The organism is Microbacterium profundi (assembly GCF_000763375.1).
In the GTDB taxonomy this organism is placed as follows: Bacteria; Actinomycetota; Actinomycetes; order Actinomycetales; family Microbacteriaceae; genus Microbacterium; species Microbacterium profundi.
On sequence record NZ_JPSY01000003.1, the window covers coordinates 168,521 to 397,303 of the forward strand.

General features: G+C 66.8%; 222 protein-coding genes, 5 tRNA genes and 1 other RNA gene (2 of these 228 only partly in view). 98 read left to right on the plus strand and 130 right to left on the minus strand.

Annotated elements, in window-relative coordinates; genetic code table 11:
* Together JF52_RS0113505 and JF52_RS0113510 are read left to right on the plus strand one after the other, a co-directional pair.
* Nucleotides 1–1,143 carry the 3' portion of an ISL3-like element ISPfr2 family transposase gene (locus tag JF52_RS0113505; RefSeq protein ID WP_033107116.1) on the plus strand. Its footprint begins 183 nt before the window's first position, so the window shows 1,143 of its 1,326 coding nt (coding positions 184–1,326); its start codon lies beyond the left edge, outside the window; its stop codon occupies nt 1,141–1,143.
* A complete protein-coding gene (locus JF52_RS0113510; RefSeq protein WP_052167051.1) occupies nt 1,140–1,514 on the plus strand; it encodes a class I SAM-dependent methyltransferase in 375 nt (124 codons plus the stop codon). Before JF52_RS0113505 ends, JF52_RS0113510 begins: the two co-directional genes overlap by 4 nt.
* 41 nt (nt 1,515–1,555) lie before the next feature.
* Here the strand turns inward: JF52_RS0113510 and JF52_RS0113515 are convergent, their stop codons facing one another.
* Both JF52_RS0113515 and JF52_RS0113520 read right to left on the minus strand, forming a co-directional pair.
* Nucleotides 1,556–1,936: an SPW repeat domain-containing protein gene (locus JF52_RS0113515; protein WP_033107117.1), complete on the minus strand. Its 381-nt coding sequence runs from the start codon at nt 1,934–1,936 to the stop codon at nt 1,556–1,558.
* Between the two features lie 91 nt (nt 1,937–2,027).
* On the minus strand, nt 2,028–2,234 hold the full coding sequence (locus JF52_RS0113520; RefSeq protein ID WP_234000250.1) for a multidrug transporter: 207 nt from the start codon (nt 2,232–2,234) through the stop codon (nt 2,028–2,030).
* 257 nt (nt 2,235–2,491) lie between these two features.
* Between JF52_RS0113520 and JF52_RS0113525 the strand changes: the two genes are divergently transcribed.
* Both JF52_RS0113525 and JF52_RS0113530 read left to right on the plus strand, forming a co-directional pair.
* The gene (locus JF52_RS0113525) at nt 2,492–3,646 is read left to right on the plus strand and encodes a DUF1611 domain-containing protein (protein ID WP_235272441.1); all 1,155 of its coding nucleotides are present in this window, start codon (nt 2,492–2,494) and stop codon (nt 3,644–3,646) included.
* Between the two features lie 55 nt (nt 3,647–3,701).
* Nucleotides 3,702–4,127 carry a hypothetical protein gene (locus JF52_RS0113530; RefSeq protein ID WP_033107118.1) on the plus strand — a complete coding sequence of 142 codons (426 nt, stop codon included), beginning with the start codon at nt 3,702–3,704 and terminating at the stop codon, nt 4,125–4,127.
* Between the two features lie 9 nt (nt 4,128–4,136).
* Here JF52_RS0113530 and JF52_RS0113535 read toward each other — a convergent pair whose 3' ends face one another.
* The 3 genes from JF52_RS0113535 to zapE all read right to left on the minus strand — a co-directional run bounded on the left by JF52_RS0113535 (nt 4,137) and on the right by zapE (nt 7,124).
* Nucleotides 4,137–4,694 carry a type II toxin-antitoxin system PemK/MazF family toxin gene (locus JF52_RS0113535; protein WP_033107119.1) on the minus strand — a complete coding sequence of 186 codons (558 nt, stop codon included), beginning with the start codon at nt 4,692–4,694 and terminating at the stop codon, nt 4,137–4,139.
* A gap of 28 nt (nt 4,695–4,722) precedes the next feature.
* Complete coding sequence (locus tag JF52_RS0113540; RefSeq protein ID WP_033107120.1) at nt 4,723–5,961, minus strand: ammonium transporter; 1,239 nt, start codon at nt 5,959–5,961, stop codon at nt 4,723–4,725.
* Nucleotides 5,962–6,077: 116 nt separating this feature from the next.
* The gene (zapE, locus tag JF52_RS0113545; protein WP_033107121.1) at nt 6,078–7,124 is read right to left on the minus strand and encodes a cell division protein ZapE; all 1,047 of its coding nucleotides are present in this window, start codon (nt 7,122–7,124) and stop codon (nt 6,078–6,080) included.
* Nucleotides 7,125–7,253: 129 nt separating this feature from the next.
* Between zapE and JF52_RS0113550 the strand changes: the two genes are divergently transcribed.
* Together JF52_RS0113550 and JF52_RS0113555 are read left to right on the plus strand one after the other, a co-directional pair.
* The gene (locus tag JF52_RS0113550) at nt 7,254–8,150 is read left to right on the plus strand and encodes a sulfurtransferase (protein WP_033107122.1); all 897 of its coding nucleotides are present in this window, start codon (nt 7,254–7,256) and stop codon (nt 8,148–8,150) included.
* A gap of 19 nt (nt 8,151–8,169) precedes the next feature.
* Nucleotides 8,170–8,601 carry a SufE family protein gene (locus tag JF52_RS0113555; RefSeq protein ID WP_033107123.1) on the plus strand — a complete coding sequence of 144 codons (432 nt, stop codon included), beginning with the start codon at nt 8,170–8,172 and terminating at the stop codon, nt 8,599–8,601.
* Here the strand turns inward: JF52_RS0113555 and JF52_RS0113560 are convergent, their stop codons facing one another.
* Nucleotides 8,602–9,759 carry an alpha/beta hydrolase family protein gene (locus JF52_RS0113560; protein WP_033107124.1) on the minus strand — a complete coding sequence of 386 codons (1,158 nt, stop codon included), beginning with the start codon at nt 9,757–9,759 and terminating at the stop codon, nt 8,602–8,604. It lies immediately after the preceding gene.
* A 25-nt stretch (nt 9,760–9,784) separates the two neighbouring features.
* On the opposite strand from JF52_RS0113560, the gene JF52_RS0113565 reads away from it, so the two are divergent.
* The 8 genes from JF52_RS0113565 to JF52_RS0113600 all read left to right on the plus strand — a co-directional run bounded on the left by JF52_RS0113565 (nt 9,785) and on the right by JF52_RS0113600 (nt 17,684).
* Complete coding sequence (locus JF52_RS0113565) at nt 9,785–10,366, plus strand: DUF3000 domain-containing protein (RefSeq protein WP_033107125.1); 582 nt, start codon at nt 9,785–9,787, stop codon at nt 10,364–10,366.
* Entirely contained in the window at nt 10,359–11,552 is a 1,194-nt protein-coding gene (locus JF52_RS0113570) for a ribonuclease D (RefSeq protein WP_033107126.1), read from the plus strand. The genes JF52_RS0113565 and JF52_RS0113570 overlap by 8 nt, the downstream gene beginning before the upstream one ends.
* A gap of 72 nt (nt 11,553–11,624) precedes the next feature.
* Nucleotides 11,625–12,830 carry a thiolase family protein gene (locus JF52_RS0113575; protein ID WP_033107127.1) on the plus strand — a complete coding sequence of 402 codons (1,206 nt, stop codon included), beginning with the start codon at nt 11,625–11,627 and terminating at the stop codon, nt 12,828–12,830.
* A gap of 8 nt (nt 12,831–12,838) precedes the next feature.
* Nucleotides 12,839–14,983: a 3-hydroxyacyl-CoA dehydrogenase NAD-binding domain-containing protein gene (locus JF52_RS0113580; protein WP_033107336.1), complete on the plus strand. Its 2,145-nt coding sequence runs from the start codon at nt 12,839–12,841 to the stop codon at nt 14,981–14,983.
* Nucleotides 14,984–15,168: 185 nt separating this feature from the next.
* Nucleotides 15,169–15,828 (plus strand): hypothetical protein, encoded by a 660-nt coding sequence (locus JF52_RS0113585; RefSeq protein ID WP_235272443.1) that lies wholly within the window; start codon nt 15,169–15,171, stop codon nt 15,826–15,828.
* A gap of 52 nt (nt 15,829–15,880) precedes the next feature.
* On the plus strand, nt 15,881–16,558 hold the full coding sequence (locus tag JF52_RS0113590; RefSeq protein ID WP_033107128.1) for a TetR/AcrR family transcriptional regulator: 678 nt from the start codon (nt 15,881–15,883) through the stop codon (nt 16,556–16,558).
* Nucleotides 16,555–17,181: a hypothetical protein gene (locus JF52_RS0113595; protein ID WP_152594905.1), complete on the plus strand. Its 627-nt coding sequence runs from the start codon at nt 16,555–16,557 to the stop codon at nt 17,179–17,181. The genes JF52_RS0113590 and JF52_RS0113595 overlap by 4 nt, the downstream gene beginning before the upstream one ends.
* Entirely contained in the window at nt 17,175–17,684 is a 510-nt protein-coding gene (locus JF52_RS0113600) for a hypothetical protein (protein WP_152594906.1), read from the plus strand. The genes JF52_RS0113595 and JF52_RS0113600 overlap by 7 nt, the downstream gene beginning before the upstream one ends.
* Nucleotides 17,685–17,711: 27 nt before the next feature.
* On the opposite strand, the gene dxs is transcribed toward JF52_RS0113600, so the two are convergent.
* From dxs to dut, 5 genes are all read right to left on the minus strand, one after another.
* The gene (dxs, locus tag JF52_RS0113605; protein ID WP_033107131.1) at nt 17,712–19,652 is read right to left on the minus strand and encodes a 1-deoxy-D-xylulose-5-phosphate synthase; all 1,941 of its coding nucleotides are present in this window, start codon (nt 19,650–19,652) and stop codon (nt 17,712–17,714) included.
* Nucleotides 19,653–19,821: 169 nt separating this feature from the next.
* Nucleotides 19,822–22,653 (minus strand): aconitate hydratase, encoded by a 2,832-nt coding sequence (locus JF52_RS0113610; RefSeq protein WP_033107132.1) that lies wholly within the window; start codon nt 22,651–22,653, stop codon nt 19,822–19,824.
* A gap of 152 nt (nt 22,654–22,805) precedes the next feature.
* Nucleotides 22,806–23,546, minus strand: a complete 741-nt coding sequence (locus JF52_RS0113615) for a DUF3159 domain-containing protein (protein WP_033107133.1) — start codon at nt 23,544–23,546, stop codon at nt 22,806–22,808.
* Nucleotides 23,543–24,133, minus strand: a complete 591-nt coding sequence (locus JF52_RS0113620) for a DUF3710 domain-containing protein (RefSeq protein WP_033107134.1) — start codon at nt 24,131–24,133, stop codon at nt 23,543–23,545. Before JF52_RS0113620 ends, JF52_RS0113615 begins: the two co-directional genes overlap by 4 nt.
* Entirely contained in the window at nt 24,130–24,603 is a 474-nt protein-coding gene (dut, locus tag JF52_RS0113625; protein ID WP_033107338.1) for a dUTP diphosphatase, read from the minus strand. The genes JF52_RS0113620 and dut overlap by 4 nt, the downstream gene beginning before the upstream one ends.
* Nucleotides 24,604–24,615: 12 nt before the next feature.
* Here dut and JF52_RS0113630 point away from each other — a divergent pair, with 12 nt between their 5' ends.
* Nucleotides 24,616–25,098, plus strand: coding sequence for a DUF3093 family protein (locus tag JF52_RS0113630; RefSeq protein ID WP_033107135.1), 483 nt, complete (start codon nt 24,616–24,618; stop codon nt 25,096–25,098).
* A 97-nt stretch (nt 25,099–25,195) separates the two neighbouring features.
* Here JF52_RS0113630 and JF52_RS0113635 read toward each other — a convergent pair whose 3' ends face one another.
* Nucleotides 25,196–25,489 carry a DUF4193 domain-containing protein gene (locus JF52_RS0113635; protein WP_033107339.1) on the minus strand — a complete coding sequence of 98 codons (294 nt, stop codon included), beginning with the start codon at nt 25,487–25,489 and terminating at the stop codon, nt 25,196–25,198.
* A 198-nt stretch (nt 25,490–25,687) separates the two neighbouring features.
* Here JF52_RS0113635 and sepH point away from each other — a divergent pair, with 198 nt between their 5' ends.
* Nucleotides 25,688–26,746, plus strand: coding sequence for a septation protein SepH (gene sepH / locus JF52_RS0113640; RefSeq protein ID WP_033107136.1), 1,059 nt, complete (start codon nt 25,688–25,690; stop codon nt 26,744–26,746).
* A 43-nt stretch (nt 26,747–26,789) separates the two neighbouring features.
* Here the strand turns inward: sepH and JF52_RS0113645 are convergent, their stop codons facing one another.
* Nucleotides 26,790–27,917, minus strand: a complete 1,128-nt coding sequence (locus JF52_RS0113645; RefSeq protein ID WP_033107137.1) for an alkaline phosphatase family protein — start codon at nt 27,915–27,917, stop codon at nt 26,790–26,792.
* A gap of 44 nt (nt 27,918–27,961) precedes the next feature.
* Between JF52_RS0113645 and JF52_RS0113650 the strand changes: the two genes are divergently transcribed.
* On the plus strand, nt 27,962–30,406 hold the full coding sequence (locus JF52_RS0113650; RefSeq protein ID WP_033107138.1) for a DNA gyrase/topoisomerase IV subunit A: 2,445 nt from the start codon (nt 27,962–27,964) through the stop codon (nt 30,404–30,406).
* A gap of 31 nt (nt 30,407–30,437) precedes the next feature.
* Here JF52_RS0113650 and JF52_RS0113655 read toward each other — a convergent pair whose 3' ends face one another.
* Nucleotides 30,438–31,403, minus strand: a complete 966-nt coding sequence (locus tag JF52_RS0113655; RefSeq protein WP_235272445.1) for an arginase family protein — start codon at nt 31,401–31,403, stop codon at nt 30,438–30,440.
* Entirely contained in the window at nt 31,400–33,514 is a 2,115-nt protein-coding gene (locus tag JF52_RS0113660) for a DNA gyrase/topoisomerase IV subunit B (protein WP_235272446.1), read from the minus strand. Before JF52_RS0113660 ends, JF52_RS0113655 begins: the two co-directional genes overlap by 4 nt.
* Nucleotides 33,515–33,697: 183 nt before the next feature.
* Here JF52_RS0113660 and JF52_RS0113665 point away from each other — a divergent pair, with 183 nt between their 5' ends.
* Entirely contained in the window at nt 33,698–33,916 is a 219-nt protein-coding gene (locus JF52_RS0113665) for a DUF7455 domain-containing protein (protein WP_033107139.1), read from the plus strand.
* A gap of 25 nt (nt 33,917–33,941) precedes the next feature.
* Here the strand turns inward: JF52_RS0113665 and JF52_RS0113670 are convergent, their stop codons facing one another.
* Genes JF52_RS0113670 through JF52_RS0113680 form a run of 3 tightly spaced genes read right to left on the minus strand, consistent with a single transcriptional unit; the run spans nt 33,942 to nt 36,702 of the window.
* Nucleotides 33,942–34,982: an alanine racemase gene (locus JF52_RS0113670; RefSeq protein WP_033107140.1), complete on the minus strand. Its 1,041-nt coding sequence runs from the start codon at nt 34,980–34,982 to the stop codon at nt 33,942–33,944.
* Complete coding sequence (locus JF52_RS0113675) at nt 34,982–35,674, minus strand: alanine racemase C-terminal domain-containing protein (protein WP_234000267.1); 693 nt, start codon at nt 35,672–35,674, stop codon at nt 34,982–34,984. Before JF52_RS0113675 ends, JF52_RS0113670 begins: the two co-directional genes overlap by 1 nt.
* A complete protein-coding gene (locus JF52_RS0113680) occupies nt 35,671–36,702 on the minus strand; it encodes a sugar-transfer associated ATP-grasp domain-containing protein (RefSeq protein WP_033107141.1) in 1,032 nt (343 codons plus the stop codon). Before JF52_RS0113680 ends, JF52_RS0113675 begins: the two co-directional genes overlap by 4 nt.
* A gap of 95 nt (nt 36,703–36,797) precedes the next feature.
* Between JF52_RS0113680 and JF52_RS0113685 the strand changes: the two genes are divergently transcribed.
* A complete protein-coding gene (locus JF52_RS0113685; RefSeq protein ID WP_033107142.1) occupies nt 36,798–37,832 on the plus strand; it encodes a sugar-transfer associated ATP-grasp domain-containing protein in 1,035 nt (344 codons plus the stop codon).
* 116 nt (nt 37,833–37,948) lie between these two features.
* On the opposite strand, the gene murJ is transcribed toward JF52_RS0113685, so the two are convergent.
* From murJ to JF52_RS0113705, 4 genes are all read right to left on the minus strand, one after another.
* Nucleotides 37,949–39,541, minus strand: a complete 1,593-nt coding sequence (gene murJ, locus JF52_RS0113690; protein ID WP_033107143.1) for a murein biosynthesis integral membrane protein MurJ — start codon at nt 39,539–39,541, stop codon at nt 37,949–37,951.
* A gap of 59 nt (nt 39,542–39,600) precedes the next feature.
* Nucleotides 39,601–40,326, minus strand: coding sequence for a coenzyme F420-0:L-glutamate ligase (locus JF52_RS0113695; protein WP_033107144.1), 726 nt, complete (start codon nt 40,324–40,326; stop codon nt 39,601–39,603).
* Nucleotides 40,323–41,618 (minus strand): RNA polymerase sigma factor, encoded by a 1,296-nt coding sequence (locus JF52_RS0113700; RefSeq protein ID WP_033107145.1) that lies wholly within the window; start codon nt 41,616–41,618, stop codon nt 40,323–40,325. Before JF52_RS0113700 ends, JF52_RS0113695 begins: the two co-directional genes overlap by 4 nt.
* Before the next feature lie 182 nt (nt 41,619–41,800).
* A complete protein-coding gene (locus JF52_RS0113705) occupies nt 41,801–42,745 on the minus strand; it encodes a proteasome assembly chaperone family protein (protein ID WP_033107146.1) in 945 nt (314 codons plus the stop codon).
* A gap of 102 nt (nt 42,746–42,847) precedes the next feature.
* Here JF52_RS0113705 and JF52_RS0113710 point away from each other — a divergent pair, with 102 nt between their 5' ends.
* From JF52_RS0113710 to sucB, 3 genes are all read left to right on the plus strand, one after another.
* On the plus strand, nt 42,848–44,323 hold the full coding sequence (locus tag JF52_RS0113710) for a leucyl aminopeptidase (protein ID WP_033107147.1): 1,476 nt from the start codon (nt 42,848–42,850) through the stop codon (nt 44,321–44,323).
* Nucleotides 44,323–45,696, plus strand: a complete 1,374-nt coding sequence (gene lpdA / locus JF52_RS0113715; RefSeq protein ID WP_033107148.1) for a dihydrolipoyl dehydrogenase — start codon at nt 44,323–44,325, stop codon at nt 45,694–45,696. Before JF52_RS0113710 ends, lpdA begins: the two co-directional genes overlap by 1 nt.
* Nucleotides 45,697–45,761: 65 nt before the next feature.
* Nucleotides 45,762–47,534 (plus strand): 2-oxoglutarate dehydrogenase, E2 component, dihydrolipoamide succinyltransferase, encoded by a 1,773-nt coding sequence (gene sucB / locus JF52_RS0113720; protein WP_033107149.1) that lies wholly within the window; start codon nt 45,762–45,764, stop codon nt 47,532–47,534.
* 13 nt (nt 47,535–47,547) lie between these two features.
* Here sucB and JF52_RS0113725 read toward each other — a convergent pair whose 3' ends face one another.
* Nucleotides 47,548–49,008 carry a hypothetical protein gene (locus JF52_RS0113725; protein ID WP_033107150.1) on the minus strand — a complete coding sequence of 487 codons (1,461 nt, stop codon included), beginning with the start codon at nt 49,006–49,008 and terminating at the stop codon, nt 47,548–47,550.
* A 146-nt stretch (nt 49,009–49,154) separates the two neighbouring features.
* On the opposite strand from JF52_RS0113725, the gene JF52_RS0113730 reads away from it, so the two are divergent.
* Nucleotides 49,155–49,865: a DUF4191 domain-containing protein gene (locus tag JF52_RS0113730; RefSeq protein ID WP_033107151.1), complete on the plus strand. Its 711-nt coding sequence runs from the start codon at nt 49,155–49,157 to the stop codon at nt 49,863–49,865.
* 143 nt (nt 49,866–50,008) lie between these two features.
* Here JF52_RS0113730 and JF52_RS0113735 read toward each other — a convergent pair whose 3' ends face one another.
* A complete protein-coding gene (locus JF52_RS0113735; RefSeq protein ID WP_033107152.1) occupies nt 50,009–51,193 on the minus strand; it encodes a RimK family alpha-L-glutamate ligase in 1,185 nt (394 codons plus the stop codon).
* A 17-nt stretch (nt 51,194–51,210) separates the two neighbouring features.
* Here JF52_RS0113735 and JF52_RS0113740 point away from each other — a divergent pair, with 17 nt between their 5' ends.
* On the plus strand, nt 51,211–51,699 hold the full coding sequence (locus JF52_RS0113740; RefSeq protein ID WP_033107343.1) for an ATP-dependent zinc protease family protein: 489 nt from the start codon (nt 51,211–51,213) through the stop codon (nt 51,697–51,699).
* Nucleotides 51,700–51,728: 29 nt separating this feature from the next.
* Here JF52_RS0113740 and JF52_RS0113745 read toward each other — a convergent pair whose 3' ends face one another.
* Nucleotides 51,729–52,124, minus strand: a complete 396-nt coding sequence (locus JF52_RS0113745; protein WP_033107153.1) for an RDD family protein — start codon at nt 52,122–52,124, stop codon at nt 51,729–51,731.
* A 121-nt stretch (nt 52,125–52,245) separates the two neighbouring features.
* Between JF52_RS0113745 and glnA the strand changes: the two genes are divergently transcribed.
* Entirely contained in the window at nt 52,246–53,670 is a 1,425-nt protein-coding gene (gene glnA, locus JF52_RS0113750; protein WP_033107154.1) for a type I glutamate--ammonia ligase, read from the plus strand.
* A gap of 87 nt (nt 53,671–53,757) precedes the next feature.
* The gene (locus tag JF52_RS0113755; protein ID WP_033107155.1) at nt 53,758–54,069 is read left to right on the plus strand and encodes a DUF7882 family protein; all 312 of its coding nucleotides are present in this window, start codon (nt 53,758–53,760) and stop codon (nt 54,067–54,069) included.
* 6 nt (nt 54,070–54,075) lie between these two features.
* Here the strand turns inward: JF52_RS0113755 and JF52_RS0113760 are convergent, their stop codons facing one another.
* From JF52_RS0113760 to JF52_RS0113775, 4 genes are read right to left on the minus strand one after another with little or no spacing between them, the layout of a single operon-like run.
* Complete coding sequence (locus tag JF52_RS0113760) at nt 54,076–54,990, minus strand: diacylglycerol/lipid kinase family protein (RefSeq protein ID WP_033107156.1); 915 nt, start codon at nt 54,988–54,990, stop codon at nt 54,076–54,078.
* A 36-nt stretch (nt 54,991–55,026) separates the two neighbouring features.
* The gene (locus JF52_RS0113765; RefSeq protein WP_033107157.1) at nt 55,027–58,002 is read right to left on the minus strand and encodes a bifunctional [glutamine synthetase] adenylyltransferase/[glutamine synthetase]-adenylyl-L-tyrosine phosphorylase; all 2,976 of its coding nucleotides are present in this window, start codon (nt 58,000–58,002) and stop codon (nt 55,027–55,029) included.
* Between the two features lie 4 nt (nt 58,003–58,006).
* Nucleotides 58,007–59,344: a glutamine synthetase family protein gene (locus JF52_RS0113770; protein ID WP_033107158.1), complete on the minus strand. Its 1,338-nt coding sequence runs from the start codon at nt 59,342–59,344 to the stop codon at nt 58,007–58,009.
* Between the two features lie 10 nt (nt 59,345–59,354).
* Nucleotides 59,355–59,591, minus strand: coding sequence for a hypothetical protein (locus tag JF52_RS0113775; protein ID WP_052167079.1), 237 nt, complete (start codon nt 59,589–59,591; stop codon nt 59,355–59,357).
* A 92-nt stretch (nt 59,592–59,683) separates the two neighbouring features.
* On the opposite strand from JF52_RS0113775, the gene ppgK reads away from it, so the two are divergent.
* Nucleotides 59,684–60,442 carry a polyphosphate--glucose phosphotransferase gene (ppgK, locus tag JF52_RS0113780; protein WP_033107159.1) on the plus strand — a complete coding sequence of 253 codons (759 nt, stop codon included), beginning with the start codon at nt 59,684–59,686 and terminating at the stop codon, nt 60,440–60,442.
* 48 nt (nt 60,443–60,490) lie between these two features.
* Here ppgK and rnpB read toward each other — a convergent pair.
* The 4 genes from rnpB to JF52_RS0113795 form a co-directional block, all read right to left on the minus strand.
* Nucleotides 60,491–60,881, minus strand: an RNA gene (gene rnpB / locus JF52_RS16645) — RNase P RNA component class A.
* Nucleotides 60,882–60,895: 14 nt separating this feature from the next.
* On the minus strand, nt 60,896–62,590 hold the full coding sequence (locus JF52_RS0113785) for a bifunctional 3'-5' exonuclease/DNA polymerase (protein ID WP_033107160.1): 1,695 nt from the start codon (nt 62,588–62,590) through the stop codon (nt 60,896–60,898).
* Nucleotides 62,587–63,318: a zinc ribbon domain-containing protein gene (locus JF52_RS0113790; RefSeq protein ID WP_033107161.1), complete on the minus strand. Its 732-nt coding sequence runs from the start codon at nt 63,316–63,318 to the stop codon at nt 62,587–62,589. Before JF52_RS0113790 ends, JF52_RS0113785 begins: the two co-directional genes overlap by 4 nt.
* A 41-nt stretch (nt 63,319–63,359) precedes the next feature.
* Nucleotides 63,360–63,737 (minus strand): YchJ family protein, encoded by a 378-nt coding sequence (locus JF52_RS0113795; RefSeq protein WP_033107345.1) that lies wholly within the window; start codon nt 63,735–63,737, stop codon nt 63,360–63,362.
* A 49-nt stretch (nt 63,738–63,786) separates the two neighbouring features.
* Between JF52_RS0113795 and JF52_RS0113800 the strand changes: the two genes are divergently transcribed.
* Nucleotides 63,787–64,626: an aldo/keto reductase gene (locus JF52_RS0113800; protein WP_033107162.1), complete on the plus strand. Its 840-nt coding sequence runs from the start codon at nt 63,787–63,789 to the stop codon at nt 64,624–64,626.
* Nucleotides 64,627–64,644: 18 nt separating this feature from the next.
* Here JF52_RS0113800 and JF52_RS0113805 read toward each other — a convergent pair whose 3' ends face one another.
* On the minus strand, nt 64,645–65,436 hold the full coding sequence (locus tag JF52_RS0113805) for an SDR family NAD(P)-dependent oxidoreductase (protein ID WP_033107163.1): 792 nt from the start codon (nt 65,434–65,436) through the stop codon (nt 64,645–64,647).
* An 80-nt stretch (nt 65,437–65,516) separates the two neighbouring features.
* On the opposite strand from JF52_RS0113805, the gene JF52_RS0113810 reads away from it, so the two are divergent.
* Together JF52_RS0113810 and JF52_RS16610 are read left to right on the plus strand one after the other, a co-directional pair.
* On the plus strand, nt 65,517–66,011 hold the full coding sequence (locus JF52_RS0113810; protein ID WP_033107164.1) for a MarR family winged helix-turn-helix transcriptional regulator: 495 nt from the start codon (nt 65,517–65,519) through the stop codon (nt 66,009–66,011).
* Nucleotides 66,012–66,052: 41 nt separating this feature from the next.
* Nucleotides 66,053–67,123 (plus strand): NADPH:quinone reductase, encoded by a 1,071-nt coding sequence (locus JF52_RS16610; protein ID WP_052167081.1) that lies wholly within the window; start codon nt 66,053–66,055, stop codon nt 67,121–67,123.
* On the opposite strand, the gene JF52_RS0113815 is transcribed toward JF52_RS16610, so the two are convergent.
* Nucleotides 67,083–67,155, minus strand: a tRNA-Val gene (locus JF52_RS0113815). The genes JF52_RS16610 and JF52_RS0113815 overlap by 41 nt on opposite strands.
* A gap of 153 nt (nt 67,156–67,308) precedes the next feature.
* Here JF52_RS0113815 and aceE point away from each other — a divergent pair.
* The 6 genes from aceE (at nt 67,309) to JF52_RS0113845 (ending at nt 74,926) form a co-directional block, all read left to right on the plus strand.
* Nucleotides 67,309–70,035 (plus strand): pyruvate dehydrogenase (acetyl-transferring), homodimeric type, encoded by a 2,727-nt coding sequence (gene aceE, locus JF52_RS0113820; protein WP_033107165.1) that lies wholly within the window; start codon nt 67,309–67,311, stop codon nt 70,033–70,035.
* Nucleotides 70,036–70,066: 31 nt separating this feature from the next.
* Nucleotides 70,067–71,260 carry a PucR family transcriptional regulator gene (locus tag JF52_RS0113825; protein WP_152594915.1) on the plus strand — a complete coding sequence of 398 codons (1,194 nt, stop codon included), beginning with the start codon at nt 70,067–70,069 and terminating at the stop codon, nt 71,258–71,260.
* A 96-nt stretch (nt 71,261–71,356) separates the two neighbouring features.
* Nucleotides 71,357–72,277: an ACP S-malonyltransferase gene (locus JF52_RS0113830; RefSeq protein WP_033107167.1), complete on the plus strand. Its 921-nt coding sequence runs from the start codon at nt 71,357–71,359 to the stop codon at nt 72,275–72,277.
* The gene (locus tag JF52_RS0113835; RefSeq protein ID WP_033107168.1) at nt 72,274–73,275 is read left to right on the plus strand and encodes a beta-ketoacyl-ACP synthase III; all 1,002 of its coding nucleotides are present in this window, start codon (nt 72,274–72,276) and stop codon (nt 73,273–73,275) included. The genes JF52_RS0113830 and JF52_RS0113835 overlap by 4 nt, the downstream gene beginning before the upstream one ends.
* Before the next feature lie 68 nt (nt 73,276–73,343).
* Complete coding sequence (locus tag JF52_RS0113840; protein WP_033107169.1) at nt 73,344–73,592, plus strand: acyl carrier protein; 249 nt, start codon at nt 73,344–73,346, stop codon at nt 73,590–73,592.
* Nucleotides 73,593–73,690: 98 nt separating this feature from the next.
* Nucleotides 73,691–74,926 (plus strand): beta-ketoacyl-[acyl-carrier-protein] synthase family protein, encoded by a 1,236-nt coding sequence (locus JF52_RS0113845; RefSeq protein WP_033107170.1) that lies wholly within the window; start codon nt 73,691–73,693, stop codon nt 74,924–74,926.
* 158 nt (nt 74,927–75,084) lie between these two features.
* Here JF52_RS0113845 and JF52_RS0113850 read toward each other — a convergent pair whose 3' ends face one another.
* Complete coding sequence (locus JF52_RS0113850) at nt 75,085–75,588, minus strand: DUF3145 domain-containing protein (protein ID WP_033107171.1); 504 nt, start codon at nt 75,586–75,588, stop codon at nt 75,085–75,087.
* Between the two features lie 175 nt (nt 75,589–75,763).
* Nucleotides 75,764–76,537, minus strand: coding sequence for a hypothetical protein (locus JF52_RS0113855; protein WP_033107172.1), 774 nt, complete (start codon nt 76,535–76,537; stop codon nt 75,764–75,766).
* A gap of 177 nt (nt 76,538–76,714) precedes the next feature.
* Between JF52_RS0113855 and JF52_RS0113860 the strand changes: the two genes are divergently transcribed.
* Together JF52_RS0113860 and JF52_RS0113865 are read left to right on the plus strand one after the other, a co-directional pair.
* Nucleotides 76,715–78,712: a DUF262 domain-containing protein gene (locus tag JF52_RS0113860; protein ID WP_033107173.1), complete on the plus strand. Its 1,998-nt coding sequence runs from the start codon at nt 76,715–76,717 to the stop codon at nt 78,710–78,712.
* The gene (locus JF52_RS0113865; RefSeq protein ID WP_033107174.1) at nt 78,712–79,008 is read left to right on the plus strand and encodes a hypothetical protein; all 297 of its coding nucleotides are present in this window, start codon (nt 78,712–78,714) and stop codon (nt 79,006–79,008) included. Before JF52_RS0113860 ends, JF52_RS0113865 begins: the two co-directional genes overlap by 1 nt.
* Before the next feature lie 13 nt (nt 79,009–79,021).
* On the opposite strand, the gene JF52_RS0113870 is transcribed toward JF52_RS0113865, so the two are convergent.
* Together JF52_RS0113870 and JF52_RS0113875 are read right to left on the minus strand one after the other, a co-directional pair.
* Nucleotides 79,022–79,096: transfer RNA gene (locus JF52_RS0113870), tRNA-Ile, on the minus strand.
* Nucleotides 79,097–79,129: 33 nt separating this feature from the next.
* Complete coding sequence (locus JF52_RS0113875; RefSeq protein WP_033107175.1) at nt 79,130–79,666, minus strand: gamma carbonic anhydrase family protein; 537 nt, start codon at nt 79,664–79,666, stop codon at nt 79,130–79,132.
* Between the two features lie 130 nt (nt 79,667–79,796).
* Here JF52_RS0113875 and JF52_RS0113880 point away from each other — a divergent pair, with 130 nt between their 5' ends.
* Nucleotides 79,797–80,282, plus strand: coding sequence for a Dps family protein (locus JF52_RS0113880; protein WP_033107176.1), 486 nt, complete (start codon nt 79,797–79,799; stop codon nt 80,280–80,282).
* A gap of 72 nt (nt 80,283–80,354) precedes the next feature.
* On the opposite strand, the gene JF52_RS0113885 is transcribed toward JF52_RS0113880, so the two are convergent.
* From JF52_RS0113885 to JF52_RS0113915, 7 genes are all read right to left on the minus strand, one after another.
* Entirely contained in the window at nt 80,355–82,469 is a 2,115-nt protein-coding gene (locus JF52_RS0113885; RefSeq protein WP_033107177.1) for an acyltransferase family protein, read from the minus strand.
* Nucleotides 82,470–82,536: 67 nt separating this feature from the next.
* Nucleotides 82,537–84,015, minus strand: coding sequence for an amidohydrolase (locus JF52_RS0113890; protein WP_033107178.1), 1,479 nt, complete (start codon nt 84,013–84,015; stop codon nt 82,537–82,539).
* A complete protein-coding gene (locus tag JF52_RS0113895) occupies nt 84,012–84,656 on the minus strand; it encodes an FMN-binding negative transcriptional regulator (protein ID WP_033107179.1) in 645 nt (214 codons plus the stop codon). Before JF52_RS0113895 ends, JF52_RS0113890 begins: the two co-directional genes overlap by 4 nt.
* A 23-nt stretch (nt 84,657–84,679) precedes the next feature.
* On the minus strand, nt 84,680–86,158 hold the full coding sequence (locus JF52_RS0113900) for an alanine/glycine:cation symporter family protein (RefSeq protein ID WP_033107180.1): 1,479 nt from the start codon (nt 86,156–86,158) through the stop codon (nt 84,680–84,682).
* A gap of 43 nt (nt 86,159–86,201) precedes the next feature.
* Nucleotides 86,202–87,218, minus strand: coding sequence for an Fpg/Nei family DNA glycosylase (locus tag JF52_RS0113905; protein ID WP_033107181.1), 1,017 nt, complete (start codon nt 87,216–87,218; stop codon nt 86,202–86,204).
* A 1-nt stretch (nt 87,219) separates the two neighbouring features.
* Complete coding sequence (locus JF52_RS0113910; protein WP_033107182.1) at nt 87,220–87,723, minus strand: ribose-5-phosphate isomerase; 504 nt, start codon at nt 87,721–87,723, stop codon at nt 87,220–87,222.
* Nucleotides 87,724–87,760: 37 nt separating this feature from the next.
* Nucleotides 87,761–88,942, minus strand: coding sequence for a ferrochelatase (locus tag JF52_RS0113915; protein ID WP_033107183.1), 1,182 nt, complete (start codon nt 88,940–88,942; stop codon nt 87,761–87,763).
* 124 nt (nt 88,943–89,066) lie between these two features.
* Here JF52_RS0113915 and pepN point away from each other — a divergent pair, with 124 nt between their 5' ends.
* The 4 genes from pepN (at nt 89,067) to JF52_RS0113935 (ending at nt 94,897) form a co-directional block, all read left to right on the plus strand.
* Nucleotides 89,067–91,634 (plus strand): aminopeptidase N, encoded by a 2,568-nt coding sequence (gene pepN, locus JF52_RS0113920; RefSeq protein ID WP_033107184.1) that lies wholly within the window; start codon nt 89,067–89,069, stop codon nt 91,632–91,634.
* Nucleotides 91,635–91,713: 79 nt separating this feature from the next.
* A complete protein-coding gene (locus JF52_RS0113925; protein ID WP_084595887.1) occupies nt 91,714–92,787 on the plus strand; it encodes a mechanosensitive ion channel family protein in 1,074 nt (357 codons plus the stop codon).
* Nucleotides 92,784–93,236 (plus strand): globin, encoded by a 453-nt coding sequence (locus JF52_RS0113930; RefSeq protein WP_033107185.1) that lies wholly within the window; start codon nt 92,784–92,786, stop codon nt 93,234–93,236. Before JF52_RS0113925 ends, JF52_RS0113930 begins: the two co-directional genes overlap by 4 nt.
* Nucleotides 93,233–94,897, plus strand: coding sequence for an FAD-binding dehydrogenase (locus JF52_RS0113935; RefSeq protein WP_033107186.1), 1,665 nt, complete (start codon nt 93,233–93,235; stop codon nt 94,895–94,897). Before JF52_RS0113930 ends, JF52_RS0113935 begins: the two co-directional genes overlap by 4 nt.
* On the opposite strand, the gene JF52_RS0113940 is transcribed toward JF52_RS0113935, so the two are convergent.
* Entirely contained in the window at nt 94,894–95,559 is a 666-nt protein-coding gene (locus JF52_RS0113940) for a hypothetical protein (protein ID WP_033107187.1), read from the minus strand. The two genes, JF52_RS0113935 and JF52_RS0113940, sit on opposite strands and share 4 nt — an antisense overlap.
* 50 nt (nt 95,560–95,609) lie before the next feature.
* Between JF52_RS0113940 and JF52_RS0113945 the strand changes: the two genes are divergently transcribed.
* Nucleotides 95,610–96,494, plus strand: coding sequence for an acyl-CoA thioesterase (locus JF52_RS0113945; protein ID WP_033107188.1), 885 nt, complete (start codon nt 95,610–95,612; stop codon nt 96,492–96,494).
* A gap of 37 nt (nt 96,495–96,531) precedes the next feature.
* On the opposite strand, the gene JF52_RS0113950 is transcribed toward JF52_RS0113945, so the two are convergent.
* The 4 genes from JF52_RS0113950 to JF52_RS0113965 form a co-directional block, all read right to left on the minus strand.
* Nucleotides 96,532–97,026, minus strand: coding sequence for an acyl-CoA thioesterase (locus JF52_RS0113950; protein WP_033107189.1), 495 nt, complete (start codon nt 97,024–97,026; stop codon nt 96,532–96,534).
* On the minus strand, nt 97,019–98,698 hold the full coding sequence (ettA, locus tag JF52_RS0113955; protein WP_033107190.1) for an energy-dependent translational throttle protein EttA: 1,680 nt from the start codon (nt 98,696–98,698) through the stop codon (nt 97,019–97,021). The genes JF52_RS0113950 and ettA overlap by 8 nt, the downstream gene beginning before the upstream one ends.
* Nucleotides 98,699–98,756: 58 nt before the next feature.
* On the minus strand, nt 98,757–99,260 hold the full coding sequence (locus JF52_RS17865) for a DUF6993 domain-containing protein (protein WP_033107191.1): 504 nt from the start codon (nt 99,258–99,260) through the stop codon (nt 98,757–98,759).
* A gap of 83 nt (nt 99,261–99,343) precedes the next feature.
* Nucleotides 99,344–99,868, minus strand: a complete 525-nt coding sequence (locus JF52_RS0113965) for a single-stranded DNA-binding protein (protein WP_033107192.1) — start codon at nt 99,866–99,868, stop codon at nt 99,344–99,346.
* A 201-nt stretch (nt 99,869–100,069) separates the two neighbouring features.
* Between JF52_RS0113965 and JF52_RS0113970 the strand changes: the two genes are divergently transcribed.
* Nucleotides 100,070–100,336, plus strand: coding sequence for a hypothetical protein (locus JF52_RS0113970; protein WP_052167053.1), 267 nt, complete (start codon nt 100,070–100,072; stop codon nt 100,334–100,336).
* A 10-nt stretch (nt 100,337–100,346) separates the two neighbouring features.
* On the opposite strand, the gene JF52_RS0113975 is transcribed toward JF52_RS0113970, so the two are convergent.
* Nucleotides 100,347–100,421: transfer RNA gene (locus tag JF52_RS0113975), tRNA-Arg, on the minus strand.
* A gap of 59 nt (nt 100,422–100,480) precedes the next feature.
* Here JF52_RS0113975 and orn point away from each other — a divergent pair.
* Complete coding sequence (gene orn / locus JF52_RS0113980; RefSeq protein WP_033107193.1) at nt 100,481–101,107, plus strand: oligoribonuclease; 627 nt, start codon at nt 100,481–100,483, stop codon at nt 101,105–101,107.
* A gap of 36 nt (nt 101,108–101,143) precedes the next feature.
* Nucleotides 101,144–101,216: transfer RNA gene (locus JF52_RS0113985), tRNA-His, on the plus strand.
* A 162-nt stretch (nt 101,217–101,378) separates the two neighbouring features.
* Here JF52_RS0113985 and JF52_RS0113990 read toward each other — a convergent pair.
* On the minus strand, nt 101,379–101,663 hold the full coding sequence (locus JF52_RS0113990) for a metal-sensitive transcriptional regulator (RefSeq protein WP_016465089.1): 285 nt from the start codon (nt 101,661–101,663) through the stop codon (nt 101,379–101,381).
* A 98-nt stretch (nt 101,664–101,761) separates the two neighbouring features.
* Here JF52_RS0113990 and JF52_RS0113995 point away from each other — a divergent pair, with 98 nt between their 5' ends.
* The 6 genes from JF52_RS0113995 (at nt 101,762) to JF52_RS0114020 (ending at nt 105,423) form a co-directional block, all read left to right on the plus strand.
* Nucleotides 101,762–101,947, plus strand: a complete 186-nt coding sequence (locus JF52_RS0113995; protein WP_016465088.1) for a hypothetical protein — start codon at nt 101,762–101,764, stop codon at nt 101,945–101,947.
* Between the two features lie 175 nt (nt 101,948–102,122).
* Nucleotides 102,123–103,535, plus strand: coding sequence for an MBL fold metallo-hydrolase (locus tag JF52_RS0114000; RefSeq protein ID WP_033107194.1), 1,413 nt, complete (start codon nt 102,123–102,125; stop codon nt 103,533–103,535).
* Between the two features lie 22 nt (nt 103,536–103,557).
* On the plus strand, nt 103,558–104,331 hold the full coding sequence (locus JF52_RS0114005) for a sulfite exporter TauE/SafE family protein (RefSeq protein WP_033107195.1): 774 nt from the start codon (nt 103,558–103,560) through the stop codon (nt 104,329–104,331).
* A 25-nt stretch (nt 104,332–104,356) separates the two neighbouring features.
* Nucleotides 104,357–104,722 (plus strand): rhodanese-like domain-containing protein, encoded by a 366-nt coding sequence (locus JF52_RS0114010; RefSeq protein ID WP_016465084.1) that lies wholly within the window; start codon nt 104,357–104,359, stop codon nt 104,720–104,722.
* A 45-nt stretch (nt 104,723–104,767) separates the two neighbouring features.
* Nucleotides 104,768–105,145: a thioredoxin family protein gene (locus JF52_RS0114015; RefSeq protein WP_016465083.1), complete on the plus strand. Its 378-nt coding sequence runs from the start codon at nt 104,768–104,770 to the stop codon at nt 105,143–105,145.
* Entirely contained in the window at nt 105,142–105,423 is a 282-nt protein-coding gene (locus tag JF52_RS0114020; protein WP_016465082.1) for a YgaP-like transmembrane domain, read from the plus strand. Before JF52_RS0114015 ends, JF52_RS0114020 begins: the two co-directional genes overlap by 4 nt.
* Nucleotides 105,424–105,603: 180 nt before the next feature.
* Here the strand turns inward: JF52_RS0114020 and JF52_RS0114025 are convergent, their stop codons facing one another.
* Nucleotides 105,604–105,831, minus strand: coding sequence for a hypothetical protein (locus tag JF52_RS0114025; RefSeq protein WP_143187273.1), 228 nt, complete (start codon nt 105,829–105,831; stop codon nt 105,604–105,606).
* A gap of 76 nt (nt 105,832–105,907) precedes the next feature.
* Nucleotides 105,908–106,531 (minus strand): cytochrome c oxidase assembly protein, encoded by a 624-nt coding sequence (locus JF52_RS18040; RefSeq protein WP_083428857.1) that lies wholly within the window; start codon nt 106,529–106,531, stop codon nt 105,908–105,910.
* A 150-nt stretch (nt 106,532–106,681) separates the two neighbouring features.
* On the opposite strand from JF52_RS18040, the gene JF52_RS0114030 reads away from it, so the two are divergent.
* Genes JF52_RS0114030 through JF52_RS0114040 form a run of 3 tightly spaced genes read left to right on the plus strand, consistent with a single transcriptional unit; the run spans nt 106,682 to nt 108,877 of the window.
* Nucleotides 106,682–107,083 carry a DUF302 domain-containing protein gene (locus JF52_RS0114030; RefSeq protein ID WP_016465080.1) on the plus strand — a complete coding sequence of 134 codons (402 nt, stop codon included), beginning with the start codon at nt 106,682–106,684 and terminating at the stop codon, nt 107,081–107,083.
* Between the two features lie 49 nt (nt 107,084–107,132).
* Nucleotides 107,133–107,417: an SHOCT domain-containing protein gene (locus JF52_RS0114035; protein WP_232212130.1), complete on the plus strand. Its 285-nt coding sequence runs from the start codon at nt 107,133–107,135 to the stop codon at nt 107,415–107,417.
* The gene (locus JF52_RS0114040; protein ID WP_033107198.1) at nt 107,417–108,877 is read left to right on the plus strand and encodes a multicopper oxidase family protein; all 1,461 of its coding nucleotides are present in this window, start codon (nt 107,417–107,419) and stop codon (nt 108,875–108,877) included. The genes JF52_RS0114035 and JF52_RS0114040 overlap by 1 nt, the downstream gene beginning before the upstream one ends.
* 394 nt (nt 108,878–109,271) lie before the next feature.
* Here the strand turns inward: JF52_RS0114040 and JF52_RS0114045 are convergent, their stop codons facing one another.
* The gene (locus tag JF52_RS0114045; RefSeq protein WP_033107199.1) at nt 109,272–110,102 is read right to left on the minus strand and encodes a phosphatase PAP2 family protein; all 831 of its coding nucleotides are present in this window, start codon (nt 110,100–110,102) and stop codon (nt 109,272–109,274) included.
* Nucleotides 110,103–110,299: 197 nt separating this feature from the next.
* On the opposite strand from JF52_RS0114045, the gene JF52_RS0114050 reads away from it, so the two are divergent.
* The 3 genes from JF52_RS0114050 (at nt 110,300) to JF52_RS0114060 (ending at nt 112,251) form a co-directional block, all read left to right on the plus strand.
* A complete protein-coding gene (locus tag JF52_RS0114050) occupies nt 110,300–110,818 on the plus strand; it encodes a PepSY domain-containing protein (RefSeq protein WP_016465076.1) in 519 nt (172 codons plus the stop codon).
* Nucleotides 110,819–110,903: 85 nt separating this feature from the next.
* Nucleotides 110,904–111,536, plus strand: coding sequence for a VTT domain-containing protein (locus JF52_RS0114055; protein WP_016465075.1), 633 nt, complete (start codon nt 110,904–110,906; stop codon nt 111,534–111,536).
* 40 nt (nt 111,537–111,576) lie between these two features.
* Nucleotides 111,577–112,251: a response regulator transcription factor gene (locus JF52_RS0114060; RefSeq protein ID WP_033107200.1), complete on the plus strand. Its 675-nt coding sequence runs from the start codon at nt 111,577–111,579 to the stop codon at nt 112,249–112,251.
* A gap of 40 nt (nt 112,252–112,291) precedes the next feature.
* Here JF52_RS0114060 and JF52_RS0114065 read toward each other — a convergent pair whose 3' ends face one another.
* The 4 genes from JF52_RS0114065 to merA all read right to left on the minus strand — a co-directional run bounded on the left by JF52_RS0114065 (nt 112,292) and on the right by merA (nt 116,300).
* Nucleotides 112,292–113,665, minus strand: a complete 1,374-nt coding sequence (locus JF52_RS0114065) for a sensor histidine kinase (RefSeq protein WP_052167054.1) — start codon at nt 113,663–113,665, stop codon at nt 112,292–112,294.
* Nucleotides 113,666–113,819: 154 nt separating this feature from the next.
* Nucleotides 113,820–114,065: a hypothetical protein gene (locus tag JF52_RS17665; RefSeq protein ID WP_200881029.1), complete on the minus strand. Its 246-nt coding sequence runs from the start codon at nt 114,063–114,065 to the stop codon at nt 113,820–113,822.
* Between the two features lie 131 nt (nt 114,066–114,196).
* On the minus strand, nt 114,197–114,481 hold the full coding sequence (locus JF52_RS0114075) for a helix-turn-helix domain-containing protein (RefSeq protein ID WP_177243847.1): 285 nt from the start codon (nt 114,479–114,481) through the stop codon (nt 114,197–114,199).
* A gap of 394 nt (nt 114,482–114,875) precedes the next feature.
* Entirely contained in the window at nt 114,876–116,300 is a 1,425-nt protein-coding gene (merA, locus tag JF52_RS0114080; RefSeq protein ID WP_033107201.1) for a mercury(II) reductase, read from the minus strand.
* 109 nt (nt 116,301–116,409) lie between these two features.
* On the opposite strand from merA, the gene JF52_RS0114085 reads away from it, so the two are divergent.
* The 5 genes from JF52_RS0114085 (at nt 116,410) to JF52_RS0114105 (ending at nt 118,808) form a co-directional block, all read left to right on the plus strand.
* On the plus strand, nt 116,410–116,799 hold the full coding sequence (locus tag JF52_RS0114085; RefSeq protein ID WP_033107202.1) for a heavy metal-responsive transcriptional regulator: 390 nt from the start codon (nt 116,410–116,412) through the stop codon (nt 116,797–116,799).
* A 201-nt stretch (nt 116,800–117,000) separates the two neighbouring features.
* Nucleotides 117,001–117,630, plus strand: a complete 630-nt coding sequence (locus JF52_RS0114090) for a LysE family transporter (RefSeq protein WP_033107203.1) — start codon at nt 117,001–117,003, stop codon at nt 117,628–117,630.
* Between the two features lie 28 nt (nt 117,631–117,658).
* Complete coding sequence (locus JF52_RS0114095) at nt 117,659–118,006, plus strand: metallopeptidase family protein (protein WP_084595867.1); 348 nt, start codon at nt 117,659–117,661, stop codon at nt 118,004–118,006.
* Nucleotides 118,003–118,299 carry an ATP-dependent Clp protease adapter ClpS gene (gene clpS / locus JF52_RS0114100; RefSeq protein ID WP_033107352.1) on the plus strand — a complete coding sequence of 99 codons (297 nt, stop codon included), beginning with the start codon at nt 118,003–118,005 and terminating at the stop codon, nt 118,297–118,299. Before JF52_RS0114095 ends, clpS begins: the two co-directional genes overlap by 4 nt.
* A complete protein-coding gene (locus JF52_RS0114105; RefSeq protein ID WP_033107205.1) occupies nt 118,296–118,808 on the plus strand; it encodes a DUF2017 family protein in 513 nt (170 codons plus the stop codon). The genes clpS and JF52_RS0114105 overlap by 4 nt, the downstream gene beginning before the upstream one ends.
* A 35-nt stretch (nt 118,809–118,843) precedes the next feature.
* Here the strand turns inward: JF52_RS0114105 and JF52_RS0114110 are convergent, their stop codons facing one another.
* Genes JF52_RS0114110 through gatC form a run of 6 tightly spaced genes read right to left on the minus strand, consistent with a single transcriptional unit; the run spans nt 118,844 to nt 124,469 of the window.
* Complete coding sequence (locus JF52_RS0114110; protein WP_033107206.1) at nt 118,844–119,425, minus strand: nucleoside/nucleotide kinase family protein; 582 nt, start codon at nt 119,423–119,425, stop codon at nt 118,844–118,846.
* Complete coding sequence (locus JF52_RS0114115; protein WP_033107207.1) at nt 119,409–119,729, minus strand: hypothetical protein; 321 nt, start codon at nt 119,727–119,729, stop codon at nt 119,409–119,411. The genes JF52_RS0114110 and JF52_RS0114115 overlap by 17 nt, the downstream gene beginning before the upstream one ends.
* A 37-nt stretch (nt 119,730–119,766) precedes the next feature.
* Nucleotides 119,767–121,023 carry a DNA polymerase IV gene (gene dinB, locus JF52_RS0114120; RefSeq protein ID WP_033107208.1) on the minus strand — a complete coding sequence of 419 codons (1,257 nt, stop codon included), beginning with the start codon at nt 121,021–121,023 and terminating at the stop codon, nt 119,767–119,769.
* A 46-nt stretch (nt 121,024–121,069) separates the two neighbouring features.
* On the minus strand, nt 121,070–122,602 hold the full coding sequence (gene gatB / locus JF52_RS0114125) for an Asp-tRNA(Asn)/Glu-tRNA(Gln) amidotransferase subunit GatB (RefSeq protein ID WP_033107209.1): 1,533 nt from the start codon (nt 122,600–122,602) through the stop codon (nt 121,070–121,072).
* A complete protein-coding gene (gene gatA / locus JF52_RS0114130) occupies nt 122,602–124,155 on the minus strand; it encodes an Asp-tRNA(Asn)/Glu-tRNA(Gln) amidotransferase subunit GatA (RefSeq protein WP_052167084.1) in 1,554 nt (517 codons plus the stop codon). The genes gatB and gatA overlap by 1 nt, the downstream gene beginning before the upstream one ends.
* A gap of 14 nt (nt 124,156–124,169) precedes the next feature.
* Entirely contained in the window at nt 124,170–124,469 is a 300-nt protein-coding gene (gene gatC / locus JF52_RS0114135; RefSeq protein ID WP_033107210.1) for an Asp-tRNA(Asn)/Glu-tRNA(Gln) amidotransferase subunit GatC, read from the minus strand.
* A gap of 72 nt (nt 124,470–124,541) precedes the next feature.
* On the opposite strand from gatC, the gene JF52_RS0114140 reads away from it, so the two are divergent.
* Together JF52_RS0114140 and JF52_RS0114145 are read left to right on the plus strand one after the other, a co-directional pair.
* The gene (locus tag JF52_RS0114140) at nt 124,542–126,242 is read left to right on the plus strand and encodes a long-chain-fatty-acid--CoA ligase (protein ID WP_033107211.1); all 1,701 of its coding nucleotides are present in this window, start codon (nt 124,542–124,544) and stop codon (nt 126,240–126,242) included.
* A gap of 70 nt (nt 126,243–126,312) precedes the next feature.
* Nucleotides 126,313–128,124, plus strand: a complete 1,812-nt coding sequence (locus JF52_RS0114145; protein WP_152594909.1) for a DEAD/DEAH box helicase — start codon at nt 126,313–126,315, stop codon at nt 128,122–128,124.
* A gap of 162 nt (nt 128,125–128,286) precedes the next feature.
* On the opposite strand, the gene JF52_RS0114150 is transcribed toward JF52_RS0114145, so the two are convergent.
* Genes JF52_RS0114150 through JF52_RS0114160 form a run of 3 tightly spaced genes read right to left on the minus strand, consistent with a single transcriptional unit; the run spans nt 128,287 to nt 129,478 of the window.
* The gene (locus tag JF52_RS0114150; RefSeq protein WP_200881030.1) at nt 128,287–128,691 is read right to left on the minus strand and encodes a PIN domain-containing protein; all 405 of its coding nucleotides are present in this window, start codon (nt 128,689–128,691) and stop codon (nt 128,287–128,289) included.
* Complete coding sequence (locus tag JF52_RS0114155; RefSeq protein WP_033107213.1) at nt 128,679–128,942, minus strand: type II toxin-antitoxin system Phd/YefM family antitoxin; 264 nt, start codon at nt 128,940–128,942, stop codon at nt 128,679–128,681. The genes JF52_RS0114150 and JF52_RS0114155 overlap by 13 nt, the downstream gene beginning before the upstream one ends.
* A gap of 38 nt (nt 128,943–128,980) precedes the next feature.
* Nucleotides 128,981–129,478, minus strand: a complete 498-nt coding sequence (locus JF52_RS0114160) for a DUF4262 domain-containing protein (protein ID WP_033107214.1) — start codon at nt 129,476–129,478, stop codon at nt 128,981–128,983.
* Nucleotides 129,479–129,566: 88 nt separating this feature from the next.
* On the opposite strand from JF52_RS0114160, the gene JF52_RS0114165 reads away from it, so the two are divergent.
* Nucleotides 129,567–129,842, plus strand: a complete 276-nt coding sequence (locus JF52_RS0114165; protein WP_033107215.1) for an acylphosphatase — start codon at nt 129,567–129,569, stop codon at nt 129,840–129,842.
* 66 nt (nt 129,843–129,908) lie between these two features.
* On the opposite strand, the gene ligA is transcribed toward JF52_RS0114165, so the two are convergent.
* The 3 genes from ligA to JF52_RS0114180 all read right to left on the minus strand — a co-directional run bounded on the left by ligA (nt 129,909) and on the right by JF52_RS0114180 (nt 135,294).
* Nucleotides 129,909–132,278: an NAD-dependent DNA ligase LigA gene (gene ligA, locus JF52_RS0114170; RefSeq protein ID WP_033107216.1), complete on the minus strand. Its 2,370-nt coding sequence runs from the start codon at nt 132,276–132,278 to the stop codon at nt 129,909–129,911.
* A gap of 699 nt (nt 132,279–132,977) precedes the next feature.
* Complete coding sequence (gene mnmA / locus JF52_RS0114175; RefSeq protein WP_084595868.1) at nt 132,978–134,075, minus strand: tRNA 2-thiouridine(34) synthase MnmA; 1,098 nt, start codon at nt 134,073–134,075, stop codon at nt 132,978–132,980.
* A 34-nt stretch (nt 134,076–134,109) separates the two neighbouring features.
* Nucleotides 134,110–135,294 (minus strand): cysteine desulfurase family protein, encoded by a 1,185-nt coding sequence (locus tag JF52_RS0114180; RefSeq protein WP_033107218.1) that lies wholly within the window; start codon nt 135,292–135,294, stop codon nt 134,110–134,112.
* 92 nt (nt 135,295–135,386) lie between these two features.
* Between JF52_RS0114180 and glgX the strand changes: the two genes are divergently transcribed.
* The 3 genes from glgX to glgB all read left to right on the plus strand — a co-directional run bounded on the left by glgX (nt 135,387) and on the right by glgB (nt 141,829).
* The gene (glgX, locus tag JF52_RS0114185) at nt 135,387–137,456 is read left to right on the plus strand and encodes a glycogen debranching protein GlgX (protein WP_033107219.1); all 2,070 of its coding nucleotides are present in this window, start codon (nt 135,387–135,389) and stop codon (nt 137,454–137,456) included.
* A gap of 213 nt (nt 137,457–137,669) precedes the next feature.
* A complete protein-coding gene (locus JF52_RS0114190; RefSeq protein WP_052167085.1) occupies nt 137,670–139,634 on the plus strand; it encodes a maltotransferase domain-containing protein in 1,965 nt (654 codons plus the stop codon).
* Nucleotides 139,631–141,829 (plus strand): 1,4-alpha-glucan branching protein GlgB, encoded by a 2,199-nt coding sequence (gene glgB / locus JF52_RS0114195; RefSeq protein ID WP_033107220.1) that lies wholly within the window; start codon nt 139,631–139,633, stop codon nt 141,827–141,829. The genes JF52_RS0114190 and glgB overlap by 4 nt, the downstream gene beginning before the upstream one ends.
* Here the strand turns inward: glgB and JF52_RS0114200 are convergent.
* Together JF52_RS0114200 and JF52_RS0114205 are read right to left on the minus strand one after the other, a co-directional pair.
* Complete coding sequence (locus JF52_RS0114200; protein ID WP_033107221.1) at nt 141,812–142,771, minus strand: tetratricopeptide repeat protein; 960 nt, start codon at nt 142,769–142,771, stop codon at nt 141,812–141,814. The two genes, glgB and JF52_RS0114200, sit on opposite strands and share 18 nt — an antisense overlap.
* Nucleotides 142,768–144,648 (minus strand): hypothetical protein, encoded by a 1,881-nt coding sequence (locus JF52_RS0114205; RefSeq protein WP_052167055.1) that lies wholly within the window; start codon nt 144,646–144,648, stop codon nt 142,768–142,770. The genes JF52_RS0114200 and JF52_RS0114205 overlap by 4 nt, the downstream gene beginning before the upstream one ends.
* A 177-nt stretch (nt 144,649–144,825) precedes the next feature.
* Here JF52_RS0114205 and JF52_RS0114210 point away from each other — a divergent pair, with 177 nt between their 5' ends.
* A complete protein-coding gene (locus JF52_RS0114210; RefSeq protein ID WP_033107222.1) occupies nt 144,826–145,878 on the plus strand; it encodes an AI-2E family transporter in 1,053 nt (350 codons plus the stop codon).
* Here the strand turns inward: JF52_RS0114210 and JF52_RS0114215 are convergent.
* The 9 genes from JF52_RS0114215 to rpsB form a co-directional block, all read right to left on the minus strand.
* Complete coding sequence (locus JF52_RS0114215; protein ID WP_052167086.1) at nt 145,853–146,584, minus strand: alpha/beta hydrolase; 732 nt, start codon at nt 146,582–146,584, stop codon at nt 145,853–145,855. The two genes, JF52_RS0114210 and JF52_RS0114215, sit on opposite strands and share 26 nt — an antisense overlap.
* A gap of 2 nt (nt 146,585–146,586) precedes the next feature.
* Nucleotides 146,587–146,874 (minus strand): hypothetical protein, encoded by a 288-nt coding sequence (locus tag JF52_RS0114220; protein ID WP_033107224.1) that lies wholly within the window; start codon nt 146,872–146,874, stop codon nt 146,587–146,589.
* Nucleotides 146,875–146,883: 9 nt separating this feature from the next.
* Nucleotides 146,884–147,582 carry an aggregation-promoting factor C-terminal-like domain-containing protein gene (locus tag JF52_RS0114225; RefSeq protein WP_235272448.1) on the minus strand — a complete coding sequence of 233 codons (699 nt, stop codon included), beginning with the start codon at nt 147,580–147,582 and terminating at the stop codon, nt 146,884–146,886.
* A gap of 59 nt (nt 147,583–147,641) precedes the next feature.
* Entirely contained in the window at nt 147,642–148,208 is a 567-nt protein-coding gene (locus JF52_RS0114230; protein WP_372460287.1) for a DivIVA domain-containing protein, read from the minus strand.
* Nucleotides 148,209–148,228: 20 nt separating this feature from the next.
* Entirely contained in the window at nt 148,229–149,332 is a 1,104-nt protein-coding gene (locus JF52_RS0114235) for a phosphatidate cytidylyltransferase (protein WP_052167056.1), read from the minus strand.
* A 6-nt stretch (nt 149,333–149,338) separates the two neighbouring features.
* The gene (gene frr, locus JF52_RS0114240; protein WP_033107226.1) at nt 149,339–149,893 is read right to left on the minus strand and encodes a ribosome recycling factor; all 555 of its coding nucleotides are present in this window, start codon (nt 149,891–149,893) and stop codon (nt 149,339–149,341) included.
* 86 nt (nt 149,894–149,979) lie between these two features.
* Complete coding sequence (pyrH, locus tag JF52_RS0114245) at nt 149,980–150,696, minus strand: UMP kinase (protein ID WP_033107227.1); 717 nt, start codon at nt 150,694–150,696, stop codon at nt 149,980–149,982.
* Nucleotides 150,697–150,789: 93 nt separating this feature from the next.
* Complete coding sequence (gene tsf / locus JF52_RS0114250; protein WP_033107228.1) at nt 150,790–151,617, minus strand: translation elongation factor Ts; 828 nt, start codon at nt 151,615–151,617, stop codon at nt 150,790–150,792.
* Between the two features lie 41 nt (nt 151,618–151,658).
* The gene (rpsB, locus tag JF52_RS0114255; protein ID WP_033107229.1) at nt 151,659–152,603 is read right to left on the minus strand and encodes a 30S ribosomal protein S2; all 945 of its coding nucleotides are present in this window, start codon (nt 152,601–152,603) and stop codon (nt 151,659–151,661) included.
* Between the two features lie 314 nt (nt 152,604–152,917).
* On the opposite strand from rpsB, the gene JF52_RS0114260 reads away from it, so the two are divergent.
* Nucleotides 152,918–153,520 carry a murein hydrolase activator EnvC family protein gene (locus tag JF52_RS0114260; protein WP_084595869.1) on the plus strand — a complete coding sequence of 201 codons (603 nt, stop codon included), beginning with the start codon at nt 152,918–152,920 and terminating at the stop codon, nt 153,518–153,520.
* Here JF52_RS0114260 and JF52_RS0114265 read toward each other — a convergent pair.
* From JF52_RS0114265 to JF52_RS0114305, 9 genes are all read right to left on the minus strand, one after another.
* A complete protein-coding gene (locus JF52_RS0114265; protein ID WP_033107230.1) occupies nt 153,483–154,385 on the minus strand; it encodes a tyrosine recombinase in 903 nt (300 codons plus the stop codon). The two genes, JF52_RS0114260 and JF52_RS0114265, sit on opposite strands and share 38 nt — an antisense overlap.
* 84 nt (nt 154,386–154,469) lie before the next feature.
* Nucleotides 154,470–155,642 (minus strand): DNA-processing protein DprA, encoded by a 1,173-nt coding sequence (gene dprA / locus JF52_RS0114270; protein ID WP_033107231.1) that lies wholly within the window; start codon nt 155,640–155,642, stop codon nt 154,470–154,472.
* Nucleotides 155,639–157,168, minus strand: coding sequence for a YifB family Mg chelatase-like AAA ATPase (locus JF52_RS0114275; protein ID WP_033107232.1), 1,530 nt, complete (start codon nt 157,166–157,168; stop codon nt 155,639–155,641). The genes dprA and JF52_RS0114275 overlap by 4 nt, the downstream gene beginning before the upstream one ends.
* Complete coding sequence (locus tag JF52_RS0114280; protein WP_033107233.1) at nt 157,165–157,527, minus strand: YraN family protein; 363 nt, start codon at nt 157,525–157,527, stop codon at nt 157,165–157,167. The genes JF52_RS0114275 and JF52_RS0114280 overlap by 4 nt, the downstream gene beginning before the upstream one ends.
* Nucleotides 157,528–157,620: 93 nt before the next feature.
* On the minus strand, nt 157,621–157,947 hold the full coding sequence (locus tag JF52_RS0114285) for a DUF2469 family protein (protein WP_033107234.1): 327 nt from the start codon (nt 157,945–157,947) through the stop codon (nt 157,621–157,623).
* Nucleotides 157,948–157,967: 20 nt separating this feature from the next.
* Complete coding sequence (locus JF52_RS0114290; RefSeq protein ID WP_033107235.1) at nt 157,968–158,627, minus strand: ribonuclease HII; 660 nt, start codon at nt 158,625–158,627, stop codon at nt 157,968–157,970.
* The gene (gene lepB / locus JF52_RS0114295) at nt 158,627–159,355 is read right to left on the minus strand and encodes a signal peptidase I (RefSeq protein WP_033107236.1); all 729 of its coding nucleotides are present in this window, start codon (nt 159,353–159,355) and stop codon (nt 158,627–158,629) included. The genes JF52_RS0114290 and lepB overlap by 1 nt, the downstream gene beginning before the upstream one ends.
* Nucleotides 159,356–159,478: 123 nt before the next feature.
* On the minus strand, nt 159,479–159,823 hold the full coding sequence (gene rplS, locus JF52_RS0114300; RefSeq protein WP_033107360.1) for a 50S ribosomal protein L19: 345 nt from the start codon (nt 159,821–159,823) through the stop codon (nt 159,479–159,481).
* Nucleotides 159,824–159,989: 166 nt separating this feature from the next.
* Nucleotides 159,990–160,496 carry a hypothetical protein gene (locus tag JF52_RS0114305; protein ID WP_033107361.1) on the minus strand — a complete coding sequence of 169 codons (507 nt, stop codon included), beginning with the start codon at nt 160,494–160,496 and terminating at the stop codon, nt 159,990–159,992.
* Nucleotides 160,497–160,612: 116 nt separating this feature from the next.
* Between JF52_RS0114305 and map the strand changes: the two genes are divergently transcribed.
* A complete protein-coding gene (gene map / locus JF52_RS0114310; RefSeq protein ID WP_033107237.1) occupies nt 160,613–161,395 on the plus strand; it encodes a type I methionyl aminopeptidase in 783 nt (260 codons plus the stop codon).
* A gap of 104 nt (nt 161,396–161,499) precedes the next feature.
* Here the strand turns inward: map and JF52_RS0114315 are convergent, their stop codons facing one another.
* Nucleotides 161,500–161,715 (minus strand): class I SAM-dependent methyltransferase, encoded by a 216-nt coding sequence (locus JF52_RS0114315; protein WP_033107238.1) that lies wholly within the window; start codon nt 161,713–161,715, stop codon nt 161,500–161,502.
* Nucleotides 161,716–161,752: 37 nt separating this feature from the next.
* Nucleotides 161,753–163,351: an ABC-F family ATP-binding cassette domain-containing protein gene (locus JF52_RS0114320; protein ID WP_033107239.1), complete on the minus strand. Its 1,599-nt coding sequence runs from the start codon at nt 163,349–163,351 to the stop codon at nt 161,753–161,755.
* Between the two features lie 174 nt (nt 163,352–163,525).
* On the opposite strand from JF52_RS0114320, the gene JF52_RS0114325 reads away from it, so the two are divergent.
* The 4 genes from JF52_RS0114325 (at nt 163,526) to JF52_RS0114340 (ending at nt 167,550) form a co-directional block, all read left to right on the plus strand.
* Complete coding sequence (locus tag JF52_RS0114325) at nt 163,526–164,191, plus strand: DedA family protein (protein ID WP_052167057.1); 666 nt, start codon at nt 163,526–163,528, stop codon at nt 164,189–164,191.
* Nucleotides 164,192–164,196: 5 nt separating this feature from the next.
* Nucleotides 164,197–165,474, plus strand: coding sequence for a sensor histidine kinase (locus JF52_RS0114330; RefSeq protein WP_052167058.1), 1,278 nt, complete (start codon nt 164,197–164,199; stop codon nt 165,472–165,474).
* Entirely contained in the window at nt 165,471–166,139 is a 669-nt protein-coding gene (locus JF52_RS0114335) for a response regulator (RefSeq protein WP_033107240.1), read from the plus strand. The genes JF52_RS0114330 and JF52_RS0114335 overlap by 4 nt, the downstream gene beginning before the upstream one ends.
* A gap of 100 nt (nt 166,140–166,239) precedes the next feature.
* Nucleotides 166,240–167,550 carry an acyltransferase family protein gene (locus tag JF52_RS0114340; RefSeq protein ID WP_052167059.1) on the plus strand — a complete coding sequence of 437 codons (1,311 nt, stop codon included), beginning with the start codon at nt 166,240–166,242 and terminating at the stop codon, nt 167,548–167,550.
* Nucleotides 167,551–167,574: 24 nt separating this feature from the next.
* Here the strand turns inward: JF52_RS0114340 and JF52_RS0114345 are convergent, their stop codons facing one another.
* Genes JF52_RS0114345 through sufB form a run of 6 tightly spaced genes read right to left on the minus strand, consistent with a single transcriptional unit; the run spans nt 167,575 to nt 172,812 of the window.
* Nucleotides 167,575–168,732, minus strand: coding sequence for a MalY/PatB family protein (locus JF52_RS0114345; protein ID WP_033107241.1), 1,158 nt, complete (start codon nt 168,730–168,732; stop codon nt 167,575–167,577).
* 7 nt (nt 168,733–168,739) lie between these two features.
* Nucleotides 168,740–169,069, minus strand: a complete 330-nt coding sequence (locus JF52_RS0114350; RefSeq protein WP_033107242.1) for a metal-sulfur cluster assembly factor — start codon at nt 169,067–169,069, stop codon at nt 168,740–168,742.
* 9 nt (nt 169,070–169,078) lie between these two features.
* Nucleotides 169,079–169,849, minus strand: a complete 771-nt coding sequence (sufC, locus tag JF52_RS0114355; protein WP_033107243.1) for a Fe-S cluster assembly ATPase SufC — start codon at nt 169,847–169,849, stop codon at nt 169,079–169,081.
* The gene (locus JF52_RS0114360; RefSeq protein WP_033107244.1) at nt 169,850–170,176 is read right to left on the minus strand and encodes a non-heme iron oxygenase ferredoxin subunit; all 327 of its coding nucleotides are present in this window, start codon (nt 170,174–170,176) and stop codon (nt 169,850–169,852) included.
* Nucleotides 170,173–171,393: a Fe-S cluster assembly protein SufD gene (sufD, locus tag JF52_RS0114365; protein WP_033107245.1), complete on the minus strand. Its 1,221-nt coding sequence runs from the start codon at nt 171,391–171,393 to the stop codon at nt 170,173–170,175. The genes JF52_RS0114360 and sufD overlap by 4 nt, the downstream gene beginning before the upstream one ends.
* Nucleotides 171,394–172,812 (minus strand): Fe-S cluster assembly protein SufB, encoded by a 1,419-nt coding sequence (sufB, locus tag JF52_RS0114370; protein ID WP_033107246.1) that lies wholly within the window; start codon nt 172,810–172,812, stop codon nt 171,394–171,396. It lies immediately after the preceding gene.
* A gap of 231 nt (nt 172,813–173,043) precedes the next feature.
* Here sufB and JF52_RS0114375 point away from each other — a divergent pair, with 231 nt between their 5' ends.
* Both JF52_RS0114375 and JF52_RS16620 read left to right on the plus strand, forming a co-directional pair.
* Nucleotides 173,044–174,162 carry a COX15/CtaA family protein gene (locus JF52_RS0114375; RefSeq protein ID WP_033107247.1) on the plus strand — a complete coding sequence of 373 codons (1,119 nt, stop codon included), beginning with the start codon at nt 173,044–173,046 and terminating at the stop codon, nt 174,160–174,162.
* Between the two features lie 188 nt (nt 174,163–174,350).
* The gene (locus JF52_RS16620) at nt 174,351–174,806 is read left to right on the plus strand and encodes a tetraspanin family protein (RefSeq protein ID WP_200881031.1); all 456 of its coding nucleotides are present in this window, start codon (nt 174,351–174,353) and stop codon (nt 174,804–174,806) included.
* Here the strand turns inward: JF52_RS16620 and JF52_RS0114385 are convergent.
* Complete coding sequence (locus JF52_RS0114385; RefSeq protein WP_033107248.1) at nt 174,752–175,657, minus strand: heme o synthase; 906 nt, start codon at nt 175,655–175,657, stop codon at nt 174,752–174,754. The genes JF52_RS16620 and JF52_RS0114385 overlap by 55 nt on opposite strands.
* 241 nt (nt 175,658–175,898) lie before the next feature.
* Between JF52_RS0114385 and tkt the strand changes: the two genes are divergently transcribed.
* Genes tkt through pgl form a run of 6 tightly spaced genes read left to right on the plus strand, consistent with a single transcriptional unit; the run spans nt 175,899 to nt 184,001 of the window.
* On the plus strand, nt 175,899–178,001 hold the full coding sequence (tkt, locus tag JF52_RS0114390) for a transketolase (protein WP_372959110.1): 2,103 nt from the start codon (nt 175,899–175,901) through the stop codon (nt 177,999–178,001).
* Entirely contained in the window at nt 177,998–179,110 is a 1,113-nt protein-coding gene (tal, locus tag JF52_RS0114395) for a transaldolase (protein ID WP_033107249.1), read from the plus strand. The genes tkt and tal overlap by 4 nt, the downstream gene beginning before the upstream one ends.
* Entirely contained in the window at nt 179,107–180,714 is a 1,608-nt protein-coding gene (locus tag JF52_RS0114400; RefSeq protein ID WP_033107250.1) for a glucose-6-phosphate isomerase, read from the plus strand. Before tal ends, JF52_RS0114400 begins: the two co-directional genes overlap by 4 nt.
* Before the next feature lie 22 nt (nt 180,715–180,736).
* On the plus strand, nt 180,737–182,284 hold the full coding sequence (zwf, locus tag JF52_RS0114405) for a glucose-6-phosphate dehydrogenase (protein WP_033107251.1): 1,548 nt from the start codon (nt 180,737–180,739) through the stop codon (nt 182,282–182,284).
* Complete coding sequence (locus JF52_RS0114410; protein ID WP_033107252.1) at nt 182,281–183,216, plus strand: glucose-6-phosphate dehydrogenase assembly protein OpcA; 936 nt, start codon at nt 182,281–182,283, stop codon at nt 183,214–183,216. Before zwf ends, JF52_RS0114410 begins: the two co-directional genes overlap by 4 nt.
* Nucleotides 183,217–183,221: 5 nt before the next feature.
* Complete coding sequence (gene pgl, locus JF52_RS0114415; protein ID WP_033107367.1) at nt 183,222–184,001, plus strand: 6-phosphogluconolactonase; 780 nt, start codon at nt 183,222–183,224, stop codon at nt 183,999–184,001.
* Here the strand turns inward: pgl and JF52_RS0114420 are convergent.
* Entirely contained in the window at nt 183,995–185,032 is a 1,038-nt protein-coding gene (locus JF52_RS0114420) for a DMT family transporter (RefSeq protein ID WP_052167060.1), read from the minus strand. The genes pgl and JF52_RS0114420 overlap by 7 nt on opposite strands.
* A 61-nt stretch (nt 185,033–185,093) precedes the next feature.
* Between JF52_RS0114420 and def the strand changes: the two genes are divergently transcribed.
* Both def and JF52_RS0114430 read left to right on the plus strand, forming a co-directional pair.
* Complete coding sequence (def, locus tag JF52_RS0114425) at nt 185,094–185,660, plus strand: peptide deformylase (RefSeq protein WP_084595871.1); 567 nt, start codon at nt 185,094–185,096, stop codon at nt 185,658–185,660.
* A gap of 119 nt (nt 185,661–185,779) precedes the next feature.
* On the plus strand, nt 185,780–186,073 hold the full coding sequence (locus JF52_RS0114430) for a hypothetical protein (protein WP_052167061.1): 294 nt from the start codon (nt 185,780–185,782) through the stop codon (nt 186,071–186,073).
* Nucleotides 186,074–186,269: 196 nt separating this feature from the next.
* On the opposite strand, the gene JF52_RS0114435 is transcribed toward JF52_RS0114430, so the two are convergent.
* The 5 genes from JF52_RS0114435 to dusB all read right to left on the minus strand — a co-directional run bounded on the left by JF52_RS0114435 (nt 186,270) and on the right by dusB (nt 191,667).
* Nucleotides 186,270–186,345 (minus strand) — tRNA-Asn (locus JF52_RS0114435).
* Between the two features lie 93 nt (nt 186,346–186,438).
* A complete protein-coding gene (locus tag JF52_RS0114440; protein ID WP_033107254.1) occupies nt 186,439–187,215 on the minus strand; it encodes an ATP-binding cassette domain-containing protein in 777 nt (258 codons plus the stop codon).
* A 36-nt stretch (nt 187,216–187,251) separates the two neighbouring features.
* The gene (gene dnaG, locus JF52_RS0114445; protein ID WP_033107255.1) at nt 187,252–189,114 is read right to left on the minus strand and encodes a DNA primase; all 1,863 of its coding nucleotides are present in this window, start codon (nt 189,112–189,114) and stop codon (nt 187,252–187,254) included.
* Nucleotides 189,114–190,523 carry a deoxyguanosinetriphosphate triphosphohydrolase gene (locus JF52_RS0114450; protein ID WP_372959111.1) on the minus strand — a complete coding sequence of 470 codons (1,410 nt, stop codon included), beginning with the start codon at nt 190,521–190,523 and terminating at the stop codon, nt 189,114–189,116. Before JF52_RS0114450 ends, dnaG begins: the two co-directional genes overlap by 1 nt.
* Complete coding sequence (gene dusB, locus JF52_RS0114455) at nt 190,513–191,667, minus strand: tRNA dihydrouridine synthase DusB (protein WP_033107256.1); 1,155 nt, start codon at nt 191,665–191,667, stop codon at nt 190,513–190,515. The genes JF52_RS0114450 and dusB overlap by 11 nt, the downstream gene beginning before the upstream one ends.
* Before the next feature lie 61 nt (nt 191,668–191,728).
* Here dusB and JF52_RS0114460 point away from each other — a divergent pair, with 61 nt between their 5' ends.
* Nucleotides 191,729–192,223 carry a glutathione peroxidase gene (locus JF52_RS0114460; protein ID WP_033107257.1) on the plus strand — a complete coding sequence of 165 codons (495 nt, stop codon included), beginning with the start codon at nt 191,729–191,731 and terminating at the stop codon, nt 192,221–192,223.
* Here the strand turns inward: JF52_RS0114460 and JF52_RS0114465 are convergent.
* The gene (locus JF52_RS0114465) at nt 192,220–192,921 is read right to left on the minus strand and encodes a DsbA family oxidoreductase (RefSeq protein WP_033107258.1); all 702 of its coding nucleotides are present in this window, start codon (nt 192,919–192,921) and stop codon (nt 192,220–192,222) included. The genes JF52_RS0114460 and JF52_RS0114465 overlap by 4 nt on opposite strands.
* A gap of 52 nt (nt 192,922–192,973) precedes the next feature.
* Between JF52_RS0114465 and JF52_RS0114470 the strand changes: the two genes are divergently transcribed.
* Entirely contained in the window at nt 192,974–193,567 is a 594-nt protein-coding gene (locus tag JF52_RS0114470) for a P-loop NTPase family protein (protein ID WP_033107259.1), read from the plus strand.
* Nucleotides 193,568–193,641: 74 nt separating this feature from the next.
* Nucleotides 193,642–194,250: a P-loop NTPase family protein gene (locus JF52_RS0114475; protein WP_033107260.1), complete on the plus strand. Its 609-nt coding sequence runs from the start codon at nt 193,642–193,644 to the stop codon at nt 194,248–194,250.
* Here the strand turns inward: JF52_RS0114475 and JF52_RS0114480 are convergent.
* Complete coding sequence (locus JF52_RS0114480) at nt 194,196–194,993, minus strand: isoprenyl transferase (protein WP_033107261.1); 798 nt, start codon at nt 194,991–194,993, stop codon at nt 194,196–194,198. The two genes, JF52_RS0114475 and JF52_RS0114480, sit on opposite strands and share 55 nt — an antisense overlap.
* Complete coding sequence (recO, locus tag JF52_RS0114485) at nt 194,990–195,733, minus strand: DNA repair protein RecO (protein WP_033107262.1); 744 nt, start codon at nt 195,731–195,733, stop codon at nt 194,990–194,992. Before recO ends, JF52_RS0114480 begins: the two co-directional genes overlap by 4 nt.
* A 36-nt stretch (nt 195,734–195,769) precedes the next feature.
* Between recO and JF52_RS0114490 the strand changes: the two genes are divergently transcribed.
* The gene (locus JF52_RS0114490) at nt 195,770–196,456 is read left to right on the plus strand and encodes a trimeric intracellular cation channel family protein (RefSeq protein WP_033107263.1); all 687 of its coding nucleotides are present in this window, start codon (nt 195,770–195,772) and stop codon (nt 196,454–196,456) included.
* 7 nt (nt 196,457–196,463) lie between these two features.
* Here the strand turns inward: JF52_RS0114490 and leuA are convergent, their stop codons facing one another.
* The 8 genes from leuA to JF52_RS0114530 form a co-directional block, all read right to left on the minus strand.
* On the minus strand, nt 196,464–198,218 hold the full coding sequence (gene leuA / locus JF52_RS0114495) for a 2-isopropylmalate synthase (protein ID WP_033107264.1): 1,755 nt from the start codon (nt 198,216–198,218) through the stop codon (nt 196,464–196,466).
* Nucleotides 198,219–198,636: 418 nt separating this feature from the next.
* The gene (locus tag JF52_RS0114500) at nt 198,637–199,350 is read right to left on the minus strand and encodes a zinc-binding dehydrogenase (RefSeq protein ID WP_327036969.1); all 714 of its coding nucleotides are present in this window, start codon (nt 199,348–199,350) and stop codon (nt 198,637–198,639) included.
* A 27-nt stretch (nt 199,351–199,377) separates the two neighbouring features.
* A complete protein-coding gene (locus JF52_RS0114505; protein ID WP_235272450.1) occupies nt 199,378–200,385 on the minus strand; it encodes a Fic family protein in 1,008 nt (335 codons plus the stop codon).
* A gap of 366 nt (nt 200,386–200,751) precedes the next feature.
* Nucleotides 200,752–201,648, minus strand: coding sequence for a GTPase Era (gene era, locus JF52_RS0114510; protein ID WP_033107266.1), 897 nt, complete (start codon nt 201,646–201,648; stop codon nt 200,752–200,754).
* Entirely contained in the window at nt 201,645–202,934 is a 1,290-nt protein-coding gene (locus JF52_RS0114515; protein WP_033107267.1) for a hemolysin family protein, read from the minus strand. Before JF52_RS0114515 ends, era begins: the two co-directional genes overlap by 4 nt.
* Entirely contained in the window at nt 202,931–203,392 is a 462-nt protein-coding gene (gene ybeY / locus JF52_RS0114520; protein ID WP_033107268.1) for an rRNA maturation RNase YbeY, read from the minus strand. Before ybeY ends, JF52_RS0114515 begins: the two co-directional genes overlap by 4 nt.
* Nucleotides 203,386–204,432: a PhoH family protein gene (locus JF52_RS0114525; protein WP_084595888.1), complete on the minus strand. Its 1,047-nt coding sequence runs from the start codon at nt 204,430–204,432 to the stop codon at nt 203,386–203,388. The genes ybeY and JF52_RS0114525 overlap by 7 nt, the downstream gene beginning before the upstream one ends.
* Nucleotides 204,433–204,481: 49 nt before the next feature.
* Nucleotides 204,482–204,829 (minus strand): HIT domain-containing protein, encoded by a 348-nt coding sequence (locus JF52_RS0114530; RefSeq protein ID WP_033107270.1) that lies wholly within the window; start codon nt 204,827–204,829, stop codon nt 204,482–204,484.
* Nucleotides 204,830–205,170: 341 nt separating this feature from the next.
* On the opposite strand from JF52_RS0114530, the gene JF52_RS0114535 reads away from it, so the two are divergent.
* Nucleotides 205,171–205,479: a GIY-YIG nuclease family protein gene (locus JF52_RS0114535; RefSeq protein WP_033107271.1), complete on the plus strand. Its 309-nt coding sequence runs from the start codon at nt 205,171–205,173 to the stop codon at nt 205,477–205,479.
* A gap of 161 nt (nt 205,480–205,640) precedes the next feature.
* Here JF52_RS0114535 and JF52_RS0114540 read toward each other — a convergent pair whose 3' ends face one another.
* The 6 genes from JF52_RS0114540 to lepA all read right to left on the minus strand — a co-directional run bounded on the left by JF52_RS0114540 (nt 205,641) and on the right by lepA (nt 212,542).
* Nucleotides 205,641–206,369 (minus strand): 16S rRNA (uracil(1498)-N(3))-methyltransferase, encoded by a 729-nt coding sequence (locus JF52_RS0114540; RefSeq protein WP_033107272.1) that lies wholly within the window; start codon nt 206,367–206,369, stop codon nt 205,641–205,643.
* Between the two features lie 26 nt (nt 206,370–206,395).
* The gene (gene dnaJ / locus JF52_RS0114545; protein ID WP_033107273.1) at nt 206,396–207,511 is read right to left on the minus strand and encodes a molecular chaperone DnaJ; all 1,116 of its coding nucleotides are present in this window, start codon (nt 207,509–207,511) and stop codon (nt 206,396–206,398) included.
* Between the two features lie 41 nt (nt 207,512–207,552).
* Nucleotides 207,553–208,587: a heat-inducible transcriptional repressor HrcA gene (gene hrcA / locus JF52_RS0114550; RefSeq protein WP_033107274.1), complete on the minus strand. Its 1,035-nt coding sequence runs from the start codon at nt 208,585–208,587 to the stop codon at nt 207,553–207,555.
* A gap of 99 nt (nt 208,588–208,686) precedes the next feature.
* Nucleotides 208,687–209,904, minus strand: coding sequence for a radical SAM family heme chaperone HemW (gene hemW / locus JF52_RS0114555; protein ID WP_033107275.1), 1,218 nt, complete (start codon nt 209,902–209,904; stop codon nt 208,687–208,689).
* Between the two features lie 40 nt (nt 209,905–209,944).
* A complete protein-coding gene (locus JF52_RS0114560; protein ID WP_033107276.1) occupies nt 209,945–210,595 on the minus strand; it encodes a DUF1990 family protein in 651 nt (216 codons plus the stop codon).
* Nucleotides 210,596–210,655: 60 nt separating this feature from the next.
* Nucleotides 210,656–212,542: a translation elongation factor 4 gene (lepA, locus tag JF52_RS0114565; protein WP_033107277.1), complete on the minus strand. Its 1,887-nt coding sequence runs from the start codon at nt 212,540–212,542 to the stop codon at nt 210,656–210,658.
* Nucleotides 212,543–212,715: 173 nt separating this feature from the next.
* Here lepA and JF52_RS0114570 point away from each other — a divergent pair, with 173 nt between their 5' ends.
* The 5 genes from JF52_RS0114570 to JF52_RS0114590 all read left to right on the plus strand — a co-directional run bounded on the left by JF52_RS0114570 (nt 212,716) and on the right by JF52_RS0114590 (nt 219,209).
* Nucleotides 212,716–213,699: an ABC transporter permease gene (locus JF52_RS0114570; RefSeq protein ID WP_033107278.1), complete on the plus strand. Its 984-nt coding sequence runs from the start codon at nt 212,716–212,718 to the stop codon at nt 213,697–213,699.
* Nucleotides 213,700–213,701: 2 nt separating this feature from the next.
* The gene (locus JF52_RS0114575; RefSeq protein ID WP_234001208.1) at nt 213,702–214,631 is read left to right on the plus strand and encodes an ABC transporter permease; all 930 of its coding nucleotides are present in this window, start codon (nt 213,702–213,704) and stop codon (nt 214,629–214,631) included.
* Nucleotides 214,628–216,556 carry an ABC transporter ATP-binding protein gene (locus tag JF52_RS0114580; protein WP_033107279.1) on the plus strand — a complete coding sequence of 643 codons (1,929 nt, stop codon included), beginning with the start codon at nt 214,628–214,630 and terminating at the stop codon, nt 216,554–216,556. The genes JF52_RS0114575 and JF52_RS0114580 overlap by 4 nt, the downstream gene beginning before the upstream one ends.
* Before the next feature lie 131 nt (nt 216,557–216,687).
* Nucleotides 216,688–218,394 carry an ABC transporter family substrate-binding protein gene (locus tag JF52_RS0114585; protein ID WP_033107280.1) on the plus strand — a complete coding sequence of 569 codons (1,707 nt, stop codon included), beginning with the start codon at nt 216,688–216,690 and terminating at the stop codon, nt 218,392–218,394.
* A gap of 80 nt (nt 218,395–218,474) precedes the next feature.
* Nucleotides 218,475–219,209, plus strand: a complete 735-nt coding sequence (locus JF52_RS0114590) for an alpha/beta fold hydrolase (RefSeq protein ID WP_033107281.1) — start codon at nt 218,475–218,477, stop codon at nt 219,207–219,209.
* Here JF52_RS0114590 and JF52_RS0114595 read toward each other — a convergent pair.
* Nucleotides 219,148–220,413: an MFS transporter gene (locus JF52_RS0114595; protein WP_084595889.1), complete on the minus strand. Its 1,266-nt coding sequence runs from the start codon at nt 220,411–220,413 to the stop codon at nt 219,148–219,150. The genes JF52_RS0114590 and JF52_RS0114595 overlap by 62 nt on opposite strands.
* A gap of 8 nt (nt 220,414–220,421) precedes the next feature.
* Nucleotides 220,422–221,519, minus strand: a complete 1,098-nt coding sequence (locus tag JF52_RS0114600; RefSeq protein ID WP_033107282.1) for a glycoside hydrolase family 1 protein — start codon at nt 221,517–221,519, stop codon at nt 220,422–220,424.
* 199 nt (nt 221,520–221,718) lie between these two features.
* Here JF52_RS0114600 and rpsT point away from each other — a divergent pair, with 199 nt between their 5' ends.
* Nucleotides 221,719–221,979, plus strand: coding sequence for a 30S ribosomal protein S20 (rpsT, locus tag JF52_RS0114605; RefSeq protein ID WP_033107283.1), 261 nt, complete (start codon nt 221,719–221,721; stop codon nt 221,977–221,979).
* A 75-nt stretch (nt 221,980–222,054) separates the two neighbouring features.
* Here rpsT and holA read toward each other — a convergent pair whose 3' ends face one another.
* The 4 genes from holA to leuS all read right to left on the minus strand — a co-directional run.
* Entirely contained in the window at nt 222,055–223,107 is a 1,053-nt protein-coding gene (holA, locus tag JF52_RS0114610; RefSeq protein ID WP_033107284.1) for a DNA polymerase III subunit delta, read from the minus strand.
* A gap of 10 nt (nt 223,108–223,117) precedes the next feature.
* Complete coding sequence (locus tag JF52_RS0114615; RefSeq protein WP_234001795.1) at nt 223,118–225,499, minus strand: ComEC/Rec2 family competence protein; 2,382 nt, start codon at nt 225,497–225,499, stop codon at nt 223,118–223,120.
* 32 nt (nt 225,500–225,531) lie between these two features.
* Nucleotides 225,532–226,152: a ComEA family DNA-binding protein gene (locus tag JF52_RS0114620; protein ID WP_052167062.1), complete on the minus strand. Its 621-nt coding sequence runs from the start codon at nt 226,150–226,152 to the stop codon at nt 225,532–225,534.
* Between the two features lie 241 nt (nt 226,153–226,393).
* Nucleotides 226,394–228,783: the 3' portion of a leucine--tRNA ligase gene (gene leuS / locus JF52_RS0114625; RefSeq protein ID WP_084595876.1), read on the minus strand. Its footprint extends 247 nt past the window's final position; only the last 2,390 of its 2,637 coding nucleotides appear in the window; its start codon lies off the right edge, out of view; the stop codon is at nt 226,394–226,396.

Sequence of the window (228,783 nt, forward strand, 5' to 3'; positions counted from 1 at the left end):
GACACCGTGATCCGGCGGTTGGCCCACGAGCCGCTGGGCTGGCGACCGACCGTGCTGGAAGTTGTAGTGCGCCGCTACCGCTGTGCAGACTGCGGACACGTGTGGCGCCAAGACACCAGCGCCGCGGCGGAGCCACGCGCGAAGCTCTCGCGCACCGGGCTGCGGTGGGCGCTGGAAGGGATCGTGGTCGCACACCTCACCGTCGCCCGTGTCGCCGAGGGACTCGGGGTCGCGTGGGACACCGCCAACAACGCGGTCCTGGCCGAAGGCAAGCGGCTGCTGATCAACGACCCCAAGCGGTTCGAGGGCGTGAAGGTCATTGGCGTCGATGAGCACGTCTGGCGCCACACCAGGCGTGGCGACAAGTACGTCACCGTGATCATCGACCTCACCCCGGTCCGCGATGGCGCCGGCCCAGCAAGGCTGCTGGACATGGTCGAGGGCCGGTCGAAGGCGGCGTTCAAGACCTGGCTCGCCGACCGCGACGACGCCTTCCGTGACGCGGTCGAGGTGGTCGCGATGGACGGCTTCACCGGGTTCAAGACCGCCGCTGCGGAGGAGATCCCGGACGCGGTCACGGTGATGGATCCCTTCCACGTCGTGCGCCTGGCCGGTGACGCCCTCGACAGGTGCCGGCGCCGGGTCCAACTCGCGATCCACGGGCACCGTGGGTTCAGGGACGATCCGCTCTACAAGTCGCGGCGCACGCTGCACACCGGCTCGGACCTGCTCACCGACACGCAGAGCGACAGGCTACGCGCGCTGTTCGTTGATGACGCTCACGTCGAGGTCGAGGCGACCTGGGGTGTCTACCAGCGCATGATCGCCGCCTATCGCCACCAGGACCGGCAACGTGGCCGCGAGCTCATGGAGAAGCTGATCACCGACCTCAGCGCCGGCGTCCCCAAGGTGCTCACCGAGCTCACCACCCTGGCCCGGACCCTGAAGAAGCGAGCCGCCGACGTGCTCGCCTACTTCGAACGACCCGGCACCAGCAACGGGCCGACCGAGGCACTCAACGGACGGCTCGAACACCTGCGCGGCTCCGCACTCGGGTTCCGCAACCTGACCAACTACATCGCCCGAAGCCTGCTCGAGACCGGCGGCTTCAGACCCCAACTCCTACACCCCCGATTGGGATGAGCCTTGAATGGTTACAGACCGACCTGACGACCTGGCGTCCGTCGGCGCAGTACGACCTCGTGACATCGGCGTTCATGCACTCCCCCGTCGATTTCCCACGGGAGGCCATCCTGCGGCGTGCCGTGTCTGCAGTCGCACCGGGCGGACGGCTGCTCGTCGTCGGACACGGCGGCTTTCCGCCCATGTCTGAGCATGTGCACGACACCGAGATCCCGCCTTTCCCGACTCCCGACGAGGTGCTGGCATCGCTTGATCTGCCCACCGGATGGATCGTAGAGGCGAACGCGCTGATCGAGCGGACGGTGAAGTGGCGTGATGAAAAGGACGTAGTCCTCGTGGACACAGTTCTGCGCGTGCGCCGGGTCGATTAGACACGGCGCACGCGCAGGCTCGCTCTCAGGTCGAAAGCGGCTCAGCTGTTCCGGTTCGCGCTGGGCCCGGGCTGGGTCTTGGAGAACAGCACGACGATGATCACTGTGACGCCGACCACGACGTGCGGCAGCCACACGTTGAGCGCTTCGCCAGCGAAGCCGAAGATCCAGGGCGAGAGTGCGAGGAACAGGCTCGCCACGATGTCGAACACGAGGTGAACGGGCATCGGAATGAGTCCGAAGGGGCCCCATTCGTACTTCGTGAAGAGGCTGTAGACGATCAGTCCGACGCCGAGCACGATCGGGATGACGACGGCAGGTCCTCCGACCCCGGCGAACCCGAACAGCCACGGCGCCGCGATGAGCGCGATGCCGACGAGGTAGTCGAGGACGCCGTGAACCTTGGTGGGGATGAAGCGCATGATTCCTCCTTGAGTATGGCCGCGGTATCGCGGCTGTCATCAGAGGTTCGGCGCAGTGGGGAAATCGGATGGGATGCCGACGAGAGGATTATCACGCTGAGTCGGAATCTCCGTCCGCTTCCGGCATCCCCGGGCCCGGTCCTGGCCGCACCGCCGCGTCTTCGGCGACGTCCACCCGTGTGACGCCCTCACGTTCGGTCACTTCCACCCGCGGCGCTGCATCGGCCTCGGTGGCGTCTGGCGCCGTCGTGAGTTGATCCTCGCGCTTCCGCTCCTTGCTCATCTCTTCGTGTGACACACCGCATCCTTTCGTCCGGGGTTCCCCAGCGTATGCGTGGGCGGGTCCGGAGAGCAGGGGCTTGTCGTCAGCGGTCGACATGGCTATGCGATGGGCCCGGTCGCGGTTCACGCCTTACCCGCATTTTTCACTGCTACGGTGAGCGAAGTCGGCATCTTGCCGGCGTCAGGGAAGACTTCTTGTCGACCAACGGGCCCGTTCTGGCCATTTCGTTCTCCGTCGCCTCCTCTGGATCACCTTGAGGAGACCCGATTCCCGTGCACCCGTACACCCGTTCAACAGACTCCCGCACAGACGCCGACGCAAGATCGCTTCCGACACTGCCCATCGGTTCGACCGCCATCGTCTACTGCGAGGCGCAGTTCGCCGAACAGGACGGCAAGACCGCCAACGGCCTGGTCCGTCATTCCGAGAAGTACGAGATCCTCAGCGTCATCGACAGCCACCACGCGGGGGCGGATGCCGGGACTGTGCTCGACGGCGTCGCCAACGGCATCCCGATCCTCGCGAGTCTCACGGAAGCCATAGCGCACGCCGGCAGCACGCCGGATTACCTCATCTGCGGCGTAGCGCCAGCGGACGGGCTGTTGTTGGACGCGCAGCGGGTCGTACTGCTCGACGGCGTCGCGCGCGGCATGCACATCATCAACGGCCTGCATGAGTTCCTCAACGACGACGCGGAGTTCGCCGCGGCCGCGCTCCTCGCCGGCGTCACGATAACTGATGTGCGTCGACCCAAGGACAAGAAGGACCTCCATCTCTTCTCCGGGCGGATCTTCGACGTCACCTGCCCGAGGATCGCGGTTCTCGGCACGGATGGCGCGGTCGGCAAGCGGACCACCGCGACGTTGCTCGTCCAGGCGCTCAACGACCGCGGCATCCGCGCCGTCATGGTCGGCACAGGCCAGACCACCATCATCCAGGGTGGCCGCTACGGCGTGGCACTTGACGCGCTGGTGCCGCAGTTCTGCTCCGGCGAGGTCGAGAACCAGGTCGTCGCGGCCTTCGAAGGCGAGAATCCCGACATCATCATCGTCGAAGGTCAGGGCGCGCTCAGCCACCCCGCGTACCTGACCTCAGCGCACATCCTGCGCGGCAGCCGACCGGCGGGCGTGATCGTGCAGCATGCACCGGGCAGGCGCGTGCTCGGCGACTTCCCGATGATGCCCATGCCCGACGTCGCCAGCGAGGTCGCACTCATCGAGTCGTTCGCCGACACCAGGGTGATCGGCGTCACCGTCAATCACGAGAACCTCACGGATGCGCAGATCACGGATGCCATCGACGAGATCGAACTAGATCTGGGGGTTCCCGCGACGGATCCCCTGACGCGCCCGCTGAGCAACCTGGTCGACATGGTGCTGCAGGCGTTCCCTGAACTGTCGACGGCGCTCACGCAGCGATCGGCCTGACGAAGTCGCCTTACTCGGCACCGATGTCCGCGGCCGCGGGTAGCGTCTCTATCTGATGGTCAAGAACGCTGCCCTGCCCGGCCCCTGCACTCTGTGCGGAGACAGCCGCGGACGCCGAGTTGCAGGATCATGGACATGCTCCGCGTGCGGCTGGCGTTACGGCGATGTGCCGGATGCTGACCTGCCGCTCCCCCGCATCGATGTCGTCTATTACCTGCGATTCGACCGTCGGGTGAAGATCGGCACGAGCATGCGTCCGCGGCAGAGGCTCGCCAGCATCCGCCATGATGAACTCCTGGCCTTCGAACGCGGCGACAGGTCCGTCGAACAACAGCGCCATCGTGAGTTCGCGCATCTGCGCGAGGGCGGCGAGTGGTTCACATTCAGTCGTGAACTCCAGGCTCACATCTCGCGGGTTCGAGCGAGCGGAGATCCCTGGCGACTCCACGCGCGTTGGCTGAGCGAAGCGCTGCGCGCATGACGCTTAGCGTCAACGAGCCCATCCGTAGCGGGAGATCAGCGCCGCGGCCACGCGATCGTAGAGCGCCCGCTTCAGCACTGCTGCCTCGCGTCGCATCCCGCCCTCGTGCACGCTGTAGAGCTGCTCGATGTCGACCCACGACTCCCGTCCCTGTGCATCCCAGGCGCCACTGCCGATGGAGAGGTAGTCCGTGTCCCCATCGTGTGCCTTGCTCGTCATCCGCACCGCGTACACGCGGTCTGCGGACTGCCGACCGATCACCAGAACCGGGCGGTCCTTGCCCCTACCGTCGTTCTCCTCGTAGGGAACCCACGTCCAGATGATCTCGCCGGAATCCGGAGCGTCGTCCTTCGCAGGGCTGTAGCCGAGCTGCAGGTCTGTGATGAGCTCGGGATCGACCCGCACGGTCTCGCGCCCCCGCAACTGCCCCGCGTCGCCGCCGTTCGGAACAGTGACAGACGCACGCGAACGCCCCGCCTCCTTCTCAGGAGAGCGGGGCGTTCGGGATGTCAGTGCCTTCAGGACGATGTCGGCGAGTTGAGACAGGATGCTCTTGGAGGAGGTCACCCCGTCACCCTATCGGCGACCCTGCGGATCAGGCGTCGACCAGCGCGTACCCTTCTTCACCGTGGACGACCGAGTCGACACCGGCGATCTCGTCCTCGTTCGTGATGCGGAAGCCGATCGTCTTCTGAATCGCGAAGCCGATGATGAAGGCGACGACGAACGAGTAGATCAGCACACCCAGTGCGGCGATCAGCTGAACCGCGAGCTGACGAGCGTCGCCGCCGACGAGCAATCCGGTCTCCGAAGCGAAGAAGCCCAGGTAGATCGTGCCCAGCAGACCGCCGACGAGGTGGATGCCGACGACGTCGAGCGAGTCGTCGAAGCCGAGTCGGAACTTCAATTCGACCGCGAGAGCACACACGATACCGGCGAGGGCGCCGAGCAGCAGCGACCAGCCCGGAGTCAGGTTGGCGCAGGCCGGAGTGATGGCGACCAGACCTGCGACCGCACCGGAGGCGGCACCGACCGAGGTGGGCTTGCCGTCCTTGATCTTCTCGATGAGAATCCAGCCGAGGATGGCGGCAGCCGTCGCACCCAGCGTGTTCAGTCCGATCAGGCCGACACCGCCCATGTCGTCGGACAGCCACTCCGCACCCGCGTTGAAGCCGAACCAGCCGAACCACAGCAGGGCCGCACCCAGCAGCGTCAGCGGCACGTTGTGCGGCTTGAGGATGCCCTTCTGGAATCCGATGCGCTTGCCGAGCACGAGAGCGAGGGCGAGAGCGGCAGCACCGGCGTTGATGTGCACTGCCGTGCCACCGGCGTAGTCGATCACGGCGATGCCGCTGTCCTCACCGAACAGGGTGGTGCCGAGGTTCATGATCCAGCCACCGCCCCAGACCCAGGCGGCGATCGGGAAGTAGCCCACCGTGGCGAAGATGCCGGCGAAGATCAGCCAACTGCCGAACTTGGCGCGATCCGCGATGGCGCCCGAGATCAGCGCGACCGTGATGATCGCGAAGGTCGCTCCGTACGCGACGCCGAGGAGTGCGACGTTCGACCCTTCACCGGCTGCGAGACTGCTCAGACCGAAGTCGGCGAACGGGTTGCCCGCGAACTGCGTCGGGCTCTCCACTGCACTCATCGAGAAGCCGAACAGTATCCAGAGCACCGCGACCAGTCCGATGGAGCCGAAGCTCATCATCATCATGCTGACCACGCTCTTCGCCTTGACGAGACCGCCGTAGAAGAACGCGACGCCTGGTGTCATCAGAAGGACCAGCGCTGTCGCGGTGATCGCCCACGAGATGTTGCCGGGAGCATCCATAGGAAAACCTCACATCCGAAGTAATTGAGAGCTTCAGTGTGGCGATGCCCGATTTCCGGGATGCGCAGTGAGTGTTTCCGACCGGTTACAGCCGTGAGCCGGGTGTAACCATCGCGTTACGCGATGCTGGGCTGCTGCGCAGAATGTGTGAGTGCGTTGAGCCTGGAAATGGCGCGAAGATACTTCTTGCGGTATCCACCGCCCAGCATCTCTTCCGCGAAGACCTGATCGAGGCTCACACCGGTCGCGACGATCGGAAGCTGCGCGTCGTAGACGCGGTCGACGAACGCGACGAAGCGCAGCGCCTCCGACTGATCGGTGAGCACCTGCACGTCGCGGAGGCCGACGAGCGACAGTCCGTCGATCAACCGGATGTACCGAGACGGGTGCACCTTGGCCAGGTGACGGATGACATCTCCGAAGACATCATCGGATGCCGTCCCCGATGCAGCCGCGATGCGCTGGGAGTACGCGGCATCGTCCAGCGCGACGGCATGACCGTCCAGCGCACGCTGGCGGAAGTCGACTCCGTCGATGCGGATGGTCTCGAAGCTGTCCGACATCGCGTGGATCTCGCGGAGGAAGTCCTGTGCGGCGAAGCGGCCCTCGCCGAGGGCATTCGGCGGGGTGTTCGAGGTGGCGGCGAGGCGGGTGCCCGTGCTCACCAGCTCTCCGAGGAGCCTCGTCATCACCATCGTGTCACCCGGATCGTCGAGTTCGAACTCGTCGATGCAGATCAGATCAGCACCGCGGAGAAGGTCAACGGTGTTGCGGTAGCCGAGCGCTCCGACGAGAGCGGTGTACTCGATGAACGAGCCGAAGTACTTCCGCCGTGCCGGCATCGCGTGGTAGATCGATGCGAGCAGATGGGTCTTGCCGACGCCGAAGCCACCATCCAGGTAGACGCCAGGCTTCAGCTCGGGCTCCTTCTTCGCACGGCTGAAGAGGCCTCCGCGCTTGACGGGCGCTCCGCGCCCTGCGAACTTCGCCAGCAATGCCTTCGACGCAGCCTGGGAGGGGAACTCGGCATCCGAGCGATAGCTCTCGAACGTCGCGTCGTCGAACTGCGGGGGCGGCACCAGACTCGCGAGCATCTCGGGTCCGGTGACCACCGGCTGGCGCTCGGTGAGGTGCGCGACGTCAGGGCTGGTCGTGTCGGTCATTCGTTTCCTGTGTCGAAGTCTTACAGAACGGGTGCCAGGCGCTCGGAACGGCTCTATCGTCTAAGGGACGGCTCAACACTACGCCGTCCCAGCCAGAGCCTTCGCTCGCACCTCACCCCGGAGCGCCACGTGACCATCGAGTTCGATTCCTCATCCGAGAAGTTCGCCGAGTACGCCGAGCCAGGACGGCTCGTCACCACCGAATGGCTTGCAGCACACCTCGGCGAGCCTGGTCTGGTCGTCGTCGAATCCGACGAGGACGTGCTCCTCTACGAGACGGGTCACATTCCGGGCGCCGTGAAGGTCGACTGGCACACCGAGCTCAACGACCCCGTCGTGCGCGACTACGTCGACGGAGAGGGCTTCGCCGCTCTGCTCAGCCGCAAGGGCATCTCCCGCGACGACACCGTCGTGATCTACGGCGACAAGAACAACTGGTGGGCGGCATATGCGCTCTGGGTCTTCTCGCTCTTCGGCCACGAGGACGTGCGCCTCCTCGACGGTGGGCGCGACCGCTGGATCGATGAAGGTCGCGAGATCACCACCGACCGCACCGAGGCGACGCCGACCGAGTACCCGATCGTCGAGCGCGACGACTCGGCTCTGCGCGCCTACAAAGACGACGTCGTCGCCTTCATCGGCAGCGGACCCCTCATCGACGTCCGCTCCCCAGAGGAGTACAGCGGTGAGCGCACCACTGCTCCGGCGTACCCGGACGAAGGGGCACTGCGGGCTGGGCACATCCCCACCGCACAGAGCGTGCCGTGGGCGAAGGCCGTCGCAGAAGACGGCGGCTTCCGCACCCGCGCGGAACTCGACGCGATCTACCGCGACGGAGCGGGTCTCAATGACAGCGACGACGTCGTGGCCTACTGCCGCATCGGTGAGCGCTCCAGCCACACCTGGTTCGTGCTCAAGCACCTGCTCGGGTTCGAGAACGTGCGCAACTACGACGGATCCTGGACGGAGTGGGGCAGCGCGGTGCGTGTGCCGATCGTCACCGGCAACGAGCCAGGTACCCTCTGAGCGTGTGAAAATGGCAGGGATGAGCACCACACACGTTCCTGACCCGCTCGCGGAGATCCGCGACGATTTCCTCGAGCTCCCGGAGGACGAGCGCCTTCAGCTGCTGCTGGAGTTCTCCAACGAGCTCCCAGAGGTGTCGGAGGAAGTCGCGAACCATCCGGAGATGTACGAGCGCGTCGCAGAGTGCCAGTCGCCCGTGTACATCTACGTCGAAGTCCACGACGACGTCGTCACGATGCATGCGACAGCGCCGCCTGAGGCTCCGACGACACGCGGTTTCGCCAGCATCCTCGTGCAGGGCATCACCGGTCTGACGGCCGACGAAGTACTCGCCATCCCCGACGACTTTCCTCAGTCGATCGGTCTGACCCGCGCGGTCTCACCGCTGCGCATCGGCGGGATGACGGGGATGCTGATGCGCGTCAAGCGGCAGGTCGTTCAGAAGCGCTGATCATGCAGGACGACTGAAGCCGTTCGCCGCCATCCAGTCGGTGATCGTCGCCGTCCAGCCGATCTGATCGTAGTTCCAGATCTTCGTGTGCCGTGCCCCGGTGAAACGCGGCATCGTGACGAGGTCAGGACGCGCCTCGGCGAGGGCGTGGGAGGCATCGGCCGGCACGAAGCCGTCATCCTCGCTGTGCAGGATGAGGATCGGAACCGTGAGCTCGTCGGCGCGCGCGACCATGTCGAGCTTGTCGAAGGGGATCACGAACTCCGAGCCGGACAGTCGCGCGGTCAGCGGCGATGACAGTGCGTTCATCGCCAATGCGGGGAACGGATCGCGGATGCCCTCCTCGCGCGCCTGGAAACGCAGCACGTTTCGCCAGTCGACCACAGGGGAATCGAGCACGAGCCCGATGATCGCTTCGCGGTGGGCCGACGAGACCGCGGTCTGCAGCGCGATCGCGCCGCCCATCGACCATCCCATCAGCAGCACCTGCGTCGCCCCGTGGCGCAGTGCATAGGAGATCGCCGCATCCACGTCACGCCATTCCGAGGCTCCGAGCGCGTACGAGCCGCCCTTGCTTCGCGGCGCTTCCCCGTCGTTCCGGGACGAGACCACGAGGTTCGGCATTCCGAGGGAATGGAACACCGGCACGGCCCGAAGGCATTCTGCGCGGGTGACACCTCGTCCGTGCACCTGGATCACCCACGTCGATGATTCGGCGGGGAACAGCCACGCAGGACACGGGCCGGCGGGAGAGCCGATCAGCACGTCGTCCCATGGGAGGTGCAATTCACTCGGCGTCGAGTAGTACCAGCCGCTGAAACCGGCGGCGCGATCGATCTTGGCGCCGGTCTCGATGTGCGTGAGCAGTTTCCGGCGCACCTTGGTGGAGTCCGCGCTCAACACCGAGCCGAGCTTCACATAGCCGTAAGTGCCGGTCGTGAACAGACCGTAGCGCCCAGGCAGTTCCGTGTCGGGTGTGCGGGACAGCTCGATGGTCTGCGCCCCGGTGTCGACGGCGAGGATGTCGGTGTCGGCGGCACGGACGGATGGCGTGACGACCCTGCGGGCGATGGCGAACACGAGGAATGCTGCCGCGGCGGTGAGCATCGCGATCAGCGCAGGGACCAGCAGTGCAACGGCGTGCCTGAGACTCTTCATCGCTTCCTGACTCTAGCCTGTCAGCGTGAGCGCACATCCCGATGCCGGAGCGCATTTCGAACGTGCCGCAGCCGAGCTGCGCGACACGGTCTTCCGAGACGACATCGTGATCCGCGAGATCCCCTCCCCGCAGGGCCTCGCACCGTTCTCGATCGCTCTCGCAGCCGACGTCCGCCCCGACGACCACGGTGACTCGATCTACGGCACCGGACGGTTCGTCCTGCTGCATGATCCCGATGCCCCGCCCGCATGGGGCGGAGCATGGCGGATCGTGACGTTCGCCCAGGCGCCCCTCGAGCCGGAGATCGGCACCGATCCCCTCCTCGCGGATGTGACGTGGTCATGGCTCGTGGACGCTCTAGATTCTCGGGATGCCTCGTACCACTCCGCGTCCGGCACGGCGACGAAGACTCTCTCGAAGGGCTTCGGTGCGCTGGCTGAGGAAGGCGACGGAGCCCAGATCGAACTACGATCTTCTTGGACGCCGGAAGAACCGTTCCGACCGCACGTGGAAGCATGGGCCGAGCTCGTCGGCATGCTCGCCGGTCTCCCGCCCGGCTCAGAGAACATCGCCGTGTTCGGCGCACGAAAGGCAGGGCGTGACTGAGTACAGAGTCATCGACGACCCGATCGAGTTCCAGGCGGCCTGCAGATCGCTGGCCGCGGGCTCAGGATCTGTCGCGGTCGACGTCGAACGGGCATCAGGGTTCCGCTACTCGCAGCGCGCATATCTCGTGCAGGTGTTCCGCCGCGGCGCTGGCGTCTTCCTCTTCGATCCGCCGGCGATCGGCGACTTCGCCGCGCTGCAGAATGCGATCGGCGACGTCGAGTGGGTACTCCATGCCGCCAGCCAGGACCTGCCGTCGCTGCGCGAGCTCGAACTCGAGCCGGCGACGATCTTCGACACCGAGCTCGCCGCACGCCTGCTCGGCCACGAACGCGTCGGCCTCGCAGCAGTGGTGGAGGACACCCTCGGCATCACGTTGAAGAAGGAGCACTCCGCCGCCGACTGGTCGACGCGCCCGCTGCCCGACGCGTGGCTCGACTACGCAGCGCTCGACGTTCTGCATCTCGTCGACGTGCGCGACGTCATCGCGACCGAACTCGAGGAGCAGGGTAAGACCGACTTCGCAGCGCAGGAGTTCGCCGCCACGCTCGCACAGCCGCCCCGGCCGCCGAGAGAAGACCCCTGGCGCCGCCTGAGCGGTCTGCATCAGGTGAAGGGCGCCCGCGGACTCGCTGTCGCCAGGTCGCTGTGGGAGGCGCGCGAAGAATTCGCGCAGCAACAGGACACATCTCCAGGGCGCCTCGTTCCCGACCGGTCGCTGGTCGCCGCGGTCCTCGCGAACCCGCAGAGCAAGCAGGCACTCGCCGGCGTCCAGGCGTTCAACGGGCGCGCCAGCAGGTCTCAGCTCGACCGGTGGTGGGACGCGATCGTCAGGGGGCGCGAGGCTCCAGCGGTGCCCCGCGAGCGGGGACACAGCGACGCTCTGCCTCCCGCGAGGGCCTGGAGCGAGCGGAATCCTGAGGCCGACGCGCGCCTCAAACTCGCGCGTCCGGTCGTGGAGGCCCGCGCCGAAGAACTCGGAATGCCGACGGAGAACCTGCTGAAGCCCGAGACGCTTCGGCGGGTCGCATGGGCTCCCCCCGAGTTGACGGCGGATGCCGTCGGCGCGGCCCTGGCAGATCTCGGCGCGCGGCCGTGGCAGATTGAGCAGACTGCACAGAAGATCGTGGATGCCTTTGTAGAAGCCGGTCAATCGGCAGATCAGCCCGCCGCGTCCGAGTCGTAGGTTCGATCCAACCGATTCCCCACGGTATCCGACGACTCGTAGTCTGAGGTCAAACCTAACCTTGGAGGCAGAGTGGCCGAGATCTCGGACGTCTACTTCGTTGATGGCGTACGCACCCCGTTCGGGCGCGCCGGCGAAAAAGGCATGTACTGGAACACACGCGCGGACGATCTCGCTGTGAAGGCGACGATCGGTCTGATGGAGCGCAACGCCGGCATTCCGGCCGAGCGCATCGATGATGTCGCGATCGCCGCCACATCGCAGACGGGCGATCAGGGTCTGACGCTCGGCCGCTCGGTCGCGATCCTCGCCGGCCTGCCCAACACCGTCCCCGGTCTCGCGGTCGAGCGCATGTGCGCCGGCGCGATGACCAGTGTCACCACCATGGGTGCGTCGATCGGCATCGGCATGTACGACTTCGCCCTCGCGGGCGGCGTCGAGCACATGGGCCACCACCCGATCGGCGGCAACGCCGACCCGAACCCCCGCTTCGTCGCGGAGAAGATGGTCGACCCCGGTGCCCTGAACATGGGCGTCACGGCCGAGCGCATCTTCGACCGTTTCCCTCACCTCACCAAGGAGCGCTCCGACCGCTTCGGCATGCTGAGCCAGCACAAGGTGCAGGCCGCGTACGACGCAGGCAAGATCCAGCCCGACCTCGTGCCCGTGGCGATCAAGGGCGCCGACGGTGCCTGGGGCCTCGCCACTGAGGACGAGGGTCGCCGTCCCCAGACGACGATGGAAGACCTCGCCGCGCTGAAGACGCCGTTCCGCCCGCACGGTCGCGTGACCGCCGGCACCTCGTCTCCGTTGACCGACGGCGCCACCATGTCGCTGCTCGCCGGTGGCGGGGCGGTCAAGGAACTCGGCCTGAAGCCGAAGATGAAGATGGTGTCGTTCGCCTTCGCCGGCGTGCAGCCGGAGATCATGGGCATCGGTCCGATCCCCTCGACCGAGAAGGCGCTGAAGAAGGCCGGTCTGACGATCTCCGACATCGGACTGTTCGAGCTGAACGAGGCGTTCGCGATCCAGGTCATCTCGCTGCTCGATCACTTCGGCATCGCCGATGACGACCCTCGTGTCAACCAGTGGGGCGGCGCGATCGCGATCGGCCACCCGCTCGCGGCATCCGGTGTCCGACTGATGATCCAGCTCGCGGCGCAGTTCGCCGAGCGTCCCGACGTGCGCTACGGCCTCACGGCCATGTGCGTGGGCCTCGGTCAGGGTGGCTCCGTCATCTGGGAGAACCCCTTCTACGACGGCAAGAAGCGGAAGTGAGCGGCGACGTGACCGACTACGAAAAGATCGATTTCTCCTCCATCCTGGCGCTCGCCGGCGACGAGGTCGTCACGCACTCCCCCGTGCGCGACATCCGCCTCCCATCCGGCAAGGTCCTGGCGCTCATCACCCTGGACAACGGTCGCGATCACACGCGGCCGAACACGCTGGGCCCCGCCACGCTGACCGAGCTCGGTGAGACGCTGTCCGGGCTGAAGGCCCGCGCCGGGGCCGGCGAGATCCAGGCCGTCGCCATCACCGGCAAGCAGTACATCCTCGCCGCGGGTGCTGACCTCTCGGACATCTCCAAGGTGCAGTCGAAGGAGCAGGCCAAGCTCATCGCTCAGCTGGGCCACAAGGTGATCGGCTCGCTCAGCGAACTCGGTGTGCCGTCGTTCGCCTTCGTGAACGGACTCGCGCTCGGTGGCGGCCTCGAGATCGCACTGAATTCGACCTATCGCACGGTCGACGCCTCCGCGGCCGCCGTCGCATTGCCCGAGGTCTTCCTCGGCATCATCCCCGGGTGGGGAGGCGCGTATCTGCTGCCGAACCTCATCGGCATCGAGAACGCACTCGAGGTGGTGATCTCGAACCCGCTCAAGCAGAACCGCATGCTCAAGCCGCAGCAGGCGTTCGACCTCGGCATCTTCGACGCGATCTTCCCCGCCGCCAACTATCTCGAGAACTCACTCGCGTGGGCGGATGCCGTACTCGGTGGCAAGAAGGTCGAGCGAAAGAACGAGCCGGGCAAGCTGGAGCGTCTGACGAAGTGGCCGATCGCCATCAAGATGGCGCGCGGCATGCTCGAGTCGAAGATCGGCACCGTGCCGAAGTCGCCGTACGCGGCGCTCGAGCTGCTCGACAAAGCCAGGAGCGGAACAAGGGCAGAAGGGTTCGCCCGCGAGGATGAGGCGCTCAGCGAGCTCGTCACCGGAGATCAGTTCGCGGCGTCCATGTACGCCTTCGACCTGGTGCAGAAACGCGCGAAGCGCCCGGTCGGCGCACCGGACAAGGCGCTCGCGAAGAAGGTCACCAAGGTCGGCATCATCGGCGCGGGCCTCATGGCCAGCCAGTTCGCGCTGCTGTTCGTGCGCAAGCTGCGCGTGCCCGTGCTGATCACTGACATCGACCAGGCCCGCGTCGACAAGGGCGTGGCCTACATCAACGACGAGATCGGCAAACTCGAGGCGAAGGGCCGTCTGGACGCCGATGGCGCCAACCAGCTGCGCGGGCTCATCCACGGCACGGTCGACAAGAGCGAGTACGCCGACTGCGAGTTCGTGATCGAGGCCGTCTTCGAAGAGGTCGGCGTCAAGCAGCAGGTGTTCGGCGAGATAGAGAAGTACATCGCCGAAGACGCGATCCTCGCGACCAACACGTCGTCGCTCTCGGTCGAGGAGATCGGTGCGAAGCTCGCTCACCCCGAGCGTCTGGTGGGTTTCCATTTCTTCAACCCGGTCGCCGTCATGCCGCTCATCGAGATCGTCAAGACACCCGGCACGAACGAGCAGACGCTCTCTACCGCGTTCGTCGTCGCGAAGGGACTGGGGAAGAATGCCGTGCTCACGGCCGACGCCCCGGGCTTCGTGGTGAACCGCCTGCTGGCGAAGGTCATGGGCGAAGCGGCACGTGCGGTCTACGAGGGAACCCCCGTCGCCGATGTCGAGAAGGCGTTCAGCCCGCTCGGTCTGCCGATGGGGCCGTTCCAGCTCATCGATCTGGTGGGCTGGAAGGTCGCGGCGCACGTGCAGGACACGATGGTGCGCCACTTCCCCGACCGCTTCTACGCGAACGAGAACTTCCACGCTCTCGCCGAGCTGGAGCAGGTCGTGGAGAAGGACAAGGGAGGCCGAGTCACCGGCTGGACCAGGGCCGCCGAGAAGGCGCTCAAGGGCCACCTGGGCAGCACGCCCGCATCGGCTGAGACGATTCTGCGACGCGTCCAGGACGGACTCACGCAGGAGATCAAGCTCATGCTCGACGAGGATGTGGTGCCCGAGGTCGAGGACATCGACCTCTGCCTCATCCTCGGTGCCGGCTGGCCGTTCATCGACGGCGGCGCTTCTGTGTACCTCGATCGCGAGGGCGCATCGGAACGCGTGTTCGACGGCACCTTCCACTCTCCGCCGATCCGCGGCATCGCGCACGTCTGACGCTGCGTCGCACCCGAAGGGGTCGTGTCCTCGGATGCGGCCCCTTCACTGCGTCCAAGCGGCCAACCACTCACGAAATCCGGGTGAACAACTCGTGCGGGACCGTGAACTGGCGCCGTGTCGCGCAGGTGAACAGGCAGAGTGTGAGTGTGGATGCGATATTCAGCGCACTGGGAACCGGGACCATGAGCACTCTCGTCAAATCCGGCACTGCCGTCCTGACCACGCTGCTCGTGGTTCCTGCGCTCCTGAAGCTCTTCATCGTGACCGTCGACGAGGGGTGGGCGGCGATCCGAACCCGCAACGGCAAACCCATCGTCCGCAAGCCCACATCGCGCAGCGTGCGCACCGGCAAGGGCACGGCGGGCGAGGTGGTCGTGCTCCACTCCGGCTCGCACGGAGCGTTCCCGCTCTTCTATTGGTACAAGCTCATCGACGTTCGTGTCCGATCGACGGATCTGCCCGCGCGTCATCTCACCGGCGCAACAGGGCATCAGCATCTCATCCACGCGTCATTCGAATGGCGCCCCGTCCCCTCGGGGCGAGATCTTCGCGTCTTCGAGCTCGACGTCGTGAACGTGAAAGAACGGGCGGCCAACATCGTCGGCGCCGCTCTGCGAGACGTCATCCACGCGACCGACGGCGCGGTGCTGCCACGCAACGAGGACGTCAACGTCATGGTCCTCTCCCAGTGCGCGGAGCGCGCGCAGTCCGCCGGTGGCATCGAGATCCTCTCCGTCATGATCACCGGCGACGCCCTCACCGACGGGTACCTCCTCTCGCAGGCGCTGCGGGAGACGGACCGCGGGTCCGCTGCCGTCGCCGCACTGCACGCACTCAACTGAGCCACGGTCGCCTAGTGCTCTGTGTGAGACACGCCTGTGGTATTTTTTGAACATGTTCGAAACAGGCGACCGGCCGCAGACCAAGAGCGAGCGCACACGAGCGAGGATCCGCGATGCTGCCATCGCTTCATTCATCGAGCACGGATACACCGACACGACGATGCGGGCCATCGCCGACATTGCCGAGGTCTCGGTGAGCAACGCCTATTACTACTACCCATCCAAGATGCACCTGGTGCAGGAGCTCTACGTCCGCGTGCAGCACGAGCATGCCGCATCAGCTCGCCCGCTCCTCAGCACGAAGACGGGCCTTGTGGACAGATTGCGAGTGGTCTTCGACACCGGGCTCGCCGCGGTAACGCCCTATCGGCACGTCGCGCCGGGATTCCTCGCCGCAATGATCCCACCGGACTCTCCACTGAACCCGCTGGCAGACGAATCAGGGCCCGCCCGTGAGCTGACCGTCGGCTTGTTCCGTGAGGCTGTCGACGGCGCCCAGCACCGTCTTCCCGATGACGTCGCCGAGCTCCTGCCGCACGCCTTGTTCGTCGGGTATCTCGCACTCGTCCTTCGTTGGACATACGATTCCTCCGTCGACACGAAATCGACCAAGCGGATGCTGGATGCTGGTCTGCGAATACTCGGCCTTGCGCTCCCCTTCGTCAAGGTGCCCGGCATCCACACGGCATCGCGCGAACTGCTCACACTCGTCGCGGAGGTGCGGTCTTGAGTGAGGATCGTCCACTTCCTTCGCCGCGCACGACCGATGAGCCGATGGCGTTCACCCGGGATGAACTCACTCGCGGCGCCTGGTACACCTGGTTCATCTTCATCGCGCTCGTGTTCGTCGGCCTGACGATCATCTTGGAAGCATCCATAGCCGACGCGTCCTTCTCGACTTCGTCCGACCAGACGATGATGTTCATTGGACTCATACTGCTGAGCCTGGTGGTCACCGTTTTCGTCGCCGGTCCCATCTCACTGTTCGTCATGGTGGCAGGTGTTCTGGTCGCCTGGCCGATCGGTCACCTGCTGCGTCGCACTCGCGCCATTGCGCTTCATATCTCTGCGTACGTCGCTCTCGGCCTCCCAGTCGGCGCGATCGGCATGTGGCTCATCAGCGTAATTCTCGGTGGGACGTCGTTCTTCGCAGTCCCGACATCGATCGTCGTCTCGGCGGCGTCCGTCATCGCTGTTCCCGCCGGCTGGTGGTTCACATTCCGCAGAGCACTAGCCGACGACAGCTACGTGTTGCGGCGTACTCGACACACGTGCTCATTCAACGATGCGGATGCGGCGGTCGAAGATGCCGCGTTCGATCACCCGTCCTCCACCACGGCGACTACGTGGTGAACGTCACACCGCGCACGAAGACCGCGCCGATGGCGTTCACGCGGCGGGAGTTCTGGCGTGGGGTACGAGCATCCTGGTGCATCTTCATGATCGAGCTGACGGCTGTCCTCATCGGCATGGGGATCGTGCAGTCCGGTCTCCCTTGGGGGCCACCGCTCAGCATGGTGACGCTCTACCTCGTCGTGGGCCTGCCTGTGGGCGGAGCGGTGTCCGCCGTCGTCGCCGCTCTCAGCTCTCCGCTGGCGTGGTACCTCGGGCGTCGTCTCGCGACCACCAGGACGATCGCCGTGCACCTCGCTGCTTTCGCCCTCCTGGGCGCCCTCATCGGTACCGTACTGATCGGTACGATAGCGTTGCTCAGCGGCGCCGCCGCAACCCGATACGTCTTCGGATGGCCATTCAGCGGGGTCGTCGTGGGAGTCTGCGTTGCTGCCGTCGTCGGAGGATGGGCATGGACCGCCTGGCGATCCCATCGCGAATCCACGCGGATCACCGGCGTGTGACGAGATCTGCTCCGAGCATGAGCCCCCTCAGCGCCGGTCGTGCAGAGGCAGGTCGATGGCGCCGGTCTCCCCCGCATTACGGGCGACGGGAATACGGGTGCCGAGCACCTGGGACACGATGTCCTGCGCGATCTTCGGCGCCGCGAGCCCGGCATCCGCGAGGATCTGATCACGGGATGCATGATCGATGAACTCATCCGGCAGCCCCAGCTCATCCACTGCCGTGTCGATGCCGGCCTCGCGAAGCACCTGGCGCACGCGCGTGCCGATGCCGCCGACGCGGATGCCGTCCTCCAGAGTGATCACGAGACGGTGAGACCGCGCCAGGTCGATGACCGACCGCTGCACGGGGATCGCCCAGCGCGGATCGATGACCGTCGCACCGATGCCCTGCGCACGAAGACGCGCGGCGACATCCATGGCCATGGCGGCGAACGGTCCGATCGCGACGATCAGCACGTCCTCGCTCTCACCGCGCGACAGCACGTCGACACCGTCATCGAGGCGCTCGAGCGCGGGGATGTCGGCGGCGACCTCACCCTTCGGGAACCGGATGACGGTCGGCGCGTCGTCCACGGCCACCGCCTCGTCGAGGGCTTCCTTGAGCCGCGCGCCGTCGCGAGGTGCCGCGATGCGGATGTGCGGCACGATCTGCAGCATCGCGAGATCCCACATGCCGTGGTGGCTGGGTCCGTCGGGGCCGGTGACTCCTGCTCTGTCCAGGACGAACGTGACACCGGCCCTGTGCAGAGCGACGTCCATCAGCACCTGGTCGAAGGCGCGCCCCATGAAGGTGGCGTAGAGGGCGACGACCGGATGAAGTCCGCCGAAGGCGAGCCCGGCGGCGGATGCCACGGCGTGCTGCTCAGCGATCCCCACGTCGTACACGCGGTCGGGGAAGCGCTCCGCGAACGGAGCGAGGCCGGTCGGTCGGAGCATCGCCGCGGTCATCGCGATGACCTTCGGGTCGCGCTCCCCCACGCGCACCAGCGAATCAGAGAACACATCGGTCCAGCTCTGCCCGCTGCTCGACAGCGATTCGCCGGTCACCGGATCTATGCGATTGACGGCATGGAACTGGTCGGCCTCGTCGTCGCGTGCGGGCTGGTAACCACGCCCCTTCTGGGTTATGGCGTGCACGAGCACTGGAGCACCGTAGGACTTGGCGAGTTCGAGTGTCTCGAGCAGTGCCGGTATGTCATGGCCGTCGACGGGTCCGAGGTACTTTATGTCGAGATTGGAATACAGCGCCTCGTTGTTCGTGAAGCGGGACAGGAACCCGTGGGTGCCGCCACGGATGCCGCGGAACATCGCGCGACCCACCGGACCGAACACGCGGAAGAGCCGGTCGGACTTGCGGTGCAGGTCCTTGTAGGCCGCCGCCGTGCGCACGCGGTTGAGATAGCGGGACATGCCGCCGATCGTCGGAGCGTAGGAGCGCCCGTTGTCGTTGACGACGATCACGAGGTTGCGGTCGTTGTCGTCGGTGATGTTGTTCAGTGCCTCCCACGTCATGCCGCCTGTGAGGGCGCCATCGCCCACGACGGCCACGACGTGGCGGTCAGAGCGGCCGGTGGCTGTCAGCGCCCTGGAGACGCCGTCGGCCCAGCTCAGCGAGCTGGACGCGTGGGAGGACTCCACTACGTCGTGCGGGCTCTCGCTGCGCTGCGGGTAGCCGGCGAGTCCGCCACGCACACGCAGTGCGGAGAAGTCCTGCCTGCCGGTGAGCAGCTTGTGCACGTACGACTGATGCCCGGTGTCGAAGATGATCGGGTCGTCCGGTGACTCGAAGACGCGGTGCAGTGCGATCGTGAGTTCCACCACACCGAGGTTGGGGCCGAGATGTCCGCCGGTGAGAGAGACCTTCTGGACGAGGAACTCCCTGATCTCCGCGGCGAGTCCGACGAGTTCGTCCGGGGTGAGGTCATCGAGATCTCGTGGTCCGCTGATGCGCTGCAGAATCGGCATCCGCCCTCCTCCTCGTTCCGGGAACCGGGTCGGTCACCCGCTCAGTCCCGCCCGTCGATTCTATCGTCGCAGTCCGAGAACTTACGGTTAACCCGGTTGCGCCGCGCCATGGCTGCGGGTATGCGAGAGGGCCCGGGCGACCAGCACCCGAGCCCTCTCACAGCGACGATCAGACCAGCGAACGCAGCACGTACTGCAGGATTCCGCCGTTGCGGTAGTAGTCGGCTTCACCAGGGGTGTCGATGCGGACGACCGCGTCGAACTCGACGACCTGCTTGCCCTCTGGTGAGTGCTCGCTCGGTGCGGCGGTGACGTGGACCGTCTTCGGCGTGGTGCCCTCGTTGAGTTCTTCCAGACCGGAGATCGAGACGACCTCGGTGCCGTCGAGACCCAGAGACTCCCAGCTCTCGCCGGCGGGGAACTGCAGCGGGACGACGCCCATGCCGATCAGGTTCGAGCGGTGGATGCGCTCGAAGCTCTCGGTGATCACGGCCTTCACACCCAGCAGGCTCGTGCCCTTGGCCGCCCAGTCGCGAGACGATCCGGAGCCGTACTCCTTGCCGCCGAAGATCACCAGCGGCGTTCCGGCCTCCTGGTAGTTCTGGCTGGCGTCGTAGATGAACGACTGCGGGGCGTCGGGCTTCGTGAAGTCGCGGGTGTAACCGCCCTCGACCTCTGCGCCGTCGTTGACAGCGCGCACGAGCTGGTTCTTCAGACGGATGTTCGCGAACGTGCCACGGATCATGACCTCGTGGTTTCCGCGACGCGATCCGAAGGAGTTGAAGTCCTTCTGGCGCACGCCGTGCTCCTCGAGGTACTTCGCAGCCGGTGTCGCGGCCTTGATGTTGCCCGCGGGGCTGATGTGGTCGGTCGTGACCGAGTCGCCGAGGGACGCCAGCACGCGGGCGCCGCTGATGTCGCTGACCGGGGTCAGCTCCATCGTCATGCCCTCGAAGTAGGGAGGACGACGCACGTAGGTGGACTGCTCGTCCCACTCGAAGATCGGACCGGTCGGCGTGGGCAGGCTCGTCCACCGCTCGTCACCGTCGAAGACCGTGGCGTACTGCTTGATGAACTGCTCGCGCGAGATCGACGAATCGATGACTTCCTGGATCTCGGCGGGTGTGGGCCAGATGTCCTTCAGGAAGACGTCGTTGCCGCCGCTGTCCTTGCCGAGCGCATCGGTCTCGAAGTCGAAGTGCATGGAACCTGCCAGCGCGTACGCCACCACCAGCGGCGGAGATGCGAGGTAGTTCATCTTGACGTCGGGGCTGATGCGACCCTCGAAGTTGCGGTTGCCCGAGAGCACAGCCGTCACGGCGAGGTCGTGGTCGTTGACCGCGGCGGAGACCTCTTCGATCAGCGGACCCGAGTTGCCGATGCAGATCGTGCAGCCGTAGCCGACCGTGTAGAAGCCGAGACCCTCGAGGTCCTTGTCGAGACCGGACTTCTCGTAGTAGTCGGTGACGACCTTGGAACCGGGGCCGAGCGTCGTCTTGACCCACGGCTTCTGCTTCAGGCCGCGTTCGCGCGCCTTGCGAGCGAGAAGACCCGCCGCCATCATCACCGAGGGGTTGGACGTGTTGGTGCACGAGGTGATCGCCGCGAGAGTGACCGCACCGTGGTCGAGGATGTAGCTCTCGCCATCGGGAGTGGTCACCGGAACCGGCTTGGACGAGCCGTTGACCCCACTGGAGATGTGCACAGGGCGAGTGTCGTGGTCCTCATCGCCAGGGCCCGCACCCGGGTCGGATGCCGGGAACGAGTGCTTGGACTCGAGGTCGACGAGCGAGTCCGACGTGGATGGGTCGGCGTAGTTGACGATGTCCTGCTCGAACTGCGACTTGGCTTCGGAGAGGAGGATGCGGTCCTGCGGGCGCTTCGGGCCTGCGATCGACGGCACGACCGTGCTGAGGTCGAGCTCCATGTACTCGCTGAAGACGGGCTCCTTGTCCGCGTCGTGCCACAGACCCTGCAGCTTCGCATATACCTCGACGAGGGTGACGGCCTGCTCGTCACGGCCGGTCAGACGCAGGTAGTCGGTGGTGACCTCGTCGATCGGGAAGATCGCCGCGGTCGAACCGAACTCGGGCGACATGTTGCCGATCGTGGCGCGGTTGGCCAGCGGTACGGATGCGACGCCGGCACCGTAGAACTCGACGAACTTGCCGACGACGCCGTGCTTACGCAGCATGTCGGTGATCGTGAGCACGACGTCGGTCGCGGTGACGCCGGCGGGGATCTCGCCGGTGAGCCTGAAGCCGACGACGCGCGGGATGAGCATCGAGACGGGCTGGCCGAGCATGGCCGCCTCGGCCTCGATACCGCCGACGCCCCAGCCCAGCACCCCGAGGCCGTTGACCATCGTGGTGTGCGAGTCTGTACCGACGCAGGTGTCTGGGTACGCCTGGAGGACTCCGCCGTTGGTGCGGTCGTAGATGACCTTTGCGAGGTGCTCGATGTTCACCTGGTGCACGATGCCGGTGCCTGGAGGAACGACTTTGAAGTCGTTGAACGCGGTCTGGCCCCAACGCAGGAACTGGTAACGCTCACCGTTGCGCTCGTACTCGATCTCGACGTTGCGCTCGAGAGCGTTCTCTGAGCCGAAGAGATCCGCGATGACCGAGTGATCGATGACCATCTCTGCCGGTGAGAGCGGGTTGATCTTGTTCGGGTCGCCGCCGAGAGCGGTGACAGCCTCGCGCATGGTGGCGAGGTCGACGATGCAGGGCACACCGGTGAAGTCCTGCATCACCACGCGTGCCGGCGAGAACTGGATCTCCGTGCTGGGATCCGCCGCGGCATCCCACGACCCGAGCGCTTCGATCTGCGCCTTCGTCACGTTCGCACCGTCTTCGGTGCGAAGCAGGTTCTCGAGGAGCACCTTCAGGCTGAACGGCAGCTTCTCAAAGCCGGGAACCGCGTCAACACGGAAGATCTCATAGTCGGTACTGCCGACCGTCAGGGTGCTCTTGGCACCGAAGCTGTTCACCGTGGACACGATTCCGTCTCCTTCTTGTCTGATGGAAGCGACAGGCGACTCCATCTTGCTCGCGTGCGACGCTGTCGGCTAGCAAGGCACACCTAACAGTGTGCGCCGTGAAAGCCCATCAGCGAAAGGTCACAATTTATCTTGATGTCAAGATAAATCTATCACGAACGGGATGCTGTGGACTGCGGCGACTCGCGAGGATAGAGCGCTCGCACCACAAGCCAGGTGACCGCGATCAACGGCGCGAACAGCGGCAGCCCCATGATGAGCTTCAGTGTGCCCAGCGCCGTCACCTGATCGGTCAGGTACAACGGCAGCTGTACCGCCAGACGCGCGAAGAACAGTGCGGCCCATGCGATGCCGAGCCAGCGGAACGCGCGGCGCTTGCGCTTGTCCGCCCGCCACGCCGTCGCCTCACCCATGAGGAAGCCGGCGGCGATGCCGATCAGCGACCAGCCGATGAGGGCCGAGACGAGCAGGACCGTGCCGTACACGGCGTTCGTGATGAGGCCAGGCACGAAGTTGTCGGCGCCGCGACCGGTCCACAGCGCGAGGGCGGCGGCTGCGCCTGCGGCGATCAAACCGCCCAGTGCCGCCGAGGGCGGTGACTTCTGCACCAGACGCACGATGGTGAACACGGCGGCGAGCCCGACGGAGACGCCGAGCGCGAGGATGAGCGGTTCGGGCCGGAGTGTGAACAGGACGACGAACGCGAGGCTCGGCAGCACAGATTCGAGCACGCCACGCCATCCGCCGATCGCCGACCAGACGACCTTGTGCGTGCTGGCGTCCTCGGCAGGATCCAGGCCGGCCCTGCGTGCGGCGCCGCCGAGTGCGGCGCCGAGGAGCTCTGAGGTGCTCTGCTCGCGCGCCTCGTCGCTTTCGTGGTTGTCGCCGCTCACGCGGATCCGGGCGTGGCCGGCATCTTGAGCGGGATCAGATCGCGCGGCGGCATCGGTGCGCCTCCGCGAACCACGACGATCGAGCGGAACAGGTCCTCGATCTTCGCGGCGGCATCGGGGTCAGAAGCCGCAGATCCGCCGATCACTCCTCGCAGGAACCAGCGCGGTCCGTCGACGCCGACGAATCGCGCGAGCCGCAACTCCGAACCCTCGGATGCGGGGCTGGGCACCTCGGCGAGGAGTTCCTTGCCCAGCGGACCCTCGCGCTCTTCGACACGCCCGCCCTGCTGGCGGACCTGGTCGACCAGCTGCGCACGCGTCTCGTGCCAGAGACCGAGCGTGCGCGGCGCGGCGAACGGCTGCACCTGAAGCGACGAGTCGGCGTAGTCGAGTCCGACGGCGACGATGCGCTTGGTCTGCTCCTCGACCTCGAGACGCAGATTCAGTCCTTCGCGCGGGAGGATCTTGATGCCCCCGAGGTCGATGTACGGGCGGATCGGGTTCGCCTCGGACTCATCGAACGGTCCGTCTGTCGAGCGGTTCGCCGGTGCCGACTTCGACGGCGGCTGTGTGATCTCTTCAGTCATCTGCTGTTTCCTGCCTGTTCGGCGCTCTGCGAGGGTGCCTGATATCCGGTGGATCCGAATCCGTCCGCACCACGGGCGCTCTCCGGTAACTCGTCGACCGGGATGAAGTTCGCACGCGTCACCGGCATCAGGATCAACTGCGCGATCCGGTCTCCGACGGCCACATCGTACGCGTTCGATCTGTCCGTGTTGAGCAGACTCACCTTGATCTCACCGCGGTATCCGGCATCCACCGTGCCCGGCGCGTTGACGATCGTGATCCCGTGCTTTGCTGCGAGACCGCTGCGCGGCACGACGAACGCGGCGTAGCCGTCGGGCAGCGCGATCCTTACGCCCGTGGGCACGAGGGCACGTTCGCCCGGCTCGAGTCGCACGGCCTCGGCCGCGACCAGATCGGCGCCGGCATCACCCGGATGCGCGTAATGCGGCGCAAGAGACGCGATAATGGGTAGATCAACGGAATCGCTCACCACACGAGGCTAATGCAGAACCACACCCCTGACACGCTCGTTCGCTATCGCGAACGTCTTTCCCCGAGCCTCTGGCTGCTCGTGACAGCAGCCGTGATCGGGCCGATGGTGGCGCTGACCTTCACACCGCTGGGTTCGCTGCTGGCTCTGCTGATCGGCGCGGCGGCGGCGGTGCTGCTGATCGTGGGTCTCATCGCCGCATCACCCGCCGTCAGTGTGACGGGCACCGTGCTGCGCACCGGCAGAGCGCATATCGACGCGCGGTGGCTCGGCTCCGGCGTCGCGCTGGTCGGTGACGAAGCACGTGAGGCGCGTGGTACCGCGCTGCCAGCGCGCGGCTGGCACCTCATCCGCGGCGGCATCGACGGCATCGTGGTCATCCAGAACACCGACCCGGACGACCCAGTGACCAGTTGGACCATCTCCACGCGCACCCCTGACCGGCTGCTCGCGGCGATCCAGGATGCCCAGGCGGCCGCATCCGCTCACGCCTGAGCGGCAATCCGTCCTGGCACGACGACGCAATCCGTCCTGGCACGACAACGCGCCCCAAGCCATACGGCCGGGGCGCGTGAACGCGGTGCGTCTGCCGTCAGGCAGCGCACTCCTTGCAGATCGGACCTTCTGCGCCTTCGTGATCGAGCTGCGAGCGGTGCTTCACGAGGAAGCAGCTCATGCAGGTGAACTCGTCCTGCTGCGCTGGCAGCACGACGACATCGAGTTCGAGGTCGGAGAGGTCGGCACCCGGGAGGTCGAAACTCGACGGGTTGTCGGAGTCCTCGTCGCCGGTCGTGCCAGACAGTTTGTCCGGCACACGCTCCTTGAGTGCTTCGATCGACTCGGAGTCGTCTTCGCTCTTTCGGGGGGCGTCGTAGTCGGTTGCCATGCGGTAGATCTCCACTTTCATGGTGCTAGTGGGCGGTGCGCCGTCGGGTACGCGGCGGGCATAGTTTGCACGACGCAGAGACATTTAGCAAATGCCGCCACGCGCAGCAGATCAAACTCACGGCACGCCCAGCGTATTCCCGGCTCGGAGCGACTGTGCGTGACACCATGATCGAACACCCATCAGAGGGGCATTCGCATGGAAAACGTCACTATCGTCGGCACCGAAGACGACCTGCTGATCCTCGCCACCGGTTCCGGCGAGCGATTCGCGCTGGCCATCGACGATGTGCTGCAGCGCGAGATCCGTCGCGCACGTCGCCGGGACTCGGACGACGCCCCGCGCGTCATCGCCAGCCCTCGCGAGATCCAGGCGCACATCCGCTCCGGGCTCTCGGCAGTCGAGGTCGCCGAGCTTCTCGGGATCGGCGTCGACGATGTCGCCCGCTTCGAAGGACCTGTGCTGGCCGAGCGCGAGCACATCATCGGACAGGCACTCGCCGTGCCTGTGCTCATCGGCAGCGAGGTCGAACCAGACGCTCAGCCGACGTTCGGCGTCGCGATCCACGCGAAGATCGCCGATCTTCAGGCATCGGCAGAACGCTGGGCCAGCTGGAAGGACGATTCCGGCTGGATCGTCAAACTCGAGTTCGACGCCAACGAGGTGTCGCACGATGCCCGCTGGAGCTTCGACCCGCGCCGCAGCGCGCTCTCGCCCCTGAACGCGGATGCCACGCAACTCTCACGGCAGGGCTCGCTGCCCGAGGGCCTCATTCCTCGCCTGCGCGCCGTCGACAGCGACCGTGCCGAGTCCCCGTACAAGGACGACAGCCGCTTCGACTCCGGTGCGTTCGGCCCACGGCTGCTGCCCGCCCCGGAGGCGGACGTCGAAGAGCCCCTGCCGCCGGAGCGCTCCAACGCCGCAGCGCAGGCAGCTGCGATCAAGCGCGCGCCCGACGAGTCGGTGACGAGTGCTGAGACGGCCGATCTGCTCGAGGCCCTTCGCCGACGCCGTGGACAGCGTGAGAGTGCGCCTCTGCTGGATGAGGAATCCTCTGAACAGCATGACCGCACGGAAGACTCGGGACCGATCGCGCTGTTCGAGTCTCTCGAGCCGGAGTACGTGGAGCAGAAACCGAAGCGCACACCGGATGCCGCGCCTCAGGACTCTTCGAGCGACGCCTCCGGACGACGTCGCCGCCGCAATGCGATGCCGTCGTGGGACGAGATCGTCTTCGGCGCACGCACCGACGACTGACGCGCACGCATCGGCTGCTGAGCCGACGCAGTTCCACGCTCGATCAGACCGCGAACGCCCCACGCAGGATGTACGGAACCTGTCGTTCCTCGGGTGTCAGTGCACCGTGCTGGCCGACCATTCCGCGCGCGCGCTGGTCTTCGGCGGTGCCGTCGTAGAACGCCCTGTTGCCGCGTGCGATCACCAGCAGATCGCCGATGCGGGAGGCCGCAGCCGGCGTCACGCGCGCACCGAACAGGCCGGTCGCGATCGCCTCGGTGCCGCTGAGCACTTCGGCGTCGCCCTCGCTCGCGATACGCCATCGTTGAAGGGCCGCCTCGGCATCGGCATCCGGTTCCAGGTACACGTGCAGCATGCGGGGCTCTCCCCCGATGTGACGCACCCCGTCCAGGCGGGCGTCGCCTTCGTCGAGGACGACATGCCGATGCGCAGGAACGTCGATCATGCCGTGATCCGCCGTGACGAGCACTCCGACCTGGCGCGGAGGGACCGCCGAGAGCGCTCCGTCGATCTCTTCCAGCGCCGCGATCCATTCCGCAGACTCGACACCGTGCTTGTGCCCCGCCTTGTCGACTTCAGGGAGGTAGCAGTACACGAGCGAGCCGGGGTTGTCAGCGGCGAGCTGGTAGGCGACGGCCACGCGCTCGGCCGGTGTCTTCGCCGCGACGAACGCGGCACCTCGCATGGTCGCCCTCGTGAAGCCGCTGTGCGCGTAAGCGGCAATACCGACCGCGAAGGCGCCGTGCCCCGCCGCGATCGCTCGCTCGAACACCGGGGGCGCCGGTTGCCAGACGAGCGGATCTATGCCGTCGCTCTCCCATCCGGAGAGCTGGTTCACCAGCCTGTCGTGCTCCCGATCGAGCACGCGGTAGCCCACCAATCCGTGCTCGCCCGGCTCCAGGCCGGTCAGAGTGCTCGTGAGCGCTGCCGCCGTGGTCGTGGGGAACACCGAGTAGGCGACATCCTTCTTGCCCAGGCCGGCCGTCATGCGACGGGCATGGCCGGCGTGGCCGCGCAGCTGGATCGCACCGAGTCCATCGACGATGACGAGGACGACCGATCGGGCAGGTCTCAGCGCCCCGTCGGCACCCTCGAGCGCCACCAGCAAGTCGCCCGCCACCCCGGTCAGGCTCCGGGCGGGCGTCGGCGCGGACGGTAGAATCAGAGACATCCGAGCCAGTCTTTCACAGGCCCAGCATCGTCCCCAGGAAGTCCATGCCCCGCACCGAATCCACCGAGCCCGTCGAGGAGCGCATCCAGGACATCGATCTGTCCTCCGAGATGCAGGGATCATTCCTCGAGTACGCCTACTCGGTGATCTATTCCCGCGCGCTCCCGGATGCCCGCGACGGACTCAAGCCCGTGCAGCGCCGCATCCTGTATCAGATGGCGGAGATGGGACTGCGCCCAGACCGCGGCCATGTCAAGAGCGCCCGAGTCGTCGGCGAGGTGATGGGAAAGCTGCACCCCCACGGCGACTCCGCCATCTATGACGCACTCGTACGCCTGTCGCAGGACTTCGCACTCCGGGTGCCGCTCGTCGACGGGCATGGAAACTTCGGCTCCCTCGACGACGGCCCCGCCGCATCCCGCTACACCGAGGCCCGCCTCGCACCGGCCTCGCTCGCGCTCACCGAGAACCTCGACGAAGACGTCGTCGACTTCGTGCCGAACTACGACGGCCAGTTCCAGCAGCCGGCCGTGCTGCCGGCAGCGTTCCCCAACCTCCTCGTCAACGGTGCCAGCGGCATCGCCGTGGGCATGGCGACGAACATGGCGCCGCACAACCTCATCGAGGTCGTCGCCGCAGCCATCCATCTGCTCGAGAATCCGGATGCCACCCTCGACGAGCTGATGGAGTTCGTCCCAGGACCCGATTTCCCCTCGGGCGGCATCATCATGGGGCTGGACGGCATCAAAGACGCCTACTCGAACGGCCGCGGCGCCTTCAAGGTGCGCGGCAAGGTCTCGGTCGAATCCATCGGCCCCCGGCGCACCGGCATCATCGTCACCGAACTGCCCTACATGGTCGGCCCTGAACGACTGATCGAGAAGATCCGCGATGCCGTGCAGGCGAAGAAGCTGCAGGGCATCAGCGATGTCAACGACCTCACAGACCGTCAGCACGGCCTGCGTGTCGCGATCGGCATCAAGACCGGCTTCGACCCGAACGCCGTGCTCGAGCAGCTTTATCGGCTGACGCCCTTGGAAGACTCGTTCAACATCAACAATGTCGCGCTCGTCGAAGGGCAGCCGCGCACGCTGGGCCTGAAAGAGATGCTCAGCGTGTACGTGGGCCACCGGCTCGAGGTCATCACCAGGCGCAGTCGGTACCGTCTCGCACGGCGGGAAGAGCGCCTGCACCTGGTTGAAGGGCTTCTCGTCGCGATCCTCGACATCGACGAGGTCATCCAGGTCATCCGCTCCTCCGACGACTCAGAGCAGGCCCGCACACGTCTACGGACCGTGTTCGACCTCTCCGAGGCGCAGGCCGAGTACATCCTCGAACTCCGGCTGCGCCGCCTGACGAAGTTCTCCCGCGTCGAACTCGAGACCGAACGCGATGCGCTGCAGGCGGAGATCGCTCAACTTCGCGAGCTGCTCGGAAGCGAGGTGCTGCTGCGTGCGCAGGTCGCCAAGGAGCTGGATGCCGCGGCCGAGGCATACGGCACCCCACGGCGCACGCTGCTGACGAACGGCAAGCCCGCCCCGCCACGCCGTGCGAAGGCCGGCGAGCCGGATCTGCAGATCGCCGACGTGCCGACCGTCATCGCGCTGTCGACGACGGGTCGCGCGGTGCGTGTCGACCTCGCAGAGGGCCAGGACCTCAGCCGTCCTGCACGCCGCAGCAAGCACGATGCGATCATCTCGACGACGACGACGACCGTGCGCGGCGAGGCCGGTGCCATCACCACGACCGGACGCCTGCTGCGCTTCTCCCCCGTCGATCTGCCTTCCGTCCCCGGCACGTCGGTGCAGCTGGCCGCCGGCACGCCGCTGCGCGACTACCTCGGCATCACGTCGCGCTCGGAGAAGGTGCTCGCGCTGGTGGATCTGTCATCGGATGTCCCGGTGGCGATGGGGACTGCGCAGGGGACGATCAAGCGCATCGTGCCCTCCGGCCTTCCTGTGCGCCCCGAGATCGAGGTCATCTCCCTCAAGCCGCAAGATGCAGTGGTCGGTGCGGCATCGGCGTCAGACGACTCCGAGGTCGTGTTCGTCACCACCGATGCTCAGCTGCTCCACTTCCCCGCATCCGCAGTGCGCACCCAGGGTGCGGCGGCCGGCGGAATGGCCGGCGTCAAGCTCGGCTCGAGCGCGGCCGTGCTGTTCTTCGGCGTCGTGGATTCGAGCGACGATGCGACCGTGGCGACCGTCTCCGGTGCTGAGGGCGTGATCCCCGGAACGGATGCCGGACGCGCCAAGGTCTCCGCCTTCGCGGAGTTCCCCGCCAAGGGCCGTGGCACCGGCGGCGTGCGCGCGCATTCATTCCTGCGCGGCGAGGATCGGCTCACCGTGGCGTGGGCTGGCGCGGCTCCCGCGTACGCGGTCGGCACGGACGGTGCCGTGCGCACGCTTCCGGAGACCCCGGCCAAGCGCGACGCCTCGGGTCAGCTGATCGACGGCGTGATCGGCTCGATCGGCCGCCCGGTCATCTGACCCGCACGGCGGCGCCGTCGGACGGCCGCGTTCAATCGCGTTCGACGGCATCGGTGCCGAGATCGCCGAGCCCCTGCTCGATGACCCGTGCGACGGTCTCCGCATACGCGCCGTCGGGATCCAGGTCCGGATCGAACACCGTGACAGATGCGCCCCAGGCGCGAGGGGCGATCCATCGGAGCAGCGCGATGAGCTCATCCGGCGCCAATCCGCCCGGGTCCGGGCTGTCGACGGCGGGCATGTGCTCGGGGTCGAGCACGTCGACGTCGACCTGGAGCCAGTATCCGCGCTCCAGCCCGGGTGTGGCGATGATCTGCGCCGCTGCGCGCGCACCGCCGTGCAGGATGACGCGATCGGCGGGGATGGTCAGCGCGATCAGCGGCGACAGTTCAGAGACGTGCTCGTCCTCGCGTCGGCAGCCGACATGCACGGTCGTGTCGGCGTCGAAGTAGGGGCCGAGACCGTCGATGTCGGCGATCTCCGGAACATGGTGCCCGATCGCGGCTGCGAGGTCTTCGCCGGCGAGGCTCCCGTAGGCGTCGCTGTTCCCCGGATGACGGAAATCGGTGTGGCCGTCCACGTGCACGAGTCCCCCACCGCCCGACACCTTGCTTGCCATGCCTGCGGCCATGAGCAGGCTGCAGTCACCACCGAGAACAAGTGGCGCCAGCCCGGCAGCGCGAGCCTCGACGATGCGACGCGCGAGGAGCCGCGCGTGATAGATGATCGCTCCTTGATTGCGCATGGTGCCGACGGCGCGACGGCCCTCGTCGTCGACATAGCGACCGGGCAGCACAGCGCCCCAGTCGACTGCTCCCCTGCCGATCAGCACCTCATGCAGGCCGGTCTCCCGCAGGGCCTCCGGCGCCTTCGATGTCCCCGGCACCGAACCCGGTTGCGGGGGCCTCAGCCCGAGATTCGACGGCGCGGAGATCAGGGCGATCACAGGGTCGCCCTCCCCCGTGCCGTCGTGTCCCGTGCGGTAGTTCGACGTCACGCGTCGATCGACTCCCGGGAGAGCTGGTCGGACGAGTCGATGATGAACTCGCGACGGGGCGCGACCTCGTTGCCCATCAGCAGTTCGAACACCCGGCCTGCGGCCTCGGCATCCTCCATACGCACGCGCCGCAGCAGTCGCCCGCCTCGGTCCATCGTCGTGTTGGCCAGTTGATCGGCATCCATCTCGCCGAGTCCCTTGTACCGCTGGATCGGCTCATGCCAGCGCTTGTTCGCCTTGCGGAGCTTCGCGAGCAGGGCGTGCAGCTCCTGCTCGGTGTAGGTGTAGATGGTCTCGTTCGGCTTGGACCCGGGGTTCATCACGATGACCCGGTGCAGCGGAGGAACCGCGGCGAAAACTCGTCCCTCCTCGATCAGTGGACGCATATAGCGGAAGAACAGCGTGAGCAGCAGCGTGCGGATGTGCGCGCCGTCGACGTCGGCGTCGCTCATCAGGATGATCTTGCCGTAGCGTGCAGCGGAGATGTCGAATGTGCGTCCGGAGCCTGCGCCGATGGTCTGGATGATCGCGGCGCATTCGGCATTGGAGAGCATGTCGCCGATGGATGCGCGCTGGACGTTGAGGATCTTGCCACGGATGGGCAGCAGTGCCTGGATCTCACTGTCCCTGGCACGACGAGCCGTCCCCAGCGCGGAGTCGCCCTCGACGATGAACAGCTCGCTGCGCGAGACGTCGCTGGATCGGCAATCCACGAGCTTGATAGGGAGCGAAGACGACTCGAGGGCGTTCTTGCGTCGCTGGGTCTCCTTGTGCGCACGTGCCGAGATACGCGCCTTCATCTCGGAGACGACCTTGTCCAGCAGCTGGCTGGCCTGGTTCTTGTCATCGCGTTTCGTCGAGGTGAACCGGGCGCCGAGCTCTTTGCGAAGCACCTGCGCCACGACCTGGCGTACGGCGGGTGTGCCGAGCACCTCCTTCGTCTGGCCCTCGAACTGCGGTTCCGGCACCTCGACGGTGAGCACGGCCGTGAGACCGGCGAGCACATCGTCCTTCTCGACCTTGTCGTTTCCGACCTTGAGCCTGCGCGCGTTCTGCTCGACCTGGGCGCGCAGCACCTTCAGCAGTTCCTGCTCGAATCCCTGCTGATGCGTGCCGCCCTTGGGCGTCGCGATGATGTTCACGAACGAGCGTGTCACCGTCTCGTAGCCGGTGCCCCACCGCATGGCGAGATCGACACGGCACTCGCGTTCGACCTCCTGCGAGGTCATGTGGCCGTTCGCCTGCAGAACGGGAACCGTCTCCTTGAACGTTCCGGTGCCCTGAATGCGCCAGGTGTCGGTGATCGGTGCATCCACGGCGAGGTAGTCGACGAACTCCGCGATGCCGCCGTCGTAGCGGTACGAGACCTCCACCGATTCCGTCGCCGAGGTCGGCGACTCGGTTGCTGAGCCTGTCGAAGCACGATCGTCGCGGACGACGATCTCGAGCCCCGGCACGAGGAACGCTGTCTGACGTGCGCGGTTCTCGAGCTCCGCGAGCTGGAACGCAGCATCCTTCGTGAATATCTGACGATCGGCCCAGTACCGCACACGCGTTCCGGTGACACCCCGCGGGGCCTTGCCTGCGACTCTGAGCTCGCTGCTCTTCTCGAACGGGGAGAACGGTGCATCCGGTCGCTTCTCGCCCGAATCCTTGAAGTTGCCCGGCTCCCCGCGGTGGAACGACATCGCATAGGTCTTGCCCCCGCGGTCGACTTCGACGTCGAGCCGTTCGGAGAGCGCGTTCACGACGGACGCGCCCACTCCGTGCAGACCACCGGATGCCGCGTACGAGCCGCCGCCGAACTTTCCGCCGGCGTGGAGCTTGGTGTAGACGACCTCGACCCCGGTCAGACCCGTGCGCGGTTCGATGTCGACGGGGATGCCGCGGCCGCGGTCGTGCACCTCGACACTGCCGTCCGCATGCAGGATCACGTCGATGCGTGTGCCATTGCCGCCGACGGCCTCATCGACAGAGTTGTCGATGATCTCCCACAGGCAGTGCATGAGCCCTGGAGACCCGTTCGATCCGATGTACATGCCGGGGCGCTTGCGAACCGCCTCAAGGCCTTCGAGAACCTGAAGATGATGGGCGGAATACTCAGCGGTCACAATCCTCGATTCTATTCGCGACCACGTTCGATGCTCTGCAGACACTCCCCTGGCGACGCACCCTCGCGACTCCGGCGTACGCGCTGAGCGAAACACGCCGTCCATCGGGCATGACTATCAGCCAGCCGTGGTTGTATTGAGGACATTCCCACTGGAGATGCCGATACCCGAGGAGGCACCGAGATGAACGCTACAACCGAACGTGAGACCTCCACCGTCGAGTACCGTCTGACCGCGATGGACCGCTGCGACTCATGTGGCGCGCAGGCCTACATCGCAGCCGAGGTCAACGGCTCCGAACTGCTCTTCTGCGCCCACCACGGCCGCAAGTACGAAGAGAAGCTCCGCGACGTCGCGACGTCATGGCACGATGAGACCGCTCGTCTCGTCGACGCTGTGTGACACAGTCCGTCGCCTGACTGATTCGTCAGTCCACGATCACCCGCCGCACCGCTGAGGTGAGGCGGGTGATGATCTCTTCGCCCACGGTGTCGATGCGCTCGGCCAGTGTCGTCGCATCCGATTCGCCCTGTTCTCCCGGTCCGAACACGGTCACCGTGTCACCGACGCGGGCGCCGCTCCAGTTTCGGACCAGCGTGCTCGTCGCGTCGATCCGCACGATCTCTCGCAGGCCTCCCGGGGTTCCGACGCTCGCGCCCACGAGGTTCGAGGGAAGTCCGTGGAACGCGCCGAGCCCGATGACGACTTCACTCGCGCGCTCCTCGATGACCCGAGCGCGCAGCGCTGCGATCGGCGTGACACCGGGGATCTCAGGTCCGTCCGCCGAGCGGATGCCGTAGCAGAACGCACCGATCCGGCACACCGTGCCGCGCAGCTCCGGGCGCCACCAGGATGCCGCCGAGGCGGTCAGGTGCAACGACTGCGGCGCGGCGCCCATGGCTCGCACCACCTCGACGGCGTCACGGAACGCGCGGGCGGACTCGTCGTCTTCCGCGTCACTCGCTTCGGCGAGATGACTCCACACGCCGACCACTTCGATCAGGCCCGCCCGCTGCGCGGCCATCGCATCCGCGATAACCCGGGGCCAGTCCTCCGGCCGGATGCCGTTGCGGTGCAGCCCGGTGTCGATCTTCAGATGCACCCGCGCGGTGAGCCCGACGCGGCCGGCGACGTCGGTCACCCGTCTCAGATATTCGGCGGCTCCGACGCCCACCTGGATCCGGGCTCGCAATGCACGTTCGATCTCGTCGTCGCTCGAATCGGCCCAGGCGAACACCGTGGCGTGCTCTGCCTGCGCGCGGATGCGCAAAGAAGTGTGCACGTCGTAGCCGCCGAACAATTCGACGGGTCGCGTCGCATCTGTCGCAGCGGAGGCGGCCCACTCCACGCCGTGACCATATGCGTCGTCCTTCATCGCCAGCATGAGCTGTGCGGGGCCGATCCGCTCCTGCACCGCGGCGAGGTTCTGCTGGAAGCGCGTGCGTGAGATCTCGAGCGAGGGCGTCATCAAGGCGTCCATTCGCGCACCGCCTTGGAGCCTGCGACGGTGATGAGCTCGGTGATGCCGAGCCCCGTGATGTCCGCCCATTCCGTCAGGGCATCGCGGACGACACCCGTGCCACCGAAGTAGACGACGTCCGCACCCACGACGTCGCCTGCCGCCGCGTCCTCGAGGTCGACGACGCATACGTCCATCGCCACTCGTCCGACGATCGGTCGCAGTACGCCGTCGACTTCGACGTGAGCCGAGCTGCCGAGCGCGCGGACGATTCCCTGCGCGTACCCGCCGGTCACCAGTGCCACGGTCGTATCGACAGCGGCGCGATGGCGGTAGCCGTACGAGACCGCTTCACCGGCCCGCAGCGGCTTGGTCGAGACGATCCGGCCCACGAGCCGCATCGCCGGTACGGTCCGGGCGCCGGGAAGGCCGTAGAGGAGGCCGCTGTCGATGTTCGCCTCTCCGGTCGTCACAGCGCGCACGCCCAGTGCGTGCACGAGGTCGGCGACGTGCGCATCGTCGACCAGGACCGCTTGCACTCCGGCGTCGCGAACCACCGCGGCGACTTCGAGCACGCCGTGTCCGAGCGCGTCGCCTCGAAGGTCGGCCAGCTCGCCGCCGAGCGCGACGGCCTCGCGGGCGCCCTCACGCAACGCTCCCGCCGAGACGAGTGCGCGCGGCAGGCTCCCGGTCTGGGTCACCGCCTGCTGGCCTCGATCACCGGAAGATGCCTCGCTCGGCTGCCGGTGCGGATGCCGGTGGCGCTCACGCGGGTCTCGTAGAGTCCCGGCGTCCAGTTTCCCTCGATCAGCATCGGACCGTCAGGTCCGACAGCGACGTCCCACCCGATGTACGGCACGGTGGGCACCTCCTGCGCGGCGCGTGTGACGAGGGCGACGACGCGATCCCACATCGGCACCTCGAAGTCGACGATCGACTTGCCCGAATCCGGGTGCGTCTCGTACCGTGACTTGTGCTTGCCGGTGTGGCCCGGTCCGAAGGACTTGCCGTTCTCGTCGATCATCGTGAAGAAGCCGCCCCAGGTGAACTGATCGCTCACTGCGCCTCGGCCGAATTTCTGCGCTGCCATCAGCACGTGCACCTTCGAGCCGTCGAAGAACGTCGCCACGCGGGTGGTGTTGACGGTTCCTTCGCAGTACTCATTGAGATACGGATGCTGCTCGATGCGCTGCTCGATGAGCCGCTGACCCTTGTCACGCAGCTCGTCGCGGAACGCGTTCCAGTCAGTGATCTCCGCTGCGTCGTACCGGAAGACGCCCTTGCCCTCGCGGCCTACAGGCGTCTTGGCGATGAAGATCGGGTTCTTCTCAGCGAACGCGCGCAGACCCTCAGCATCCACCTCATCGAGGTCGAGCCAGTCGCGGCCGAGGTACTCGGCGAAGCGGCGGTTGAAGGTGATCTTGTTCTCGAACTGCAGCACGTCGGTGCGGTCGTTGACCGCCTGGGCCAGATGATGCTGGATCAACGAGGTCATGAAGGTCTTGCGCTCGCTCTTGGTCAGCAGCGCGAAGTCGGCCTCGTAGTAGTCGATGTATGCCGTGTCGTGCAATGCCGCCCAGACGAGCATGTCGACGAACACCTTCGGCGCCCACTTGCCCTGCTCCTTGGCGATCTGGGACGCGAACCCCCACACCCGACGCGGATCGAACGAGGTGAGGCGCCTCAGAAGGTACTTCAGGCGCGCAGCGGGTGCGACGTCTCGAGACAAGGGCAAAGACCTTTCGGCGGGGGCATGTCAGAACGTCTCATGCTACTCGCTCCGCCTGCCCGGATCCGCTGAGATCTGCGTGTTAGCCTGGGTCGGTGGATCAGAAGCGGTTGCGCATCCGGTACCTTTTCGACCGGGCTCGGCGGCTCAATCCGACCCAGCTGTTCGAATTGGCGCACCAGGTGAAGAAGGTGTCGAAGGCACCTCTCCCCGTCATCGTCGGCGACATGCTGTGGTGCTCCGTGCGCTACGAGATGGGCTTCCGCGACTACGTCGTGTGGGACATCCGCATCCTCAACGCACGCGAGCGGGCGACGTGGATGACGCACCCCAAGGCGTTCCGCCTCAATCGCACCCTCAACGGGCCGGATTCCAAGATCATCCTCGGCGACAAGATGCGCTTCCTCACCGACTTCGCCGATCTCACCGGCCGCGAGTGGATCGATGCGGCTGCGGCCGGCGACGACGAACTGCGTGCCTTCATCGACCGGCACCCTCGTGTGATCGCCAAGCCGGCCGCTGGTGAGGGCGGCGCGGGCATCGGCATCTACGAGACCGCGGAGGTGTCAGACGTCGCAGCGTGGCGGGCGCTGCTGGTCGAGCGCGACCAGACCCTGCTCGAAGAGGTGCTGACCCAGCACGACGATCTGAATGCCCTCTACCCCGACAGCGTGAACACCGTGCGGATGATCACCTACCGCGACCCGGCGGGCGAGCTGCACGTGATCGCATCCGTGCTGCGCATCGGCAATGGCGCCGTGATCGACAACTTCGCCTCCGGCGGCATGTTCACCATGCTCGACGACGACGGCGTCGCCCTCTATCCTGGCGTCGACAAGCAGTCGAACATCTACCAGCGGCATCCGGCCACCGGAACGACCATCACGGGTCTGCAGGTGCCGTTCTACCCAGAGGTCGTGGCGATGATCGCCGAGGCCGCGAAGCGGCTGCCGACGGTGCCGTACGTCGGCTGGGACATCGCGATCACGCCCGACGGGCCCGCGCTCATCGAGGCGAACCACAACTCGAGCGTCTTCCAGATGAAGCCTTCGGCCTCTGGCATCCGCACCGGCCTGCTGTACCGCTACCGCGACGCGATCGGCGCGGACGTGGTCGACAACAAGCGCTGAGCGATCGCATCCCCACGGGTCGCTGAGCGAGCGGTGTACTGAGCGAGCGAAGCGAGTCGAGGTGACGAAACGCGTTGAGCGAGCCGCAGGCGAGTCGCCACGTACCCCGACTCGGATCAGCTGCGACGGTTCCGCACCGTGTCGATCGCAACCCTCAGCTCCGGAACGCGGAACAGGAACAACAGCAGCAGGTACACCGCGCCAGCTACGGCAGCGATCACGACAGCGCCGAGCGCTCCCCAGAGCTTGTCCTGGAGCATCCAGCCGTCCGCTCCCCCACTCAGCAGGTACGCCCCGTAGCCGGCGGCACCCGCGGGAATCGCCATAAGAGCGAAGCGGACAAGCGCCCTCCACGTACTGCCGAGTCCGAGCGGACCGATCTTACGACGAAGCAGGATCGTCGCAAGCACTGTCTGCACGATCCCAGAACACGCTTGAACCAGCGCAACTGCCGCGGCCCGCCATTCAACTGGGACCGTGAACGCGACCACGATCGTGAAGATGAGTACCAAAGAGGCCTGCACAACCGTGAAGATGAACGGCGTACGCGCATCGCCGTAGGCGTAGAACGTTCGCTGCACGATGAACAGCACTGCCATCGGCAACAGGCTCACCAGGAAGGCCAGCAGCACGGGAGCAACGGCCAGTGCCGCGTCCGCACTGTTGCTGAACACCCGAGACGCAGGCGCTGCCGCCGCCGCGACCGCCGCAGTCGCGACGAGAATGAACAGCCCGAGGATGCGGATCGACTGCGCGATGTCACCGCGCAGTTCCACGTCGCGCTTGGCAGCGGCGTGCTCGCTGATGCGCGTGAAATAGGGCGTACCGATCGCGAGGATGATCATCGAGTAGGGCACCATGTATACCAGCCAGGCGTTCTGCGAGGCGAACACGGATGCGTGATCTCCGGAAGCCTTTGAGAGCGTCTGCGTCTGCACGATGCCGACGAGCTGACCGATGAGGGTGGTCAGCAAGGTCCACGTCGCCAGCGTGCGCATGTGTCCGAGACCCATGCCCCGCCAGCGGAAATCGAGTCGCAGCGGGATGCCGGCCTTGCGCCAGAAGAAGATCAGCACCACGGTCTGCGCGACGATGCCGAGGGTGGCGGTGCCTGCGAGGACCATCACCATCGTCGAATTCCATGCCGAGATCTCATTGAGGTCAGATCCGAACAGCGTCATGAAGACCAGGAATCCGGCGATCGAGACGACGTTGTTCATGATCGGCGCCCAGGCGTACGGGGCGAACATCTTGCGGGCATTGAGGATCTCGCCGAGCAGCGCGAACATTCCGTAGAAGAACAGTTGCGGGATGCACCAATACGCAAATTGTGTCGCGAGATCAAGCTGTTCCGGCGTGAACCCGGCCGATGCGAACAGCCTCACGAGCAGCGGAGCACAGAAGAACGCGACAACCGTGACGCCCGCGACGAGCACGAACCCGAGGGTGAGCAGCTTCGCCAGGAACGCGTGCCCGCTGTCCTTCTGCGCAGTGGCCCGCACCACCTGAGGCACGATGACGCCGGTGAGGACTCCTGCCGAGATCACCTGGTAGATGCCGTTGGGCAGCGCGTTCGCCGTCGCGAAAGCATCGCCGACCCGACCGAGAGAACCGACCGCTGCAACGAGCACGACTGTGCGCAGCAGCCCGGTGATGCGCGACGTGAGCGTACCCGCCGCGATCATGGCGCTGGCGCGACCGAGTCCCATGCGTGTGGTGATTCCCCTCCGCGACCGTCGTCGGTGATCCGACGTCAGACGGTGCGATCTCAGACGGTGCGGATGATGCCCATCGGGGTGGACTCGCGTCCCTGTCCGAGCGGGTTGTCCTTCAGGATACGCACGAGACGCATTTCGCCGGCCTTGTCGAGCGTGGATCCCAGGATGTTCCCACCCAGGTCGTTGATGTCCACGACCGCGACATCGGCCTTGCCTCCGATGAGTGCCTTGAGATGCGACGCCACCTGGCGCGGGTTCTTCGGGCCCAGCACGACGGCCTCGTTGTACGGCGGAATCGTGTGCGAAGTCGGTCCGTCGATCGCTCGAGCCTTGTCACCGGCGATGCGGTAGAAGTCGCCCTTGCGCCCGAACGCCTTCGTCACCGCTGCGACGGCGGCCGCGAGCAGGATGCGCGGGGTGCCGCACTCCCGCAGCGCCATCTCCATCGTCTCGGGCATGCCGAGACCGATGCCGTACGGCGTGCGGGTGACGTACTTCGACAGGAACAGCGCGAGCTTGCGCGGCTGGATCTCGTCGAGACGGTAGGAGCGTCCCTGCGTGATCGCGACGATCTTCTCTGTGACGAAAAGCAGGTCGCCTGGCTGCACGGCATCCGTCGCGTACTCGGTGACGATCTGATCGATGTCGTCCTCGGGCATGACCACGCGCGTGCGCAGCGGGATGCGGGCGTACTTCTTGCCGTCGACGCTCGTCTCGAGAGTCTTGCCGTCGTTCGCCCTACCGTCGTTCTCCGTGCCCGCGTTCTCCTGGGTCATTCGAGGTAGTCCCGCAGCGACTGCGAGCGGCTCGGGTGACGCAGCTTGGCCATCGTCTTCGACTCGATCTGGCGGATGCGCTCGCGCGTGACGCCGAACGTGTCACCGATCTGGTCGAGTGTCTTGGGCTGACCGTCGCCGAGACCGAAGCGCATGCGGATCACGCCTGCCTCGCGCTCGGAGAGCGAGTCGAGCAGCTGCTCGAGCTGACGCTGCAGCATCGTGAAGCCCACGGCGTCGGCCGGGACGACAGCCTCGGTATCCTCGATGAGGTCACCGAACTCGCTGTCGCCGTCCTCGCCGAGGGGTGTGTGCAGCGAGATCGGCTCGCGACCGTACTTCTGCACCTCGACGACCTTCTCAGGCGTCATGTCGAGTTCGCGGCTGAGCTCTTCCGGCGTGGGCTCGCGACCGAGATCCTGCAGCATCTGCCGCTGCACGCGGGCGAGCTTGTTGATGACCTCGACCATGTGCACCGGGATGCGGATCGTGCGGGCCTGATCGGCCATAGCGCGAGTGATCGCCTGACGGATCCACCAGGTGGCGTAGGTCGAGAACTTGAAGCCCTTGGTGTAGTCGAACTTCTCGACCGCACGGATCAGACCCAGGTTTCCCTCCTGGATGAGATCCAGGAACTGCATACCGCGGCCGGTGTAGCGCTTGGCGAGCGAGACGACGAGGCGGAGGTTGGCGCCGAGCAGGTGGCTCTTCGCGCGGTGTCCGTCACGGGCGACCCACTGCAGGTCGAGACCGAGCTGGCCGGTCTTCTCGGCAGCCGTCATGTTCGACAGCTTCTCCTCGGCGAACAGGCCAGCCTCGATGCGCATCGCGAGCTCGACCTCTTCGGCCGCGTTCAGGAGTGCGACCTTGCCGATCTGCTTCAGGTAGTCCTTGACCGGGTCGGCGGTGGCGCCGGTGATCTGCGTCGAGTAGACCGGTACATCGTCTTCGTCCTTGGACGTCAGGACGATGGCACCCGTCGGGAGCGGCTCGGTGAATGCCGGCTTCTTGTCGTCGTCGTCCGCATCGTCGGCGACGAGTCCGTCGGGAGTGTCTTCTTCTACGACGTCGTCGGCCTTCTTGCGCCGTACCGGCGCCTTCTTGGCAGCAGGGGCCTTCTTGGCTGCGGGAGCCTTCTGTGCTGCGGGAGCCTTCTGTGCTGCGGGAGCCTTCTTGGCTGCCGGCTTCTTTGCGGCAGGAGTGGTCTCCGGCTCGACGGCGTCGGTCGAAGCAGTCTCGGCTGCGGTCTTCGTCTTCGTCGTCCGGGAGTTCTTGGTCGCGGCAGGAGTCACGTTTCGCCTTTCACGGGGCAGCGCGCCCGCCCCGGGACATTTCGGACACTAGTAAGACCCTTGTCAAGTCATCAGCCTTGCGGCGAATGATTGACAACGGGTCGGATTACCAGTATCGCACACCAATGGGGGTGCGGATGCAACTCGCGCCCCTCGCTCTGCCCTGCCGGTGATCACGCCGCTCAGGTTCGAGGACGCTTGTCCTCGTCACCCGGACGACGAGTCGCCAGATAGCGTTCGAGTTCTGCGGCGAGCTCGTCCGCGCTGGGCAGATCGCGTTCGTCGAAACCGCCCTCGTCGTAGCGATCCATGTCCTCGGGATCACGGCCGGCCATGTATGCGTCGTAGCGATTCTCAAGCGTGTGCACCATCTGTCGCAGCTCGTCGTTTCCTGCGACCTGCTCGTTGACCTTGGTGAGGTACTCCTTGCGGCTCTCTCTCAGATCATCGAGCGCCAGCACGATTCCGGTCGAGCCCATCACGCGGTCAGCCGCAGCGATCACGGCATCCGGATACTCCGTCTCAGCGAGGTAATGGGGCACGAGCAGCACGAAGCCGACGATGCGGTCGCCGCGCTCGGCGAAGCGGTACTCCAGCAGATGGCCGGCTGTCGCGGGCACCTGGGTGCGAGGGCGCCAGACCGAGAGGCTCGCGGTGAGCTCCTTGCGATTCCCGCTGACCGTCGTGCTGATCGGCCTGGTGTGCGGCACCGGCATCGCGATCGAGTGCACCCAGCTGACGCCCGAGACGCCGAACTCCTCGGCCAGGCCGAGAACCCTGTCGCTGAACGCGTTCCACGCGAAGTCGGGCTCGTACCCGGCAAGGAGGAGGAACTGCTGTCCGAGGGTGTCGTGCGCGAGCGACAGCTCGAGCCTCGACGGACGGAACTCCGTGAGGTGGTCCTGCTCGAACACGACGATCGGACGACGCGCCCGGTAATCGAGCAGCAGATCGTTGTCGAAGACGATCACTGGCTGCGGATCGGACACGTCCCGCAGATGATCGATGAGCCCGGAAACGGCGTTACCGGCATCCGTGAATCCGGTGAGCAGGATCACGAGGGGCAGCCCCTGAGGGACGGCAGGTGCGTTGGCGACGCGTTCGTACAGCTCTCCGGAGACGGGCATGCTTCCATGCTACGAGGAGCGGATGGTCCCAGGGGCGGCGGAGTCATGCTCACAGCGAACAGAATCGAGGAGCGGCTGTCGCGTCGAGCCTAGGATGGGACCATGACGCTTCCTGCGCTCTCGCACACCGTTGACCGATTCCCCGGGAGCGCTGCCGACGCTGCAGTGCTCGTCGTTCCGGACACCGCGGCGTTCCCGGAAGCGCTGGAGGACTATCCGGGCCTGGCTGAGGTGCTCGCCGCGATCGGCTTCACCGGATCGGCTGCGGCGTTCGCCCGCATTCATCTTCCTGCGCTGACGTCGCTTCCGTTGGCCGTCGTCGGCGCCGGAAGCACCCCTGACGGGGCTGCGGTGCGCGATGCCGCCGGGGCTGCGCTTCGCACGCTGACCGGATTCGATCACGTCGCCCTCGGCCTCGCGGGCGATCTCGATCAGTTCTCCGCCGAAGCGGCCGAGGGCGCCGTCTTCGGCGGCTACCGCTTCGAGGGGTATCGCGCCAAGCCCGGCAAGTCGCGTGCGGGCGAAGTCATTGTGCACAGTGCGTCGCTCTCGGATGAGGACGTCTCCCGAGCCCGGATCCTCGGGGACGCGCTCGCGCTCGTGAAGGACCTCGTCTCGGTGCCCGCCGAGTGGCAGAGCCCTGCAGAGCTCGCGCAGAGCGCGGTCGACGCCGTCGCAGATCTCGATGTCACGGTCGACGTGCTCGACGAGAAGGCTCTCGCCGAGCAGGGCTTCGGTGGAGTGCTCGGCGTCGCTCAGGGCTCTGATCGGCCGCCACGTGTCGTCCGCCTCGACTATGCACCAGCCGACGCCACAGGTCACATCGCCCTCGTCGGGAAGGGGATCACGTTCGACACCGGCGGGCTCTCGCTGAAGCCCGCGGCATCCATGGTCGGCATGAAGTTCGACATGGCGGGGTCGGCCACCGTGCTCGCCGCACTGCGCGCGATCGCGACGCTGAAGCTGCCCATGCGCGTCACCGCATGGATGTGCATCACCGACAACATGCCCTCCGGAAAGGCGACGCGCCCTGGAGACGTGCTCAGGATGCTGGACGGCACGACCGTCGAGGTACTGAACACGGATGCCGAGGGGCGCCTCGTGCTGGCCGACGGCCTCGTCGCCGCGAGCCGCGAGCATCCTGATGTGATCTTCGACGTCGCGACGCTCACCGGCGCCGTGCTCGTGGCGCTCGGCCACCGGCACACCGGTGTCATGGGCGATGACGAGGCGGTGGCCGAGTACCTGACGGTGTCGGAGCAGGCGGGCGAGCTCGCCTGGCCGCTGCCGCTGCCCGAGTACATGCAGGACTCGCTCGACTCCCCCATCGCCGACATGATCAACGCCAATATGAGCGACCGCGCCGGTGGCACCATGTTCGCAGGACTCTTCCTGCAGCGGTTCATCGGCCGCACCAGCGACGAGGACGATGCGCCGCGCATCCCCTGGGTGCATCTGGACGTCGCCGGCTCCGCCGAGCACGCCAGCTCACCGTACGGATTCACAGACAAGGGCCCGACGGGTGCGACGGTGCGTTCGCTCGTCGCGTTCGCCGAGGCACGCGCACAGGAGGCATGATGACCACGCACACGTTCGACATCGTCGTACTCGGTGGCGGCAGCGGCGGCTATGCCGCGGCGCTGCGCGCTGCTGAACTGGGCAAGACCGTCGCGCTGATCGAGAAGGACAAGGTCGGCGGGACCTGCCTGCATCGCGGATGCATCCCGACCAAGGCGCTGCTGCACGCCGCCGAGGTCGCAGAGCATGTGCGCGATGCGGCATCCGTCGGAGTCTCCGCGACGTTCGAAGGTGTCGATGCGGCCGGGGTGCGCACCTACCGCGAGAACATCGTCGCCAAGAAGTTCAAGGGGCTCGAGGGCCTCATCAAGGCCAGGGGCATCACCACGGTCGCGGGCTTCGGACGGCTGAACGCCGACCGCAGTGTGAGCGTCGGCGATGACGTCTACGTCGGTGCGGACGTGGTGCTCGCCACAGGGTCGTACAGCCGCTCGCTACCGGGGCTCGACATCGGCGGCCGCGTCATCACCAGTGAGCAGGCGCTTGCGCTCGACGTCATCCCTGAGCGCGTTCTCGTGCTCGGCGGCGGAGTCATCGGCGTCGAGTTCGCGAGCGTATGGCGCTCGTTCGGTGCCGAGGTGACGATCATCGAGGCGTTGGAGCACCTGGTGCCCAACGAGGACATCGCCATGAGCAAGGGTCTCGAGCGCGCGTTCCGACGCCGCGGTATCGCGTATTCGCTCGGCACCCGATTCCAGACGGCGACGCAGGATGACCAGGGCGTCACCGTCACACTGGAGGACGGCAAGACGTTCACCGGCGACTATCTGCTGGTCGCCGTCGGACGCGGTCCCCTCACGGCCGATCTCGGCTTCGAGGAAGCCGGTGTCACACTCGATCGCGGCTTCGTGACGGTCGACGAGGAACTGCGCACGGGCGTCGCCGGTCTCTGGGCGGTGGGCGACATCGTCCCCGGCCTGCAACTCGCGCACCGCGGCTTCATGCAGGGCATCGACGTCGCGGAGCGGATCGCCGGCCTCTCGCCCGCTTCGATCCCCGAATCCCAGATTCCCAAGATCACGTACTGCAACCCGGAGGTCGCGTCCGTCGGCGTGACCGAGCAGGCCGCGATCACCGCGCACGGTGCGGATGCCGTCGTCTCGTACGAGTACAACCTGGCGGGCAACGGCAAGAGCGAGATCATCGGCACCGCCGGGCTCGTGAAGGTCGTGCGGCTGAAGGACGGACCGGTGATCGGTGTGCATCTGCTCGGCGATCGAGTCGGCGAGCTCATCACAGAGGGTCAGCTCGCCGTCGCCTGGGAGGCCCACCCCGAAGACATCGCCCCGCTCATCCATGCGCATCCGACGCAGAGCGAGGCCCTGGGCGAGGCATTCCTCGCCCTCGCCGGAAAACCACTGCACGCCCTCTGAACACCAACCGGTGTCAGGGTCACTAAGCTGAACATGTCACAAACATTCTTGAAGGAGACTCCGTCATGAGCACATCCGTGGTCCTCCCCGCTCTCGGTGAGAGCGTCACAGAGGGTACGGTCACCCGCTGGCTGAAGCAGGTGGGAGACACCGTACAGGCGGACGAAGGCCTGCTCGAGATCTCGACCGACAAGGTCGACACCGAGATCCCTTCGCCCGTCGCAGGCGTGATCGAGGAGATCCTGGTCGCCGAGGACGAGACCGTCGAGGTCGGCGCTCTGCTCGCCAGGATCGGCGACGGCAGCGCTTCGGCACCGGCTGCGGATGCCCCCGAGGCCGCCGCACCTGAGGAGGCAGAAGCCTCTCCCGCAGAGGCCGCACCTGCGGCAGAGGCCGCGCCCGCCGCAGAAGCAGCGCCTGCCGCGGAAGCAGCGCCCGCCGCAGAAGCAGCGCCTGCAGCCGAGGCAGCACCTGCCGCTTCCTCCGACGCCACGGACATCGTGCTCCCTGAGCTCGGCGAGAGCGTCACCGAAGGCACCGTCACCCGCTGGCTGAAGCAGGTCGGCGACGAGATCGCCGTCGACGAGGCTCTGCTGGAGATCTCGACCGACAAGGTCGACACCGAGATCCCCTCCCCGGTCGCCGGCGTGCTGCAGGAGATCCTCGCGGCCGAAGACGAGACCATCGCCGTAGGCAGCGTGCTCGCACGCGTCGGTTCCGGCGCGCCTTCGGCAGCGCCCGCTGCTGAGGCTCCGGCCGCTCCTGCACCGCAGGCCGCACCGGCTGCCGAGGCTCCCGCCGCTCCGGCACCGGCAGAAGCTGCGCCCGCACCTGCCCCTGAGGCAGCACCCGCCGCCGCATCGGCTCCGTCTGCCCCACCGGCTCAGGCCCCGGCATCCGCCGAGTCGGCGCCAGCCTCGACCGACGGTGACAACGTCTACGTCACCCCGCTCGTGCGCCGTCTCGCGTCACAGCAGGGTGTGGACCTTTCGAGCGTCAAGGGCTCCGGCGTGGGAGGACGAATCCGCAAGGAGGATGTCCTCAAGGCCGCAGAATCCAAGCCGGCCGCCCCCGCGGCTGCCGCCGCTGCAGCGCCCGCAGCCGCACCGCTCGAAGTGTCGCCCCTGCGCGGCACCACGCAGCCGATGTCGCGCCTGCGCAAGGTCGTCGCCAAGCGTGCGGTCGAGTCGATGCAGCAGACGGCTCAGCTCACCACGGTCGTCGAGGTCGATGTGACGAACGTCGCGAACTACCGCGACAGTGTCAAGGCGGAGTTCAACCAGAAGACGGGCGACAAGCTCTCCTTCCTGCCGTTCTTCGCGTTGGCCGCAGCCGAAGCGCTGCAGGCGTTCCCGATCATCAACGCGACGGTGGACGGTGAGAGCATCGTCTACCCCGACACCGAGAACGTCTCGATCGCCGTCGACACGGAGCGTGGACTGCTCACCCCCGTGCTGCGCGACGCCGCGACGAAGAACCTCGCGCAGATCGCGCACGAGATCGCTGATCTGGCTGCACGTTCTCGCGACAACAAGCTGAAGCCCGACGAGCTCGCCGGCGGCACCTTCACGCTGACCAACACCGGTTCTCGTGGAGCGCTGTTCGACACGCCTGTCGTGTTCCTGCCGCAGTCCGCCATCCTCGGCACCGGAACGGTCGTCAAGCGCCCAGGGCTGGTCAAGGTCGACGGCATCGACGCGATCGCCGTCCGTTCGTACGTCTATCTCGCACTGTCGTACGATCACCGCATCATCGACGGAGCGGATGCTGCTCGCTTCCTCGGAGCGATCAAGACCCGCCTCGAGGGCGCGCACTTCGCAGCGAACCTCGGCGCCTGAGCACCGCTCGCACCTAGTCTGGCTGGTGCGCGACGTCATACACGTCGCGCACCAGCCAGATGTCGTCTCGGCGCTCGAGAACCATCATCTGCTCGATCATCGCGGAGTCCACCGGAGTCAGCCGGATCACGGCCACATCGCCGTAGTCGTCCACCAGTGCGGCCGTACTCTCGGACGCACCAAGGCTCGCAACGCCCTCGGTGGGGATCCTGCCACCTTCCGCGACCGCACCGGCGCAGTCCTCCGCGATGTCCTTTACGCACCCGCTGATCGCATCGAGCAGTCGCGGCACCGCATCCAGCGCCGTACCTGCATCCGGCGCAGTGCCCTCGTCCGATACCGGCCCTGTCGGCGTCGGGCCGGGCGTCGACGTCTTCGATTCGTCGGCATCGCTGAGGTCCTCTGCCGCGCGATCAGCCCCTTCGTCCTGTTCCGATACCGCCGGCGCCTTCCGCGATGCCGCTTCGGCGGGCGCATCGCCATCGTCACCAGGCCAGAGCAGTCCGACGATCAGCACGATCGCGCCGAGTGCGCCGGCGAGCAGTAAGGCGCGGCGGCGCGAGGATTTCGGCTTGCCGGTCTCTTCCGCCTTCGCATGCAGCAGCGTTCGCCTGGGCGGCCGCTCACGCATACGCTCCATGCGCATGCGTACGATCTCCGACAGAGAGCGCAGCACGCGTACGGCACCTGCCTCGGGCCGCTCGGGCCGCTCCTTCCTCTTCGATCGCCTGCTCCGGGTCTCACCGGCCACATCGCGGCGATGCGATCGGCCCGTGTCGTCTGACGCCGCATCTGCAGCGACGAGCCTCGGAGAGATGGCGCTCACGCGCTCCGGTGCGAACACGTCGATCTGCAGAGCTCGCGGCGCGGCGCGCGCGAAGAGCTCCTGCTCCCAGCGGCGATCGTCGTCGGCGGGGTGGCGCGGCTGGCGCAGCGCGGACGCAGCCTCCTGCAGGATGCGCACCGTGCCGCGATCGGACTGCTGTCGCAGCATGCGCTCCACGAGTGCAGCCGTGCGCGCACGCGCGCTCCCGCCGTCGCCATGGACGAACAGCGGGCGACCGTCGACGGTCAACCACCACTCGCCCACCGCTTCAGCATCCGTTCCGAGCTCCCGCACTCCACGCAGCAGGCTGACGACGAGCGTGCCCAATTCCCCGGGGGTGAGGGGCGAATCAGAGGCGTCTCTGCGCCCGAGGAAGGCCTCCACGCGTTGCGTGCACCACGGCAGCAGAACGTCATGCCCATCGGCACGTCGTCTGATGTCGAGCGCGCCGCATACGTGCTCGGCATCTGAGAAGGCCCAGCCGTCCCAGTCGCCGAGCCGCTCGATATCGACGCATACGGCGACCGCGTCGTCGTATGCGACGAGGGCGCCGGGGAACGGGCCTTCCTTGCCGTCGATCGCTCTGATCAGGCGATGCACCCCCGGCACAAGGGAGGCACGGTCGGCAGAAGCATCCGTCTCGGTCATCGAACCATCACAGCGCAACGCGGCCGCGCGCAGCGTCGACGTAGGGCGAGTGTGGACAGATTCGAGGATTTCGCCGATGTGCAGAACGAGTGCGCCGCCCGCGAACGCGCACGTGAGGAGCGCACGGACTCGGTAGTCTTGTCTCCATGGCTAAGCGTGCTCCAGAACCCGAGAAGCGACCGGGGTTCTTCTCCCAGATCAAGTCCCTCTTCAGGTTCACACGTGAGGTGTACAGCTGGCTTCCGTGGGCGCAGATCGCCATCCTCGTCGCCGGCATCCTGCTCGGTCTCGTGGTCGGCTACCTCATCCCACCGTTCCAGGTGTGGACTCTCGTACTCTGGGCCATCACCGGCCTCATGCTCGGTGTGCTGGGCTCGCTGTTCCTGATGACCCGCCTGTCGACCAGCGCGATGTACGCCAAGATCGACGGCATGCCCGGCGCTTCAGGGCACGTGCTCAGCACGAGCCTCGGCCGCAACTGGCAGTCCTCCGACACCCCCGTCGGCATCAACCCCAAGACGCAGGAAGCGGTCTACCGGGCGATCGGGCGAGGTGGCATCGTCGTCGTCGGCGAGGGCGCCAGAGGCCGCCTCACCCGCCTCGTGAACGAGGAGCGCAGCAAGGCGCAGCGCGTCGCGAACGGCGTTCCCGTGCATGTGTTCTACGTGGGCCACGGCGAGGACGAAGTCACGATCGCCGATCTTTCGAAGACGATCAAGAAGCTGCCGAAGAAGATCGACAAGACGACGATGGCCGCCGTGATCCGACGCATCGACTCCGTCTCGCAGTCGGTCTCGTCACTGCCGATCCCCAAGGGCATCGACCCGACGAAGGTCCGCGCTCAGCGTCCGCGCTGAGCCTCCTGTACGAAGCGCCTTCCCTTCGACAGGCTCAGGGAGCGGCCCCGGCTCAGGGACCGGCTCAGGCTCAGGGAGCGGCCCCGGCTCAGGGAGCGGCCCCGGCTCAGGGACCGGCCCAAGCTCAGGATCGACTGCGGCCGTCAGCTCAGCGGTTCCTTGGGCAGACGACGCACCTTGGCCCTGCGACGGCGGCGCTCGGGGATCATTCCGCGCATCTCCTCGAGCTTGCCGAAGCAGAGCAGCCGGTCATCGGCCTCGAGCACGACGTGCTTGCGCGGATTCGGGATGACGCTGACCCCGCGGTGCAGCGTCAGCACCGTGATGTCGCGCTCCCACAGGCCTGACTCCCCCAGAGTCCTGCCGACGAGCTCGGCGGCGTTGTGAACGAGCAGCTCGGCCACTCCGTACCCCGTCGAGACCGTCAATCGCTGGCGCACGTCGATCTCAGGGAATGCGACCTGCCCTGCGATGTGATCGATGATCGCGCCGGCGACATCCAGATTCGTCGCCTGCTCGATGCCCTGAAGGCCGGGCGAGGAGTTGACCTCCATCACCAGCGGTCCGTCGTCGCCCTCGAGCATGTCGACGCCGGCGACCCGCAGTCCCATGATCTGCGCAGATCGCACCGCCACCTGCTCGTAGGCCGGGTCGAGTTGCACACGCTCGACGCTGCCGCCTCGGTGCACGTTGGATCGGAACTCGTCGCCGGCGGCGACGCGGCGCATCGCTGCGACGACACGGTCGCCGACGACGAGCGCACGGATGTCGCGGCCCCTGCTCTCGGCGATGAACTTCTGGATGAGGACGTTCTGCTTCGTGGAATGCAGCGTCTCGATGATCGCCTCGGCGACCTTCACCTGCGGGGCGAGGATCACGCCGATGCCCTGCGTTCCCTCCAGAAGCTTGATGACCACTGGTGCGCCGCCGACGCGTTCGATGGCCGGACGCACGTCAGCGCGGTTGCGCACGAAAGCGGTGGCCGGCATCGCGATGTTGTGGCGGGAGAGGATCTGATTCGCGCGAAGCTTGTCCCTGGCGCTGGAGATGCCGTTCGCCGTGTTGGGCGTGTAGACGTCCATCTGCTCGAACTGGCGCACCACGGCGGTGCCGAAGTAGGTGATCGAACTGCCGATACGGGGCAGGATCGCGTCGTAGTCGCTCAGCGGACGGCCGCGGTAATGCAGGTCGGGTTCGTCCGCGGTCAGATCGATCGCGAACTTCAGCGTGTTCAGCACCTTGACGTTGTGGCCGCGCTGAAGAGCGGCCGCGCGGAGGCGCTGCGTCGAATACGCCTGCGGAGCGCGGGAGAGAACTGCGAGCTTCACGTATGTTTCCTGCCAAGATGTATCGAGTGACCAAGACATCTCATTCAAACACTCTTACGGGGTGGCGTGAATGGGTGAGCCTGCCCGACGCCGGCGTCGATTGGATCAAAGCCAAGGTCGACACCGGCGCGCGTACGTCGTCATTGCACGCGTTCGACGTGGAAGAGTTCGAGCGAGAGGGCGAGGCATGGGTGCGATTCAGGGTGAACCCCTGGCAGCACACCAACGCGGACGCCACGATCGTCGAATGTCCCGTCCATGACAGACGGGCGGTGCGCAGTTCCTCAGGACACGCGCAGCACCGGCTGGTCGTGCTGCTGGCGATCCGCATCGTCGACCAGCTGGTCATCTCGGAGGTCACGCTCAGCAATCGTGACGAGATGGGATTTCGGATGCTGATCGGTCGCGAGGCGCTGCGACGCGGCTTCATCGTGGACCCGGCACGCTCGTTCCTCGGCGGTCGTGCGCCGAAAGAGACCCGCCGGCGCAATCGCGGGCGCAGCTGACAGCGCCCGAGCGTCAGGCGCGGATCAGTTCAGGCGCGGATCAGTACCGTGCCGACGGCCTTGTCGTGCAGGCCGCGCTGATCCGGATCCCAGATGACGGCCGGGATCACGAGCACGAGCAGCAGTGTCCGCACGATCGGACGCCACAGCCCCACCCATCCGCCACCGAGCATGACCAGGCGCATACCCAGGATGCGGTGCCCGGGGCTGCCGCCTATCGTCGGGATGAACACGATCTGCACGACGGCGAAGACGACCAGCGTGGCGATCGCGTCGTACTGGAAGAAAGCGATCGAGATGATCACCGCTGCGGCCCAGTCGATGACGAGAGCGCCGATGCGCCTGCCGGCGCGAGCGATGGTGCGCGTACCGCTCACAGGGAGCCCTAGACGTTCGCCGGGGTACGTGTTCTCAGCATCCGTCACACATCCAGTGTATCGGCGGTCTGTAACATGGCGGAAACATAGAGGACATGGCCGGGTAACCCCTCGGACATAGCCTGCTTGCAGCCTTCAAGGCCCCGATCCGCATCATCTGGAGTGATAAATGTTCACCGATTCGTCCGAGGTTCTGAGCTATATCAAGGAGAACGACGTCAAGTTCCTTGACATCCGTTTCACTGATCTGCCCGGTGTCCAGCAGCACTTCAACATCCCTGCGTCGACGGTCGACGAGGCGTTCTTCACAGACGGCCAACTGTTCGACGGCTCGTCGATCCGCGGATTCGCCAGCATCCACGAGTCCGACATGCAGCTCATCCCCGACGTCTCGACCGCATACATGGATCCGTTCCGCGAGGCGAGCACGCTGGTGATGATCTTCGACATCTACAACCCGCGCACCGGCGAGATCTACTCGAAGGACCCGCGTCAGGTCGCAAAGAAGGCCGAGAAGTACCTCGTCTCGACCGGCATCGCCGACACCGCCTTCTTCGCTCCCGAAGCGGAGTTCTACATCTTCGATGACGTCCGCTACTCCGTGACCTCGAACTCGAGCTTCTACAGCGTCGACTCCGAAGAGGGCGCGTGGAACACGGGCCGCGAAGAAGAAGGCGGCAACCTCGGCAACAAGACCCCGTACAAGGGCGGCTACTTCCCCGTCAGCCCGGTCGACAAGACCGCTGACCTGCGCGATGACATGACCCTCAAGCTCATCGAGGCAGGCTTCATCCTCGAGCGATCGCACCACGAGGTCGGCACTGGCGGCCAGCAGGAGATCAACTACCGCTTCGACACCATGGTGCACTCGGCGGATGACATCTTGAAGTTCAAGTACATCATCAAGAACACCGCAGAGCAGTGGGGCAAGTCGGCTACCTTCATGCCGAAGCCGCTCTACGGCGACAACGGCTCAGGCATGCACACGCACCAGTCGCTGTGGAGCGACGGCAAGCCGCTGTTCTACGACGAGGCAGGCTACGGTCAGCTCAGCGACATCGCCCGCTGGTACATCGGCGGCATCCTCGCGCACGCACCGGCGCTGCTGGCCTTCACGAACCCGACGCTGAACAGCTACCACCGCCTGGTCAAGGGCTTCGAAGCACCGGTCAACCTTGTCTACTCGGCCGGAAACCGCTCGGCTGCGATCCGCATCCCGATCACGGGTTCGAACCCCAAGGCCAAGCGCATCGAGTTCCGCGCTCCGGATGCCTCCGGCAACCCGTACCTCGCGTTCGCGGCGCAGCTGATGGCCGGCCTCGACGGCATCAAGAACCGCATCGAGCCGCACGAGCCGGTCGACAAGGACCTCTACGAGCTTCCCCCCGAGGAGGCCAAGAACATCCCGCAGGTGCCGAACTCGCTGCTGGACTCGCTCGACGCGCTCCGCGACGACCACCAGTTCCTGCTCGAAGGCGGGGTCTTCACGCCCGAGCTCATCGAGACCTGGATCTCGTACAAGATCGAGAACGAGATCCTGCCGATGGCGCAGCGCCCGCACCCGTTCGAGTACGAGCTGTACTACGGGGTCTGACACCGCTCAGCACGTCCAGAAGAGCCCATTCCGCACCATCGCGGAATGGGCTCTTCTGATGTTCACGGGCGCGCGTTAAGGTGCAGTATGGGCAGACTCAAGTACGACCACACCGCCGAGGCGATCGGCATCGAAGACGAGACACTGGCACACCTGAAGGTCGTCGTGGCGACGAAGCTGCGTCGCCAGGAGAGCTTCATGATGACGTGGCTGCCCCTCGACGGCAAGCCCAGTGGACGGATGAGCGCGTGGATCCACCCCGCAGTCCCTCTGCTGTTCATCTTCGACAGCGCTGAACTGCCCCCGATCGACCCGAAGCGACTGGAAGAGACGATGCACGCGACCAACGCCACCGGCGAGCTGGTCCTCGACCATCTCGTCCGCGTGGAGGTCGAATGACGGCGTTCAGTGCACCCTGAGTGCGCCCGCCTGTACGCGCACCTCGAATGATGACACGTCACCCAGTTCCTCGCCGTCGACCTCGAAGGCCAGCGGCTGCTCGAGCTCGACGCTGATGCGCTCAGCGGTCAGGTGACGAGTGGATTCGGTGCTGACCGCGGTCTCGTCACGAGTGAGCAGGCGACGGATGCCGTTGTCCCAGACGACTGAGCGCACGGTGTCGAGCCACTGCAGTGCGCCGTCGGCGCTCACCAGCAGCAGGTCGAGCAGACCGTCATCGAGCTTGGCGTCCGGCAGCAGGCGTACCCCGCCCTGCACCATGCCGCAGTTGCCGATCAGCAGGGTGTGACCGCGCACCTCCTGCGCGTCTCCCCCGTCCAGCGCGAGCGTGATCCCGGTCATCTCGGTGCCGGCCATGGCGCGGCCCATCGCCTCGACGTACGCGAGCCAGCCGGCGCGGTCCTTCAGATCGTCGTCCGTCTCCACGAGCATCTGCGCGTCGATGCCGAATCCGACCATCACGGTGAAGGCGCGTTCCTCGCCGTTCATGCTCACCCAGCCGAGGTCGATCGTGCGGGGCTCGCCACGGCTGATCCGGGCCAACGCCGCGGGGATGTCGTCCAACGGCACCTCGAGGTTGCGGGCGAGCAGGTTGCCTGTGCCCTGAGGCACGATGCCGAGTACGACCTCTGTGCCGGCCAGCGCCTCGGCGACCGCACGCACGGTGCCGTCTCCGCCGACCGCGATCACGGTGCCGCATCCGGCGGCGACGGCTTCCTTCGCCATCCCGAGTCCAGGGTCGTCCTCGCTGGTCTCCCACCACTGCACGTCGCTGTCCAGCGCCTCAGCGACTGCCGATCGCAGTACGTCCTCATCGATCTTCGACGGGTTCCAGATGATGCCGATCTTCGTCGCTGTCATGTGCTCAGCCTGAGCCAGCGGAGGTGATTGCGCAACTCAGCCGTAGAAGAGGTTCTCGAACGCTCGTCGAGCGCGTCTGGTGACGCCGAGATAGTCCTCTTCCACGGCCGTGGCCGAGCCGTCCGGATAGCCGAGCAGATGGCCGAGTGCATCCAGTTCCCGACGGTCGGCCGGGAGCATGTCGGCGGTGTGCCCGGTGCGCAGCGTGATCGCGGAACGCAGCCGGCTGGCCAGCAGCCACGCCTCACGCAGCTTCTCCGCGTCGTCGGCCGGCACCAGCTCCGCATCCACCGCCGCGTGAAGGGCGTCCAGAGTGGATGTCGTTCGCAGCGCAGGCACGGCGTGAGCGTGCTGCAGCTGCACGAGCTGAACCAGCCACTCGACGTCGCTGAGCGAACCCGGGCCCAGTTTGAGATGTCGATGGGGGTCGGCACCCTGGGGAAGCCGCTCCCCTTCGACGCGGGCCTTGATCCGCTTGATCTCGCGCAGCCCCTGCTGGTCGACCTGTTCCGGATAGCGGATGCTGTCTGCCAGACTCATGAACTTCGTGATCAGCTGCCCGCTGCCGGCGACGCCGCGTGCGCGCAGCAGCGCCTGAGCCTCCCACGACACGGACCAACGCCGGTAGTACTCCGTATACGCGGCGATCGATCGCACCACAGGGCCCTGGCGTCCCTCAGGACGCAGGTCGGCGTCGAGATCGAGTGGCACACGGTGGTCGGTCAGATGCTCGCGGAGGCCGGAGACCAGCTGCGTCGACAATGTCTGCGCGCGCTGCGGATCGATGCCGTTCGCGTCGTACACGTAGAGGATGTCGGCATCCGACCCGAAGCCCAGTTCGGCTCCGCCGAAACGCCCCATGCCGATGACGGCGAAGTCGAGGTCGTCGTCCTCCGCGGGCACCACCTCGCGCCGTACCGCACGCAGTCCTGCCTGAATGGTCGCGTCGGTGATCGCGGTGAGAGAGGTCGCGATCTCTTCGATCGTCAGCACATCGAGCACGGCGCCCATCGCCGTGCGGAGCAGCTCGCGGCGCCGCAGCGCACGGACCGCCTTCAGGGCGGGCGCCACCGACTTGTGCCTCGTCTGGATCGCCCGAGCCTCTTCGTAGAGCTGAGACGCGGCGCGCGGGCGCAGCCGCTCGGGGCTGTCCAACCACGCGACAGACTCCGGGATCCACTCCATGAGCTCGCCGATGTACCGCGATGCCGAAAGCAGCCGCGTGAGGCTCTCGGCTGCGCCTGAGGAATCGCGCAGCATCCGGAGGAACCAGGAGGTGTCTCCCAGCCTCTCGCTGATCCTGCGGAAGGCGAGCAGCGCGTAGTCGGGGTCGCTGCCGTCGGCGAACCAGCGCACCATGATCGGCATGAGATGACGTTGGATCGTGACCTTGCGGCTGATCCCGGAGGTGAGCGCGCCGATATGACGCAGAGCGCCCGCGGCGTCGCGGAAGCCGATGGCGGCGAGACGATCATGAGCCTGCGCTGTCGAGAGCGTGCGCTCCTCTTCCGGCAGCGCGGCGACCGCGCTCAGCAGCGGTCGGTAGAACAGGCGGGTGTGGATGTCGCGCACCTCACGGCGCACACTCTCCCAGAGCGCCCAGATGCCGTCGCCGGTGTCGGCCAGTCCGGTGGCCCTGGAGAGGATGCGCAATCCGTCTGGCGTCCTCGGCATCAGATGCGTGCGGGAAAGCTCGCGCAGCTGCTGCCTGTGCTCCAGCAGCCGGAGCGTCCGGTAGTCGGATGCGAAGGTCGCGGCGTCCTCCCGGCCGATGTAGCCGCCCGCCACGAGAGCGTCCAGGCTCTCCAGGGTTCCTCGCGTACGCAGACTCGGATCGGTGAGACCGTGCACGAGCTGCAGAAGCTGCACGGTGAACTCGATGTCCCGCAACCCGCCGACGCCGAGCTTGATCTGATGCGTGGCGTCTTCAGGACCGATGTGCTCAGTCACGCGCTCACGCATCCGCTGCACACTGTCGACGAAGTTCTCGCGAGCGGCGCTCGACCAGATCTTCGGCTGCACGGCCTCGATGTATGCGTCTCCGAGGCCGGCATCTCCTGCGAGTGGCCGAGCCTTGAGGAGGGCCTGGAACTCCCAGCTCTTCGCCCACCGGTCGTAGTACGCGAGGTGCGAGCCGAGAGAGCGGACCAGCGCGCCCTGCTTGCCCTCCGGCCGGAGGTTCGCGTCGACCTCCCACAGCGGAGGTTCGACCTCGACGCCCTCCAGCCCGCGCATCGTCTCGATCGCGAGCTTCGTGGCGATGTCGATCGAGCGTCCCTCTTCGAGGCGTTCTTCGTCTGCCGTGCCACCGACGAAGATCACATCGACGTCGCTCACATAGTTGAGTTCGCGTGCGCCGGCTTTACCCATCCCGATGATCGACAGGCGGGTGAGAGCGACCTCCTCGCGCGGACGGGTGACGGCGACCCTGGTGCGTGCGACAGCGAGCGACGCCTCCAGTGCCGCGCCGGCGGCATCCGCGAGCGCAGCGGACACCGCAGCGATCCGCAACGCGGGTTCGGGCGCTGACAGATCGACGGCGGCGATCTCCGCCAGCGAGCGGCGGTATGCGATCCGCAGCGCGACAACTGCGGAATCGTCCGCGATATCGGCGAAACCGTCCTTCGCGCCCACTGAGTCGAGCAGGCGTTCCTGCAGCGTTGCCGCGCTCGGCACGAGTGGTCCGACCTCGGTGAGCACGGACAGTTGGTCCGGATGCCGGAGGAAGAAGTCGGCCAGACCACTCGATGCGCCGAAGACGCGCCAGCAGACGCCACGGGCTTCCTCATCGCGCAGCACCCGCTTCAGTGCGTCAGGATCGCGGCGCGCGACCTTGAGCATCCCACCGGCAGCGCCGTCGGGATCGGCAGCGACGACGCCGTCGACAAGTGTCGAGCGTTCGATGCCGGTCAGCGTCGACAACTCGTCGAGCACCTCGGCGGCAGCACTCAGGCCGGTGAAGCCGACCCGTGCCAGTGACGACAGTGAAGAGGTGGAGCCCGATCGAGCCATCGGCTCAGAGAAGCTCGAGGTTGCTCTTCAGCTCGAACGGGGTGACCTGGCCGCGGTAGGCCTCCCACTCCTTGCGCTTGTTGAGCAGCACGTAGTTGAACACCTGCTCGCCGAGCGTTTCGGCGACGAGCTCGGATGACTCCATGTACTCGAGGGCGTGGTCGAGGCTGGCGGGCAGTGAGGAGTAACCGAGCGCGCGGCGCTCAGCGTCGCTCAGCGACCACACGTTGTTCTCGGCCTCGGGCGGCAGCTCGTACTCCTCCTCGATGCCTTTGAGGCCGGCGGCGAGCAGCAGCGCGTACGCGAGATACGGGTTGGCTGCCGAGTCGAGGCCCCGGTACTCGACACGCGAGGACTGGCTCTTGTGCGGCTTGTACATCGGCACGCGGATGAGGGCGGAGCGGTTGGTGTGGCCCCAGGTCACGAAGCTGGGCGCCTCGTCGCCGCCCCACAGCCGCTTGTAGGAGTTCACGAACTGGTTCGTGACGGCGGCGATCTCGTTGGCGTGCTTGAGCAGGCCTGCGATGAAATGCCGCCCCGTCTTGGAGAGCTGGTACTGGGCGCCTTCCTCCCAGAAGGCGTTCTGGTCGCCTTCGAACAGCGACATGTGCGTGTGCATGCCGCTGCCGGGCTGGTCGCTCATCGGCTTCGGCATGAACGTCGCGTACACGCCCTGCTCGATCGCGACCTCCTTGACGACCGTGCGGAACGTCATGATGTTGTCGGCCATCGTGAGTGCGTCCGCGTAGCGCAGGTCGATCTCGTTCTGACCCGGCCCGCCCTCGTGGTGGCTGTACTCGACGGAGATGCCCAGGTCTTCCAGCATCCGCACCGAGCGTCGGCGGAAATCGTGCGCCGTCCCGCCGGGCACGTTGTCGAAGTATCCTGCGGAGTCGACGGGAACAGGGCCCTCGGGCCCGATCACCGATGACTTGAGCAGGTAGAACTCGATCTCGGGGTGAGTGTAGAACGTGAAGCCGGCGTCGGCGGCCTTGGCGAGCGTGCGCTTGAGCACGTGCCGCGGGTCGGCGACGGCGGGCTGGCCGTCAGGGGTGGTGAGATCGCAGAACATGCGGGCGGTCGGGTCGACCTCGCCGCGCCACGGCAGCGTCTGGAAGGTCGTCGGGTCGGGCTGCGCGAGCAGGTCGGACTCGTACGTGCGAGTGAGGCCCTCGATCGCGGAGCCGTCGAATCCGATCCCCTCGGCGAACGCGCCCTCGACCTCGGCGGGAGCGATGGCCACGGACTTCAGCGTGCCGATCACGTCGGTGAACCACAGGCGCACGAACTTCACGCCGCGTTCTTCGATCGTGCGCAGCACGAAGTCTCGCTGCTTGTCCATTCCCATATGCCTAGTGCTTCCCGTCCGCGTCAGTCGCCTTGCGCACGTCGGTCGCCTTGCGCCAGTCCTCGTCGATGGCTTCTTCCACTGCCCATGCTTCGGAGCGCGCACGAATCATCTCAAGCGCGTTGGCTGCGGCCTCTGCGGTGTCGAAGGGACCGATTCGGTCGACCGCGGGGGACTCGTAGCCGTGCTCAACCTGGCCAGTATTGGTGTTGTACCAGTACTTGCGCTCCCCGCTGGACATGTATGAATCTTCACCGTGAGACATGGCAGCTCCCTTCGTAAGCTTCTGTCACGATCCTACTGTCGTCCCGGGCGCTCGCTAGGCTATTGAGCATGGCAAAAGCGATCGGCGTCGACATCGGCGGCACAGGCATCAAAGCAGGCATTGTCAACCTCAAGAAGGGTGCGCTCGATTCGGATCGCGTCCGGGTGGACACACCCAAGGGCGCAGCGCCTGAAGACGTGCTCAAGGCCGTCAACGAGGTGCTCGACACGCTCGAAGTACGGGATTCGGATCTTCCTCTCGGCGTGGCCTTCCCCGCGATCGTGAAGAACGGCAAGACCCTGTCTGCAGCGAACGTCTCCGAGAAGTGGATCGGCTTCGAGGCCGAGAAGTTCTTCGAGGACGGTCTCGGCCGTCACATCACCTTCGTGAACGACGCGGATGCCGCCGGCGTCGCCGAGGTGCGACACGGTGCTGCGCGAGACGTCGACGGCCTCACGATCCTCGCCACGCTCGGCACCGGCATCGGCTCGGCGTTCCTTTACGACGGCGTGCTGCTGCCGAACACGGAGCTCGGGCACCTGCTCTACAACGGCACGACCATCAAGGACGCCTCCATCGAGACGTGGACGGCGTACTCGGCGATGGAGCGCGAGAAGCTGTCCTGGGAGGACTGGTCGGCGCGCCTGCAGGTGTTCTTCTCGCACGTCGAGTTCCTGTTCAGCCCTGATCTGTTCGTCGTCGGCGGAGGCGTGTCCAAGCACCCGGAGAAGTTCATCCCGCTGCTCGAACTGAACACGCCGATCATCCCGGCCATCCACCGCAACTCGTCGGGAATCATCGGCGCCGCCTCGCTCGCAGCCGACTGACACTTCGACAGGCTCAGTGACCGTTCGGTTGCTGAGCCTGTCGAAGCACGAATGGGCCGGCCTGTACGCCGGGTTCTGTTCCGGGGCCTCTCTCGAGGGATCCCTTCGACGGCCATCTCTCTCGGCGACACGTTGCCGTGCCGCTCCAGCGGTCTACCCGAGGACTCGGCGAGCCGCGTCAACATCCTCTGTCTGACCTTGCTCCGGACGAGGTTTACCTGGCGGGTCATGTCACCATGACCCCCGGTGGTCTCTTACACCACCCTTTCACCCTTACCGCTTCGACCCCTTCGACAAGCTCAGGGATCGACGCGGCGGTCTACTCTCTGTGGCACTTTCTCGCGGATTGCTCCGGGTGGGTGTTACCCACCATCCTGCCCTGTGGAGCCCGGACGTTCCTCGGTGCGGTCTCCCGCAACGCGGCCGTCCAGCCGACCCATTCGCACGTTCAGTCTACTTCTCCGCGGTCTGCACGATTCGCAGATCAAGCGGCACATCGATCGGGAATTCGCCGAACAGACGCCGGGTGGCCACGGCCGCCGCCTTGCGCACGGCCTCGGCCGCGGCATCCGCCGACTCGGCCGGCACATGCAGGATCACCTCGTCGTGCAGGAAGAACGCCAGATGCGCATTGCGAGCGAAGGGACCGGATGCCGCGGCCGCCGTCGTCGCTTCGGGAAGGCTGCGCAGCCGATGACGGATCTCCGCCAGCCAGATCAGCGCCCACTCGGCTGCGGTGCCCTGCACCACGAAGTTGCGGGTGAAACGGCCGCGCTCGCGCGCACTCTGCCGCGCGCGCTTCACCTCGACCGGATCGGCGTCGGCGCCGCTGGCCTCGCTCTGCGCCGCCTGCCATGCGGCATCGGGGTGAGGCGAGGAACGGCCGAGGTTCGTCGACACGACACCGCCGTCCTCTCCTGTGCGCGCCGCGTCGTCCACGAGGCGCATCGCCCGCGGATAGACCTTGCGCAGTCGCGGAACCAACCGACCGCTGTCGCCCGTCGTCGCTCCGTACATCGCTCCGAGCACCGCGTACTTCGCCTCTTCGCGCGTCGCCACCGCCCCTGATGCGACGACACCCGCATACAGATCGCGACCGCGCGCCGCCTCTGCCATGGCCTTGTCGCCGGCCATCGCCGCCAGCATGCGCGGCTCGAGCTGGGCGACATCCGCGACGACCAGCATCCAGCCCTCGTCCGCCTGCACCGCAGGGCGGAGGATCCGCGGGATCTGCAGCGCTCCCCCACCCGACGACGCCCAGCGGCCGGTGACGACCCCTCCGGGGATGTACACGGGACGGAATCGGCCGGCGTGCACCCATTCCGACAACCACGCCCAGCCGTTCGCGCTCAGAAGGCGCGAGAGCTTCTTGTACGCCAGCAGAGGCTCGATCACCGGGTGCGTGACCTCGCTCAGCTCCCATTGGCTCGTCGATTCGACGTTCACGCCCACACGGTGCAGGGCTCGGAGGAGTTTCACGTGACTGTCCAGATGGAGCTGAGGGTCACCGAGGTGGAAGCGCACCTTCTCTGCGAGCTCGGCCATGCGGGCGGGCTGTCCGCCGCCCGGCTGCCGCGGACCGAGCACGTCGACGAGGATGCGGTCGTGCGCCTCGCCATCCCACGGCAGTCCGCCCGCTCGCATCTCCTCGGCGATCAGCCCGCCGGCGGATTCTGCCGCGCACAGCAGCGGCAGTCGCCCCGTCTTGTCAGCGGCGATCACGCGGCACTGCTCGCGGTACTGCTCGAGGAGGTCGTCCACGGAATCGCCGGAGGGCCGCGCGAGCAGGTCGAACAGCGCCGGTTCTCCGGCATCGGGTTCGCGAGGAAGCCAGTCCTCCGACGGTGCGAGCGGGCGTGCGACACGATCGGTGTCTCGAAGGATCGCATGGCACAGCAGCAGGTCATGCGACCTCGTCAGGAAGACGCCGGCCGCCAGCATCCGGGGATACAGCTCTCTCGCGCTGCGGATCACCCAACGCGGCGATCTGCTCTGCTCGACCCCGCGCACCCAATCGACGAGGTCAGAACCCGCGAGCTCTGCACGTTCTCGTTCTTCGCCGCCGGGGTCGAGCTCGATGGCGACGTAGTCACCGCCGCCGGCGGACGCCAGCAGAAATCTCGCGTCCGATGCGGACGCCGCCTTCACAGGCCTGATTCGTCGGTGCGCACCAGGATGGCGCCGCACTCAGGGCACGACACGACCGCGTCGGGCGCGGCCTGGCGGACCTCTTTGAGGTGTGTTCCCGACAACATCATGCGGCAGCCCTCGCACGTGCCCCGGAGCAGCAGACCGACACCGATGCCGCGCGAGGCGCGACGATCGTAGTCCGCGACCAGCTCTGCAGGCATGTCTGCGGTGATCGCAGCGCGATCGCGGGTCAGGTGTTCGACCTCGGTCGCGGCAGCCGCCACCGCGGCCTTCGCCTGCGTGGTGAGCTCGGTTCCCTCTGCCGTGGTCACGTCGATGAGCGCCTGTTGCGTGGCGACGGCAGCCTCGGCTTCTTCCACGCGCGACATGACCTCGAGCTCCATGTCCTCGAGGTCGCTGACGCGCTTGGCGAGGCTCGCGAGCTCGTGCTCGAGGGCCTGGGCGTCTTTCGCGTTCGAGGACGCAGCCAACCGCTCCGTGTCGCGAGTGCGGCGCTGCTCGACGAGCTTCACGTCGGATTCCAACCGGGCGAGCTCCGTGCGAGCGTCGTCACGTGCACCCGTCAGGATCGTCAGCTCTCGAAGCTGCTCCTGGCGCTCCTTCGCGAGCTCGTTGATGCGGGGGCCCTGCGCCGGCGTCGTGCGCGCGCGCTCGGCCTGCTGGATGCGGCGATCCAGGTCGGCGACGTCGAGAAGGAGGCGCTGATGCTCGGGGGTGGCGTTCACATCTCCAACTTACCCGCGCCCGTGGACATCCGACGATCGCGTCATTCGACGGGCGCGCCGTCGACGTACGACCACATCCTGTCCTCACGCACGAAGCGGCTGCGCTCTTTCATCGACGCCTGTACTCCGCCCTCGCGGTAGAACGCCTCGAACGACACGATCCCGCTCGTGTCGAACGGACCGCCGGCCTCGGTCTCCAGGATGTCGAGCCGCGTCCAGCGGATGTCGGTGTCGAGTTCGAGATCTCTCGGCCTGGTCGACGGATGCCATGAGCGCAGCAGGTACGGCGCATCGCCGACCGCGAACGCCGTGAATCGCGACCGCATGAGGCGCTCTGCAGTCGGCGCGGTCGCTTCTGCGGCAAGCAGCGGAGCGCAGCACGTCTCGAATGTGTCGCCGGACAGGCAGGGACATCGCATGAGTCCATTGTGCCGCGTACGCTGATTCCAGACCTCGAAGGAGACCTCGATGACCGCTCTGCCCACGCGCACAGCCCAAAACGGCTTCACCCTTCCCGCCATCGGGCTGGGAACGTACCGCCTCAACGGCGCCGAGGGTGCGGCCGCGATCGCCGCAGGAATCGACGCCGGCTATCGCCTGGTCGATTCCGCGTTCAACTACGAGAACGAAGGCACGGTGGGCCGTGGCGTGGCGGATGCTGCGACGGACCGCGCAGAGGTCATCGTCACCACGAAGCTGCCCGGCCGGCACCACCGGGCGGAGAAGGCACGAACGAGCATCGAGGAGAGCCGATTCCGACTCGGGCTCGATGCCACCGATCTGCACCTCATCCACTGGCCGAACCCCAGTCAGGACGAGTATGTGCAGGCGTGGGCCGAGCTCGTGGATGCGCAGCGGCGCGGCGTGGTGCGACAGATCGGCGTGTCGAACTTCCTGCCGGAGCACCTCGAGCGGCTCGAGCACGAGACGGGCGTGCGCCCGGTCGTGAACCAGATCGAATTGCATCCGTACTTCCCGCAGGAGGAGCAGCTCGCCTATCACCTGGAGCACGGCATCATCACCGAGGCCTGGAGTCCCCTCGGCCGCGCGAAGGCACTGCTGGAGGAGCCGGTGATCGTCGAGGTCGCAGCGGCCCACGACATCTCGCCCGCGCAGGCCGTGCTCGCCTGGCATGTCGCGCGTGAGAGCGTGGCGATCCCGAAGGCGTCGTCGCTGGAGCACCAGCGCGCGAACTTCGCCGCAGCATCCGTCGTCCTGGAAGACGCCGAGGTCGCCGCGATCACTGCTCTGGGTCGGCCGGACGGCCGCCTCTTCGACGCCGACCCGAGGACGCACGAGGAGTCCTGAGCGCCGGCCACCCGGCGATCAGAGGATGGTCGTCAGCACGCCGCCATCTGCCCGCAGCGCCGCACCGTTCGTCGCGGACGAGAGCGGGCTCGCGAGGTAGAGCGCGAGGTTGGCGATCTCTTCGGGTTCGATGAACCGTTCGAGCAGCGACGTCCTGTTCTCGCCGATGATCGCCCTCTTCAGTCCGTCGGCCGGAATGCCCTGTGCCTGCGAGAGCACGGCCACGGTGTCGGCCACACCGTCGGAGTAGGTCGGTCCGCCCAGGATCGTGTTCACCGTCACCTCGGTGCCGTGGGTGAGTTTCGCGAGACCGTTGCTCAGCGCAAGCATCGCGGCCTTCGTGACGCCGTAGTGCACCATGTCTGCGGGGATGTTCACGCCGGACTCGCTGCCGATGAAGACGATGCGGCCCCAGCCCCTCTCGAGCATGCTCGGCAAGGCGTGACGCGAGAGGCGCACACCACTCATGACGTTGAGGGTGAAATAACGCTGCCAGTCATCGTCACTGATGTCGTTGAAGGAGGCGAGCTCGAAGAGTCCGACGTTGTTGACCAGGATGTCGACGGCACCGAGCTCTTGGACCAACTGTGCCGTCTGCTGCTCGTCGCCGAGGTCCGCGACGATTCCCGTGACAGCCGCGTCAGCATCCGGTGCCTTCAATCGACGGACCGCGTCGTCGACCTTCTCCCCGCTGCGGCCGTTGACCACGACCGACACGCCTTCGTCGAGCAATGCTCTCGCGATCGCGAAGCCGATCCCCTGCGTCGACCCGCTCACGAATGCTCTTCTGCCGCCCAGATTCAACTCCATGACACTCCTTTTACTTTCTCAGTCAAGTCATGTTGCATCATTTGACTTGACTGCGCAAGTCATTCGAGTAGTCTGCTGGCATGTCCGATCCTTCTGGCCGCGCAGTTCTCGACGGCGATGAACTGGAGACCTGGTCGTCTCTGGCCACTCTCCTGGAATGGCTGCCCACCGCACTCGATGCACAACTGCTCGGCGATTCGGAGGTGACGCACTTCGAGTACGGCATCCTGTACGCCCTCGCCGACGCTCCGGAGGCGACCCTTCGCATGAGTGTGCTCGCCGGCTTCGCCAACAGCTCACTGTCACGGCTTTCGCGGGCGGCCGCGCGTCTGGAGAAACGCGGCTGGATGCGCCGGAGTCCCGACCCGGCCGACGGTCGTTTCACGCTCGCGATCCTCACGGATGCCGGGCTCGCCAAGGTCGAGCAGGCGGGGCCAGGCCATGTGAAAACGGTGCGCCGACTGGTCGTCGACCCGCTGAGCCCTGCGCAGCTGAAGCAGTTGAAGCAGATCAGTCGTCGGATCCTCGGCGCGATCCGAGAAGACGAGGGCTGGCGGCCCGGCGTGGTTCGCTGACGAGACGGAATACCCGCAGACCGCTCTGCCTTGCATCCGACATGAGAGCAATCGTGTACACGGACAAGGGCGGCTCCGAGACGCTCACGATGATCGAGCGCGACGCGGGGCAGCCGGGTCCCGGAGAGGTGCGCGTCCGCATCCACGCGTCGGGAGTGAATCCGACCGACTGGAAGGCGCGCGCCTCTGAGGGAACACCAATGCCGTTCGATCAGATCGTGCCGAATCAGGACGGCGCCGGCGTTGTGGATGCCGTTGGCGATGATGTCGCGGACCTGCAGGTGGGCGATCGCGTGTGGCTGTACCTTGCGGCACATGAGCGTCCGACCGGAACCGCACAGGACGTCACCATCGTTCCTGCCATCCGTGCCGTGCGCCTCCCGGACGGCATCGGCTTCGACACCGCCGCGAGCCTCGGCGTGCCGGCCATGACGGCGCATCGCGCGCTGACCGTGCACGAATTCGGCCCGTCGCGCCTCGCCCCCGGCGCTCTGTCCGGCAGGACAGTGCTCGTGCAGGGCGGAGCAGGAGCGGTGGGGCATGCGGCGATCCAACTCGCTGTCTGGGCCGGAGCGACGGTTCTCACGACCGTGAGCGGCGACGAGAAGGAGGCCCTCGCTCGTGCCGCCGGCGCGCAGCACGTGTTCCGCTATCCCGACGATCGGCTGGCCGAACGGATCCTGGAGGTCGCTCCTTCGGGCGTCGACCACATCGTCGAGGTCTCCCCCGCGATGAACGCGGCACTGGACGTGGCCGTGGTCGCGAATCATGGTTCGATCGCGTTCTACGCGAACGACAAGGGCGACACGATCACCATCCCGATCATCGCCACCTTCGCGAAGAACGTGCGGTGGCAGGGGCTGCTGCTCTACACGGTCGGTGAGGATGCTCTCGCCGCGGCGGTCGCAGACATCACAGCCGCACTGGAGGACGACGCGCTTCCTGTCGGAGAGGAGGCCGGGCTTCCCCTCACCTGGTTTCCGCTAGAGGAGACGGCCGCCGCTCACGACGCGGTTCAGCACGGGGCGATCGGGAAAGTGCTCATCCGCGTTGCGGAGAGTGACCATGAAGTGGGCCCTGCCGGGATCGAACCGACGACATCCACGGTGTAAACGTGGCGCTCTACCAGCTGAGCTAAAGGCCCTGGTGTCTTCAGTCTATCCATGTCGCGGATGCGCGACGCAGTCTGTGAAGAGGGCTAGGCTGAATGCGGCGCGCGTTGTGCCGAGCCGACAAGGCTCCCCGCGTCGCTTCCCGTTTCCTTGGCAAGACCTGCCAGCTTGACGAAAGGCTCCTTGTGACCGTTCACGACCAGGATCCGTACTCCCAGGGCCCCCTCGACAGCGATCCGGAGGAGACCGGCGAGTGGCAGCAGTCACTTGACGGGCTGGTCGATTCCAAGGGTCACGGCCGCGGCCGCGAGATCATGCTCAGCATGCTCAAGCGCTCGAAGGAGCTGCACCTCAACGTGCCGATGGTTCCGACGACGGACTACATCAACACCATCGCCTCCGAGAACGAGCCGGACTTCCCCGGCGACGAGGAACTCGAGCGCCGCTACCGCCACTGGATCCGCTGGAACGCGGCGATCACCGTGCACCGCGCGCAGCGTCCTGGCATCGGCGTCGGCGGTCACATCTCGACCTACGCGTCGGCGGCCTCGCTCTACGAGGTCGGCCACAACCACTTCTTCCGCGGACAGGACGACTCGTCCGGCGGCGACCAGATCTTCTACCAGGGTCACGCCTCCCCCGGCATGTACGCCCGTGCCTACCTCGAAGGACGCCTGAACGAGTCACAGCTCGACGCGTTCCGCCAGGAGAAGTCCGGCGCACCGAACGGCATCCCCTCTTACCCGCACCCGCGCATGATGCGCGACTTCTGGCAGTTCCCGACCGTCTCGATGGGCCTCGGCCCGATCAACGCGGTCTACCAGGCGATGGCGAACAAGTACCTCGAGAACCGCGGCATCAAGAGCGTCGCCGACTCCCACGTGTGGGCCTTCCTCGGCGACGGCGAGATGGACGAGGTCGAGTCTCGCGGTCAGCTGCAGGTCGCAGCCAACGAGGGCCTCGACAACCTCACCTTCGTGATCAACTGCAACCTGCAGCGCCTGGACGGACCGGTGCGCGGCAACGGCAAGATCATCCAGGAGCTGGAGTCGTACTTCCGCGGCGCCGGCTGGAACGTCATCAAGGTCGTCTGGGGCCGCGAGTGGGACGACCTGCTCGCCCGCGACACCGAGGGCGCACTGCTCAACCTCATGAACGTCACCCCCGACGGTGACTACCAGACCTACAAGGCCGAGAGCGGCGCCTTCGTGCGCGAGAACTTCTTCGGTCGCGATGAGCGCACCGCCGCTCTGGTCAAGGACTACACCGACGACCAGATCTGGAAGCTGCGCCGTGGTGGCCACGACTACCGCAAGGTGTACGCCGCGTACAAGGCCGCCATGGAGCACAAGGGCCAGCCGACCGTCATCCTCGCGAAGACGGTCAAGGGCTACGGCCTCGGCCCGCACTTCGAGGGGCGCAACGCGACGCACCAGATGAAGAAGATGACGCTGGAAGACCTCAAGCTCTTCCGCGACACGATGCAGATCCCGATCACGGATGCGCAGCTCGAGGAGAACCCCTACCAGCCCCCGTACTTCCACCCCGGCGCGCAGGACGAGACGATCCAGTACATGCTGGACCGCCGTCACGCACTCGGTGGATTCCTGCCCGAGCGGCGCACCACCCACGTGGGGCTCACGCTGCCAGAGGACAAGGACTACGCGTTCCCCAAGAAGGGCTCTGGCAACCAGGAGGTCGCCACGACGATGGCGTTCGTCCGCATGCTCAAGGACCTCATGAAGGTCAAGGGCTTCGGAGAGCGGGTCGTCCCGATCATCCCGGACGAGGCGCGCACGTTCGGTATGGACGCGTACTTCCCGACCGCGAAGATCTACAACCCGAACGGCCAGAACTACACCGCTGTCGACCGCGAACTGCTCCTCGCCTACAAGGAGAGCCCGCAGGGTCAGATCATGCACGTCGGCATCAACGAGGCGGGCGCCACCGCGGCGTTCACCGCGACCGGCACCGCATACTCGACGCACGGCGAGCCGCTGATCCCGATCTACATCTTCTACTCGATGTTCGGCTACCAGCGCACTGGCGATGCCTTCTGGGCGGCCGCCGACCAGATGGCCCGCGGTTTCGTGATCGGCGCGACCGCCGGCCGTACGACGCTGACCGGAGAGGGCACGCAGCACGCTGACGGCCACTCCCCGCTGCTCGCGTCGACAAACCCGGCCACGGTGACGTACGACCCGGCCTACGGTTACGAGGTCGCCCACATCGTGCAGGCCGGCATCGAGCGCATGTACGGCGGAACGCACCCCGACCCGGACGTCATGTACTACCTCACGGTCTACAACGAGCCGTTCAAGCAGCCCGCTGAGCCGGAGGACGTCGACGTCGAGGGCATCCTCAAGGGTCTGCACCGCGTCTCCGAGGGCCAGGGCGACGGACCGCGCGTCCAGCTGCTCGCCTCCGGCGTCGGTGTGCCGTGGGCTCTCGAGGCTCAGGAACTGCTCGCGAAGGACTGGGGCGTCACCGCCGATGTGTGGTCCGTCACCAGCTGGACCGAGCTGCGCCGCGACGGCCTCGCCGCCGACGAGCACAATTTCCTGCACCCTGAGGAAGAGCCGCAGGTCGCATACGTCACGCAGAAGCTGCAGGGAGCCGAAGGTCCGTTCGTCGCGACCAGCGACTTCATGCACGCGGTGCAGGACCAGATCCGTCAGTGGGTTCCCGGCGAGTACTACACGCTCGGCGCCGACGGCTTCGGTTTCGCGGACACCCGTGCGGCGGCCCGTCGTTTCTTCAAGATCGACGGTCCCTCCATGGTGGTCCGCGCGCTTCAGGGCCTCGCAGACAAGGGCCAGGTCGAGCGCTCCGTGATCGCACAGGCGATCTCGAAGTACGACCTGCACAACGTCAACGCCGGCACGAGCGGAAACGCCGGCGGCGAGAGCTGAGCCCGGTGTGACCGGATCGCCTGTGGCATCGATGGACAAGACGACGACGCTCGCCTGGCTGCGCCGGATCTCCGGCGATCTCGCCACGGCGACCATCCAGCGTCTCGATGACACGCTGCCCTGGTACGCCGACATGCCACCGGCCCGCCGCTCTGCGGTCGGGCTGGTGGCCCAGGCGGGCATCACGTCGTTCATCCAGTGGTTCGACGATCCGACCTCCACGCCGTGGATCGCGGCGGACATCTTCGCCGCAGCCCCGCGCGAGCTCTTGCGCAGCGTCAGCCTGACCCAGACGTTGCAGCTCATCAGGGTGACCGTGGAAGTCACAGAGGAGCGGGTCGCCGGCAAGGGCGAAGCGCTCCGCGAAGCCATCCTGCTCTACTCGCGTGAGGTCGCCTTCGCCGCCGCAGACGTGTACGCCCGCGCCGCAGAGGCGCGCGGGCTGTGGGATGCGCGGCTCGAAGCTCTGGTGGTCGACTCCATCCTCACCGGTGAGGCCGACGAGGAGCTGCCCAGCCGCATCGCGGCACTCGGGTGGCACGGTCATGGCGAGGTGTGCGTGCTGGTCGGTACGACTCCCCCGCAGTTCGACGTCGATCACGTGCGCCGCACTGCGCGCAAGCTCGCGGTCGACGTGCTCATCGGCGTTCAGGGCTCGCGGCTCGTCCTGGTGCTCGGCCGTGCGCGCGTTCCCGGTCGCGAAGACGTCGCGGATGAACTCGCGTTCGAAGACATCGCGGCGCGTCTCGAGCCGTCGTTCGGCCCCGGCTACGTCGTGCTCGGCCCGCCCGTCGCGGCTCTCGTGGACGCAGGGCAGAGCGCACGCGCCGCCCTCGCCGGATTCGCCGTCGCCCGTGCATGGCGCACGGCTCCGCGTCCCGTCGAGGCCGACGACCTGCTGCCCGAACGCGCACTCGCCGGCGACCCGCTGGCGAAGCAGACCCTCATCGAGCGCATCTACCGTCCGCTGCAGGCGCATTCGACAGACCTGGTCACGACGCTCTGGAGCTATCTCGACAACGGTCGCTCCCTCGAAGCGACGGCGCGAGAACTGTTCGTGCACCCGAACACGGTCCGCTACCGCCTCAAGCGCGTGAGTGAGGTCATCGGCTGGGATGCCACGGGTCCGCGAGAGGCGCTGATCCTGCAGACGGCGCTGATCATCGGCTCGATCGGCGCCACGGATCCGGTGCGTCGCCGTCCGACCAACCGCCGCGCACGCTGACAAGCCGGCGAACGCTGTGCGCCACACACAAGGGAATCTCGGAATCTTGTGATGGTTCATCCACCGTTCTGGCTCGAACGTTGGCAGACTGAGTAGGTGATTGTCGCCTGCTGCCCTGGACAGGGCTCACAGACCCCCGGCTTCCTCTCCGCCTGGCTCGAACTGGACGGCGTCGCCGACAGCCTCGCAGCCTATTCCGAGGCGGCCGAAGTCGATCTCGTCCTGCACGGCACGCAGTCCGATGCCGACACGATCCGCGACACGCGCATTGCGCAGCCGCTCATCGTCGCGGCGTCACTGATCGCCGCCGCAGCACTCGCCGAGCGCGCCGGACGCGCCCCGGACGGCACTGCGGGCCATTCGGTCGGTGAGCTCGCCGCGCTCGTCGGCGCCGGTGTCGTCTCCGCAGAGCAGGCGATGAGTCTCGTCGGCGTCCGCGGACGAGCGATGGCGGATGCCGCGGCACAGACCCCGACCGGAATGAGTGCGGTGATCGGCGGCGACGAGCACGCAGTGCTCGCGCGTCTCGCCGAGCTCGAACTCTCACCGGCCAACTACAACGGCGGCGGCCAGATCGTCGTCGCCGGTGCTCTTCCCGCCTTGGCCGCACTTGCCGAGGAGCCGGTCAAGGGAACCCGGGTGATCCCGCTGCAGGTCGCCGGCGCGTTCCACACCGCATACATGGCGCCGGCCGTCGAGACGCTGCGCGCGGCGATCGGCGCGGTCGTTCCCGGCGACCCGCAGATCACGCTCTGGACCAACAAGGACGGTTCGGTCGTCACGTCCGGCGCCGCGGCCCTCGATCTGATCGTCAACCAGGTCTCCTCGCCGGTGCGCTGGGACCTCTGCATGAGCTCCTTCGCCGACAACGGCGTCACCGGGCTCATCGAACTCGCCCCGGCAGGAGCCCTCGCCGGCCTCGCCAAACGGGGCCTGCGCGGCACGCCGGTCGTAGCCGTCAAGACACCAGAAGACCTCGACGCAGCGGCTGAGCTGCTGAACGGAGCAGCCGCATGACCGCCACGCTGAAGCAGGCCACCGGCCCGCAGTTCACCCGCATCCTGTCGTTCGGCGCTGCGCGCGGCGAGAACGCGGTCCCGAACGACGACCTCATCGGGCCGATCGATTCCAGTGACGAGTGGATCCGCCAGCGCACCGGCATCATCACCCGTGCGCGCGCGGTCAAGGAGACCGACGCGATCGATCTCGCCACCATCGCGGCCGCCGAGGCCATCGAGAAGGCCGGTGTCGCAGCATCCGAAGTCGACCTCGTGATCGTGGCGACCATCAGCAATCCGAAGCAGTCGCCCTCGGTGTCGGCGATCGTCGCCGACCGCGTCGGCTCGAACCCGGCCGCGGCATACGACGTCAACGCCGCATGCGCCGGCTACGCCTACGCCATCGCGCAGGCCGACGCGCTGATCCGCGCCGGCGCCGCGCGCTACGCCCTCGTGATCGGCACGGAGAAGCTCTCCGACGTCGTCGACCCCGCCGACCGCAGCATCTCGTTCCTGCTCGGCGACGGTGCAGGCGCCGCCCTGATCGGGCCGAGCGAGACGCCTGGCATCGCGCCGGCCGTCTGGGGGTCGGACGGCTCGAAGGCGGATGCCGTCGGCATGAACGGCACCCTCACCCAGTTCCGCGACGGCGAGGTGCCGTGGCCGACGCTCCGTCAGGAGGGCCCCACGGTGTTCCGCTGGGCGGTCTGGGAGATGGCGAAGGTCGCACGTGAGGCACTCGACGTCGCCGGCATCGAAGCGGCAGACCTCGCCGCATTCATTCCGCACCAGGCCAACATGCGCATCATCGACGAGTTCGCGAAGCAGCTGAAGCTGCCGGAGACCACGGTGATCGCGCGCGACATCGAGACCACCGGCAACACCTCGGCGGCCTCCATCCCGCTCGCTAGCCACCGGCTGATGGCCGAGCATCCTGAACTCTCCGGCGGACTCGCACTGCAGATCGGCTTCGGCGCCGGTCTGGTATTCGCAGCTCAAGTCGTCGTCCTCCCCTGAACACGTCCGCCGACCTCCTAAACTGTTCATCGGTTCCGAATACAACCCGCAAGAAAGAGGAAAACCACATGGCTTTCACCAACGATGAGGTCCTCGCCGGCCTCTCCGAGCTCATCACCGACGAGACCGGCATCGACGGCTCCGCGGTCGCGCTCGAGAAGTCCTTCACCGATGACCTCGACATCGACTCGATCTCGATGATGACGATCGTCGTCAACGCAGAAGAGAAGTTCGGCGTCACCATCCCCGACGACGAGGTCAAGAACCTCAAGACCGTCGGTGACGCCGTGAACTTCATCGTCGCCGGCCAGGCGTAAGACCTGACGGATGCCACCCTCGCGAACCGCGAGGGTGGCATCCTCTGCCTTCCCTCTCCAGAGACTGCTCTCGTCCCCTTCGACAGGAACCACACCCAATGACCAAGCGCATCGTCGTCACCGGTATCGGCGCCACTTCCGCAATCGGCGGCACGGCTCCGGAGAACTGGACCAACCTGCTGGCCGGTATGTCCGGGGGCCGCACCCTCGAACATGAGTGGGTCGAAGAGCTTCAGCTCCCCGTGACATTCGCCGCTGAGGCGATCGTGCGCCCTGAAGAGGTCCTCGCGCGTCCGGTCGCCAAGCGCCTCGACCCGTCCTCCCAGTTCGCGTTGATCGCGGCCATGGAGGCGTGGGAGGACGCCGGCTCGCCCGATGTCGATCCCGAGCGTCTCGGCGTGGACTTCGCGACCGGCATCGGTGGCGTGTGGACCCTGCTCGACGCATGGGACACGCTGCGTGAGAAGGGCCCTCGCCGCGTCATGCCGATGACGGTGCCCATGCTCATGCCGAACTCGGCCGCGGGCAATCTGTCCCTCCACTTCACGGCGCGCGCCTTCGCCCGCACGGTCGCGTCCGCCTGCGCATCCAGCACTGAGTCGCTGGTCAACGCCTACGAGCACCTGCAGTCAGGGCTCGCGGATGTCGTCATCGCCGGCGGCACCGAGTCGGCCATCCACCCGATCACGATCGCGTCGTTCGCATCGATGCAGGCCCTATCGCGTCGCAATGACGACCCCGCCACCGCCTCCCGCCCCTACTCGGAGGACCGCGACGGCTTCGTGATGGGTGAAGGCGCAGCGGTGCTCATCCTCGAGACCGAAGAGCACGCCAAGGCGCGCGGCGCCAAGATCTACGCCGAACTCGTCGGCGGCGGCGTCACGGCCGATGCGTTCCACATCACCGCCAACGCTCCGGAGGGCGCAGCGCGTGCCGTCACGCTCGCGCTCGAAGCCGCTGGCCGCACACCGGATGAGATCACCCACATCAACGCGCACGCGACATCGACGCCGGTCGGCGACCCGAATGAGTACGCCGCGCTGAAGAGCGTCATCGGCGACCGCGTGCACGACATCCCGGTGTCGGCGACCAAGGCATCCACCGGTCACCTCCTCGGCGGCACCGGCGCACTCGAGGCGATCTTCACGATCCTCGCGATCCAGAACCGCGTCGCACCCCCGACCATCAACCTCACGACCCAGGATCCGGATATCCCGCTGCTCGTCTCCGGCGATGCACAGCCTCTGGGTGAAGGCCCGCAGCTCGCGATCAGCAATTCGTTCGGCTTCGGCGGGCACAACGCCGTCGCCGCATTCGCGTCCTACGAGGACTGAGCACGTTCAGGTCCGCATGACGAAGGCCTCGTCTCCGATCATCTCGGAGCGAGGCCTTCGTCGTGCGGGGGCGGGATTCGCGTTCTCGGAGTCCGGGATGGTTCACCGGCATCCGATACTGACGCCTCCTGCGCCCCGGGTCTGAAGGAGGTCGGAGGCTAGCCGACCTTGTGAAGCCACACGACCGTGGAATCGTCGCTGGCGTGGCGGAATGGCTCGAGCTCTTCATCCCAGGCCGAGCCGAGAGCGACATCGAGCTCACGCTGCAACTCGAGCGCGCTTCCGGCCGCGATCTCCATGGCGTAGCGGATGCGGTCCTCGCCGATGACGATGTTGCCGGCCGCGTCGGCCTGCGCATAGTGGATGCCGAGATCAGGGGTGTGCAGCCAACGACCGCCGTCGCTGCGCGGCGTCGGATCCTCGGTCACCTCGAAGCGCAGGTGCTCCCAGCCGCGGATCGCGGTCGCGAGTGCAGCGCCGGTGCCGACGGGGCCGTCCCAGTAGAACTCGGCACGACGAGATCCCTCGAGTACAGGCTGTTCGGCCCACTCGAAGTTCACCGCACGACCGATAGCGCGTCCGACCGCCCATTCCAGGTGCGGGCAAAGCGCGCGAGGCGCAGAGTGGATGTACACCACTCCGCGTGCGTAAGCCGTCGCCATGATCTCTCCGTTTCTTCAGGTGCGTCTTCCCCAACGACCTGAGCCAACGAAGTGTGGCGAGAATATGCGGTTATACGCCGATTATCGCCCAGACGGACAGAAATCACAAGCGTGTGATTATGGAGAAAGCCCCGGCCTTCGGGCCGGGGCTTTCTCAGGACGGTGATCAGGCGGACTACGCCTCGCTCATCGCCTGCTTGACCTGCTGGCCCTTGGCGGCGTAGTAGGCGGCGCGTGCAGCATCCTTGCGCGCCTGCTCCGCGTAGCCGGCCTCGAGAACGTCCTGCGGGACCTCGAAGTTCTCGACCTGGTCGGTACCGTTGTACTTGTCGATGTAGGCGTCGAGCTCGGGACCCGACGTCCACGACGTGATGAGGTTGTAGCGGGGCTCGGATCCGACGTGGGTCGCGGCGTGCCACAGTCGCTGCGTGTCGATGATGAGCTGAGCCCCGGCGGGAAGCGCGATCCGAACCTCGCCCGCCGGGTCGGTGCGGTTCTCACGCAGGACGAAGAAGCTGTCCTTGTCATCGCTGAGGTTGAAGAATCCGCGGACGACCCATCCGGTGCCGTCGGGGTTCAACCGGTTGTTGTCGTCCTGGTGAAGGTTGTAGAGGCATTCGCCGTACGGCGTGGGCTGCAGCTCGATCACGCGGCAGCGGCCGACATTGGCACCCGGCTCCTGCGCGCGACGCGTGAGGTTCGGGGCCTTAGCGACCTGGGAGTCGATCCACACGCCGTCCTTGTCGGTGCGCGGCGGCTTGTGGTTCCAGAAGCCGTTGCACTCGATGTCGCCGAAGGCACTGGCCAGCGGAGCGAAACGGGTGTCACCCGACGACTTCCAGTCGTTGTACTCGATGTCCAGCCACTCTTTGGGATCGAGGTCCTGGTTGTAGCTGTCGAGGACGACGAAGCCCTTTTCCTCGAGGGCTGCGGATTTGATGTATCCCATGATCTAGGTCATGTCCTTTCATCGGGGGCCAGCACGTTTTAACAGGCCCTGATAAGGCAAGCCTAACAGCGTGTTCTGCGGCACCAGCGTGGCCCACCGCCGGCGATTCGCCGGCGACTAGACTCTTTCACGGCGGGTAGCGGGATCGCACCGCCGTGAGGAGCAAGAGCGAAGAACATGGCAACCGCCACGAATGTCGAAGCGACCGCCGTCAACACGATCGAGTGGCTCTCTGCTCCGGACACGACCATCGTCGTCCCGGTCTACCAGCGCCAGTACCGCTGGGACATCGGCGGATGCGAGCGCCTGCTCTCCGACATCCGCGCCGTCGCCAAGGAAGGCGACACGCACCGCCATTTCATCGGCTCCATCCTCTCCGCACAGGACGCCTCGGAGATCGACCTGATCCTCATCGACGGACAGCAGCGCATCACGACGCTCATGCTGCTCGTCGCCGCTCTGCATCACGCGGTCCGTGATTCCGACCCCGCCATGGCCGCGGACCTCGAACGGGTACTGGTGCGAGCGGATGACCCGTCGCGCACCAAGCTGCGCCCGCACCATGCGTGGGCCGAGCTCTACGAGTCGGTCGTTCTCGATCAGCGTGACGATGCCGACCGCGAATCGCGCTTCGACGACAATTACGCCTTCTTCCGCAGCCAGGTGCATGCTGACGAGGCTCCGACGATCTGGCGCGGACTGCAGAGGATCGAGCATGTGTCGATCACACTCGGACCTGCGGCGAACGCGCAGCAGATCTTCGAGAGCCTGAACTCCACCGGCGAGCCGCTGCGCGATCACGAGCTCATCCACAACTACATCCTGATGGGCCTCACCCACGCTGAGCAGCTCGACGTCGAGGAGCGCTACTGGCTTCCGATCGAGCGTCACACGGGCGAGACGATCGGGGCATTCTGGCGCCACTACCTCGTGATGACCACAGGCCGGGAGGTCGCCGCGAACGGCGAGCACGGCGTGTACAGCGCGTTCCGGCATTCCTTCCCGCGCGTGGATGTGGCGCATCTGCAGGCGGATGCCGACATCTGGCGCCACTACGCCGAGATCTACGCCGTCCTGCTCGATCCTTCTTCCGAGAAGGATGCCGAGATCCGGACGCAGCTCCGGTACATCAACACGTTCGGACGCGCGGCCTATCCCCTGGCCATGAGCGCGTACAGCGACCACGTGCGCGGCCTCATCCCGCGCGCAGAGCTGATCGAGACGCTCGAGTGGATTCAGGCCCTCTATCTGAGACGCGCGCTGGTCGGGCTGCCGGCTGAGCGAATGATCGCACGGCTCTGCCGGGCACGCGCCGAAGGACGCGAAGCACTGATGCGGGCGTTCGCGCGCATCACCCCGTCGGACGAGCGTGTCAGCGCGGTGCTGAAGTATGCAGAACTCCCCCACGCGGCGTACGTGCTCGGCCGCCTCGAGCAGGTGGAGGACACTTCGGATCACGACGTCGAGCACATCGTTCCGCTCGTGCCCAGCGATTCCTGGTCAGGCGACGGCACCCGGCCCTGGATCGATTACTCGGAGGACGAGCGCAACAGCCACAGGGCGCTCGCACCGACGCTCGGCAACCTCACGCTGCTCGAGCAGTCCCTCACAGAGCGCGTCTTCGGCGCCTCCTACGACGACAAGCGGCGGGATGCGTATGCACGCAGCGCGGTCGAGGAGACGCGCGCCCTCGTGGACACCGATTCCTGGGGCACAGCGACCATATCGGCGCGCACGGTGCGGCTCACCGAACGGCTGGTGCGCATCTGGGCTCGACCGGCCCTCCCTGAGATCGACGACGACGCCCTCACCCCTGTGCTCGACGCCGTGCGTCGGCGCGGCTGGCCCGCAGGCTGGGACCGGGAGTTCGATTACGTCGAGTACCGCGGCGAGCACTGGGAGGTGAAGGACGTGCGTGCGCTCTTCAACCGGGTCTTCCGCCGCGCATGGACCGACGCCCGCCCGTCTGCACTCGCGTACAGCAGGAGCCACGGCGGTCCCATCTACGACGAGATGGCGTGGAAGGGACAGTGGGATGCTCTGGACGACGAGAACTTCCTCTACATGGGCTGGGATTCGAACTACATGATGAGCGCGCTGCAGGGCGTGCTGGAGGAATCGGGTATCGCCGCCGAGGTGTTCGTGAAATACTCCTACATCGGGAACGTGATGTGATGCGACAGAAGACTCATACCGATGCGCCGGCCACGCCGAAGGCCGCCGATCCGGTCGACCAGGCATTCGAGGACATCTCGCTCGGATGGGACGCGGATGTGCCGCTGGAGTGCGAATGCGACCATGGCGACGAAGAGGCGTACGCAGCGTGCGGACGCCGCGCCAAGTGGCGAGTGACGATCGACTGCACGTGCGGCGAGAACCATCCGCGCACGGTGGAGCTGCTGTGCACGAAGTGCCTGCGCACGGCCCGCAAGGATCTGGGCAACGAGGCCATCACCGCGCGTCCGCTGTGACGGCGGATGAGAGTAGGGCGGGTGGGACTTGAACCCACGAATCGTCGGGTTATGAGCCCGCTGCCTTAACCAACTTGGCCACCGCCCCGCAGAGTTAACAGCCTAGCGGTGCAGGTCGGCGTCAGAGCGCCGTGGCGCTCCGGTGCGTCTCCAGGTGCGAGTGGTAGATCTCGGCGTTCGCGATGATCCCTGCCCGCTCGTCCTCGCTGAGTTCGCGGCGCACCTTCGCCGGCACGCCGGCCACCAGCGATCCGTCCGGCACCTCGGTGCCTCCGAGGATGACCGCACCACCGGCGATCAGGCAGCCCTTGCCGATCACCGCGCCGCTGAGGATCACCGAACCCATCCCGATCAACGAGCCGTCGCCGATCGTGCATCCGTGCACGACCGCGTTGTGACCGATCGACACGTTCGCACCGATGACGACGGGATGGCCGCTGTCGACATGCACCGAGACGTTGTCCTGCACGTTGCTTCCGGCCCCGACCGTGATCCCCGCTGAATCGGCACGCAGCACCGCGTTGTACCAGACGCTCGCGCCGGGCTCCAGCGTGACGTCGCCCACGATGCGCGCTCCGTCGGCGACGAAGGCGTCGTCCGCGATGCGCGGCGTCTTGGTGCCGAGGGCGAGAACGGATGCTGATGACGAGATGCTCATGAGGCGAGACTATCCTCAATTCCGCGTCATTCCGCGGAAGTGAGCCGAGCCTCAGCTTGCTTGCGGAATGTTTCAGTCTGAGTAGCGTTGTCTCCATCAGGTTCGAATTCGCCGTTCTGGAGGAAGAAACATGAACAAGGCACAGACCATCTCCACCACCGCCAGCGACCCGACGGTCGCCGCGGCCGCGGCACAGTTCCTCTCCCCCGTCGTACTCGGGCTGCAGGCTCTGACCGTCAACGGCAAGCAGGCGCACTGGCACGTGCGCGGCGCCAACTTCATCGGCGTCCACGAATTGCTCGACTCGGTCGTCGCACACGCGGGCGCGTTCGCCGACACCGCTGCAGAGCGCATCGTCGCTCTGGGCCTGCCGATCGACGCGCGGCTCAGCACCGTCGCCGCCAAGGTCGCCGCATCGGCAGTGCCGGCAGGGTTCACGCAGTCGACCGAGCTGATCCGCAACATCGTCGCCGACATCGACGCGATCCTCGTCGACACGAAGGCCGCGATCGACGGTCTCGACGAAATCGACCTCACGAGCCAGGACGTCGCGATCGAGATCATGCGCGGCCTCGAGAAGGACCGCTGGTTCCTCGTCGCTCACGTCGCCGAGTAGTCGGACGACACACGAAGAAAGGCACGGGATCCGTCCGGTGCCTTTCTTCGTTCCCACGCGGGATGCAGCAGCTCAGCCCGCGGCCGCCATCGCATCCTTCATCGCCTGGGTGTACTGCGGTGCCAGGGTGTCGACGAACGTCACCGTCAGATGATCCTGGTCGCGATACACGTTCGCGCCACCGATGACCGTCTTGCAGGTATCCTCGTCGCAGAAGACGTCGGTGAAGTCGAGCAGGGTCACATTCTCGGCGCCTTCGGCCGCATCACGCAGCGGATCGTCCTCGAGCAGCACATCCGCGCGTGCCCCTGAGCATTCCGCCTGATCGCGTGTACGCAGGCATTTGTTCGGGTCGGTTTCGAACACCGGGTTGTCGACGACCGTGATCACCGGGATGCCGCGATCGGTCATGGTCGACCATGCCTTCTGATACCCGGCCACCGCGGCTTCGTGAGCGGATTCGAACCCGGCAGACGAGTAGGGCGTGTTCGAGATCGCAGACGTGAAGACGACATCGAAGTCACGGTCCGCGAGTTGGGCGTCCACACCCGCTCTCCAGTCGGAGCACGCGGCACCGAAGGAGCCGCCCGTCGCCAGCGGCGTAGCGTTCCACGGGCATGCACCCTTGAAATACGTCGTGAGGTGCCAGCCCTCCCGCTCGGCGATCCCCTGGAACGTCGACAGCAGCTGAAAGGCGTGGCTATCGCCGATGAGGGCAACCTGGGGGGCGTCAGGGTCGTCAGAGCCGAACTCACACGACTTGGCCCGCGAGTCGTTCAACTGGATGAAGCACTGCTCATCCGAGGGACGATCGACGCCTGCGAACCCCGGGGCGGGAAGGATCGTGTCGAGCTCAGTACCTGCGCACGACTCATCCAGCACCGATGCCGCGCCGAAGCAGGCCGGCGGATTCTCACGGACGTCCTCGATCGCCTGCACGCCCTGCTGATACGCCGGCGCGTTGATCGCCCAGCCTCCGGCGGCCACCGCACCGACCAGGATCATCGCTGCAAGAGCCGCCCACAGCGTCACCTTCGGTGGACGCGTCGTCAACGGCTTCCACGTGCGCGCCGGATCCTCGACGAACCGCTTGGTGAGCCACGCGAGCACGAAGCAGATCACCAGCAGCGCGACACGGTGGTAGATCGTCAGGCCCCAGAACGGCACAGACGGAGCGATGATGATCAGCGGCCAGTGCCAGAGATACAGGCTGTACGAGATGTCACCGGTGAAGCGCATCGGCGGTATCGACAGAAGGCGGGTCGGATACCACCAGCGATCGGTGTTCGACGCGGCGATGATCGCGGCGGCCCCGAGCGTCGGCAGCAACGCCGCATATCCGGGGAACGGGGTCTGCCCGTCGAAGCGGAACGCCGTGTACAGCAGCGCGATGATTCCAGCCCAGCCGAGCACGAAGCTCACAACGGCATTGCGCACGCGCAGCATCGGCACGAGGGCGATGACCGCACCGACGCCGAACTGCCACATGCGCCCCATGGTGACGAAGTACGCCGGTGCAGGATCGGTGATCGTGTATACGACGCAGAACACGAATGACGCCACCGAGACGAGGCCGATCGCGATCGCCGCGGCGCGCAGTCGATCCCCGCGGAACCACTTGACCGCGACCCATGCCGCAAGCAGCATGATCAGCGGCCACAGCACGTAGAACTGCTCCTCCAGCGAGAGCGACCAGTAGTGCTGCACCGTCGTGGGGTCTCCGGCCTGCGCCAGATAATCGGCGGAGTTGAAAGCCAGGTACCAGTTCTCCACGTAGAACGTGGAGGCGATGATCTCCTTGACCTCAGCGGGCAGCGCCGAGGTCGGTGTGAGGAACGGGACCGCCGCGACGATCGCGCAGAACAGCAGCACGAGCAGCGAGGCCGGCAGCAGACGGCGCGCTCGGCGCGCCCAGAACTGTCCGAGCTTGACCGTTCCGGTGGAGGTGAGCTCCCTCGCGAGATGCGCGGTGATCAGGAAGCCGGAGATGACGAAGAAGATGTCGACGCCGACGTAGCCGCCGCTGAGGCGGGCGGGCCAGAAGTGGTACAGCACGACGAAGAGGACGGCGATCGCCCTGAGTCCCTGCACGTGCGGGATGAACCGCGAGGTTGCCGCATGCTCCGGTGAGCGGTCTCGTCGACGCTGGGACCGAGTGGGAGCCGGAGTCTGCGCTGTGGAGTTCACGGCTACAACGGTATCGTGCGCACGCTGAGATCACGCGCACCGCCAAGCGGTGACGGGTGCCCCTCGATCACGTCAAGTGCGTGATCGAGCCGCCGAGCAGTGTCGCCAGCACCGGCATCGCGCGCAGCATCGACGGGTCCGCATCCTGCGGATCGGCAGCGCACAGCACCAGATCAGCGGGCTCGCCAGGACGGACGGCGCTGCGGACGCTCGCAGCGAGCGCCTCGTCGACGCTCAGCCGTTCTTCGGGATGCCACGGCTCGCGCTCGTCGTTCGTCCGATGCACCGCCGCCGCGATGGCCTGCCATGGCTCCAGCGGCGCCACTGGCGCATCGGAACCCAGTCTCAGCTCGGCCCCGACCCGCAGCAACGACGCCATCGGATACCCCACGGCCGTCTGAACCGCCCAGTACTGCTTCACCAGGTCGCGGTCATCGACCGCATGCTGCGGCTGCACGCTGACTGCGAGGCCGAGTCGGGCGAGACGGGCGAGGTCGGCGTGGCGCACCAGCTGCGCGTGCTCGATCGTTCCGGATGCGCCGGTCACGGTCACCGCGTCCAAAGCGGACGACACCGCGCGGTCGCCGATCGCATGGATGGCGACGGCGAGTCCGGAGCCGACCGCCTCCGTCAGAAGTCCGATCAGTTCGGCGGGCGGAATGTTCAGCACGCCGAAGTCGGCGGCGTCGCCGGGGTAGGCGTGCGAGCACGCGGCTGTACGCGTTCCGAGCGACCCGTCCGTGATGATCTTGAGGGATCCGACGCGCACGAGCCCGCCGGTCTCCGGCAGCACCTCACCGGTTCGAAGACCACTCGCGATGGCGCGCGCAAGGTCCGCCGGGTACACCGCGAATTCCACCCGCTGCGTATTGAAGCCGGCACTGGCGCGGCGTGCCCACGCATCCGCATTCCAGGCCATGTCGAAGTCGACGATCCCCGTCACTCCCCTGGCTGCGGCGGCCTGGCCTGCTGCACGCACCGCGAGATCGCCGTGCACAGGCTCCACCGCGTTCACGCGCTTCGAGATCTCGAAAGCGTCTTCTTCGCGCAGCATCCCGTCGGAAGAGACGAATCCCTCTCGCGCGAGTGCGGTGGAATTCAGCCACACACTGTGCACGTCCGCGTTGATCAGGTACGTGGGCTCATCTCCCGTCGCTGCGTCGAGAACCTGCAGAGACGGGGAGTCCGCCCACAACGCGTCCCGGAAACCTGTGCCGACGCGTCGGCCGTCGGCCAGCGGTGCGACGCCAGCCATCCGCGAGGCGGCGTCGACGGCTGAGACAGCGGCGCCCAGTTGTTCCCGTTCGGAAGCCAGAGCCCACTGCACGGTGTGAACGTGGTTGTCCCACAACCCTGGTACGACCCATGCACCGTCGGCATCGATGGTCTCGCCCCCTACTGGCAGGGCGCCGGCAGGGGCGATGTCGACGATCCGGCCGCCATCGATGTGGATGTCGACCGGCTCGTCGTCGACGAGGAACTCACGCCCTGGCCCCGCGACCCGAGCATTCCGGATCACCGAGACGTGGGTGCCGACCTCCGTCATGCCGTGCGACCGGGGCGAGCGTCCTGAGCCCTGCGCATCTCGCCGGCCAAGGCGGGGTTCGCATAGACGCCATCGCCCTGCAGTTCGGCGATGACGCGTTCGACGGTCGCGGCTTCCTTGTTCTGGCTGAGCTTGCGCTTGGCCACCACTCGCGTCGGCGTCAGACGGAATCCGACCGTGCCCGAGGCGAGCCTGCGCACGAAGGCCTCGTCGTTCGGCCGCTCCCACATGAGCCGCGGATCCGGCATACGTCCCTCGAAACGTTCGACCAGCCGGTCGAGCACCCTCAGGTTCTCGTCGTCGCTGAGGATCTCCGGCACGCCCGAGAGGTGCACCGCGATGTAGTTCCAGGTCGGCACGGCCTGCGTGTCGGGCCCGTACCAGCCGGGAGACACATAGCCGTGCGGGCCCTGGAACACGACCAGGAGTTCGCGCTCCCCCATGCCGTGAATCAGGTCATCGGGGCGCCCGACATGCCCCACGATGGTGAGGTCATCGCGGTCCTCGTCGAGCATCATCACGTAGTGCGAGGCGACCTGTCCGTCCGCCGCGCCGCTCACGATCGTCGCCCACGGATTCTGCTCGATGACACGTCGCATCTCGGCGACGTCGGCGAGAGTGAAACTGGGGTTCTGACGCATGCTCTCAGCCTAGATGCCTGCGCTCACTCGGTCTTCACGACCGGAATGGACTGAGTCTTCCAGTCTTCGAAGGCCTTGTCTCCCGCCATGAACGCGTCGACTTCCTCCGGAGTCGCCCGCAGCTTCGGGTCGTTGTCGAGGTACTTCTTCGTCTCGCGGGCGACGAGACCGGAAAGGATCAGCAGGCCGATGAGGTTCGGCAGCGCCATGAGGCCGTTCATCACATCCGAGAAGGCCCACACGACCCCCAACTGCACCGTGCAGCCGATGAACACGACGAGTGAGAACAGGATGCGGAACGGTACCACCGCCCGGCGTCCGAACAGGCGCTCGGCATTGCGCTCGCCGTAGTACGACCAGCCGAGGATGGTGGATCCGGCGAAGAGCACCAAGCCGATCGTGACGATGTAGTGCCCCCATTCGCCGGGTAGTCCGTTCGAGAAGGCCTCGCCAGTCATCAGCGCCGGGCTGATCTGCTCACCGGTGTCCGGGTCGGTCTGGTTCCACACGCCGGTCGTGATGATGACGAGTCCTGTGCACGTCACGACGATGATCGTGTCGATGAACGTCTGAGTCATCGATACCAGGCCCTGTCGGACGGGGTGGCTCGTCTTCGCGGCGGCGGCTGCGATCGCTGCTGAACCCATGCCGGACTCGTTGGAGAAGATGCCGCGGGCAACGCCGTATTGCACCGCGATGATGATTGCTGATCCTGCGAATCCGCCGACGGCGCTGGTTCCGGTGAAGGCGTCTGTGAAGATCTGTGCGATGGCCGCCGGGATGCCTCCGACGTTCGCAATAAGGATGTACAGCGCACCGAGTACGTAGAAGATGATCATGATCGGCACGAGACCTGCCGTGACCCGGCCGATCGACTTGATGCCGCCTACGAGCACGACCAGCGCGAACACGGTCAGCACTATCCCGGAGACCCACGGCGGCACGCTGAAGCTCGACTCGAGGTTCGTCGCGATCGAGTTGCCCTGGGTCATGTTGCCGATGCCGAAGCAGGCGATCAACGCGGCGACCGAGAAGAACAACGCGAGCGTCTTACCGAACCATCCGCGGATGCCGCGCTCGAGATACTGCTGGGGCCCGCCGTTCTTCTCGCCGGCCTCATCGGTCACGCGGAACCGTACGCCGAGGAAAGCTTCGGAGTACTTCGACGCCATGCCCAGAAGGCCGGTCACCCACATCCAGAACAAGGCGCCGGGTCCGCCGATGCCGATGGCGGTGGCGACGCCGACGATGTTGCCGGTTCCCACCGTGGCCGCGAGGGCCGTCGTCAGCGCCTGGAACTGCGAGATGTCACCGTCAGAGCCCGGATCCTTCCGCGTGAACAGTCCCAGCCGCAACGCGGAGCCGAGGCGGATGAACTGCAGCCCGCCGAGGCGGATCGTGAGATACAGTCCGGTTCCCAGCAGAAGAGGGATGAGGAACCATGGTCCCCAGATCCAGCCGCTGATTGTCTCTAACGCGCTCTGCAAGCCCGTGAGGTCCATGATGCTCCTGTCTGCGTCGGTGCAGTCGATGGGACCACATTAGTCAGGCCTGGCACCTCGGACACCAGTAGAGCTTCCGCGCGCCGAGTTCTTCGAGTGCGATCTCGGTACCGCATACGCGGCACGGCAGGCCGGCACGGTGGTAGACCCAGTGCCGATCGTCACGGCTCGCCATGGCCGCACGATAGTCGGTCGGTGACAGGTCGTCCATGGTCATCATCTGGCCGGTCTCGACGCCGATGGCGAGTAGCCGCACCCAGTCGTGCCAGAGCTGGTGAACGATCTCCTCCGGCACGTCGCGGCCAGGCGTGTGCGGGTTCAGACGCGCCCGGTACAGCATCTCGGCGCGGTACACGTTGCCGATGCCGCTCACCACCGACTGATCCATCAGCAACAGGGCGATCGGGGTCTGCTTCTTGCGCACCGCTCGGACGAAGCGCTCCTCGTTCTCGATCGGGTCGCCCACGAGAGGGTCAGGGCCGAGTTTGGCGACGCTGGCGAGCATCTCATCCGGCGTCTGCAACTCGCACGCCGTCGGTCCGCGTAGGTCGGCCGCCGTGATGTCGGTCATCAGGCGAAGCCGCACCTGACCCACGATCGGCGGGGGCCACTCCGAACCCTCGTCCGCGAGACCCTTGGTCTGCTCGGACATGCGCACGTGCACCCGCGCGCGCCTGGGCGCGCCGATCGACGCCAGCGAGTTCTCGCCCGCGCTGTCGAGGATCGGGGCGTCATCGAGCATCGGAGCGTCCAGATCCGTGCCGCGCTGATTCGTCTGCCCCATGCGTCCGTTCGCGGACGCGATGGTCGGGTCGATGAGGATCTCGCCCGCGAAGTCCCATGCGCCGTAGAGGCCCAGGTGGACCCTTAGCCACAGGTCGCCCTCGGCCTCGAGGAACATCTGCTTGCCGACGGCCTTGACGCTGACGGCCTCTCGTCCGTCGAGCAGCGCCGCTCCCTCCGCGAAGCGGCCCTGAGGGCTGGAGGCGTGCAGCCGCTTGCCGATGAAGTTACGCTCGAACTGCCGAGCGATCCGGTGGACGGAGTGACCCTCTGGCATGTCAGGCCTGCGGGTCTGACAGCTCGCGGGGGTCAGGGAGCAAGGAGCCGTCGCGTTCGAAATCCGCGATCTGGCCGATCCGACGCACATGGCGCTCCTCGTCCGAGAACGGCGTCGAGATGAAACGGTCGATGAACGCGGTGACCTCGTCGAACGTGTGCTGGCGCGCACCGATCGAGATCACGTTCGCGTCGTTGTGCTCACGGGCGAGCTCGGCGGTGGACAGATTCCATACGAGTGCCGCGCGGATGCCCTGCACCTTGTTCGCAGCGATCTGCTCGCCGTTGCCCGAGCCGCCGAACACGATGCCCAGTGCCACGACGCCCGCAACCTGATCGGCGACGACGCCCTGCGCCGCACGGATGCAGAACGCCGGATAGTCGTCGACGGCGTCGTACTCGAGCGGACCGTGGTCGATGACCTCGTGATTCGCGGCTCGCAGGTGGTCCTGCAGCTTCGTGGAGAATTCCAGTCCCGCGTGGTCGGTGGCGATGTGGATGCGCATGCTCACCATCCTAGAAGCGTCTGCATGCCGGCCCGCGTCAGGGCGTGAGACCGGCCGCGGCCGGCTTGAAACCGAGCCGCACGTTCTCGCAGTCCCCGGCGCGCGACACGTCGTACCAGGGCCCGAGGTCGGTCAGGTGCGGGCGCTCGGATGCCGGTGTCCCCTCGACGCGCTCGATCACGAGGTCGACCAGTCCGGCGACGAACGCGGGGTGCACGCCCGGCGTCTGCGTCCGCGTGGCGAGCAGGCCCGCCTCTGCGGCCGACTCCATGGCCTCGGTGTCCAGATCCCACATGACCTCCATGTGGTCGCTGACGAACCCGAGCGGCACGATCACGACCGCCTTCGCACCTGCTGCCGGCAGCTCGGCGATCACGTCGTTGATGTCGGGCTCGAGCCACGGCTGCGTGGGAGGACCGGAGCGCGACTGGAACACCAGCTGCCAGGGCACTGTCGTGCCACCGGTGACCGCGGCCACATTCTCGATGATGTGGGCGGCGACGGCACGGTGCTGTGCGACGTACGCGCCGCCCTCGCCCCAGTCGATATCCCTGGGTCCTGAGCGTTCGGCGTCTGCGGTCGGGATCGAGTGGGTCGAGAACAGTACGTGGATGTCGGATGCCGCGACCCCCTGCTCGAGGAACCCGGCGACCGCGGCATCCACACCCTCCTGGAAGGGCTGCACGAAACCGGGGTGGTCGAAGTAGAGACGCACCTTGTCGGCGGTCACACGATCTTCGAGGCCCGCGTCCGTGATCGCGCGGGCGATGTCCTCGCGGTACTGCCGGTCACTGGAGTACGAGCTGTATGCACTGGTGGCCAGCACGAGCAGCGTCGAGTGCCCGTCATCGGTGGCTGCCGTGAAGGCATCGTCGAGATAGGGGGCCCAGTTGCGGTTGCCCCAGTACACCGGCAGATCGATGCCGCGGCGCGCGAGCTCTGCCTCGAGTGCGGTCTTCAGCTCGCGGTTGTGGGCGTTGATCGGGCTGATCCCGCCGAAGTGCCGGTAGTGGTGCGCCACCTCTTCGAGCCGCTCGTCCGGGATGCCGCGGCCTCTCGTCACGTTGCGCAGGAACGGGATCACGTCATCCTGCCCTTCCGGCCCGCCGAAGCTGGCCAGCACCAGGGCGTCGTACGCCACCGGCGTCTCGACGAACTCGGGGCCGTCTGCGGCAGCGGCGGATGCGAATGGAACGAGGTCAGGAGCGGATGCAGTCACACGTCCATCTTTCCACCACCGCGCACCGACAACGCCCGGGTCCTGGCGTAGGCTGTCATGGTTGCCGTCGGCGCCAGCCGCGTCGGATCTCGGTGCCGACCCCGAACCCCTGGGAGAATCAGCTGTGCCTGGAGAGAATCTCACTCGAATCGAAGCTCAGGAGCGACGCGCTCTCATCGACACGCAGTCCTACGGGATCTCGCTCGATCTGACGAAGGGCGAAGAGGTCTTCGGTTCCCGCAGCGTCGTGCACTTCCGTGCGACTCCCGGAAGCTTCACCTTCATCGACCTGATCGCGCGCGACGTGCGTGAGATCTCGCTCAACGGCGAGCAGCTCGACCCCAGCGAGGTCTTCGACGACTCGCGTATCGCACTGTCGGGTCTGCAGGAGGAGAACGTCCTCGTCGTCGACGCCGACTGCCTGTACACCAACACGGGCGAGGGCCTGCACCGCTTCGTCGATCCTGTCGACGGCGAGGTGTACCTCTACTCGCAGTTCGAGGTACCGGACTCGCGCCGCGTCTTCGCCGTGTTCGAGCAGCCCGACCTGAAGGCGACGTTCCAGTTCACCGTCACTGCTCCCGAGGCGTGGAAGGTCATCTCGAACTCGCCGACGCCGGAGCCGATCAACCACGACGAGAACGCCACCGCCACCTGGGGCTTCGAGCCCACCCCGCGCATCTCCTCGTACATCACGGCCCTGATCGCAGGACCGTACGAGTCCACGTTCTCCGAGCTGACCAGCGCCTCGGGCGATGTCATCCCGCTCGGTGTCTACGGCCGCAAGAGCCTGTGGCAGCACCTCGACGCCGACTACATCTTCGACAAGACCCGTGAGGGCTTCGCCTACTACGAGGAGAAGTTCGGCGTCCCGTACCCGTTCGCGAAGTACGACCAGCTGTTTGTGCCCGAGTTCAATGCGGGTGCGATGGAGAACGCGGGCGCCGTCACGTTCACGGAGACATACGTCTTCCGCAGCAAGGTGACGGATGCCGTCAAGGAGCGCCGGGTCGTCACGATCCTGCACGAACTCGCACACATGTGGTTCGGCGATCTCGTCACCATGAAGTGGTGGAACGACCTGTGGCTGAACGAGTCGTTCGCCGAATGGGCGTCGACCATCGCGACGGCCGAGGCCACCGAGTGGACCGAGGCGTGGACCACGTTCAACGCCATGGAGAAGACCTGGGCGTACCGCCAGGATCAGCTGCCGTCCACGCACCCGATCGTCGCCGAGATCAACGACCTCGAAGACGTGCAGGTCAACTTCGACGGCATCACGTACGCCAAGGGCGGGTCGGTTCTCAAGCAGCTCGCGGCCTGGGTCGGCATCGACGCGTTCTTCGCCGGTGTCGGGCAGTACTTCCAGAAGCATGCGTGGGGCAACACCGAGGTGAGCGACCTGCTCACCGAGCTCGAGGCCACCAGCGGCCGCGATCTCAGCACCTGGTCCAAGAAGTGGCTCGAGACCGCCGGTGTGAACACGCTCTCCCCCGTCATCGCCGAGGACTCCGACGGCGTCATCACGCGCTTCGCGGTGACTCAGACGGCACCAGCCGACTACCCGACGATCCGCCCCCACCGCCTGGGCATCGGCTTCTACGACCTGTCAGACGGCACCCTCACTCGCACGCACTACGCGGAGATCGATGTCGACGGCGATCGCACCGAGGTCCCAGAGCTGCAGGGCCGCAGCCGTCCCGACCTCGTACTGCTCAACGACAACGACCTCGCGTACGCGAAGATCCGGCTCGACGAGCGCTCGCTGGCGACCGCGATCGATCATCTCGACGCGATCGCCGATCCCCTCGCACGCTCGCTCGTATGGGGTGCGGCCTGGGATCAGACCCGCGACGCCGAGAGCACGGCATCCGACTACATCGAGCTCGTGCTGCGCAACATCGGCAGGGAGTCCGAGTCGACGACGGTGCGCACCACGCTCGCGCAGCTGCGCACGGCCGCGACGCTGTACGTCGCACCGTCCGAGCGTGACGCCGCGCGTCTGAAGATCGCCGACGGCCTGTGGGATCTCGCGCACGGCGCCGAGGCCGGCAGCGACAGCCAGCTGCAGTTCGTCACGGCCTTCGCCAACACTCTCGTGAACTCGGAGCACGCCGGTATCGTCGGACGCCTTCGCTCCGGTGAGGAGACGCTCCCGGGCCTCGAGATCGACACCGATCTCTCCTGGCAGCTGCTCGTCGGCCTCGCCACGATCGGTGCGACGGATGCCGCGTCCATCGACGCCGCCCTCGCCGCGGACAACACCTCCAAGGGTGGGGAGTTCGCCGCTCAGGCCAGGGCCGCGCTGCCGACCCAGGCGGACAAGCGCGCGGCGTGGACCTCGCTCATCGACGACGACAACCTGCCGAACACGATCGTGCGCTCCGCAGCGCTCGGCTTCGGGCACCCGAACAGCACGGCAGTACTCGGCGAATTCGTGCCGGAGTACTTCGACATGCTGCTCCCGGTATGGGAGTCGCGCACCTACCAGATCGCCAGTTACCTCATCGTCGGGCTGTACCCGACGGCGCTGGCGAACGCCGATCTGCGTGACGCGACGCGGTCCTGGCTCTCGGCGAACGGTGACGCCGCTCCTGCTCTGCGTCGCCTCGTCAGCGAAGGACTCGCCGACGTCGAACGTGCCCTCGCCGCGCAGTCGCGTGACGCCGAAGGCGACGAGGAGCACAACTGACCCACCCTTTCGATCGGGCCTCTGCCGCGCTGCCGTCCAGCCGGTGCAGAGGCCCGATCGCTAGGATCGGAGGGTGCTGATGCTTCCCTTCGAGACCGACACCGCGCCGGACACGGCGAACGAGGTGTGGGTGTCATTCCTCGAGATCCTCAAGGTGATCGGCGGCAAGGCGATCACCATCGCGATCATCATCGTGGTCGCGTTCCTCATCGGACTGGCACTCCGTTTCGTCGTCCGCCGGGTCGTGCACCGCATCGTCGACACCGCCAAGTCGAAGGCGAACGTCGAGGACACGCAGGCGCTCGAGCGATCCCCTCTCGCCGACATGCGCCTGATCCAGCGCACCCGCACGCTCGGCAGCATCCTGCACAACATCATCAACGTCGCCGTCGTGATCGTGGCGTTGCTGATGGTGATGGCGGTGATCGCCCCTGATCTGATCACGTCTCTCACCCTGCTCACCGCCGCGATCGGCGCCGGCCTCGGTTTCGGGGCGCAGAACATCGTCAAGGACGTGCTGAACGGCCTGTTCATCGTCGCCGAGGATCAGATCGGCATCGGCGACGTCGTCGACACCGGACTCGCCAGCGGCGTCGTCGAGCACGTGAGCGTACGCGTCACGCAGGTGCGCGATGTGAACGGAACGCTCTGGTACGTCCGCAACGGCGAGATGCTGCGCATCGGGAACATGTCGCAGGGCTGGGCCCGCGCGATCATCGATCTCGGCGTGCCGGTGGATGCCGTCGTGCCAGACGTCGAGGCCGCCCTCCTGGAAGCCGCACTGGGTCTCTCGAAGGATCCCAAGTGGCGCACCCGCATCGTAGAGCGTCCGGAGGTGTGGGGGCTCGAATCGATCTCGGGTGAGGCCCTCGTCATCCGCGTGGTGCTGAAGACCCGCGCGAACGCGAAGGATGATGTCGCGCGCGAGCTGCGCATGCGGCTCAAGGTCGCGATCGAGGACATGGGGCTCGCCATCCCCAGCCTCGAATCGGTCGTCCCCACAGGTCCAGAGGGTGCACGGCGCGTGCGCGGCGCGAATCCGCCCACCACCAAGCCCAATGCCGTCACCGGCGTGCCGCCGGTCTCTCGCGGCATCTGGCGCAAGAAGGACACCAGGGCAGCCCCGAAGAACAAGCCGGAGGACGAGTCATGACTTTCTACGACGAGGTCGGCGGATACGCCACATTCGAGACGATCGTCAACGGCTTCTATCGAGAGGTGGCGCTCGATCCGGTGCTGCGCCCCATGTATCCCGAAGAGGATCTCGGGCCGGCCGCAGAGCGGTTCACGATGTTCCTCGCCCAGTACTGGGGCGGTCCGTCCACGTACAGCGAGACGAGGGGCCATCCGCGCCTGCGGATGCGTCATATGCCGTTCCACGTCGATCCGGATGCACGCGACCGCTGGCTTCGCTGCATGCGCACGTCGCTCGACGAGGTGCAGTTGTCCCCGCTGCACGATGCCACCCTCTGGGACTACCTGGAGCGCGCCGCTTATGCCATGGTGAACACCACGGAGCCGTCGGGCATCGGTCCGGCGCCCGCTGGGCGATCGACCCTCGAGACCCGCAGCAGCAGTCAGGATTCAACGGAGACCCCATGACCACCACGCCCCTTTCCGCAGACGTTCTCGTGATCGGATGGGGGTTGGCGGGCCTCGTCGCCGCTGTTGAGGCCACGACCGCAGGCAGACGCGTCATCCTCATCGATCAGGAACCGCGCTCGAACCTCGGCGGACAGGCGTGGTGGTCGTTCGGCGGGCTCTTCCTGATCGACTCGCCCGAACAGCGCCGGCTCGGCATCAAGGATTCCCTCGAGCTCGCCACGCAGGACTGGTTCGGCAATGCGGGGTTCGACCGCGAGGAGGACCGCTGGCCACGCGCATGGGCCGATGCCTACCTGCAGTTCGCCGCAGACGAGAAACGTGCGTGGCTGCGAGAACGCGGCGTCGGGTTCTTCCCCGTCGTCGGCTGGGCGGAGCGCGGCGGCTACGGTGCGATCGGCCCAGGCAACTCGGTGCCGAGGTTCCACATCACCTGGGGTACCGGCCCCGGCATCGTCGCTCCGTTCGCTGATGCCGCGCATCGCGCCGAGGATTCCGGATCCCTCACGATCCTCCCCCGCCATCGCGTCACCGAACTGATCGTCACCGACGGTGCGGTGGTCGGTGCGAGAGGCGACGTGCTGGTCGAAGACCCGGCCGCACGGGGAGTGGCATCGGCGCGCGATGTCGTCGGCGACTTCGAGATCACCGCGGGTGCGACGATCGTGTCCTCCGGCGGTATCGGCGGCAACCACGACCTGGTGCGTGCGGCATGGCCGGACCGGCTGGGCACTCCGCCTGGGCACATGCTCACCGGAGTCCCCGCATACGTCGACGGGTCGATGTATCCGGTCGCGGCGGGTGCGGGGGCGAACCTGATCAACGGCGATCGGATGTGGCACTACGTCGAGGGCATCAAGAACTGGGATCCTGTGTGGCCGGCGCACGGCATCCGGATCCTGCCTGGACCGTCGTCGCTCTGGCTGGACGCGACGGGCAAGCGTCTGCCTGTGCCGCTGTTTCCGGGTTTCGACACGCTCGGCACGCTGCAGCATCTGCGTGCGACCGGACACGACCATTCCTGGTTCGTCACCTCGCGCCAGATCGTCGAGAAGGAGTTCGCGCTGTCGGGCAGCGAGCAGAACCCGGATCTCACCGGCAAGGACGTCGCACTGCTGTTGAAGTCACGTCTCGCGAAAGGTCCGACCGGCCCTGTGCAGTCCTTCCTCGACGAAGGCGAGGACTTCATCGTGGAGAACGACCTCGACTCGCTGCTGCAGCAGATGGGAAAGGCCGATGGAGGCGATCTGCTCGATCTGGAGCTGGTACGGCGCGAAGTGATCGCCCGAGACCGCGAGATCGGGAACGACTTCACCAAGGACGCGCAGATCGGGATGCTGCGATCCATGCGTGCCTACCGCGGGGACAAGCTCATCCGCACAGCGAGCCCGCACCGGCTCCAGGACGCGTCCGCCGGCCCGATGATCGCGGTGAAGCTGCACGTGCTCACACGCAAGTCGCTCGGCGGGATCGAGACGGATCTCGACGGACGCGTTCTGGCAGCCGACGGATCGGTCGTCTCCGGCCTGTACGCTGCGGGCGAGGCGAGCGGATTCGGTGGCGGCGGCGTGCACGGATACCGGGCGCTGGAGGGCACGTTCCTCGGCGGGTGCCTGTTCTCCGGGCGGCAGGCCGGCCGGGCGGCTGCGCGGACGCTCTAGTTCTGCGTCCCCGTGCTGCGCACGGCGGTGAGTCCGCTGGCCATCGGACCGCGGGCGAGCACGTGGCCCCGGCGGAACGCCAGTCGTGTCCACCGTCCCGACGTGGTCACCGGGATCTGCTCTTCTCCGGAGATGAATCCGAACGCGTGCGCCGCGAACGCGATGCCGCGCACGAGACCCCCGAGGTCTTCGTCTGATTCACCCCAGATCGCCGCTCTGAGCGCCCTGACGGCCTCTTCGCCCGCACCAGGCGTCGCGCCACGGGCGACGGCGGAGATCCCCCACTGCGCGCGGCGGGCGATCGTCGCGGAGTCCAGTCGGCCGGCAGGCTCCCACCCGCCGCGCGGCGGCGCCACCCCGGCCCACGCGGGTGAACGCCCGGTCTCCGGCAGTGTCAGCATCCGCTCGTCCTGATCCTGCGCGAGTTCGTCGACGACGATGTCGCACTCCAGTTCGGGGTCGGCATGCACGATCCGCATCGCGAGGACCGTCGGCGTCTGATCGAACAGCCCCTTGGGCGCGAGCGCAGACGCCGTCAGTGCGAGAACGCCATTTCTGCCCTGCAGGCGGATGCCGTCGTCAGAGACCCGCATCGCGCGGCCGAGGAACGTGAGAACGTCTCGAGCCGTGTCGGAATCGGAGAGAACGAGACGAGGGGGCACGCGTTCTAAACTACCAACGAGGCGGCCGTGCGGTCGCAGTGAGGAGAGCCATGAGCGAAGCGGCACGGGCTCAGGCATCCGTCGACAACCTGCTCGAGGTGCTGGATCTGGACGAGACGCAGGCGCGCACCGAAGAAGACATCTTCACCGGACGCTCGCACAGCATGCCCACCGGACGCATCTACGGCGGCCAGGTGCTGGGTCAGTCCCTCATCGCGGCCGAGCGGACGATGCCGGAGGATCGCGCGGTGCATTCCATGCACGGCTACTTCCTCCGCCCCGGCGATTCCACGCAGGGACTCACGATCGCCGTCGATCGCATCCATGACGGTCGCTCCTTCTCGACACGGCGTTCGCAGGCCTACCAGAACGGCGTGCCGATCTTCTCGATGATCGCGTCGTTCCAGGACGAAGCGCCGGGCGTCGAGCACGCGCAGCCGATGCCGGGGGGCGTCCCCGCACCGGATGACATCCCATCGGATGAAGCACGCGTCGAGGGCGGGCACCCGCAGGCACTGCGGATGCTGACGGACCGTCCGGTCGACATGCGTCACGTCGAGTCCCCGCTGTATCTCGTGGCCGACGGCGAACGCAAGGCGCAGCAGGCCGTGTGGATGCGGATGCGCGCTCCGATGCCGGAGGATCCCCGCCTCCACCGGGCCGCGCTCGCGTATCTCAGTGACATGAGCATCCAGGAGTCGATCCTGCGCGCCCACGGCGTGCCGTGGGCGATGCCCGGGCTGAAAGTGGCCAGCCTCGATCATGCGATGTGGTGGCATCGTCCGGCGCGCGTCGACGAGTGGCTGCTGTACGTGCAGGAGTCACCGAATGCCCGTGGCGGTCGCGGACTCGCCACCGGACGCATCTATACGCACGACGGCGACCTCGCGGCGAGTGTGACGCAGGAGATCATGATCAGGGTCCCGGACGCCTGATCGAACTCACCTGCTGATCACGCCGTCGGCGCGAACGTCAGCGGTGCGCGTAGGTGATCGGTTCGCCGATGTACGGCGTCCATGCTTCACGCATCTCCGGAGTGATGCGCTTCGGGCGTCCGCTCTGCGCATCCACGAGCACGATCACGGCGGTCGAGCGCGCGTAGAGCACGCGCGTCTCGTTCGCAGGGTCGGTGTACACCTCGTAGCAGACCTCAAGACTTGACCCGCCGAGTTTGCCGAACCACATCTGCACCTCGAGGGGGCGCCGCTGATACGGCACCGGTGCGAGGTACTCGATCTCCTGCCGCGCGATCAGCGTCAGCGTCCCCGCCTCGATGCCTGAGTTGAGCACGGCCGTGGGCGGCGCAGTCTCCCCCTCCTCGGCCTTCCAGAAGGCGCGCACGCGCGCCTCCTCGAGAAGCTTGAGCATCGAGGTGTTGTTGACGTGATTGAACGCGTCGAGGTCGCCCCACCGCAGGTGGATGGGAACGTGCAGCCTCGACGCGACCGCGGTGGGAGCGTCAGTCACGCGTCAGCTTGCGGTGCGTCGAGCGGTGCGGGTTGGCGGCATCCGGGCCGAGGCGTTCGATCTTGTTCTTCTCATAGGACTCGAAGTTGCCCTCGAACCAGTGCCACTGGGCCGGGTTCTCGTCCGTGCCCTCGTAGGCCAGGATGTGCGTCGCGATGCGGTCGAGGAACCACCGGTCGTGAGTGATGACCACGGCGCAGCCGGGGAACTCGAGCAGTGCATTCTCGAGTGAACCGAGGGTCTCGATGTCCAGGTCGTTGGTCGGCTCATCGAGGAGGAGCAGGTTGCCGCCCTCCTTGAGCGTCAGAGCGAGGTTCAGGCGGTTGCGCTCACCACCGGAGAGCACGCCCGCCTTCTTCTGCTGGTCCGGTCCCTTGAAGCCGAACTTCGACACGTAGGCGCGCGAGGGGATCTCGGTCTTGCCGACAGTGATGAAGTCGAGCCCGTCGGAGACGACCTCCCACAGGTTCTTGTCGGGGTCGATGCTGGCGCGCGACTGGTCGACGTAGCTGATCTTGACCGTCTCACCGATCTTGAGATCTCCGCTGTCCAGTGGCTCGAGACCGACGATCGTCTTGAACAGCGTGGTCTTTCCCACACCGTTGGCACCGATGATGCCGACGATGCCGTTGGGTGGGAGGCTGAAGCTCAGCCCATCGATGAGCGTGCGATCGCCGAAGCCCTTCTTGAGATTCTTCGCCTCGATGACGACGCTGCCGAGACGCGGACCCGCAGGGATCTGGATCTCCTCGAAGTCGAGTTTCCTGGTGCGCTCCGCCTCGGTCGCCATCTCCTCGTAGCGAGCCAGACGCGCCTTCGACTTCGTCTGGCGGCCCTTGGCGCTGGAGCGCACCCACTCGAGTTCGTCCTTGAGACGCTTGGCGAGCTTGGCGTCCTTCTTGCCCTGGATCGCGAGGCGCTCGCCCTTCTTCTCCAGGTAGGTCGAGTAGTTGCCCTCGTAGCCGATCAGGCGGCCACGGTCGACCTCGGCGATCCACTCCGCGACGTTGTCGAGGAAGTACCGGTCGTGGGTGATGGCGATGACAGCGCCCTTGTACGCCTGCAGATGCTGCTCGAGCCACAGCACGCTCTCGGCGTCGAGGTGGTTGGTTGGCTCATCGAGCAGCAGCAGGTCCGGCTTCTGCAGCAGGAGCTTGGCCAGTGCCACACGGCGCTTCTCACCGCCGGAGAGGGGGGCGATCTCGGCGTCTCCGGGAGGGGTGCGAAGCGCATCCATGGCCTGCTCGAGCTGGGAGTCGAGGTCCCAGCCGTCTGCCGCGTCGATCTCCTCCTGCAGCACGCCCATCTCGGCGAGCAGCGTGTCGAAGTCGGCGTCAGGATCCGCCATCTGTGCGGAGATCTCGTTGAACCGGTCGAGCTTCGGCTTGATCGCGACGCCCTCCTGGATGTTCTCGAGCACCGACTTCGTCTCGTCGAGCACGGGCTCCTGCATGAGGATGCCGACGGTGTACCCGGGCGACAGCTTCGCTTCACCGTTCGACGGCTGGTCAAGGCCGGCCATGATCTTGAGGATCGTCGACTTACCAGCGCCGTTCGGGCCGACCATGCCGATCTTCGCCCCCGGGAGGAATGACATCGTCACGTCATCGAGGATGAGCTTGTCGCCCACCGCCTTGCGCGCACGAACCATCGAGTAGATGTACTCAGCCACTGAGAACCGCTCCTTTTGTAGGCGTCGAAGATCGACACTCCAGCCTACCGGCTAAGGATCACCAGTCGATCGGGCGGGTGTTGCCGACCAGGCAGCGTCCCTCAGCGAGTTGGTCGACGACCACCGTGACGGGTTCTCCTGTGGATGGCCCGACCTGACCGATGAGGCATTCGTCCTCACCCCACCGCACCGAGAACTGCAGACTCTCGACCGGGTTGCCGACCGTCGTCAGGTCCTGCGTCACCTGCATCGCGGTCCGGTCGAATCCCGACGCGATCAGTGCGTCGATGTAAGCGCGACCGGAAGCGCGGTTCTCAGATGCCCAGACCTGGCCGGTGATCGCGGAGAAGATCGGCAGGTTGTCCTCGGCGGAGCCATCCGGCTGGATGACCGGCGCATCCGGTGTCGTCGAGGCCGATGGCGTCGACTCCGCGCTCGCCGATGGACTCGCCGTCGGCGTCACGGTCGATTCGGGGGCGCAGCCCGCCAGCGCGAGCCCTGCCATCAGGAGCACCACTCCCATCAGCCCACGCAGACGGAGGGCGGGGAGTCGACGGGGCACGCTCTGATTCTAAAGGTTTCCCGTCGTGCTCCCCACCTCGCCGCGTGGCGAGGGCGCTCAGGCAGTGCGACTGCCCGGCTGCGTCAATCCTCGGTCGACCACGGCCCACCGACGAGTGCCATCGCCGGCTCCGTCGACGACGCGTGCTCGCTGTCGGAGTCATCGGCTTCTGCATCCGGCTCGGCACCGAGAACCTCTCCCGTTGCGGGGTCGACATCGGTCGGAGTCGAGTCGTGCGCCGCAGCAGAGGGACGGCTCGCCTTCGCGAAGGCGCTGGCGCCCCAACGCAGATCGTGCCCGATGGCCTCCGCGTCGATGTCGGCGCTCATCCCCTTGCGTTCGGCGTTCTCCCACTCGCGAAGCTTCAGCTTCCCGGTCACGATGACGCCATCGCCCTGGTGCAGCGAGGACTTCACGTGATCGGCCAGCTGGCGAAACGCGGAGACGTTGTACCAGTTGGTGCCCGTCTCGATCCACGTCTGCGTCTTCGAATCGAAGCGGCGCTGCGGGCTGGCGACGCGGAAGTTCACCACCGCGACCCCGTTCGCGGTCTCACTTCGTTTCGGATCGGCGCCGACGCGCCCCAGGATCGTCACGTTGTCGTTCATGTCAATCTCCTCTTCCATCAAGTGCCCGGGACGCGCCCGGATCGCCCCAGAGTGCCTCGTCGCGCGCATCGCGCGCAGCGCAGAACCCACGTTCGGTGGAGAGAGGGGACGAAAGCCTGATCAGTGGAGGAAAGGATGCGGCCGCTCCTGTCATCGCAATGTCCGTGGTCGGTCATATGTTCGAATCGGAAGGAGAACCAGATGTCCGATACACAGATCCTGCACCTGCCAGAGGTGCGATACGCCACGCCGCAGCTCGAATCGAAACGAGAGCAGCTCGTCAGAGCCTCCGAACAGCTGTGGCGAGTTCAAGACGCCACCGGCCGCATCCTGGGTCACCTGCGCATCGTCGCCGACCCGCTCGGGCTCCGCTATCGCGCTGAGCGTCTGCATCTCGCGACGGGCGCATTCCGCATCGTGGGCGAATTCTGGCGACCAGACGACGCGGTGCAGTCCCTTCTTCATTGATAGCGGTGCGTGGTGCCCCCGGCAGGGTTCGAACCTGCGACCAACGGCTTAGAAGACCGATGCTCTTCCACTGAGCTACGGAGGCGGAATACCTCTACGGTACCGTGATCCGGGCGATGTCCATGCGCTCAGTAGACTGAACGCATGGTAGCTGCGTCCGAGAATGATCGACTCGTCTGGATCGACTGCGAGATGACGGGACTCGATCTTTCGGTTGACGAACTCGTCGAGATCGCCGTCGTCATCACCGACTTCGAGCTCCGCCCACTCGACCCCGGGTTCCAGGTCGTCATCAAACCCAACGCCTCGGCACTCGCGAACATGAACGATTTCGTCACGAAGATGCACGAGTCGTCAGGTCTGATCAATGAGATCCCCGACGGCGTCTCGCTGGCGGATGCCGAGGCTCAGACGCTCGAGTACATCAAGCGGTTCGTGCCGCTCGAGCGCAAGGCACCGCTGGCGGGCAACACGATCGGCACCGATCGCATGTTCCTGGCGAAGTACATGCCGCAGATCGATCAGTGGCTGCATTATCGCAACGTCGACGTCTCCAGCTTCAAGGAACTCTCGCGCCGCTGGTACCCGCGCGTGTTCTTCCAGGCGCCGGCCAAAGACGGCGGGCATCGCGCACTGGCAGACATCCTCGAGTCGATCCGCGAGCTGCAGTACTACCGCGAAGCGGTGTTCGTGGCCGAGCCTGGGCCATCGAGTGATGAGGCCCGCGCCATCTCGGAACGCACCGTGTCGTCGTTCACCCCGGACGTGTAATAGAATCGTCTGGTTGCCTGCTCCGGCCGGCACATGGTGGCTATAGCTCAGTTGGTAGAGCACCGCGTTGTGGTCGCGGGGGTCGCGGGTTCAAGCCCCGTTAGCCACCCACAGACGGGTCAGGTGTGAACTTTCGACCAAGGGACCACCCTTGGAGGAAGTTCGCACCTGGCCCTATTTCTTTGCCTCGGCGGCCCACCAGGGAAAAGCATGGCGAGGGCCACACTTGCTCGGCGTGCTTACCGAGGCACGGAGACGCCCGCCGGAATCTCTAAGCGAGCGAGAGGAAGAGCTTCTCCAGCTCGTCGATGCGCTCGCCGTCGCCCGGCTCCTCGGCTAGGCACTCCTTCAGGGCACCGGCGACCACCAGGAAGCCAGCCCGGTCGACGGCCTTCGACACTGCGGAGAGCTGCTGCACGACGTCGCGGCAGTGGGCCTCGTCCTCGACCGCAGCGATGACGGCTGCCAGCTGGCCGTGCGCGCGCCGCAGCCGATTCACGATCTTGCGCTTCGCCTCCGGGTCGTGCGCCGCGACGATGTCTGGGCTGATGCTCATCGGATTCCTCCTGGGTTGACATCCACCATACTCCCCAGGGTATAGTTTGGATACCCCCCGGGGTATTCAACCTTCATCGACACCGCCAGGAGGGCGAGATGTGCAGAGCCGCGAAGTGCAACATCTGCGGGAAGACGACCTGGGCTGGCTGCGGCCAGCACGTGAACGACGTGCGCCGCACGGTCCCGGCATCCGACTGGTGCCCCGGCCGGCACACGCAGCGCGACATCGATGAGGCGAAGGCCTCGCGACCCGGCTTCCTCGCGCGCCTGTTCGGCCGCTGATCCACTGACGAGAGGACATCACCATGTGCGCACGCATCACCTGCGACCGCTGCGGCAAGCCGAGCTGGGCCGGATGCGGCCAGCACGTCGAGGAGGCCCTCGGGGGCGTCCCGGCGGCCGACCGCTGCCACTGCTGACGACTACAACGACGACGACGACGAACAAGGAGAGCATCATGCTGCTGGAGCGCATCTACGACGAGGACCTCGCACAGGCGAGTTACGTCATCGGTTGCCAGGCGACCGGCGAGGCGATCGTGATCGACCCCCGCCGCGACGTCGACGAGTACATGCGACTGGCCGACAAGCACGGCCTGCGCATCGCGCACGTCACCGAGACCCATATCCACGCCGACTACCTCTCAGGCACCCGCGAGTTCGCGGCGCGCACCGGTGCCCGCATGCACGTCTCCGACGAGGGCGGACCCGACTGGACCTACGGCACCGGCTTCGACGACGCCGACCGGATGCACGACGGCGACGAGATCGTCGTCGGCAACGTGACGCTGCGAGCGGTGCACACCCCCGGCCACACGCCCGAACACCTGTCGTTCCTCGTGACCGACGGCGCGCAGGCCCAGGAGCCGGGCTTCATGCTCACCGGCGACTTCGTGTTCGTCGGCGACGTCGGCCGACCGGACCTGCTCGACGAGGCGGCCGGCGGCGTCGACACCCGCTTCGAGGGCGCTCACCAACTCTTCGCGAGCCTGCGCGACCGCTTCCTGACACTGCCCGACTACGTCCAGGTGCTGCCAGCGCACGGTGCCGGCAGCGCGTGCGGCAAGTCGCTCGGCGCGATCGCGGCGACGACCGTCGGCTACGAGCGCGCCTTCTCGTGGTGGGCTCCCTACCTCGCCGCCGACGACGAGCAAGGCTTCGTCGACGAGCTACTCTCCGGCCAGCCCGACGCCCACGCGTACTTCGCCCGAATGAAGTCCCAGAACCGCACCGGCCCCGCGGTGCTCCACCCCCGCGCACCGCTCCCCGAGCGGTCCACTGCGGAGGTGCAGCACCTCCTGGAGCGCGACCTCGCGATCCTGGTGGACACTCGGGACCGCCGGCAGGTGCACGACGGCACCGTGGTCGGTTCCCTCAACATCCCGGGCGCAGCGAAGGCCGCGACCTACGGGGCGTGGGTCTACGATCCGGAGGCGGAGCACCGGCCGCTCGTTCTCCTCGCGGACGACCGCGAGGAGGCGGAGCGGATGCGCGACCACCTCGTGCGGGTCGGCATCGACGCCGTCGACGGTTTCATCCGCTCCCTCGACGGGCTCGAGCTGGTGCAGCCCCGACTGCTGCAGCCGGAGGAGCTCGACGGCCTCGCCGACGTGAACCTGGTCGACGTGCGCGGCAGCTCCGAGCACGCCGACGGGCACATCCCCGGCTCCGCGCACCTCAGCGGCGGCCGCGCGCTGTGGCACCTCGACGAGTTGCCCGCGGACGGCACCGTCGTGACGTACTGCCAGAGCGGCGTGCGCAACAGCGTCGTCGCCAGCGCACTGCGCCGGGCCGGCGTCGACGTCGTCGAGCTCGACGGCTCCTACCTCGGGTGGCTCCAGACAACCGGGCGCGAGCCGGCGACCAGCTGACCGCCGAGGATCGAGGCGCCCGATGACGCCGACCGCCACCATCGCCGTTCTTGCGCTCGCCCTGCTGGTCGGCATCAGCCTCGGCCTGCTGGGCGGCGGCGGCTCGATCCTCGCCGTGCCCATCCTGACCGCCGTCGGCGGCGTGGAGCCGCGAGCCGCCATCGCGTCGTCACTGCTCATCGTCGGCACGACGAGCGCCCTCGGACTGCTGCAGCACGCTCGCGCGGGCCGCGTGCGCTGGCGTGTCGGGGTAGTCTTCGGAGCGGCCGGTGTCGTCGGCGCGCTCGTCGGCGGGCTGCTCGGCCGCACGCTGCCCCCAGGCGTGCTCATGGTGCTGCTCGCCGGCACGATGATCGCCGCCGCGGTGGCGATGCTTCGCCGGCGCCCGCGTCACGACCGGGCGGAGCCCGCTCGGCCGCGCATCGCCCTCGTCCTCGTGCTCGGAACGGTTGTCGGCTCACTCGCCGGGCTGGTCGGCGCGGGGGGCGGCTTCCTCATCGTCCCCGCGCTGATCCTGCTCGCCGGCCTGCCCGCGTCGGCCGCGATCGGCACATCCTTGCTCGTCATCGCGATGCAATCGCTCGCCGGGCTCGCGGCCCAACCAGCACTCCCCGACATCCCCTGGGCGCTGGTGCTGCCGTTCACCGCAATCGCCGTGGCGGGCTCCTTCCTCGGCTCGGCGCTCACCGGCCGCATCCCCGAACGGGCACTGCGCACCGGATTCGCGGTGCTCGTGCTCAGCGTGGCCGTCGCGCTGCTCGTGCAGCAGCTCGCGCTCCACCTCCCGCTCACCTGAACGACACCGCTCACCGGAGAACACCATGACCAGAACCCAGCTCGCCGGCCTCGCCGGCCTCGCGCTCGCCGCCGTCACGACAGGCTGCGCATCGACGCCCCCTGGCAGCGTCGCAGCTCCAGCGGACGCCGTCGTCATCGACGTGCGCACCGCGCCCGAGTTGGCATCCGGTCACCTCGACGGCGCGGTCCTCCTCGACGTGTCGAACGGCGACCTCGCCGCGGCACTGCCCTCGCTCGACCCTGATGCGCCCTACTTCGTCCACTGCAGGTCCGGCAGCCGGTCAGCACAGGCGGTCGCGCTCATGCGCGAGGCCGGCTTCGCGGACGTCACCGACCTCGGCGCGCTCAAGAGCGCGTCAGCGGCGACCGGCCTCGCAATCGGGCGCTGACGCCGGCCCATCCGACCATCACCGATCCAGGGAGCAACCCCGAACATGACCACGCGTGACATCACCATCGAAACGATCGACTCGACCATCGCCGGCGACGGCATGGTGCTCCTCGACTTCTGGGCGGCATGGTGCGGCCCCTGCCGCAGCTTCGCGCCCGTCTTCGACCGAGCTGCCGCGTCGAACACCGACATCGTGTTCGGTAAGGTCGACACCGAGGACCAGCAGCAGCTGGCCGCGGCGTTCCGCATCACGTCCATCCCGACGCTCATGGCCTTCCGCGACGGGATCCTCGTCTTCTCGCAGCCCGGCGCGCTGGGCCAGGCCCAGCTCGACAGCCTCATCGCCGGCGTCCGCGCGCTCGACATGGACGACGTGCGCCGCCAGGTCGCCGAGCAGCGCGCAGCCGCCGAGGCGCCGTGACTTCCCGCCGCCGCGCCCCGGTCTGCGCTCCGGGAAGCATCGAACGCGTCGTGCAGGCCGCTGTCGGCGCGCTGACCGGCGCGTTCGCGCTCAGCAACCTGCACGACGCGCCGCTCGCCATCGCCGCCACGCTCGGCGCTGCGCTCCTCCTCACCGGCGCAGTCCGCGGCTGGTGCCCGGCATCGCTGCTCGCGCGAGTCAGTGCCACCGCCGCAGAGCACAACACGCTTGGCATCCCCGAAGCCCGCCAGCCGCTCGACCAGCGAGGCCCCCGCTAGAGCGCAGGCTTCAGCCGCCCCCTCGTGCTGCCTCGCCGATTGCTAGTCGTCGAGGACGTGTCGTGGGCCGTCGGTTCCGATGACGAGGGCTCCGGCGCAGTGCGCCGAGACGCACTCGCGCCAACGCCGCGGCGAGCTCGCGTGCAGATCGGCCCGCCAGCGCGGCCGAGCAGGATCAGTTCATCGGCCACGATCCGATGCCGTCACCGCATCCGCTCCGGCTGGCGGTGCGGATGCTGCGCGGTGTCCGCGGCGCGCCAGCGCGATCGTCCAGGCGACGCCGGCGAGGAGCAGTAGCCCGCCGGCGGCATTCCACGCGACGTCATACGGCAGCAGCTCCCCCGCCTCGGCTCGCGCGGCGCGCGGCATGCAATGGGGGACGGCATCGACATGCGCCCAGGGTTGCACGGGTACGGATCCTGGCTATCGGCGGACGCTCAGATCCCCATGGCGCCCGAGGCATTCTGCGCTCGTCCGGACGTCCTTAACACTCCCGGCTCCGACACCACGTCCAAGACGCTCCACCGCGAATCGGAGAGCGATGGCGCGGCATGCGCCGGTACGACGCGGTCTCTTTGAAGCGACTCGATCGCCGGTCCGGGCCGCGGCGTCCTGCCGCTCCGGTGACGGCTCCCTCCGCCGGGGAGCTCAGCGCACTTGGCTTACCGCCACGCCGCCGGGCCGCCGGCGGGACGCATGACGTCCGGCTTCTCGGTACCAGCGCGCGCAGAAGAGCGCCACGATCGCGGCCTCGATCAGCTGCCCGCGTAGTACGTGAGCTGCGCGCCGGCTGCACGTCACCGACGGCATACAGGTCGGGAGGAGTGGCGAAGAGCGTCTTGGCGAGGATGCTGTGCGACGCCATCGTGGCGAGGGGTGCGACTGCGGTGATGAGGTGAGGCGCTCGATGCGGTGTCGAGTCGAGGCCGATGGCCGCGGTCGTCAGGAGGTAGCCCGCGAGGAGCAGGTGGGCGTGGACCGCCACGTGCACCAGCGAACCGGACTGCATCCAGCCGACCAGGGGTGTCGAATAGATCTGCCACAGTCCGCCGGCATTGAGACACGCTGCGGTGACGGCTCGCGTGTCGCCTCTCGCCTGGATGGACAGACGCGGGTCGGCGGGCGCCGCCCTCGCTCATCCACTCTTGTTCTCGAATACTCCTGGGGGTATAGTTGGATGCATCAGCGGGGACCGCGGATCGTGCCGGCACAAGCCTTCGGCCGACTCCCGCCCGCCCCGAGTCGCTTGGAGCAAGTCATGAGCTACGGCATCACCACGACAGTCGCCCTCCCCTTCGACGAAACGGTCACCGCGATCCGCGCGGCGCTCGCCACGCAGGGATTCGGCGTGCTGACCGAGATCGACATGGCGGCGACGCTCAAGGCGAAGCTCGATGTCGACATGCCCCCGCAGGTGATCCTGGGCGCGTGCAATCCTCCGCTCGCGCTCCGCGCGCTCCAGGCGGAGGAGTCCATCGGACTGCTGCTCCCCTGCAACGTCACGGTGCGCGACGCCGGCGACGGTACGTCGGTCGTCGAGGCGCTCGACCCGAAGGTCATGGTCGGCGTCACCGGGAACGAGGCGCTGCGAGCGGTCGCAGACGAAGCGGCGGACCGCCTGGGCGCAGCGCTGGCCGAAGTCGGCAGCGGCAACGAGTGACGGCGCGACTGCGCCTTAAGCACGAGAACGGGGAGGTCGAAGCATGTTGATGGGCAACTGGAGCGGCATGGGCAACTGGAGCGGCATGGGCAACTGGGGCGGCATGGGCCCCGGAATGGGGTGGGTGTTCCTGCTCTTGATGATCGCGGGCATCGCGGCGCTCGTCGTCCTGACGGTGCGGCTCGCGACCGGCGGTCTGAACCGCGGAGGCCACCGGCCACCGGAGCCGCGAGGCGGATCGGCGCGCGCCATTCTCGACGAGCGCTACGCGCGTGGCGAGATCGACCACGCTGAGTACGACGAGCGAGTCGCACGCCTGCGCGACGCTCCTTGATGGAGCCGATCACCCGCCGCCAGGCTCTGCTGCTGGGCGCCTGCGGCGCCGCGGGCGTGGTAGTCGGTGGGCTCGGGCTCAGCAGCACGGGTCTGCCCTGGACCTCGCCCGATGCAACGCCCTCCGGGCCGCTGGCCGAGCCGAGCTCGCTGCGAAGCCGCGGGGGCGTGCTCCGCACCGAGCTGGTCGCCGCGGAGCACGAGAACGAGATAGCCGGCCGCAGGGCGCTCGTGCTCGGCTACAACGGCAGCGTCCCGGCCTCGACGTGGCGCGTGCGCCCGGGCGACCGCATCGAGGTCCGCCTCGAGAACCGTCTTCGCGAGCCGACCAATCTCCACACGCATGGGCTCCACGTCTCCCCGACAGGGAACGGAGACAATCCCCTCATCAGCCTCGCACCCGGCGAGGTGTTCGACTACCGCTTCGACATCCCGCGCGACCACCCCAGCGGCGTGTTCTGGTATCACCCCCACCACCACGGCAACGTCGCCGATCAGATCTTCGGCGGCCTCTTCGGTGCCATCGTGGTCGAAGGCGACGCGCTCCCGGTCGCCCGCGAGCGCGTGCTCGTGATCTCGGACATCTCGTTCGCCGGCGGAGCCGTCGCTGCCGCTTCGGAGGCAGATCGCATGATGGGCCGGGAGGGCGACTTCCTGATGGTCAACGGTCAACTGCTGCCCGAGATCGTCGCGCGGCCGCGGGAGCGGGAGCGCTGGCGGATCGTCAATGCCTGCACGGCGCGCTACCTCCGACTCGCGCTGCCTGGTCAGCGGCTGGAGCTCCTGGGCATCGACTCCGGGCACGAACCGCGGCCCCGCGCCGTCGATGAGGTCCTGCTGGCTCCCGGCAACAGGGCGGATCTCCTGGTGACGATGCAGGCCGGAAGTGCCCAGCTGCGCACACTCGGCTACGACCGGGGCGCCGCCATGATGGGCGGGATGATGGCCGGCGGGGGCAGCTCCTCCGGCCCGGCGCTGCTCGCCTTCGTCGAAGTTCGCGGGCCCGACGCCGCGGTGCTGCCCGCCGTGCCCCCGCGCGCGCCCGACGCCGACCTGCGCTCCCGCACTCCCGACGCGCTGCGCGAGATCTCCTTCACCATGACCATGGGGATGGGCATGCCGCAGCAGGGCGGGATGATGGCCCTGGGTTTCGACGGGCGCGCATTCGACGCGGGGCGCATCGATCAGCGCGTCGGCGCGGAGACCGTGGAGGAGTGGACGATCCGCAACCCCACGCCGATGGATCATCCGTTCCACCTGCACGTCTGGCCGATGCAGCTGATCCAGGTGAACGGATCGGCGATCGACGGCACCCAGTGGCGGGACGTCGTGAACGTCCCGGCTCAGGGCTCGGTCGTGGTGCGCATCGACTTCGCACGGTTCACGGGCCTCACGGTCTACCACTGCCACATCCTCGATCACGAGGACCTAGGGATGATGGGAACGGTCAAGGCTGCATGAGCGGCGGCCAGCTGCTGGACACCGAGGTTCGCTACCTCACCGAAGACGACGAGTCGATCGATAGCCGGAGCGTTCGACCAGTTCAAGTCCGGTGGGCGACGGACCTATTTCCGTCCCCACTCTCCAATCAGTCACTTGCGTGGGCTCCCTCATCAGCGCCTGCCCAGCACGCTTACAGGGCACCGAGGCCAGCTCTCGAGCGTGCAGCCCTTCGCGGGGTACCCTCAGCGCATGCCATGCCCATGACCCCCCGCCGAACTGGCTGCACAACTCGGCCACGATGACGACGGGCGCGCAATCCGCGCCTTCTTCGTTACCCGACGACGGACGCGGGCACTTCAGCACACATCCCCTGCAAGCTGACGCCCGAGCAGGCCGAACGGGTGCGCGAGCGCTACGTCGCAAGGGCTGTCTGCTGTCGATGCCGCGCGGTGAGATAGAGCCGGTGCGCGGTGATGACGACCGCGAGCCAGCCCACTCCCAACATCCATGCGACGAGCACGTCGGTGAACCAGTGGTGGCCGAGGTAGATGCGGCTGATGCCGATGCTGACGGCGAACACCACGGCCACGGCGATGGTCGCGACCTGGACGACACGGCTCGACTGCCGCAGGAGCAGCATGTAGGCGATCGCGCCCGCAATCGCTGTGGCGTTGAGCGTGTGCCCACTTGGGAACGAGGGCGAATGCTCGAACGGTGGCACGGCGTCGTTGAACCCCGGCCGCACCCGCGCGACGAGTCCCTTGCCGACGACCGTCATCAGCAGCGATCCCACGCCCGCGGCCCCGATGATCAGAACCGGCGCCCAGTTGCGGCGACGCAGCGTCAGCACGACGATGGCGAGCACGGCGATGATCGGCATCACGATCACGCCGCCGATGTTCGTGTACCACGTCACCGCCGTATCGAGCCACGGCGACCTAACCGTCACGAACGCCGCGAGCACCGGACGGTCCAAGCCTGCGACGCCGTCGGATTCTGTCACCGCGTCGTAGACCCAGGCCGCCGCGAGCGTCGCGAGCGCTGCGACCACCGCGCCGACCGCCAGGATGAGGACGAGAGCCGCGTGAGGCCCGAGCAGCTCGCTCAGGCGGTGGACCATCAAAGCGCCGACCCGGCCGGCGCGCGACGGCCAACGGGTCAGATCCTTCGTGCCCAGGTGGCGCTCGACCTCGACTTCCGCGTCGGGACCCGTCTGCTTCGGGTCCTCGCGATCCCGCTGCATCGATGCTCCTGTCCGCCGGCCTGGAGCGATCCTGGCACGGCGTTCCCGATCGAGCACGCCTGCGGCGCTCGCACCTGAGAGCGCTCTCAGGTGGTCTCAGAGTCGCCACAGTGCCGGACCGGGAGTCTCATCACATCGACTCGATCACCGGGTCGGCCCGGACCGGCAAGGGTTCGGAAACCGAACAGGAGCACACCATGAAGAACCTCAAGAAGAAGGCAGCCGTGACCGGCATCATCGCCACGACGCTCGCCTTCGGTGGAGCCGGCCTCGCCATGGCGGCGAACCCCGACAGCACGCAGCCGTCGTCCTCGGCGACCGACGAGCAGGAACCGTCGTACACGGGCACCGTGCAGGCGCCGCAGGACGCGACCTCCCCCGACGGCACCGACACGGAGCTGTCCGAGGCCGACGAGGCCGCGAGCCTGCAGAGCCTCGCCACGGTCACGCCCGAGGAGGCGACGGCAGCAGCGCTCGCAGCGGTGCCCGGCACCGCCGGCGACGCGACGCTCGAGGACGAGAACGGCTACGTCGTCTACGAGGTCCAGGTGACCGCGGCCGACGGCTCCGTGATCGAGGTCAAGGTCGACGCCGGCGACGCGAGCGTGCTCGCGCAGGAGGCTGACGAGCCCGAGTGCACCGACGAGGCCACCGAGAACGGCACCGAGCAGCAGGACGAGACGGGCGAGAACGGCGCCGAAGACCCCAACACCTGACCCCCGACCACCGCCGGCGGAGCAACGCGCTCCGTCGGCGCTGTCGCACGCTCAGCGTCAGTCCGATGAATCAGGAGAATCACACGTGCCCGACGTCTTCCTCGCAGGCCTGCTCGACCCGGTCTCGCTCCTCACCGGAGCAGGGCCGTGGGTGCTGCTCGCCCTCGCCGCCATCATCTTCGTCGAGACGGGACTGCTGTTCCCCTTCCTGCCGGGCGACAGCCTGCTGTTCGCCGCCGGACTGCTGAGCCCGCAGCTCGGCCTTCCCATCCCGCTCGTGCTGGTCGTCGCGGCGGCCGCAGCCATTGCCGGCGATCAGATCGGCTACCTGCTGGGTCGGCGCTACGGTCGGCGGCTGTTCTCGCCTGACGCGAGGATCCTCAAGTCCTCATATCTCGAGCAGGCGGACGCGTTCTTCCTCAAGCACGGCGCGAGAGCGCTCGTGCTGGCTCGCTTCGTGCCGATCGCGCGCACCTTCGTTCCACCGGTCGTGGGAATGTCCCGCCTGCCGTACCGCACCTTCGTCCTCTGGAACGTGCTCGGGGCGGTCGCGTGGGTCGCGATCGCCGTGCTCGCCGGGCGGTGGCTCGGCGGCGTGCCGCGGGTCGCGCACAACGTCGACGCCATCGCCCTTGCGGTCGTCGCGATCTCTGTCGTCCCGCTGGTGATCGAGGTGGTGCGCGCTCGCCGAGCGGCACGCCTGCGCGACGCGGACTGAACGACCACGGGAGTGGAGCGCGGCAGTCACAATGGAACGCATGCGGGTGCTGCTTGTGGAGGACGAACGACGGCTGGCCGAGGCGGTCCGACACGGGCTGATCGCCGAGGCGTTCAGCGTCGACTGGGCCGACAACGGCATCGACGGACTGTGGAAGGCCAAGGAGCAGCAGTACGACGTCGTGGTGCTGGACATCATGCTGCCGGGCCTCAACGGCTACAAGGTGTGCGAGGGCATGCGCGCAGCCGGCATCTGGACGCCCGTGCTGATGCTGACGGCGAAGGACGGAGAATACGACCAGGCGGATGCCTTCGACCTGGGTGCCGACGACTACCTGATCAAGCCGTGCTCGTTCATCGTGCTCGTCGCGAGGCTGCGAGCGCTCGTGCGCCGCGGCGCGCCGGAGCGGCCGGTCGCGCTCAGCGTGGGCGACCTTTCGCTGGATCCGGTGCGCCACCGCGTCGAGCGCGGCGGGACGGAGATCGCGCTCACGCCGCGGGAGTTCGGGCTGCTCGAGTTCTTGATGCGGCACCCCGGCGAGGTCGCCACGAAGACGCAGATCGTGGAGGCGGTCTGGGACGCGGCCTACGAGGGCGACCACAACGTGGTGGAGGTCTACATCGGCTACCTGAGGAAGAAGATTGACCAGCCGTTCGGACGCACATCGATCAGGACGGTGCGCGGTGTCGGCTATCGACTCATAGCTCGGGACTGACCTCTCGAGTCCGGGTCCGTCCGCGTCGTCACGCCCGGCGTCACGCCTCGCGCTGCCGCGGCAGCGTGACGCGCAGCGCAGCTCCGGTGCCGCTGTCGACGACCTCGACCTTGCCGCCGTGAGCGAGCACGATCTCCTTGACGATCGCGAGGCCGAGTCCGGTGCCGCCCTCGTCGCGGGCCCTGCTCTCGTCCAGCCGCACGAAGCGGTCGAACACGCGCTCCCGGTCGGCGGCGGGGATGCCCGGCCCGTCGTCGCGCACTTCGATGACGGCAATGCCGTCCTCGGCTCGCACACTCAGCGCCACCACCTCGCGCGCGTGCCGCACGGCATTGTCGACGAGGTTCCGGACGGCCTGGGCCAGCTGAGGCGACGACCCAGAGACGCGCACCGCCTCGATCCTCGCCTCGACCGTCAAGGCGGTGGTGGAGCGGATGCGGTCGCGCTCGTCAGCTCGGGCGAGCAGCAGCAGCCCGTTCACGAGCCGCTCCATCCGTGTCGCCTCCTCGACGAAAGCCTCCGCGGCGGTCCCAGAGAGCGCCCCGTCGGGATGGGCGACGACCGTCTCCCCCATCGCCTTGATCGTGGCGATCGGGCTGCGCAGCTCGTGGCTGGCGTCGGCGACGAACCGCCGCTGCGAGAGCTGAGCCGCCTCCAGCCGCCCCAGCATCCCATTCATCGTCACGGCCAGCCGGCCGATCTCGTCCTGCGCCGCGGGGACGGGCACGCGCTCGGTCAACTGCCGTCCGCCGATCGCGGCCACCTTCGCACGGATGGCCTCCACCGGCTGCAGCGAGCGACCAACGAGCCAGTACGTCGAGACAGCGACGACGAGCACAAGGATGGGGTAGCCGATCGCCAGCAGCGGCAGCACTGCGGCCGTGCTCTCGTCCACCGACTGGAGCGACTGCGCGACGAGGACGGTGTACGTCCCGGTCGGCGTCCCGATGGCGGCGCGCGCGACTCGGTACGCCTCTTCCTCCTCCACCGGCAGCGTCGCATCGTCCCAGACGATCCCGTCGGCGGGGTCGAGGGGCTGGCCGAGCGCAGGCTCACCTTCCAGGTCGGCCGACTGGCTCGCCACGTCGCCGTCGGCGGTGAGGATCTGCACGACCGTGCCCTGGCGCGACGCGCTCTGCGCGGTCGACCCTAGCGACCGCGCCAGCGCGTCGGCGCTCGTTCCAGCCGGGATCGCCTCGAGCTCGACGAAGACCTCCTCGACGCGGTCCTGCACCGACGCCTCGACACTCGCGCTCAACGAGCGCCGCAGCAGCAGTACGAGCGCCGCCGAACCCAGCGCGAGCGCGACGGCGACGATGATGGTGGCGGCCAGCGCTGCTCGGGCTCGAACCCCGATGACGCCGCGCAGCGGCTCCGGCGCGCGAGACGAGCTCGTGCTGGTGCCGTGATTCATCGCTCCGCCCTTGCCATGGCCGAACGATATCCCAGCCGATTCAGCGGTGTGCTCGCGCCTGAGAGCGCTCTCAGGTGGCCAGGTCGGCCCGGATCGGCAGCGGTCCGCCGTGCCGCTCAGCCAATGGACGCGGGCACCTCGTAGTCGGTTGCGGCTAGGTCCAGCTCATCCGGTCCCGAATCGGCGTCGACGATCGAGACGGCGCTCGGACGTCAGACTGCTGAACCTGGGCGATGCTCATAGCCACGTCCTTCGCCTCCGGTGCGCTGAAACGGGCGCGCCAGACCTGCGCATCCACGGCGAGGCGCACCACCGCTCCATCGCGTTCGGCGAGCGGCTCAACAGCTCCGAGGCGAGCCAGGATGCGGCCCATCACCGGATCGTTGGGTTCGACGAGCATAGACCGCGCCATTCGCGCCGTTCGTTCGTCGGTCGCCAGTTCACTCAAGCTCGGCATCGTCGGTTCCTCTCGGCGTTCGTCACCGACGACGTGCGCCGACAGCCCTGGGGGATCAGCGGCGCGGAGGTGCGTTATGAACCGTCGCTGGCGTCGTCCATGATGAGCCCAGCCTCGACCAGCGCCGCTCGCACGGCCGTGCGGTGGACACCCATCCGGCGACCGATCGCCCGCATCGAGACTCCCGCTCGCGCAAGGCGCACGGCCTCCGCTTTCTCATCAATGCCGAGCCCGGGCCGACGGCTCGGTACGTTGCGACGACGGAGGTGGGAGAACACCGTGGCACGATGGATTCCGTACCGCTCCGCGAGGTGCTTGACGCCCATCCCGGCCAGGTAGTCGCCCACGAGAGCGTCCACCTCAGCAGCGGTCAGAAAAGTTTGAGCCGTCTCGACAGTCCTTACGACTGGCCCCCGATCGTCCCTCGGAGCGCTACTCAGGGGACGCCGCGAGATCTCGTACACACCACGATTCATGCGGTTGACTAGGGTCTTCGTCTTCGGGGAGGAGTTGCCGAACGTGCTACCCAGGCACCCTGATGTGGTGAGGTTCAAACCCTCGACGAGAGTCTCCACTCTCGCGAAGGTCTGAACCTCACCACTTTTCTTTTTCCTGGAGCGTGCCGCAGCCGCCCAGTCAACGCGTTCGTCTGCTCCTGCGCGTTGCAGAGCGACCCGAACTGCCGCTCGTACTGCTGAGGTCAGACATTGCGGGTTACTCCGATTCTGTGTGCGCGACGATGTGCATTGCCCTTCATGCGCAGCAGGAGAGCAGCGACGGGTCGGTGGTGAAGGCCTTCGCTGCGATCCGGATGCCCTCGGACATGGTCAGGTAAGGGGCCCACGCGTCGGCGACCTCAGCGATGGTCTTGCCGAGCACGTGGACTCCTGCGGCGGCGAGTTCACCGGCGTCCTTGGCGACGGCGGTGAGGCCGAGGATCTCGCTCGTGTCGGCGTCCACGACGATCTTGATGAACCCGCGGGTGTCGCGGTTCACCAAGGCGCGGGGCACGTGATGTAGGGGCAGGACACGGCAGTCGCAGCGGATCCCCGCGGCGACGACCTCTTTCTCGGTCATCCCGACCGCGCCGATCGCCGGTCCGGTGAATGTCACCCGCGGCAGCTTGGTGTAGTCGACGGACCGGTCGGTGTCGGCGAACGCGTTCTCGGCGACCAGGGTGCCGTGGTGGGCGGCGACGTACACGAACTCCGGGTGTCCGGTCACGTCACCCGCAGCCCAGACCCGCGGATTGGACGACTGCAGCCGGTCGGAGACGACCACCTCGCCGGATTCCCCGGTCTTCACTCCGACCGCGTCGAGGTTCAGGCCGTCGGTGACGGGACGGCGTCCGAGAGCGACGAGCAGCTGATCGGCGCGGAACTCCTGCGAGCCGCCGGACACGTCCGCGGAGACCACGGCCTGCCCGGTCGCCGCGTCTCGGGACACCAGGGTCGGCACCGCGCGGCGGACGACCCGAATGCCCTCGTCGGCGAACACCTCCTGCAGCGTCCTGGACACCTCCGGCTCCTCCTTCGACGCGAGCCGGGACCGCACCAGCACGGTGACCCCGGAGCCGAGGCGGGCGAACAGTTGCGCCTGCTCCAGGGCGACGTAACCGCCGCCGAGCACCAGCAGTGACTCGGGGACCTCGGTCAGTTCCATCGACGTCGTCGAGGTCAGGTACCCGGTCTCGTCCAGGCCATCGATCGGCGGGGCCCACGGCCGGGCACCGGTCGCGACCAGGTAGTGCTCGGCCTCGATCGTCTCGACGCTCCCGTCGTTCCCGGCGACGTGGAGGATCGGCGCGTCCGGGGTGCCAGCGAACGTGGCGTCTCCCCGCTGCACCCGCCACCCGTATGAGTCGGCGACGTCGGCGTACTTCTCGCCCCGCATCGTCTCGACCAGCGCCTGCTTTCCGGCGATCAGCGCGGGCATGTCTACCGGGCCCGCCGTTGTCGCGATCCCCGGAAACCGATCGGCGGCGTCGGCGGCGACGTGCCGTGCATCGGCGGCGGCGATGAGGGCCTTCGACGGCACGCAGCCCGTGTTCACGCAGGTGCCGCCGAGCGTTCCGCGCTCGATCATCACCACCGACTTCCCGAGCGTGGTCGCGCGGATCGCGGCGGCGAACGCTCCGCCGCCCGATCCGATGATGGCGAGGTCGTATTTCGTCGGCATCGCTGCTGCTCCTGTCAATGTTTGGACTTCTGTTCCGTTTCAGCCATACTGGACCTTCCAGTGCAGAGGAAGGTCAAGCGCGGCCCCTGCGAAGAGATCGGAGGCCGCTATGCGCATCGGAGAACTCGCCGAACGCGCGGGCACCACCTCGAAGACTCTCCGGTTCTACGAAGAGCAGGGCCTGCTGCCCCCGGCCGACCGGACGCCGTCCGGGTACCGCGACTACGCGCCCGACGCTGTCGTCCGGATTGACTTCGTCCACCGTGGCCAGGCCGCGGGCCTCACCCTCGCCCAGATCCGCCAGATCCTCGACATCCGCGATAGCGGCCACGCTCCCTGCGCGCACGTGCGCGACCTCCTCGACGCGCGCCTGAACGAGATTGAGCAGCAGATCTCCCAGCTCACCGCCCTGCAAGGCACCATCGCCGACCTCAGGCACGACGCCGCGCACCCGGACCCTGACACGTGCAGCGCGGACCAGGTCTGCCGATACCTGTAGGTCTCCCCGCAGGCGAAAGGCCATCGCCGATCGGTCAACCCGCGGTTCCCGGGCCAATCAGACGAATGTCGATCAGCAGCACGGTCCAGTCACCGTGCGCGTGCATCGGACAGCATCGCGCCGCGCAGCCCGAAGAACGTGGTGGATCGTCTGCTCAAGGGTGCGCGAATGCACGCGTGAATGCCGCCATAGGATTGCCTGGTGTCACTGACGGTCTGGCTCTCCCTGCTCGCGGCATCCGCCGTCATCAGCTTCACTCCCGGGGCCGGCGCCATCAACACGATGTCGACGTCGCTCGCCGAAGGATGGCGGCGCTCGATCTGGGGCGTGATCGGCCTGCAACTGGCCCTGATCGTGCACGTCGTGATCGTCGCGGCGGGAGTCGGCCTCATCGTCTCGCGATCGCCCGTGCTGTTCGCTCTGATCCGCTACGCGGGTGCGGCTTACCTCGCGTATCTCGGGATCAGGCTGATCCTGACGCGCGTCCGCGATGCCGGTGAGAAAGCGGCAGACGGACCGCGGCCGCCGACGAGCCGCTGGTCGATGATCAGGCGCGGATTCTGGGTGAACCTGCTCAATCCGAAGGCGATCGTGTTCTTCCTCGCCTTCATCCCGCAGTTCATCCGGCTCGACCAGCCCGCCCTCCCCCAGTACCTGATCCTGATCGCCACTGTCGTCACAGTGGACGTGCTCGTGATGTGGGGCTTCTTCGCGACCGCGGCACGGCCGTTCCAGCGCGTGACGGGAACCGCACGTGGCCAGCGCATCCTGAACACCGTGTTCGGGGTGCTGTTCCTCGCCGTCGCCGCACTGCTGCTGTTCGTCCACTGACGCCGCCCTGGCCATAGGCTGATCGATGATGGAAATGGATGCCGCGACCTTCGAACAGCTCGTCGTCGACGAGCTCGACAGACTGCCCGACGAGATGGTCGACGGCCTGGAGAATCTGATCTTCGTCGTCGAAGACCGTCCTGAGGACGGGAGCCTCGATCTGCTCGGAATGTACGACGGACTCGCACTGACAGAACGCGGCCAGTACGGCATGGGCGAGTTGCCCGATCGCATCATCCTGTTCCGAGAATCCCATCTCGCCGAGTGCGATGATGAAGAGGAACTCCGCGAAGAGGTCCACACGACTCTCGTACACGAGATCGCACACTTCTTCGGCATCGACGACACGCAGCTGCACGAGATGGGATGGGCATGAGCACTCCGATCGCCACGCCCGATCTCGGCGAGGCCACCGACCTGCAGGCCACTCCGCTGGAGCCGTGGGAGGTCGTCGTCTGGAACGATCCGGTGAACCTGATGGGCTACGTCGCGCGCGTCTTCCGGACTTACTTCGGCTACTCGGCCGAGCAGGCCACGACCCTCATGCTCGCCGTGCACAACGACGGCCACGCGATCGTCGCCACCGGTCCCCGCGAGACCATGGAGGTGCATGCGCAGGCCATGCACGACTACGGCCTGTGGGCGACTGTTCGAAAGGCTCCGCAATGACCGACGCCGTGATCCGCCTCCCGCTCGCCGTCGTCGAGGGGATTCATCTGGCGGGTCTCGTCGAGGAATTCACCGACGTCCTCGCCGGCTCAGACGGCGAGCCTGATCCAGGATTGAGCCGGCTCACGCCGGACCCCTACCCGGAGGACGCCGAGGCCTCCGCGGAATTCGCGGCAGCCACCCACGACGATCTTCTCGACCGGCGAACAGCCGACGCCGCCGTGGTGCGGAACGGACTGACACCGTTTCTCACCATCGCTGCCGAAGACCTCGCCGAGGACGACGCGCTCGCCCGACAGGATGTCGTGATCCCGGCATCCGATATCGATGCCTGGCTTCGCACGCTCACCGCACTCCGCCTCGTGATCGCCACCCGCCTCGACATCACCGCGGAAGACGATGAACACGATCTGGAAGACCCGCGCTTCGGTGTCTACGACTGGCTGGGCTTCCGCCTCGACGGCCTCATCGCCCTCGCCGATGCGCACGACGAGTATTCCGCGCATTAGAGAAGCTCATCACCAGACCGACCGGGTGTGGCCGGTTAAGGGACTGCGACACGCAACGTCGCAAGCGCACGCGGATCGTCGCGCTCCAGATGCCGCTCCTCCTGTGCAGCCCAGCCGTCCCAGTGCGGACGGAACCCTTCTCCGTCTCGGTCGAGCGCGCGTCGCTTGCGCGCAGCATCCGGAGACTCCACCCACACGCCGACGTCGGCGAGGCGTGCGGTCGCCGGGTTCACCGCGCCGCAGCCTTCGAGGATGACTCCGAGGGCAGGCGTCACCGCGTGTGCTTCGGCGTCGGTCTCCGATTCCCAGTCCCAGCGGCGCCACGTGCTGAGCAGACCGCGCGCATGCGGGCGCAGGATGTCGTGCAGCGCGCGTTCGACGCCGGCGTCGAGCCCGTCCCATCCGGGATAAAGCGAGTCCAGCGCGATGAGCTGCGGTCGTCCGGCCACGGGCCAATTCGCAGCCACCATGCGTGACAGGGTCGTCTTTCCCGCCCCGGCCCGGCCATCGATCAGGACGACAGGGTTGGATGCTTCGACGGCGACGATCGCGTCGATGATGCTGACAGCCGCGCGCTGAAGAGCCTGCGCGACCGGGTCGTCATTTCTTGAGGGCACGGATCACGCGCGAGAGCGCGCGGCCTGCGACCCACACGAACGGGATCGCCACCGCCAGCAGAGCCACCAGGTTCGGCTCGAAGCGCAGACCCTCTTCACGACGGACGTATACGCCGACCGGAATGGACACCCCACCGCCACCGCCGCCGCCGTTGCCCTCCTGATCCGCGCCGCCGCCGAAGCCCGCCCACGTCAGGGCGACCGGCGTGATGCTCACCCCATCGACATCCTGAGGCTCCCCATAGGCGCTCTTCACGCCGAAAGAGGCGACTTGCTTTCCGAGGTCCAGTGCGATGTTCGGCATGACTCCACGCTAGTCGACAGACGGGCAGCTCGGGAGATCAATCGACGCCGTGATCCTTCGGATGTCGCGCGGCGCCGCGACCGTCGCCGCGCGCCACGTGCCTGGCACGCGTGATCGTGGCGCTGCCGAAACGTGCGCGAGCGTCATCGAGAGCACCTTCGACCTTGCGCCAGTGCTCGTCATCGTCCCACAGCGCGAACGCCGCTCCCCCGGCCGGCCGCAGCTTCTCGGCGCGCACTCCCACCAGCCGCACCGGGTCACGCCGGTCGATCGACTCGTACAGCTTCTGCGCCGCCTCGCCGATCCTCTGCCCGACGGACGTCGGCTCTGCAAGCGTCTGGGACCGGCTCAGGGTGGTGAAGTCGTCGAAGCGGATCTTGATCGCGACGGTAGCGCACTCCCACCCTGCCTTCCGCAGTCGCACCGCGACTCGATCCGCGAGCCTGAGCAGCTCTGCACGGAGGAACTCGCGATCGCTCACATCGATGTCGAACGTCTCCTCGTGGCCGACGCTCTTCTCGACCCGCTCGGTCTCGACCGACCTGGCGTCCTCTCCGCGCGCGAGCTGTGCGATGCGCGCACCCAGCGCCTGACCGACGGCGCGGTCGAGCATGTCCTGCGGCGAATCACGGATGTCGCCGATCGTGCGGATGCCGCGGGCTTCCAGCGCATCCGACGCCTTCGGCCCCACGCCCCACATCGTGCGGACGGAGCGCGGCGCCAGGAAGTCGAGCGTGTCGGCGGCGGCGACGATCAGCATCCCGTCCGGTTTGGAGATGGTCGACGCCATCTTCGCCACGTGCTTCGTCGCAGCGACCCCGACGCTGCAGCTGATGCCGACCTCGGCCTGCACGCGCTCCCTGACCAGTCGCGCGATCTGCCCCGGGCTCCCCCACAGGCGCCTGACGCCCTGCACATCGAGAAACGCCTCGTCGACCGAGAGCGGCTCGACCAGGGGCGTGATCGACTCGAAGACCGCCATCACCTGGCGCGACACCGCCTGGTAGCGGTCGAAGTGCGGCATGACGATCTTGGCGGTCGGGCACAGCCGCATGGCCTGGCCGACCGGCATCGCGGCGCGTACCCCGTATCGTCGCGCCTCGTACGAGGCACTGGAGACCACGGAGCGTCCGTCAGGAGCCCCGATGATGATCGGCAGTCCGCGCAGCGAGGGGTCATCCATCACCTCGACCGCGGCATAGAAGGCATCCATGTCGACGTGCAGGATGCGTGTACCGGTGTCGTCCGCACCGTCAGGAGAGACGAGTCTGCCTCGTCCGTCACCGCGCCCCATGATTCCATTCTCGCGCAGGCCGCGGACATCCGCGCTTCAGCGGCACCTACTGCGCTGCACGCTCCAGGATGAGTTCGCGCACGCGAGCAGCATCCGCCTGGCCCTTCATTGCCTTCATGACGGCGCCGATGACGGCCCCTGCGGCCTGCACCTTGCCGTCCTTGATCTTGGCCATGACGTCGGGCTGCGCGGCGAGAGCATCATCGATCGCGGCGATGAGCGCGCCGTCGTCCGAGACGACGGCCAGTCCTCGACCGTCGACGACCTCCTGCGGTGTACCCTCGCCTGCGATGACGCCTTCGAGCACCTGGCGCGCGAGCTTGTCGGTGAGGGTGCCCTCGTCGATGAGCTTCTGCAATGCGGCGACGTTCTCGGGAGCGATCAGGCCCGCGGCATCCTTGTCCTGCGCGTTCGCGAGGCGGGAGATCTCACCGGTCCACCACTTGCGTGCAGCGGCCGGCGTGGCGCCTGCGGCTATGGTCGCCTCGACCTCGTCGATCAGGTTGCCGTTGCGCACGTCCTGGAACTCCAGGTCGGTGAAGTTCCACTCCGCCTTGAGCCTGCGGCGGCGCGCGACGGGCTGCTCGGGGAGCTCCGCCCGCAGCTCCTCGATCAGGGCGCTGGTCGGCTGCACGGGCAGCAGGTCGGGCTCCGGGAAGTAGCGGTAGTCGTCGGCGTCCGACTTCGGCCGGCCGGGTGAGGTCGTGCCGGTGTCCTCATGCCAGTGACGGGTCTCCTGGATGATCGTGCCGCCGTCGGCGAGGATCTGCGCCTGACGCTGGATCTCGTGACGCACAGCGCGCTCGACCGAGCGCATCGAGTTGACGTTCTTCGTCTCAGTGCGTGTACCGAGCGGCGCCGGCTGCTCACCCTCGGCGACGCGCGGCCGCAGTGAGACGTTCGCGTCGCAGCGCAGGTTGCCGCGTTCGAGGCGCGCCTCGGAGATGCCGAGGCTGCGCACGATGTCGCGGATCGTGGAGACGTACGCCTTCGCGACCTCCGGCGCACGATGTTCGGTGCCGAAGATGATGTCTGTGACGATCTCCACCAGTGGGACGCCGGCGCGGTTGTAGTCGACCAGCGAGTACTCCGCACCCTGGATGCGGCCGGTCGCTCCTCCCATGTGGGTGAGCTTTCCGGCGTCCTCCTCCATGTGGGCGCGCTCGATCGGCACGGTCACGAGAGTGCCGTCCTCGAGCTCGACCACGACGGATCCACGGTAGGCGATCGGCTCGTCGTACTGCGAGATCTGGTAGTTCTTGCCGAGATCCGGGTAGAAGTAGTTCTTCCTGGCGAAGCGGCTGGACTCCGCGATCGAGCAGCCCAGTGCGAGTCCGAGGCTTATCGACGAGCGGATCGCCGTTTCGTTCACGACGGGCATGGCACCGGGAAGGCCCATGTCGACCGGAGCGATGAGCGTGTTCGGCTCGGCGGCGTGATACTTCTCGTTGGCCGGGTTCGGCGCATCGGAGAACATCTTCGTGTTCGTGTTGAGCTCGACGTGCACTTCGAATCCGAGCACCGGCTCGAACAGCTCGAGGGCCTTGTCGAAGTCCATCAGCTTTGCTGCGGCAGCCATCAGCGGGTTCCTCCTGCTGGTTCCTGTGCTTCGACAGGCTCAGCAACCGATCTCAAAGCGGGGGCAAGATTGAGCAGCGGAGCTCCCCAGGAGTCGACGAGTGCGGCCTCCAGGGCAGCTCCGACGCGGTACAGCCGGGCATCTTCATGCGCCGGCGCGAGGAACTGAATGCCGACGGGCATGCCGTCCTCCTCCGCGAGGCCGGACGGGATCGAGATGCCGGGGACGCCGGCGAGGTTCGCCGGGATCGTCGTGACATCGTTCAAGTACATCTGCAGAGGGTCGTCGATCTTCTCGCCGATCTTGAACGCCGTGGTCGGCGCCGACGGCGTCGCGATGACGTCGACCTGCGCGAACGCATCGTCGAAGTCCTTCTGGATGAGCGTGCGCACCTTCTGCGCACTGCCGTAGTAGGCGTCGTAGTAACCCGCCGACAGTGCGTAGGTGCCGAGGATGATGCGGCGCTTGACCTCGTCGCCGAACCCCGCCTCGCGCGTGGCGGACATGACGTCCTCCACCGTGGGGTTTCCGTCGGGAGTGACCCGCAGACCGAAACGCACTGAGTCGAATTTCGCCAGGTTGCTGGATGCTTCGGCCGGGAGGATCAGGTAGTACGCCGCGACGCCGTATTCGAAGTGCGGTGTGGAGATCTCGACGATCTCGGCGCCGTTCGCCTCGAGCAGGTCGAGCGATGCACGGAAGGATGCTGCGACTCCGGGCTGGAAGCCCGAATCGGGCAGCTCCTTGATGACGCCGACCTTGAGTCCCTTGAGCACGTCGCCGCGCGCGCCCTCTCGGGCGGCATCCGCGAATGACGGCCACGCGTCGGTGAGCGAGGTGGAGTCCTTCGGGTCGTGGCCGCCGATGATGTCGTGCAGCAGACCGGAGTCGAGCACCGTGCGCGTGACAGGTCCGACCTGGTCGAGGCTCGAGGCCAGGGCGATCGCGCCGTAGCGGCTCACACCGCCGTAAGTCGGCTTGATTCCGACCGTGCCGGTGACGTGTGCGGGCTGACGGATCGATCCACCGGTGTCGGAGCCGAGGGCGAGCGGCGCTTCAAAGGCGGCGACGGCAGCCGCCGAGCCTCCGCCCGAACCGCCGGGGATCCGGTCGAGATCCCACGGGTTGCGGGTCGGACCGTACGCGGAGTGCTCGGTGGACGAGCCCATCGCGAACTCGTCCATGTTGGTCTTGCCCAGCGGCACGAGGCCGGCAGCGCGCGCACGCGCGACGACGGTGGCGTCGTAGGGCGACATGTAGCCCTCGAGGATCTTCGATCCGCTCGTGGTCGGCTGGTCGGTCGTGACCAGGACGTCCTTGATCGCAAGCGGCACACCGGCGAGCGGATGCAGTCGCTCCCCCGCTGCCCGAGCGTCGTCGACCGCGTCGGCCGCGGCGAGAGCACCGTCGTTCACATGCAGGAACGCGTGCACGTCGCCGTCGACGGCGGCGATCCGGTCGAGATGCGCCTGCGTGGCCTCACGGCTGGAAACCTCGCCGGCGGTGAGCTTGTCCGCGAGCTCCGCGGCTGTCCAGCGGATGATGTCGCTCACTGCTCCTCGCTCCGTCATTGTTCTTCACCAAGGATCGCGGTCACGCGGAAACGGCCGTCCGCGGCATCCGGTGCGTTCTGCAGCACCTGCTCATGGGTCAGCGTCTCGCCGACCACATCGGCACGGAACACGTTCGCGAGCGGAATCGGGTGGCTGGTGGCCGCCACGTCGGACGTCGCCACCTCCGACACCTTCGCGATGTTGTCGACGATGGCGTCGAGCTGGCCCGTGAGCCGCGTCACCTCGTCGTCGTTCAGCTGGATGCGCGCGAGTACGCCGAGATGGCGCACGAGCTCAGGGGTGATTTCAGACACGACATCAGTCTAGTTCGCCGCATCAACTCCCCCGCTCCGTCTGGCGCCGCACTCTCGGAATAGGCTGTCGACATGACGATGTTCGATCCCCCTCGCCCCTGGGTCGCCAGTTACGCCGAGGGCGTTCCGGAAGACCTCCCTGCCGTCGACGGCTCGCTGATCGATATCGTCGCAGCATCCGCGCGCGACTATCCGGATGCTGTCGCCCTGCAGTTCTTCGGGCAGGAGACGACGTACGCCGCCATGCAGAGCGCGATCGATCGCGCGGCCGCCGGGCTGCGCGATCTGGGCGTTCGCGCCGGCGACCCGGTCGCGATCGTGCTCCCGAACTGTCCGCAGCACATCATCGCCTTCTACGCTGTCCTGCGCCTCGGCGCCGTGGTCGTGGAGCACAATCCGCTGTACACGCCGCGAGAGCTGCGCAAGCAGTTCGAGGACCACGGGGCGAAGCACGCCATCGTGTGGAGCAAGGTCGTGGGGACCGTCCAGGAGTTCCCCGCAGACCTCGCCGTCACGTCACTGGTATCGGTGGATGTCACCACTGCGATGCCGCTGCTCACGCGAATCGCTCTGACGCTGCCGATCGCGAAGGCGCGGGAATCACGAGCTGCCCTCACCGAGAAGGTGCGCGGCGCGATCGACTGGAAGCAGATCGTCGGTTCCGCTCCGCTGCCGGCGTCGCACCCGAAGCCGGCCACCGACGACCTTGCGATCATCCAATACACCTCAGGAACGACCGGGACTCCCAAGGGCGCGGCGCTGACCCACCGCAATCTGCTCTCGAACGCGGGGCAGGCCAAGGCCTGGGTGCCGTCGATCCAACGCGGGCACGGATGCGTCGTCTACGCCGTGCTGCCGATGTTCCACGCCTACGGCCTCACTCTGTGTCTGACATTCGCGATGTCGATGGGCGCCCGGCTCGTGCTGTTCCCGAAGTTCGACCCCGACCTGGTGCTCGACGTCGTGAAGAAGCATCCGGCGACCTTCCTGCCACTCGTGCCCCCGATCGCCGAGCGGCTGCTCAAGGCCGCCGAGGCCAGGGGCATCTCGCTCGCCGGCACGGAGGGCGCGATCTCCGGCGCGATGGCGCTGCCGCACGAGCTCGTCGTGCCGTTCGAGGAGGCCACCGGCGGATATCTCGTCGAGGGGTATGGACTCAGCGAGTGCTCGCCCGTGCTGATCGCGAACCCCGTCGCGCAGAACCGCGTGCCGGGAAGCGTCGGGCTGCCGCTCCCCGGCACCGAATGCCGCGTCGTCGATCCCGAGAATCCAGTTCAGGACGTGGAGCCCGGTATGCCCGGCGAGCTCGTCGTCCGCGGACCGCAGGTGTTCGGCGGGTACTACGGCAAGCCTGAGGCGACCGAGGAGTCCTTCGTCGACGGCTGGTATCGCACGGGAGACATCGTGACCATCGATGACGCCGGGTTCGTGCGGATCGTCGATCGCATCAAGGAGCTCATCGTCACCGGCGGCTTCAATGTGGCACCGACCGAGGTCGAGAACGCGCTGCGGCAGCATCCATCCGTGGCGGACGCCGCCGTTGTGGGGCTGCACAGCGACCACTCCGGTGAGGAGGTCGTCGCTGCCGTCGTCCTCGATCCCGGTGCGGAGCTCGATGAGGAGGCGATCAGACAGTTCGCCCGCAGCATCCTGACGGCCTACAAGGTGCCGCGCAGGATCTTCGTCGTGGACGAATTACCGAAGTCTCTGATCGGCAAGGTGCTGCGTCGTCAGGTCAAGGAGAAGCTCGAAACTCTCACGAACGGCGGCTGACGCCGCGTCTTCACAGGCGCGGGGCGACCCGACGCGCTACCTTTAGGTAGTGACCCCTGAAGATGCAGATTTGAACGAGCCCACCGAAGAATCCCCCGCGACCCCCGGATTCGAGGAACTCGGCATCACCGGACCCGTCCTCGCCGCCATCCGCGGCCTCGGGTACGAGACCCCATCGCCCATCCAGGCGGCCACCATCCCGACGCTTCTCGGCGGCCGCGACGTCGTGGGTATGGCACAGACGGGAACGGGCAAGACGGCCGCGTTCGCGCTGCCGGTGCTGGAACGCCTCGACGTCTCGCAGAAGACGCCGCAGGCACTCGTACTGGCGCCGACCCGTGAGCTCGCGCTCCAGGTCTGTGAGGCGTTCGAGTCGTACGCAGCGAAGATGAAGGGCGTGCACGTGCTGCCCGTCTACGGCGGCCAGGGCTATGGTGTGCAGCTTTCCGCGCTGCGCCGCGGCGTGCACGTCATCGTCGGAACCCCCGGTCGTATCATGGACCACCTCGCCAAAGGCACCCTCGACCTCTCGGCGCTGAAGTACCTGGTGCTCGATGAGGCCGACGAGATGCTGAAGATGGGCTTCGCAGAGGATGTCGAGCAGATCCTTGCTCAGACGCCTGCCGAGAAGCAGGTCGCCCTGTTCTCGGCGACCATGCCGCCGCAGATCCGCCGCCTCGCCCAGAAGTACCTGCGCGATGCGGAGGAGATCACGGTCAAGTCGAAGACGGCGTCGAGCACGAACATCACGCAGCGCTACCTCGTCGTCTCGTACCAGCAGAAGGTCGACGCGCTCACGCGCATCCTCGAGGTCGAGAACTTCGACGGCATGATCGTCTTCGTCCGCACGAAGAACGAGACCGAGACCCTCGCCGAGAAGCTGCGTGCGCGTGGCTATTCCGCAGCCGCCATCAACGGCGACGTTGCACAGGTGCAGCGCGAGCGCAGCGTCAACCAGCTCAAGGACGGCAAGCTCGACATCCTCGTCGCCACCGACGTCGCCGCCCGCGGTCTGGACGTGGAGCGCATCAGCCACGTCGTCAACTACGACATCCCCACCGACACCGAGTCGTACACGCACCGCATCGGCCGCACCGGCCGCGCAGGCCGCACTGGCGATGCCATCAGCTTCATCACGCCGCGCGAGCGCTACCTGCTCAAGAGCATCGAGAAGGCAACCCGCCAGGCGCCGACGCAGATGACTCTTCCGAGCACGGACGACGTGAACACCACGCGTCTCGCGCGCTTCGACGACGGCATCACTGCAGCACTTGCAGAGACCAGCCGCATTGAGGCCTTCCGCGACATCGTCGCCCACTACGTGCGAAACCACGATGTGCCGGAGGGCGATGTCGCGGCGGCGCTGGCCGTCGTCGCGCAGGGCAAGACGCCACTGCTGCTCGACCCCGCCAACGATCCGCTCGCAAGGTCGGTCGAGGCGGACAACCGCCCGCGTCGCGACTCCGGCGACCGTGCCGAGCGAGGAACAGGACCACGTACCGAGCGACGCAGTCGCAGCGACTACGCGCCGTACCGCATCGAGGTCGGCCGTCGTCACCGGGTCGAGCCGCGACAGATCGTCGGTGCGCTGGCCAATGAGGGCGGCCTCGGCCGCGATGACTTCGGGGGGATCAAGATCAACCCGGATTTCTCGATCGTCGAGCTGCCCGCGAACCTCAGCCCTTCGGTTCTCGACAAGCTCAAGGACACCCGCATCTCCGGTCGTCTGATCGAGATCAAGGCCGACCGCGGAGCCCCCGGGCGACGCAGCGGTGGCGACGGCGGAGCCCGAGGCGGCTACGAGCGCCGCGACCGCCCCTCGTACAGCGACCGTCCGGCTCGTGACGACAGGCCCGCCCGGAAGCCGCGTCACAAGGACTGAGACCCTTGCCTGGCCCGAGCACTGCTTCGGATGTCAGGAACGAAACGCCGTGGAACTTCTCGTTCACACGGCGTTTCGTGTTTCCGCCGCAAACCGGCGCAGCGCACAAGTGCACGGTCGGGCAAGCATTCGCTGACCGCCGGTACCGCCACGAATCGAGTCTCAGACGCGGATCAGTTCGACTCCCTGGATGCCGATCAACGCATCGAAGTCGGCGTCCTGGGTGACGATCGGCAGCCCGTTCGCGACTCCGATTGCGGCGATCCAGAGGTCATTCACGTTCATTCGGCGACCACGGTCGCGAAGTTCGACGCGCAACCGAGCCCACTGCGCTGCAGCGCGATCGTCGGCTTCGAAGATCTTCATGCGGGTGACGTTCTCCAATGAACGCAGTCGAGTGGCGCGCTCTGCCGGACTCGAAGCGGTGAGTACCCCGGTGCGCAACTCCGCCAAGGTGATGATCGAAGCCGCGAGCTCCGCCGGCAGTGCCTCGGTGTCCAAGGATCGTCCTGACTCGGCAGCGATGAGAACGGATGTATCCAGCAGACCGCTCGTCACCGTTCCCACGGGTCCGCCAAATCATCCGTGGTCTCGTCGATCAGTTCGGCAAGCTCACCACGAAGTCCGCTGTCGGCTTGGAACTCTGACAGGTGCGCGATGAACTCGCGTGCTGGCAACCACCGCCGCTCGTGCGCGATCGGAACAACCTTGGCGACCGGGTGCCCATGCACGGTGATCGTCACGTCTTCGCCGTCTTGCACGCGCCGCAGCACCGCTGCGGTGTTGTTCCGCAGATCCCGCGCTGCAACGTCGACCATGCGGCCAGTGTAGCCCTGTGTAGCAGTTTGTAGCCTTGTCATGCACGAAACTCCCCCGGCCGCGGCTGTACCCACGCGGGAATGGCGTAGCCGTCGTCCCACGGGAAGCGTCCTTGTTCGTCGTCGTACGTGAGCTGGAACGCTGGGACGGAGAATTCATCAGGGCGCCGGTAGAACGAGTTCGCAGCGAACAGGATGTGCGCGGGGTTCGGCAGCACCTCGACCGTCAGACGATGGTTCCAGTCGTCGAACTCGATCGTCTGTCCCGACGTCAGATCGGCGCCGCTACGCACCCGCGCCGACACGTCGTTCAGCACACGCTGCGCAGTCTTCCCGCAGATGCCGAGCACGAGGAGTTCCGGATGGCCCATGCCGAACAGCCCCACGGTGTATGCGAAACACGTCATCCGAAACATCTGCTCGCCGCTCACGGACTGTATGAATACGCCATGCCGCCGAATCACCTGCCCGGTGAACCTGTCTTCCTCCTCACGCCACGCGTCGATCTCTGCCTCCGTCGGCTGCTTATTCGTCATCGTGCCCTCCTCGGCTCTGTGTGCGATCGAGATTAGAACATAGGTACGACAAAGGACGTGACGAGGGAGATCCTGGCATTGTTGAACCATGAGGTCGGTGCGAACGAGCACGCGTGGGCGTGTACAGGGAGTCGGGTACCGGTGGTTCGCACAGGACGCGGCCGCGGCTCACGCCGTCACGGGCTGGGTGCGAAATCGCCGCGACGGGACGGTGGAAGCCGAGTTGCACGGGGCGGATGCTGACGTGCAGGCCGTCCTCGACGCGCTGAAGCAGGGGCCAGCGGGTGCGCAGGTCGACGAAGTGACGGTGACCGACGTGCCGGCGTCGTCGTCAGGAGGATTCGAGATCCGCGCGACCATCTGAGACAGGTCCTTCCGCTCGAAACGGGCTGTGCCACTCCCTGTTTCGTGTGGTCGGTCCTGTTTCAGGTCAGGAGTCCAGCGCGTCGGGCCCTTCGGTGACGAGGATGTGGAACTGCGCAGCATCCAAGATGCGAATGCCGAGTTCCTCTGCCTTTCCGAGCTTGGAGCCCGCGCCGGGACCTGCCGCGACGAAATCGGTCTTCTTCGAGACGCTCGAGGCGGCCTTGCCACCGGCGTTGATGATCGCCTCCTGCGCACCGTCTCGCGTGTATCCGTCGAGAGACCCGGTCGCAACGACCGTGAACCCCTCGAGCACCCCGCCCTCGACCACGGCGGCCCCAGGACCCGGGTGCCCCGGTGTTGCCCACTGCACGCCTGCAGCTGTCCACTGATCGACGATGTCGACGTGCCAGTCGACCTCGAACCAGGCCAGCAGCGAGTCGGCGATGATCCCCCCGACGCCCTCGACGGCGGCGAGCTCCTCACGGGATGCAGCTCGGATCGCATCGAGCGACCCGAACCACTGGGCGAGCGCGCGGGCCGCAACGGGACCGACGTGGCGGATGTTCAGCGACACGAGCAGGCGCCAGAGATCCTTCTTCTTGGCCTTCTCGAGCTCGGCGAGCAGCTTCGTCGCAGCCTCTGACGGCAATGTCTCGCGGTGATTCTTGCGAATTCCGCTTCTACGGCGTTCAGCAGAGTCCAAGCCCTCTGTCCCTGGCGGATACTGCGCTGGGCCGAGTTTCTGGAACGGCGCACGCCGGACAAGTTCGCCCGTTTCGTCATCCACCTTCGGCTCACCGGTTTCCGCGTCTCTGACCACGACAGAAATGGGGACGAGCTCTTCCAGCGTGAGCGAGAAGAGACCGGCCTCGGTGTCCAACGGCGCGACGGCCGGTGCTTCGGCCTGCGTGAGAGCGGCCGCGGTCACCTCGCCGAGAACCTCGATGTCGAGAGCGCCCCTCGAGCCGATGTGCTCGACGCGTCCGCGCACCTGCGCCGGGCAGGAGCGGGCGTTCGGGCACCGCAGATCGATGTCGCCCTCCTTCATGGGGCGCAGCGGTGTGCCGCATTCGGGGCATCCGACCGGCATGACGAACTCGCGCTCCGTGCCGTCGCGCTTGTCGACCACCGGCCCCAGCACCTCGGGGATGACGTCGCCGGCCTTGCGCAGCACGACAGTGTCGCCGATCAGCACCCCCTTGGCCTTCACGACGTCCTTGTTGTGCAGTGTCGCCTGTCTTACGACCGAGCCGGCGACATGCGCTGGCGCCATGACGGCGAACGGCGTCGCGCGCCCTGTGCGTCCGACGGAGACGACGATGTCGAGGAGCTTCGTCTGCACCTCCTCCGGCGGGTACTTGTAGGCGATAGCCCATCGCGGGGCGCGGCTGGTCATGCCCAGCTCGTCGTGCAGCGCCAACTCGTCGACCTTGACCACGATGCCGTCGAGTTCGTGCTCGATGTCGTGACGGTGCTCGCCGAAATGCCCGACGAAGGCGATGACCTCGTCGATGTCGTGGCAGACCTTGGAGTGCGGACTCATCGGCAGCCCCCACGAGGCCAGCAGGTCGTAGATCTCGCTCTGCGACGCGACCGGCGGGTTCGGCCATGCACCGATTCCGTGCACGTACAGCGACAGCGAGTTCACCCGCAGCAGCCCGGCTTCGAGCTCGAGTCCGCTCTTCTTGTCGATCTGCTGCCGCAGGCCACCGCTCGCGGCGTTGCGTGGGTTGGCGAACGCGGGAAAGCGCCGCGCGGCGGCCGCCCGTGCCTTCTCGTCCTCGAACGGCTTCTTGGTGCCGCCTCGTGCGTCCCACCGCGACAGCGTGTCGGCGTACGCGCGGTCGCGGAACGACGCCTGCGCGGCGTTGAGCCGTTCGAACGCCGCGACCGGGATGAACACCTCGCCGCGCACCTCCACGATCGGCGGATGGCCCTCACCGGTCAGCTTCTCGGGGATGTCGGCGAGACGCAGAGCGTTCTCTGTGACGATCTCACCCACGCGCCCGTCACCGCGCGTCGCCGCCGAGGTCAGGATGCCGTTCTCATAGCGCAGGTTGATCGCCAGACCGTCGATCTTGAGCTCGGTGAGCCACGCGACCTCGCGCCCGGACGACGACTGCGTCTTCGCCGCCCACTCGCGCAGCTCATCGATCGAGAAGACGTTGTCGAGGCTCAGCATCCGCTCGGCATGCTCGATCGTGGCGAGGCCCGTCGCCTCGGCGGCTCCGACCATCTGGGTCGGCGAATCCTGCCCCTGCAGCTCGGGATGCAGTCGCTCGAGCTCTTCGAGCCGGTGCATCCATCCGTCGTAAGTCGCATCATCGACGACCGAGGTGTCGCGTCCGTAGTACGCGTCCTTCGCCTCGAGAATGCGAGTAGTCAGCTCTTCGGCTTCGACGCGGGCGTCTTCCAGCGAGATGTTCTCCGGCACCGTCTCAGTCTATGAGCGGGCGCCGACATCAGAAGCGGCTCGCTCCCCCGTTTCGAGCTGCCCTCGGTCAACGACCCCGATACGCCTCGCTCGGAGAACAGCACTAACTTCGGAGCGAAACGGCCAACCCTGTCCGAAGATGCTGCAGTTCTCCGGGTTTAGCGCGGTTTAGCGCCGGCTCGCGCCCTCCGCCGGCATGCGCTAGCGCTTTCATCAGGTCCACTCCGCACTCTGCATACGCCGAGATGAAGACTGCCGAAAGCGCATTCCACCAGGCCTCTGCCGACAAAGGCTCGCGGGTCACCTCTGGCGTATGCCAGGGAATGCCGCTTTTCGGATTCCGCGCGAGTTCTGCCCTTTCCAGCTGAAGGATCAATCCGACGCCCAGCAAGACCTGCGTTGGCGCGTAGCCGAACGGCGCCGGCCGCGGTTTCGGCTCGCCTGCGGCTCGCTCAACCCGTTTCGTCTCGCTGCGCTCGCTCAACGACCCGCGGGCTACGCTCGCTCAACCACCCGAGAGCTGCGCTCGCTCAACCACCCGAGAGCTGCGCTCGCTCAACCACCCGAGGGCTACGCTCGCTCAACGACCCGAGAGCTACGCGCGCTCAACGACCCGAGGGCTACGCTCGCTCAACGACCCGAGAGCTGCGCTCGCTCAACCACCCGAGAGCTGCGCTCGCTCAACCACCCGAGAGCGGCTCACGCGTCGACCGGAACCGCCGAGACCGTCTTGTCGATCGTGAACTGCCCGAGCACGCGGGTGCCGATGTAGAGCACTGCCGTCTGCCCAGGGGCGACGCCGTCGAGTGGCACCTCCGGCACGACGCGAACCCCGTCGACCGTCACGTGAGCAGCAGCGGGCACCGGTTCGGAGTGCGCGCGGATCTGCACGTGGCACTCGAACTCCGATGTCGTCGGCACAGCGCCCGCCCACGAGTACCGCTCTCCTGAGATCTCACCGATCGCCAGCGCTTCCTTGGGACCGACCACCACGGTGTTCGACACCGGCCGCACCTCGAGCACGAACCGCGGTTTGCCGTCGGCTGCAGGGATTCCGAGCTTCAGTCCCTTGCGCTGTCCGACAGTGAACGCGTGCGCGCCCTCGTGCGAACCGATCACGGTGCCGGAACGGTCCAGGATCTCGCCCTGCTCCGCACCGACCTTCTCGGCCAACCATCCGCGCGTGTCTCCGTCGGGGATGAAGCAGATGTCGTGGCTGTCGGGCTTCTGCGCGACGCTGAGGCCGCGCTCGGCCGCCTCGGCACGCACGAGCGCCTTCGACGGCGTCGAGCCGAGCGGGAAATAGGTGTGCGCGAGCTGCTCGGCGTTGAGCACGCCCAGCACGTACGACTGGTCCTTCGCGTTGTCCGATGCCCGATGCAGCTCGAGCCCCCCCTCGCCCTCGACGAGGGTCGCGTAGTGCCCGGTGCACACGGCATCGAAGCCGAGTTCGATCGCGCGCTCGAGGAGGGCGGCGAACTTGATCTTCTCGTTGCATCGCATGCACGGGTTCGGCGTGCGGCCGGCCCGGTACTCGGAGATGAAGTCATCGATCACGTCGTCGCGGAAGCGCTCGGAGAAGTCCCAGACATAGAACGGGATGCCGAGCTTGTCAGACGCCCTGCGCGCATCCATGGCGTCCTCGATCGTGCAGCACCCTCTGCTGCCGGTGCGCAGCGTGCCGCCGGCCCTGGAGAGCGCGAGATGCACCCCGGTGACGTCGTGTCCTGCCTCGACGGCGCGTGCCGCCGCAACGGCTGAGTCCACGCCACCGCTCATGGCCGCAAGAATTCGCATTGGTACAGTCTACGAGCGTGACGCTTCGGCAGGCTCAGTGAGCGCTCAGTTTTCCGGATGCTCGCGCGTACGCATCGGCGATCGCCCCGAGCACCGCGTCGACCTCGGCGTCGGTCGAGGTGCGCCCGAGCGTGAAGCGCAGAACGCTGCGCGCATCCCGCTCCCCGCGGCCCATCGCCATCACGACGTGTGACGGCTCGGCGACGCCGGCCTGGCAGGCGGAGCCGGTGGATGCCGCGACCCCGGCGACATCGAGCAGGAAGAGCAGGCTCTCTCCCACTGCCCCCGGAAAAAGCATGTGCACGTTGTTCGGGAGACGGTCGACCGGATCGCCGAGAAGTTCTGCCGACGGCACAGCGGTGCGGATGCCGTCGATCAGACGATCACGCAGTGCCGTGAGCCGCGCTCCCTCGGTTTCGCGCTCCGCCTCGGCGAGCTCCAGTGCGACCGCGAAGGCAGCAGCACCTGCGACGTCCTGCGTTCCGGCGCGGAGCCCTCGTTGCTGCGCACCTCCGTGCAGCAGACGGGTGAGCTTGGCCGTACGTGCGACGACGAGCGCGCCGACACCCACCGGGGCGCCGATCTTGTGCCCCGCGACGCTCATCGCGACCAGACCGACGCCCGCGCCGGCATCCGCTCGAAGGTCCCGGAACGACAGCGCCACATGTCCGAAGGCGCCTACTGCGTCCAAGTGCAACGGCACACGAGCCGCCGCCGCCGCGCCCGCGAGAGCGGCGGCATCGTTGATCGTGCCCACTTCGTTGTTCGCGACGAGCGCCGTGGCCAGTGCAGCCCGCTCGTATGCTGCGCCGGCCAAGGCGCGTGCGAACGCATCCGCCTCGATGCGCCCGGCCGCGGTCAGCGGTACCCGACGCAACACGGCGCCTTCGGCCGCAAGAGCACCGGCCGTGTCCATGCTCGCGTGGTGCTCGCCGTCCGGCAGCACGATGATCTCGGCATCCGCCTCCCGCGCATCCCAGAGCCCGCGCAGGGCCGTATTGATCGACTCGGTGCCGCCAGAGGTCAACACGACCTCAATGGGGTCGCACCCCAGCACCGCGGCGATCCGCTCGCGCGACTCTTCGAGCAGCCTGCGGGCATCCTGACCCGCGCCGTGGGTCGATGACGCGTTGCCGACGACTTCCGTGGCATCCAGCCAGGCATCGCGCGCCTCAGGGCGCAGCGGCGTGGTCGCAGCGTGATCGAGATAGAACCTCATCCCTCAACTCTCCCCCATTTCTCGCGACACGGCACATGGAACTGAGTACGCGCTGTCATGAGACTGCAACACATCCCGCCTAATGTGTACTCATGCCCGAGTCCCAAGACTTCACTGCGCCCGGCGGCGCTGCCCTCGACGACCTCGGCGTGCGTCTGCACGACGGCGTCGCGACCCTGCGCGTCTGGTCGCAGAACGCCTCGTCGATAGAACTCGTGATCTTCGACGAGACCGACCTCGACTGGGTCACCGATGAGGTCGACCTCGAGCGTGGCACGGGCGACGTCTGGGAGGTCACCACCGACCTGCTGCAGCCCGGGACCAGGTACGCCGTCCGCGTCGGCGGTCCGCACGGCCCCGGCAACACATTCAATCCCGAGACGCTGCTTCTCGATCCGTATGCCAAGGGCCTTGCCCAGGGCGACGGATACGAGGAATGGCGCTCGGTCGTCATCGTCGACGGCTTCGACTGGGCTGAATCGCGCAAGCCCCGCATCCCGCTCGATCGCACGGTGATCTACGAGGCGCACCTGAAGGGAGTGACCAAGCGTCAGCCGGACGTACCGCCGGCGCTTCACGGCACCTATGCGGGTCTCGCCCACCCGGCGATGATCGAGTACTTCCATTCGCTGGGCATCACCTCGATCGAGCTCCTCCCTGTGCACGCCTTCGTCCCGGAGCCGCGTCTCCTCGAGCGCGGGCTCACGAACTACTGGGGTTACAACACCCTCAACTTCTTCACACCGCACAACGCCTACGCCACGGACGACGCTCGCAAAGAGGGTCCGGAGGCCGTGCTCGCCGAGTTCAAGGGCATGGTCAAGCTGTTGCACGAGGCGGGTCTTGAGGTCATTCTCGATGTCGTCTACAACCACACCTCGGAAGAGGGCATCGGCGGGCCCCGTTCGAGTCTGCGCGGCATCGATAATGCCAACTACTACCGTCAGCAGCCCGACGGCGTCTACATCGACACCACCGGATGCGGCAACACGCTCGACACCTCGAAGGATGCCGCAGCACGGCTCGTGCTGGATTCTCTGCGGTACTGGGCGCAGGAGATGCAGATCGACGGCTTCCGGTTCGATCTCGCGGCTGCTCTCGGCCGCGACGAGAACCACGAGTACACGCCGGAGCATCCGCTTCTCCTCGCCATCCGCGACGATCCGGCCCTGCAGGACGTCAAGCTCATCGCCGAGCCGTGGGATGTCGGTCTCGGCGGCTGGCAGACCGGGAACTTCACCGACGGGTGGCTGGAGTGGAACGACCGCTATCGCGACCGCGTGCGCAATTTCTGGCTCAGTGACATCGACTACGCGCGCCGCGCATCCGCACCTGTGGGCATCGGCGGCTTCGCGACCCGACTGGCCGGATCATCGAACACTTTCAGCGAAGATCGAGGACCTCTCGCGAGCGTGAACTTCATCACCGCGCACGACGGCTTCACCTTGCGTGATCTGGTCACCTACGACGTCAAGCACAATGAGGCCAACGGCGAGGACAACCGCGACGGCGCCGACACGAACCGCTCGTTCAACCACGGCGTCGAGGGCCCCACGACCGACCCCCTGGTCGAGGCCGCACGGCGCAAGGCCATGCGCAACCTTCTCGGCACACTGCTGCTGTCGGCCGGCATCCCGATGCTGACGGCCGGAGATGAGAGCGGACGCACGCAGAGCGGCAACAACAACGCCTATGCCCATGACTCCGACCTCACCTGGCTGAGCTGGGACGACGAGGATTGGCAGAAGGACCTCCGCGCCCATGTCTCGGCGCTCACCAGGCTCCGCCGTGAGAACCCCTCGCTCCGGCCGAGCCGCTATGCGCGTCTCGGCGAGCACACGCCCAATGCCTCGGTCATGGACTGGTACGACCAGAACGGCGAGACGATGGAGCAGGAGCAGTGGACCGATCCGGGCAACCGCACACTGCAGTACGTCGCCGCTTCCACGCCGGTGGACGAGCCGGCCAATCGCATTCTGCTCGTCGTGCACGGCATCGAATCCCCCGTCGAGATCACGCTGCCCGCGCTGGAGGATGCGAGCCGATTCGTGTCGCTGTGGTCGAGCTCCGACGAACATCCCGGAGGCGAATCGGAGACGTTCGCGCCTGGCGATGTGCTCGCGACGCCGGGAACATCGATGCGTCTCTTCCGCGTCGAGTGACGCTGCCCGGACACGGCATGGTGGCGGGTGTCGAGTCTCGTCGCGGCGGGGTACATTCAGGGTGTGGCTGCACGTTCTGGCAATCGTCCCGCGGCGCTTCGAAGCCCCGCACAGATCCCCCTGCGGCCCCGTGCCGCGGATGAACGAGAGGTCACGGTACGCACCGGGGTGAAGGATGCTCCGGCGCACCTCACGCAGACGCTCACCGGGCGCATCCCGCTCGCGGATGCGACCCCGGCCGCGCCGGGTGGGTTCCCTGCCAAGGCCTTCGTCGGCGAAGTGGTGCCTTTCCGGGTCGTCGCGTTCCGCGAGGGCCACGATCGGATCGGCGTGCATGTGCGTCTTACGGCGCCGAACGGCGAGGAGAGTCTGCACCGCCTGGCGGCACTTCACGACGGCACCGACTCCTGGCGCACCGAGATCGCGCTCGATGTGCAGGGACTGTGGCGGTACCGGTTCGAGGCTTTCGCGGACGATCACGCCACCTGGGCCCACGCCGCTGCGGTGAAGATCGCGGCAGAAGTCGACGTGGAGGTGATGGCCGCCCTCGGCCGGGAGCTGTTCACGCGCGCCGCGGGCGAGAAGGCCAGGCCCGCGGCAGAGCGCGCGCGTCTCAGAGCGGTCGCCGCGACGCTCACCGGGGCGGATGCCGCCACCGCACTGTCGGTCGCCACGGATCCAGGCCTCGCCGCGCTGTTCGCCGCCAGGCCGCTCGCCTCGCTCACCTCGGCCTCCGCCGAGCAGACGCTGGTCGTCGAGCGGACCACCGCGGGCGTGGGCGCATGGTACGAGTTCTTCCCTCGCTCGGAGGGAGCGAAGCGCAAGGCCGATGGCACGATCAGGAGCGGCACGTTCCGCACCGCGGCGAAGCGCCTTCCGGGCGTCGCCGCCATGGGCTTCGACGTGCTCTACCTGCCACCGATCCACCCGATCGGCAGAACGCACCGCAAGGGACCGAACAACGCCCTGGATGCCGCGCCCGCAGACCCTGGTTCGCCCTGGGCGATCGGGGCAGCAGAGGGCGGACACGATGCAGTGCATCCGGATCTCGGCACTCCGGCGGACTTCCGATTCTTCGTGCGCGAGGCGCGGAAGGTCGGTCTCGAGGTCGCTCTCGACCTGGCGCTGCAGGCCTCCCCCGATCATCCGTGGGTCACCTCCCACCCCGAGTGGTTCACGACCCTTCCCGACGGGACCATCGCCTACGCCGAGAACCCGCCGAAGAAGTATCAGGACATCTATCCGCTGAACTTCGATGGCGACCCCGACGGGCTCTCGACCGAGGTGCTGCGCATCGTCGAGCACTGGGTGTCGCAGGGCGTGTCGATCTTCCGCGTGGACAACCCGCACACCAAGCCGCTCCGGTTCTGGGAGTGGCTCATCGCTCGCGTGACCGCGGCGCATCCCGACGTCGTGTTCCTCGCAGAGGCGTTCACCCGGCCGGCCCCGCTACGGGGCCTGGCTGCGGCAGGCTTCCAGCAGAGCTACACGTACTTCACGTGGCGCAACACGAAGCGCGAACTCGAGGACTTCCTCACCGGGCTCGCCACTGGGACGGCGGACTTCCTCCGCCCGAACCTGTTCGTGAACACCCCCGATATCCTCACCGAGTATCTGCAGTTCGGCGGTCGGGCCGCGTACCGCATCCGGGCGGCCATCGCCGCGACCGCAGCCCCGACCTACGGTGTGTACGCCGGTTTCGAACTGTACGAGAACGTCGCGCGTCCGGGGTCCGAGGAGAACATCGACAACGAGAAGTACGAGTACAAGCTGCGCGACTTCGCCGCTGCTGAGGCATCCGGCGATTCGCTCGCTCCTTTCCTCCGGCGACTGAATGAGATCCGTGCAGCCCATCCGGCTCTGCGGCAGCTGCGCAACCTCAGGGTGCACTGGAGCGACGACGACAGCATCCTGGTGTACTCCAAGCATCTCGACGCCGCGTTCACCGGCACCGGGTCCTCCGACACGATCATCGTCGTCGTCAACGTCGATCCCCACTCGGTGCGTGAGACCACCGTGCACGTGGACACATCGGCGTGGGGCGTCGACGGCGGTACCGAGTACGAGGTCGAGGATCTCGTCACCGGCGCGGTATGGACCTGGTCCGATCACAACTTCGTCAGACTCGACGCCTTCGTCGAGCCGGTGCACATCCTCAAGGTGAAGGAGCGGTCATGAACTACATCGAGGACGTCGTCGCATCACACGACTGGGAAGCCGTCGCGGCAGGTGCGCATCACGCTCCGCACGACGTGCTCGGGGCGCACCCGATGAAGGACGCGACCGGCCGCACCCGCACCACGATCCGCGTGCGACGTCCGCTGGCGGAGAGAGTGGATGCCGTCTTCAGCGACGACACGCGCCTGACGCTCGTCCATGCCGAGCACGGCATATGGGAGGGGCAGCACGACGGATCACCCGTTCCGTATCGGATCGCCACGGTATACGAAGGCCAGGACGAGCAGGTGGCAGGCGACCCCTACCGCCATCTTCCGACCGTCGGCGACCTCGACCTGCACCTGATCGCCGAAGGCCGCCATGAGCGCCTCTGGGAGGTTCTGGGTGCGAACGTGCATCTGCTCGACGGTGAGATCGGAGTGTCGTTCGCCGTCTGGGCCCCCAATGCCCGGGCCGTCCGGGTGGTGGGCGAGCACAACGGCTGGAGTGGCGAGGGCCACAGCATGCGTTCGATGGGCGTGAGCGGGCTCTGGGAGCTGTTCATCCCGGACCTCAGCCCTGGAGCGCTCTACAAGTACGAGATCCTGACGCGTGACGGTCGCTGGATCCTCAAGGCGGATCCGATGGCGCGCCGCACGCAGGTCCCGCCGCTGACGGCATCGGTCGTCCCGTTCTCCGCGTATTCGTGGCAGGACGGCGCCTGGATGACCCGGCGCGCGGCGACGCATGCCGTCGCACAGCCGATGTCGATCTACGAAGTGCACCTCGGCTCCTGGCGCAACGGACTGGGATACCGTGAGATCGCCGACCCGCTCATCGACCATGTGCTGGAGACCGGGTTCACGCATGTCGAGTTCATGCCGCTCGCCGAGCATCCGTTCGGCGGCTCCTGGGGCTATCAGGTGAGCGGATACTATGCGCCGACAGCGCGCTTCGGGACGCCGGACGACCTGCGCTATCTCGTCGATCGCCTGCACCAGGCCGGCATCGGTGTCATCCTCGACTGGGTGCCTGGCCACTTCCCGAAGGATGACTTCGCACTCGCCCGTTTCGACGGCCTGCCCGTGTACGAGCATCCGGATCCGCGCCGCGGAGAGCATCAGGACTGGGGCACGCTGATCTTCGACTACGGTCGCCCTGAAGTGCGCGGCTTCCTCGTCGCGAACGCGCTGTACTGGTTCGATCAGTTCCACATCGACGGCCTCCGCGTCGACGCAGTCGCCTCGATACTCTACCTCGACTACTCGCGACAGGACGGCGAGTGGGAGCCGAACATCCACGGCGGTCGGGAGAATCTCGAAGCGATCCGCTTCCTTCAGGAGGTCAACGCGACCGCGTACCGGGCCCACCCTGGGATCGTGATGATCGCGGAGGAGTCGACCAGTTTCCCGGGGGTCACCGGTCCCACCGATCACGCGGGGCTCGGGTTCGGGTTCAAGTGGAACATGGGCTGGATGAACGACTCGCTGCAGTACATCGCGCGCGACCCGATGTATCGTGCGCACCACGAGGGCGAGATGACGTTCTCGTTCGTGTACGCCTTCGGCGAGAACTACCTGCTCCCGATCAGCCACGACGAAGTCGTGCACGGCAAGGGCAGTCTGCTGTCGAAGATGCCTGGCGATCACGCGCACAAGCTCTCGAACGTGCGTGCCTATCTCGCGTACATGTGGGGGCACCCTGGCAAGAACCTGCTGTTCATGGGTCAGGAGTTCGGACAGCTCGCGGAGTGGTCCGAGTCCAGGCAGCTGGATTGGTGGCTCCTCGATCAACCGTCGCATGCGCAGCTGCAGCACTTCGTGGCCGAGATGAACGGCGCCTACCGCGCCAGCGCTCCGCTGTGGGAACGAGACGGCGACAGCACGCGCTTCCGTCGCCTCGGCGCACCGTCGTGGGATCCGAACGTGATCGCCTTCGAACGCCGTGACGAACACGGCGGCCGCATCGTGGTGATCAGCAACTTCGCCGGTGTCGAACGCGCCGGACTCCCGCTGCACCTGCCGGTGCAGGGCGTGTGGGACGAGATCCTCAACACGGATGCCGTGGAGTTCGGCGGCTCCGGGATCGGCAACTACGGCCGCATCGCCGCGCATGTCGACGGCGAGCACGGCACTCCGACGACGAAGATCACCCTGCCTGCACTGTCGACGATCTGGCTGCGATACCGCGCGGAGCGACTAGAACAGCAGCGATGAGAGGCGGTTGCGCGCCGCGATCACCCGAGCATCGCCGGTGCCGATGAGCCCGAACAGTTCGACGAGGCGCTCCCGCACCGGGGCGCGCTCGTCGGACGGCAGGGCCGCGAAGAGATCGAGCAGTCTTCCGAACGCGTCGTCCACGTGGCCACCGGAGATATCGAGGTCGGCGACGGCGAACTGCGCCTGCACGTCGAGCGGTGCAGCAGCTGCGGCCGCCCGCGCCTGCTGAAGATCGAGGCCCTGCACGCGATCGAGCAGCCGCACCTGGCCGAGTCCTGCGCGAGCGTCCTCGTCGCGCGGGTTCTCCGCGAGCGCCTTCTCGTAGGCGGTGATGGCCGCCGGGAAGTCACCCGCCTCGATCGCCGCGAACGCCTCCGCGTGCAGAGGCGGCAGCGGAGCCTCTTGCGGCTCCTCCGCGTCATCGGCACCCGGTTCCCCTGAGTCGGCCGCAGCGCCCGCGACTGATCCGGTGACACCGTTCTGGGCGGCCACCTGCAGCAGCTGATCGAACACCTGACGCACCTGCTCCTCGGGAACCGCACCGGTGAACATCGGTACCGGCTGCCCGGCGATCAGGGCGACGACCATCGGAATGGACTGCGCGCGGAAGCTCTGCGCGAGCTGCGGATTCGCATCCACGTCGACTTTGGCGAGCACGACACGTCCGCCGAGCTCCGTGACGACCTTCTCGAGGATCGGGCTGAGCTGCTTGCAGGGCCCGCACCATTCGGCCCACAGGTCGACGACGATCGGCACGGTGCGCGAGAGCTCCATGATCTGGCCGAACGTGGCGTCCGTGACATCGACGATGAATCCGCCCGCGGCTGGAGTCTCGGCGCCCGCCGGTGCCGGCGAGGCGTCGGCGGGAGGCGCCGGTCGGTTGCGCAGGCTCGAGAGGTCGACGGCGCCACGAAGGGCGGCTGGTGAGATGTCGCTCATTGGATCACTTCCACGTTGAGGATGTCTTGACGCACGGCGAGGAGGCGGATCTGCTCCGATGACCCCTGGGCGGGCACCGAGAAGAACAGCTGGAGTCCATATGTGGTCACGACGCCCTTGGCAGCCTCCTCGACCCCAGTGAGCGTCTTCGCTTCGGGGTTCTCCCCGAACTTGATCACCGCGTCCGTCGACGTCGGCGCGATGGTCTCGCTGTCGACCATCGACACGGCCACGATCGCTCCGCTGTCCAGCGTCGCCAAGGCCACGGCGGGCTGGTCGGCCGGCACGATGTCGAACGCTGTGCTCGAGGTCTCGGCGGCGCCGTTGTCCACGAGCGACTGCGTGACGGCCGCGCGGCTCGCCGAGATGGAGTCCGCCAGCGTGATGCTCACCGGATCGAACAGCGAACGGAACTCGCTCTTCTCGCCGCTGTCCACCACATCCGCGAAGGCCGTCGCGAGCTCTTCGGGTGCGAGTGCGAGGAACGCGGATGCGTTCTCCGTGATGAGGCTGGTCCCCAGCCATGCGGGGGCGAGCTCCGGCACCTCGGCAGAAGCCTGCATCTCGGCGACGTTGGCGACCTGGTAGTTCGACCACGGATCGGCCTGCGTCATGGTGAGGATGACCGGTGGCACAGTGTCGTCGCTCTTGCTCTTGCTGAGCGCGAGAACGGTGCGCGGCCACTCGTCCGTCGCCTGAGGCAGGAGCACCTCGATGACATCGGTCGGGATGGTGGCGGGCAGTGCACGGTCGGTGAGCGTCGCACGCAGGGTGTAGTCGGTGCTCCTCGCTGCAAGCGCGGCACCGGCCAGACGAGTGCCGGCGAGGTCGATGTCGAGCGACGCGTCAGCTTCTTCAAGAGTGCCGGCGATGCTCTTGAGGATGCGGGAAGCCTGAGCCTCTGTGACTGCCGGTGGCTTCTGATCCTCCGGTGTGATGACGGTCTGCGTCGGCGACGGCGTCGGCGAAGGATCTGCGAACTGCGGCCACGAGTCGCTGGAGCAGCCGGCGAACAGCAACGCGGCCACTCCGAATGCGGGCAGCACCAGCAGCCTGCGGCGCACGCTGTGCGCACGGCGCTCGCTCTTCGGCGCGCTCTTCTCCTCCGGTGCGCCGTCGGATGCGGGTTCGGCGTCGCCAGTGGCCTCGAGCGACTCGCGAACGGGTGCCGACTCGACGGCGAGGTCGATGGGTTCAGTGGCCGGCATCGGACCTGGCCCCTTGCGGCGCGGACCGCGTCCCCTGCGCTGATGGCGGATCGCCAGCACATACATGACGAGGCCGAACAGCAGCACAGCGCCGCCTGCGGCGATGAGCGGTCCGACCCAGGGCGTGGACCGATCGAGCGGCCAGGAGACGACGACATCCGAGGGTGCGTCCTGGGTTCCGTCCTTCGCGATGAGAACGCTCATGCCCTCCGGCAGCTGCATGTCGGTGATCAGCTGATCGGCCTCGCTGAAGGAATCGAGCCAGAGATCCGACCCCACTGGGTTGCGGCCCTCCGGCTCGGCGGTGTCACCCTCGGCGGCACCGCTCTCGTCCTCCGGTGCGACCTCCGGCTCGACGAGAGTGGAGACGCTCTCGCCGTCGGAGTCGAGTGCGACCGCGTTGTACTCGGCATCCAAGAGCCATGCCTTCAGATCGGCGGTGCGACCATAGGCGACGAAGATGTCGCCCTCGCCGCGGACCAGCAGCGTCTGCTGGCCCGGATTCTCACGGAGCACCGCTCCGTCCACGAGCGTGAAGGGCGCGGGCTCCTCGACACTCAACTCCGTCTGCTGGGCCGATGGACCCATGAAGATGGTTCGCTGAGCGATGCCTGCTCCGATGAGAAGCGTGGCCAGGACGAAGGCCACGACGGCCCATACGAAACGCACGAAAAGTCTCCTTACGTGATCCGGGCGCCTCGCCCAGATCTCCGCTCGACGTTTCAGACTATCGAAACAGGCTGAGTGTTGACTACGAGGGGGCGGCAACGTTCCCCGAGCGGCACGTCGTCGATGGCGTCCGCCGCTTGCCGACTACCCTGAGATCAGTCTTGTCGAGGAGGGCCCATGAAGGTTCACAATCCGTTCCGCACGGCCCTTGTGGCGACGCTCGGAGTGGGACTGGGCATCCTGCTCATCGGCAGCGTGCAATCGCTCTCCACCGTGCTGCTCTACGTCGGCACCGCGCTGTTCATCAGCCTCGGGCTCGATCCGGTCATCTCGTTCCTGGAGCGCCGTCGGTTGCCGCGTTGGCTCGCGGTCATCCTCACGATCCTCGGTGTCCTCGGCATCTTCGCCGGAATCGTGCTCATCGTCCTGCCGATCATCATCGACCAGGTGAGCCAGCTCGTGGAACAGATCACCGCGCTCGTCCAGTCGAGCAACGACATCTGGGGCGATCTGCGGGAGTGGCTGGGAGCAGTGTTCCCGGCACTGGACATCGATCGCATCCTGACCGAGTCGCAGGACTGGTTGCTCGCGAACATGGGTGACATCACCGGCGGCGTGATCGCTGTGAGCCTCAACCTCGTGACCGGACTGTTCGGCGCCTTCATCGTGCTGATCCTGACCATCTATCTGACCGCGTCGACGCCGTCTCTGAAGCGTTCGGTCTATCAGCTGGTTCCGGCATCCCGACGCCCTCGCTTCGTCGACCTGGCCGAGCAGATCACCGACTCGGTCGGCTACTACGTCATGGGCCAGGTCACGCTCGGCGTGATCAACGGTGTGCTCAGCGCGATCTTCCTCAGCATCATCGGCCACCCGTTCGCCGCCGTGCTCGCGGTGGTCGCGTTCTTCTTCTCGCTCATCCCGCTCGTGGGAACCCTCACCGGCTCCACGCTCATCGTGCTCGCGTGCCTGATTCCGGGTGTCGGCTCCCCGGCAACGGCGATTGCGGCCGGCGTCTATTACCTGATCTACATGCAGATCGAGGCGTACGTGATCTCACCGCGCATCATGAGTCGCGCAGTCTCGGTTCCCGGGGCAGTCGTCGTCGTTGCTGCGCTCGCCGGCGGGTCGCTGCTGGGATTGCTCGGCGCACTCATCGCGATTCCGGTCGCGGCGAGCATCCTGATCATCTACCGTCAGGTGCTCATCCCCCGCATGAACGAGAGATGACCGGCCATTCGTTCGGGAGCGGCAGCGCATCCGGATTCACCACGGCGACGATCTCGGTGAGCACGCGGCGCGTCTGGGCCTCTCCGACCCACAGGTGCTTGCCGCCTTCGACATCGATCAGCGTGATGTCGGGAATCGACGCGAAGCGCTCCCGAGCCTCTTCGGGGCGCAGGTAGTCGTCGAGCTCGGGGATGACCGCGATCACCCGGCGCTCATCGCCCGCCCACGCCGAGAGATCATCCGCAGTCGCCCTGTGCAACGGGGGCGAGAGCAGGATGATGCCCTCCACGTCGTGCTCACGCCCGTACTTCAGTGCGAGCTCAGTGCCGAACGACCAGCCCAGCAGCCACGGACGCGGCAGAGCCCTCTCATGGACGAAGTCCATCGCCGCGGCCACATCGAACTGCTCGGCTTCGCCGCCGTCGAACTTCCCCTGACTCGTGCCACGCGGCGACGTCGTACCACGCGTGTTGAATCGCAGCACGGCCAGATCTGCCAGGGCGGGGAGGCGCGCGGCGGCCTTTCGCAGAATGTGCGAATCCATGAACCCACCGGCGGTCGGGAGCGGGTGCAGCGTCACAAGCGTCGCAACGGGTGCATCGGTCTCGGGGAGTGCCAATTCGCCCACCAGCGTCAACTCATCCGCCGTGGACAGTTCGATCGCCTCCCGCCGTGCCGGCAGCTCCAGCGGTCCGCGGATCTCCAGGCTCACGCCATCCTCCAGCAGTGTGTGTGCCAATGCCGCCGCGCGGCGAGGTCGGCCGCATCGCCGAGCACACCGTCGGCACGCCAGACGACCTGGTGCGCAGTGCCGGCGACGATCGTACCGCCGCATCCGGGGCAGATGTATTCCTTCTGGGCCTGCTGCCCCGACACCGGCTGCACAGTCCATTCCCGGCCCTGGCGCGTCTCTGCGCGCTTCCAGCCCGAGAGCAGCCGGTCGAAGGAGTCGTCAGTGTCAGGGCGCTCCTGGCGCCGCCTGTGCGAGCGTGGCATGTCGGAGCATTACCACCAGTTGTTGTTGATCCAGAAGTCGTAAGCCCCGGCCCAACTGCCGTAGCGTCCTGTCGCGTAGCCGTTCGCCCAGCGCAGGTTGTCGACCGGGTCGTAGCCGTTGCCCGGCACCTTGCTGCACGGCAGCGCCTGTACGAGACCGCACGCGCCGGACGAGGAGTTCGTGGCGTTCGGATTCCAACCGCTCTCCTTGGAGACGACGTAGTCCACATAGCCCCAGTCGCTCGACGCGATGCCGGCCGCCGCCATCCACTCCGCCGGTGCACCGCCGCCCGTGTAGTACAGCGGGCCGGCGCTTCCTGAGGAATCCGAGGAATCCGAATCGGTCGACGCGACCTCTGGTTCCGGCGTCGGAGTGGGCGTGGGAGTCGGTGTCACATAGACGTCGTAGGCGCCGCGGGAGACCGGCGCGATGGTAGCGCCCTCGGCCGTGACCGTCAGATCTTGCGTGTCCTGGACTGCGAGCGAGAAAGGCGTCTGCACGTCTGCCACCGGAGGATCCGCGAGCGCCATGCCTGTGGGCGCCACGATCGCGGCTGCGAAGGCGACGACGCCGAACGCCGCGAAGCCGCCGACGACACCACGCCTGCGCGACCAACGACGAGGAGTGCGCGCGGGTGATTTCTTGGGTGCGGTTCTCACCGGCGCATCGCTGGCGATGGCGGGATCGATCTCGGTGCCGGAAGTCACAATAGCTTCAGTGTAACCAGCCGCGCCTGAGACCTCCATCCGAATGCCGGGACGGTCGTTCAGCGAACCGCGAGGATCACGTCGATCGTGGCATCCAGCAGCGCATCGACCTGCTCTTCGCGGTAGCCGCCGCGCTGCATCCGGAATGCAGCCGATCGCAGCTGTTCGACCGACAGTTCATCACCATCGCGCAGGTACCGTACGATCCGTGCGGCGACGTGATCGACCTCGTCGACGCGGTATCCGAATGACAGGAAGCCCGTGCGTGCGAACTTGTGCCGGCGGCTGCGCGCCAGATGGTCGAGTATGAGCTGCGCATCCGAGCGCGCGTGCTCGACCCATGCCTGCGCACCCTCGACGCGCACGGCGCGCTCACGCTGCCGTGCGGCCAGCGCATCCTCCACACGCCCGAGAGCGGCATCGACCTCAGCGATGTCGTATCCGCCCTTGACGAGCGGGAAGGATGCCACGCGCACGTCGGCGGCGGAGAGATCGTCGGTGTCGTCCTCGAAGCTGTCACGGGCCGCAGCCAAGAACGTGTCCACCGCGACGCGGTGGTATCCGCGCTCGCGACCACTCGCCAGTCCGAAGGCGGGCGCCGCCTTGTCGTCGTCGATCTCAGTCACACCGTTCACCGTATCCGAAGTCATGGAAGCGTCATCCAAGGCGAGAGCAGGAAGTACAGGCTCAGCGCCGGAATGGTCGAGGGAAGGATGCTGTCCAGTCGATCCAGGAGCCCTCCGTGGCCGGGGAGCCATGAGCTCATGTCCTTGATGCCCATGTCACGTTTGATCATCGACTCGGCGAGATCGCCCAGGGTGGCGGTGAGCAGAATGGCGACGCCGAAGATCACGCCCGCCCACCACGGCAGGTTGAGCAGGAAGATCGCGAGGAGCACGCCTGCGGCGACGGCAGCGACCACAGCGCCGGCGAAGCCTTCCCAGGTCTTCTTCGGGCTGATGCGCGGCGCCATCGGATGCGTGCCGAAGGCGAGTCCGGCAGCATAGGCGCCGGTGTCGGATGCGACGGCGATCGCGACGAACGCGAGCACCCACCACTGCCCGCCCTCCTGGGCGAGCAGGAGCAGAGCGATGCCGGTGAGGAAGGGCACGTACACCTGGACGAAGCCACTGACGAGGGCATCGGTGAGCACGTCACCGTATGTACGGCCGTCCTTCGACATCATCTGCGCAAGAAGACGCCACACGACGACGAACACGACGGCGACCAGCAAAGCGACCCAGATGAGCCACGGCGGTGCGAAGTAGCCGGCGAGCACCAGCGCGACGCCGGCGATGATCTGCGGGACGAGGTCGATCCGGCGGCCCGCAGCGCTCAGCGCCCGTGCCAGCTCGAAGATCCCGAGCACCGCGATCGCCAGGGCGATCGGGACGAACAGCTCTTTGATGAAGATCAGCGAGGCCAGCAGGATCGCACCGAATCCGAGCCCGACCAGGATCGCGAGGATCAGGTCGCGGCCGGTGCGCGCCTTTATCCGCTCATTCGCCTGATCGAGATGCTCCCTGGCCTGAGTCACATGAGTCTCGAACTCGCCCCTGGCCTGGCGCAGTTGCTCCCGCATCGCGGCGGTCGGATCGACAGGATGCGCAGACCCGGCCGGCAGCGGCGGACGCGGCGGAATCGACCCCTCGTCCACGACGGGGAGGTCGACTTCCGGGGTGGCTCCATCACGTGCTTCGCGCCGCGTCAGCGGGCGTTGCTCGTCGGCGGAGCCGGCTGCGGCGCTCATCCTGGGTTATACCTCGAGCAGCTCGGTCTCTTTGCGCTTGAGGGCGTCGTCGACGAGGTCGACGTGCTGGCGCGTGATCGCGTCGAGTTCCTTCTCGCCACGTGAGATCTCGTCTTCGCCGACGTCGCTCTTGAGCGCGTCGAGCTCATCTTTGGACTTGCGACGGATGCCGCGGAGGTGCACCTTCGCGTCCTCGCCCTTCGTACGCACGAGCTTGACGTACTCCTTGCGGCGCTCGGCGGTGAGCTCGGGCATCGTCACGCGCACGATGTTGCCGTCGTTCGTGGGATTCGCGCCCAGGTTCGGCATGTCGCGGATCGCCTGTTCGATGGCCTTCAGCGCGGTCTTGTCATACGGCGTGATCACGAGTGAACGTGCCTCAGGGTTCGCCATCGACGCGAGCTGCGCGAGGGGTGTGGGTGAACCGTAATAGTCCACCATCACCTTCTGGAACATCTGCGGGTTCGCCCGTCCGGTACGGACCGTGGCGAAGTCCTCTTTGGCGGCTTCGACCGCACGCGTCATTCGGGAGGTGGTTTCAGCGAGGACATCCGCGATCACGGTGACTCCTATCGTCGGGGTGTTCCAGCAACGTGGTGTTCCGGTAATTCTATCCGGGCATGCGCTCGGACCCGGCGTGGCGCGCCTCAGGCGGAGACGCGCGTGCCGATCGCCTCGCCGAGAAGCGCGCGGGTGACGTTTCCCGCGGGCTCCATGCCGAAGACCCGCATGTCCATGTTGTTGTCCATGCAGAGGCTGAACGCCGTCGAGTCGACGACCTTGAGGCCGCGCTGCAGCGCGTCGCGGTAGGTGACCTGCTCGATGCGGGTCGCGGTGGCATCCTTGTTGGGGTCGGCGGTGTAGACGGCGTCCACGCCGTTCTTGGCCACGAGCACCTCGTCGGCCCCGATCTCCAGGGCGCGCTGCGCTGCGACCGTGTCGGTCGAGAAGTACGGGAGTCCTGCGCCGGCGCCGAAGATCACGACACGACCCTTCTCCATGTGCCGCTCCGCGCGGCGCGGAATGTACGGCTCGGCCACCTGCGTCATCGAGATGGCGGACTGCACGCGAGTGGCGGCTCCGGCCTGCTCGAGGAAGTCCTGCAGAGCGAGCGCGTTCATGACCGTTCCGAGCATGCCCATGTAGTCGGCGCGTCCCCGGTCCATCCCGCGCTGGCTGAGCTCCGCACCGCGGAAGAAATTCCCACCGCCGACGACGATCGCGATCTCCACCTGGTCGACGGCCGCCGCGATCTCTCGTGCGATCTGGCCGACGACATCGGGATTGACGCCGAGCTGTCCAGCGCCGAAGGCCTCACCGGAGAGTTTGAGAAGGACGCGACGGCGTCCGGTGCGTTCGGTCATGGGTGGGTGATCCTCTCGTCCCGATTCAAGATAGTGCCTTGTGGGCATGAAGAAGGGGTTCGGATCACAATGATCCGAACCCCTTCCAGGTTGCTACGCGCCGACCTTGAAGCGTGCGAAGTCTGTCACGGTGATACCGGCATCCTTCGCCACCTGGGCGACAGAGAGCTTGTTGTCCTTGGCGTAGTCCTGCTCGAGCAGTGCGACCTGCTTGATGAAAGCGGAGACGCGGCCTTCGACGATCTTCGGCAGAGCAGCCTCGGGCTTGCCCTCGTTGCGCGAGATCTCGGTGACGATCTCACGCTCCTTCTCGACGGCGTCGGCCGGGACGGAGCCCCGGTCGAGGTAGGACGGGTTGGCGAACGAGATGTGCTGCGCGATGCTGCGCGCGGTCGCTGCATCGTCACCCGAGTAGGCGACGACGACACCGATCTGCGGCGGCAGGTCCTTGCTCGTGCGGTGCAGGTACACCTCGACGGAATCGCCGGAGACCGTGCGGACCTGGCGCAGCTCGACCTTCTCGCCGATGATGGCTGCCTCGTCCGAGATCAGCTCACCGACGCTCTGGTCGCCCGCGGATGCCGCGAGGGCTTCCTCGACCGTGTTCGCCTTGGCTGCGGCAGCAGCATCGGCGACCTTGTCCGCCAGCGCGATGAAGCGCTCGTTCTTCGCGACGAAGTCGGTCTCGCAGGCGAGCTCGATCAACGTGACGTTGCCGTCCTGCTCACGTGCGACGACGAGGCCCTCGCTCGTGGAACGGTCAGCGCGCTTCGCGTTGCCCTTCGCACCCTTGAGGCGGAGGATCTCGACGGCCTTCTCGCGGTCGCCTTCGGCTTCCTCGAGCGCCTTCTTCGTGTCGACCATTCCGGTGCCGAGCTGCTCGCGCAGCGCCTTGATGTCAGCGATGGTGAAGTTGGCCATGTGTGGTGGCTCCTTGCTTCGTGATGTGTGTGTACGCGGAATTACTTGGCGGCGTCGGCCTCGGCTGCCTCGGCCGGAGCCTCGGTCGCCTCGACGGCAGGAGCCTCTTCGGCAGCAGCTTCGGTCGCCTCTGCAGCAGGAACCTCAGCGGCAGCCTCTTCAGCCGGAGCCTCAGTCGCTTCAGCAGCAGGAGCCTCAGTCGCCTCAGCGGCAGGAGCCTCAGCAGCGTCGGCCGGAGTCTCGAGGAGTTCCTTCTCCCACTCGGCCAGCGGCTCAGCGTCACCCGACTCGGGGTTGTGCTTCTGCTGCAGGCCCTCGGCCGCGGCGTCGGCGATGATGCGGGTCAGCAGCGAGACGGAGCGGATCGCGTCGTCGTTGCCGGGGATCGGGTACTGGAAGTCGTCCGGGTCGGCGTTCGTGTCGAGGATGCCGATCACGGGGATGCCGAGCTTCTTGGCCTCGTCGATGGCGAGGTGCTCACGCTTCGCGTCGATGACCCACAGAGCCGAAGGCGTCTTGGTGAGGTTGCGGATACCGCCGAGCGACTTGTGCAGCTTGTCGAGCTCGCGCTTCTTGAGCAGCAGTTCCTTCTTGGTGAAGCCACTGTTGGCCGGAACCTCGTAGTCGAGCTCCTCGAGCTCCTTCATGCGTGCGAGACGCTTGGAGATCGTCTGGAAGTTGGTGAGGAGTCCGCCGAGCCAGCGCTGGTTCACGAAGGGCTGGCCGACGCGCGTGGCCTGCTCTGCCAGGATCTCCTGAGCCTGCTTCTTGGTGCCGACGAAGAGGATGGTGCCGCCGTGCGCGACCGTCTCCTTGACGAAGTCGTAGGCGCTGTCGATGTAGCCCAGCGACTGCTGCAGGTCGATGATGTGGATGCCGCTGCGCTCGGTGAGGATGAAGCGCTTGACCTTCGGGTTCCACCGACGGGTCTGGTGTCCGAAGTGCACGCCGCTGTCGAGCAGCTGGCGGATGGTGACCACAGCCATGGTCGTCTCCTGGTTCTGGCGCGTTCAGCGCCGTTGAGGTTGTGTCGCCGATCGGGTGATCGGCATGCCTGGCGCCCGGCACACGCCCACCCGCTCTTGCGAGCAGGACCTGAGGGAGTGGATGCCACGACCTTGTCCTTGCAGACGTCGATCGCTCTGGGCACGCGTAGTCACCCCGAAGTTCGAGGTGCGACCTCCAGTGTACAGGATCAGTCGCCATCGATTGCTCCTGCACAGGCCGCAGTCCTCCGGCGTTATCCCCCGGACGCGGGTTTCCCACTGCGCATCACTCACGCATGCTCCAAGATGGTCCGATGCGAGCCCAGAGCAGTTGCGACCGGCGGAACTTCACTGTCCCACGAGCGATCGCGTTCCTGCTGTTGCTGGTGATGCTGCCCGGTGCCGCTGTCGGGCCACCGACGCCGGACCCGCCGTGGACCTGGCCCGTCGACGGCGCGCGCACCGTGACGACGCCGTTCCGCGCACCCGCGCACGAGTACGGTCCCGGCCATCGTGGGATCGACATGTCGGCCCCGGTCGGCACCGTCGTGCGTGCGCCGGCGGACGGAGTCGTGGCGTTCCGCGGAGTGGTCGTGGATCGGCCGCTGCTCACACTCGATACCGGCGACGGGCTCGTGACGACGTTCGAGCCACTCGAATCGACGCTCTCGCCTGGTGCGGTGGTCGTCGCGGGCCAGGAGATCGGCACGGTCGCGCGGGGCGGTCACACCCCAGCGGGCGAGCTGCACCTCGGCGTGCGGTACCGCGACGTGTACATCAACCCCATGCTGTTGTTCGGGGAGGTGCCGCGGGCGATCCTCCTGCCGTGCTGCGGGCCGACCGGCGTCTCGGGCACCGGGACCGGTGCGCCTGACTCGCTCAGGCTCGCGGGTGCGCGAGTCGGTAGGTCGCTGTGAGTCGCTCCGAAGAGACGTGCGTGTAGATCTGGGTGGTTCCCAGGCTCGCGTGTCCGAGGATCTCCTGCACTGCTCTCAGATCCGCACCCCCGTCGAGCAGGTGCGTCGCGGCGGAATGCCGGAGTGCGTGCGGCCCGACGGCCTCGGCGCCGATGATCGGACCCAGCGCGTGGGCGACCAGCGTGTATACCGCGCGCGGGCCGAGGCGTCCGCCGCGCGCGCCGAGGAACACGGCGGGCGCGGTTCGTTCGGCGCGGGCGACCAGCACGGAGCGACCCCGTGTCAGATACGCGCCGAGCGCGTCGCGGGCGGGGATGCCGTATGGCACGACCCGTTCCTTGGATCCTTTGCCGACTACCCGGACAGTGGCGCGATCGAGGTCCAGATCGTCGATGTCGATCCCGCAGAGTTCCGAGACCCGCATGCCGGAGCCGTACAGCAGCTCGAGGATCGCATGATCGCGGAGATGGATGGGGTCGCCATCCGCTGCCGTCTCCCGACGCGCGTCGAGGAGATCGCGCATGCCGTCTTTCGATGCGACGGCGGGAAGCGTGCGGCCGCGCTTCGGCGCGACCAGTCGCAGGCTCGGATCCAGACCGATCAGCTCCTCGTCCTTCGCCCACGCGAAGAAGGAACGAGCGGCCGCCGCTCGTCTGGCCAACGTGGCGCGCGCGTCGCCGCGTCGGGTCGCGCGCCAGAGCCAGTCCCGCAGCGTCTCGAGATCGACATCGGCGAGCGAACTCTCTCCGACGGCATCCGAGAGATCATGCAGATCCGACCGGTACGCGCGCACCGTCGCGGGCGACAGCCTGCGCACCTGCGTCAGATGTGCGGTGAACGCATCCGCAGCGGCGTTCAGATCCATGAGACCAGCATGCCCTCCAGGGTCGCAGGTGCGCCGCGCCTCGCCGTGGCGCAGTCGGAGCCCGGCACGGAGGACCAGGGGAGATCATGCGACGCCGAGGCGCCATCCCGCCTCATCGCTCCGCACGCGCTCATCCAACGACAGCAGCCCCAGCAGCGCACGGACACGTTCTTCCGACAACCCCGAGATCCGGGCGAGCTCGATGGATGAGCGTGCGGTGCGGGTGCTCATGGCATCGAGGAGACGGGTCTGGTCGGGGTCGATACGCACCCCTTCTCCCCCACCACGACCACCGTTGCCGTTCGCGTCGAGGCCGAGCAGCTCGCGCACCTCCGCGGTGCTCGTGACGCAACGCGCGTCATATTCGCGCAACAGCCGATGACAGCCGGCAGATGCGGCGGATGTCACCGGTCCCGGCACTGATCCCAACGGCCGTCCGAGCGCGGCTGCGTGCCCTGCGGTGTTCAACGATCCGCTGCGCCAGCCCGCCTCCACCACCACCGTCGCCATCCCGAGAGCAGCGATGAGCCTGTTGCGCGCGAGGAAGCGCCACTTGGTCGGAGCCGCGCCGCACGGGAGCTCGCTCACCATCGCACCGGATGCCTGGATGCGTTCGAACAGCTGCTGATGTCCGGCCGGATACGCGCGGTCGACGCCGCCCGCGAGGAATGCGACGGTCCCGCCCCCGACTCCGAGCGCTGCCCGATGGGCAGCGCCATCGATCCCGTACGCACCACCGGAGACGACGAGCGTGCCTGATGCCGCCAGATCACCGGCGAATTCGGCCGCGACGGATTCGCCGTAGCCGGTCGCCGCCCGCGCTCCGACGATCGACACGCGCTCGGGCGTGATCAGTCGGCTCGCATCGCCTCGGACCCACAGCAGCACCGGCGCATGGTCCCCGAGGTCGTCGAGCGACTCGGGCCATTCCTCGTCACCGGGCAGCAGCAGTCGCGCTCGCACCTCTTGTGCGCCGTGGAGCGATTCCGAAACGGCGCGAGGTCGCGCGCGTGGTCGCCACCGCCGCTGAGCTTCACCGATGACACGGTCCGACAGGGCGAAACGGGAGTCGTCCAGCGCGACACGCATCGCCTCTTCGGCGCCGAGCTGCGCGATCAGAGCCCCTGCCACACCGTCACCCGGCTCGGCGATCACTCCCCATGCGACCCGTGCCAGGGTATCGGCCGCCTCACTCTCCGGTCGAGCGCTGCGTGCCACGGCGCAGACCTCGGCGTCTCCGAGCAGAGCATCCATCATGAGATCAGTCCCTTCTTCAGAAAGAGCGCTCGCCCGAGTTCGTCGTGTCCCGGGCGGTCCACTCCGGCGAGATCCGCCATGGTCCACGCGAGGCGAAGCACACGGTCGTAACCGCGGAGCGTGAGCAGCCCGCGTTCAAGCGCCCGGTCGAGCGGTGCGCGCACGTCTGACGGCAATCGCAGAGCCTCTTGCCGCAGATGCGAGCCGGCGACTTCGGCGTTCACGGTCCACGGCGTCTGCGCCCATCGCAAGCCGGCTCGCCGTCTCGCCTCCTGCACCCGACCTCGTGCTTCAGCCGTGGTCGTCCCCGATCGCTCGGACGCTGTCGCCCGAGAGGCCGCGACGCGTGCGACCTGAAGATCGATGTCGATGCGATCCCTGAGCGGTCCGGAGAGCCGTGCCGAGTATCGCCGAATCGCGATCGGCGGGCAGATGCACTCCGCTCCGCGCACGCCGTAGTTTCCGCACGGGCACGGGTTGGTCGCCAGAGCGAGCTGGAACCGTGCGGGGAAACGCGCACGGAAACCGGCGCGGTCGATTTCGATGCTCCCCGTCTCCAACGGCTGGCGCAGCGCATCGAGTGCGACGCGCGAGAATTCCGCCGCCTCGTCGAGGAACAGGATCCCGCGATGCGCCCGCACGATCGCCCCCGGCCTGACGGCCCGCGATCCCCCTCCGACGAGCGCCGCCACAGAGGCACTGTGATGCGGAGCCTCAAGCGGCGGCAGGGCGTCGAGAACGTCGACGGCTGCACCGGAAAGCGATCGGATGGACGCGACCTCCAGCGCAGCATCCTCGTCCAGCGGCGGGAGTATGCCCGGCAACCGGCGCGCCAGCATCGTCTTCCCCGCCCCTGGCGGACCGCTCATCAGCAGGTGGTGTCCACCGGCAGCAGCGACGATCAGCGCCTCGACTGCCTCGTCCTGTCCGACGACATCGACCAGATCGAGGCTCTCCGGCTCGTGAGGCGGCGCGACCGCGGCAGTCACGGGTTCGACCTCGACGGGTGCGAGGTCGGCACCATGCCACATCGCCACCTCCGCAAGCGTGGTCGCGGCGCGCACCCGTATCCCAGGCACGAGTCGCGCCTCCGCCGCGTTCGCGTGGGGCACGATCACCTGTTCGAACCCCGCGCGTGCAGCGGCGAAGACGGCGGGGAGCACGCCCGGCACCGGACGCACCCTGCCGTCGAGGCCGAGTTCGCCGATATGCACGGTGCGCGCGATCGACCCGGCGTTGAGCACTCCCCCGGTCGCGACCGCGGAGATCGCGATACCGAGGTCGAATCCGCTGCCGTGCTTGGGCAGACTCGCCGGCGAGAGATTCACCGTGAGCCTGCGACGAGTCAGCTCCAGGTGCGCGTTCGTCACCGCGTTGTGCACGCGCTGCGCGGCCTCGCCCAGCGCTTTGTCCGGCAGGCCGACGATCTTGAAACCCGGTGTCTGGTTCGACACGTCCGCCTCGATCTCGACGAGGTGCCCGTCGACACCGGTGAGAGCGACTGCCCAGGTTCGCGCCGTCTTCATCGCAGATCCACCAAGTGCTCGAGCGTGCCGGTGGCGGGGTCGGCGCCGACGATCCCGATGATCTCGAGGCGCAGCATCCGATGTCTCGCGAGATCACGATGCTCACCGGCCCACGCGTATCCCAACCGCCAGAGCCGTTGCCTCTTGCGCTCGTCTATCGCGTCGAACGGATGGCCGAATCCGGTGCTGCGCCTGGTCTTGACCTCGACGATGCCGAGGATGCCGTCGAGCTCGGCGACGATGTCGATCTCGCCCTGCGCGCAGCGCCAGTTGCGGTCGAGTATGCGATACCCGTGCGTCGCCAGGTGCTGTGCGGCGCGGTCTTCACCCGCACGTCCGAGGTCGTCTTTGGCTGCCATGGAGACAGCATGCGCGTGATGATAGAACCGTGATCAGCGTGATTCACGCGACCTGGGGATCCGGTAAGGGAATGATTTTCGGTGCCGACAGAGTCACTTGCCGTCGAGCGAGAGCTCCTCGGGAAGCTCGAACTCACGCCGCTGCAGCTCTTCGACGTTGACATCCTTGAACGTCAGCACCCGCACGGCCTTGACGAAGCGATCGGCGCGGTAGATGTCCCAGACCCAGACATCGGTCATCGAGATCTCGAAGTAGAAGTCGTGCTCGGTGTCGCGGCGGACCACGTTCACCTCATTCGCGAGATAGAACCGGCGCTCGGTCTCGACGACGTACTGGAACTGCCCCACGACGTCGCGATACTCGCGGAACAGTGCGAGTTCGAGTTCGCGGTCGTAATCGTCGAATGCCTCTTCGTCCATGATGAGTCCATCCTACGAGTTCAGAAGAGAGTAGGGGCATCGGCGATCGCCCACGACGCACGGTGGAACGGCGAGAGCCCCGATTCGCGGATCGCCGCGCGGTGCTCGAGGCTCGCGTAGCCCTTGTTGCGGTCCCATTGATACGCCGGGTGATCGACGTGAAGTGCGCTCATGTGGTCATCTCGTGCGACCTTGGCGATGACCGATGCCGCCGATACCGAGGCGCAGTCGCGGTCGCCCTTGATCACCGAGCGCACCTGCAGCGGCGCGGAGTGCACACGCGAGACGTAGTCGTGGTTGCCGTCGAGGATCACCAGAGCGCCGTCGAGCGAGGCGCCCAGTGCGACGACGGCATCGATCGCACGGGATGCCGCGAGTCCCAGCGCACGCATGATGCCTCCGTCATCGACCTCGGCGGCGCTCGCCCAGCCGACACCGGATGCCTGTACCCAGGCCGCGGCGCGGGCGGCCACTTCGGGTCGGCGCTTCTCGGTGACGAATTTCGAGTCGCGCAGCCCCTCCGGGACGCGACGACGGCAGCCGGCAGCGTCCATGACCGACGCGCCGACCGCGACGGGACCTGCAAGCGCGCCTCGACCGACTTCGTCGAGCGAGATGATGAGGTCGAACTCGGCGAGCAGTTTGCGCTCGAGCCTGAGCGTTGGCGCGACGACAGTCATCACTGTGGATCAGGTACGCCGTTGAACACTTCGCGATGGCCGTCGACCGTGCCGATCCGGTCGAGGGGCCAGGTGGTCAGGAACGTCTTGCCCACCACGTTGTCCAGAGGGACGAATCCCCCGCTGGGCAGATCCTGGTGCGCGCGTGCATCCTGAGAACGGTCCCGGTTGTCACCCATCAGCCAGAGCGAGCCCTCCGGCACAGTCACATCGAACGGCTCGTTGGATGCCGCCGTGTCGCCCTCGGGCAGATTCAGGTACGACAGCTCGTCGATCGGGGCGCCGTTGATCTCGATCTGTCCGAGTGAATTGCAGCAGACGACGTTGTCCCCGGGCAGGCCGATCAGGCGTTTGACCAGATGATCCTCGCTGTCCGAGGCGGAGAGTCCGATGAGGGTGAGTGCCGAATCGATCGCTTCCATCAGCGGCGGACCGGCCGGCTCCTGCACGCGCGCTGGCAGCCATCCCCCCGGATCCTCGAACACGACCACATCGCCTCGCGAGTACCCCGTCCAGTTCGGCGTCAGCTCATCGACCAGGATCCGGTCGTCGACGAGGAGTGTGCGCTCCATCGAGGCAGAGGGGATGTAGAACGAGCGCACGACGAATGTCTTCACGAGGAAGGACACGAGCGCGGCGATCACGATGATCACCAGGACGTCTCGAAGGAAGATCAGGAATCCGCGTCGCCTCTTGCGGCGCACGTCGGGGGCGGATTCAGTCGTCATCGCATTCCTTCAGGAGGGTCTTCGCACCGCGCTCTGACGGCACCATCTAGGTTCGCACACTCCGGGGTGAACGAAAGCACCCCGGGACGCTGTGTCCCGGGGTGCTCTGCGAAGAAGCTGCGATCAGCCGCGCTTCTCCTTGATCTTGGCCTTCTTGCCGCGGAGTTCGCGGAGGTAGTAGAGCTTCGCGCGACGCACGTCACCGCGGGTGACGACCTCGATGTGGTCGATCACCGGGCTGTGCACCGGGAAGGTGCGCTCGACGCCCACCTGGAAGCTGATCTTGCGGACCGTGAAGGTCTCGCGCACGCCATCGCCCTGACGGCCGATGACGATGCCCTGGAAGACCTGGACACGGGAGCGGGTGCCCTCGGTGATGTTCACGTGCACCTTGACGGTGTCACCGGGGTTGAAGTCAGGAATGTCGGAACGGAGCGAAGCCGCGTCGACGGCATCCAGGATCTGCATGATCGTCTCTCTCTGCACTCGCCTCAGGTCGGATGCATGGGATGGAAGGATTACGAGAATGTGTGCTTGACGGCGCGTGATGCGACCGCGGGCTCCCCTGAGGCAGAGCCGGTAACGGCACAAAGATCCATTCTGCCATGGATCCGGCACGGCACCAAAACACGCATCAGCGCTCGGAGGCGGGCTTCTCCCGGATCACGAACACCTCGCTGTCGGCGGGCGCGCGACGGGGGCGTTCGGTCTCAGCCTCCGGCTGCGGAGCACCGACGGTGGGAATCGTGACGCGGATGCCCCCGCCCGCACCGCGCGCCTCGTTCCACAGCTGTCGCAGCGCGAGCCAGAACAGCCCCAGCGCCACCGCGATGGCGGCGGTCAGAAGCAGCGGGAACCACGTCTGCGGATAGCAGCCGACGGCGATCGTCAACGCGTGCCAGACACCGAAGCCCAGCACATCCCACCACGAGAGCATGCGGGTCTCGCGCACCGATGCACGGGCGCGCACCAGCAGAGTGAGGGCGAGCTGACCGATGAACACGGAGGGGATCGCGATGAACAGCACCCAGAGGAATGCCCACCCGCCGGCGTTGAAGATGCCCCAGCCGATCAGCAACCACAACGGCAGCACGACAGCCGCAGGCATGAGCCACCGATAGAACGCGCGTCGCAACCACATGCTGAGATCGTACGACGCTCTCCTGCGCGCACGGCGGGTGTTCGCTGTGAGCATGGACTGCGCGGATCGGACAGGCTGCGCGCATCGGGGAGAATGGAACAGACGAGAGGAACACCATGATCGAATTGCGCACCCCTGCCGAGATCGACGAGATGCGAGCGGCCGGACGATTCGTGGCCGAGGCCCTGGCGACGCTGCGCGATGAGACCAAGATCGGAACGAATCTGCTCTCGATCGATCGCCGCGCGCATGACATGATCCGCAAGCAGGGCGCCGAATCCTGCTACATCGACTACCACCCCTCGTTCGGTGCCAGCCCGTTCGGCAAGGTCATCTGCACCTCCATCAACGATGCAGTCCTGCACGGACTCCCCCACGACTACACGCTTCGCGACGGCGATCTCGTGACACTGGACTTCGCGGTCTCCGTGGACGGCTGGGTCGCCGACTCCGCCGTGTCATTCGTCGTCGGCACGCCGCGCGACGAGGATCTCCGCCTCATCGAGACCACCGAGCGGGCGCTGGATGCTGCGATCACCGCCGCCACGATCGGCAACCGCATCGGCGACATCTCCGCGGCGATCGCCGCGGTGTCGCACGGCGAAGGTTATTCCATCAACACCGACTTCGGCGGACACGGCGTCGGCCGTATCATGCACGGCGACCCGCACATCCCGAACGACGGCCGCGCCGGCCGCGGTTTCCCACTGCGCTCAGGTCTCGTGTTCGCCATCGAGCCGTGGCTGCTCGCCACCACCGACGAACTCGTGACAGACCCGGACGGCTGGACCCTGCGCAGCGTCGACGGCTCTCGCGGCGCCCACTCCGAGCACACGATCGCGGTCACCGAGGACGGTCCCATCATCCTCACCGACCGCTCGTTCCTCGGGGTGAACTGACTCCGAGCGGATGCTGTAGCCGAGGATCAGGTCGCGGTGTAGACGAATACGTCGGTCAGCATCGGGAGCTCGAACTGCTGTGGCAGGCGCGATCCCACGCGCAGTCAGGATCCGAGTGATTCCAGAGCAGGCCGCGCGTCCCGATCAGCGCGCGTGAAGAGAAGTCCGGTGAACTTGCCAGTGCCGGCTCCGAGGTCGAGCACCGTACTCACGCGCGATGGAAGGATCTCGCCTGCGGCGGCATCGGGGAACCCCGGCCGGAACCGGTCGTAGTCCTCGCCGATGTTCTCGAACGACTTCGCCAGCTGCTGCTTCTGCATGCCTCGACGCTAACAGTCACGCGCAGCGCGCAGCGCGTTACGCGAGTTCGATCAGGTCCTGGTACTCCTGGCTCCAGATGTCCTCAACGCCGTCGGGCAGGATCAGCACGCGCTCGGGGTTGAGTGACTGCACCGCGCCAGGGTCGTGCGAGACCAGCACCACGGCGCCCTCGTAGTGCGCCAGAGCGTCGAGGATCTCCTCGCGCGATGCAGGGTCGAGGTTGTTCGTGGGCTCGTCGAGCAGCAGCAGATTCGCGGATGACACGACAAGGGTCGCCAGCGAGAGTCGAGTCTTCTCGCCACCGGAGAGGACTCCTGCGGGCTTCAGCACGTCGTCACCCGTGAACAGGAACGAGCCCAGTACGCGGCGCGCCTCCATCTCGGTGATGTGGGGCGCAGCCGACACCATGTTCTGCAGCACTGACCGCTCGACGTCGAGGTTCTCGTGCTCCTGCGCGTAGTAGCCGATCTTCACGCCGAAGCCGGGCTGCAACTCCCCCGTGTCCGGCTGGTCGACGCCGGCCAGCATTCGCAGCAGGGTCGTCTTGCCCGCACCGTTGAGTCCGAGCACGACGACCTTCGAACCGCGGTCGATCGCGAGGTCGACATCGGTGAAGATCTCTAGCGAACCGTAGGACTTCGACAGGCCCGTCGCCATCATCGGCGTCTTTCCGCAGGGTGCGGGCTTCGGGAAGCGCAGCTTGGCCACGCGGTCGACCTCGCGCACGTCATCCAGACCGGCCAGCATCTTCTCTGCACGCGCCACCATCTGATGCGCAGCGGCGGCCTTCGACGCCTTGGCTCCGAAGCGAGCGGCCTGCTGCTGCAGCGTCGTCGCCTTCTTCTCGACGTTCGCGCGTTCCTTCTTGCGGCGCTCCTCGTCGGCGACCCGCTGACGAAGGTAGTTCTTCCAGTTCATGTTATAGATGTCGATGTTCTGCCGGTTCGCGTCCAGGTAGAACACCCGGTTGACCGTCTCGCCGACGAGTTCGACATCGTGACTGATCACGATCAGCCCGCCCTTGTAGTTCTTGAGGAACTCACGCAGCCACACGACGCTGTCGGCGTCGAGGTGGTTGGTCGGCTCATCGAGAATCATCGTCTGGGCATCGGAGAACAGGATGCGCGCGAGCTCGATGCGTCGGCGCTGACCACCGGAGAGGGTCGAGAGCGGCTGGTCGAGGATCCGGTCCGGCAGCGAGAGGTTGTTGGCGATGGAGGCCGCCTCCGCCTCGGCGGCGTATCCGCCGAGTCCCTCGAACTGCTCGGTGAGGTTGCCGAATCGGCGCATCGCCTTGTCCGCGACCTTCTGGTCGTCGGAGGCCATGTCCTCGGCGGCCTTGGTCATCCCGAGCTGGATCGTGCCGAGGCCACGTGCGTCGAGGATGCGCGTGCGTGCCAGCATCTCCGGGTCACCGGTGCGGGGGTCCTGCGGGAGATACCCGAGTTCGCCGGACTTAGTCACTTTGCCGTCCGAAGGAAGCAGGTCGCCCGCGAGCACCTTCGTCAGAGTGGTCTTGCCGGCGCCGTTGCGACCGACCAGACCGATCTTGTCGCCGTCGGAGACGCGGAACGACACGCCGTCCATGAGGAGGCGGGCGCCAACGCGAATCTCGAGGTCGTGCACGGCAAGCACAGCAATGGTCCGTTTCGTCAGGGTGGGAAGTTGACCGATGGGCCAGCCTCTCAGTATAGGTCGGCTCGTCTGTCAGGACGCCCACAGCAGCACGTACAAGACACCTCCGGAGTATGACGAAGTCGATACCTGAGGGTGATGTGAGCGTACCCGGCCGATACGTACGTTCTACGGGTGGACATCATCAACGACCTCATCCTCCAAGCCGCCGCCTCTCCGTGGCTCTACCTCGTGATGTTCGCGACTGCGGTGATCGACGGCTTCTTCCCGCCCATTCCGAGCGAGACCGTACTCGTCGCCGCAGCAGCCGTCGCGGCATCCACCGGCGAGACGAACATGCCGCTGCTGATCGCCGTCGCAGCCCTCGGTGCGATGATCGGCGACAACATCGCGTATGCGATCGGTCGGTCGGTCGGCACCACGAGATTCACTTGGATGCGCCGTCCCAAGGTCGCGGCCGCGTTCGAACGCGCACAGCGCACTCTCTCGCGCAGCGGCGCACCGCTCATCCTCGGTGCACGCTACATCCCGATCGGTCGGGTCGCGGTGAACATGTCGGCTGGCGCTCTCGGCTACTCGTGGCGACGCTTCCTGCCGCTCAGTGTGGTCGGCGGGATCATGTGGGCTGCGTACAGCGCCGGCATCGGCCTGCTTGCCGGCCGCTGGCTCGAGGATCAGCCGCTGCTCAGCGCGGTCTTCGGCGTAGCCTTCGCCCTGGTGCTGGGCTTCGCGATCGATCGGGTGGCAGCGGCGATCCGCCGACGCCGCACCGTTGTCGATTCCGGATCCGCCGCAGACGACGAGGTGCGCGCCGTCGAGCCCGCAGGGGTGACAGGATGACTCCCATGAAGGCCGCCCGACTCGAGAAGCGCGAGCTGAAACGCGACAGGAAGAACGACAAGCGCGAGCAGAAGGCGCGCGACAAGGCAGCTCGCCGTCCGCTCGACCGCCGCACCGTCATGATCGTGATCCTCTCGGCTGTCGCCGTGACGCTGTATTCGGTCGCCGTCCCCGTGCACGTCGCCCTGTACGCGAGCCCGGTGCCGGTCATGATGCTGCTCGCCGCCGTCGCGGTGGCTGCGGCCCTGGTCGGCGTCAAGTATCCGAACCTGGCGATCATCATGTTCACCGTCGCCGCAGTGCTGATCCCTCTCACGATCAGCAGAGACGCTGCAGTCCAGGCGCCTTGGCCGTGGTCGGTGCCGATGCTGATCACCTTCGCCGTCGCCGTCGCCGCTCTCACGTTCCAGCACGGGTGGCGCCATGGACTGATCATGCTGGGGTCGGGCACGGCATCAGGACTCGTGGCGTCGATCATGCTGCCGACCGTGCCGAGCGCGAACTCACTGATCGTCACGACTTCGGTCGTCGGCGGAATCTACCTGATCGCGGTGCTGCTGGCAGGAAGGCTCCGTCTGGGTGACGAGCTCACCCGTCAACGTGCGCACACCGCCGAAGAGCAGGCACGGCGCGAACTCGTCGAGGAACGCACCAGGATCGCCCGTGAACTGCACGATGTGGTCGCGCACAGCATGTCGGTGATCCAGGTGCAGGCCTCCACAGCGCGGTACCGACTGCCTGATCTTCCTGCCGATGTCGCCACCGAGTTCGACGATCTGGCGGCCACGGCCCGCTCCTCGCTCACCGAGATGCGGCGACTGCTCGGTGTCCTGCGCACGGAGGACCAATCCGCTGAGCTCACCCCGCAACAGGGGATCGGCGACATTCCGGCGCTCGTCGACAGCATCCGACGCGCCGGTGTCGACGTCGGGCTGGAACTCGTCACCGCCGACGTCACCGCGGCGCCGGGGAGTGTTCAGATCGCCGCCTTCCGCATCGTCCAGGAAGCACTGAGCAATGCCGTGCGGCACGCCCCAGGCTCCCGTGTCTCGGTGAGCGTCCGCACCGATGACACGACGATCCGCCTTCGCGTGCACAATTCGACCGCGACAGACGAGGCCGCCGGTTCGTCAGGCGCTGCGCAGTCCGCAGGGCACGGCCTTCGGGGCATGCGGGAACGGGTCGCCCTGGTCGACGGTACTCTTGAGGCCGGTCCGGGTGCGGACGGCCGCTGGACGGTTGCTGCTGTGCTTCCGTGGGTGTCGAAGCAGGAGAGCATGTGAGCATCGAAGTCCTCATCGCCGATGATCAGGCGATGGTGCGCGCCGGCTTCGCCGCGCTCCTCGACGCTCACGAGGGGATCACGGTCACCGGCCAGGCCTCGGATGGCGCTGAGGCCGTGGCGCTCGCAGCCAGGCTCGATCCTGACGTCATCCTGATGGACGTCCGGATGCCTGAACTCGACGGGATCGAGGCGACCAGGCGTATCCTCGGCCCCGGCTACCCCGCCGCCAAGGTGCCGCGCATCCTTATGCTCACCACGTTCGACATCGACGACTACGTCTACGACGCGCTGCAGGCCGGCGCCAGCGGGTTCCTGCTGAAGGACGCTCTGCCGGAAGAACTCGTGCACGCGGTGCGCGTGATCGCCGCGGGTGACGCGCTGCTGTCTCCGAGCGTCACCCGGCGGATGATCGCGCAGTTCGCGGCGCAGAAGCCGCGCACCACAGCATCCGGCAATCTGCTCGCCGAACTCACCGACCGCGAGCGAGAGGTCCTGGTCCTCATCGGACAGGGCCGCTCGAACAATGAGATCGCCGCGAACCTGTTCATCGCCGAGCAGACCGTGAAGACGCACGTCGGCAAGGTGCTCGCGAAGATCGGCGCGCGCGACCGCGTGCAGGCCGTGATCTTCGCCTACGACACCGGGCTCGCCGAACCAGCCTGAGAACTCCGTACTGCGGTAGGGGTCACGACGAACCCGCAGGTTGATGCGGCTCGACCCGCCGGATGAATAACCTCCTCGAACACCCACCGAGGAGGACTTCATGGCCATCGCAGAACCGCGATCGAGCAGCACCAGAGCGACACGCGACACCGGCATCGATCTCGTCCGAGCGCTGTGCGTGCTCGGAGTCGTCCTGCTGCACTCGATGATGGTGGGCGTCACAGTCACCGACTCCGGTCCTCTCTTCGCCAACGCCAGTGACGGATCCTGGTGGATCACTCCGCTGAGCTGGGTGCTGCAGGTCATGCCGCTGTTCTTCGTCATCGGCGGATTCGCCGGATACACATCGCTGCGGCGCGCGCAGCAGCGCGGCGGCACCGCGAAGGAGTTCGTGGCGGCTCGCATCCACCGGCTCGTCCTGCCGGCCGTCGTCACGATCGGCGTCGTCGGCATCGTGCTGACAGTGCTTCTCGCGAACGGGGTTCCTGCTGATCTCGTGGCGATCGCCGGTTATCGCTACGGGCAACCGCTCTGGTTCCTCGGTGTCTTCCTGCTGTGCCAGGCTCTGCTGCCGCTGTTCGCGGCCGCGCACCGACGCGCCCCGTGGATCACGATCACTCTGATCGTCGCCGCGGCCGTGGCGGTGGATGCCGTGCGCAATGCGACTGGGATCGACGGCGTCGGCTTCGTGAACCTCGCGTTCGTCTGGCTCGCACTGCAGCAGCTCGGCTTCTTCTTCGCCGAGGGCCGGATCGACGCTCTCACCCGCCGCACACGGATCGTGATCGGAATCTCCGCCGTCGCCGCCCTGGTGACCACGTTCCTCACGGGCACCTACTCCCCCGACCTGATCGCGAACATCAACCCTCCCACTGCCTCTCTGCTGCTGGTCGGAGTCGCGCACACCATGCTGCTCTCGATCCTGCGCGATCGCGTCGCGTCGTGGAGCCGACTCCCCCTACCCAGCAGGTTCCTCACTTTCGTCACCCCACGTGCGATGACGATCTATCTCTGGCACATGCCGGTGCTCCTCGCGATGGCCGGCGCATCTGCGGTGTTCGCCATGACGACCGGCATCGCTCTGCCCGAGCCCAGCAGCATCGAGTGGTGGATGACGAGGCCGCTGTGGCTCGTGACCGTGGTCGCCTTGACCGCGGGCATCGCCTTCCTGCTCGCCGGGATCGAGGCACGACGCATTCCCACGCCCACGCGTTCTGCAGGTCGGCTGGTCACCGCGAGTGCGGTGGGCACCGTCGCCATCGTCGGACTGCTGGTCGTCGGCACGACGCCTGTGACGGCATCGGTCGCGGTGGTGCTCCTCATCGCCTCACTGCGACTTGCCAGGCCGGGTCGCGGCGACTCGGCCTGGCAACTCGCAGCTCCGACACCACGGGCACGGGTTCAAGGGTGATGCAGAAGGCGTAGAGGGATGCCGTCACACGTCGCGAAGCGCGGCGATGCGGGTGACGGCCTCGGTGAGGATCTCGGGACTGGTGCCGAAGTTCAGGCGCGCGTGACCGGCGCCCTCTGCACCGAACGCGAGCCCGTAGTGCAGTGCGACCTTGGCCTCGCGGAGGATCCTTCTGGCAGGGTTGTCACCCCAGCCGAGCTCAGTCAGATCGATCCAGGCGAGATATCCGGCGTCCGGCATCCGATAGCGCGCACCGGAAAGGTGCTCGGCCAGCAGGGTCGCAAGCAGGCGGCGGTTCTCGTCGAGGGTGTCGAGCAGCCCGTCGAGCCATCCGTCGCTCTCCTCGCTGAACGCGGCGACGGCGGCGAGAAGACCGAACTGCCCCGTGCGCCACTCCACCTCGATCGGCAGGGAACGCACGACCCGCGTCGGACCATCGGATGCTGTGACGATCAGCGCGCACTTGAGGCCGGCGAGGTTGAACGCCTTGCTCGCACTGACCACTGCATAGCCGAACTCGCGCGCAGCATCCGAGATCGCGAGAAATGGCGTGAATCCGGCGTCCGGCTGGGCCAGAGGCGCATGGATCTCGTCGGAAACCACTGTCGCGCCGTGAGCAGCGGCCAACTCGGCGAGGGCTGTGAGCGAGGCCACGGAGTGCACAGTGCCGGTGGGGTTGTGCGGGCTGCAGAGCAGAATCGCGCGTGCGCCTTCTTCCAGCGCACTGCGGATGCCGTCGAGATCGATCTCCCATGCCGTACCTGTGTCGCGCAACGGCACCCGCTCGACGACCGCGCCGGCCTCTTCGACGAGGTCGTAGAACGGTGGATAGACCGGCGGCATCACGATCACGCGGTCACCCGGCGTCGTCACGCGTCGGAGGATCTCCACGATGCCCATGCTGACGTCTGCCGTCGACCGCATGCGCGCGGGATCCGGCGACCAGCCGAACCGACGTGTCGCGAATTCCGCGTAGGCGGCCGCGAGCGGTGTGCGCGAGGCGACGTAGCCGGTGTCGCCGGTCTCGACGGCGCGACTCAGCGCCCGCGTGATCGCCGGCGCCAGCGGAAAATCGGTCTCGGCGACGAACAACGGCAGCACATCGGCGGGATACTCCCGCCACTTCTCGCTGGTGCGCTCTCTGAGCTGCTGCAGAGGGAGTGCACGGACCTTCGTGCTCACGGCACCGTCAGATGGCGAAGCCGAGCGCGCGCATCATGTCGCGCCCGTCATCGGTGATCTTCTCCGGACCCCACGGCGGCATCCACACCCAGTTGATGCGGAACCGATCGACGACCGAGTCGAGCGCCTGCGCCGCCTGCTCCTCGAGCACATCGGTGAGCGGGCAGCCTGCGCTCGTCAGCGTCATGTGGATCACGAGGGCGTCGTTCTCGTCGTCCCAGGCGAGATCGTAGATGAGTCCGAGGTCGACGACGTTGATCCCGAGCTCGGGGTCCATCACGTCCTTGAGAGCCTCGGTGACCTCATCGAACTTCTCTGGAGCAAGAGTCGCGGTCATGCGATCAGCCTACGCCTCGATCGGGGCAGCGGGGTCGAGGAAACGGTCGTATCCCTCGTCCTCGAGCCGGTCGGCGAGCTCCGGGCCGCCCTCTTCCACGATCTTCCCCGCGACGATGACGTGCACGAAATCGGGGCGGATGTAGCGGAGGATGCGGGTGTAGTGCGTGATCAGCAGGACGCCGAGGCCCGTGGACTCCTTGGCGCGGTTGACGCCCTCGGAGACGATCTTCAGAGCATCGACGTCGAGGCCGGAGTCGGTCTCGTCGAGGATCGCGAACTTCGGTTTGAGCACCTCGAGCTGAAGGATCTCGTGGCGCTTCTTCTCGCCCCCGGAGAAGCCCTCGTTGACGTTGCGCTGCGCGAACTTCGGATCCATGCGCAGGTTCGCCATGGCGCCCTTGACGTCCTTGGTCCACGAGCGGATGGCTGGTGCTTCTCCGTCGAGCGCGGTCTTGGCCGTACGCAGGAAGTTCGTCACCGTGACGCCGGGGATCTCCACCGGGTACTGCATGGCGAGGAACAGGCCGGCACGGGCACGCTCATCGACGGTCATCGACAGCACGTCCGCGCCGTCGAACGTGATGGAACCGCCGGTGACGGTGTACTTGGGGTGACCGGCGATCGTGTACGCCAGGGTGGACTTGCCCGAGCCGTTGGGGCCCATGATGGCGTGCGTCTCACCCGTGTTCATCGTCAGGGTGATGCCGTTGAGGATCGGGGTGGTCCCGGCCTCGGTGTCGACCGTGACGTGCAGGTCGCGGATCTCGAGAACAGACATTCAGACTTCCTTAGTTACAGTCGGATCGATGAGCACGTCGTCGCCGTCGATCTGGACGACGTAGACCGGTACGGGCTCATATGCGGGGAGATTCTGGGGGATGCCGGTGCGCAGCGAGAATGCGGAGCCGTGAGCCCAGCATTCCAGCGTGTCGCCTTCGACGAAACCTTCGGACAGCGAGATCTCGCCGTGGGTGCAGGTGTCGCCGATGGCGTGCACCTCGCCCTCGGAGTCGAGCACGACCGCCATCGGAACGCCGTCGAGCTCCACCCGCAGCGGGGTGTCCTGCTCGAGTTCGCCCAGGCCGCAGGCGCGCTGTGCGCTCACTGGTTCACCGCCGCGAGTTCGGTTTCGATCGCGCTGAGCAGCTCCTCCTCGAGGGCAGGGATGCCGAGTCGCTGCACGACGTCGGTGAGGAAGCCCAGCACGACGAGGCGTCGTGCCTCTTCTTCCGTGATTCCTCGTGCCTGCAGGTAGAACAGCTGCTCATCGTCGAAACGACCCGTCGCGCTGGCGTGTCCTGCACCGAGGATGTCGCCGGTCTCGATCTCCAGGTTCGGGATCGAGTCGGCGCGAGCACCCTCTGTGAGCACCAGGTTGCGGTTCGCCTCGTAGGAGTCGGTGCCGGTGGCGTTCGCGCCGATCAGCACGTCGCCGATCCACACGCTGTGCGCGCTCTCGCCCTGCAGTGCGCCCTTGTAGAGCACGTCGCCCTTGGTGTGGGCGCCCTTGTGGTGCAGATAGACCTGGCTCTCCAGGTGCTGTCCGGCATCGGCGTACGAGAGGCCGTAGAGGTAGCCTTCGGATCCGTTGCCCGCGAGTTCGACGTTGGGGTTGACCCGGACGAGGCCGCCGCCGAAGCTGATGACGAAGTGCTTGAGCACAGCGTCGTTGTCGACGCGGGCCTGGTGAGATGCCGCGTGCACGGCGTCGTCGTCCCACCGCTGCACCGACACGACCGTCAGCCGGGATCCGGCACGCGCGATGATCTCGACGTTCTGCGCGTACTGCGCCGATCCGCGGTGGCGGAGGATCACTGTGGCGGAGCTGTGCTCGAGCGCCTCGATGACGATGTGGCCGTCAGCGCGCTTGTCGGCTCCGTGCCCGGTGATCGTGACGAGGATCGGTTCTGCGATCTCTTCGTCGCGAGGGACACGCACGTGCAGAGCCTCGGGCGAACCCTGCCAGGCGACTGCCGAGACGATGTCCTCGGAGAGGAAGTGCTCGCCGCGAGGCGCGGTGCCTGCGGACAGGGACTCCGCGATGTACTGCTCGCCCGTCGTGATCTCGTGGGACACGCCGTCGTTCTGCGCGGCGACGCTGAAGAGCCCGGAGAGACGGTCGACCGGAGTGTGCTTCCAGTTCACCTCTCGTCCGGTCGGCGTGCCGAACTCCTCCGGCTCGAATGAGCGCGGACGTGCAGATCGGGTCTGCACCGGGACGAATCCGGCAGCGGCCACCTGGGCTGCGGGGTCGATGTGCGCGCCCGCCTGGGGCGCGTTCGTGTGCTGCGCCTCGCTGGGCGCTGTCGTCGAGGCCGCCATTTAGCCGACCGATCCTTCCATGCCCATTTCGATGAGCTTGTTCAGTTCCATGGCGTATTCCATCGGCAGTTCGCGCGCGATCGGCTCGATGAAGCCGCGCACGATCATCGCCATCGCCTCGTCTTCCGGCATCCCGCGGGACTGGAGGTAGAAGAGCTGCTCTTCACTCACCTTCGAGACGGTCGCCTCATGGCCGAGCTGCACGTCGTCGACTCGGATGTCGATCGCCGGATATGTGTCGGAGCGGGATTTGGTGTCGACCAGCAGCGCGTCGCAGCGCACCGTGTTCGCGGAGTGATGGGCGTTGGCGTCGACTCGGACCTCACCGCGGTAGCCGGCACGGCCACCGCCGCGGGCGATCGACTTGGAGACGATCGAGGACTGGGTGTACGGCGCCATGTGGATCATCTTCGCGCCGGCGTCCTGGTGCTGGCCGGGACCGGCGAATGCGACCGAGAGCGTCTCGCCCTTGGCGTGCTCGCCCATCAGGTAGATCGACGGGTACTTCATCGTCACCTTGGAGCCGATGTTGCCGTCGACCCACTCCATGGTGGCGCCCTCATGGGCGACAGCACGCTTGGTCACGAGGTTGTAGACGTTGTTCGACCAGTTCTGGATCGTCGTGTAGCGAACGCGAGCATTCTTCTTCACGATGATCTCGACGACGGCGGAGTGCAGCGAGTCCGACTTGTAGATCGGAGCGGTGCAGCCCTCGATGTAGTGGATGTAGCTGTCTTCGTCCGCGATGATCAGGGTGCGCTCGAACTGGCCCATGTTCTCGGTGTTGATGCGGAAGTAAGCCTGCAGCGGGATCTCGACGTGCACGCCCTTGGGGACGTAGACGAAGGATCCGCCGGACCAGACGGCGGTGTTGAGGGCTGCGAACTTGTTGTCACCGGCCGGGATCACCGTTCCGAAGTACTCCTCGAAGAACTCCGGGTGCTCGCGCAGCGCGGTGTCGGTGTCCATGAAGATGACGCCCTGTGCTTCCAGGTCCTCGCGGATCTGGTGATACACCACTTCGGACTCGTACTGCGCCGCGACTCCGGCGACGAGTCGCTGACGCTCTGCCTCGGGGATGCCGAGCCGCTCATAGGTCTCTCGGATCTCGACGGGAAGGTCTTCCCAGGACTGCGCCTGCTTCTCCGTCGAGCGGACGAAGTATTTGATGTTGTCGAAGTCGATGTCGCTGAGATCTGCGCCCCACGTCGGCATCGGCTTGCGTCCGAACAGTGACAGACCCTTCATGCGGGTCTTCAGCATCCATTCGGGTTCGTTCTTCAGCGCGGAGATGCCGCGCACGACGTCCTCGGAGAGGCCGCGTTTCGCGATGGCTCCTGCGGCGTCTTCATCGTGCCAGCCGAACTCATACACCCCCAGACTTTCGAGTTCCGGGCGATCGATCAGCACATCCGACATCACACTCTCCTTGTCAGGCCTCAACGGTGTCATCCGCCCCGACACCTCCTGGCCCGTTCGAGTCGACGGGTGTGGGTGCCGCTGGTGGGCCTCATCACGGACGCATTCTTCGCGCCTAAACTGTTGGTGATGCACTCTGCGCTTTCCGCAGGCATCGCAACAATCCGATTCTACAGGTTCCCCCTGACAAACGGGCCGCGCCCGTGCGCTCGGGCGCGGGCCGGAGGACACATGCCCGACACTGCAGCGCCCGCCGCCACTTCACCGTACGAAGGTCGAGGGGATCCTCGCCTCTCCGGATTCGGGCGGCCGCTGCGAGTGCTGGCGTGGCTGTCGTTCATCGCCGAGGTGATCATCATCGGCACCGGCGGCGCCGTGCGCCTGACCGGATCCGGCCTCGGCTGCTCGGAGTGGCCGCTGTGCACGCCGGAATCGCTGGTGCCCATCTACGAGGTTCAGGGCATCCACGGAATCATCGAGTTCGGCAACCGCACGATGACCGGCGTCGTCGGCCTGCTCGCTCTCGCGGTGCTGCTGCTGACGCTGCACGCGATCGGCGGTCGTCGCCTGGTCATGCGGGCGGTGTGGTTCGCCGTGGGTGGCGTCGCCGCCGCTGTCGTCGCCTACCTCGTCACCGACCCGTTCGGCCTTCCCGCATTCGGCTTCGCGTCCGGTGCTCTGCTCGTCGCCGTCGTCGTCGCCGCAGTGGATTCGCTGCGGCTGACGACGCGGAGACGGGATCTCTCCACGCTCGCCTGGATCGTCCTCATCGGAGTCATGGCGCAGGCAGTGGTCGGGGGCCTTGCCGTCCTCAGCGACCTGAACCCGTTCATCGTCGGGTTCCACTACGCGTCGTCACTGCTGCTCGTCTGCGTCACCGCCGCCTACCTCGTGAGGCTTCAGGAATCCGGGGCACCGCGCGAGCGCGTCGTGCCGCAGTGGTTCGCGATCGGGTCGCATATCACCGGACTCGCGTTGGCCGTGACAATCTTCTTCGGAGTGCTCACCACCGGATCGGGACCGCACTCCGGCGATGCGAACGTCGTGCGGGACGGCTTCGACGCCACGATCCTCGCGCACGTGCACTCGTGGCCCGGATATGTCCTCGCCGCTCTGGTGGCAGCGCTGACGATCACCGCGTGGGTGCAGCGGCTCGCACCTCGTCGCTGGTTCCTTGTGCTCGTGCTCGCCATCCTGGTGCAGGTCGCCGTCGGTATCTGGCAGGCCCGCGCGGGACTGCCGGGGCTGCTAGTCGGCATCCACATGGTCCTCGCCGCGCTCTCCGCCGCGGCCTACACGGTGACGGTGATGCACCTGAAGCGCCCGGTCGATGCCGACGTCGCGCGATGATCGGCGCGGCCAGCCTCGCTGCCCGGCATCCCATGGGTTGCCGGAAGGATCTCGCGGGTTGAGCTCGTCGTGAACCCGCGAAATCCTTCCGGGATCAATCTCACGTCGATCCGGACTGCGCATCACGCACAGGCTCTGCACAGGTCGCGCATAGCGTATGCATCAACGCGTCCCTGAGGCTTGTCGACATGAAGAAATCACTCACACGCAGCATCTCGTACTGGTTCCTGCTCGTCCTCTCTCTCGTGTCCGCCGGAGTGGGCGCGTGGCTGATCTCGGACAACGCGAGCATCATGACGGCCAAGCTGCTCGACGGGACGGCGACCGGCGTGGAGGTCTACGTCGGTCAGCCGATGATCGTCGTCGGAGCCGTACTGCTCGGAGCCGGCGTGATCGGAGTCCTTCTCGCCCTGGCCCTCGCCGCAGCCAAGTCCTTCGTTCCTGCCGCGGCGCCCGTCGTCGTGGAGCCGATCGACTGGGCGGCAGAGACTGCACCCGCGACCGACGCTTCGACAGACTCTGCGACGGACGTGGATGCGTCAGAGAAAACGACCGACGATGCCTCGGAAGAGGATCGAATTGAAGAAGATCAGAACGGCAGCAGCGGGTCGACGGCGACAGCGACGAATATCAGCGTCAGGTAGGTGATGGAGGCGTGGAACACCCGCATCGGACGCGGGTTCGTTCCACGCACCGCCTGCGAGTACAGCCGGTGCGACTCGTAGACGAACCAGCCGCCGAACACCACGGCGGACACGGAGTACACCAGCCCCATGTCGGCGACGGGAATCAGCAGCAACGAGCAGGCCAGCGTCGCCCACGCGTACAGAATGACCTGAAGGCCGACCTGCGACGCGTTGCGCGTGACGCCGAGCATCGGAACGTCAGCGCCCTGGTAGTCGTCGCGGTATTTCATCGACAGCGGCCAGTAGTGCGCCGGCGTCCACAGGAAGACCAGCGCGAACAGCACGATCGCCGGCCAGGCGACGTCTCCCGTGACGGCCGACCAGCCGATCACCACCGGGAAGCAGCCGGCGATGCCGCCCCAGATGATGTTCTGCTCGGTACGACGCTTGAGGATCATCGTGTAGATCACGACGTAGAAAAAGATCGCAGCGACCGACAGCGTCGCCGTCAGCCAGTTGGTGGTCGCCAGCAGCCAGATCGTGGATGCCACAGCCAGAGTCCAGGAGAAGATCAGTGCCGCTCGCGGCGTGATCTCGCCGGTCACGAGCGGGCGCTTCTCGGTGCGATGCATCTGCGCATCCATGTCGCGATCGAGGTACATGTTGAACGATGCCGCGGATCCGGCGCTCATCGAGCCGCCGATCACGGTGGCCAGGACGAGCCAGAGGTTCGGCATGCCCCCCTCGGCGAGGAACATGACCGGAACGGTGGAGACGAGCAGAAGCTCGAGCACACGGGGCTTCGTCAGTGAGACATACGCCTTGATCGTTTGGCCGATCGGCCGTTTCGCCGTCGTTGCCTCGGACATAGTCGAGATATCGATCGCCTCCCAGCGCACACTCCGCCAACTGCTCCAGTCTAGTGCAGGCGCCGCACAGGCCCCGCGCACGCCAGGCGTCGAGCCCTGCGCGGCAAGAGAAGGAAATGAAGCATCGTGGATCCGGACACGACGCTATGCTGAAACCACTCGCGCGCCCGGCGCTGTGCTCTGTCCGTGACGATGCGGAGGCGCAGGGAATCCGGGCGCCCTCGTAACCGTTGGAAAGGGCATGACCTTGTCGGAATTGCAGTGGGAAGAGATTGACCGGCGCGCGGTGGACACCGCACGGATCCTGGCGGCGGATGCCGTGGAGAAGGTCGGCAACGGTCACCCTGGCACGGCGATGAGCCTCGCGCCCCTCGCCTACCTCCTCTACCAGCGCGTCCTGCGCCACGACCCGTCGGACACCGACTGGCTGGGCCGCGATCGCTTCATCCTCTCCGCGGGACACTCGTCACTGACGCAGTACGTCCAGCTCTACCTGGGCGGCTTCGGACTCGATCTCGACGACCTCAAGTCGCTGCGCACGTGGGGATCGAAGACGCCGGGTCACCCCGAATACGGTCATACCAAGGGCGTGGAGATCACGACGGGTCCGCTCGGTCAGGGCCTCGCCTCCGCCGTCGGCTTCGCGTACGCATCGCGCTACGAGCGCGGGCTGTTCGACCCGGAGACGGCTGAGGGCAAGAGCCCGTTCGACCACTTCGTGTACGTGATCGCCGGAGACGGCGACCTGCAGGAGGGCATCACCAGCGAGGCGGGCTCGCTCGCCGGTCACCAGCAGCTGGGCAACCTCATCGCGTTCTACGACTCGAACCAGATCTCGATCGAGGACGACACGAACGTCGCATTCACCGAAGACGTCGCCGCACGGTACGAGGCGTACGGATGGCATGTGCAGACCGTCGACTGGAAGAAGACCGGCGAATACGTGGAAGACGTCGCCGAGCTGTTCGCCGCAGTCGAGGCCGCGAAGGGCGAGACCGCCAAGCCCTCTCTCATCATCCTCAGGACGATCATCGGCTGGCCGTCGCCCGGAAAGCAGAACAGCGGCAAGATCCACGGTTCTGCGCTCGGCGCCGACGAGCTCGCCGCCACCAAGAAGGTCCTGGACTTCGACCCTGAGCAGACCTTCGCCGTCGCGGACGACGTGATCGCGCACACCCGCGCGCTCGCCGACCGTGCCGCTGAGGTGCGCGCCGCGTGGCAGGAGTCGTTCGATTCCTGGGCCACCGCGAACCCCGAGCGCAAGGCGCTGCTCGACCGCGTCGAGGCGCACGAGCTGCCCTCCGACATCGCGTCGGCGCTTCCCGCCTTCGAATCGGGCAAGGAAGTCTCCACCCGCGCAGCGTCCGGTCAGGTCATCAACGCTCTCGCTGCCGAGCTCCCCGAGCTGTGGGGCGGCTCGGCCGACCTCGCCGAGTCGAACCTCACGACCATCAAGAACGCCGCCTCGTTCATCCCTTCCGAGTGGTCGACGCACGAATGGTCGGGCAACCCGTACGGACGCGTGCTGCACTTCGGCATCCGTGAGCACGCGATGGCGGCGATCATCAACGGCATCGTGCTGCACGGCCCGACCCGCGCCTTCGGCGGCACGTTCCTGATCTTCAGCGACTACATGCGCCCGTCCGTCCGCCTGGCTGCGCTGATGAACATCCCCAGCATCTTCGTCTGGACGCACGATTCCGTCGCGCTCGGCGAAGACGGCCCGACGCACCAGCCGATCGAGCAGCTCGCGACCCTGCGCGCCATCCCGAACTTCACGGTGGTGCGCCCTGCGGACGCGAACGAGACCTCGGTCGTCTGGCTCGAACTGCTGCGCCGCCACGCCGGACCGGCTGGTATCGCGCTGACGCGTCAGAACATCCCGGTGTTCGCACGCGGCGAGGGCGCGGCGTCAGGCGACACCTTCGCCTCAGCCGACAACGCGACCAAGGGCGCCTATGTGCTCGCGGAAGCGCCGAACGGCACGCCCGACGTCATCATCATCGCCACCGGCTCCGAGGTGCAGCTGGCTGTGGCAGCTCGCGAGACGCTGGCCGCCGACGGGATCAACGCCCGCGTCGTCTCGGCTCCGTCGCTGGAGTGGTTCGACGAGCAGGATGCCGCGTACCGCGAGTCCGTGCTCCCGGCATCGGTCACCGCACGCGTGTCCGTCGAGGCGGGCTCCGCACTCACCTGGCGCGGCATCGTCGGCGACAAGGGACGTTCCGTCGCGATCGATCACTTCGGCGCATCCGCCGACTACAAGACCCTGTTCCAGGAATTCGGCATCACCGCCGAGGCCGTCGTCGAGGCGGCACGCGCAACTGTCAAGGAGAACGCATGAGCACCCCCACCGCAGACCTCGCAGCCGCAGGCGTCAGCATCTGGCTGGACGACCTCTCCCGTACCCGCATCGACTCCGGCAACCTCGCCGAGCTGATCGAGACGCGAAACGTCGTGGGCGTCACGACGAACCCGACGATCTTCGCCGGTGCCATCACCAACCCGGATGACACCTCCTACGACGCGCAGGTCACCGAACTCGCCGCGTCGGGCGCGACTGCCGAAGAGGCCGTGTTCGCGGCCACCACGCAGGACGTCGCCGCCGCACTCGACGTCTTCCGTCCGGTGTGGGACGCTTCGGGTCACGTCGACGGCCGCGTGTCGATCGAGGTGTCCCCCGATCTCGCGCACGACACCGAGGGAACGGTCGCGCAGGCCAAGCAGCTCTGGGAGAAGATCGACCGCCCGAACCTGCTGGTGAAGATCCCCGCGACCAAGGCGGGCCTTCCCGCGATCGCGCAGACGATCGGCGCGGGCATCAGCGTCAACGTGACCCTGATCTTCAGCCTCGAGCGCTACGCCGAGGTCATCGAGGCGTACCTGACCGGGCTCGAGACGGCCGAGGCCGCGGGCATCGACCTGTCGACGATCGAGTCGGTCGCGTCGTTCTTCGTCTCGCGCGTCGACACCGAGACCGACAAGCGCCTCGTCGCGATCGGCACCGATGAGGCGCTCGCACTCAAGAGCAAGGCCGGCCTCGCGAACGCCCGTCTCGCGTACGAGCTGTTCGAGAAGACGTTCGCTGGCGACCGCGCCAAGGCCCTTCTGGATGCCGGTGCGACCCTGCAGCGTCCGCTGTGGGCCTCGACGGGCGTCAAGGACCCGGCCCTTCCCGACACCCTGTACGTGACGGAACTCGTCGCCCAGGGCGTCGTGAACACGATGCCGGAGAAGACGCTCGAGGCGACCTTCGACCACGGCGTCATCGCGGGCGACACGATCACCGGCGGCTACGACGAGGCCCGCGAGGTCTTCGCCGGACTCGAGAAGGTCGGCGTCGACTTCGCCGATGTCACCCAGGTGCTCGAGGACGAGGGCGTCGCGAAGTTCATCGACTCCTGGCATGACCTGCTCGCCCAGGTCGCTGAGGGGCTCGAGGCCCAGCGATGACGTTCTCGATCCACGCGTCGGGCGCTGCGAAGACGGCGATCGACGAGGTCGTTCCGCAGCTGGTCGGCGACCTCATCGCATCGCGCATCACCGGGTTCGACTCGACGCTGTGGGGCGAAGCCGCCGAAGAAGAGGCAGCCAAGCGTCTCGGCTGGCTCGAGGCAGTGTCGGTCTCGCGTCCTCTGGTTCCTGAGATCGTCGCGCTCCGCGACGCGCTGCGTTCCAAGGGCGTCACCCGCGTCGTGCTCGCCGGCATGGGTGGATCGTCGCTCGCGCCTGAGGTGATCACGCAGACCGCAGGTGTCGCGCTCACGATCCTCGACTCGACGGCACCCGGCCAGGTACTGGCCGCGCTCGACGAGGGTCTCGAGCAGACCGCCCTGGTCGTTTCGTCGAAGTCGGGCTCCACGGTCGAGACCGATTCGCAGCGCCGCACGTTCGAGGCCGCGTTCCGCGACCTCGGCATCGATCCCGTCGAGCGCATCGTCGTCGTCACCGACCCCGGTTCGCCGCTGGACGCATCCGCTCGCGAGGCCGGATACCGGGTGTTCAACGCCGACCCGAACGTGGGCGGCCGCTACTCGGCCCTCACCGCCTTCGGGCTGGTGCCCTCCGGACTCGCCGGTGCCGACATCTCCGAGCTGCTCGACGAGGCCGAGGCGACACTGCTGCAGGTCGCCGTCGACGCGGCAGACAACCCGGCGCTGCGCCTCGGCGCAGCCATCGCAGGCACGAGTCCGCGGCGCGACAAGCTGGGCCTGATCACCGACGGAACGCACATCAACGGTCTGCCGGATTGGATCGAGCAGCTCATCGCCGAGTCCACAGGCAAGGACGGCACCGGCATCCTGCCCGTCGTGCTGCTGCCGGTCTCGCCGGAACTGGATGAGGTCCCCGCTGACCTGCAGATCGTGCGCCTCGTCGATGACGCGAACGAGTTCCACCTGCGCGAGCGTCACGAAGGCGAGATCCTCGTGAGCGGTTCGCTCGGCGCGAACCTGATCGTGTGGGAGTACGCGACCGCGATCGCCGGCTACCTGCTGGGCATCGATCCGTTCAACCAGCCCGACGTCGAATCCGCCAAGGTCGCCACCCGTGGCCTTCTGGACGCACGGCCCGCGCCGACAGCGCCCGCGTTCGTCGAGAGCGGCATCGAGGTCCGTGTGTCCGATCCCGCGCTTGCGGCTTCGGGCAACATCGAAGCGGTGCTGGACGCGCTGTGGGCGCAGCTGCCGGAAGACGGCTACGTGTCGATCCAGGCGTACGTCAACCGTCTGGAGCTGCCGCAGCTGCAGGGTCTTCGCGAGCTGGTCGCCGCCGATTCCGGCCGTCCGACCACGTTCGGCTGGGGTCCTCGGTTCCTGCATTCGACCGGCCAGTATCACAAGGGCGGACCCGCTCAGGGTGTGTTCCTGCAGATCCTGGAGCGCACAGACGTCGATCTCGAGATCCCAGAGCGCCCGTTCACCTTCGGACAGCTCATCCAAGCGCAGGCCGCGGGTGATGCCGGCGTGCTGGCCGAGCATGGCCGCCCCGTCGTGTCCCTGACGATCACAGAGGACTCGGCCGACGTGCTCGCCCTCTTCGAAGCCGCCCAGAAGTAGCCCGTAGGAGAAGCCCCCGCCGATGACCGTTCCCGTATCACGCGGCCATAACCCGCTGCGCGACCCAGACGACCGTCGCCTCAATCGCATCGCAGGTCCCAGCGCGCTGGTGATCTTCGGTGTGACTGGCGACCTGTCGCGCAAGAAGCTCATGCCGGCGGTCTACGACCTGGCGAACCGAGGGCTCCTGCCGCCCGGTTTCGCCCTGGTCGGCTTCGCCCGACGCGATTGGGAGGACCAGGACTTCGCCGAGGTCGTGTACGACGCGGTGAAGAAGCACGCGCGCACCGAGTTCCGCGAGGAGACCTGGCAGCAGCTGCTGCAGGGCATCCGCTTCGTCTCCGGTGAGTTCGACAACCCCGAGTCGTTCGCCAAGCTGCGCGAGACCGTCGAGAAGCTCGACGTCGAACGCGGCACGATGGGAAACCACGCGTACTACCTGTCGATCCCGCCGAAGTCGTTCCCCGTCGTCACGAAGCAGCTGAAGGACTCCGGGCTGGTCGGCGACGACCACGGCGACGAGCGCTGGCGGCGCGTCGTCATCGAGAAGCCCTTCGGCCACGATCTCGAATCGGCGCGCGACCTCAACGAGGCGCTGGAGGTCGCTTTCCCCGCAGACGCGATCTTCCGCATCGACCACTACCTCGGCAAGGAGACGGTGCAGAACATCCTCGCGCTGCGCTTCGCGAACGAGCTGTACGAGCCGATCTGGAACCGCAACTACGTCGATCACGTGCAGATCACCATGGCCGAGGACATCGGCGTCGGCGGTCGCGCCGGCTACTACGACGGCGTCGGTGCTGCGCGGGACGTCATCCAGAACCACCTGCTGCAGCTTCTCGCACTCACCGCGATGGAAGAGCCGATCAGCCTGAGCGCAGAGCACCTGCGCGCCGAGAAGGAGAAGGTGCTCGCCGCCGTCACCCTTCCCGAGGATCTCTCCCTCGCGACCGCACGCGGCCAGTACGCGGGCGGATGGCAGGGCGGCGAACAGGTCACCGGTTTCCTCGACGAGGACGGGATGGACCCGGATTCCACCACGGAGACCTACGCGGCCATCAGGCTCGACATCAACACGCGACGCTGGGCCGATGTTCCGTTCTATCTGCGCACCGGCAAGCGCCTGGGTCGCCGAGTGACGGAGATCGCCGTGGTCTTCAAGCGCGCCCCGCAGCATCTGTTCGGACGTTCGAACACCGCAGAGCTCGGTCAGAACGCCCTCGTCATCCGCGTGCAGCCCGATGAGGGAGTGACGATCCGGTTCGGCTCCAAGGTCCCTGGTGCCGGCAGCAACGTCCGCGATGTGACGATGGACTTCGGATACGGCCACGCCTTCACCGAAGCGAGCCCCGAGGCGTACGAGCGGCTCATCCTGGACGTGCTCCTCGGCGACCCGCCGCTGTTCCCGCGCCACGAAGAGGTCGAGCTGTCCTGGAAGATCCTCGACCCCGTCGAGAAGTACTGGGCATCGCAGAAGACACCGGTGCAGCAGTACGCCCCCGGTTCGTGGGGTCCGGCATCCGCCGATGCCCTTCTGGCCCGCGACGGACGAGTCTGGAGACGACCGTGATCATCGACCTTCCCGACACGACCGTCAGCCAGGTCGCCAAGCAACTCGTCAAACTGCGTGAGGAGGGCGGCGCTGTGGCGCTCGGCCGCGTGCTGACCCTGGTCATCGCCGCACGCGAAGAGGTCGCAGAAGAGGCGATCGAGGCGGCCAACGACGCCTCCCGCGAGCATCCGATGCGCGTGATCGTCCTCACCGAACGCGAGGGCGATGCGCGCCTCGACGCCCAGATCCGTGTCGGCGGCGACGCCGGTGCGAGCGAGGTCGTCGTGCTGCGTGCCGACGGCGACGCGGCCGGCAACCAGGAGAGCCTGCTCACCGGCCTTCTGCTGCCCGATGCCCCGGTCGTCGCCTGGTGGCCGGATGACGCTCCGGAGGAGCCGTCCGCCACACCGCTCGGTCATATCGCCCAGCGTCGCATCACCGACGCCGCCACCGCCAACGACGTGCGCGCGCAGATCGAGTCACTCGGGCGTTCGCACGCCCCCGGCGACACCGACCTCGCGTGGACCCGTCTCACGTACTGGCGCGAGCAGCTCGCTGCAGTGCTCGACCAGCCGCCGTTCGAAGAGGTCACGGCTGTGGAGGTGCGAGGTGCAGCCTCCTCCCCGTCCACCGCACTGCTCGCAGCATGGCTCCAGCTCGCCCTCGACGTTCCGGTTCGATGGGCGTATGAGAAGCGCGATGAATGGGACGAAGGCATCAAGTCGGTTCGCCTCAGCCGTGCGAGCGGGGACATCCTGCTGGAGCGCCCCGTCCCAGGTGACGCCGTGCTCACGCAGCCCGGTCAGCCCAACCACGATCTGCATCTGCCGCGCCGCACCCTGCGGGAGTGCCTGGCTGAGGAGTTGCGCCGTCTCGATCCCGACGTCCTGTACGGTCGAGTGATCACCGAGGGCTGGGAGAAGCTGGGTCCGCCCGAGACCGGGGAGTGAACGACATGCAGGCATCATCCGCCGAGAAGCTGGTCGTCGTCGAGCCGACGCCGTCCGCTCTCGCCGACCGGGTCGCGCAGGCGTTCCTCACACGGGTGAAGGCCAGGACGAAGAACGGCCGGACCGCGCACATCGCTCTCACCGGCGGATCGATGGGCAGCACGGTTCTTCGCGCCGTCGCCGCTCATCCCAAGGTGAACCGCATCGACTGGTCGCTGGTGCACTTCTGGTGGGGTGACGAACGATTCGTCGCTCGCGACGATCAGGATCGGAACGCCCTGCAGTCGCGTGAGGCGCTGCTGGATCACATCACTGTGCCTGCGGAGAACATCCATGAGGTCGCCGGCGCCGACAGCGGCCTCTCACTAGATGAGGCCGCAGCGGCGTACGCCGCGGAGCTCGCGAGGTTCGGTGGCCAAGAGCATGCCTGGCCGTCGTTCGCGGTGTGCTTCCTCGGTGTCGGTCCAGATGGTCACATCGCCTCGCTGTTCCCGGATCGCTCCGAGGTCACCGAGACGGATGCTGCGGTGCTGCCCGTTCGCGACTCTCCGAAGCCGCCGCCGGAGCGGGTCACGCTGACCCGTCCGGTGATCAATTCCTCCAAGCGCGTCTGGCTGGTTCTCACCGGCGCCGACAAGGCCTCGGCGCTCGGGCTCGCACTCGCGGGCGCCAGCTACACGAACGTGCCCGCAGCGGGCGCCAAGGGGCGCAAGCGCACGATCTTCTTCGTCGATCAGGCTGCCGCGTCGGAGGTCTCGGAAGACCTCATCGAACAGGTCTACTGATCGCTGCTCTCCACCCCTGGGCCGTACTCGGTGCCTGGGCGGCGCGTCGCGTCTGAGCCGTTGGACGAGTCCGAAGCGACGCTCCCCCGGACGATGCCGAGTTCCTGGCTCTCACTTAGCACCTGCGGGTGATACCTGGCGAGACCGACCACGCCCCAGATCGCGATCGCTCCGGCGACTCCGAAGCAGACGAGCACCCATGGCGGCGCAGCCGCGGCTTCGCCGAGCACCAGCATCCCGATCAGAACCGCGATCATCGGATCGACCACGGTCAGCCCGGCGATCACAAGGTCGGGCGGGCCGGAACTGTATGCGGTCTGGACGAAGTAGGCACCGACGGCGGATGCCGCCACCAGGGCGATCACGCATACCAGCGTCACCCAGTCGAACTCCCCGGCCTGCACGCGCTTGATGACGGCCTTGGCCAGCGTTGCGACGAAGCCGTAGAGGATGCCGGCGCCGACGACGTAGAAGAGAGCCCGCATGCGGTGGCGCAGGATCAGCCAGAATCCGCCGAGCACGATGATCACGACCAGCAGGATCGCGAGGATCACGAAGAGCTCGCGATCGGTGATCTCCTGCTCCACGGCGAACAGTGCAGCGAAGATGACGAAGATGAAGATGCCGCCCACGCACGCCCCTATGGCTATGAGCGACTTCCTGGTGGGTGTGTGCCCGGACACACGGGCATTGAGCAGAGTGGTGATCACGAGCGCGATCGCGCCGAGCGGCTGGACGACGATCAGCGGGGCAGCGGAGAGCGCCGCGAGCTGGCAGACGATCGCCAGGCCGAGCATGAGCGTGCCGAGGATCCATGACGGCCTGGTCAGCAGTCGTTTGAGCTGGTCGGCGCTCAGACCGCTCGCTCCGTCCGCACCGCTGAGGCGCTCGACCTTCTCGACGCCGCGGTGCTGGTATTGGGCTCCGAGCGACATGAACACAGCGCCCGCGAGCGCCAAGGGGATGCCGAGCAGCAACGCGGGGTTCTGGAAGACGCCGACGAGCTGGTTGCCGACATCCGCCTCTGCCATCCACACGCCCGCGCTCACACTGAAACACTACCTGGCACAGGGCGCACAGTAGGGTTGTGGCGTGGCTGTTCTACCGATTCGCATCATGGGCGATACCGTTCTGCACTCCCCCGCATCGCCCGTCGCCGAGATCGATGACGAGGTCCGCACTCTCGTCGCCGACATGTTCGAGACCATGGACACAGCTCCTGGGGTCGGCCTCGCCGCTCCCCAGGTCGGCGTGGCTCTTCGCATCTACACGTATTCGTATGTGGACGATGACGACCAGCCGTGGCGCGGCGTGCTCATCAACCCGGTGCTGTGGATGTCTCCCCCTGAGCCCGGCCCCCCCGACCCGGACGAGGAGTCCGAGGGCTGCCTGTCCTTCCCCGGTGAGCGGTTCCCACTGCGCCGTGCCGACCGAGTGCTGGTGACCGGTCTGGACCTCGACGGCGCGGCGGTGCGCATCGAGGTGGACGGATGGCGGGCCCGCATCATGCAGCACGAGTTCGATCATCTCGACGGCATCCTCTACATCGATCGACTGTCCGACGGCGATTGGAAGACCGTCCAGAAGATCGCGCGCAAACGCGGATGGGGCAAGCCCGGTGCGAGCTGGATGCCCGGAGTCGACGACCTCGAAGCCTGAGCGCATACAGCTTCTGCATAACCCATTCAAAGTTGCGTCTCAGGTTCAGTGTCAGTACCGTTCCCGTGGGGCGGGCCATCAGTGTCCGTTGACGGACGATTCCTCGGAGGGGAACTCACATGATGAAACTGCGCAACCGGCGCGCGCTCGCACTGGCAGGAACGGCGCTCGCGCTCAGCATCGCGCTCAGCGGCTGCAGCGCGCTCAACAACCTCATCGTGGGCGGCAGCAATGACGCTCAGCGCGATGAAGAGACCGGCGAGGTCACCGAGGGATCGAACATCGACATCTTCTCCCTCAAGGTGGGTGACTGCATGCCGACCAGCGACACCACCGGCGAGATCACCGATGCCGATGTCGTTCCTTGCTCCGAGCCGCACGCGGACGAGGTCTTCTTCGAGTGCAGTGCGTGATCTACGAGCCGGACCCCGCCGACCCGAAGCTTTCGCTCGATGTGACCGGCACGCTCAGAGGCGCCGCACGCTGATCAGCGGCTGATTCGCGCAAGAGGCTCCGTCCGATCGGGCGGAGCCTCTTGCGCATGCCTGCCGTACGGGCACAACACCGCACGAATGCAGAAAGCCCCGTACAAGACGGGGCCTTCTGATCTGGCTCCCCAAATTGGACTCGAACCAATAACCTGCCGATTAACAGTCGGCTGCTCTGCCAATTGAGCTATTGGGGATCAGGCGATGTCGCCGAAGCAACTCCACAATCTTAGCAAACCCCCGAGGGTGCTCGTGACACCCGCCGCCCTGCTCGGGCGTGTCGAGTCGGGTCAGCGGCCGAGCGAATCCGCCTCGCCGTTGGGCACCCAGAGCAGGTCCTTGCCGACGCCCCGCGCCACCACGTGACCGGCACGCAGCATCAGCGTCTCGGCATTGAGCTCACGGATGAACGCCGCATCGTTCGTGACGAGCAGCGCTCCCATCCCCTGCCCGTTGCGGCGCCTGGTGATCGCGTCGAACACGACCGGCCGCACTTCGAGATCGAGATTCGCGAGCGGCTCGTCGGCGATGAGCACCCGCGGCTCGAGGACGAAGGCCCGTGCGATCGCAACCCGCTGACGCATGCCGGCGCTGAGCTCGTACGGGAACTTCGCCGCCGTGCCGAGCGGCAGATGCAGCTCGTCCAGCAGCGTCGCGATGCGGATCGAGAGCGCCTTGCTGTTGACGCGCTTCTCGCGGATGAGGATCGGCTCTGCGATCACTTCACTCACCGTGAGCGTCGGCGGAAGATCGGCGCCGGCACCCTGAGGGATGAACCCGGTGAGGTATGTCAGCTCGCGATGCCGCCGACCGGGCTTTCGCACGTTCACGCCGCAGACTTCGGCGGTGCCGCCGACGATGCGCACCGATGGGTCCGTGGAACCCGCGAGAGCCGCGACCAGCGTGGACTTGCCGGATCCGGTGGGACCGGCGACGCAGATCAGGTCGCCGGGAGAGAGCGCGAAGGTGACTCCGTCGACGGCGCGCGTGGGGGCTCCGTGCCCGATCCGATCGATGACCAGATCGAAGCAGTCGATCACGTTCGAGGAGTGTTGCCTTCGGGACATAGGTTCCATCCTCCCCCGAATCGGCCTTACGGTCCGTTACGACTCGGTGAAGCGCTGGCGCTCGATGTCGAGATCGCGCAGGCGCATGCGCAATGCCCGGCCGCCGTCCGAATCCGCAGGCACTCTCTGCACAGCGCCGAGCAGCTCGTTCTTCTCCCGATCGAGGTTGCGCAGGATCATGCGCCGGAACAGATCCGCCGTCGATCTGGCCGCCCCCTCCTCATCGCGTGCCGGGAACGGCGACATCAGCAGCTCCCCGGCGAGCAAGCGGTACGGCTCGCGCACCGCGTTGACAGCATCCATCGCCCATCCGACGCGCGTACGGTCGGATGCGGCGACGACGACTTCGCGGATCGCTTCCAACGCCGGGTGGCGGAACGGCACCTCGAATGCGCGCGCCAGCGTGGCCTGATCGATCTGATGCCCGTACTGCAGGGCTCCCATCATCGCGCCGCGCTCGAGTGCGACGTCGGCCGTGCGCGGCAGGCTCGCCAGCGTCACGGGTGCGACTGCCGTCGGCTCCGAACCCGCCGGCACAGCCTCTGCCGGTTCGCGTCGTGCAGGAGCGTGGTTCGCTCCTGCACGACCAGCACGCTCCACCTCGGCGCGCACCTCGGTCGGGTCCATGCCCAGACGTCGGGCGAGCATCCGCTCGTACCCTGGGCGCAGCAGGCGATCGCGGATCTCGGCCACGATCGGTGCTGCCGCTCGCAGCGCGCCGACCTGCCCCTCGACGGTGGCGAGGTCGAAACCGCTGAGTCTGCGGTCGATCGCGAACTCGAACATCGGCACCTTGGCGTCCATGAGCCCACGCACCGCAGCGTCGCCGCGCTGCAGCCTCAGATCGCACGGATCGAGACCGTTCGGGGCCACGGCGACGAAGGTCTGCGCGTTGAAGCGGTCATCCTCTGTGAAGGCGCGCAGCGCCGCCTTCTGGCCCGCCTCGTCGCCGTCGAACGTGAACACGACCTCCCCCGAGGCGTTGTCGTCGCCCATCACACGGCGCAGAACCTTGATGTGCTCCGCGCCGAACGCCGTGCCACAGGTCGCGACAGCTGTGGTCAGACCCGCAAGGTGGCACGCCATGACGTCGGTGTACCCCTCGACGACCACGACGCGTCGCGGATCGCCTCGAGAGATGTCGCGCTTGGCCAGGTCGAGCCCGTAGAGCACCTGGGCCTTCTTGTAGATGATCGTCTCGGGAGTGTTCAGGTACTTCGGCCCCTGGTCGTCGTCATACAGCTTGCGGGCGCCGAAGCCGATGGTCTGTCCTGTGACATCGCGGATCGGCCAGACCAGCCGTCCGCGGAATCTGTCGTACACCCCGCGCTGTCCCTGTGACACGAGTCCGGCCGCGAGCAGCTCGTCGCGCGTGAATCCCTGCGCGGTGAGGGCCTTCATCATCCCTTCCCATCCGCGCGGCGCGTAGCCGACGCCGAAATGGGCTGCGGCACCGGCGTCGAAGCCGCGTTCTCCGAGGAACTTCCGGCCGGTCTCCGCTTCGGCCGACAGCAGTTGGCCGCGGAAGAACTCGGCTGCCGCGGTGTTCGCCGCGTACAGGCGGCTGCGGCCGCTGTTCTCCGGTGCCGACCCGCCGTCCTCGTAGTGCAGGGTGTAGCCGATGCGTCCCGCGAGGCGCTCGACCGCCTCGGTGAAGCTGACGTGATCCATCTCCCGCAGGAACGAGTACACGTCGCCGGATTCTCCGCAGCCGAAGCAGTGGTAATAGCCGACCTGCGGGCGCACGTGGAAGCTGGGGCTCTTCTCGTCGTGGAACGGGCAGAGCCCCTTGAGCGAGCCGACGCCGGCCGACTTCAATGCGACGCGTTCTCCGACGATGTCGCCGATGTTGGTGCGCGACTTCACCTCATCGACGTCTGCCTGGCGGATCCTCGGCATCAGTTCGCCCTTTCGGCGAGTGCCCGTTCGTCCTCGTGCGCGCCGGAGCGCTGCCTAACATGACGCGGGGACCAGATGCCGACCTCAGCAGGGTCGACATCGCCGACGAGCCTGCTGTGCCAATCCAGGGCCGTCTGATCCGTCAGGCTGGCGATCTGGTCGACGACCACTCGCGCGCGCTGCGCATCCGTCTCCGCGTCGTGGAAGTCCGCCGCGAAGGCGGGCTCGAGCACATCTGCTCCCGCCGTCCACAGCGCATCGGTCGACCAGAGTGCATCGGCAAGGCGCTTGAGCACGCGTCGCTGCTCCTTGTAGACGCCCTTGCGGGCCTCGATCGTCACGATCGCCTGTCCCATGATGCCCTTGAGTACGGCGATCTCCGCCTCCACCACCCGCGGCACGACGACGTGCGCGCTGTACCGGGCGAGCGCCGGGCCCCGATAGGTCTCACGCGTCGCGGCGACGGCGGCGCGCGCGAAGCGGCCGATCAGGTCGCTGGTGAGGTTCTTGAGCCCGGCGAGATCGCGGCGTGAGCGGTCGAAGGACTTCAGCCACATCGGCTGGCTCGTCAGGCGGTAGAGAGCGTCGGCGAGCTCTTCCCTGGTGAAGTCGTACCCGACCCATTGCTGCACGCGCCCGACCAGCGCATCGTGTTGCTTCGGGTTCGACAGCGTGGCCACATCGAGGTAGCCGTTGACGATCGCGTCTTCGAAGTCGTGCACGGAATAGGCGATGTCATCGGAGAGATCCATGATCTCCGCCTCGATGCAGCGCAGACGCCCAGGTGCGTCCTCGCGCATCCAGCGGAACACGTCCTCATCCTCGGGATACACGCCGAACTTCAGACGTCCGCCGGGATCGGGGACGGGGCTGTCGACCGTCCACGGATACTTGCAGGTCGCGTCGAGGCTCGCCCGCGTGAGGTTCAGCCCGACGGAATGGCCGTCCGCGTCGAGGACCTTCGCCTCCAGGCGGGTGAGGATGCGCAGCGACTGCGCGTTGCCCTCGAAGCCGCCGATCGGCTCCGCCCATTCGTTCAGGGCGCGTTCGCCGTTGTGGCCGAACGGCGGATGCCCCAGATCGTGACTGAGGCAGGCGGTGTCGACGACGTCGGCCGAGACGCCGAGAGCCCCGGCGAGTTCTCGGCCGACCTGCGCGACCTCGAGCGAGTGCGTCAGCCGATTGCGGGCGAAGTCAGCCGTGCTCGCAGGGCTCAGCACCTGCGTCTTCGCCGCCAGACGGCGCAGGCCGGCCGAGTGCAGCACTCTGGCACGATCTCGGGCGAAGTCATCACGCTCTGAGCGGTGCTGCTCACTGACGAAGCGCGCCGTGTCGCGCGCGTCGTAGCCGTCGATCCGCGCACCGCCAAACGCTGCGACAGGCTCAGCGGTCGAAGGATCAACCACCACTGTTCTCGATCTCCGCGCCGCGCAGCATCTCGCCGGTGTCGCCGGCGACATCACGTGAGTCCAGCCACTTGTCGGGCAGAGCAGGGCGCTTCGGGCGACCGGCACGACCGCGCTGACCCTCGGCATCCGCTCCGGGATACGGCGCATCACGGTCGAGCTGACCGAGCAGGTCATCGATGTGGGCGAGGCTCTGCGCAGTGGCGAGGCCGGTGCGCACGTCACTGCCGACCGGATAGCCCTTGAAGTACCATGCGACGTGCTTGCGGATATCGCGGCATCCGTGATCCTCGTCCTCGAGGAACTCGACCAGCAGCTGCGCATGCCGGCGGAAGGCATCGGCGACGAAACCGAGGGTGGCGTCGACCGGTCGAGACTCGGCGCCGAACGCTGCGGCGAGATCGCCGAACAGCCACGGGCGGCCCAGGCATCCGCGCCCGACGACGACGCCGTCGCAGTCGGTCTCGGCCATCATCCGCACGGCGTCATCGGCCGACCAGATGTCGCCGTTTCCGAGCACCGGGATGCTCGTGACAGCCTGCTTCAACTCGCCGATCGCGTTCCAGTCGGCGTGGCCGGAGTAGAACTCGCTCGCGGTGCGGGCATGCAGGGCGACGGCAGCGGCACCGGCGTCTTCGGCGGCGCGCCCGGCGTCGAGGAACGTGAGGTGGTCGGCATCGATGCCCTTGCGCATCTTCACCGTCAGCGGGATGTCTCCGGCGGCCTTGACCGCCTGATCGACGATCTCCGCGAACAGACCGGTCTTCCACGGCAGCGCTGCTCCCCCGCCCTTGCGGGTGACCTTGGGGACGGGGCATCCGAAGTTCAGGTCAATGTGGTCGGCGTGGTCTTCCGCCACGATGATGCGCACCGCCTCGGCGATGGTCTTCGGGTCGACGCCGTAGAGCTGGATAGACCGCGGCGTCTCGCTCTCGTGGTGGCGGATGAGCCGCATCGTCGTGTCGTTGCGTTCCACCAGCGCGCGAGACGTGATCATCTCGCTGACGTAGAGGCCCGCGCCGTATTCACGGCACAGGAGACGGAACGCGGTGTTGGTGATGCCCGCCATGGGTGCGAGGACGACAGGCACGTCGAGGTCGATCGGGCCGATGCGCAGGGCGCGAGCGGGGGCGGAAGCGAGAGTCATATCCCTTCCATTCTCCCATCCCCACGGCCCTCGGCGCCGCACCGCGTCTTAGGCTGTGGATATGACCGAAACCAGCGTGCGCCAGATCCCATTCACCGATGCCACCGGCGCCGAGAAGACGCTCGACGACCTGGGGGCCGATGTTCTGCTCGTCGTCAACGTGGCATCGAAGTGCGGTCTCACGCCCCAGTACGAGCAGCTCGAGCAGTTGCAGCGCACCTACGGCGACCGCGGCTTCAGCGTCGTCGGGTTCCCGAGCAACCAGTTCATGGGTCAGGAGCCCGGTTCGGTCGAGCAGATCCTGGAGTTCTGCTCCACCACGTACGGCGTGACCTTCCCCGTGAACGACAAGGTCAAGGTCAACGGCAGGAACGCCACCGAGCTCTACAAGGCGCTCAAGGAGACGCAGGACGCCGGCGGCAAGGCCGGACGTGTGGAATGGAACTTCGAGAAGTTCCTGGTGCTGCCGGACGGTTCGGTCAAGCGCTTCCGTCCGAAGCAGAAGCCGGACGCCCCCGAGATCGTCGAGGCGATCGAGGGCGCCCTGGTCCGCTAGACCGCGGCTTCTTCCTGATCCGCCGGTGCGGAGTCGCTCTCGCCGCGTTTGGCCCAGAGGTCTCGCAGCACGTTCTCGAACGTGGCCGGCGGCTGTGCGCCCGAGATACCGTACTGACCGTCGATCACGAAGAACGGCACGCCCTGGATGCCGTAGGCGCGAGCCTGCGCCTGGTCCTGACGGACATCCGGGAGGTGCTTCTCACTCTCGAGCGCCGCGCGAGCCTCATCGGCGTCGAGCCCGACCTCGACCGCCAGCTCGATCAGGTCGTCGATGCGCCCGACATGCTTGCCCTCGGTGAAGTACGCCGACATCAGGCGCTCTTCCATCTCGTGCTGCAGATCGTTCGCCTTGGCATGGTGCAGCAGTTCGTGCGCCTTGACCGTGTTCGTGTGCTTCAGCAGATCGAAGCGGTACTCCAGGCCGGCGTTCTTGGCAATGCCGGTCACGTTGTCGAGCATGCCCACCACCTGGTCACGGGGCATGCCCTTGTGGCCGGCGAGGAAGTCGATCTCGTCTCCGTCGAAGTCGACAGGAGTGTCGGGCGAGAGTTCGAACGAGTGGAAGGTGACGGTGACCTTCGGAGCGTCTTCGTCGCCGGCGACCGCCGCAAGACCTGTTTCGAGGTTGCGCTTGCCGATGTAGCACCACGGGCAGGCGATGTCGGACCAGATGTCAATCGAGATAGGTTGGCTCACCTCAGTGGGAACCTTCTCTGACCCGCGAATATTCCGTTGATAGCATCTTCGGATGCTCTCAGCCGACGATCCGCTCCCCTTCCAGCCGGAGCGCGTGCTGATCGCCGGCGTCACCGGCTCGGGGAAGACCACGCTCGCACGGCGGATCGCGGCCCGCTGGAATCTCACGCACCAGGAGCTCGACGCGCTCTACCACGGACCCGGCTGGACACCCCGACCTGAGTTCCTCGACGAAGTGCGCGCATTCGCCGCAACGGACCGGTGGGTGACCGAGTGGCAGTACACATCCAAGGGAACGAACACGGTCCTCCCGCGAAGTGCTGATCTGCTGCTGTGGCTCGACTACCCGTACGGCGTCGCACGCCGACGGCTCATCCGTCGCACCTGGAAGCGTCGCATCCTACGCACGAAGCTCTGGAACGGGAACGTCGAGCCGAACCTGTGGCATGCGCTCACCGTGCGCGGCGACGAGAACATCCTCGACTGGCAGCGCCGCACTCGCCACAAGTGGAGCGAGCGGATGCCGCAGATCGAAGCAGAGCACCCGCATCTGACGATCGTCCGGCTCACGCATCCGCGCGAGACGGAGCGCTGGCTCGCACACCAGCGGGGCGTTGAGCGAGCGAAGCGAGACGAAACGGGCTGAGCGAGCGAAGCGAGTCGAAGCCACGACCTCACCGAGCCGCATAGGCACCGCCCCTCCGTTGATAGCATCTTCGGATGCTCTCAGCCGACGATCCGCTCCCGTTCCGGCCCGAGCGCGTGCTGATCGCCGGCGTCACCGGTTCGGGAAAGACGTCCCTCGCCGGCCGCATCGCACGTCTCTGGTCGCTCGAACACATCGAGATCGACTCGCTCTTCCACGGCCCGGACTGGACCCCGCGTCCGGAGTTCCTCGACGACGTGCGCGCATTCGCCGCAACGGACCGGTGGGTGACCGAGTGGCAGTACACCAGCAAGGGCACGGATGAGATCATGACGCCGCGCGCGCAGCTCGCGCTCTGGCTGGACTATCCGTATCGAGTGGTGCGCTCGCGACTGATCCGTCGCACTCTGGGCCGCAGCATCCTGCGCACCGAGATGTACAACGGCAACGTCGAGAAGCCCTTGTGGAAGCTGCTGGCGACCCGCGATCCTGGCGAGAACATCCTCGCGTGGCAGACCAAGACGCTGGGGTTCTGGACGGCGAAGATGCCAGACGTCCGAGAGCGATTCCCCCATCTCACGATCGTGCGGCTGCGACACCCGCGCGAGACGGAGCGCTGGCTGCAATCTCAGGCGGACGGCGCATCCACCGCGCCGCCGAAGCGGCGATCGCGCGACACATAGATCTCGATCGCACGCCACAGCTCCTGACGCGAGAAGTCGGGCCAGAGCGTGTCGAGGAACACCATCTCGGCGTACGCCGACTGCCAGAGCAGGAAGTTCGAGGTGCGCTGCTCGCCCGAGCTGCGCAGGAACAGGTCGACGTCCGGCAGCTCTGGCACGTACAACTGGCGGCCGATCATCTTCTCGGTGATCGCCTTCGGCTTCAGACGCCCGGCGGCCACCTCGCCCGCAAGTGAGCGCATCGCGTCTACCAGCTCGCCCCGCCCGCCGTAGTTCACGCACATCGTGAGTGTCAGCACGTCGTTGTCCCTGGTCAGCTCCTCCGCGCGCTGCAGCTCCTTGATCACAGATCCCCACAGTCGAGGCTTTCTTCCCGCCCAGCGGATCCGCACGCCCCACTCGTTGAGTTGGTCGCGCCGACGATGCAGCACGTCGCGGTTGTATCCCATCAGGAAGCGCACCTCCTCGGGCGAGCGAGCCCAGTTCTCGGTCGAGAACGCGTAGACCGACAGATGCTTCACACCGGCCTGGACGGCGCCGGCGACGACGTCGAGCAGCACCTCTTCACCGGCTTTGTGCCCCTCGATGCGGGTGAGGCCCTGCTTGTTCGCCCAGCGGCCGTTGCCATCCATCACGATCGCCACGTGCTCGGGCACCTTGGCGAACACGGGCGGATGCACACCGGTCCAATCGAGCGGGCGGTACGCGACAGCGTCCTTGTGCGTGTACGGCTTCGGAGTCAACGAAAGTCCTCTCGAGACGAGTCAAAGACGTGGGCGAGCGAGCGGATGCCGCGTTCCAGATGGAACTGCGCGTATGCCGACACGAGCCCGGAAGCGGCGGCGGTCTCGGCGTGCGGCGCCGCATCCACGGCATCCCACTCCCCCTGCATGAGGGCGCGCAGCAGCTGCAGCGTCGACTGCGAGACGCGAGGGCTGCCGGCGGGAGCGCAGTTCGAGCACACGAGGCCACCCAGCTGCCCGATGAAGTGCGTGTGCGGGCCCGGCGTGGCGCAGCGCGCGCAATCGCTCAGCGAAGGAGCCCAGCCCGAGAGCGCCATGACACGCAGCAGATAGGAATCCAGGATGCTGCGCGGGGCGTGCTCGCCACGGGAGAGCGCGCGAAGGCCTCCGACGAGCAGCAGGTACTGCTCCGGCGTCGCCTCCGCGTCGCTGAGACGGTCGGCGGTCTCGACCATGGCGTTCGCCGAGGTGAAGCGATCGTAGTGCGCAGCGATCTCCGCACCGTATGCGCCGAGGGACTCCGCCTGCTGCACGATGTCGAGCGATCGACCCTGGTACAGCTGCAGGTCGGCGACCATGAAAGGCTCCAGCCGGGAGCCGAACTTCGACGAGGTGCGCCGCACACCCTTGGCGACGGCACGGATCTTGCCGTTGCGCCGAGACAGCATGGTGACGATCCGATCCGCCTCACCGAGCTTGTGAGTGCGCAGGATCACCGCTTCGTCTCGATAGGTGGGCACTGTCCGATTATCCTCCGTCCACGACACAATGGTCGTGTGACCGAACCGCTCTTCACCATTCCGCTCTGGGCGGACCTTCTCGGCGTCGGCCTCGGCGGCATCCAGGGCGCGATGTTCGCCTCGGGGTTCCGGGGCCAGCGCCGACTCGACCTGCTCGGGGTTGCGATCATCGGCATCCTGATCGGGATGGGCGGAGGTCTCATCCGTGATCTGCTGCTGGGGCAGCCACCGGCGACGCTGCAGAACAACTGGTATCTCATCGCCGCCGGTGGTGCTGCCATCATCGGCATGCTGCTTGCCGGTCTCCTGAACCGGGCGAACGCCGTCATCGTGGGTCTCGATGCCGTCGTCATCGGAATGTTCGGTGCTTTTGGCACCAGCAAGGCAATCGGTCTGGGTGTTCCGCCCGTGCCTGCGGTCTTCATCGGCGTATGCGCCGCTGTAGGCGGCAGCATCCTGCGCGACGTCATCATGGGGCTGCCCGTCGCGATCATGCACGTCGGCTCGCTCTACGCCGTCGCCGCCCTTCTCGGATGCAGTGTGATCGTCACGGTGCACGCCTTCGGCGTGAGCATCACGATCGCCGGCGTCATCGGGCTGGTCGTGACGGCGGTGATCCGCGTGCTGGCCGTGATCTTCGACGTGTCGCTCCCGGAACAGCGCCGCCTCTACCGCCGCAAGGTGGCGGCAGAGACCGGCGCCATCCCGATCGTGAAGCCCTAGGGTCGCTCTAGGCGGTCGCGAGTTCCGGCTGGCGGGTGCGGATCGAGCGGTTCACGCCCGACACGATCGCCTTGAGGCTCGCCGTGGAGATGTCGCCGTCCACTCCGACGCCCCACAGTCGCTGGTCGCCCACCTGGAGCTCGACGTAGGCAGCGGCCTGCGCGTCGCCGCCTGAGCTGAGAGCGTGCTCGACGTAGTCGTAGACCGTGATGTCGAACCCCTGCGCGCGCAGCACCTCGACGAACGCGGCGACCGGCCCGTTGCCCTCGCCCGAGACGGCGTACTGCCGCTCCTCGTCGCGGAGGGTCACATCGAGCACCACCTCGCCAGACATGTCGCTGCGCGTCTGCGTCGCGAGCAGCTCGAAGCGGCCCCACTTCGCGTCGGCGTCGTCGGACGGCAGGTACTCGTCGTTGAAGATCGACCAGATCTGATCGCTCGTGACCTCGCCGCCCTCGGCGTCCGTCTTGGACTGCACGACGCCGGAGAACTCGATCTGGAGCTTGCGCGGCAGGTCGATCGCGTGATCGGTCTTGAGCAGATACGCGATGCCCCCCTTGCCGGACTGCGAGTTCACCCGGATGACGGCCTCATAGGAGCGGCCCAGATCCTTCGGGTCGATCGGCAGGTACGGTACGGCCCACTCGATCTCGTCGACCGTCTTGCCTGCGGCCGCAGCCTCGGCGGCCATCGCCTCGAAGCCCTTCTTGATCGCGTCCTGATGCGAGCCGCTGAAGGCGGTGAAGACCAGGTCGCCGGCCCACGGGCTGCGCTCCGGCACCGGCAGCTGGTTGCAGTACTCGACCGTGCGCTTGACCTGGTCGATGTCGCTGAAGTCGATCTGCGGGTCGATGCCCTGCGTGAACAGGTTGATGCCCAGCGCGACGAGGTCGACATTGCCGGTGCGCTCGCCGTTGCCGAACAGGCAGCCCTCGATGCGGTCGGCACCGGCCATGTACCCGAGCTCGGCCGCGGCGATCGCCGTACCACGGTCGTTGTGAGGGTGCAGCGACAAGATGATGTTCTCGCGGTGGGCGAGACGGCGGCTCATCCACTCGATCGAGTCGGCGTAGACGTTCGGCGATGCCATCTCGACCGTGGCGGGCAGGTTGATGATGACCTTGCGCTCCGGCGTCGGCTCGAACACCTCGATCACCTGGTTGCAGATGTCGAGGGCGAACTCGAGCTCGGTGCCGGTGTAGCTCTCCGGCGAGTACTCGTAGTACACCTGCGTCTCGGGGACGCGCTTCTCATACTCGCGGCACAACCGTGCGCCCTCGAGTGCGATGTCGATGATGCCCTGCTTGTCGGTGCGGAACACGACGTCGCGCTGCAGGATGCTGGTGGAGTTGTACAGGTGCACGATGGCCTGCTTCGCACCGGCGATCGACTCGTAGGTGCGCTCGATCAGGTGCTCACGCGCCTGGGTCAGCACCTGGATCGTGACGTCATCGGGAATGAGATCCTCTTCGATGAGCTGCCGCACGAAATCGAAGTCGGTCTGGCTCGCCGACGGGAACCCGACCTCGATCTCCTTGTAGCCCATGTCGACGAGCAATTGGAACATGACGCGCTTGCGCTCTGGTGACATCGGGTCGATGAGCGCCTGGTTGCCGTCACGCAGATCGACCGCGCACCAGCGGGGTGCTTCGGTGATGCGCTTGGACGGCCAGGTGCGATCGGGAAGATCGACGGTGATCAGCTCGTGGAACGGCCGGTACTTGTGGATCGGCATCGTGGACGGGCGCTGGGAGTTCTGCATGATGGGCTTCTTCTCTTCGTCAAAATGATCGGGCCAACACAAGCGCCGCGACGAGGAAGGCCCTAGTTTGAGGACTCGTCGCGGCAGCTAAGAAGAAGCAGACCAGCGAAATGCATGACGCCATGCTAGCAGGCGAGAGGGGAATATCCGCACCGGCGGATGAGCGAATCTCTCAGGAGGCGACGGTGATGAGATCAAGACCGGGAAAGCGCGAGAATCCCCGGTCTGCCGTGAGGAGCGGGATGCCGCGAGACACCACGTGAGCGCGGCGTTCACCGCCCTTCATCGACTGAAACGAACGAGTCCAGCCCCCAGTTCTGCTCGTACGATCATCGACGCGGAGTACTCCTCGTGTTGAGAAGCCTCAACCGCGCCTTCACTTCTGTGACTGAATGTTCGACATCGTCTCTGAGCGGGATCACACGCATGCGCGCACGATTGTGCACAGGCACCACGGCGCCGGTCTCCGCCTAAAAGCGATCGGGTTCGCGGCATGTCCCTCGGCAAGGAACCTGGTCGCCTCCAGCGCCCGCGACAGCGGATACGTGCGAGACACCGGTACTTCCAGCATTCCGCGCCCGGCGAGATCTACGAGCTCACCGCGGATGCTATCGCGAAAACCGGAACTGTCCGGTGCCGAGCCGACGATCCAACGCAATCCTTCCGCGCGGGCGCGACCCGCCGCTGCGATCGTGACGATGCGCTCCCGGTCGGCGACGAGCTCCAGCGACACGTCGATCGCTTCGTCGGTGCCCACGGCATCCAGCGCTGCGGCGAACTCACCGCCGGCAGCATCACGCGCACGGTCGGCGAGTCCTTCGCCATACATGATCGGGGTGCCCCCGAATCGGCGCACCTCGTCGAATCGGGACTCACTTGCGGTACCGATGACGTGAATGCCGCGGTGCGCGGCCTGCTGCAGCACGCTGACGCCGACGGCCCCTGATGCGCCGTGCAGCAGAATAGTCTCGCCGGCCGCCGCGTGGGTGACGGCGAGCATCTCGGTCGCGGTGGTGCCGGCGAGCAGGAGGTTTGCCGCGGCCGCATGCGTGAGTGCGGCCGGCTTCGCGAAGGCCTTCTCGGCGGGGATCGTGATCTCCGTGGCGTAGCCGCCGCTGACGCGGAAGGCCACGACCTCGTCGCCTATCTGCGCAGGCCATCACTGTTCCCGATTCTTCCTGCGTAGGACACCCACGTGCTCGGCGTCCGGGACTGGCGGTCCCGATCTTGGTCGGCGGTTCTCGGTGTCACCAGCCCCGACGCGATTGCCGCGTTCTGTCAGCGCCACAAGCGCCAGATGCCGATCGGCCGTCCAGCAGACGAGCTTGCCCTTGTGATCGGTGCTGCGTCCGAGGATCCCGGCATCAGCGAGCTCCGTCAGTGCTTTGTGCACGGCTGCGATCGAGACCTCATGACGCACCGCGGCGGTGGTCACGGTGAGCACAGGGTTCGAGGCAAGGTCATCGACGATGCGCAGCACGACGGCCCCCTTTCGCGGCGCGGCCGGCGAAATCCCACGTGTCGTTCGAAAGTCGATCAACGTGCGCATCGTCTCCTGTTGCAATCTCTCGATATCCCCGTACAACTGGATCGCATTCTCGGCTGCCTGTACAGCAGCCGCTGAAAATCCGACGATCCAGTCGTCGAGGCGCTGAGGTTTCGAACGAAACGCGCCAAGGCCTGAAATATAGGCGTTCGTGTCACCGGCGAACACGGTACTGATCGGCACCAAGATGTTTCGCAATGCATCGCTGCGGCGCAGCACCGTGTGAATCAGCGCGCGTCCGGTGCGCCCGTTCCCATCGACGAACGGGTGGATCGTCTCGAACTGCGCATGTGCGATCGCGGCCCTGACAACCGCATTTCCTTCAGTCGAGGTGAGAAAACGCGCAAGGTCGTCGACAAGTCGAGGAACCTCCGATTCAGGAGGAGGCACGAAGTCCGCACGGAGCGGACTCCATCCCGCGCCCCCCACCCAGTTCTGCTCGCGTCGCAGTCCTGGCTCCAACGACGGTTCGATGACATGCTGCAGTCGCTCTATGTCCACGACTGTGATCGGTTGGCGTCGATCCGACAGGATCGCTATCGCATCTTCAGTGGCGCGAACGTTGGCCACGACTTCGAGCGCGATGCGCGAACCTTGCCGCAACAGCTCGGCGACAGCCAACCGCTTCGGTGTGATGCGGTTGCCCTCGATCCACGACGAGGAGATGCTTTCTGAGCGGATCAAGAGGTGGTTCAGGTATCCACCTTGCGCCGAGATACGCTCATCGGCTCGCGCAAGAACGGCGAGAGCATCCTCTGCCGCCTCTCGAGCCTCGGGTCCGAGTTCGGGAAGAGCGCTGCCGAGTTCGTCGGGCACATACGCGAGATAACGACCGGGAGCACGATCACGTCGGCTGAGCTGTCCGTGTTCCGCGGACTGCCACAGTCTTTCGACGAACGTGCCCACATCAGCTCCAGCCATTTGAAATCCGTATAAATCAACTTTACGGTATTTAAAGTTGATTTAACGGTTGATTCGGCCAGCTTGTCAGAAACCCAGGCGTCCCAGCTGCTTCGGGTCGCGCTGCCATTCTTTCGCGACCTTCACATGCAGTGCGAGGAAGACCCGCGTGCCGAGCAGGTCTTCGATGCCGACACGTGCCCGCTTTCCGACATCCGCCAGTCGCTTGCCCTTGTGTCCGATGATGATCGCCTTCTGGCTGTCGCGCTCGACGACGATCTGCGCGTGCACGTCGGTGAGGTCGCTGTTCTCGCGCGGCGCCACGTCATCGATGACGACCGCGATCGAGTGCGGCAACTCGTCGCGCACACCCTCCAGAGCGGCCTCGCGGATCATCTCCGCGATCCGGTCCTCCTGCGACTCGTCGGTCGTGATCCCCTCCGGGTACAGCGCCGGCCCCTTCGGCATCATCGACAGCATCTCATCGGTGAGCACGTCGAGCTGCTCACGTGTGAGCGCGGACAGCGGAATGACGGCTGCCCAGTCCTCCCGCAGGGCATCGACCTCGATGAGCCGCTCGGTGATCTGCTTGTGGTCGGCGATATCGGTCTTCGTGACGATCGCGACCTTCTTCGCCCGCGCGTAGCCGTCCAACGACGCCGCGATGCGACGGTCGCCGGGCCCGACCTTCTCGGTCGCCGGCACGCAGAAACCGATCACATCGACGTCGCCGAGCACCTGCTCCACGAGATCGTTGAGGCGCTCGCCGAGCAGGGTGCGAGGCTTGTGGATCCCGGGGGTGTCGACGATCACGAGCTGACCGCCAGGGCGGTTCAGGATGCCGCGGATCGCGCGCCTGGTCGTCTGCGGCTTCTCGCTGGTGATGGCGATCTTCTCGCCGACCAGAGCGTTCGTCAGAGTGGACTTTCCGACGTTGGGACGCCCGACGAAGGTCGCGAATCCGCTGCGGAAGGTGTCAGTCATCGTGTGTCTCCATCGTGCGTCTCTTCACCGGCGCCGGCGGCGCGTTCCACGAACACCGTGGCGATGCCCCTGCCCCGGCCGCGCGACGCGCCGCCGGTCAGTGTCAGTCCGTCGATCGTGGCGGTCACGCCGGGCTGAGGGATCTGGTCCACGGCCTTGCCGAGCAGACCGCCGATCGAATCCACGTCCTCGTCCTCGAGTTCGATGCCGAACAGGTCGCCGACGTCGTCCAGCGACAATCGGGCGCTGACGCGGTAGCGGCCCTCGCCCATCTCCACCACCTCGGCGGCGGCATGGTCGTACTCGTCGGAGATCTCGCCCACGAGCTCTTCGATCAGGTCTTCCAAGGTGACGAGTCCGGAGATGCCGCCATGCTCGTCGATCACGAGGCACACGTGCACGGCATCGCGTTTCATCTGCTGCAACAGCGTCTCGGCGCGCATCGATTCCGGCACGAACGTGGCCGGCCTCGCGATCGGGCGGATGGATGCTGCGCGCCACGCACTGTCGTCGCGATACGCGAACTGCACCAGGTCCTTGAGGTAGAGCACGCCGACGACGTCGTCCGCGTCATCATCGACAACCGGCATCCGCGATACGCCGCGTTGCAGGAACAGGGCCATCGCCTCGCTGTTCGTGGCCTCGGCATCGACCGTCACCATCTCGGTGCGCGGCACCATGACGGCGCGCACGAACTGGTCGGTGAAATCGAACACGGAGTGGATGAGGTCGCGGTCGTCCTCTTCGATGAGATCGTTCGAGGCCGCCTCGTCGACCATGCTGAGGAGCTGGTCCTCATTCGCGAACGAGCTGCGTCCTGTTCCAGGGGTGACCTTGTTGCCCAGCACGACCAGGCCCTGGGCGATCGGACCGAGGATGAGGCGCAGTCCGCGGACGATCGATGCCGTGCCGCGGATCATGCCCTCCGAGCGCTGTCGTCCGAACGTGCGCGGACTCGCGCCGACCAGGACGAAGGTGATGCCCGTCATGAGGATCGCCGCGGCGAGCATGGCCCACCAGAGGTTCTCGAACATGATCGTGAACGCGACGGTGACGAGCACCGCGGCGGTCACCTCCACGAGGACGCGGATGAACGCGATGGCGTTGACGTGGGCGTCCAGATCGTCGGCGATGCGGGAGAGGGCTTGCGCCCTGCGTCCCTCGGACGCCATCTCGGCGAGATCACCGCGCGAGGTGACGCTGTACGCGGCGTCGATGGCTGCCATCAGGCCGCCGAACGCCACCAGCAGAACGGCGGCGACAAGGAGGAGGATCTCCTCGGTCATCGGCCGCGTTCGGCGCGTGCGAATCCCTGGATCAGCTCCTTCTGCAGCCCGAACATCTCACGCTCCTCTTCGGGTTCGGCATGGTCGTATCCGAGCAGGTGCAGCAGCCCGTGCGTGGTGAGGAGGATGAGCTCGTCCATCAGAGAGTGACCGGCGGCCTGAGCCTGGGCCTCTGCGACCTGCGGGCAGAGCACGATGTCGCCGAGAAGGCCCGCAGGCGTCGGGCGGTCTTCCGTGCCCGGTCGCAGCTCGTCCATCGGGAAACTGAGCACGTCGGTCGGGCCCGGCTCGTCCATCCACTGCACGTGGAGAGCTTCCATCGCGCCCTCGTCGACGAGCACGATAGCGACCTCGGCATCGGCGCTGACATGCAGCTGAGCGAGATTGAAGTCGGTGAGCCGCTGGAGCACCGTCTCGTCGACGTCGATGGCCGACTCGTTGTTGATCTCGATCATGATGAGTGTCCTCGTTTCGGCGAACGGTCCCTCGGCCCTGGGCGCAGCCCACCGCGACGTTCCGTCCGAGCATCCGGTCCCTGAGCCTGTCGAAGGGCGTGCGCCTGCTCGCGTTCCACCCGCTGTGCGGTGCGCTGCTCGTCGTACTCGCTGTAGGCGTCGACGATCCTGCCGACCAGGGAATGACGCACGACATCGGCGCTGGTGAGCCGGGAGAAGTGGATGTCCTCGATGTCGTCCAGCACGCGGGTGACGAGGCGAAGGCCCGAAGCCCCCTGTGGCAGGTCGACCTGGGTGATGTCTCCGGTGACGACCATCTTCGTGCCGAATCCGAGACGGGTCAGGAACATCTTCATCTGCTCCGGCGTGGTGTTCTGCGCCTCGTCGAGCACGACGAAGGAGTCGTTGAGCGTTCGTCCGCGCATGTACGCGAGGGGTGCCACCTCGATCGTGCCCGTGGCCATCAGGCGCGGGACGACGTCGGGATCCATCATCTCATTGAGGGCGTCGTAGAGCGGGCGCAGATACGGGTCGATCTTGTCGTTCAACGTGCCGGGAAGGAACCCGAGTCGCTCCCCCGCCTCCACGGCGGGACGAGTGAGGATGATGCGCGTGACCTCTTTGCGCTGGAGGGCCTGCACGGCCTTCGCCATCGCGAGGTACGTCTTGCCGGTTCCGGCGGGGCCGATGCCGAAGACGATCGTGTTCTCCTCGATCGCGTCGACGTACTCCTTCTGCCCCATGGTCTTCGGCCGGATCACGCGGCCCCTGGTCGACAGGATCGCTTCGCCGAGAACCTCGCTGGGCCTGGGACCGCCTTCCTGGCGGAGCATGCGCGCGGAACTCTCGACGTCGCTGGGAGCGAGGTCGTAGCCTTCTCTTGTCATCGTGAGCAGTTCCTCCACGAGGTTCTTGGCCGCGGCGACGGGTTCCCGGTCGCCGGTGAGGGTGATCTCATTGCCGCGGACGAGCACCTGCACGTCCGGATGCTGCTTCTCGAGCATCTTCAGCAGGCGGTCCTGGGGCCCGAGCAGCCTCACCATGGCGATGCCGTCGACGTAGATCTTCTCGACGGTCGGGGTCGAGTCGGGGTCAGGCAACGAGGCTCTTCTCCGTCAGCCCGCCGGCGAGGATGTGGGCGTGGACATGGAACACGGTCTGCCCGGCGTTCGCGCCGGTGTTGAACACGAGTCGGAAGTCGCCGTCGGCGTGATCGCCGGCGAGCTCACCGGCGAAGGCGATGAGTTCCGCGAGCAGTTCAGGATCGCCCGCGGCGAGTTCGACGACATCGCGGTACTGGTCGGTCTTCGGGATCACGAGCAGGTGCACAGGCGCCTGTGGCGAGATGTCGCGGATCGCGAACAGCTTTCCCGTGGACGCGATGATCTCACCGGGAACGTCACCGTTGAGGATTCGGGTGAAGATCGAGGGTTCCGTCATGCCTCTCAGTCTACGTGGCGCGGCCCCTCGGGCGGATGGAATCCGCGCGGGGCTGGGGGGGATCCCTGTTCGCGGGTCGTCGAGCGAGCGAAGCGAGACGAAACCGCTCTCCCCGCGGGTCGTTGAGCGAGCGAAGCGAGACGAAACGGGGTGAGCGAGCGTCAGCGAGTCGAAGCCGTACTCCCACACAGGGTGTTGCACGACGCTGCACTCCCCCGCGGGTCGTTGAGCGAGCGAAGCGAGACGAAACGGCTTGAGCGAGGAGCGCAGCGACGAGTCGAAGGCGCCTACTTATCCACAACCCGCTGACGGGGCTTCGACGCCGTCGTTATGGTGCCGTCATGGCACATGCATACATGCTCCGATGCTGCGATGGCACGCTGTATATCGGCAGCACAATCGACTTGGATCAGCGGCTGAAGCAGCACGAAGCCGGAATGGGCGCCGAGTACACCAAGCGCCGGCTCCCGGTGAGCCTCTTCTGGTGCGGCGAGTTCGACGGCATCGATGAGGCGTTCGCATGGGAGAAGCGACTCCAAGGGTGGAGCCATGCCAAGCGCGTCGCGTTCGCAGAAGGCGGACTCGACGCCGTCATCGGATGGCAGGCGCGTCAACGACGTGAGAAGAAGCGTTCGGCTTCGACTCGCTGACGCTCGCTCACCCCGTTTCGTCTCGCTTCGCTCGCTCAACGACCCGAGAAAATGCCACCGGCGGAGCGAAGCACCGTCCGGCGGAGCGAAGCACCGTCCGGCGGAGCGAAGCACCGTCCGCGGAGCGAAGCAGCGTCCGGCGGAGCGAAGCAGCGTCCGCGCTACCAGCGGCCGAGAGTTGCGGAGAGCACGGCGATCGCCGCAGGACCCGCGGTCGAGGTGCGCAGCACGGTGTCGCCGAGGCGTACGCGCTCGGCGCCGGCGGCCTCGAACTTCTCGAGCTCGTCCGGCGCGATGCCGCCCTCGGGGCCGACGATCAGCATCAGGTCACGATCGTCGGGCTCGACGGCTGACAGCCGCAAGGTCGCGGTCGGATCGAGCACCAGCATCCGCTGTCCGTCCGCGTGCGCGATGAGTTGCCCGGTCGAAAGCGGTGCCGACACCTCCGGCACCCACGCCCGATGGGCCTGCTTCGACGCCTCGCGGACGATCGCCGTCCACCGCTCGCGGCCCTTGACCGCCTTCGCGCCCTCCCACCGGGAGATGCTCCGAGACGCCTGCCAGGGCACGACCTCGTCGACGCCCAACTCGCACGCCGCCTGCACCGCGAGCTCGTCGCGGTCGCCCTTGGCGAGAGCCTGCACGAGAACCAGCCGTTTCGCCGGTGCCTCGATCGCCGCACGCCCGGCGATGCGAACATCCACGCGCGACGCGGAGACATCCGTCACCTCGCCGTCCAGCCATATGCCGGTGCCATCGCCGATCGTCACCGATTCGCCGACCCGCAGCCGGCGTACGACCGCGGCATGCTTCGCCTCGGCACCGGTCAGCGACACGATGTCTCCGGTGCTCGCCGAGCCCGAGTCCTCCACGAGGAAGTGCAGCGCCATAGGGCCTCCAGATCAGTGGCGGAAGTTCAGTGCCTGAACCTGTCACGCAGCTTCGAGAACAGTCCCTGCTGGAACTGCGCGAGCTGTGGACCCGGTGCCTTCTGCTTCTTCGCGAAGTCCTCGATGAGCGAACGCTGCGACGAATCGAGCTTCGTCGGAGTCACCACCTGCACACCCACCCGAAGGTCGCCGCGCTGCGTGCCGCGCAGCGGCGTGATGCCGCGGCCCTTGATCGTGAGCACATCTCCCGACTGCACGCCGGGGCGGATCTCGAGGTCGACCTTGCCGTCCAGAGCGTCGATCGCGGTCTCGGTGCCGAGGATCGCATCAGACATCGACACCTCGAGCGTCGCGAGCAGGTCATCGCCGTCGCGACTGAACGACGCGTGCGGAGAGACCGTGACCTCGACGTACAGATCACCGTTCGGGCCGCCGGCCTTGCCGACCTCACCCGAGCCCGGAAGCTGCAGGCGCAGCCCGGTCTCGACACCAGAGGGGATGTCGAGGGAGACGGTGCGACGAGAGCGCACGCGGCCCTGGCCTGCGCACGTGCCGCACGGGTGCGGGATCGTCGTGCCGTAGCCCTCGCAGGTGCCGCACGGCTGAGACGTCACGACATTGCCGAGCAGACTGCGCACCTGACGCTGCACGTGCCCAGAGCCGCCGCAGATGTCGCAGGTCACCGGCGACGTGCCCGCCTGCGTGCACGAGCCCTGGCAGGTCTCGCAGAGCACGGCGGTATCGACCTCGATGTCACGGTGCGCGCCGAAGACGACGTCGCCGAGGTCGAGCGTGACGCGCACAAGCGCGTCCTGCCCGCGTTCGCGACGTGAACGCGGACGGCCGCCTCGGCCACCGCCCTGCGCGGCTCCGAAGAACGTCTCGAAGATGTCGCCGAAACCTCCGAACCCGCCGAAGTCCCCGCTGCTGGCGCCGTCTCCGCCGCCCATGTCGTACCGGCGACGCGAATCGTCATCGCTGAGCACGTCGTAGGCGTGGGTCACGCTCTTGAAGCGCTCTGCCGCGTCGTCCCCAGGATTCACATCCGGGTGCAGCTGTCGAGCGAGCTTCCGATACGCCTTCTTGATCTCGTCCGTCGTCGCGTCACGCGACACTCCGAGAACCTCATAGTGGTCCGCCACAATCACCTTTCTGCATGTGCAAACTGTGGGAGCGATCCGCCTCAGCGGCTCGACTCGTCTTCATCGAGCATGCGCGACAGATAGCGGGCCACAGCCCGCGCCGCCGCAAGATTGCTCGGATAGTCCATTCGCGTCGGCCCCATGACGCCGACGCGCGCCGTGCCGCCATGCGTGAGGTAATTGCTCGCCACGATCGACGCCTCCGGCAGGCCGAAGGGCTCGTTCTCCGCGCCGATGCTCGCGGCGAGGCCGTGCTCGTCGGTCACCATCTCGCTCATCAGGCGCAGAAGTGTCACCTGCTCCTCGATCGCGGCGAGAAGGGGATGGATGCTGCCGCGGAAGTCCTGCTCGCGCCGGGCCAGAGTCGCCGCTCCTGCCATCACCAGTCGCTCCTGACGGAACTCCGCCAGCTCTTCGCCGATGATGCCGCCCAGTACTCGCACCGCCGCATCCGTTCGTGCGCTCTCCTGTGCCCCGATGAGCATCTGCACGCGCTCGGATGCCTCACGCACGGACTGTCCGGTGAGCAACGCGGACAGCCTCGCGCGCAGCACCGCGACATCCGCATCGTCCAGATCGATCGGCAATCCGGCGATGCGCTGCGACACGCCGCCCGCGTCCGTCACGAGAACCACGAGCAGGCGGTTGGGGGCGAGCGCGACCAGTTCGATATGCGTGAGGTTCGCGCGTGCGAACGACGGATACTGCGCGAGTGCGACCTGACCGGTGAGCTGCGTCAGCACCCGCACCGTGCGAGCCATCAGATCGTCGAGATCGGCAGGGTCTGTGAGGAAGGACTCGATCGCGCTGCGCTGCGCCGTCGAGAGCGGGCGCAGCTGCGCGAGGTGGTTGACGAAGACACGATAGCCCTTGTCGGTGGGGACACGGCCGGACGAGGTGTGCGGCGCAGTGATCAGCTCTTCGTCCTCGAGCTGCGCCATGTCGTTGCGGATCGTCGCCGCCGAGACGCCGAAGGAATGCCGGTCGACGATGGACTTGCTGCCGACGGGCTCATGCGATTCGACGTAGTCCTGCACGATGGCTCGAAGAACCTGCAGACCTCGTTCACTGACCACGTCGCCCCCTTCCCGTCTGGCACTCGAATACTAGGAGTGCCAATTCTACCCCGCTCGGGCTGAGAGCCGGCGAGGCACCTCGGGCATGAGGAGTCGTGCTCACCCGGTGAGGTCACGCACGACGGCATCGGCGAGCAGCCGCCCGCGCAGCGTCAGACGCACGCGCCCGCGCAGCGCTGCGGCGCCGTCGATCAGGCCGTCGGCGATGAGTCCGGCGACCCGATCGCGATTGGCCTCCGGGATGTCGGCGATCGCGAGGCCCTCCGCCAGCCTGCTCTCCAACAGCACGCGCTCCAGAAGGTGCGCCTTGGCGTCGGGTCGCTCCGTGCCTGCGGCGGGCGATTCGGATGCCGCGAGCCGTTGCGCGTACGCGGCGGGATGCTTCACGTTCCACCAGCGAAGACCCGCGACGTGACTGTGCGCCCCAGGACCGAACCCCCACCAGTCGCTCCCCCGCCAGTACGCCAGGTTGTGACGCGAGCGCTGCTCGTCGCTGCGCGCCCAGTTGCTCAGTTCGTACCAGTCGAACCCAGCGGCGGCGAGTCGCTGATCGGCGAGTTCGTACATGTCGGCCTGCAGGTCATCGTCCGGTCTGGGCACCTCTCCGCGGCGGATCTGACGTGCGAGCTTCGTGCCGTCCTCGATGATCAGCGCGTACGCCGAGATGTGGTCCGACTCCAGCGCGAGCGCCGCATCCAGAGACGCCTCCCAGTCTCCGAGCGTCTCGCCCGGGGCGCCGTAGATGAGATCGACGCTGACGGCGAGTCCGGCATCCTTGGCCGCCTCGACTGCTGTTCGCACGTTCTCCGGCTGGTGCGTGCGATCGAGCGCTGCGAGAACGTGCGGCACGGCCGACTGCATCCCGACCGACAGCCTCGTGACCCCGGCATCCGCGAGCGTTCGCGCGACCTCGGGCGTCACTGTGTCGGGGTTCGCCTCGACGGTGACCTCGGCACCCTCTGTCATGCCGAACGCATCGACGGCGGCGCCCAGCATCCGCGCCAGATCGCCAGGCGGGAGCAGCGTCGGCGTCCCTCCGCCGAAGAACACGGTGTCCATCGGGCGCAGCGCACCGGCCTCGGAGAGCACGCGGTGTGCGAGCGAGATCTCCGCGGAGAGCGTGTCAGCGTACTCATCCTGGCGCGCACCCCGCAGTTCGCCCGATGTGTAGGTGTTGAAATCGCAGTAGCCGCAGCGCACGCGGCAGAACGGTACGTGCAGGTACGCCGAGAACGGCGTCGCGGCGTCGATGGGAAGGGCGGAGGGAAGGCGGCCGTCCGAGGGCGCCGGATCACCCAGCGGCAGGGGGCCGCCCATCAGAGGCCGGCCATCAGGTGCGCGCCATCGGCTTCACGAATCACAGCGGCGTCGCGTAGAGCGGCGAGATCGCCCGGAGATAGCGCGCGAAGAGCTCTTTGCGGCGGCGTTTCACGAGCGTGCGGAACATCCGATACAGCAGGGCGTTCGGCGCGTCGAACGCTCGCACGGTGAACCAGACCTCGTCGTCGTCGCGCCACTCGATCTCGAAGAGCTCTTCGCCGCTGACGACGGACCCGCCGACGGTCCCGAGCACGAAGCCGATCCTGCGGCGCTCTTCGGTGACCGAGATCACGCGAAGCTCGGCGTCAGCACGCATGCCTGCCACACGTCCGCGCAGGTGCAGAGTCATCCCCGGTCCGACGAACGGAACGCCGTCGGCGTCGAAGCGCTGTTCGACCTCACGCGTACTCGGCGCGATCGGGTTGCCGTCCGCGTCGAAGCTGACGCCGGAATAGGCAGGACCGGCAGCGGGGCGCACATCCTCGATGCTGAGTCCGGCCGCTCGCTGCGCCGTCCACGACAGCAGAGCCTCACCGGCGGATCGGAAACGATCCTCGCCGCTGCCGAGCCGCCATGAGTTCTCGGCCGGCACGCTGCGCTCCGGCGGATAGTGCATCAGATCAGGGGCATGAGTAGCCCCGACGGCGGCATAGTCCACCGTGTCGTCTCGGAAAGTCCCGCGCCGCATGAGTTCCAGCCTACTTCGGGTTACCTGAACAGACACCCCCGCACCGCGGGAGAGCATTCGCTACTTCTTCTCCTTGCTGTCGACGTCGCCGCTCAGTGCCGCGATGAACGCCTCCTGAGGGACCTCGACGCGGCCGACCATCTTCATCCGCTTCTTGCCCTCCTTCTGCTTCTCGAGCAGCTTGCGCTTACGGCTGATGTCACCGCCGTAGCACTTGGCGAGCACGTCCTTCCGCAGGGCTCGGATCGTCTCGCGTGCGATGATCCTGGCGCCGATGGCCGCCTGGATCGGCACTTCGAAGTTCTGACGCGGGATCAGCTTGCGCAGTCGCTCCGCCATCAGGGTGCCGTAGGCGTATGCCTTGTCGCGGTGCACGATAGCGCTGAATGCGTCGACCTTGTCGCCCTGCAGCAGGACGTCGACCTTGACCAGATCGGCATCCTGCTGACCTGAGGGCTCGTAGTCGAGGCTCGCGTAGCCCTGGGTCTTCGACTTCAGCTGATCGAAGAAGTCGAACACGATCTCGCCGAGCGGCATGTTGTACCGCAGCTCGACGCGCTCCTCGGAGAAGTACTCCATGCCCAGCAGCGAACCACGGCGCGACTGGCACAGCTCCATGACCGTGCCGACGTAGTCCTTGGGCAGCAGGATCGCTGCCTTCACCATCGGCTCGGCGACCGAAGCCACCCTGCCGTCCGGATACTCGCTCGGGTTGGTCACCGTGACCTTCTCACCCGTGTCCGTGGTGACCTCGTAGATCACGCTCGGTGCGGTGGTGATGAGGTCCAGGTCGAACTCCCGCGTGAGTCGCTCCGTGATGATCTCGAGGTGCAGCAGACCGAGGAACCCGCAGCGGAAGCCGAAGCCGAGCGCGACAGAGGTCTCCGGCTCGTACACGAGGGACGCGTCGGACAGCTTCAGCTTGTCGAGCGCCTCGCGAAGCTCGGAATAGTCGCTGCCGTCGATCGGGTACAGCCCTGAATAGACCATCGGTTTGGGGTCGGTGTAGCCCGGCAGCGCCTTGGTCGCTCCGCCACGACTGGTCGTGACGGTGTCTCCGACCTTCGACTGGCGGACGTCCTTCACTCCGGTGATGAGATAGCCGACCTCGCCGACGCCGAGCCCCTCGGAGGGAATCGGCTCAGGGCTGGAGACCCCGATCTCGAGAAGCTCGTGGTTCGCGCGTGTCGACATCATCTGGATGCGCTCGCGCGGCGACAGGCTTCCGTCGATCATGCGCACGTAGGTCACGACGCCGCGATAGGAGTCGTAGACGGAATCGAAGATCATGGCCCGCGCCGGAGCATCCGCGTCGCCCTTCGGCGCCGGGATGTCCCGCACGATGCGGTCGAGCAGCTCTTCGACACCGACGCCCGTCTTGCCGGACACGCGAAGCACGTCTTCCGGCCTGCCGCCGATGAGATCGGCGAGCTCCTTGGCGAACTTGTCGGGATCCGCGGCCGGAAGATCGATCTTGTTGAGCACGGGGATGATGTGCAGGTCGTTCTCGAGAGCGAGATACAGGTTCGCGAGTGTCTGCGCCTCGATGCCCTGCGCCGCGTCGACGAGCAGGATCGCGCCCTCGCACGCTGCCAGCGAGCGAGACACCTCATAGGTGAAGTCGACGTGGCCAGGAGTGTCGATCATGTTCAGCGCGTAGGTGGTCGCTGACCCTTCGACAGGCTCAGGGATCGCAGCATCCGAAATGGATGCCCACGGCATCCGCACCGCCTGGCTCTTGATCGTGATGCCTCGTTCGCGCTCGATGTCCATGCGGTCGAGATACTGAGCGCGCATGTCGCGGTCGGAGACGGCGCCGGTGATCTGGAGCATGCGGTCGGCGAGCGTCGACTTGCCGTGGTCGATGTGGGCGATGATGCAGAAGTTGCGGATCTGCGAAGGCGGCGTCGCGGAAGGCGACAGCGGAGTGAGAGCGCGTGGGGACATGTTCCGACGATTCTACGTTCAGGGGGTCGTAATCCCCGATTCGACTTGACGGGTGATAGTCTCCCGAGGTTGCCTTGGTTCAGATCCGTGAGACTGAGTGCCACGGGCGATCCTCCCGATTCAGCGCCGCATCGGACGATCCCGAGCGCGTTGTAAAAGAGAAAGACAAAACCTTGATCAAGTATCTCCTCCGCCGTACCCTCGGCTGGTTGTTGATGATCGTGGTAGCGACCAACATCACGTACTTCCTGGCTTGGGGCTTCCTCAACCCGCGGAACAACTACGTCGGCCGCCGCCCACCGCTCAGCGAAGAGCAGATCTCCAACCTTCTCCTCCCCCGCAATCTGGACTCCAACGTCCCGATCTGGGAGCGGTGGTGGAACTGGTTCAGCGGGGTGATCTTCCGCTGGGACTGGGGCGTGAGCCCGACCGGCGGCTCCGTCAACGAGCAGGTCGCATATCGCATGTGGATCAGCGCGGAGCTCGTGCTCGGCGCGACGATCATCATGACCGTCCTCGGCATCGCACTCGGCGTCTACACGGCGTCACGGCAGTACAAGCTCGCCGACCGCATCGGCCAGGCGACCTCGATCATCACGATGAACATCAACGTCATCGTCGCAGCCCTCGGCCTCGTGCTCCTCGCGATCGCGTTCAACGACTGGCTCGGCGTCCGCGTGTTCTACGTGACCGGCTCCTCGAGCAAGGGCGTGGAGGGGTTCTTCCCCGTACTAATAGACGCCTTGCAGCACCTCGCGCTCCCGACCATCGGACTCGTGATCGTCGGCTACGCCGGCACGCACTTCCTTCAGCGCTCGCTGCTGCTCGACAACATCAATGCCGACTACGTGCGCACCGCCCGTGCGAAGGGGCTCACCAAGCCGCAGGCGATCCGCAAGCACGCGCTGCGCACATCCCTCATCCCCGTCGCAACGCAGGTCGCGTTCAGCATCCCCGCCGTGTTCACCGGCGCTGTGCTCACCGAGACGATCTTCGCCTGGAACGGTATGGGCAAGTACTTCATCGAGACCATCGTGAAGAGCGACATCCACGGCGTGGTCGCCACCGCGGCCTTCGCCGGACTCCTGACCGCGCTCGGGGCGATCCTCTCCGACGTCGTGGTCGTCGTTCTCGACCCGCGAGTGAGGGTGAACTGACCATGAGCGAAATGATCGACCCCACCGTCGCTGCCCCCGCGGGCCCAGTGCTGCCCGAGCAGTCGGACACCAAGGCGCTGTCGAAATGGACGCTGTACACGCGGCGTTTCATGCGCAACAAGCCCGCCGTCGGCGGCATCGTGATCTTCCTCCTGCTGGTGCTGTTCGCGATCATCGGGCCATTGATCGCGAAGTACGACCACATCGAACTCGACTTCCTGAACCTGGGCACGCCGCCGTCCGCCGAGCACTGGTTCGGTACCACTCCGTCGGGCAACGACACGTTCGCCCAGGTCGCGATCGGCCTGCAGCGCTCGCTGATGATCGCCGTGACCGTGTCGGTGGGCACGACGATCATCTCGGCACTGGTCGGCACCGCAGCGGCGTACTTCGGCGGCTGGACCGAGAAGATCACCCTCACCGTCATCCACTTCATGATGGTGATCCCGAGCTTCCTCATCCTCTCGCTGCTGTCGAACCGCTCCGGCGGTGACTGGCGCGTGATCGCGCTGATCATGATCTTCGTCGTCGGCTGGTACTTCCCCGCTCGCGTGATCTGGACGACTGCTCTCTCGCTGCGTGAGCGCGAGTACATCCACGCCGCGCGCTACATGGGCGTGCGCGGCATGACGATCGTGGTCCGTCACCTGCTGCCGAACATCGGCTCGCTGCTCGTGATCAACTTCACCCTCGGCATCGTCGGCGCCGTCATGGCCGAGACCGGTCTGTCGTTCATCGGCTTCGGCGTCAAGATCCCCGATGTGTCGCTGGGCTCCCTGATCGGCTCCGGCGCCAACACCATCACCAGCGCGCCGTGGCTCTTCTACTTCCCCGCAGCGGCGCTGACGTTGCTCACCGTGTCCATGGCGCTCGTCGCCGACGGTCTGCGTGACGCTCTCGATCCCACCTCGGCAGCAGGAGGCCGCGCATGAGCACTGTTCTCTCCGTCCGTGATCTCACGGTCAGCTTCCCGTCCGAAGCCGGACGCGTCGACGCCGTCCGTGGCGTCTCATTCGACCTCGAAGCCGGCAAGACCCTCGGCATCGTGGGCGAGTCCGGCTCTGGCAAGTCCGTCACCTCGCTCGCGATCATGGGTCTTCTCGACGAGAACGCCCGCGTCTCGGGCTCGATCATCTACGACGGCCAGGAACTGCTGGGCAAGTCGGACAAGCAGATGTCGGTCATCCGCGGCAACGGCATCGCGATGATCTTCCAGGATCCGCTCACCTCGCTCACCCCGGTCTTCACTGTCGGCGACCAGCTGATCGAGGCGCTCACCGTGCACCGCAGCATGTCGAAGCAGGAGGCGTGGGATCGCTCGATCGAGCTGCTGCGTGTCGTCGGCATCACGCAGCCGGAGAAGCGCATGAAGGGATTCCCTCATGAGTTCTCCGGCGGCATGCGCCAGCGCGTCGTCATCGCGATCGCGATGGCCAACAACCCGAAGCTGATCATCGCGGATGAGCCCACCACGGCTCTGGACGTGACGATCCAGGCGCAGATCCTCGACCTCATCGAGAAGGCTCAGGCCGAGACCGGTGCCGCGACGATCATGATCACCCACGACATGGGTGTCGTCGCCCGACTGGCCGACGACGTCATGGTCATGTATGCGGGCAAGCCGATCGAGCACGCCCCTGTCGGCGAGCTCTTCCACAACACGCGGATGCCGTATTCGATCGGTCTGCTCGGCGCGATCCCCCGTGTCGACAAGGCCGAGAAGGAGCCGCTGACCCCGATCAAGGGCAATCCGCCGCTCCTGATCAACCTCCCGGATGCCTGCCCGTTCGCCGACCGCTGCCCCATCGTGATGGACGCGTGCCGTCAGCGCGAGCCCGACCTGGTCGACGTGCCGTCGCTCACGGCCGTGCCCCATCAGGCCGCATGCATCCGCGCGCACGAGATCGATGAGAACGGCATGATCGGCGGCCTGCCCGTCTACCCGGTGCCTGAGATCCCGGAGAGCGACCTGACCCGCACTCCGCGCGAGCAGCGTCCGATCACCCTCGACGTGCGCAACCTGAACAAGGTGTTCCCCCTCATGAAGGGTGCGTTCTTCAAGCGCAAGGTCGGCGAGGTGCACGCGGTCAAGAACGTGAGCTTCGACGTCCGCGAGGGCGAGACGATGGCCATCGTCGGCGAGTCCGGCAGCGGCAAGACGACGACGCTGCTGCAGATCATGGATCTGGTCAAGCAGCACGACGGCGACATCATCATCAACGGCACGAGCGTCAACGACATCACCAGTCACTCGATCGAGCGCAAGATCCGTCGCGACATCCAGATCGTCTTCCAGGACCCTATGGGTGCGCTCGACCCTCGTATGACCGTGGCCGACGTGAGCGCCGAGCCGCTGCGCGCCATCGGCACGCCGAAGGACGTGGCGCAGCGTCGGGTCAGGGAGCTGATGGACCTGGTCGGACTCAATCCCGCCCACATCGATCGTTTCCCCGGTGCTTTCTCCGGCGGGCAGCGTCAGAGGATCGGCATCGCACGTGCGCTGTCGACAAACCCGAAGATCATCGTCCTCGATGAGCCCGTGTCTGCCCTCGACGTGTCGATCCAGGCCGGAGTGATCAACCTGCTCGACGAGCTGAAGGTCAAACTCGGCGTGTCGTACCTTTTCGTCGCGCACGATCTCTCCGTGGTTCGTCACATCGCCGACCGTGTCGCCGTCATGTACCTCGGCGATTTCGTGGAGCACGGCGATGTCGACGACATCTTCGAGAACCCGCAGCATCCGTACACCAAGGCGCTTCTCTCGGCGATCCCGGTGCCGGATCCGGACATCGAACGCACCCGCGAGCGGCTCGCGTTCAACCCGGAGACCATGCAGGCCGAGGCCTCGACGGTCTGATCGTGTTCCGGTCGGTAACGGCTGGTCACCGTCCGATAACAGTTACTCGGTATTCACTGCGACCACGCGAATTCGGCGATCGTCCGAACTATTCTTCCCTGTATGACACGCCGAAAGGCGGAAGGAGAACCATGAAGCAGCACAAGCTGATGGGGGCGATCGCATTCAGCGGCGTCCTCGCACTTGCCCTCGCGGGCTGCGCGAGCGGCACCGGTGGCAACAGTGGCGACGGCGGCGGAGAGCCTGTCGAGACCAAGGCCTCGGATTACAACCCGCAGGAGCGCGACGCCCTTCAGACCGGCGGCGAAGCCCGTTTCCCGATCCAGGAGATCCCGGAGCAGCTGAACTCATTCAACGGTGATGGTTCAGCAGACACCGCTCGTATCGCAGCGTGGTACATGCCGCAGATCCTCCTCCAGAAGGACGACGGCACCCCGTACAAGAACGACGCGTACCTCGACGAGTGGAAGATCGACACGGTCGACGGCAACACCCAGATCACCTTCACCTTCACGGATGAGGCGCACTGGAACGACGGCACCGACATGGACTGGACCGCCATCGACGCGACGTGGAAGGCGAACAACGGCACCAACGAAGCGTTCAACCCGAACGCGACCGACGGCTACAAGGCCATCACCTCCGTCGAGCAGGGTGACACCGCGAAGACCGCGATCGTCAAGTTCGACGGCGAGTTCGCCTGGCCTGAGATGCCGTTCCTGACGGGCATCATCCACCCCGCGCTGGCCGACCCGACCACGTTCAACGAGGCCATGATCGGCAACCCGCGCGCCGAGTGGGGCGCAGGTCCGTACACGATCGACAAGTTCGACGCGAACGGCGGTTATGTCTCCTTCGTTCCGAACCCCGAGTGGTGGGGCGAGGAGCCGCTGCTCGACCAGGTCTCTTTCCAGGCCATGGACGACGCCGCCTCGATCAACGCCTTCAAGGCGGACGAGATCGACCAGGTCGGCGTCGGCACCAAGGACCGCATGGAACAGGTCAAGGACATGGATGACATCACCATCTACCGTTCTACGCAGACCGCGAGCACGCTGATCCAGGTCGATGCCACCAAGCCGCAGTTCGAGGACGTCAAGGTCCGCGAGGCGTTCTTCAAGGCGATCAACATCGACCAGCAGAAGCAGATCGCCTGGAACGGTCTGGACTACGAGGAGGAGCCGGCCGGCTCCCTCACGCTGTTCCCGTTCCAGCCGGGCTACAGCAACGCGCTCGACGAGGCGGGGTGGGAGTACAACCCCGACGACTCCAAGGCTCTCCTCGAAGAGGCGGGCTGGACCGAGGGCGAAGACGGGATCCGCGAGAAGGACGGCGAGAAGCTCTCGGTCATCTTCCCCGTGTGGAGCGACGACCCGACGCAGGAAGCGATCGCAAAGTCGCTCCAGGCGCAGATGAAGGAGGTCGGAATCGACTTCCAGATCGAGATCCGTCCTTCGACCGACTTCTCGAACGACTACACGTCGAAGAACTGGGACGTCTCCTCGCTCCGGTTCACCTCGTCCGACCCGTTCGGTGCCGCCTGGTTCTGCCAGCTGTACTGCACGGACATGGGTCTGAACCTCTCCGGCGTGCAGTCAGCCGAGATGGACCAGCGCATCAAGGATGAGGTCGAGTCCCTCCCGACTGCTGAAGAGCAGACCGCTGCCGCGATGAAGCTCGAGGCGGAGATCTTCCAGGACTGGGGCCTCATCCCGCTCTACAACGGTCCGTCGATCTCGGCTGTCAAGACCGGTCTCGCGAACCTCACCCCTGAGCCCTACGTGGGCCTGGACGGCTTCGGCGTCCAGCCGGTGGAGAACGTGGGCTGGGAGAAGTAACGCTTCGACAAGCTCAGCGAGCGAAATATCGAGCGGGGTCGGTGGTCATCCACCGGCCCCGCTTTTCCTATGCTGTAGCCATGAGCATCCAGGTCGTCTTCGTGCACGGCATCCGCACGTCCGCCACGATGTGGCGCGCGCAGCTCGCCCATCTCGCCGACCGCGGAATCGCAGCCACGGCGGTCGACCTGCCCGGGCACGGGACGCGCATGGCCGAGCCGTTCGTGCTGGGTTCGGCCATGGCGACGATCGACCGTGCGGTGCGGGATGCGGCGGCGCGAGGTACTGTCCTGCTCGTGGGCCACTCGATGGGTGGGTTGCTCTCGATCGCCTACGCCGGTGCCGAGGATCCGCCCCCGGTCGCCGGCTTCATCGGCGCTTCATGCACCGCACTCCCCCGTGGCGCCGGCCTCGCCGCCTACAGGTTCCTCGCACGCAGATTCAATTCCCTTCCGGACAAGGGTCTGTGGCTCACCACCCGCGTTCTCGCTGCGACGCTTCCCGACGAGACCAGGGCCGACTTCGCCGCCGGCGGCTACGCCTTCGACGCGCAGGACGTCGCACTGGCGAGCCTGGCCGCGCTCGACCTCGCCGCCGACGTGCACAGACTTCGCATGCCGCTGTGGTGGATCAACGGCCAATTCGACCAGCTGCGTCCTCAGGAGCTGCTGTTCCGGCGGCTCACACCGCACTCCGAGCTCATCGTCGTACCGCGCACCTCGCATCTCATCACCGCGATGCGACCTCGCGTGTTCAACGCGCTGCTGGATGTGGCTGTCGCGACGCTCGAGCAGGACGCACTGCAACCGTCATGACCGCGCCGATGACCGAGAGGATGCCGGCCACGAGGAAGAGCAGCCAGAATCCGCCGACGAGCGCCACGAGGCCGGCTCCGAGCAGCGGTCCGAGGAGCTGACCGAGGGTGGCGGACACGTTGACGATGCCGAGATCGCGCGCGTGGTCCTTGACCCGCGGCAGCAGATCCGTGGCGAGTGCAAGACTCACCGCCATATAAGCGCCGTATCCGACCCCCATGACTCCGGCCGCGATCGCGGTGCCGATGAACGTCGGCGAGATGAGGATCATGACGGCGGATAACGCCTGCACGAGCGCCGCGATGATCACGATCGGCTTGCGGCGCCCTGTGCGGTCGGAGAGCGAGCCTGCGGCGAGGGATGCCGCGACCACGAAGATCGTGTAGATCACGATCAGCACCAGCAGATCGTCTTCTGCCGTGGCGGCGGGCGAGCCGACGCCGTAGAGCAGGAAGAACAGCAGCAGCGCAGTTCCCAGCGCATTGCCGATGTTCACCGCGAGACGGCTGGCGAGCACCCACATGAAGTTCCGATCGCGCAGGATTCCCGTGCGCTCGCGCCAGTCCCGCCCTGGGACCGGATGCTGTGCGACCGGACGCTTCCCTCCGGCCGGCGGATCCGGGAGCAGTGCTGCGGTGCCGATCCCGATCACCAGGATGAAGATGGCGAGCACGACGTAGCTGGCGCCTATTCCGAGCCCGAGCAGCACGACCGCGCCGACTCCGACGACGATTCCGACCGCCTGTGCGGAGCTCACGAAGGCGGATGCCGTGCCCCGTTGCGCGAACACCTGATCGGCGATCATCGCGGTGAGCGCCGCAGAGACCACGGCGATGCCGACGGAGACGCCGATCCAGGCCGCTCCCACTGCCAGCGGCTCGGTCGCCGCCCCGGTGAGCAGGAGCGACACCGCTGTCAGTGACGAGCCGCCGACCGCCCAGGGGCGTCGGCGCCCCCACCGTGAACCCGTGCGATCCGAGAGCATGCCCGCGACGGGTCCGGCGATCACTCCGGCGATGCCGCCGACCGAGAGGATGAGCCCTGACCAGACGACGCCGGTGATCCAGTCGTTCTGACCGCCAGGCGTGTCCAGCTGCAGCGGAAGCAGAAGCTGCACCGGCGTGAGCTGCACGGTCCACACCGCCAGCCAGGCGAGCGCGAACAGCGAGAGCCATCCACCGCCCACGCGACCGTCACGCGGCATCAGCGCCTTCATGCTCGCGCCCGCGCGGACTTCGCCTCGGCGATCAGCGACCGGTACCACTCGTAGGACGCCTTGGGCGTGCGCTTCGACGTCTGCTGGTCCACATGCACGAGGCCGAAGCGCTGTGCGAAGCCGTCCGCCCATTCGAAGTTGTCGAGCAGGCTCCACACCGTGTACTCGTCGACGCGGACGCCCTGGGCGACAGCATCCGCCACCGCGCCGATATGAGACGCGAGATAGTCGATCCGCCGATCGTCGGCGAGGGTACCACTGACCTCGTCGGGCTCGGGGAAGGACGCGCCGTTCTCACCGATGATGATCGGAGGCAGACGGTCGCCGTAACGTTGTGCGGCGTCTGTCAGGAAAGTGGTGAGCGCGTGCGGCTGGATCCCCCACAGCTCCCCGAATCCGGTATGCGCGACACCGGGCGTCGGCACCTGCACGAACGGCACCGGTGCGCCCTCCGGGGCTGCCGCGATCGTCGTCGGGTTGTAGAAGTTGATGCCGTAGAACTCGGATGCTGTCGAGATCAGCTCCATGTCGCCGTCGTGCACCGGCATCTCGACACCGAGAGCGGCGAGGTCGGGATAGGCGCCGGTCAGCACCGGGTCGGCGAACAGACGGTTGTGAATCAGGTCGTACACGTGGGCGGCGCTCTGGTCGGCTTCGGAGCCCGTCGCGGGTTGCACCCACCCGCCACTGAGTTCGAGGACCGCCGGCAGATCCCAGTGATACAGCGTGGGGAACGGCTCGATCCCTGCATCGAGAAGCCCGTCGACCAGGCGGTCGTAGTAGGCGAGGCCGGCGGGCTGGGCGGGTCCGCGTCCATCCGGCTGCACACGCACCCACGAGATCGAGAAGCGATAGCTGTCGACGCCGAGGCCCTGCAGCAGCGCGATGTCCTCGTTGCTGCGGCGGTAGCTGTCCGGGCCGGGTTCTGCCGTCGAGCCGTCCTTCACGAGACCGTCGGTGTCGACGAAGTCGTCCCAGATGGACGGTCCGCGTCCGTCGGCACGGCGCGCACCCTCGACCTGGAAGGCCGCCGTCGCCGCAGACCATCGCAGACCGGCAGGCACGGGGAAGGTTCGGGCAGTCGCATCCGTCATGGATGACTCCTTCGGGTCGATAGCGCTCAGCTTGCCGCATGCACGGGGCTCTGCGACAGTGGCGCGCGATGGATTCCCGCCAGACCTGGTAGAGTTGGTTCTTGGCTTGCGTGTGGGTTCTTCCCTCACGATCGCCCGACAGCAGCCCTCTTCCTGCTCACGGCACATCCCATCCATCCCTGAACGAAAGTTTCCACGCGTGGCAAACATCAAGTCGCAGATCAAGCGCAACAAGACCAACGAGAAGGCTACGGCGCGCAACAAGGCCGTCAAGAGCGAACTCAAGACCCTCGTCCGCGGTACCCGCGAGGCCATCGCCAAGGGCGACAAGGCTGCTGCTGAGGCAGCGCTGAAGGTCGCGTCGAAGAAGCTCGACAAGGCCGTCAGCAAGGGCGTGCTGCACGAGAACCAGGCTGCGAACCGCAAGTCGTCGATCGCCAAGCAGGTCGCGGCTCTCTGAGCTGAGACTTCTGAAAGAACCCGTCCCGCTGGGGCGGGTTCTTTCGTTTGCGGAGACGTTGTGCCGGCGTGTGCGCTACTCACCGAACGGAGCGCGAGTGGCGATGACCGTCACCATGCGCTCCAGCGCGAAGATCGGATCGCGCGCAGCGCCCTTGACCTCGGCATCCGCGCGCGCGGTCGCCTGGATGGCGAGGCCCAGTGAGCGCTCGTTCCACCCGTTGAGATCGCGCTTGGCCCGATCGACCTGCCAGTCCTTCATGCCCAGACGCTGGGCGAGACTGCGGCTCGGCTCGCGCTGACCGGCCACTCGTGCCATGGTCCGCAGCTTCATGGCGAACGCGGCGACCATGGGAACAGGGTCGGCTCCGGAGTCGAGCGCGTGCCGCAGCGCCACGAGTGCCTCACCGTAGCGGCCGGATATCGCCGTGTCAGCGACGACGAACGCCGACACCTCGACCCGCCCGCCGTAGTACTTGGTCACGGTCTCTTCGGCGATGTCGCCCTCGACGTCGCGGATCAGCTGCTGGCACGCCGCCGCGAGTTCGGTCAGGTCGTCGGCGAACGCCGACACGAGTGCTCTGAGCGCTGCGGGGGCGATGCGCTTCTTCGCCGCCGCGAACTCTCCCGCCGCGAAATCGACGCGATCCCCGTCGCGTTTCACCGCGAGGCAGGGGATCTCGATCCCACCGCCTGTACCTGCGCGCAGCGCGTCGAGCAGCTTCTTGCCCCGCACGCTCGCACCCGTGTGGCGCAGCAGCACGGTCGCGCCTTCCTGCGGGTTGTTCAGATACGACACTGCCTCCTGCAGGAAGGCATCCGAGCACTTCTCGACGCCGGACACGCGCACGAGCCGCGGCTCGCCGAACAGCGAGGGCGAGGTGAGCGACAGGAGCGTGCCAGGGGCGTAGTCGTCGGCACGCACATCACTGATCTCGAGCGCGGGGTCTTCGGCGCGCAGATAATCGCGGATGCCGGCGATCGCGCGCTCCGCGCAGACCTCTTCCGGCCCGAAGACGAGCACGAGCGGTGCCGGCCGCGGGTCGCGCCATGACACCTGCGGGATCTTGGTCGCCTTGGTGCCCGTACGAGCAGTGCCGCCACGGGCTGAGGAACGGGGAGCGGCCATGAGTTCGATCCTACTGGGGGTCGTCGACATCGCCGGGCTCCTCGCCGGGCTCCTCGACGGTCTCGTCGGCACCGGCGGCTTCGTCCGCACGCTCAGTCCACAGCACGAGCTCGCCCGCGTCCATACCGATCAGGATCCTGCCCTGCTGGTCGGTGCGAAGCGCGACCGCACCGGCAGCTTCCAACAGCGCCAGCGTCTCCGCTCGAGGATGACCGTAGTCGTTGTCCACCCCAACGCTGAAGATCGCGGCAGCGGGCCGCAGGAGGTCGTACATCCCGGTGTCCTGATCGGCGCTGCCGTGATGCGCGACCTTCACCACCGCGTACGTGCCGCGCAGCTGGTCGCGCAGCATCCGCTGAGGCGTGGCGGAGAGGTCGCCGAGGAAGAGCGAGCGCGGCACGTCTCCGCCATCGAACTCGAGTACGACACTGGCATCGTTGCCCGCCGGGAATGCGGCCGAGTCCTTCCTCGGCCAGAGCACCTTCCACGATGCCTCACCCAGCGTGCCGTGCATGCCCGTCGACGCGTCGATGAGCGCTGCTCCGCCGTCTTCGAACTCGCTCAGCAGGCGGGAGTCCTCCGGCGAGCCGACCGGACCGTGCAGCACCGTGCCCACGCGCCCGACCATCGACGCCGCGGCGCCCACATGATCCGCATCGAAATGGGTGAGCACGAGCAGGTCGATCCTGCCGATTCCGAGCGCGCTGAGACACGTCGACAGCGGTTCGGCCTCCATCCCCGTGTCGATCAGCGCCACGCGCTGTTGCGATCTCACCACCAGCGCATCTCCCTGGCCGACATCACAGGCTGCGATCGACCAGGCCTCGGGCACCGTCGTTCCCACGAGCGGCCCGGCGAGCAGCATCCGCGCGCCGAGCAGCGCGACCGCGACGACGAGCACGACGACCGAGACTCCGCGCACGCCTCGTCTTGCGGCGATTCCGTCGACGCTGAGGAGCACGCCGATCGAGGCGCTCACCACCGCCACCAGCAATGCCGCCGCGATACCGGGGATCACGGCCAGCTGCGCACCGGGCAGGCCCGCCGACACCGTCGCTGTCGCGGAGATCCATGCCGCGGGCAGCCACGCGCATGCGGCGAGCAGATCCGCCAGCGGCGGGATCGGCGCGGCGAGGCACGCGAGCAGACCGATCACCGTCGCGATGGGCGCCGCTGGGCCGGCGATCATGTTCGCCACGATCGCGACGATCGACTGCTGCTCCGAGAACAGAGCGATGATCGGTCCGCACACGAGCTGAGCGGCGAGTGGAATCGCGATCGCCAACGCGAGTGGGTGCGGCATCCACCTGGCGAGGCCGCGCGCGAGCGGCGGTGCGAGCACGATGAGTGCTGCCGTCGCGGCCGCAGACAGAGCGAACCCCGGCGTCGCGGACAGCCACGGGTCGGCGATGAGGATGCCGGCCACCGCGAGGCACAGCACGCCCACCCCTGCGCTTGGTCGACCGCAGAGCACCGTCAGCATGGCGATGGCAGCCATCACCGCTGCCCTGATCACGCTGGGCTCCGGCGTGACGAGCACGACGAACGCCGCGAGGGCGGTGAGGGCGATGACGACCCTGAGCGTTCGACCACCGCCGCAGAGTGCGACGAGCCAGAACACCGCGCCGACCACGATCGCGCAGTTCGCCCCGCTGACCGCGGTGAGGTGGCTCAGACCCGAGGCGAGCATCGCGTCGTCGAGCTCCTGCGTCACTGCGCGGGTGTCGCCGACCGCGAGTCCAGGCAGCAGCCCTGCGCCCGGCTCCGGCAATCGGACGGCACGCTCGACGAAGTCCTCCCGCACCTGCGCCGCGACGGCGAAGACTCCCTGCGCCGGGGTGACGATCTCCACCTCGGTTGCGAACATCACGAGCGCAGCGCGCTCGCCCGGATCCGTCACCATGACCTGACCGGTGACTCTGATGACACTGCCGAGGTCCAGTCCTGGAACCCGTTCCACGCCGATGCGGATCGGCACGGTCAGCGGTTCTGGCCTGCTCGGAATCCCGGCATGGCTCGTCTGCGCGTCGAACCACAGCCGTCCGTCGCTTCCCGCCGCGGACGACGACGAGATCTCCGCGTACACGTCGATCACGCGGCCATCCAGCTCCGCTGCCGCCGTGCGTTGCGGCATCGCGAAGCCCGCTGTCATCGCCGCTGCTGCTGCCGCAAGAACCACGATCGCGAACAGACCCCCGCGCGCCCTCGCCGCATCGAACGATCGCAAGTCATCGTCCGTCCGCCGCCGCGCATCCGCACGAAGATGCGCGTGCACCAGTGCCCCCAATGCCGCTGCCCCGAGCAGCCCGCCTCCGACCGCGCCCCACCACGCGGCGCCCGGCAGGAATGCGCACAGCAACGAGATGGCCCACACACCGCCGGCGACGGGCACGAGCCGAAGATCCCGCACACGGCCCCCGGCGCTCACACCCTCACCAGTTCCGCCAACCCGGCGAGCATCTTCTCGCCGATGCCAGGCACGGCGAGAAGGTCGTCGACCGATTGGAAGCGGCCATTCGCGTCGCGCCATTCGATGATGCGCTGCGCCAATGCCGGTCCGATCCGCGGGAGGGTCTCGAGTGCCGCCTGATCGGCGTTGTTCAAGTCGATCAGCCCGTCGCCCTGGGGCGTCGTCGCGCCGCCCTCCACCGACGCGCCGACCACGGGCACGATCAGCTGCTCGCCGTCGCTGAGCGGCCGCGCGAGGTTGACGGACTGCAGATCGGCATCGTCGAGGGTCCCCCCTGCCGCTGCGAGGGCGTCGACGACGCGTGCATCCAGATCCAGCATGTAGAGCCCAGGGCGCTCGACCTGGCCGAGCACGTGCACATACAGTTCGCCGTCGACCGCGACGTCGTCGGATGTCTCCGCCAGCGGCACGGTCTGCACCGGCTGCGCCTGGCCGCGCATGATGCCGAGCCCGACCGCCGCCGACAGCACGACGAGGCCGAGAACGACGGCTGCGCCGATGCTCAGTCGTAGCCTTGAGCGCGCCGCGGGGTCGGGCGCCTTCGAGGAAACAGGCTCCGTTTCAGTCGCTGGCACCCGCCCACGCTAGGCGGGCGGATGCAGGTCCGGATGCCGGAAACCCCCGGGTTCGGGGAGAACCCGGCGGTGCCGATGCTTGTGCAGGACAGGTCAGTGCGGCTTCGGCTCTCTACGCTCGCTCAGGCCGTTTCGTCTCCTCGCTGCGCTCGTCGCTCAACGACCCGCGGCACCCCCACGCGGTTCGTCGAGCAAGGCAGCCGCAGTCGACCGAGACGAAACCGCATCGCCGCGATGACCCTCAGCCCTTGACGGCGAAGCTGACGATCTTCGGGGCACGCACGATGACACGCACGATCTCCTTGTCGCCGAGTGCGCGGATGACGCGCTCGTCGGCACGCGCGAGCGCCTCAAGGTCAGCCTCGCTGATGCGGGCCGGCACCTCGAGCTGCGCGCGCACCTTGCCGCCGATCTGGACCACTGCCGTGACGGAGTCCTCGACCAGCAGCGCTGGGTCGGCCTGACGCCAGGTGACCAGGCCCACAGAGGGCACGTGTCCGAGGATCTCCCACATCTCCTCCGCGGTGTGCGGGGCGATGAGGTCGAGCATCACGGCGATCGTCTCGGTGGCCTCGCGCACGGCGGGGTCCGCAGCACCGCTACCTGTGTCGATCGTCTTGCGGGTGAGGTTCACGAGTTCCATCAGACGCGCGACGAGCACGTTGAACTTGGTGTGCTCGATCAGCGAAGGAGCGTCGGCGAGCAGGCGGTGCGTACCGCGACGCAACGCCGCATCCCCGCCCTTGAACAGCACATCGACGGGGCTCGCCACGTCGTGGCTCAGGCGCAGCGCACGCGCGAGGAACTTCTGCGCGCCCGTCATCGAGACGTCGGCCCAGTCCTTGTCGTCCTCCACGGGGCCGGCGAATGCGAGGCCCACGCGCAGCGCGTCGGCGCCGAACTTGTCGAGCTCCTCCTGGAAGAGCACGAGGTTGCCCTTGCTCTTCGACATCTTCGCGCCGTCGAGGATGACCATGCCCTGGTTGATCAGGCTGCTGAACGGCTCGGTGAAGTCGATCAGGCCGATGTCGAAGAGCACCTTGGTGATGAAGCGTGCGTACAGCAGGTGCAGGATCGCGTGCTCGACGCCGCCGATGTACGAGTCGACCGGCGCCCAGCGGGCGGCTTCCTTCGGGTCGAACGCGAACTGATCGCTGTTCGGCGCGAGGAAGCGCAGGAAGTACCAGGAGCTGTCCACGAACGTGTCCATGGTGTCCGGGTCGCGCAGCACGGGGTCCCCGCTCGCCGGGTCGACCGTGCGCACCCACGACTCGGCGGCGCCCAATGGTGACGCACCCTTCGGGGACAGGTCGAGGCCCTCCACGCTGGGCAGCTTCACCGGCAGCTGGTCTTCGGGGACGGGGATGATGCGGCCGTCCTCGGCGTGCAGCATCGGGATCGGCGTGCCCCAGAACCGCTGACGAGAGATCAGCCAATCGCGCAGGCGATAGTTCTTCGCCGCTCGACCGGTGCCGTTCGCTGTGAGCTGCTCGATCGCACGGGCGACGGCGTTGCGCTTGGACAGACCGTTCAGATCTCCCGAGTTGATCATCCGCCCCTCGCCGGAGAGGGCGACACCGGTGACCGACGGATGCTGGTCGTCCAGGCTGGGCTTGTCATCGAGAGCGGGCAGCGTGTCGATCGGCACGCCGTCCTCGTCGACCTCGATCACGGGCATGGCGCCGGTGATCGGCGCCGTCGTGTCCACGACGACCTTGACCGGCAGATCGAAGGCGCGCGCGAAGTCGAGGTCGCGCTGATCGTGGGCCGGAACGGCCATCACCGCACCGTGACCGTAGTCGGCCAGCACGTAGTCGGCAGCCCAGATCGGCAGTTTCTCGCCGTTGACGGGGTTGATCGCGTAGCGCTCCAGGAACACGCCGGTCTTCGGCCGGTCGGTGGCCTGCCGATCGATGTCCGTCGTCTTCTGCACCTTCGCCAGATACTCCGCGAAGCGTTCGCGCACCTCGGCCGGAGCATCCGCCACCAGCTCGGAGGCGAGCTCGGCATCCGGTGCCACCACGAAGAACGTCGCACCGTGCAGAGTGTCGGGACGCGTGGAGAACACCGTCACCGGCTCCTCACGACCCTCGATCACGAAGTCGACGTCGGCGCCGATGGATCGGCCGATCCAGTTGCGCTGCATCTGCAGCACCTTGTGCGGCCACGAGCCCTCGAGCTGGTTCAGATCATCCAGCAGACGATCCGCGTAGTCGGTGATCTTGAAGTACCACTGCGTCAGCTTCTTCTTGATGACCTCGGCGCCGCAGCGCTCACAGCGTCCGTCGACGACCTGCTCGTTCGCGAGCACGGTCTGGTCGTTCGGGCACCAGTTGACGGGGCTCTTCTTGCGGTACGCCAGCCCGCGCTCGTGCAGCTTCAGGAACAGCCACTGGTTCCAGTGGTAGTACTCCGGGTCGGAGGTGTGCAGCTCGCGTGTCCAGTCGAACGAGACGCCGTACGCCTTGAAACCCTCCTTCTGCTGAGCGATGTTCTGGTACGTCCACTCCCGAGGGTCTGCCCCGCGACGGATGGCCGCGTTCTCGGCCGGCAGGCCGAACGAGTCCCAGCCGATCGGGTTCAGCACGTTGTGCCCGCGGTGCCGCCAGAAGCGCGCGACGATGTCGGAGT

Coding starts and splice junctions, on each gene's coding strand:
- JF52_RS0114160 (WP_033107214.1), bottom strand. CDS start 129,478: ATGACGAATAAGCAGCCGACGGAGGCAGAGATCGACGCGTGGCGTGAG.
- JF52_RS0113855 (WP_033107172.1), bottom strand. CDS start 76,537: ATGGGATACATCAAATCCGCAGCCCTCGAGGAAAAGGGCTTCGTCGTC.
- JF52_RS0113755 (WP_033107155.1), top strand. CDS start 53,758: ATGGGCAGACTCAAGTACGACCACACCGCCGAGGCGATCGGCATCGAA.
- dinB (WP_033107208.1), bottom strand. CDS start 121,023: ATGGGGCGCGGTGACGGACGAGGCAGACTCGTCTCTCCTGACGGTGCG.
- JF52_RS0114430 (WP_052167061.1), top strand. CDS start 185,780: ATGATGAAACTGCGCAACCGGCGCGCGCTCGCACTGGCAGGAACGGCG.
- JF52_RS0113990 (WP_016465089.1), bottom strand. CDS start 101,663: ATGAGCATCAGCCCAGACATCGTCGCGGCGCACGACCCGGAGGCGAAG.
- JF52_RS0114375 (WP_033107247.1), top strand. CDS start 173,044: ATGCCCGACACTGCAGCGCCCGCCGCCACTTCACCGTACGAAGGTCGA.
- JF52_RS0113515 (WP_033107117.1), bottom strand. CDS start 1,936: ATGCGCTTCATCCCCACCAAGGTTCACGGCGTCCTCGACTACCTCGTC.
- JF52_RS0114470 (WP_033107259.1), top strand. CDS start 192,974: ATGCTCTCAGCCGACGATCCGCTCCCCTTCCAGCCGGAGCGCGTGCTG.
- JF52_RS0113740 (WP_033107343.1), top strand. CDS start 51,211: ATGTATCGAGTGACCAAGACATCTCATTCAAACACTCTTACGGGGTGG.
- JF52_RS0114280 (WP_033107233.1), bottom strand. CDS start 157,527: ATGGCAGCCAAAGACGACCTCGGACGTGCGGGTGAAGACCGCGCCGCA.
- JF52_RS0114030 (WP_016465080.1), top strand. CDS start 106,682: ATGAGCTACGGCATCACCACGACAGTCGCCCTCCCCTTCGACGAAACG.
- sufB (WP_033107246.1), bottom strand. CDS start 172,812: ATGTCGGATGTGCTGATCGATCGCCCGGAACTCGAAAGTCTGGGGGTG.
- map (WP_033107237.1), top strand. CDS start 160,613: ATGATCGAATTGCGCACCCCTGCCGAGATCGACGAGATGCGAGCGGCC.
- JF52_RS0113965 (WP_033107192.1), bottom strand. CDS start 99,868: ATGAACGACAACGTGACGATCCTGGGGCGCGTCGGCGCCGATCCGAAA.
- JF52_RS0114420 (WP_052167060.1), bottom strand. CDS start 185,032: ATGGCAGAGGCGGATGTCGGCAACCAGCTCGTCGGCGTCTTCCAGAAC.
- JF52_RS0114260 (WP_084595869.1), top strand. CDS start 152,918: ATGCGAGCCCAGAGCAGTTGCGACCGGCGGAACTTCACTGTCCCACGA.
- JF52_RS0113650 (WP_033107138.1), top strand. CDS start 27,962: ATGCCCCGCACCGAATCCACCGAGCCCGTCGAGGAGCGCATCCAGGAC.
- JF52_RS0114475 (WP_033107260.1), top strand. CDS start 193,642: ATGCTCTCAGCCGACGATCCGCTCCCGTTCCGGCCCGAGCGCGTGCTG.
- JF52_RS0113560 (WP_033107124.1), bottom strand. CDS start 9,759: ATGAAGAGTCTCAGGCACGCCGTTGCACTGCTGGTCCCTGCGCTGATC.
- JF52_RS0113810 (WP_033107164.1), top strand. CDS start 65,517: ATGTCCGATCCTTCTGGCCGCGCAGTTCTCGACGGCGATGAACTGGAG.
- JF52_RS0114575 (WP_234001208.1), top strand. CDS start 213,702: ATGAGCGAAATGATCGACCCCACCGTCGCTGCCCCCGCGGGCCCAGTG.
- JF52_RS0114155 (WP_033107213.1), bottom strand. CDS start 128,942: ATGGTCGACGTTGCAGCGCGGGATCTGCGGAACAACACCGCAGCGGTG.
- merA (WP_033107201.1), bottom strand. CDS start 116,300: ATGCCGACGAAATACGACCTCGCCATCATCGGATCGGGCGGCGGAGCG.
- hemW (WP_033107275.1), bottom strand. CDS start 209,904: ATGGGCGGCCCCCTGCCGCTGGGTGATCCGGCGCCCTCGGACGGCCGC.
- dprA (WP_033107231.1), bottom strand. CDS start 155,642: ATGATGGATGCTCTGCTCGGAGACGCCGAGGTCTGCGCCGTGGCACGC.
- pgl (WP_033107367.1), top strand. CDS start 183,222: ATGCAGGCATCATCCGCCGAGAAGCTGGTCGTCGTCGAGCCGACGCCG.
- clpS (WP_033107352.1), top strand. CDS start 118,003: ATGAGCACTCCGATCGCCACGCCCGATCTCGGCGAGGCCACCGACCTG.
- JF52_RS0113805 (WP_033107163.1), bottom strand. CDS start 65,436: ATGGAGTTGAATCTGGGCGGCAGAAGAGCATTCGTGAGCGGGTCGACG.
- JF52_RS0113760 (WP_033107156.1), bottom strand. CDS start 54,990: ATGACAGCGACGAAGATCGGCATCATCTGGAACCCGTCGAAGATCGAT.
- JF52_RS0114400 (WP_033107250.1), top strand. CDS start 179,107: ATGACGTTCTCGATCCACGCGTCGGGCGCTGCGAAGACGGCGATCGAC.
- glgX (WP_033107219.1), top strand. CDS start 135,387: ATGCCCGAGTCCCAAGACTTCACTGCGCCCGGCGGCGCTGCCCTCGAC.
- JF52_RS0114000 (WP_033107194.1), top strand. CDS start 102,123: ATGCTGCTGGAGCGCATCTACGACGAGGACCTCGCACAGGCGAGTTAC.
- JF52_RS0113880 (WP_033107176.1), top strand. CDS start 79,797: ATGAACAAGGCACAGACCATCTCCACCACCGCCAGCGACCCGACGGTC.
- JF52_RS0114235 (WP_052167056.1), bottom strand. CDS start 149,332: ATGAGCGCCGCAGCCGGCTCCGCCGACGAGCAACGCCCGCTGACGCGG.
- JF52_RS0113890 (WP_033107178.1), bottom strand. CDS start 84,015: ATGACGGAGGTCGGCACCCACGTCTCGGTGATCCGGAATGCTCGGGTC.
- JF52_RS0114530 (WP_033107270.1), bottom strand. CDS start 204,829: ATGACGGAACCCTCGATCTTCACCCGAATCCTCAACGGTGACGTTCCC.
- tsf (WP_033107228.1), bottom strand. CDS start 151,617: ATGGCCAACTTCACCATCGCTGACATCAAGGCGCTGCGCGAGCAGCTC.
- JF52_RS0114285 (WP_033107234.1), bottom strand. CDS start 157,947: ATGGACGAAGAGGCATTCGACGATTACGACCGCGAACTCGAACTCGCA.
- leuA (WP_033107264.1), bottom strand. CDS start 198,218: ATGCAGAACTCCCAGCGCCCGTCCACGATGCCGATCCACAAGTACCGG.
- JF52_RS0114340 (WP_052167059.1), top strand. CDS start 166,240: ATGGCCATCGCAGAACCGCGATCGAGCAGCACCAGAGCGACACGCGAC.
- JF52_RS0113900 (WP_033107180.1), bottom strand. CDS start 86,158: ATGGACCTCACGGGCTTGCAGAGCGCGTTAGAGACAATCAGCGGCTGG.
- JF52_RS0113910 (WP_033107182.1), bottom strand. CDS start 87,723: ATGCGCATCCACATCGCCACCGACCACGCGGGACTGGAATTCTCCACG.
- JF52_RS0114330 (WP_052167058.1), top strand. CDS start 164,197: ATGAAGGCCGCCCGACTCGAGAAGCGCGAGCTGAAACGCGACAGGAAG.
- dxs (WP_033107131.1), bottom strand. CDS start 19,652: ATGCCGATTCTGCAGCGCATCAGCGGACCACGAGATCTCGATGACCTC.
- JF52_RS0113945 (WP_033107188.1), top strand. CDS start 95,610: ATGAGCGAAGCGGCACGGGCTCAGGCATCCGTCGACAACCTGCTCGAG.
- JF52_RS0114535 (WP_033107271.1), top strand. CDS start 205,171: ATGGCACATGCATACATGCTCCGATGCTGCGATGGCACGCTGTATATC.
- JF52_RS0113865 (WP_033107174.1), top strand. CDS start 78,712: ATGCGACAGAAGACTCATACCGATGCGCCGGCCACGCCGAAGGCCGCC.
- sufC (WP_033107243.1), bottom strand. CDS start 169,849: ATGTCTGTTCTCGAGATCCGCGACCTGCACGTCACGGTCGACACCGAG.
- JF52_RS0114540 (WP_033107272.1), bottom strand. CDS start 206,369: ATGGCGCTGCACTTCCTCGTGGAGGACTCGGGCTCGGCGAGCACCGGA.
- JF52_RS0114585 (WP_033107280.1), top strand. CDS start 216,688: ATGAAGCAGCACAAGCTGATGGGGGCGATCGCATTCAGCGGCGTCCTC.
- dusB (WP_033107256.1), bottom strand. CDS start 191,667: ATGACTCTCGCTTCCGCCCCCGCTCGCGCCCTGCGCATCGGCCCGATC.
- JF52_RS0113850 (WP_033107171.1), bottom strand. CDS start 75,588: ATGGCGACGGCTTACGCACGCGGAGTGGTGTACATCCACTCTGCGCCT.
- JF52_RS0113860 (WP_033107173.1), top strand. CDS start 76,715: ATGGCAACCGCCACGAATGTCGAAGCGACCGCCGTCAACACGATCGAG.
- JF52_RS0114060 (WP_033107200.1), top strand. CDS start 111,577: ATGCGGGTGCTGCTTGTGGAGGACGAACGACGGCTGGCCGAGGCGGTC.
- JF52_RS0114210 (WP_033107222.1), top strand. CDS start 144,826: ATGAAGGTTCACAATCCGTTCCGCACGGCCCTTGTGGCGACGCTCGGA.
- JF52_RS17665 (WP_200881029.1), bottom strand. CDS start 114,065: ATGCTCGTCGAACCCAACGATCCGGTGATGGGCCGCATCCTGGCTCGC.
- JF52_RS0113775 (WP_052167079.1), bottom strand. CDS start 59,591: ATGTCCAGCGGGGAGCGCAAGTACTGGTACAACACCAATACTGGCCAG.
- JF52_RS0114525 (WP_084595888.1), bottom strand. CDS start 204,432: ATGGTGAGGCTGCTCGGGCCCCAGGACCGCCTGCTGAAGATGCTCGAG.
- JF52_RS16620 (WP_200881031.1), top strand. CDS start 174,351: ATGAAGAAATCACTCACACGCAGCATCTCGTACTGGTTCCTGCTCGTC.
- JF52_RS0113825 (WP_152594915.1), top strand. CDS start 70,067: ATGGACAAGACGACGACGCTCGCCTGGCTGCGCCGGATCTCCGGCGAT.
- JF52_RS0113905 (WP_033107181.1), bottom strand. CDS start 87,218: ATGCCAGAGGGTCACTCCGTCCACCGGATCGCTCGGCAGTTCGAGCGT.
- JF52_RS0114385 (WP_033107248.1), bottom strand. CDS start 175,657: ATGTCCGAGGCAACGACGGCGAAACGGCCGATCGGCCAAACGATCAAG.
- lpdA (WP_033107148.1), top strand. CDS start 44,323: ATGACCACGCACACGTTCGACATCGTCGTACTCGGTGGCGGCAGCGGC.
- JF52_RS0114045 (WP_033107199.1), bottom strand. CDS start 110,102: ATGCAGCGGGATCGCGAGGACCCGAAGCAGACGGGTCCCGACGCGGAA.
- JF52_RS0113730 (WP_033107151.1), top strand. CDS start 49,155: ATGGCTAAGCGTGCTCCAGAACCCGAGAAGCGACCGGGGTTCTTCTCC.
- JF52_RS0113725 (WP_033107150.1), bottom strand. CDS start 49,008: ATGACCGAGACGGATGCTTCTGCCGACCGTGCCTCCCTTGTGCCGGGG.
- JF52_RS0114275 (WP_033107232.1), bottom strand. CDS start 157,168: ATGAAGACGGCGCGAACCTGGGCAGTCGCTCTCACCGGTGTCGACGGG.
- tal (WP_033107249.1), top strand. CDS start 177,998: ATGAGCACCCCCACCGCAGACCTCGCAGCCGCAGGCGTCAGCATCTGG.
- JF52_RS0114580 (WP_033107279.1), top strand. CDS start 214,628: ATGAGCACTGTTCTCTCCGTCCGTGATCTCACGGTCAGCTTCCCGTCC.
- JF52_RS0114595 (WP_084595889.1), bottom strand. CDS start 220,413: ATGCCGCGTGACGGTCGCGTGGGCGGTGGATGGCTCTCGCTGTTCGCG.
- zwf (WP_033107251.1), top strand. CDS start 180,737: ATGACCGTTCCCGTATCACGCGGCCATAACCCGCTGCGCGACCCAGAC.
- JF52_RS0113710 (WP_033107147.1), top strand. CDS start 42,848: ATGACGCTTCCTGCGCTCTCGCACACCGTTGACCGATTCCCCGGGAGC.
- JF52_RS0113620 (WP_033107134.1), bottom strand. CDS start 24,133: ATGACTGAAGAGATCACACAGCCGCCGTCGAAGTCGGCACCGGCGAAC.
- JF52_RS0114220 (WP_033107224.1), bottom strand. CDS start 146,874: ATGCCACGCTCGCACAGGCGGCGCCAGGAGCGCCCTGACACTGACGAC.
- JF52_RS0114065 (WP_052167054.1), bottom strand. CDS start 113,665: ATGAATCACGGCACCAGCACGAGCTCGTCTCGCGCGCCGGAGCCGCTG.
- JF52_RS0113835 (WP_033107168.1), top strand. CDS start 72,274: ATGACCGCCACGCTGAAGCAGGCCACCGGCCCGCAGTTCACCCGCATC.
- glgB (WP_033107220.1), top strand. CDS start 139,631: ATGAACTACATCGAGGACGTCGTCGCATCACACGACTGGGAAGCCGTC.
- zapE (WP_033107121.1), bottom strand. CDS start 7,124: ATGACCGACACGACCAGCCCTGACGTCGCGCACCTCACCGAGCGCCAG.
- JF52_RS0113555 (WP_033107123.1), top strand. CDS start 8,170: ATGAGCACCACACACGTTCCTGACCCGCTCGCGGAGATCCGCGACGAT.
- JF52_RS0113645 (WP_033107137.1), bottom strand. CDS start 27,917: ATGTCTCTGATTCTACCGTCCGCGCCGACGCCCGCCCGGAGCCTGACC.
- lepB (WP_033107236.1), bottom strand. CDS start 159,355: ATGACGACTGAATCCGCCCCCGACGTGCGCCGCAAGAGGCGACGCGGA.
- JF52_RS0113705 (WP_033107146.1), bottom strand. CDS start 42,745: ATGCCCGTCTCCGGAGAGCTGTACGAACGCGTCGCCAACGCACCTGCC.
- JF52_RS0114460 (WP_033107257.1), top strand. CDS start 191,729: ATGACCGAAACCAGCGTGCGCCAGATCCCATTCACCGATGCCACCGGC.
- rplS (WP_033107360.1), bottom strand. CDS start 159,823: ATGCAGATCCTGGATGCCGTCGACGCGGCTTCGCTCCGTTCCGACATT.
- JF52_RS0114085 (WP_033107202.1), top strand. CDS start 116,410: ATGCGCATCGGAGAACTCGCCGAACGCGCGGGCACCACCTCGAAGACT.
- JF52_RS0114440 (WP_033107254.1), bottom strand. CDS start 187,215: ATGTCCCGAAGGCAACACTCCTCGAACGTGATCGACTGCTTCGATCTG.
- JF52_RS0113670 (WP_033107140.1), bottom strand. CDS start 34,982: ATGACGCCCTCGCTCGAGATCTCACGCACGCGCTTCCAGCAGAACCTC.
- JF52_RS0113875 (WP_033107175.1), bottom strand. CDS start 79,666: ATGAGCATCTCGTCATCAGCATCCGTTCTCGCCCTCGGCACCAAGACG.
- sucB (WP_033107149.1), top strand. CDS start 45,762: ATGAGCACATCCGTGGTCCTCCCCGCTCTCGGTGAGAGCGTCACAGAG.
- JF52_RS0113695 (WP_033107144.1), bottom strand. CDS start 40,326: ATGACCCAGGAGAACGCGGGCACGGAGAACGACGGTAGGGCGAACGAC.
- JF52_RS0113895 (WP_033107179.1), bottom strand. CDS start 84,656: ATGCGTCAGAACCCCAGTTTCACTCTCGCCGACGTCGCCGAGATGCGA.
- JF52_RS0113995 (WP_016465088.1), top strand. CDS start 101,762: ATGTGCAGAGCCGCGAAGTGCAACATCTGCGGGAAGACGACCTGGGCT.
- JF52_RS0114010 (WP_016465084.1), top strand. CDS start 104,357: ATGACCAGAACCCAGCTCGCCGGCCTCGCCGGCCTCGCGCTCGCCGCC.
- JF52_RS0113530 (WP_033107118.1), top strand. CDS start 3,702: ATGGTCAAGAACGCTGCCCTGCCCGGCCCCTGCACTCTGTGCGGAGAC.
- rpsB (WP_033107229.1), bottom strand. CDS start 152,603: ATGGCTGTGGTCACCATCCGCCAGCTGCTCGACAGCGGCGTGCACTTC.
- JF52_RS0113925 (WP_084595887.1), top strand. CDS start 91,714: ATGCTTCCCTTCGAGACCGACACCGCGCCGGACACGGCGAACGAGGTG.
- JF52_RS0114515 (WP_033107267.1), bottom strand. CDS start 202,934: ATGACCGAGGAGATCCTCCTCCTTGTCGCCGCCGTTCTGCTGGTGGCG.
- JF52_RS0114005 (WP_033107195.1), top strand. CDS start 103,558: ATGACGCCGACCGCCACCATCGCCGTTCTTGCGCTCGCCCTGCTGGTC.
- orn (WP_033107193.1), top strand. CDS start 100,481: ATGGTAGCTGCGTCCGAGAATGATCGACTCGTCTGGATCGACTGCGAG.
- JF52_RS0113800 (WP_033107162.1), top strand. CDS start 63,787: ATGACCGCTCTGCCCACGCGCACAGCCCAAAACGGCTTCACCCTTCCC.
- holA (WP_033107284.1), bottom strand. CDS start 223,107: ATGGCCGCTCCCCGTTCCTCAGCCCGTGGCGGCACTGCTCGTACGGGC.
- JF52_RS0114115 (WP_033107207.1), bottom strand. CDS start 119,729: ATGCCGAACATCGCACTGGACCTCGGAAAGCAAGTCGCCTCTTTCGGC.
- JF52_RS0114165 (WP_033107215.1), top strand. CDS start 129,567: ATGAGGTCGGTGCGAACGAGCACGCGTGGGCGTGTACAGGGAGTCGGG.
- mnmA (WP_084595868.1), bottom strand. CDS start 134,075: ATGCGAATTCTTGCGGCCATGAGCGGTGGCGTGGACTCAGCCGTTGCG.
- JF52_RS0113765 (WP_033107157.1), bottom strand. CDS start 58,002: ATGGCTCGATCGGGCTCCACCTCTTCACTGTCGTCACTGGCACGGGTC.
- JF52_RS0114095 (WP_084595867.1), top strand. CDS start 117,659: ATGGAAATGGATGCCGCGACCTTCGAACAGCTCGTCGTCGACGAGCTC.
- JF52_RS0114050 (WP_016465076.1), top strand. CDS start 110,300: ATGAAGAACCTCAAGAAGAAGGCAGCCGTGACCGGCATCATCGCCACG.
- JF52_RS0113795 (WP_033107345.1), bottom strand. CDS start 63,737: ATGCGATGTCCCTGCCTGTCCGGCGACACATTCGAGACGTGCTGCGCT.
- sepH (WP_033107136.1), top strand. CDS start 25,688: ATGGAAAACGTCACTATCGTCGGCACCGAAGACGACCTGCTGATCCTC.
- lepA (WP_033107277.1), bottom strand. CDS start 212,542: ATGTCCCCACGCGCTCTCACTCCGCTGTCGCCTTCCGCGACGCCGCCT.
- dnaG (WP_033107255.1), bottom strand. CDS start 189,114: ATGCCGAGGATCCGCCAGGCAGACGTCGATGAGGTGAAGTCGCGCACC.
- JF52_RS0114265 (WP_033107230.1), bottom strand. CDS start 154,385: ATGGATCTGAACGCCGCTGCGGATGCGTTCACCGCACATCTGACGCAG.
- JF52_RS0114105 (WP_033107205.1), top strand. CDS start 118,296: ATGACCGACGCCGTGATCCGCCTCCCGCTCGCCGTCGTCGAGGGGATT.
- JF52_RS0113970 (WP_052167053.1), top strand. CDS start 100,070: ATGTCCGATACACAGATCCTGCACCTGCCAGAGGTGCGATACGCCACG.
- JF52_RS0114290 (WP_033107235.1), bottom strand. CDS start 158,627: ATGACTGTCGTCGCGCCAACGCTCAGGCTCGAGCGCAAACTGCTCGCC.
- sufD (WP_033107245.1), bottom strand. CDS start 171,393: ATGGCGGCCTCGACGACAGCGCCCAGCGAGGCGCAGCACACGAACGCG.
- JF52_RS0113630 (WP_033107135.1), top strand. CDS start 24,616: ATGCAGAACCACACCCCTGACACGCTCGTTCGCTATCGCGAACGTCTT.
- JF52_RS0113585 (WP_235272443.1), top strand. CDS start 15,169: ATGAGCACTCTCGTCAAATCCGGCACTGCCGTCCTGACCACGCTGCTC.
- JF52_RS0113665 (WP_033107139.1), top strand. CDS start 33,698: ATGAACGCTACAACCGAACGTGAGACCTCCACCGTCGAGTACCGTCTG.
- JF52_RS0114040 (WP_033107198.1), top strand. CDS start 107,417: ATGGAGCCGATCACCCGCCGCCAGGCTCTGCTGCTGGGCGCCTGCGGC.
- era (WP_033107266.1), bottom strand. CDS start 201,648: ATGACTGACACCTTCCGCAGCGGATTCGCGACCTTCGTCGGGCGTCCC.
- JF52_RS0113510 (WP_052167051.1), top strand. CDS start 1,140: ATGAGCCTTGAATGGTTACAGACCGACCTGACGACCTGGCGTCCGTCG.
- JF52_RS0114600 (WP_033107282.1), bottom strand. CDS start 221,519: ATGACGGATGCGACTGCCCGAACCTTCCCCGTGCCTGCCGGTCTGCGA.
- gatB (WP_033107209.1), bottom strand. CDS start 122,602: ATGGCTGCCGCAGCAAAGCTGATGGACTTCGACAAGGCCCTCGAGCTG.
- JF52_RS0113935 (WP_033107186.1), top strand. CDS start 93,233: ATGACCACCACGCCCCTTTCCGCAGACGTTCTCGTGATCGGATGGGGG.
- JF52_RS0113590 (WP_033107128.1), top strand. CDS start 15,881: ATGTTCGAAACAGGCGACCGGCCGCAGACCAAGAGCGAGCGCACACGA.
- JF52_RS0114015 (WP_016465083.1), top strand. CDS start 104,768: ATGACCACGCGTGACATCACCATCGAAACGATCGACTCGACCATCGCC.
- JF52_RS0113840 (WP_033107169.1), top strand. CDS start 73,344: ATGGCTTTCACCAACGATGAGGTCCTCGCCGGCCTCTCCGAGCTCATC.
- JF52_RS0114180 (WP_033107218.1), bottom strand. CDS start 135,294: ATGAGGTTCTATCTCGATCACGCTGCGACCACGCCGCTGCGCCCTGAG.
- glnA (WP_033107154.1), top strand. CDS start 52,246: ATGTTCACCGATTCGTCCGAGGTTCTGAGCTATATCAAGGAGAACGAC.
- JF52_RS0114305 (WP_033107361.1), bottom strand. CDS start 160,496: ATGTGGTTGCGACGCGCGTTCTATCGGTGGCTCATGCCTGCGGCTGTC.
- tkt (WP_372959110.1), top strand. CDS start 175,899: ATGACCTTGTCGGAATTGCAGTGGGAAGAGATTGACCGGCGCGCGGTG.
- murJ (WP_033107143.1), bottom strand. CDS start 39,541: ATGGGACTCGGTCGCGCCAGCGCCATGATCGCGGCGGGTACGCTCACG.
- JF52_RS0114590 (WP_033107281.1), top strand. CDS start 218,475: ATGAGCATCCAGGTCGTCTTCGTGCACGGCATCCGCACGTCCGCCACG.
- JF52_RS0114315 (WP_033107238.1), bottom strand. CDS start 161,715: ATGCAGAAGCAGCAGCTGGCGAAGTCGTTCGAGAACATCGGCGAGGAC.
- JF52_RS0114560 (WP_033107276.1), bottom strand. CDS start 210,595: ATGCGGCGCGGGACTTTCCGAGACGACACGGTGGACTATGCCGCCGTC.
- JF52_RS0113635 (WP_033107339.1), bottom strand. CDS start 25,489: ATGGCAACCGACTACGACGCCCCCCGAAAGAGCGAAGACGACTCCGAG.
- JF52_RS0114035 (WP_232212130.1), top strand. CDS start 107,133: ATGGGCAACTGGAGCGGCATGGGCAACTGGAGCGGCATGGGCAACTGG.
- JF52_RS0113930 (WP_033107185.1), top strand. CDS start 92,784: ATGACTTTCTACGACGAGGTCGGCGGATACGCCACATTCGAGACGATC.
- JF52_RS0113845 (WP_033107170.1), top strand. CDS start 73,691: ATGACCAAGCGCATCGTCGTCACCGGTATCGGCGCCACTTCCGCAATC.
- ppgK (WP_033107159.1), top strand. CDS start 59,684: ATGGCAAAAGCGATCGGCGTCGACATCGGCGGCACAGGCATCAAAGCA.
- JF52_RS16610 (WP_052167081.1), top strand. CDS start 66,053: ATGAGAGCAATCGTGTACACGGACAAGGGCGGCTCCGAGACGCTCACG.
- pyrH (WP_033107227.1), bottom strand. CDS start 150,696: ATGACCGAACGCACCGGACGCCGTCGCGTCCTTCTCAAACTCTCCGGT.
- JF52_RS0114350 (WP_033107242.1), bottom strand. CDS start 169,069: ATGACCGCGACTCTTGCTCCAGAGAAGTTCGATGAGGTCACCGAGGCT.
- JF52_RS0114200 (WP_033107221.1), bottom strand. CDS start 142,771: ATGAGCGACATCTCACCAGCCGCCCTTCGTGGCGCCGTCGACCTCTCG.
- JF52_RS0113770 (WP_033107158.1), bottom strand. CDS start 59,344: ATGGACAAGCAGCGAGACTTCGTGCTGCGCACGATCGAAGAACGCGGC.
- JF52_RS0113540 (WP_033107120.1), bottom strand. CDS start 5,961: ATGGATGCTCCCGGCAACATCTCGTGGGCGATCACCGCGACAGCGCTG.
- JF52_RS0114140 (WP_033107211.1), top strand. CDS start 124,542: ATGACGATGTTCGATCCCCCTCGCCCCTGGGTCGCCAGTTACGCCGAG.